Annotated in this window: 260 protein-coding genes, 1 tRNA gene, 6 pseudogenes, 3 riboswitches and 3 other annotated features (1 of these 273 cut by a window edge); of the genes and pseudogenes, 204 read left to right on the plus strand and 63 right to left on the minus strand. The window is 36.0% G+C overall.

Features of this window, described 5'->3' with window-relative positions:
• Positions 1-132: 132 nt before the first annotated feature.
• Entirely contained in the window at positions 133-477 is a 345-nt protein-coding gene (locus tag CO726_RS00005; protein WP_099682936.1) for a PH domain-containing protein, read from the minus strand.
• Between the two features lie 222 nt (positions 478-699).
• Positions 700-919 (plus strand) — a binding site (T-box leader).
• Between the two features lie 40 nt (positions 920-959).
• Between CO726_RS00005 and alaS the strand changes: the two genes are divergently transcribed.
• The 12 genes from alaS to CO726_RS00065 all read left to right on the plus strand — a co-directional run bounded on the left by alaS (position 960) and on the right by CO726_RS00065 (position 13,039).
• A complete protein-coding gene (alaS, locus tag CO726_RS00010; RefSeq protein ID WP_099682937.1) occupies positions 960-3,602 on the plus strand; it encodes an alanine--tRNA ligase in 2,643 nt (880 codons plus the stop codon).
• Between the two features lie 76 nt (positions 3,603-3,678).
• A complete protein-coding gene (locus CO726_RS00015) occupies positions 3,679-3,945 on the plus strand; it encodes an IreB family regulatory phosphoprotein (protein ID WP_000348590.1) in 267 nt (88 codons plus the stop codon).
• 3 nt (positions 3,946-3,948) lie between these two features.
• A complete protein-coding gene (gene ruvX, locus CO726_RS00020; protein ID WP_001221197.1) occupies positions 3,949-4,362 on the plus strand; it encodes a Holliday junction resolvase RuvX in 414 nt (137 codons plus the stop codon).
• 12 nt (positions 4,363-4,374) lie between these two features.
• On the plus strand, positions 4,375-4,653 hold the full coding sequence (locus tag CO726_RS00025) for a DUF1292 domain-containing protein (protein ID WP_000392245.1): 279 nt from the start codon (positions 4,375-4,377) through the stop codon (positions 4,651-4,653).
• Between the two features lie 217 nt (positions 4,654-4,870).
• Entirely contained in the window at positions 4,871-5,941 is a 1,071-nt protein-coding gene (mltG, locus tag CO726_RS00030) for an endolytic transglycosylase MltG (RefSeq protein WP_099682938.1), read from the plus strand.
• Positions 5,942-6,143: 202 nt separating this feature from the next.
• Entirely contained in the window at positions 6,144-6,785 is a 642-nt protein-coding gene (locus CO726_RS00035) for an O-methyltransferase (RefSeq protein WP_099682939.1), read from the plus strand.
• Between the two features lie 7 nt (positions 6,786-6,792).
• Positions 6,793-7,722, plus strand: a complete 930-nt coding sequence (locus CO726_RS00040; RefSeq protein WP_099682940.1) for a peptidase U32 family protein — start codon at positions 6,793-6,795, stop codon at positions 7,720-7,722.
• Positions 7,723-7,740: 18 nt separating this feature from the next.
• A complete protein-coding gene (locus CO726_RS00045; RefSeq protein ID WP_000217969.1) occupies positions 7,741-9,021 on the plus strand; it encodes a peptidase U32 family protein in 1,281 nt (426 codons plus the stop codon).
• 18 nt (positions 9,022-9,039) lie between these two features.
• On the plus strand, positions 9,040-9,678 hold the full coding sequence (udk, locus tag CO726_RS00050; RefSeq protein ID WP_099682941.1) for a uridine kinase: 639 nt from the start codon (positions 9,040-9,042) through the stop codon (positions 9,676-9,678).
• Between the two features lie 276 nt (positions 9,679-9,954).
• The gene (gene greA, locus CO726_RS00055) at positions 9,955-10,431 is read left to right on the plus strand and encodes a transcription elongation factor GreA (RefSeq protein WP_000179964.1); all 477 of its coding nucleotides are present in this window, start codon (positions 9,955-9,957) and stop codon (positions 10,429-10,431) included.
• 92 nt (positions 10,432-10,523) lie between these two features.
• The gene (locus CO726_RS00060; RefSeq protein ID WP_099682942.1) at positions 10,524-12,278 is read left to right on the plus strand and encodes a peptidoglycan D,D-transpeptidase FtsI family protein; all 1,755 of its coding nucleotides are present in this window, start codon (positions 10,524-10,526) and stop codon (positions 12,276-12,278) included.
• A 116-nt stretch (positions 12,279-12,394) separates the two neighbouring features.
• The gene (locus CO726_RS00065) at positions 12,395-13,039 is read left to right on the plus strand and encodes a YrrS family protein (protein ID WP_098760945.1); all 645 of its coding nucleotides are present in this window, start codon (positions 12,395-12,397) and stop codon (positions 13,037-13,039) included.
• 35 nt (positions 13,040-13,074) lie between these two features.
• Here CO726_RS00065 and CO726_RS00070 read toward each other — a convergent pair whose 3' ends face one another.
• Positions 13,075-13,290: a YrzA family protein gene (locus CO726_RS00070; protein WP_000010984.1), complete on the minus strand. Its 216-nt coding sequence runs from the start codon at positions 13,288-13,290 to the stop codon at positions 13,075-13,077.
• Between the two features lie 136 nt (positions 13,291-13,426).
• Between CO726_RS00070 and CO726_RS00075 the strand changes: the two genes are divergently transcribed.
• The 13 genes from CO726_RS00075 to CO726_RS00140 all read left to right on the plus strand — a co-directional run bounded on the left by CO726_RS00075 (position 13,427) and on the right by CO726_RS00140 (position 25,271).
• Positions 13,427-14,065: a class I SAM-dependent DNA methyltransferase gene (locus CO726_RS00075; RefSeq protein ID WP_099682943.1), complete on the plus strand. Its 639-nt coding sequence runs from the start codon at positions 13,427-13,429 to the stop codon at positions 14,063-14,065.
• 14 nt (positions 14,066-14,079) lie between these two features.
• Positions 14,080-14,775 carry a 5'-methylthioadenosine/S-adenosylhomocysteine nucleosidase gene (gene mtnN, locus CO726_RS00080; protein WP_099682944.1) on the plus strand — a complete coding sequence of 232 codons (696 nt, stop codon included), beginning with the start codon at positions 14,080-14,082 and terminating at the stop codon, positions 14,773-14,775.
• A gap of 82 nt (positions 14,776-14,857) precedes the next feature.
• The gene (locus CO726_RS00085) at positions 14,858-15,781 is read left to right on the plus strand and encodes an O-acetylserine dependent cystathionine beta-synthase (protein ID WP_099682945.1); all 924 of its coding nucleotides are present in this window, start codon (positions 14,858-14,860) and stop codon (positions 15,779-15,781) included.
• 3 nt (positions 15,782-15,784) lie between these two features.
• Positions 15,785-16,918, plus strand: coding sequence for a bifunctional cystathionine gamma-lyase/homocysteine desulfhydrase (locus CO726_RS00090; RefSeq protein ID WP_001201908.1), 1,134 nt, complete (start codon positions 15,785-15,787; stop codon positions 16,916-16,918).
• 260 nt (positions 16,919-17,178) lie between these two features.
• Positions 17,179-19,782 (plus strand): bifunctional acetaldehyde-CoA/alcohol dehydrogenase, encoded by a 2,604-nt coding sequence (adhE, locus tag CO726_RS00095; RefSeq protein WP_099682946.1) that lies wholly within the window; start codon positions 17,179-17,181, stop codon positions 19,780-19,782.
• Positions 19,783-19,908: 126 nt separating this feature from the next.
• On the plus strand, positions 19,909-20,136 hold the full coding sequence (locus CO726_RS00100) for a YrhC family protein (RefSeq protein WP_033657341.1): 228 nt from the start codon (positions 19,909-19,911) through the stop codon (positions 20,134-20,136).
• Between the two features lie 157 nt (positions 20,137-20,293).
• Positions 20,294-21,241: an ABC transporter substrate-binding protein gene (locus CO726_RS00110; RefSeq protein WP_099682948.1), complete on the plus strand. Its 948-nt coding sequence runs from the start codon at positions 20,294-20,296 to the stop codon at positions 21,239-21,241.
• A gap of 5 nt (positions 21,242-21,246) precedes the next feature.
• On the plus strand, positions 21,247-22,275 hold the full coding sequence (locus CO726_RS00115) for a FecCD family ABC transporter permease (protein ID WP_136699282.1): 1,029 nt from the start codon (positions 21,247-21,249) through the stop codon (positions 22,273-22,275).
• Positions 22,262-23,080 (plus strand): ABC transporter ATP-binding protein, encoded by an 819-nt coding sequence (locus CO726_RS00120; protein WP_099682950.1) that lies wholly within the window; start codon positions 22,262-22,264, stop codon positions 23,078-23,080. The genes CO726_RS00115 and CO726_RS00120 overlap by 14 nt, the downstream gene beginning before the upstream one ends.
• Entirely contained in the window at positions 23,047-23,442 is a 396-nt protein-coding gene (locus CO726_RS00125; protein ID WP_001192766.1) for an ankyrin repeat domain-containing protein, read from the plus strand. The genes CO726_RS00120 and CO726_RS00125 overlap by 34 nt, the downstream gene beginning before the upstream one ends.
• Positions 23,443-23,749: 307 nt before the next feature.
• Positions 23,750-24,256: a GNAT family N-acetyltransferase gene (locus CO726_RS00130; RefSeq protein WP_099682951.1), complete on the plus strand. Its 507-nt coding sequence runs from the start codon at positions 23,750-23,752 to the stop codon at positions 24,254-24,256.
• A gap of 56 nt (positions 24,257-24,312) precedes the next feature.
• On the plus strand, positions 24,313-24,771 hold the full coding sequence (locus CO726_RS00135; RefSeq protein ID WP_099682952.1) for a GNAT family N-acetyltransferase: 459 nt from the start codon (positions 24,313-24,315) through the stop codon (positions 24,769-24,771).
• 122 nt (positions 24,772-24,893) lie between these two features.
• Complete coding sequence (locus CO726_RS00140; protein ID WP_016080227.1) at positions 24,894-25,271, plus strand: hotdog family protein; 378 nt, start codon at positions 24,894-24,896, stop codon at positions 25,269-25,271.
• 181 nt (positions 25,272-25,452) lie between these two features.
• Here the strand turns inward: CO726_RS00140 and CO726_RS00145 are convergent, their stop codons facing one another.
• A complete protein-coding gene (locus tag CO726_RS00145) occupies positions 25,453-25,998 on the minus strand; it encodes a helix-turn-helix domain-containing protein (protein WP_098760931.1) in 546 nt (181 codons plus the stop codon).
• Positions 25,999-26,154: 156 nt separating this feature from the next.
• Between CO726_RS00145 and CO726_RS00150 the strand changes: the two genes are divergently transcribed.
• Together CO726_RS00150 and CO726_RS00155 are read left to right on the plus strand one after the other, a co-directional pair.
• Entirely contained in the window at positions 26,155-26,559 is a 405-nt protein-coding gene (locus tag CO726_RS00150; protein ID WP_001071553.1) for a DoxX family protein, read from the plus strand.
• 21 nt (positions 26,560-26,580) lie between these two features.
• The gene (locus CO726_RS00155; RefSeq protein ID WP_099682953.1) at positions 26,581-27,438 is read left to right on the plus strand and encodes a VOC family protein; all 858 of its coding nucleotides are present in this window, start codon (positions 26,581-26,583) and stop codon (positions 27,436-27,438) included.
• 16 nt (positions 27,439-27,454) lie between these two features.
• On the opposite strand, the gene CO726_RS00160 is transcribed toward CO726_RS00155, so the two are convergent.
• The 3 genes and pseudogenes from CO726_RS00160 to CO726_RS33315 all read right to left on the minus strand — a co-directional run.
• Positions 27,455-27,769: a 4a-hydroxytetrahydrobiopterin dehydratase gene (locus tag CO726_RS00160; RefSeq protein ID WP_000979537.1), complete on the minus strand. Its 315-nt coding sequence runs from the start codon at positions 27,767-27,769 to the stop codon at positions 27,455-27,457.
• Positions 27,750-29,504, minus strand: a complete 1,755-nt coding sequence (locus CO726_RS00165) for an aromatic amino acid hydroxylase (RefSeq protein ID WP_099682954.1) — start codon at positions 29,502-29,504, stop codon at positions 27,750-27,752. The genes CO726_RS00160 and CO726_RS00165 overlap by 20 nt, the downstream gene beginning before the upstream one ends.
• Positions 29,505-29,666: 162 nt before the next feature.
• Positions 29,667-29,894, minus strand: a binding site (T-box leader).
• A 50-nt stretch (positions 29,895-29,944) separates the two neighbouring features.
• Positions 29,945-30,174, minus strand: a binding site (T-box leader).
• A 146-nt stretch (positions 30,175-30,320) separates the two neighbouring features.
• Positions 30,321-30,410, minus strand: a pseudogene (locus CO726_RS33315) (serine protease); the annotation flags it as partial.
• A gap of 228 nt (positions 30,411-30,638) precedes the next feature.
• Between CO726_RS33315 and CO726_RS00170 the strand changes: the two are divergent.
• On the plus strand, positions 30,639-31,877 hold the full coding sequence (locus tag CO726_RS00170) for a TolB family protein (RefSeq protein WP_099682955.1): 1,239 nt from the start codon (positions 30,639-30,641) through the stop codon (positions 31,875-31,877).
• Positions 31,878-31,918: 41 nt separating this feature from the next.
• Here CO726_RS00170 and CO726_RS00175 read toward each other — a convergent pair whose 3' ends face one another.
• Positions 31,919-32,041: a DUF4023 domain-containing protein gene (locus CO726_RS00175; RefSeq protein ID WP_000071866.1), complete on the minus strand. Its 123-nt coding sequence runs from the start codon at positions 32,039-32,041 to the stop codon at positions 31,919-31,921.
• Positions 32,042-32,112: 71 nt separating this feature from the next.
• Positions 32,113-32,451, minus strand: a complete 339-nt coding sequence (locus CO726_RS00180; RefSeq protein WP_099682956.1) for a phosphoglycerate mutase — start codon at positions 32,449-32,451, stop codon at positions 32,113-32,115.
• 170 nt (positions 32,452-32,621) lie between these two features.
• Between CO726_RS00180 and CO726_RS00185 the strand changes: the two genes are divergently transcribed.
• From CO726_RS00185 to CO726_RS00195, 3 genes are all read left to right on the plus strand, one after another.
• On the plus strand, positions 32,622-33,212 hold the full coding sequence (locus tag CO726_RS00185) for a histidine phosphatase family protein (protein WP_099682957.1): 591 nt from the start codon (positions 32,622-32,624) through the stop codon (positions 33,210-33,212).
• A gap of 18 nt (positions 33,213-33,230) precedes the next feature.
• Complete coding sequence (locus CO726_RS00190; RefSeq protein WP_099682958.1) at positions 33,231-33,767, plus strand: CHAT domain-containing protein; 537 nt, start codon at positions 33,231-33,233, stop codon at positions 33,765-33,767.
• A gap of 262 nt (positions 33,768-34,029) precedes the next feature.
• A complete protein-coding gene (locus CO726_RS00195; RefSeq protein ID WP_099682959.1) occupies positions 34,030-34,530 on the plus strand; it encodes a DoxX family protein in 501 nt (166 codons plus the stop codon).
• Positions 34,531-34,567: 37 nt separating this feature from the next.
• On the opposite strand, the gene CO726_RS00200 is transcribed toward CO726_RS00195, so the two are convergent.
• Positions 34,568-35,452: an alpha/beta fold hydrolase gene (locus CO726_RS00200; protein WP_098760924.1), complete on the minus strand. Its 885-nt coding sequence runs from the start codon at positions 35,450-35,452 to the stop codon at positions 34,568-34,570.
• Positions 35,453-35,467: 15 nt separating this feature from the next.
• Entirely contained in the window at positions 35,468-36,301 is an 834-nt protein-coding gene (locus CO726_RS00205) for a GNAT family N-acetyltransferase (RefSeq protein WP_099682960.1), read from the minus strand.
• Positions 36,302-36,562: 261 nt separating this feature from the next.
• On the opposite strand from CO726_RS00205, the gene CO726_RS00210 reads away from it, so the two are divergent.
• The gene (locus CO726_RS00210; protein WP_099682961.1) at positions 36,563-37,948 is read left to right on the plus strand and encodes an alkaline phosphatase; all 1,386 of its coding nucleotides are present in this window, start codon (positions 36,563-36,565) and stop codon (positions 37,946-37,948) included.
• Positions 37,949-38,002: 54 nt separating this feature from the next.
• Positions 38,003-38,470: a hypothetical protein gene (locus CO726_RS00215; protein ID WP_099682962.1), complete on the plus strand. Its 468-nt coding sequence runs from the start codon at positions 38,003-38,005 to the stop codon at positions 38,468-38,470.
• A 54-nt stretch (positions 38,471-38,524) separates the two neighbouring features.
• Here CO726_RS00215 and CO726_RS00220 read toward each other — a convergent pair whose 3' ends face one another.
• On the minus strand, positions 38,525-39,175 hold the full coding sequence (locus CO726_RS00220; protein WP_099682963.1) for a GTP pyrophosphokinase: 651 nt from the start codon (positions 39,173-39,175) through the stop codon (positions 38,525-38,527).
• Positions 39,176-39,526: 351 nt separating this feature from the next.
• Between CO726_RS00220 and CO726_RS00225 the strand changes: the two genes are divergently transcribed.
• The 3 genes from CO726_RS00225 (at position 39,527) to CO726_RS00235 (ending at position 42,030) form a co-directional block, all read left to right on the plus strand.
• On the plus strand, positions 39,527-40,150 hold the full coding sequence (locus CO726_RS00225; protein WP_099682964.1) for a nitroreductase family protein: 624 nt from the start codon (positions 39,527-39,529) through the stop codon (positions 40,148-40,150).
• A gap of 144 nt (positions 40,151-40,294) precedes the next feature.
• Positions 40,295-40,444 carry a 50S ribosomal protein L33 gene (gene rpmG, locus CO726_RS00230; RefSeq protein WP_001265617.1) on the plus strand — a complete coding sequence of 50 codons (150 nt, stop codon included), beginning with the start codon at positions 40,295-40,297 and terminating at the stop codon, positions 40,442-40,444.
• Between the two features lie 89 nt (positions 40,445-40,533).
• Entirely contained in the window at positions 40,534-42,030 is a 1,497-nt protein-coding gene (locus CO726_RS00235; RefSeq protein ID WP_136699285.1) for a YcdB/YcdC domain-containing protein, read from the plus strand.
• Between the two features lie 49 nt (positions 42,031-42,079).
• Here CO726_RS00235 and CO726_RS00240 read toward each other — a convergent pair whose 3' ends face one another.
• Positions 42,080-42,973: a hypothetical protein gene (locus CO726_RS00240; protein WP_136699286.1), complete on the minus strand. Its 894-nt coding sequence runs from the start codon at positions 42,971-42,973 to the stop codon at positions 42,080-42,082.
• A gap of 182 nt (positions 42,974-43,155) precedes the next feature.
• On the opposite strand from CO726_RS00240, the gene sigK reads away from it, so the two are divergent.
• Together sigK and CO726_RS00250 are read left to right on the plus strand one after the other, a co-directional pair.
• A complete protein-coding gene (gene sigK, locus CO726_RS00245; RefSeq protein ID WP_098760916.1) occupies positions 43,156-43,869 on the plus strand; it encodes an RNA polymerase sporulation sigma factor SigK in 714 nt (237 codons plus the stop codon).
• 290 nt (positions 43,870-44,159) lie between these two features.
• Positions 44,160-44,948 carry a phosphatidylserine decarboxylase gene (locus tag CO726_RS00250; protein WP_099682967.1) on the plus strand — a complete coding sequence of 263 codons (789 nt, stop codon included), beginning with the start codon at positions 44,160-44,162 and terminating at the stop codon, positions 44,946-44,948.
• 146 nt (positions 44,949-45,094) lie between these two features.
• Here CO726_RS00250 and sda read toward each other — a convergent pair whose 3' ends face one another.
• On the minus strand, positions 45,095-45,250 hold the full coding sequence (gene sda / locus CO726_RS00255; protein WP_000850094.1) for a sporulation histidine kinase inhibitor Sda: 156 nt from the start codon (positions 45,248-45,250) through the stop codon (positions 45,095-45,097).
• A 247-nt stretch (positions 45,251-45,497) separates the two neighbouring features.
• Between sda and CO726_RS00260 the strand changes: the two genes are divergently transcribed.
• The 8 genes from CO726_RS00260 to CO726_RS00295 all read left to right on the plus strand — a co-directional run bounded on the left by CO726_RS00260 (position 45,498) and on the right by CO726_RS00295 (position 50,634).
• Complete coding sequence (locus CO726_RS00260) at positions 45,498-46,010, plus strand: YqeG family HAD IIIA-type phosphatase (protein WP_000765309.1); 513 nt, start codon at positions 45,498-45,500, stop codon at positions 46,008-46,010.
• 3 nt (positions 46,011-46,013) lie between these two features.
• A complete protein-coding gene (gene yqeH / locus CO726_RS00265; RefSeq protein ID WP_000140794.1) occupies positions 46,014-47,120 on the plus strand; it encodes a ribosome biogenesis GTPase YqeH in 1,107 nt (368 codons plus the stop codon).
• A gap of 15 nt (positions 47,121-47,135) precedes the next feature.
• Complete coding sequence (gene aroE / locus CO726_RS00270) at positions 47,136-47,969, plus strand: shikimate dehydrogenase (protein ID WP_099682968.1); 834 nt, start codon at positions 47,136-47,138, stop codon at positions 47,967-47,969.
• Between the two features lie 5 nt (positions 47,970-47,974).
• Entirely contained in the window at positions 47,975-48,268 is a 294-nt protein-coding gene (yhbY, locus tag CO726_RS00275; RefSeq protein ID WP_000955224.1) for a ribosome assembly RNA-binding protein YhbY, read from the plus strand.
• 138 nt (positions 48,269-48,406) lie between these two features.
• Complete coding sequence (gene nadD / locus CO726_RS00280; RefSeq protein WP_001226054.1) at positions 48,407-48,976, plus strand: nicotinate-nucleotide adenylyltransferase; 570 nt, start codon at positions 48,407-48,409, stop codon at positions 48,974-48,976.
• Positions 48,966-49,535 carry a bis(5'-nucleosyl)-tetraphosphatase (symmetrical) YqeK gene (gene yqeK, locus CO726_RS00285; protein WP_099682969.1) on the plus strand — a complete coding sequence of 190 codons (570 nt, stop codon included), beginning with the start codon at positions 48,966-48,968 and terminating at the stop codon, positions 49,533-49,535. Before nadD ends, yqeK begins: the two co-directional genes overlap by 11 nt.
• Positions 49,532-49,888 (plus strand): ribosome silencing factor, encoded by a 357-nt coding sequence (gene rsfS / locus CO726_RS00290; protein ID WP_098760911.1) that lies wholly within the window; start codon positions 49,532-49,534, stop codon positions 49,886-49,888. Before yqeK ends, rsfS begins: the two co-directional genes overlap by 4 nt.
• On the plus strand, positions 49,885-50,634 hold the full coding sequence (locus CO726_RS00295; RefSeq protein WP_099682970.1) for a class I SAM-dependent DNA methyltransferase: 750 nt from the start codon (positions 49,885-49,887) through the stop codon (positions 50,632-50,634). Before rsfS ends, CO726_RS00295 begins: the two co-directional genes overlap by 4 nt.
• Before the next feature lie 172 nt (positions 50,635-50,806).
• Here the strand turns inward: CO726_RS00295 and comER are convergent, their stop codons facing one another.
• Positions 50,807-51,634, minus strand: a complete 828-nt coding sequence (gene comER / locus CO726_RS00300; RefSeq protein ID WP_099682971.1) for a late competence protein ComER — start codon at positions 51,632-51,634, stop codon at positions 50,807-50,809.
• A 76-nt stretch (positions 51,635-51,710) separates the two neighbouring features.
• Between comER and CO726_RS00305 the strand changes: the two genes are divergently transcribed.
• The 3 genes from CO726_RS00305 to CO726_RS00315 all read left to right on the plus strand — a co-directional run bounded on the left by CO726_RS00305 (position 51,711) and on the right by CO726_RS00315 (position 55,267).
• Entirely contained in the window at positions 51,711-52,310 is a 600-nt protein-coding gene (locus CO726_RS00305) for a helix-hairpin-helix domain-containing protein (RefSeq protein ID WP_099682972.1), read from the plus strand.
• 63 nt (positions 52,311-52,373) lie between these two features.
• Positions 52,374-52,931: a ComE operon protein 2 gene (locus tag CO726_RS00310; RefSeq protein WP_000439781.1), complete on the plus strand. Its 558-nt coding sequence runs from the start codon at positions 52,374-52,376 to the stop codon at positions 52,929-52,931.
• Between the two features lie 14 nt (positions 52,932-52,945).
• Positions 52,946-55,267: a DNA internalization-related competence protein ComEC/Rec2 gene (locus CO726_RS00315; protein ID WP_099682973.1), complete on the plus strand. Its 2,322-nt coding sequence runs from the start codon at positions 52,946-52,948 to the stop codon at positions 55,265-55,267.
• Between the two features lie 28 nt (positions 55,268-55,295).
• On the opposite strand, the gene CO726_RS00320 is transcribed toward CO726_RS00315, so the two are convergent.
• Positions 55,296-55,430: a YqzM family protein gene (locus tag CO726_RS00320; RefSeq protein ID WP_001058627.1), complete on the minus strand. Its 135-nt coding sequence runs from the start codon at positions 55,428-55,430 to the stop codon at positions 55,296-55,298.
• A 346-nt stretch (positions 55,431-55,776) separates the two neighbouring features.
• On the opposite strand from CO726_RS00320, the gene holA reads away from it, so the two are divergent.
• The gene (holA, locus tag CO726_RS00325) at positions 55,777-56,787 is read left to right on the plus strand and encodes a DNA polymerase III subunit delta (protein WP_099682974.1); all 1,011 of its coding nucleotides are present in this window, start codon (positions 55,777-55,779) and stop codon (positions 56,785-56,787) included.
• 80 nt (positions 56,788-56,867) lie between these two features.
• Here the strand turns inward: holA and rpsT are convergent, their stop codons facing one another.
• On the minus strand, positions 56,868-57,125 hold the full coding sequence (rpsT, locus tag CO726_RS00330) for a 30S ribosomal protein S20 (RefSeq protein ID WP_001274012.1): 258 nt from the start codon (positions 57,123-57,125) through the stop codon (positions 56,868-56,870).
• 181 nt (positions 57,126-57,306) lie between these two features.
• Here rpsT and gpr point away from each other — a divergent pair, with 181 nt between their 5' ends.
• The 32 genes from gpr to CO726_RS00500 all read left to right on the plus strand — a co-directional run bounded on the left by gpr (position 57,307) and on the right by CO726_RS00500 (position 88,319).
• Positions 57,307-58,410: a GPR endopeptidase gene (gpr, locus tag CO726_RS00335; protein ID WP_099682975.1), complete on the plus strand. Its 1,104-nt coding sequence runs from the start codon at positions 57,307-57,309 to the stop codon at positions 58,408-58,410.
• Positions 58,410-58,772, plus strand: a complete 363-nt coding sequence (locus CO726_RS00340; RefSeq protein ID WP_136699326.1) for a YqxA family protein — start codon at positions 58,410-58,412, stop codon at positions 58,770-58,772. Before gpr ends, CO726_RS00340 begins: the two co-directional genes overlap by 1 nt.
• A gap of 210 nt (positions 58,773-58,982) precedes the next feature.
• Positions 58,983-60,806, plus strand: coding sequence for an elongation factor 4 (gene lepA, locus CO726_RS00345; protein WP_099682977.1), 1,824 nt, complete (start codon positions 58,983-58,985; stop codon positions 60,804-60,806).
• 130 nt (positions 60,807-60,936) lie between these two features.
• Positions 60,937-61,311: a winged helix-turn-helix transcriptional regulator gene (locus CO726_RS00350; protein ID WP_099682978.1), complete on the plus strand. Its 375-nt coding sequence runs from the start codon at positions 60,937-60,939 to the stop codon at positions 61,309-61,311.
• A 51-nt stretch (positions 61,312-61,362) separates the two neighbouring features.
• A complete protein-coding gene (gene hemW / locus CO726_RS00355) occupies positions 61,363-62,502 on the plus strand; it encodes a radical SAM family heme chaperone HemW (RefSeq protein WP_098760901.1) in 1,140 nt (379 codons plus the stop codon).
• Positions 62,503-62,635: 133 nt separating this feature from the next.
• The gene (gene hrcA / locus CO726_RS00360) at positions 62,636-63,652 is read left to right on the plus strand and encodes a heat-inducible transcriptional repressor HrcA (RefSeq protein WP_099682979.1); all 1,017 of its coding nucleotides are present in this window, start codon (positions 62,636-62,638) and stop codon (positions 63,650-63,652) included.
• A gap of 114 nt (positions 63,653-63,766) precedes the next feature.
• Positions 63,767-64,333, plus strand: a complete 567-nt coding sequence (gene grpE / locus CO726_RS00365) for a nucleotide exchange factor GrpE (RefSeq protein WP_099682980.1) — start codon at positions 63,767-63,769, stop codon at positions 64,331-64,333.
• A 26-nt stretch (positions 64,334-64,359) separates the two neighbouring features.
• Entirely contained in the window at positions 64,360-66,195 is a 1,836-nt protein-coding gene (dnaK, locus tag CO726_RS00370; protein WP_000034700.1) for a chaperone protein DnaK, read from the plus strand.
• 194 nt (positions 66,196-66,389) lie between these two features.
• Positions 66,390-67,508, plus strand: a complete 1,119-nt coding sequence (dnaJ, locus tag CO726_RS00375) for a chaperone protein DnaJ (RefSeq protein WP_099682981.1) — start codon at positions 66,390-66,392, stop codon at positions 67,506-67,508.
• Positions 67,509-67,536: 28 nt separating this feature from the next.
• Positions 67,537-68,475, plus strand: coding sequence for a 50S ribosomal protein L11 methyltransferase (prmA, locus tag CO726_RS00380; RefSeq protein WP_099682982.1), 939 nt, complete (start codon positions 67,537-67,539; stop codon positions 68,473-68,475).
• A 144-nt stretch (positions 68,476-68,619) separates the two neighbouring features.
• Positions 68,620-69,369, plus strand: a complete 750-nt coding sequence (locus CO726_RS00385) for a 16S rRNA (uracil(1498)-N(3))-methyltransferase (protein WP_099682983.1) — start codon at positions 68,620-68,622, stop codon at positions 69,367-69,369.
• A 6-nt stretch (positions 69,370-69,375) separates the two neighbouring features.
• The gene (gene mtaB, locus CO726_RS00390) at positions 69,376-70,728 is read left to right on the plus strand and encodes a tRNA (N(6)-L-threonylcarbamoyladenosine(37)-C(2))-methylthiotransferase MtaB (RefSeq protein ID WP_000108686.1); all 1,353 of its coding nucleotides are present in this window, start codon (positions 69,376-69,378) and stop codon (positions 70,726-70,728) included.
• A 418-nt stretch (positions 70,729-71,146) separates the two neighbouring features.
• On the plus strand, positions 71,147-71,320 hold the full coding sequence (gene rpsU, locus CO726_RS00400; RefSeq protein ID WP_000048061.1) for a 30S ribosomal protein S21: 174 nt from the start codon (positions 71,147-71,149) through the stop codon (positions 71,318-71,320).
• Between the two features lie 15 nt (positions 71,321-71,335).
• Positions 71,336-71,779 carry a GatB/YqeY domain-containing protein gene (locus tag CO726_RS00405; RefSeq protein ID WP_098760894.1) on the plus strand — a complete coding sequence of 148 codons (444 nt, stop codon included), beginning with the start codon at positions 71,336-71,338 and terminating at the stop codon, positions 71,777-71,779.
• Positions 71,780-71,887: 108 nt separating this feature from the next.
• On the plus strand, positions 71,888-72,181 hold the full coding sequence (yqfC, locus tag CO726_RS00410; RefSeq protein ID WP_098760893.1) for a sporulation protein YqfC: 294 nt from the start codon (positions 71,888-71,890) through the stop codon (positions 72,179-72,181).
• A gap of 174 nt (positions 72,182-72,355) precedes the next feature.
• Positions 72,356-73,555, plus strand: coding sequence for a sporulation protein YqfD (gene yqfD, locus CO726_RS00420; protein WP_099682985.1), 1,200 nt, complete (start codon positions 72,356-72,358; stop codon positions 73,553-73,555).
• 3 nt (positions 73,556-73,558) lie between these two features.
• Positions 73,559-74,518 (plus strand): PhoH family protein, encoded by a 960-nt coding sequence (locus tag CO726_RS00425; RefSeq protein WP_098760891.1) that lies wholly within the window; start codon positions 73,559-73,561, stop codon positions 74,516-74,518.
• A gap of 192 nt (positions 74,519-74,710) precedes the next feature.
• On the plus strand, positions 74,711-76,855 hold the full coding sequence (locus CO726_RS00430; RefSeq protein ID WP_099682986.1) for an HD family phosphohydrolase: 2,145 nt from the start codon (positions 74,711-74,713) through the stop codon (positions 76,853-76,855).
• Positions 76,852-77,322, plus strand: coding sequence for an rRNA maturation RNase YbeY (gene ybeY, locus CO726_RS00435; RefSeq protein ID WP_000054692.1), 471 nt, complete (start codon positions 76,852-76,854; stop codon positions 77,320-77,322). The genes CO726_RS00430 and ybeY overlap by 4 nt, the downstream gene beginning before the upstream one ends.
• Entirely contained in the window at positions 77,319-77,672 is a 354-nt protein-coding gene (locus CO726_RS00440) for a diacylglycerol kinase family protein (protein WP_060632302.1), read from the plus strand. The genes ybeY and CO726_RS00440 overlap by 4 nt, the downstream gene beginning before the upstream one ends.
• Before the next feature lie 99 nt (positions 77,673-77,771).
• Positions 77,772-78,170: a cytidine deaminase gene (locus tag CO726_RS00445; RefSeq protein WP_098760889.1), complete on the plus strand. Its 399-nt coding sequence runs from the start codon at positions 77,772-77,774 to the stop codon at positions 78,168-78,170.
• Positions 78,163-79,068, plus strand: a complete 906-nt coding sequence (era, locus tag CO726_RS00450) for a GTPase Era (protein ID WP_048531222.1) — start codon at positions 78,163-78,165, stop codon at positions 79,066-79,068. The genes CO726_RS00445 and era overlap by 8 nt, the downstream gene beginning before the upstream one ends.
• A 176-nt stretch (positions 79,069-79,244) precedes the next feature.
• On the plus strand, positions 79,245-79,388 hold the full coding sequence (locus CO726_RS00455) for a YqzL family protein (protein WP_000883924.1): 144 nt from the start codon (positions 79,245-79,247) through the stop codon (positions 79,386-79,388).
• 33 nt (positions 79,389-79,421) lie between these two features.
• On the plus strand, positions 79,422-80,168 hold the full coding sequence (gene recO, locus CO726_RS00460; RefSeq protein WP_063222930.1) for a DNA repair protein RecO: 747 nt from the start codon (positions 79,422-79,424) through the stop codon (positions 80,166-80,168).
• Between the two features lie 107 nt (positions 80,169-80,275).
• Positions 80,276-80,908 carry a transcriptional regulator CcpN gene (gene ccpN, locus CO726_RS00465; protein ID WP_099683232.1) on the plus strand — a complete coding sequence of 211 codons (633 nt, stop codon included), beginning with the start codon at positions 80,276-80,278 and terminating at the stop codon, positions 80,906-80,908.
• Between the two features lie 29 nt (positions 80,909-80,937).
• Entirely contained in the window at positions 80,938-81,750 is an 813-nt protein-coding gene (locus tag CO726_RS00470) for a pyruvate, water dikinase regulatory protein (protein WP_060632300.1), read from the plus strand.
• 599 nt (positions 81,751-82,349) lie between these two features.
• Positions 82,350-82,520: a DUF188 domain-containing protein gene (locus tag CO726_RS32925; protein ID WP_220389081.1), complete on the plus strand. Its 171-nt coding sequence runs from the start codon at positions 82,350-82,352 to the stop codon at positions 82,518-82,520.
• An 82-nt stretch (positions 82,521-82,602) separates the two neighbouring features.
• A complete protein-coding gene (gene dnaG, locus CO726_RS00480) occupies positions 82,603-84,399 on the plus strand; it encodes a DNA primase (protein WP_000528216.1) in 1,797 nt (598 codons plus the stop codon).
• Positions 84,400-84,458: 59 nt separating this feature from the next.
• On the plus strand, positions 84,459-85,586 hold the full coding sequence (rpoD, locus tag CO726_RS00485) for an RNA polymerase sigma factor RpoD (RefSeq protein ID WP_000764060.1): 1,128 nt from the start codon (positions 84,459-84,461) through the stop codon (positions 85,584-85,586).
• 385 nt (positions 85,587-85,971) lie between these two features.
• Positions 85,972-86,328 (plus strand): cytochrome c550, encoded by a 357-nt coding sequence (gene cccA / locus CO726_RS00490; RefSeq protein ID WP_000828145.1) that lies wholly within the window; start codon positions 85,972-85,974, stop codon positions 86,326-86,328.
• Between the two features lie 165 nt (positions 86,329-86,493).
• Positions 86,494-87,201, plus strand: coding sequence for a tRNA (adenine(22)-N(1))-methyltransferase (locus CO726_RS00495; protein WP_099682987.1), 708 nt, complete (start codon positions 86,494-86,496; stop codon positions 87,199-87,201).
• On the plus strand, positions 87,198-88,319 hold the full coding sequence (locus CO726_RS00500) for a Nif3-like dinuclear metal center hexameric protein (RefSeq protein ID WP_099682988.1): 1,122 nt from the start codon (positions 87,198-87,200) through the stop codon (positions 88,317-88,319). Before CO726_RS00495 ends, CO726_RS00500 begins: the two co-directional genes overlap by 4 nt.
• 38 nt (positions 88,320-88,357) lie before the next feature.
• Here the strand turns inward: CO726_RS00500 and CO726_RS00505 are convergent, their stop codons facing one another.
• Together CO726_RS00505 and vrrA are read right to left on the minus strand one after the other, a co-directional pair.
• On the minus strand, positions 88,358-89,308 hold the full coding sequence (locus tag CO726_RS00505; RefSeq protein ID WP_099682989.1) for a 4-hydroxy-3-methylbut-2-enyl diphosphate reductase: 951 nt from the start codon (positions 89,306-89,308) through the stop codon (positions 88,358-88,360).
• A 91-nt stretch (positions 89,309-89,399) separates the two neighbouring features.
• A complete protein-coding gene (vrrA, locus tag CO726_RS00510; protein ID WP_099682990.1) occupies positions 89,400-90,110 on the minus strand; it encodes a VrrA/YqfQ family protein in 711 nt (236 codons plus the stop codon).
• Positions 90,111-90,290: 180 nt separating this feature from the next.
• Here vrrA and CO726_RS00515 point away from each other — a divergent pair, with 180 nt between their 5' ends.
• Positions 90,291-91,601, plus strand: coding sequence for a DEAD/DEAH box helicase (locus CO726_RS00515; protein ID WP_099682991.1), 1,311 nt, complete (start codon positions 90,291-90,293; stop codon positions 91,599-91,601).
• 231 nt (positions 91,602-91,832) lie between these two features.
• Positions 91,833-92,729, plus strand: a complete 897-nt coding sequence (locus tag CO726_RS00520) for a deoxyribonuclease IV (protein ID WP_000912459.1) — start codon at positions 91,833-91,835, stop codon at positions 92,727-92,729.
• A gap of 26 nt (positions 92,730-92,755) precedes the next feature.
• Here CO726_RS00520 and CO726_RS00525 read toward each other — a convergent pair whose 3' ends face one another.
• Positions 92,756-93,010, minus strand: coding sequence for a DUF2624 domain-containing protein (locus CO726_RS00525; protein WP_071726639.1), 255 nt, complete (start codon positions 93,008-93,010; stop codon positions 92,756-92,758).
• A gap of 149 nt (positions 93,011-93,159) precedes the next feature.
• Between CO726_RS00525 and CO726_RS00530 the strand changes: the two genes are divergently transcribed.
• The 4 genes from CO726_RS00530 to CO726_RS00545 all read left to right on the plus strand — a co-directional run bounded on the left by CO726_RS00530 (position 93,160) and on the right by CO726_RS00545 (position 96,249).
• Positions 93,160-94,038 (plus strand): YitT family protein, encoded by an 879-nt coding sequence (locus CO726_RS00530; RefSeq protein WP_098760878.1) that lies wholly within the window; start codon positions 93,160-93,162, stop codon positions 94,036-94,038.
• A 180-nt stretch (positions 94,039-94,218) separates the two neighbouring features.
• Positions 94,219-94,989: a metal ABC transporter ATP-binding protein gene (locus CO726_RS00535; RefSeq protein ID WP_099682992.1), complete on the plus strand. Its 771-nt coding sequence runs from the start codon at positions 94,219-94,221 to the stop codon at positions 94,987-94,989.
• On the plus strand, positions 94,989-95,822 hold the full coding sequence (locus CO726_RS00540; RefSeq protein WP_000613823.1) for a metal ABC transporter permease: 834 nt from the start codon (positions 94,989-94,991) through the stop codon (positions 95,820-95,822). The genes CO726_RS00535 and CO726_RS00540 overlap by 1 nt, the downstream gene beginning before the upstream one ends.
• A 13-nt stretch (positions 95,823-95,835) precedes the next feature.
• On the plus strand, positions 95,836-96,249 hold the full coding sequence (locus CO726_RS00545; RefSeq protein ID WP_001054512.1) for a Fur family transcriptional regulator: 414 nt from the start codon (positions 95,836-95,838) through the stop codon (positions 96,247-96,249).
• Positions 96,250-96,330: 81 nt separating this feature from the next.
• Here CO726_RS00545 and ispG read toward each other — a convergent pair whose 3' ends face one another.
• The 3 genes from ispG to CO726_RS00560 all read right to left on the minus strand — a co-directional run bounded on the left by ispG (position 96,331) and on the right by CO726_RS00560 (position 98,795).
• Positions 96,331-97,434, minus strand: coding sequence for a flavodoxin-dependent (E)-4-hydroxy-3-methylbut-2-enyl-diphosphate synthase (gene ispG, locus CO726_RS00550; RefSeq protein ID WP_136699328.1), 1,104 nt, complete (start codon positions 97,432-97,434; stop codon positions 96,331-96,333).
• Positions 97,435-97,598: 164 nt separating this feature from the next.
• Positions 97,599-97,964, minus strand: coding sequence for a hypothetical protein (locus CO726_RS00555; protein WP_098760875.1), 366 nt, complete (start codon positions 97,962-97,964; stop codon positions 97,599-97,601).
• A gap of 72 nt (positions 97,965-98,036) precedes the next feature.
• Complete coding sequence (locus tag CO726_RS00560) at positions 98,037-98,795, minus strand: DUF1189 domain-containing protein (protein WP_099682994.1); 759 nt, start codon at positions 98,793-98,795, stop codon at positions 98,037-98,039.
• A gap of 241 nt (positions 98,796-99,036) precedes the next feature.
• Between CO726_RS00560 and CO726_RS00565 the strand changes: the two genes are divergently transcribed.
• The 14 genes from CO726_RS00565 (at position 99,037) to glcK (ending at position 113,434) form a co-directional block, all read left to right on the plus strand.
• Positions 99,037-99,110 (plus strand) — tRNA-Ile (locus tag CO726_RS00565).
• Positions 99,111-99,331: 221 nt separating this feature from the next.
• Positions 99,332-99,943, plus strand: a complete 612-nt coding sequence (gene sodA / locus CO726_RS00570; protein ID WP_001052031.1) for a superoxide dismutase [Mn] — start codon at positions 99,332-99,334, stop codon at positions 99,941-99,943.
• A 116-nt stretch (positions 99,944-100,059) separates the two neighbouring features.
• On the plus strand, positions 100,060-101,337 hold the full coding sequence (locus CO726_RS00575; protein ID WP_060632288.1) for an MFS transporter: 1,278 nt from the start codon (positions 100,060-100,062) through the stop codon (positions 101,335-101,337).
• A 109-nt stretch (positions 101,338-101,446) separates the two neighbouring features.
• Positions 101,447-103,582, plus strand: a complete 2,136-nt coding sequence (locus tag CO726_RS00580; RefSeq protein ID WP_098760872.1) for a peptidoglycan D,D-transpeptidase FtsI family protein — start codon at positions 101,447-101,449, stop codon at positions 103,580-103,582.
• A gap of 334 nt (positions 103,583-103,916) precedes the next feature.
• A complete protein-coding gene (gene phoX / locus CO726_RS00585; protein WP_099682995.1) occupies positions 103,917-104,834 on the plus strand; it encodes a phosphate ABC transporter substrate-binding protein PhoX in 918 nt (305 codons plus the stop codon).
• Positions 104,835-104,861: 27 nt separating this feature from the next.
• Positions 104,862-105,812 (plus strand): phosphate ABC transporter permease subunit PstC, encoded by a 951-nt coding sequence (gene pstC, locus CO726_RS00590; RefSeq protein WP_099682996.1) that lies wholly within the window; start codon positions 104,862-104,864, stop codon positions 105,810-105,812.
• Between the two features lies 1 nt (position 105,813).
• Positions 105,814-106,680 (plus strand): phosphate ABC transporter permease PstA, encoded by an 867-nt coding sequence (gene pstA, locus CO726_RS00595; protein WP_099682997.1) that lies wholly within the window; start codon positions 105,814-105,816, stop codon positions 106,678-106,680.
• A gap of 28 nt (positions 106,681-106,708) precedes the next feature.
• Positions 106,709-107,524, plus strand: a complete 816-nt coding sequence (pstB, locus tag CO726_RS00600; protein ID WP_098760868.1) for a phosphate ABC transporter ATP-binding protein — start codon at positions 106,709-106,711, stop codon at positions 107,522-107,524.
• A 310-nt stretch (positions 107,525-107,834) separates the two neighbouring features.
• On the plus strand, positions 107,835-108,491 hold the full coding sequence (gene phoU, locus CO726_RS00605; RefSeq protein ID WP_099682998.1) for a phosphate signaling complex protein PhoU: 657 nt from the start codon (positions 107,835-107,837) through the stop codon (positions 108,489-108,491).
• 378 nt (positions 108,492-108,869) lie between these two features.
• A complete protein-coding gene (locus CO726_RS00610; RefSeq protein WP_099682999.1) occupies positions 108,870-111,224 on the plus strand; it encodes a sugar phosphate nucleotidyltransferase in 2,355 nt (784 codons plus the stop codon).
• Positions 111,225-111,293: 69 nt separating this feature from the next.
• Positions 111,294-111,443 carry a 50S ribosomal protein L33 gene (rpmG, locus tag CO726_RS00615; RefSeq protein ID WP_001265616.1) on the plus strand — a complete coding sequence of 50 codons (150 nt, stop codon included), beginning with the start codon at positions 111,294-111,296 and terminating at the stop codon, positions 111,441-111,443.
• Between the two features lie 105 nt (positions 111,444-111,548).
• Positions 111,549-112,127, plus strand: a complete 579-nt coding sequence (locus tag CO726_RS00620) for a 5-formyltetrahydrofolate cyclo-ligase (protein WP_099683000.1) — start codon at positions 111,549-111,551, stop codon at positions 112,125-112,127.
• A gap of 103 nt (positions 112,128-112,230) precedes the next feature.
• Positions 112,231-112,431 (plus strand): YqgQ family protein, encoded by a 201-nt coding sequence (locus tag CO726_RS00625; RefSeq protein WP_000253699.1) that lies wholly within the window; start codon positions 112,231-112,233, stop codon positions 112,429-112,431.
• Between the two features lie 19 nt (positions 112,432-112,450).
• Complete coding sequence (glcK, locus tag CO726_RS00630; RefSeq protein WP_002173469.1) at positions 112,451-113,434, plus strand: glucokinase; 984 nt, start codon at positions 112,451-112,453, stop codon at positions 113,432-113,434.
• An 80-nt stretch (positions 113,435-113,514) separates the two neighbouring features.
• Here the strand turns inward: glcK and CO726_RS00635 are convergent, their stop codons facing one another.
• The gene (locus CO726_RS00635) at positions 113,515-113,688 is read right to left on the minus strand and encodes a DUF2759 domain-containing protein (RefSeq protein WP_000524852.1); all 174 of its coding nucleotides are present in this window, start codon (positions 113,686-113,688) and stop codon (positions 113,515-113,517) included.
• 170 nt (positions 113,689-113,858) lie between these two features.
• Between CO726_RS00635 and CO726_RS00640 the strand changes: the two genes are divergently transcribed.
• On the plus strand, positions 113,859-114,488 hold the full coding sequence (locus tag CO726_RS00640) for an MBL fold metallo-hydrolase (RefSeq protein WP_098760864.1): 630 nt from the start codon (positions 113,859-113,861) through the stop codon (positions 114,486-114,488).
• 14 nt (positions 114,489-114,502) lie between these two features.
• The gene (locus tag CO726_RS00645; RefSeq protein ID WP_099683001.1) at positions 114,503-115,609 is read left to right on the plus strand and encodes a class I SAM-dependent methyltransferase; all 1,107 of its coding nucleotides are present in this window, start codon (positions 114,503-114,505) and stop codon (positions 115,607-115,609) included.
• 144 nt (positions 115,610-115,753) lie between these two features.
• Here the strand turns inward: CO726_RS00645 and CO726_RS00650 are convergent, their stop codons facing one another.
• From CO726_RS00650 to metI, 4 genes are all read right to left on the minus strand, one after another.
• A complete protein-coding gene (locus tag CO726_RS00650) occupies positions 115,754-116,044 on the minus strand; it encodes an ArsR/SmtB family transcription factor (RefSeq protein ID WP_000894375.1) in 291 nt (96 codons plus the stop codon).
• Between the two features lie 433 nt (positions 116,045-116,477).
• Entirely contained in the window at positions 116,478-116,990 is a 513-nt protein-coding gene (locus tag CO726_RS00660) for a cysteine hydrolase family protein (RefSeq protein WP_099683002.1), read from the minus strand.
• A 160-nt stretch (positions 116,991-117,150) separates the two neighbouring features.
• Positions 117,151-118,314: a cystathionine beta-lyase gene (gene metC / locus CO726_RS00665; protein ID WP_099683003.1), complete on the minus strand. Its 1,164-nt coding sequence runs from the start codon at positions 118,312-118,314 to the stop codon at positions 117,151-117,153.
• On the minus strand, positions 118,311-119,423 hold the full coding sequence (gene metI / locus CO726_RS00670; protein ID WP_099683004.1) for a cystathionine gamma-synthase/O-acetylhomoserine thiolyase: 1,113 nt from the start codon (positions 119,421-119,423) through the stop codon (positions 118,311-118,313). Before metI ends, metC begins: the two co-directional genes overlap by 4 nt.
• 157 nt (positions 119,424-119,580) lie before the next feature.
• Positions 119,581-119,690, minus strand: a riboswitch (SAM riboswitch).
• A 204-nt stretch (positions 119,691-119,894) separates the two neighbouring features.
• A riboswitch (SAM riboswitch) is annotated at positions 119,895-120,004 on the plus strand.
• A 70-nt stretch (positions 120,005-120,074) separates the two neighbouring features.
• Between metI and CO726_RS00675 the strand changes: the two genes are divergently transcribed.
• The 6 genes from CO726_RS00675 (at position 120,075) to CO726_RS00700 (ending at position 127,926) form a co-directional block, all read left to right on the plus strand.
• A complete protein-coding gene (locus tag CO726_RS00675; protein ID WP_099683005.1) occupies positions 120,075-121,907 on the plus strand; it encodes a bifunctional homocysteine S-methyltransferase/methylenetetrahydrofolate reductase in 1,833 nt (610 codons plus the stop codon).
• Positions 121,907-125,305: a methionine synthase gene (gene metH / locus CO726_RS00680; RefSeq protein ID WP_099683006.1), complete on the plus strand. Its 3,399-nt coding sequence runs from the start codon at positions 121,907-121,909 to the stop codon at positions 125,303-125,305. The genes CO726_RS00675 and metH overlap by 1 nt, the downstream gene beginning before the upstream one ends.
• 18 nt (positions 125,306-125,323) lie before the next feature.
• Positions 125,324-126,382 carry an undecaprenyldiphospho-muramoylpentapeptide beta-N-acetylglucosaminyltransferase gene (murG, locus tag CO726_RS00685; protein ID WP_099683007.1) on the plus strand — a complete coding sequence of 353 codons (1,059 nt, stop codon included), beginning with the start codon at positions 125,324-125,326 and terminating at the stop codon, positions 126,380-126,382.
• Between the two features lie 243 nt (positions 126,383-126,625).
• Complete coding sequence (locus CO726_RS00690; RefSeq protein ID WP_099683233.1) at positions 126,626-126,886, plus strand: DUF3966 domain-containing protein; 261 nt, start codon at positions 126,626-126,628, stop codon at positions 126,884-126,886.
• Between the two features lie 95 nt (positions 126,887-126,981).
• Positions 126,982-127,356 carry a nucleoside 2-deoxyribosyltransferase gene (locus CO726_RS00695; RefSeq protein ID WP_098760855.1) on the plus strand — a complete coding sequence of 125 codons (375 nt, stop codon included), beginning with the start codon at positions 126,982-126,984 and terminating at the stop codon, positions 127,354-127,356.
• A gap of 81 nt (positions 127,357-127,437) precedes the next feature.
• Positions 127,438-127,926 (plus strand): hypothetical protein, encoded by a 489-nt coding sequence (locus CO726_RS00700; protein ID WP_099683008.1) that lies wholly within the window; start codon positions 127,438-127,440, stop codon positions 127,924-127,926.
• A 36-nt stretch (positions 127,927-127,962) separates the two neighbouring features.
• Here the strand turns inward: CO726_RS00700 and CO726_RS00705 are convergent, their stop codons facing one another.
• A complete protein-coding gene (locus CO726_RS00705; protein ID WP_098760853.1) occupies positions 127,963-128,274 on the minus strand; it encodes a hypothetical protein in 312 nt (103 codons plus the stop codon).
• A gap of 249 nt (positions 128,275-128,523) precedes the next feature.
• Here CO726_RS00705 and CO726_RS00710 point away from each other — a divergent pair, with 249 nt between their 5' ends.
• On the plus strand, positions 128,524-128,739 hold the full coding sequence (locus CO726_RS00710; protein WP_131100734.1) for a DUF3912 family protein: 216 nt from the start codon (positions 128,524-128,526) through the stop codon (positions 128,737-128,739).
• A 215-nt stretch (positions 128,740-128,954) separates the two neighbouring features.
• Here the strand turns inward: CO726_RS00710 and CO726_RS00715 are convergent, their stop codons facing one another.
• The 3 genes from CO726_RS00715 to CO726_RS00725 all read right to left on the minus strand — a co-directional run bounded on the left by CO726_RS00715 (position 128,955) and on the right by CO726_RS00725 (position 131,519).
• Complete coding sequence (locus CO726_RS00715; RefSeq protein WP_099683009.1) at positions 128,955-130,349, minus strand: L-cystine transporter; 1,395 nt, start codon at positions 130,347-130,349, stop codon at positions 128,955-128,957.
• A gap of 106 nt (positions 130,350-130,455) precedes the next feature.
• The gene (locus tag CO726_RS00720) at positions 130,456-130,698 is read right to left on the minus strand and encodes a DUF2626 domain-containing protein (RefSeq protein WP_000440717.1); all 243 of its coding nucleotides are present in this window, start codon (positions 130,696-130,698) and stop codon (positions 130,456-130,458) included.
• 125 nt (positions 130,699-130,823) lie between these two features.
• Positions 130,824-131,519 (minus strand): helix-turn-helix transcriptional regulator, encoded by a 696-nt coding sequence (locus CO726_RS00725; protein ID WP_099683010.1) that lies wholly within the window; start codon positions 131,517-131,519, stop codon positions 130,824-130,826.
• Positions 131,520-131,724: 205 nt separating this feature from the next.
• Here CO726_RS00725 and comGA point away from each other — a divergent pair, with 205 nt between their 5' ends.
• The 10 genes from comGA to CO726_RS00775 all read left to right on the plus strand — a co-directional run bounded on the left by comGA (position 131,725) and on the right by CO726_RS00775 (position 137,339).
• Positions 131,725-132,768 (plus strand): competence protein ComGA, encoded by a 1,044-nt coding sequence (comGA, locus tag CO726_RS00730; protein WP_099683011.1) that lies wholly within the window; start codon positions 131,725-131,727, stop codon positions 132,766-132,768.
• Positions 132,761-133,792, plus strand: coding sequence for a competence type IV pilus assembly protein ComGB (comGB, locus tag CO726_RS00735; protein WP_099683012.1), 1,032 nt, complete (start codon positions 132,761-132,763; stop codon positions 133,790-133,792). The genes comGA and comGB overlap by 8 nt, the downstream gene beginning before the upstream one ends.
• An 11-nt stretch (positions 133,793-133,803) precedes the next feature.
• Positions 133,804-134,103, plus strand: a complete 300-nt coding sequence (gene comGC, locus CO726_RS00740; protein WP_098760847.1) for a competence type IV pilus major pilin ComGC — start codon at positions 133,804-133,806, stop codon at positions 134,101-134,103.
• The gene (gene comGD, locus CO726_RS00745) at positions 134,100-134,555 is read left to right on the plus strand and encodes a comG operon protein ComGD (protein ID WP_099683013.1); all 456 of its coding nucleotides are present in this window, start codon (positions 134,100-134,102) and stop codon (positions 134,553-134,555) included. Before comGC ends, comGD begins: the two co-directional genes overlap by 4 nt.
• Positions 134,548-134,850, plus strand: coding sequence for a competence type IV pilus minor pilin ComGE (comGE, locus tag CO726_RS00750; protein ID WP_136699296.1), 303 nt, complete (start codon positions 134,548-134,550; stop codon positions 134,848-134,850). Before comGD ends, comGE begins: the two co-directional genes overlap by 8 nt.
• The gene (gene comGF / locus CO726_RS00755) at positions 134,820-135,290 is read left to right on the plus strand and encodes a competence type IV pilus minor pilin ComGF (RefSeq protein WP_099683014.1); all 471 of its coding nucleotides are present in this window, start codon (positions 134,820-134,822) and stop codon (positions 135,288-135,290) included. The genes comGE and comGF overlap by 31 nt, the downstream gene beginning before the upstream one ends.
• The gene (gene comGG, locus CO726_RS00760; protein ID WP_099683015.1) at positions 135,287-135,658 is read left to right on the plus strand and encodes a competence type IV pilus minor pilin ComGG; all 372 of its coding nucleotides are present in this window, start codon (positions 135,287-135,289) and stop codon (positions 135,656-135,658) included. The genes comGF and comGG overlap by 4 nt, the downstream gene beginning before the upstream one ends.
• 175 nt (positions 135,659-135,833) lie before the next feature.
• Positions 135,834-136,484, plus strand: a complete 651-nt coding sequence (locus tag CO726_RS00765; RefSeq protein ID WP_136699298.1) for a 2OG-Fe(II) oxygenase — start codon at positions 135,834-135,836, stop codon at positions 136,482-136,484.
• Positions 136,485-136,602: 118 nt separating this feature from the next.
• Complete coding sequence (gene aroK / locus CO726_RS00770; protein ID WP_099683017.1) at positions 136,603-137,100, plus strand: shikimate kinase AroK; 498 nt, start codon at positions 136,603-136,605, stop codon at positions 137,098-137,100.
• A gap of 38 nt (positions 137,101-137,138) precedes the next feature.
• The gene (locus tag CO726_RS00775; RefSeq protein WP_000106081.1) at positions 137,139-137,339 is read left to right on the plus strand and encodes a YqzE family protein; all 201 of its coding nucleotides are present in this window, start codon (positions 137,139-137,141) and stop codon (positions 137,337-137,339) included.
• Between the two features lie 67 nt (positions 137,340-137,406).
• On the opposite strand, the gene CO726_RS00780 is transcribed toward CO726_RS00775, so the two are convergent.
• Both CO726_RS00780 and CO726_RS00785 read right to left on the minus strand, forming a co-directional pair.
• Positions 137,407-138,039 (minus strand): VC0807 family protein, encoded by a 633-nt coding sequence (locus CO726_RS00780; RefSeq protein ID WP_001073110.1) that lies wholly within the window; start codon positions 138,037-138,039, stop codon positions 137,407-137,409.
• A 141-nt stretch (positions 138,040-138,180) separates the two neighbouring features.
• Positions 138,181-138,297, minus strand: a complete 117-nt coding sequence (locus CO726_RS00785; RefSeq protein ID WP_099683235.1) for a GTP pyrophosphokinase — start codon at positions 138,295-138,297, stop codon at positions 138,181-138,183.
• Positions 138,298-138,370: 73 nt separating this feature from the next.
• Here CO726_RS00785 and CO726_RS00790 point away from each other — a divergent pair, with 73 nt between their 5' ends.
• Both CO726_RS00790 and CO726_RS32745 read left to right on the plus strand, forming a co-directional pair.
• Entirely contained in the window at positions 138,371-138,598 is a 228-nt protein-coding gene (locus tag CO726_RS00790; protein ID WP_000032702.1) for a hypothetical protein, read from the plus strand.
• Positions 138,599-138,694: 96 nt separating this feature from the next.
• On the plus strand, positions 138,695-138,826 hold the full coding sequence (locus tag CO726_RS32745; RefSeq protein ID WP_000064669.1) for a hypothetical protein: 132 nt from the start codon (positions 138,695-138,697) through the stop codon (positions 138,824-138,826).
• 35 nt (positions 138,827-138,861) lie between these two features.
• Here CO726_RS32745 and CO726_RS00800 read toward each other — a convergent pair whose 3' ends face one another.
• Complete coding sequence (locus CO726_RS00800; RefSeq protein WP_099683018.1) at positions 138,862-139,656, minus strand: YqhG family protein; 795 nt, start codon at positions 139,654-139,656, stop codon at positions 138,862-138,864.
• The gene (locus CO726_RS00805; protein WP_099683019.1) at positions 139,643-141,325 is read right to left on the minus strand and encodes a DEAD/DEAH box helicase; all 1,683 of its coding nucleotides are present in this window, start codon (positions 141,323-141,325) and stop codon (positions 139,643-139,645) included. Before CO726_RS00805 ends, CO726_RS00800 begins: the two co-directional genes overlap by 14 nt.
• 392 nt (positions 141,326-141,717) lie before the next feature.
• Between CO726_RS00805 and gcvT the strand changes: the two genes are divergently transcribed.
• From gcvT to CO726_RS00865, 11 genes are all read left to right on the plus strand, one after another.
• Entirely contained in the window at positions 141,718-142,818 is a 1,101-nt protein-coding gene (gene gcvT / locus CO726_RS00810) for a glycine cleavage system aminomethyltransferase GcvT (RefSeq protein ID WP_000631760.1), read from the plus strand.
• A 20-nt stretch (positions 142,819-142,838) separates the two neighbouring features.
• Complete coding sequence (gene gcvPA, locus CO726_RS00815) at positions 142,839-144,182, plus strand: aminomethyl-transferring glycine dehydrogenase subunit 1 (protein ID WP_099683020.1); 1,344 nt, start codon at positions 142,839-142,841, stop codon at positions 144,180-144,182.
• Positions 144,179-145,654, plus strand: coding sequence for an aminomethyl-transferring glycine dehydrogenase subunit 2 (gene gcvPB / locus CO726_RS00820; RefSeq protein ID WP_099683021.1), 1,476 nt, complete (start codon positions 144,179-144,181; stop codon positions 145,652-145,654). Before gcvPA ends, gcvPB begins: the two co-directional genes overlap by 4 nt.
• A gap of 434 nt (positions 145,655-146,088) precedes the next feature.
• On the plus strand, positions 146,089-146,292 hold the full coding sequence (locus CO726_RS00825) for a DUF3929 family protein (protein WP_000639160.1): 204 nt from the start codon (positions 146,089-146,091) through the stop codon (positions 146,290-146,292).
• A 70-nt stretch (positions 146,293-146,362) separates the two neighbouring features.
• Complete coding sequence (locus CO726_RS00830; RefSeq protein WP_000535935.1) at positions 146,363-146,554, plus strand: hypothetical protein; 192 nt, start codon at positions 146,363-146,365, stop codon at positions 146,552-146,554.
• Positions 146,555-146,672: 118 nt separating this feature from the next.
• A complete protein-coding gene (locus CO726_RS00835; RefSeq protein ID WP_099683022.1) occupies positions 146,673-147,047 on the plus strand; it encodes a GntR family transcriptional regulator in 375 nt (124 codons plus the stop codon).
• 3 nt (positions 147,048-147,050) lie between these two features.
• Positions 147,051-147,923, plus strand: a complete 873-nt coding sequence (locus CO726_RS00840) for an ABC transporter ATP-binding protein (RefSeq protein WP_099683023.1) — start codon at positions 147,051-147,053, stop codon at positions 147,921-147,923.
• A complete protein-coding gene (locus tag CO726_RS00845; protein ID WP_099683024.1) occupies positions 147,904-148,572 on the plus strand; it encodes an ABC-2 transporter permease in 669 nt (222 codons plus the stop codon). Before CO726_RS00840 ends, CO726_RS00845 begins: the two co-directional genes overlap by 20 nt.
• Positions 148,573-148,586: 14 nt before the next feature.
• Positions 148,587-149,219 (plus strand): ABC-2 transporter permease, encoded by a 633-nt coding sequence (locus CO726_RS00850; RefSeq protein ID WP_099683025.1) that lies wholly within the window; start codon positions 148,587-148,589, stop codon positions 149,217-149,219.
• 32 nt (positions 149,220-149,251) lie between these two features.
• Positions 149,252-149,848 carry an ABC-2 transporter permease gene (locus CO726_RS00855; RefSeq protein WP_136699300.1) on the plus strand — a complete coding sequence of 199 codons (597 nt, stop codon included), beginning with the start codon at positions 149,252-149,254 and terminating at the stop codon, positions 149,846-149,848.
• Between the two features lie 249 nt (positions 149,849-150,097).
• Positions 150,098-150,283 (plus strand): hypothetical protein, encoded by a 186-nt coding sequence (locus CO726_RS00865; protein WP_042969072.1) that lies wholly within the window; start codon positions 150,098-150,100, stop codon positions 150,281-150,283.
• Between the two features lie 16 nt (positions 150,284-150,299).
• Here the strand turns inward: CO726_RS00865 and CO726_RS00870 are convergent, their stop codons facing one another.
• From CO726_RS00870 to CO726_RS00890, 5 genes and pseudogenes are all read right to left on the minus strand, one after another.
• Positions 150,300-150,557, minus strand: a complete 258-nt coding sequence (locus tag CO726_RS00870; RefSeq protein ID WP_099683027.1) for a DUF3975 family protein — start codon at positions 150,555-150,557, stop codon at positions 150,300-150,302.
• A 15-nt stretch (positions 150,558-150,572) separates the two neighbouring features.
• Positions 150,573-150,887, minus strand: coding sequence for a DMT family transporter (locus CO726_RS00875; RefSeq protein WP_099683028.1), 315 nt, complete (start codon positions 150,885-150,887; stop codon positions 150,573-150,575).
• A gap of 1 nt (position 150,888) precedes the next feature.
• Positions 150,889-151,221, minus strand: coding sequence for a DMT family transporter (locus tag CO726_RS00880; RefSeq protein ID WP_000312348.1), 333 nt, complete (start codon positions 151,219-151,221; stop codon positions 150,889-150,891).
• 71 nt (positions 151,222-151,292) lie between these two features.
• A complete protein-coding gene (locus CO726_RS00885) occupies positions 151,293-151,874 on the minus strand; it encodes a TetR/AcrR family transcriptional regulator (RefSeq protein ID WP_136699302.1) in 582 nt (193 codons plus the stop codon).
• Positions 151,875-152,037: 163 nt separating this feature from the next.
• Positions 152,038-152,529: pseudogene (locus CO726_RS00890) on the minus strand (recombinase family protein); the annotation flags it as partial.
• A 234-nt stretch (positions 152,530-152,763) separates the two neighbouring features.
• On the opposite strand from CO726_RS00890, the gene CO726_RS00895 reads away from it, so the two are divergent.
• The 6 genes from CO726_RS00895 (at position 152,764) to CO726_RS00920 (ending at position 156,814) form a co-directional block, all read left to right on the plus strand.
• A complete protein-coding gene (locus tag CO726_RS00895) occupies positions 152,764-153,117 on the plus strand; it encodes an ArsR/SmtB family transcription factor (protein WP_099683030.1) in 354 nt (117 codons plus the stop codon).
• Between the two features lies 1 nt (position 153,118).
• On the plus strand, positions 153,119-153,559 hold the full coding sequence (locus CO726_RS00900) for a DNA mismatch repair protein (protein ID WP_099683031.1): 441 nt from the start codon (positions 153,119-153,121) through the stop codon (positions 153,557-153,559).
• Positions 153,560-153,696: 137 nt separating this feature from the next.
• Positions 153,697-155,460, plus strand: a complete 1,764-nt coding sequence (locus CO726_RS00905) for a SulP family inorganic anion transporter (protein ID WP_099683032.1) — start codon at positions 153,697-153,699, stop codon at positions 155,458-155,460.
• Positions 155,461-155,545: 85 nt separating this feature from the next.
• Positions 155,546-156,070 carry a hypothetical protein gene (locus tag CO726_RS00910; protein ID WP_099683033.1) on the plus strand — a complete coding sequence of 175 codons (525 nt, stop codon included), beginning with the start codon at positions 155,546-155,548 and terminating at the stop codon, positions 156,068-156,070.
• Between the two features lie 40 nt (positions 156,071-156,110).
• Positions 156,111-156,350 carry a D-alanine--poly(phosphoribitol) ligase subunit DltC gene (dltC, locus tag CO726_RS00915; protein ID WP_002035156.1) on the plus strand — a complete coding sequence of 80 codons (240 nt, stop codon included), beginning with the start codon at positions 156,111-156,113 and terminating at the stop codon, positions 156,348-156,350.
• 122 nt (positions 156,351-156,472) lie between these two features.
• Positions 156,473-156,814, plus strand: a complete 342-nt coding sequence (locus tag CO726_RS00920; RefSeq protein WP_099683034.1) for a zinc ribbon domain-containing protein YjdM — start codon at positions 156,473-156,475, stop codon at positions 156,812-156,814.
• A 620-nt stretch (positions 156,815-157,434) separates the two neighbouring features.
• On the opposite strand, the gene CO726_RS00925 is transcribed toward CO726_RS00920, so the two are convergent.
• Genes CO726_RS00925 through CO726_RS00940 form a run of 4 tightly spaced genes read right to left on the minus strand, consistent with a single transcriptional unit; the run spans position 157,435 to position 159,809 of the window.
• Positions 157,435-158,160, minus strand: a complete 726-nt coding sequence (locus CO726_RS00925; RefSeq protein ID WP_099683035.1) for an ABC transporter permease — start codon at positions 158,158-158,160, stop codon at positions 157,435-157,437.
• A 2-nt stretch (positions 158,161-158,162) separates the two neighbouring features.
• Positions 158,163-158,885, minus strand: a complete 723-nt coding sequence (locus CO726_RS00930; RefSeq protein ID WP_099683036.1) for an ABC transporter ATP-binding protein — start codon at positions 158,883-158,885, stop codon at positions 158,163-158,165.
• Entirely contained in the window at positions 158,886-159,356 is a 471-nt protein-coding gene (locus tag CO726_RS00935; protein WP_099683037.1) for a DUF3021 domain-containing protein, read from the minus strand.
• A 12-nt stretch (positions 159,357-159,368) separates the two neighbouring features.
• The gene (locus CO726_RS00940) at positions 159,369-159,809 is read right to left on the minus strand and encodes a LytTR family DNA-binding domain-containing protein (RefSeq protein WP_099683038.1); all 441 of its coding nucleotides are present in this window, start codon (positions 159,807-159,809) and stop codon (positions 159,369-159,371) included.
• A gap of 651 nt (positions 159,810-160,460) precedes the next feature.
• On the opposite strand from CO726_RS00940, the gene CO726_RS00945 reads away from it, so the two are divergent.
• A complete protein-coding gene (locus CO726_RS00945) occupies positions 160,461-160,892 on the plus strand; it encodes a recombinase family protein (RefSeq protein ID WP_136699304.1) in 432 nt (143 codons plus the stop codon).
• A gap of 113 nt (positions 160,893-161,005) precedes the next feature.
• Here the strand turns inward: CO726_RS00945 and CO726_RS00950 are convergent, their stop codons facing one another.
• Both CO726_RS00950 and CO726_RS32275 read right to left on the minus strand, forming a co-directional pair.
• Entirely contained in the window at positions 161,006-161,227 is a 222-nt protein-coding gene (locus CO726_RS00950; RefSeq protein ID WP_099683039.1) for a hypothetical protein, read from the minus strand.
• An 18-nt stretch (positions 161,228-161,245) separates the two neighbouring features.
• On the minus strand, positions 161,246-161,443 hold the full coding sequence (locus CO726_RS32275) for a hypothetical protein (protein ID WP_099683040.1): 198 nt from the start codon (positions 161,441-161,443) through the stop codon (positions 161,246-161,248).
• A 203-nt stretch (positions 161,444-161,646) separates the two neighbouring features.
• On the opposite strand from CO726_RS32275, the pseudogene CO726_RS00960 reads away from it, so the two are divergent.
• Positions 161,647-161,796 (plus strand): annotated as a pseudogene (locus tag CO726_RS00960) (IS6 family transposase); the annotation flags it as partial.
• A 343-nt stretch (positions 161,797-162,139) separates the two neighbouring features.
• Here CO726_RS00960 and CO726_RS00965 read toward each other — a convergent pair.
• The gene (locus tag CO726_RS00965) at positions 162,140-163,117 is read right to left on the minus strand and encodes a LacI family DNA-binding transcriptional regulator (RefSeq protein WP_099683041.1); all 978 of its coding nucleotides are present in this window, start codon (positions 163,115-163,117) and stop codon (positions 162,140-162,142) included.
• Positions 163,118-163,365: 248 nt separating this feature from the next.
• Positions 163,366-163,749, minus strand: a complete 384-nt coding sequence (locus CO726_RS00970; protein ID WP_060632246.1) for a rhodanese-like domain-containing protein — start codon at positions 163,747-163,749, stop codon at positions 163,366-163,368.
• 170 nt (positions 163,750-163,919) lie between these two features.
• On the opposite strand from CO726_RS00970, the gene CO726_RS00975 reads away from it, so the two are divergent.
• A complete protein-coding gene (locus CO726_RS00975; protein ID WP_000514079.1) occupies positions 163,920-164,756 on the plus strand; it encodes a lipoate--protein ligase family protein in 837 nt (278 codons plus the stop codon).
• A gap of 28 nt (positions 164,757-164,784) precedes the next feature.
• Here the strand turns inward: CO726_RS00975 and CO726_RS00980 are convergent, their stop codons facing one another.
• Entirely contained in the window at positions 164,785-165,633 is an 849-nt protein-coding gene (locus tag CO726_RS00980; RefSeq protein ID WP_099683042.1) for a hypothetical protein, read from the minus strand.
• A 271-nt stretch (positions 165,634-165,904) separates the two neighbouring features.
• Between CO726_RS00980 and splB the strand changes: the two genes are divergently transcribed.
• The 3 genes from splB to CO726_RS00995 all read left to right on the plus strand — a co-directional run bounded on the left by splB (position 165,905) and on the right by CO726_RS00995 (position 168,219).
• On the plus strand, positions 165,905-166,930 hold the full coding sequence (gene splB / locus CO726_RS00985; protein WP_099683043.1) for a spore photoproduct lyase: 1,026 nt from the start codon (positions 165,905-165,907) through the stop codon (positions 166,928-166,930).
• A 144-nt stretch (positions 166,931-167,074) separates the two neighbouring features.
• Positions 167,075-167,503, plus strand: coding sequence for a transcriptional regulator MntR (gene mntR, locus CO726_RS00990; RefSeq protein WP_001143080.1), 429 nt, complete (start codon positions 167,075-167,077; stop codon positions 167,501-167,503).
• A gap of 53 nt (positions 167,504-167,556) precedes the next feature.
• Positions 167,557-168,219 carry an HAD family hydrolase gene (locus tag CO726_RS00995; protein ID WP_136699306.1) on the plus strand — a complete coding sequence of 221 codons (663 nt, stop codon included), beginning with the start codon at positions 167,557-167,559 and terminating at the stop codon, positions 168,217-168,219.
• Here CO726_RS00995 and CO726_RS01000 read toward each other — a convergent pair.
• The gene (locus CO726_RS01000) at positions 168,216-168,617 is read right to left on the minus strand and encodes an SA1362 family protein (RefSeq protein WP_099683045.1); all 402 of its coding nucleotides are present in this window, start codon (positions 168,615-168,617) and stop codon (positions 168,216-168,218) included. The genes CO726_RS00995 and CO726_RS01000 overlap by 4 nt on opposite strands.
• 79 nt (positions 168,618-168,696) lie before the next feature.
• Entirely contained in the window at positions 168,697-169,617 is a 921-nt protein-coding gene (locus CO726_RS01005; RefSeq protein ID WP_000807112.1) for a DUF1385 domain-containing protein, read from the minus strand.
• A 244-nt stretch (positions 169,618-169,861) separates the two neighbouring features.
• Between CO726_RS01005 and CO726_RS01010 the strand changes: the two genes are divergently transcribed.
• From CO726_RS01010 to efp, 4 genes are read left to right on the plus strand one after another with little or no spacing between them, the layout of a single operon-like run.
• Positions 169,862-170,350 (plus strand): YqhR family membrane protein, encoded by a 489-nt coding sequence (locus CO726_RS01010; RefSeq protein WP_136699308.1) that lies wholly within the window; start codon positions 169,862-169,864, stop codon positions 170,348-170,350.
• Between the two features lie 52 nt (positions 170,351-170,402).
• Positions 170,403-170,843, plus strand: coding sequence for a type II 3-dehydroquinate dehydratase (gene aroQ / locus CO726_RS01015; protein WP_000757087.1), 441 nt, complete (start codon positions 170,403-170,405; stop codon positions 170,841-170,843).
• A gap of 4 nt (positions 170,844-170,847) precedes the next feature.
• Complete coding sequence (gene pepQ, locus CO726_RS01020) at positions 170,848-171,909, plus strand: Xaa-Pro dipeptidase (RefSeq protein ID WP_099683047.1); 1,062 nt, start codon at positions 170,848-170,850, stop codon at positions 171,907-171,909.
• Positions 171,910-171,930: 21 nt separating this feature from the next.
• Positions 171,931-172,488 carry an elongation factor P gene (efp, locus tag CO726_RS01025; protein ID WP_063222989.1) on the plus strand — a complete coding sequence of 186 codons (558 nt, stop codon included), beginning with the start codon at positions 171,931-171,933 and terminating at the stop codon, positions 172,486-172,488.
• A gap of 36 nt (positions 172,489-172,524) precedes the next feature.
• Here the strand turns inward: efp and CO726_RS01030 are convergent, their stop codons facing one another.
• Positions 172,525-172,827 (minus strand): hypothetical protein, encoded by a 303-nt coding sequence (locus CO726_RS01030; RefSeq protein WP_099683048.1) that lies wholly within the window; start codon positions 172,825-172,827, stop codon positions 172,525-172,527.
• Entirely contained in the window at positions 172,808-173,386 is a 579-nt protein-coding gene (locus tag CO726_RS01035) for a GNAT family N-acetyltransferase (protein WP_099683049.1), read from the minus strand. The genes CO726_RS01030 and CO726_RS01035 overlap by 20 nt, the downstream gene beginning before the upstream one ends.
• A 180-nt stretch (positions 173,387-173,566) precedes the next feature.
• Here CO726_RS01035 and CO726_RS01040 point away from each other — a divergent pair, with 180 nt between their 5' ends.
• From CO726_RS01040 to CO726_RS01080, 9 genes are read left to right on the plus strand one after another with little or no spacing between them, the layout of a single operon-like run.
• On the plus strand, positions 173,567-173,848 hold the full coding sequence (locus tag CO726_RS01040) for a YqhV family protein (protein WP_000816054.1): 282 nt from the start codon (positions 173,567-173,569) through the stop codon (positions 173,846-173,848).
• A gap of 27 nt (positions 173,849-173,875) precedes the next feature.
• Positions 173,876-174,802, plus strand: coding sequence for a stage III sporulation protein AA (gene spoIIIAA / locus CO726_RS01045; protein ID WP_098760812.1), 927 nt, complete (start codon positions 173,876-173,878; stop codon positions 174,800-174,802).
• Positions 174,796-175,311, plus strand: a complete 516-nt coding sequence (gene spoIIIAB / locus CO726_RS01050) for a stage III sporulation protein SpoIIIAB (protein WP_099683050.1) — start codon at positions 174,796-174,798, stop codon at positions 175,309-175,311. The genes spoIIIAA and spoIIIAB overlap by 7 nt, the downstream gene beginning before the upstream one ends.
• A 14-nt stretch (positions 175,312-175,325) precedes the next feature.
• On the plus strand, positions 175,326-175,529 hold the full coding sequence (gene spoIIIAC, locus CO726_RS01055) for a stage III sporulation protein AC (protein WP_000020914.1): 204 nt from the start codon (positions 175,326-175,328) through the stop codon (positions 175,527-175,529).
• A gap of 23 nt (positions 175,530-175,552) precedes the next feature.
• Complete coding sequence (spoIIIAD, locus tag CO726_RS01060) at positions 175,553-175,936, plus strand: stage III sporulation protein AD (RefSeq protein ID WP_098760810.1); 384 nt, start codon at positions 175,553-175,555, stop codon at positions 175,934-175,936.
• 10 nt (positions 175,937-175,946) lie between these two features.
• Positions 175,947-177,119: a stage III sporulation protein AE gene (gene spoIIIAE, locus CO726_RS01065; protein ID WP_099683051.1), complete on the plus strand. Its 1,173-nt coding sequence runs from the start codon at positions 175,947-175,949 to the stop codon at positions 177,117-177,119.
• Between the two features lie 12 nt (positions 177,120-177,131).
• Positions 177,132-177,764, plus strand: coding sequence for a stage III sporulation protein AF (gene spoIIIAF / locus CO726_RS01070; protein WP_098760808.1), 633 nt, complete (start codon positions 177,132-177,134; stop codon positions 177,762-177,764).
• On the plus strand, positions 177,754-178,416 hold the full coding sequence (spoIIIAG, locus tag CO726_RS01075; RefSeq protein WP_098760807.1) for a stage III sporulation protein AG: 663 nt from the start codon (positions 177,754-177,756) through the stop codon (positions 178,414-178,416). The genes spoIIIAF and spoIIIAG overlap by 11 nt, the downstream gene beginning before the upstream one ends.
• A 15-nt stretch (positions 178,417-178,431) precedes the next feature.
• Positions 178,432-179,076: a SpoIIIAH-like family protein gene (locus tag CO726_RS01080; RefSeq protein WP_098760806.1), complete on the plus strand. Its 645-nt coding sequence runs from the start codon at positions 178,432-178,434 to the stop codon at positions 179,074-179,076.
• A 99-nt stretch (positions 179,077-179,175) separates the two neighbouring features.
• On the opposite strand, the gene CO726_RS01085 is transcribed toward CO726_RS01080, so the two are convergent.
• Positions 179,176-179,370: a DNA recombination protein RecO gene (locus CO726_RS01085; protein WP_099683052.1), complete on the minus strand. Its 195-nt coding sequence runs from the start codon at positions 179,368-179,370 to the stop codon at positions 179,176-179,178.
• 474 nt (positions 179,371-179,844) lie between these two features.
• Here CO726_RS01085 and accB point away from each other — a divergent pair, with 474 nt between their 5' ends.
• The 15 genes and pseudogenes from accB to CO726_RS01165 all read left to right on the plus strand — a co-directional run.
• Positions 179,845-180,333, plus strand: a complete 489-nt coding sequence (accB, locus tag CO726_RS01090; protein WP_098760804.1) for an acetyl-CoA carboxylase biotin carboxyl carrier protein — start codon at positions 179,845-179,847, stop codon at positions 180,331-180,333.
• A 16-nt stretch (positions 180,334-180,349) separates the two neighbouring features.
• On the plus strand, positions 180,350-181,702 hold the full coding sequence (gene accC / locus CO726_RS01095) for an acetyl-CoA carboxylase biotin carboxylase subunit (protein WP_098760803.1): 1,353 nt from the start codon (positions 180,350-180,352) through the stop codon (positions 181,700-181,702).
• A gap of 22 nt (positions 181,703-181,724) precedes the next feature.
• A complete protein-coding gene (locus CO726_RS01100) occupies positions 181,725-182,117 on the plus strand; it encodes an Asp23/Gls24 family envelope stress response protein (RefSeq protein WP_000807630.1) in 393 nt (130 codons plus the stop codon).
• A 347-nt stretch (positions 182,118-182,464) separates the two neighbouring features.
• A complete protein-coding gene (nusB, locus tag CO726_RS01105; protein WP_000830249.1) occupies positions 182,465-182,857 on the plus strand; it encodes a N utilization substance protein NusB in 393 nt (130 codons plus the stop codon).
• A 23-nt stretch (positions 182,858-182,880) separates the two neighbouring features.
• Entirely contained in the window at positions 182,881-183,741 is an 861-nt protein-coding gene (gene folD, locus CO726_RS01110) for a bifunctional methylenetetrahydrofolate dehydrogenase/methenyltetrahydrofolate cyclohydrolase FolD (RefSeq protein WP_099683053.1), read from the plus strand.
• A 26-nt stretch (positions 183,742-183,767) separates the two neighbouring features.
• Positions 183,768-185,126: an exodeoxyribonuclease VII large subunit gene (xseA, locus tag CO726_RS01115; RefSeq protein ID WP_099683054.1), complete on the plus strand. Its 1,359-nt coding sequence runs from the start codon at positions 183,768-183,770 to the stop codon at positions 185,124-185,126.
• Positions 185,116-185,346, plus strand: a complete 231-nt coding sequence (gene xseB, locus CO726_RS01120; RefSeq protein ID WP_099683055.1) for an exodeoxyribonuclease VII small subunit — start codon at positions 185,116-185,118, stop codon at positions 185,344-185,346. The genes xseA and xseB overlap by 11 nt, the downstream gene beginning before the upstream one ends.
• The gene (ispA, locus tag CO726_RS01125) at positions 185,346-186,236 is read left to right on the plus strand and encodes a (2E,6E)-farnesyl diphosphate synthase (protein ID WP_098760800.1); all 891 of its coding nucleotides are present in this window, start codon (positions 185,346-185,348) and stop codon (positions 186,234-186,236) included. The genes xseB and ispA overlap by 1 nt, the downstream gene beginning before the upstream one ends.
• A gap of 304 nt (positions 186,237-186,540) precedes the next feature.
• Entirely contained in the window at positions 186,541-188,433 is a 1,893-nt protein-coding gene (gene dxs / locus CO726_RS01130; protein WP_099683056.1) for a 1-deoxy-D-xylulose-5-phosphate synthase, read from the plus strand.
• Positions 188,434-188,436: 3 nt separating this feature from the next.
• Positions 188,437-189,276 carry a TlyA family RNA methyltransferase gene (locus CO726_RS01135; RefSeq protein ID WP_098760798.1) on the plus strand — a complete coding sequence of 280 codons (840 nt, stop codon included), beginning with the start codon at positions 188,437-188,439 and terminating at the stop codon, positions 189,274-189,276.
• A 142-nt stretch (positions 189,277-189,418) separates the two neighbouring features.
• Positions 189,419-189,868 (plus strand): arginine repressor ArgR, encoded by a 450-nt coding sequence (argR, locus tag CO726_RS01140; RefSeq protein ID WP_001032581.1) that lies wholly within the window; start codon positions 189,419-189,421, stop codon positions 189,866-189,868.
• A gap of 267 nt (positions 189,869-190,135) precedes the next feature.
• The gene (gene recN, locus CO726_RS01145) at positions 190,136-191,875 is read left to right on the plus strand and encodes a DNA repair protein RecN (RefSeq protein ID WP_098760973.1); all 1,740 of its coding nucleotides are present in this window, start codon (positions 190,136-190,138) and stop codon (positions 191,873-191,875) included.
• A gap of 118 nt (positions 191,876-191,993) precedes the next feature.
• On the plus strand, positions 191,994-193,292 hold the full coding sequence (gene spoIVB / locus CO726_RS01150) for a SpoIVB peptidase (protein ID WP_098760797.1): 1,299 nt from the start codon (positions 191,994-191,996) through the stop codon (positions 193,290-193,292).
• Positions 193,293-193,579: 287 nt separating this feature from the next.
• On the plus strand, positions 193,580-194,374 hold the full coding sequence (gene spo0A / locus CO726_RS01160; protein ID WP_003161566.1) for a sporulation transcription factor Spo0A: 795 nt from the start codon (positions 193,580-193,582) through the stop codon (positions 194,372-194,374).
• Between the two features lie 287 nt (positions 194,375-194,661).
• A pseudogene (locus CO726_RS01165) lies at positions 194,662-195,132 on the plus strand (glycosyltransferase family protein); the annotation flags it as partial.
• Positions 195,133-195,203: 71 nt separating this feature from the next.
• Here the strand turns inward: CO726_RS01165 and CO726_RS01170 are convergent.
• The gene (locus tag CO726_RS01170; protein ID WP_001247671.1) at positions 195,204-195,350 is read right to left on the minus strand and encodes a YycC family protein; all 147 of its coding nucleotides are present in this window, start codon (positions 195,348-195,350) and stop codon (positions 195,204-195,206) included.
• Positions 195,351-195,400: 50 nt separating this feature from the next.
• Between CO726_RS01170 and CO726_RS01175 the strand changes: the two genes are divergently transcribed.
• Positions 195,401-196,129, plus strand: coding sequence for a glycerophosphodiester phosphodiesterase (locus CO726_RS01175; RefSeq protein ID WP_098760795.1), 729 nt, complete (start codon positions 195,401-195,403; stop codon positions 196,127-196,129).
• A gap of 48 nt (positions 196,130-196,177) precedes the next feature.
• Here CO726_RS01175 and CO726_RS01180 read toward each other — a convergent pair whose 3' ends face one another.
• On the minus strand, positions 196,178-196,411 hold the full coding sequence (locus CO726_RS01180; protein WP_001190187.1) for a DUF2627 domain-containing protein: 234 nt from the start codon (positions 196,409-196,411) through the stop codon (positions 196,178-196,180).
• 136 nt (positions 196,412-196,547) lie between these two features.
• Between CO726_RS01180 and CO726_RS01185 the strand changes: the two genes are divergently transcribed.
• The 19 genes from CO726_RS01185 (at position 196,548) to CO726_RS01285 (ending at position 215,310) form a co-directional block, all read left to right on the plus strand.
• Positions 196,548-198,620, plus strand: coding sequence for a sigma-54 interaction domain-containing protein (locus tag CO726_RS01185; protein WP_099683057.1), 2,073 nt, complete (start codon positions 196,548-196,550; stop codon positions 198,618-198,620).
• Between the two features lie 195 nt (positions 198,621-198,815).
• Positions 198,816-199,715 (plus strand): phosphate butyryltransferase, encoded by a 900-nt coding sequence (gene yqiS, locus CO726_RS01195; protein WP_099683059.1) that lies wholly within the window; start codon positions 198,816-198,818, stop codon positions 199,713-199,715.
• Positions 199,716-199,749: 34 nt separating this feature from the next.
• Positions 199,750-200,850, plus strand: a complete 1,101-nt coding sequence (locus CO726_RS01200; protein WP_000171362.1) for a leucine dehydrogenase — start codon at positions 199,750-199,752, stop codon at positions 200,848-200,850.
• A gap of 87 nt (positions 200,851-200,937) precedes the next feature.
• A complete protein-coding gene (buk, locus tag CO726_RS01205) occupies positions 200,938-202,041 on the plus strand; it encodes a butyrate kinase (RefSeq protein ID WP_099683060.1) in 1,104 nt (367 codons plus the stop codon).
• A 4-nt stretch (positions 202,042-202,045) separates the two neighbouring features.
• Complete coding sequence (gene lpdA / locus CO726_RS01210) at positions 202,046-203,467, plus strand: dihydrolipoyl dehydrogenase (RefSeq protein ID WP_088230996.1); 1,422 nt, start codon at positions 202,046-202,048, stop codon at positions 203,465-203,467.
• A 27-nt stretch (positions 203,468-203,494) separates the two neighbouring features.
• Positions 203,495-204,496 carry a 3-methyl-2-oxobutanoate dehydrogenase subunit alpha gene (gene bfmBAA / locus CO726_RS01215; RefSeq protein WP_099683061.1) on the plus strand — a complete coding sequence of 334 codons (1,002 nt, stop codon included), beginning with the start codon at positions 203,495-203,497 and terminating at the stop codon, positions 204,494-204,496.
• Between the two features lie 13 nt (positions 204,497-204,509).
• Positions 204,510-205,493: a 3-methyl-2-oxobutanoate dehydrogenase subunit beta gene (gene bfmBAB, locus CO726_RS01220; protein WP_099683062.1), complete on the plus strand. Its 984-nt coding sequence runs from the start codon at positions 204,510-204,512 to the stop codon at positions 205,491-205,493.
• Between the two features lie 15 nt (positions 205,494-205,508).
• Positions 205,509-206,825: a dihydrolipoamide acetyltransferase family protein gene (locus tag CO726_RS01225; protein WP_099683063.1), complete on the plus strand. Its 1,317-nt coding sequence runs from the start codon at positions 205,509-205,511 to the stop codon at positions 206,823-206,825.
• A 340-nt stretch (positions 206,826-207,165) separates the two neighbouring features.
• On the plus strand, positions 207,166-208,344 hold the full coding sequence (locus CO726_RS01235) for an FtsW/RodA/SpoVE family cell cycle protein (RefSeq protein WP_098758502.1): 1,179 nt from the start codon (positions 207,166-207,168) through the stop codon (positions 208,342-208,344).
• A 104-nt stretch (positions 208,345-208,448) separates the two neighbouring features.
• Positions 208,449-209,153: a DUF421 domain-containing protein gene (locus CO726_RS01240; protein ID WP_099683064.1), complete on the plus strand. Its 705-nt coding sequence runs from the start codon at positions 208,449-208,451 to the stop codon at positions 209,151-209,153.
• Positions 209,154-209,223: 70 nt separating this feature from the next.
• On the plus strand, positions 209,224-209,688 hold the full coding sequence (locus CO726_RS01245) for an NUDIX hydrolase (protein ID WP_099683065.1): 465 nt from the start codon (positions 209,224-209,226) through the stop codon (positions 209,686-209,688).
• A 121-nt stretch (positions 209,689-209,809) separates the two neighbouring features.
• Complete coding sequence (locus CO726_RS01250; protein WP_099683066.1) at positions 209,810-210,217, plus strand: YjdF family protein; 408 nt, start codon at positions 209,810-209,812, stop codon at positions 210,215-210,217.
• Positions 210,218-210,359: 142 nt separating this feature from the next.
• Positions 210,360-210,773: a BrxA/BrxB family bacilliredoxin gene (locus tag CO726_RS01255; protein ID WP_001979317.1), complete on the plus strand. Its 414-nt coding sequence runs from the start codon at positions 210,360-210,362 to the stop codon at positions 210,771-210,773.
• Between the two features lie 249 nt (positions 210,774-211,022).
• Positions 211,023-211,802, plus strand: a complete 780-nt coding sequence (locus CO726_RS01260; RefSeq protein WP_042512208.1) for a transporter substrate-binding domain-containing protein — start codon at positions 211,023-211,025, stop codon at positions 211,800-211,802.
• Between the two features lie 36 nt (positions 211,803-211,838).
• Positions 211,839-212,498, plus strand: a complete 660-nt coding sequence (locus tag CO726_RS01265) for an amino acid ABC transporter permease (protein ID WP_001046917.1) — start codon at positions 211,839-211,841, stop codon at positions 212,496-212,498.
• A complete protein-coding gene (locus CO726_RS01270; protein ID WP_048531021.1) occupies positions 212,491-213,213 on the plus strand; it encodes an amino acid ABC transporter ATP-binding protein in 723 nt (240 codons plus the stop codon). Before CO726_RS01265 ends, CO726_RS01270 begins: the two co-directional genes overlap by 8 nt.
• Positions 213,214-213,309: 96 nt before the next feature.
• Entirely contained in the window at positions 213,310-214,278 is a 969-nt protein-coding gene (locus CO726_RS01275; RefSeq protein WP_098758509.1) for an aromatic acid exporter family protein, read from the plus strand.
• Positions 214,279-214,294: 16 nt separating this feature from the next.
• Positions 214,295-214,855: a L,D-transpeptidase gene (locus tag CO726_RS01280; protein WP_099683067.1), complete on the plus strand. Its 561-nt coding sequence runs from the start codon at positions 214,295-214,297 to the stop codon at positions 214,853-214,855.
• Between the two features lie 215 nt (positions 214,856-215,070).
• Positions 215,071-215,310 carry a DUF3894 domain-containing protein gene (locus tag CO726_RS01285; protein WP_098758511.1) on the plus strand — a complete coding sequence of 80 codons (240 nt, stop codon included), beginning with the start codon at positions 215,071-215,073 and terminating at the stop codon, positions 215,308-215,310.
• Between the two features lie 72 nt (positions 215,311-215,382).
• On the opposite strand, the gene prli42 is transcribed toward CO726_RS01285, so the two are convergent.
• The gene (prli42, locus tag CO726_RS31640) at positions 215,383-215,475 is read right to left on the minus strand and encodes a stressosome-associated protein Prli42 (protein WP_000549038.1); all 93 of its coding nucleotides are present in this window, start codon (positions 215,473-215,475) and stop codon (positions 215,383-215,385) included.
• A gap of 189 nt (positions 215,476-215,664) precedes the next feature.
• Here prli42 and CO726_RS01295 point away from each other — a divergent pair, with 189 nt between their 5' ends.
• Both CO726_RS01295 and CO726_RS01300 read left to right on the plus strand, forming a co-directional pair.
• A complete protein-coding gene (locus CO726_RS01295; protein ID WP_136699312.1) occupies positions 215,665-216,210 on the plus strand; it encodes a GNAT family N-acetyltransferase in 546 nt (181 codons plus the stop codon).
• Between the two features lie 127 nt (positions 216,211-216,337).
• Positions 216,338-217,456, plus strand: a complete 1,119-nt coding sequence (locus CO726_RS01300; RefSeq protein ID WP_098758513.1) for a tripeptidase T — start codon at positions 216,338-216,340, stop codon at positions 217,454-217,456.
• 43 nt (positions 217,457-217,499) lie between these two features.
• Here the strand turns inward: CO726_RS01300 and CO726_RS01305 are convergent, their stop codons facing one another.
• Entirely contained in the window at positions 217,500-217,700 is a 201-nt protein-coding gene (locus CO726_RS01305) for a hypothetical protein (protein WP_098758654.1), read from the minus strand.
• Positions 217,701-217,840: 140 nt separating this feature from the next.
• Here CO726_RS01305 and CO726_RS01310 point away from each other — a divergent pair, with 140 nt between their 5' ends.
• Complete coding sequence (locus CO726_RS01310; protein ID WP_099683069.1) at positions 217,841-219,079, plus strand: DNA polymerase IV; 1,239 nt, start codon at positions 217,841-217,843, stop codon at positions 219,077-219,079.
• Positions 219,080-219,120: 41 nt separating this feature from the next.
• On the opposite strand, the pseudogene CO726_RS01315 reads toward CO726_RS01310, so the two are convergent.
• From CO726_RS01315 to CO726_RS01325, 3 genes and pseudogenes are all read right to left on the minus strand, one after another.
• Positions 219,121-219,823 (minus strand): annotated as a pseudogene (locus CO726_RS01315) (MgtC/SapB family protein).
• Positions 219,824-219,898: 75 nt separating this feature from the next.
• Positions 219,899-222,603 (minus strand): annotated as a pseudogene (gene mgtA, locus CO726_RS01320) (magnesium-translocating P-type ATPase).
• Between the two features lie 331 nt (positions 222,604-222,934).
• Positions 222,935-223,102: riboswitch (M-box (ykoK) riboswitch) on the minus strand.
• Positions 223,103-223,287: 185 nt separating this feature from the next.
• Entirely contained in the window at positions 223,288-223,539 is a 252-nt protein-coding gene (locus tag CO726_RS01325) for a DUF3932 family protein (protein WP_098758516.1), read from the minus strand.
• 189 nt (positions 223,540-223,728) lie between these two features.
• Here CO726_RS01325 and rnz point away from each other — a divergent pair, with 189 nt between their 5' ends.
• The 4 genes from rnz (at position 223,729) to sdaAA (ending at position 226,952) form a co-directional block, all read left to right on the plus strand.
• A complete protein-coding gene (gene rnz, locus CO726_RS01330) occupies positions 223,729-224,652 on the plus strand; it encodes a ribonuclease Z (protein ID WP_099683070.1) in 924 nt (307 codons plus the stop codon).
• Between the two features lie 560 nt (positions 224,653-225,212).
• Entirely contained in the window at positions 225,213-225,350 is a 138-nt protein-coding gene (locus CO726_RS32280; RefSeq protein WP_245916534.1) for a hypothetical protein, read from the plus strand.
• A gap of 45 nt (positions 225,351-225,395) precedes the next feature.
• Complete coding sequence (sdaAB, locus tag CO726_RS01340; protein ID WP_098758518.1) at positions 225,396-226,055, plus strand: L-serine ammonia-lyase, iron-sulfur-dependent subunit beta; 660 nt, start codon at positions 225,396-225,398, stop codon at positions 226,053-226,055.
• 18 nt (positions 226,056-226,073) lie between these two features.
• On the plus strand, positions 226,074-226,952 hold the full coding sequence (sdaAA, locus tag CO726_RS01345; protein WP_098758519.1) for an L-serine ammonia-lyase, iron-sulfur-dependent, subunit alpha: 879 nt from the start codon (positions 226,074-226,076) through the stop codon (positions 226,950-226,952).
• 53 nt (positions 226,953-227,005) lie between these two features.
• On the opposite strand, the gene proI is transcribed toward sdaAA, so the two are convergent.
• Positions 227,006-227,845 (minus strand): pyrroline-5-carboxylate reductase ProI, encoded by an 840-nt coding sequence (gene proI / locus CO726_RS01350; protein ID WP_099683071.1) that lies wholly within the window; start codon positions 227,843-227,845, stop codon positions 227,006-227,008.
• A gap of 165 nt (positions 227,846-228,010) precedes the next feature.
• Between proI and CO726_RS01355 the strand changes: the two genes are divergently transcribed.
• Together CO726_RS01355 and CO726_RS01360 are read left to right on the plus strand one after the other, a co-directional pair.
• Positions 228,011-228,964, plus strand: a complete 954-nt coding sequence (locus tag CO726_RS01355; RefSeq protein WP_099683072.1) for an MBL fold metallo-hydrolase — start codon at positions 228,011-228,013, stop codon at positions 228,962-228,964.
• A 9-nt stretch (positions 228,965-228,973) separates the two neighbouring features.
• Positions 228,974-229,768: an SDR family NAD(P)-dependent oxidoreductase gene (locus tag CO726_RS01360; RefSeq protein ID WP_099683073.1), complete on the plus strand. Its 795-nt coding sequence runs from the start codon at positions 228,974-228,976 to the stop codon at positions 229,766-229,768.
• Between the two features lie 29 nt (positions 229,769-229,797).
• On the opposite strand, the gene CO726_RS01365 is transcribed toward CO726_RS01360, so the two are convergent.
• Positions 229,798-229,983 carry a YqzH family protein gene (locus CO726_RS01365; RefSeq protein ID WP_001003210.1) on the minus strand — a complete coding sequence of 62 codons (186 nt, stop codon included), beginning with the start codon at positions 229,981-229,983 and terminating at the stop codon, positions 229,798-229,800.
• A gap of 224 nt (positions 229,984-230,207) precedes the next feature.
• On the opposite strand from CO726_RS01365, the gene argC reads away from it, so the two are divergent.
• On the plus strand, positions 230,208-230,686 hold the beginning of the coding sequence (argC, locus tag CO726_RS01370) for an N-acetyl-gamma-glutamyl-phosphate reductase (protein WP_099683074.1). The gene runs 559 nt beyond the window's last position; 479 of the gene's 1,038 nt are visible here — the first part of the coding sequence; its start codon is at positions 230,208-230,210; its stop codon lies beyond the right edge, outside the window.

The following is a 230,686-nucleotide window of genomic DNA, read 5'->3' on the forward strand; positions in this document are numbered from 1 at the left end:
CTTCCTCAAACAAGCGGAAAAGAACCGCTCGTTTGAGGAAGAAAATCGAAAAAATAACAAAAGCCACGAAGAAAATAAATTTTCTCTGTGGCTTTTAGTCATTTAAAGGAGCTTTTGGGACAACTCCTATCATTATTTAGAGAGTTGCGCCTGTATTTGTTTAACAAGAGAGCTTACATCATTTGTTTGAATATGTTTTATTTTTTTCCATTCACTATCGTACATAAATATAATTTGATTGCTGAAAAGCCGCTTTTGCTCTTTTAAATTAGAAATGTTTGCGAAAGAGTACTCCTCAAATAATGGGTTCTTACTTACATCTGGTCCATAAAAGAAGAGTCGTTTGTTCGTTAAAATTAACAGTCCTGGCCTTGCGACGGAACGATAAATAAATATATTTAATGAACATGCAGTGTAAAATAATATCGTTTCGTCAGTCGTTAACATCTTTTTAGCTTCATTTAATAAGGTTGTCATTATAATCGCTCCTTTATGGTTGATAATTTAATTGTAACGAAAATACAATATTCAGAAAAGTTTATGGAGGTAGTACAATTTATCAATACACGCATAATATATGAAAAGGCTGTTAAGAATGAATAGTAGAATCGCTGTGATTAATAAGCAATTGATACAATATAAATGATTATCTACATTGACAAACTTAAGAGAATTCTATTATATTTAGTCATATAATACATTAAATCAATGACGGAACAAGTACGTTACAGTCCATTTATAGAGAGAAGCTTCCATATGGCTGAAAGAAGCTTTAAATGAAGGGTAACAGAAAGCTAATCCTGAGAGCAGCTAATCACTGCCGTCTTGCCACGTTACGGCACCATGAGGTGATGAATTGATTGTTATAGTAATCAATTCATAATTAGGGTGGTATCGCGAGTTAACTCTCGTCCCTTTTATAGGGGCGGGAGTTTTTTATATTTAAGGAGGAAAATACAATGAAACAACTAACAGGCGCACAAATTCGTCAAATGTTTTTAGACTTTTTCCAAGAAAAAGGACATGCAGTAGAACCTAGTGCATCACTAGTTCCACATGAGGATCCGTCTCTTTTATGGATTAACAGTGGTGTAGCAACATTAAAAAAATATTTTGATGGACGTGTAATCCCGCAAAATCCACGTATTACAAATGCTCAAAAATCAATTCGTACAAACGATATTGAAAACGTAGGGAAGACAGCTCGTCACCATACATTCTTTGAAATGTTAGGAAACTTCTCAATTGGTGATTACTTTAAAGAAGAAGCAATTACTTGGGCTTGGGAGTTCTTAACGAGCGACAAATGGATCGGATTCGATAAAGAATTACTATCAGTTACAATCCATCCAGAAGATGAAGAAGCATTCACAATTTGGAATGAGAAAATGGGTGTTCCAAAAGAGCGTATTATCCGCTTAGAAGAAAACTTCTGGGATATCGGTGAAGGACCAAGTGGACCGAATACAGAGATTTTCTATGACCGCGGAGAAGCTTACGGTAATGACTTTAGTGACCCAGAATTATATCCAGGTGGAGAAAACGAGCGTTACTTAGAAGTATGGAACCTTGTATTCTCTCAATTTAACCATAATCCAGACGGTTCATATACACCACTTCCTAAGAAAAACATCGATACAGGGATGGGTCTAGAGCGTATGACATCTATCGTTCAAGATGTGCCTACAAACTTTGACACAGACTTATTCATGCCGATGATTGGTGCAACAGAAACAATCTCTGGTGAGAAGTATCGTAATGGTGACTTAGAAAAAGATATGGCGTTTAAAGTAATTGCTGACCATATCCGTACAGTAACATTCGCTGTTGGTGACGGTGCTCTTCCATCTAACGAAGGCCGTGGTTATGTATTACGTCGTTTATTACGCCGTGCTGTTCGTTATTCGAAGAAATTAAACATCAACCGTCCATTCATGTTTGAATTAGTGCCAGTTGTTGGAGAAGTAATGAAAGACTTCTATCCAGAAGTACTTGAAAAGAAAGATTTCATCGCAAAAGTTGTGAAAAACGAAGAAGAGCGTTTCCACGAAACACTTCATGACGGTGAAGCAATTTTAGCTGAAGTTATCGCAAAAGCAAAAGAAGAAAAAACAACTGTTATTTCTGGAGTAGATGCGTTCCGTCTATATGACACATACGGTTTCCCAATTGAATTAACAGAAGAATATGCAGAAGAAGCTGGTATGACAGTTGATCATGAAGGCTTTGAAAATGAAATGGAAAAACAACGTGAGCGCGCACGTGCTGCTCGTCAAGACGTTGATTCTATGCAAGTTCAAGGCGGTGTCCTTGGAGAAGTGAAAGTAGCGAGTGAGTTCGTTGGTTATGGTACAGTTGCAACAGAAAGTAACGTTGTTGCACTTGTGAAAAACGGCGAATACACAGACAGCTTACAAGCTGGTGAAGAAGGACAATTAATGCTTGATGTAACACCATTCTATGCTGAGAGCGGCGGACAAATTGCAGACCGTGGTTACCTTCTTACTGACGGCGTGAAAGTTCTTGTAAAAGACGTACAAAAAGCACCAAATGGTCAAAACTTACACAAAGTTGTTGTTGAAGAAGGTACATTAACGAAAGATGCTGCTGTGAAAGCTGTCATTGATACGAAAAACCGTAGTAGCGTTGTGAAAAACCATACAGCAACTCACTTACTACACCAAGCATTAAAAGATGTACTTGGAACGCACGTTAACCAAGCAGGTTCTCTTGTAACTTCTGAACGTTTACGCTTTGACTTCTCTCACTTCGGTCAAGTACAAGCTGACGAATTAGAAAAAATTGAGCGTATCGTAAACGAGAAAATTTGGGAAAGTATTGATGTTGAGATTTCTCAAAAAGCAATCGAAGAAGCGAAAGAAATGGGCGCAATGGCATTATTCGGTGAAAAATACGGTGATGTTGTACGCGTTGTACAAGTTGGCGATTACAGCTTAGAGCTTTGCGGTGGTTGTCACGTTGATAACACAGCTTCTATCGGTATTTTCAAAATCGTTGCTGAGTCTGGTATCGGTGCAGGAACTCGTCGTATTGAGGCGGTAACTGGTAAGTCTGCATACGAATTAATGAACGATCAAGTAGGTTTATTAAAAGAAGCAGCAGGAAAAATGAAAACAAATCCGAAAGATATTTTAACAAGAGTAGATGGTTTATTTGCTGAAGTAAAACAACTGCAAAAAGAAAACGAATCTCTTGCTGCAAAATTAAGTAACATTGAAGCTGGAAACTTAACTGATTCAGTAATAACAGTTGATGGTGTGAACGTATTAGCGGCGAAAGTAAATGTTGCAGATATGAACAACTTACGTACGATGATGGATGACCTGAAAAATAAATTAGAGTCAGCAGTTGTCGTATTAGCTTCTGTTAATGATGATAAAGTAAACATCTTAGCTGGCGTAACGAAAGATTTAATTAGCCAAGGATACCATGCTGGTAAACTTGTGAAAGAAGTAGCTTCTCGTTGCGGCGGTGGCGGTGGTGGCCGTCCTGATATGGCACAAGCAGGAGGTAAAAACCCAGCGCAAGTTGAGGAAGCTTTAGCATTTGTACAAGAGTACGTTAAATCTGTTTCAAAATAAAGAGATAGTAGTGTACAATGGTAGGGAGAGGAGAAGTTCTTCTCCCTATACTTACTATATAAGTGAGGTGCTTGAAATGGACGGTTTTGATAAAACAATGAAGTTTAGCATTCAAGATGAAAAACAGAGTGTCCATGTAAATGATGTACTTTTAACTGTGTATGATGCACTTCAAGAAAAAGGCTATAATCCGATTAACCAAATCGTTGGTTATTTATTAAGTGGAGACCCAGCATACATACCTCGCCATAAAGATGCTCGAAGCATCATTCGCAAGCTTGAGCGTGATGAGTTAATTGAAGAGCTTGTGAAGTCTTACTTGAAACATCATCGTGAGGAGTAGTTTATGCGGATACTAGGTTTAGATGTAGGTACAAAAACAGTCGGAGTTGCAATTAGCGACGAAATGGGCTGGACAGCGCAAGGACTTGAAACAATCAAGATTAACGAAGAACGAGGTCAATTTGGTTTTGACCGTATTTCGGAGTTAGTAAAACAGTATGATGTGGACAAGATAGTAGTAGGTTTACCTAAAAATATGAATGGTACAATTGGCCCGCGTGGTGAAGCGTGCCAGCAATTTGCAGAAAACCTACGAGAGCTGTTACAATTAGACGTTGTAATGTGGGACGAGCGTTTGTCAACGATGGCAGCGGAACGTCTGCTCATTTCAGCTGATGTAAGCCGTAAGAAGCGAAAGCAAGTAATCGATAAGATGGCTGCAGTCGTAATCTTACAAGGATTTTTAGATAGTAAATAAGAGGTGACCAAAATGGAAGAAAATCAAATTACAATTGTAGACGAAAAAGGTAACGAACATTTATGTGAAATTATTTTCACTTTTGATGCTGAAAAATTTGGGAAAAAATCATACGTAGTCTTCTCTCCAATCGGTGAAGTAGACGAAGATGGAGACCCAATTTATGATGCAATGGCTTATGAGCAAAATGAAGAAGAGGGCGGAAGTTTACTTCCAATCGAATCTGAAGAAGAGTGGGAAATGGTACAAGAAATGTTCAACACTCTAGCTGATGAGCAAGAAGCTGAATAATAAGTACTGAAAAGGTGGACGATATATAGTCCATCTTTTTTTATATGTAAAATGAAAGATTTTTTGTCGAAACCCTGCAATCCTTTGTAGTATAATGAGACGGATTGTAGAAAAATAAAGTATCTGTCAAAAATGATAGGTAAGTTTATTGTGATTTTTCATCGTGTTGTATAGAAATATGTACATATGGCCTACAATTGAATAAGGAGGAAGAGTTTTGGTAGAGAATCAAGTGAAAAAGAAGCGTAGACGTATTTTTTTATTTTCGATTATTGCACTGCTTTTAGTTTGTGGTTCAGTCTATGCGTATATTTCATCCGCATTAGGACCAGTTAATAGCGGGAATAAAAAAGAGATTGAAGTAGAAATTCCAAAGGGATCATCTACTAGTAAAATTGGTGAGATTTTAGAAGAAAAAGGTGCTGTGAAAAACGGTACAGTTTTTAGTTTTTATACAAAGGCTAAATCTAAAAATTTACAAGCGGGTACATATTTATTAAATCCTTCAATGAGTGCAAAAGATGTCATTGAACAAATGACATCTGGTAATGTTCATCGTCCAGCTCTTTATAAAGTGACGATAAAAGAAGGCGCGCAAGTAACTGAAATTGCAGAGGCAATTGCAAACGAATTAAAGTGGAATAAAGATGATGTTGTACGTCAATTAAACGATAAAGCATTTATTCAAAAAATGCAGCAAAAGTACCCGAAGTTATTAACGGATAAAATCTTTGATAGCAATATTAAATATCCGTTAGAAGGTTATTTATATCCTGCGACGTACTCTTTCTATAAAAAAGATACGACGTTAGAAGAAATCGTAATTCCGATGCTTGAGAAAACGAATGCAATCATTGTTCAAAACGAGGCAAAAATGAAAGCGAAGAACTGGGATGTTCATCAGCTTTTAACATTGTCTTCACTTATTGAAGAAGAGGCAACAGGCTTTACAGATCGTCAAAAAATCTCTAGTGTCTTTTATAATCGTTTAGCGAAAGGTATGCCATTGCAAACTGATCCAACGGTATTATACGCACTTGGAAAGCATAAACAACGTGTATTATACGAAGATTTAAAGATAAACTCACCGTACAATACGTATGTTGTGAAAGGATTGCCGGTTGGCCCGATTGCAAACTCTGGTAAACATTCAGTGGAAGCGGCGCTAGAGCCTGCGCAAACAGATTATTATTATTTCTTAGCTGCACCAACTGGTGAAGTGTACTATGCGAAAACATTGGAAGAGCATAATGCATTAAAACAAAAATATATTACGAAAAAACAGTGAAATGGGGAGGGGTAGCGAAAAAAGTCGCACATCCCTCTTTTTTGTGGTAAAATATATCGGGTTAAAAACTGGCAGAAGAATCGTTTTTAATATCAAAACGGGACGTACAAGCTAAGGGTGAAGCTGGCTTGTATTTTTATTGCATTCTATGTGTGAAAAGACGTCATAGAGGCACTTCTCCATGTAAATAAGGAGGACCATTATGGAGGATGCAGTTAACGAGTACCTATTATCATTTATTGATCCGAAAGATAAATTAATTCTTGAAATGGAAGAATATGCGAAAGAAAATCATGTGCCGATTATGGATCGACTTGGAATGGAATTTATGTTGCAATTTTTACGTTTAATTGGACCAAAAAGCATTTTAGAGCTTGGTACAGCAATTGGTTATTCTAGTATTCGTATGATGCAAGCTATTCCGAATTCTCGCATTGTGACAGTTGAGCGCAATCGCGAGCGATATGAAAAAGCACTTGAATATATAGAACGTTCACCAGTTAAAGAACGTATTTCCGTTATTTACGGTGATGCGTTAGAAACAGGCGAGCAAGTAGAAGAACATGGAACATTTGACGTTATTTTTATTGATGCAGCAAAAGGACAATATCGTCGCTTTTTTGACTTATATGAACCGTTATTAAATCCTGGTGGCGTAATTATTTCAGATAATGTTATGTACCATGGCCTTGTAACGACAAAAGAGAAAATTGAAAACAGACGTACACGTGGTTTAATCCGTCGTATTAAGACGTACAATGAATGGCTTATGAATCATGAAGGATATGATACAACGATTTTCCCAATTGGTGATGGAGTAGCTGTTAGTAAAAAGAGAGGGTGACCAAGGTATGAAGAAACCTGAATTGTTAGTAACGCCAAAAGCAGTGGCGGATATCGAGCCTCTTGCGAAAGCAGGAGCAGATGCGGTAATGATCGGTGAGCAAAAGTTTGGTTTACGTTTAGCAGGGGAATTTTCACGTGAAGATGTGAAACAAGCTGTGAAAATTGCACATGAAAATGGTGTGAAAGTATACGTAGCAATGAACGCGATGTTCCACAATGATAAAGTCGAAGAATTAACAGATTATGTTGCATTTTTAAACGAAGTACATGTAGATGCAATTGTTTTCGGAGATCCAGCAGTATTAATGGCGGTTCGCGAAGTAGCGCCAAATATGCAATTGCACTGGAATACAGAAACAACAGCAACAAACTGGTTTACTTGCAATTATTGGGGACAAAGAGGGGCAAAACGTGCTGTATTAGCCCGTGAGCTTAGCTTAGATGAAATTGTTGAATTAAAAGAAAATGCTGAAGTGGAACTTGAAGTGCAAATTCACGGTATGACTTGTATGTTCCAATCGAAGCGTTCATTAGTAGGAAACTACTTTGAGTATCAAGGACGTAATCTTGACATTGAAAAGAAAAAATATGAAGAGAATATGTTCTTATATGACCCAGAGCGTAACAATAAATATCCAATTTATGAAGATGAAAATGGTACTCACATTATGAGTCCAAACGATATTTGTTTCATTGATGAGTTAGAAGAGCTAATTGACGCTGAAGTCGATAGCCTAAAAGTTGATGGTGTACTAAAAAGCTCTGAATACATTATTGAGGTAACGAAGAAATATCGTAAAGCAATTGATTTATGTGTAGAAGATCGTGATGCGTACTATGACGTGAAAGACGATTTATATAAAGAGATAGAAGAAATGCAACCAGTAAATCGTCCGTTAGATACAGGATTCTTCTTTAAAGAGACGGTTTACTAAACGAGGAGGGTGTAGGAAATGACTGTACAAGAAATTTCACGAGTGATCGATGGCAAACGCGTTATTGTCAAGAAACCTGAACTGTTAATCCCTGCGGGTAACTTAGAAAAATTAAAAGTAGCTATCCATTACGGGGCAGATGCTGTATATTTAGGTGGACAAGAATTTGGTCTTCGTTCGAATGCAGGTAACTTTACGCTGGAAGAAATGGCAGAAGGTGTTGAATTTGCAAAGAAATATGGAGCAAAAATATATGTAACAACAAATATCTTTGCACATAATGAAAATATGGACGGGTTAGAGGAATATTTAAAAGGGATTGAAAAAGCTGGCGTAACGGGAATTATCGTTGCTGATCCGCTTATTATTGAGACTTGTAAACGTGTAGCGCCTTCTGTTGAGGTGCATTTAAGTACACAACAATCACTATCCAACTGGAAAGCAGCACAGTATTGGAAAGAAGAAGGTTTACATCGTCTTGTATTAGCTCGTGAAGCAAGCTATGAAGAAATGAAAGAAATTAAAGAAAAAGTGGATATCGAAATTGAAGCATTCGTCCATGGTGCAATGTGTATCGCATATTCAGGAAGATGTACGTTAAGTAACCATATGACAGCGCGTGACTCTAACCGTGGTGGTTGTTGTCAATCTTGTCGCTGGGACTATGATTTAGTTCAAACGGTATCACAACATAAAGATGCAAAAGAGCTTCCTCTATTCCAAGAAGAAGATGCTCACTTTGCAATGAGTCCAAAAGATTTAAATTTAATTTTATCAATTCCGAAAATGATTGAAATTGGAATTGATAGCTTAAAAGTTGAAGGACGTATGAAATCAATCCATTACGTAGCGACTGTAGCGACAGTATACCGTAAAGTAATTGATGCGTATTGTGCGGATCCTGATAACTTTGAGTTTAAACAAGAATGGTTAGATGAGCTTGATAAATGTGCAAATCGTGATACAGCTCCTGCATTCTTTGAAGGGGTTCCAGGACATCAAGAGCAAATGTTTGGAAATCATAGTAAGAAAACAACGTATGATTTCGCTGGTTTAGTGTTAGATTATAATGAAGAAACGGGCATCGTAACGATTGAGCAACGTAATCATTTCAAACCAGGACATGAAGTGGAATTCTTTGGGCCAGAAATAGAAAACTTTACGCAAACGGTGGAGAAAATTTGGGATGAGGATGGAAACGAATTAGATGCAGCGAGACATCCGTTGCAAATCGTGAAATTCAAAGTGGATCAACCAGTGTATGTGAATAATATGATGCGCAAAAGCATACTTCAATAAGAAAGAGTTGATAGTCGAATGGGGACGAATAAGCCTGTTGTAATTGGAATTGCTGGTGGTTCGGGATCAGGTAAAACGAGTGTAACGAAAGCGATTTTTGACCATTTTAAAGGTCATTCTATTTTAATCTTAGAGCAAGATTATTATTACAAAGATCAAAGCCATTTACCAATGGAAGAGCGTTTAAAAACAAATTATGATCATCCGCTTGCGTTTGATAATGATCTGTTAATTGAACATTTGCAGCAGTTGCTTGCATATGAGCAAATTGATAAGCCTGTATATGACTATACATTGCATACGCGTTCAGAAGAAATTATTCCAGTTGAGCCGAAAGATGTAATCATTTTAGAAGGAATTCTTATTTTAGAAGACCCACGTCTTTGTGATTTAATGGACATTAAGCTATTCGTTGATACAGATGCTGACCTTCGTATTTTACGCCGCATGCAGCGTGATATTAAAGAACGCGGTCGTACGATGGATTCAGTTATTGATCAATACGTAAGTGTTGTACGTCCAATGCACAATCAATTTATTGAGCCTTCTAAGAAATTTGCGGATATTATTATCCCTGAAGGTGGACAAAACCATGTTGCAATTGATATTATGGTGACAAAAATTGCAACAATTCTTGAACAAAAAGTAAATTTGTAATAGCATAGTAAAAGATATACGATAGGAAGGGATTTTTTCCCTTCCTATCGAATACAATGAAACATGCAACCTCATCTATATATAGGTGAGGGCATATTTATATCAACTTTCCATACATATCTTCTTTATATAAAGAAGAATTGGAAATACGGGGTTGTATGTGACAACTCCGCTAGTGCAGGCGTGCTAGAAACCTCCGCTCTACATATGAGCGGGGGAGTTTTCATATGGAACTCCTCTTTTTCAGGGGATTGGTATATAAAAGGAGTGGAAAATATGGCAACAGAAAAAACATACCCTATGACGCAAGAGGGTAAGCAAAAGCTAGAGAACGAACTTGAGGATTTAAAAACGGTAAAACGTAAAGAGGTTGTAGAGCGCATTAAGATTGCACGTAGCTTCGGAGATCTTTCTGAGAACTCTGAGTACGATGCAGCGAAAGATGAGCAAGCGTTCGTAGAAGGACGTATTACACAATTAGAAAACATGATTCGTAACGCAGTTATCATCACAGATAATGGCGAAGAATCTACAGTTGTTACGTTAGGTAAAACAGTAACATTTAAAGAGTTACCAGGTGGAGATGAAGAATCTTACACAATCGTAGGTAGCGCAGAAGCAGATCCATTTGAAGGAAGAATTTCTAACGATTCTCCAATCGCAAAAAGCTTATTAGGTAAGCAAATTGGTGAGAAGGTAGCAATCCAAACTCCAGGTGGAGAAATGCAAGTAGAGATTATCTCTGTAAAATAATGAAAAATCACTCGTGTAAAAGCGAGTGATTTTTTTATTTGTATAAAAGATGAAACACTCCGTCCAAACTATAGTAGACGAGGTGTTTTTGTATGAAAATAAACCGGAGAATTATAATTGTTCTAATTTGTTTTATAAGTGTCATGTTTATATTACTTTGTCGTTTAATTCAAATACAAATTATAGATACAGAATCATTTACGGATCGTAAGATTAATTTAATTGAAAAAAGTGTTACACAACGGACGCAATCTATTACGGTAGATGATGGACGAGGCCATTTTATAGATCGGAATGGTAAGGAAATAGGGGAGGAAAAGTATCCCGTTTTAATTGTTTTTCCATTTCTACAAATAAAAAATGACATGTTAGAGAAAATTGCGCATATCATTGGTGTGTCGAGACAAGAGATTGAAAGTCAAATGAAAGATAAGAAAAGTGCATTTATAATGCAAAGTGGAAATGGTCCATTTCGATTGGCACGAGAGCAGATGCAGAAGGTGAATCAATTAAATGTATTAGGTATTGTAGCTGCTGAAGTTCGTTTACGGCAAACTGGTACGGTAAATCATTTAATTGGCAATGTGGGTGAGAATGAACGAGAATTTCAAAAAAGATATGGAGAAGTAAGAAAAGTTTCAAAGCAAACGCCAATTGGTATTTCAGGATTGCAGCAATCATTTGATGAATTTCTTTTGACTGATGGAGAGGCAAAAGTATTGTATCAAGTGGACCGACAAGGAGAACCGATTTTTGGGAAACAAGCGAGATATACGTCGCCTGGAAATCCGTTTTACCCAGTGACGATTCAAACTACTTTACATAACGGATTACAGCAAAAAGCAGAAGAAGTGGTTGAAGCAAGCGGAATAAGGAAGGGAGGATTAGTGTTACTTGATGTAAAGAAAAATGAAATTTTAGCGATGGTCAGTAAACCATCTGTACAGGTGAAAGATGAAAGTTTATATAAAACTACACTTGAAAATCAAATGTTAACACCACATTTTCCCGGTTCTGTTTTTAAAACGATCGTTGCAGCGGCAGTGATTGATAAAAATGAAAATGTGTTGAATCGTACATTTAATTGTAATAAAGATTTATATGGTGAAGACCACCCACAAGTTATGATGGGTACACTTAGTTTTAAAGAGAGCTTTGCTAGAAGCTGTAACAGGACATTTTCAGAGTTAGGTAACGAGTTAATACAAAAGGATAAGATGGTGTTAGAAACTTACGTAGCAGCTTTAGGAGGCGCTGATAAGGTTGGATGGAAAGGTTCTGTATTTCATACAACTCATTTTGAACAAATACCAGAGGAGAAGAGTGTTACGATTTTGGGGAATGAAGGAAATAAGAATAGTAAAAAGGCGGTAGCGCAAACAGCGATTGGACAGAAAGATGTACGTATGTCACCGCTAGCGATTGCAAACATGATGGCGACGATTGCTAGAGGTGGAGAAAAGATGGAAGTGAAAGCTGTTGAAAAAATAATGTATAAAAATGGAACGGACTTTTATACATTTGAAGACCATACATTAGGTGGAAAGCAGCTTTCGTATGAAACAGTGAAAACATTACAAGGATTATTAAGGAGCGTTGTAACAACCGAAAAAGGAACAGGAGCAGCATTCCGATCGTTGCCACTTAGTGTCGCCGGAAAATCTGGGACAGCACAAACAGGGAAAGGGACGACAGTGAATCGCTGGTTTGCAGGTTATTTTCCATATGAAAATCCAAGATATGCTTTAGTTGTCGTAGATATAGAAACGAATAGCAATGTAAATACAGTTACACCTATTTTCAAAGCTATCGTAGAATCAATCTATCGATTAGAGAATGAAAAGTAATCTTGCAATTCATAGTGAAATGTTTTCATTTCGTGAAAATATTATTGTAAATGTTCAACCTTTCTAGATTTAATGTTACAATAGCAAGTATGAAAAACTGCATGGAGGTTTGAAGAATGGCAGGAGGATCTAGATTCCAACAGAAACAACAAAAACGTCGTCAAAACGGTGTTTTAAATATTGCAATCGCAATTGTATTAATATTAGTAGCTATTGTATCATATCAATTGTTTGTTCCTGAAAGAAAAGAACAAGCGTCTTCTAGTGACAAAAAAGTAGCTCAGCAAACAACGAAAGAGAATAAGGCTGAGAAAGCTAAAGGCAAAGAAGAGACGAAGAAGAACGAGCAAGATAAGGCAGATGCTAAGAAGGAAGAAGAGAAGCAAAAGGCTGAAGAAGAGCAGAAAAAAGCTGAAGAAGAAGCGAAAGCTAACGAGAAAGTACCAGCTGAAAAAACACAGCCAAAGGCAACTGACGCTTATACGAAATCTTCTTGGAAGCCAGTAGGTACAGAGCAAGGTGCAACACCTGCGATGACGTTTAAAAAAGGTACAGCAGATTGGAATGAGATGAATCAAGCTATTTCAGCTGCAATTGACGTTCCAGTAGAGCAATTAGTTATCCATAGAATTGGAAATAACGGTAAGAATAAAGCTTATGGTAACGTACAAGATAAACAATCTGGTAAAAAGTATTATGTGAATATTGATTGGGTAGACAATGAGGGCTGGAAACCAGTACTTGTTCAAACTCTAAACTAAAAAAGAGAAGCTCCTTAGGAGCTTCTCTTTTTTAGTTAGCGTAATTTCTTTAATTTAAAATGAACAACTGCGCTATAATATGGTCTTTTGCTTTCGGGATCCATAACCATTTGATGCGAGATGTGATGAACTTCAAGCATAAGTGCTTTATTATTATCGATTTGTTCACTAATTTTTCGTTCTAAAGAAGCTAAGTCTCCCGCTTCGAAAAACTCTACTTTATCTTCTAACATTTCAAAGGTAAATGACATGAAGACGGCCCCTCTCCTATGTAATCAACTATAGTGTAACAAAGAAAAGAAGGAAATACCATGTACATTTCAATTGACATTTTTAGAAAGAAGGCATATCATACTGATAAAACCGATAAGAAAAAGGGGAATTTTTATGGGTACAGAATTTAATGGTTTATTTGATGAGTGGGCTCATACGTACGACTCATTTGTACAAGGCGAAGATATACAATATAAAGAAGTTTTCGCCCATTATGAGGACATTCTAGAGGATGTAGTTAACAAGTCATTTGGTAATGTATTAGAATTTGGTGTTGGTACAGGTAATTTAACAAATAAATTATTACTTGCTGGCCGCACAGTTTACGGTATAGAACCGTCGCGTGAAATGCGCATGATTGCAAAAGAGAAATTGCCAAAAGAGTTTTCCATTACAGAGGGTGATTTTCTTTCGTTTGAAGTCCCAAATTCAATTGATACTATAGTAAGCACCTATGCATTTCATCATTTAACAGATGATGAAAAAAATGTAGCGATTGCGAAGTATAGTCAATTGCTAAACAAAGGTGGTAAAATAGTGTTTGCTGATACGATATTTGCAGATCAAGATGCATATGATAAAACTGTTGAAACAGCAAAACAAAGAGGTTTTCATCAGTTAGCAAACGATTTGCAAACGGAATACTATACACGTATTCCAGTCATGCAGTCTATTTTTGAAAACAATGGTTTCCATGTAACGTTTACGAGATTAAATCATTTCGTGTGGGTAATGGAGGCAACTAAGCAATAGAAAGAGGGATTAGATTGAGAATTGCTGTAATTGGAGCAATGGAAGAAGAAGTACGTATTTTACGTGACAAATTAGAACAAGCAGAAACAGAAACGGTTGCGGGTTGTGAATTTACGAAAGGACAATTAGCAGGACATGAAGTAATTTTGTTAAAGTCTGGTATTGGTAAAGTAAATGCAGCGATGTCAACGACAATTTTATTAGAAAGATATAAGCCGGAAAAAGTAATTAATACTGGTTCAGCTGGTGGATTCCATCACTCTCTAAATGTTGGAGATGTAGTTATTTCAACAGAAGTTCGTCATCATGACGTAGATGTAACAGCATTTAACTATGAATATGGTCAAGTACCAGGAATGCCGCCTGGATTCAAGGCTGATGAAGCATTAGTTGCATTAGCTGAGAAATGCATGCAAACAGAAGAAAGTATTCAAGTTGTAAAAGGTATGATTGCAACAGGTGATTCATTTATGAGTGATCCGAACCGCGTTGCAGCAATTCGTGATAAATTTGAAGATCTTTATGCAGTAGAAATGGAAGCAGCAGCTGTTGCGCAAGTATGCCACCAATATGAAGTTCCGTTTGTTATTATTCGTGCACTTTCTGATATTGCTGGTAAAGAATCAAATGTTTCATTTGATCAATTTTTAGATCAAGCAGCTCTTCATTCTACAAACTTTATCGTAAAAGTACTAGAAGAGTTAAAGTAATGTAACAAAAAGGCAACTGTCTCATATAAAGAACATACATACAGTTGCCTTTTCTTTATTGGCAAATAAGGGGGAGAACACGATGAATATATATCGTGGAGTTCATGAGTTAATTGGTCATACACCAATTGTGGAAATTACTCGTTTTTCACTTCCAGAAGGGGTCCGTTTATTTGCAAAGCTTGAATTTTATAACCCAGGTGGAAGCGTTAAGGATCGTTTAGGAAGAGAATTAATCGAAGATGCGCTAGAAAAAGGGCTTGTTACCCAGGGTGGAACAATTATTGAACCGACTGCTGGAAATACTGGTATTGGACTGGCACTTGCAGCGTTACAACATGATTTACGCGTTATCGTTTGTGTACCAGAGAAATTTAGTATTGAAAAACAAGAATTAATGAAAGCACTAGGCGCAAAGGTCGTGCATACACCGACTGAGCAAGGAATGACCGGTGCAATTGCAAAAGCGAAAGAGTTAGTAAATGAAATCCCGAATTCATACTCTCCAAGTCAGTTTGCGAATGAAGCAAACCCTCGTGCTTATTTCAAAACACTAGGTCCTGAACTTTGGGATGCACTTAACGGAGAGATTAACATATTTGTTGCAGGAGCAGGAACTGGCGGTACATTCATGGGGACTGCATCTTATTTGAAAGAAAAAAATATAGATGTTAAAACAGTTATCGTAGAGCCAGAAGGATCTATTTTAAATGGTGGTAAGGCTGGTTCACATGAGACCGAAGGAATTGGACTGGAATTTATCCCACCATTTTTGAAGACATCTTATTTTGATGAAATTCATACAATTTCTGATCGAAATGCATTTTTACGAGTGAAGGAATTAGCGCAAAAAGAAGGACTGCTTGTTGGGAGCTCTTCAGGAGCAGCATTTCATGCAAGTTTACTGGAAGCAGAAAAAGCGGCACCAGGTACAAATATTGTAACGATTTTTCCGGATAGTAGTGAGCGCTATTTAAGTAAAGACATATACAAAGGATGGGAATAAAAAATGAGAGCAAAGACAAAGTTAATTCATGGTATTCGCATAGGAGAACCTTCAACTGGATCTGTAAATGTACCGATTTATCAAACGAGTACGTACAAACAAGAAGCAGTTGGTAAGCATCAAGGATATGAATATTCACGTACAGGTAACCCAACGCGTGCAGCTTTAGAAGAAATGATTGCTGTATTAGAAAACGGTCATGCTGGTTTTGCATTTGGTTCAGGAATGGCTGCTATTACAGCGACAATTATGTTGTTCTCAAAAGGTGACCACGTTATTTTAACAGATGATGTGTATGGCGGAACGTACCGCGTTATTACGAAAGTATTAAACCGCTTCGGTATTGAGCATACATTTGTAGATACAACAAACCTAGAGGAAGTTGAAGAAGCGATTCGTCCAAACACGAAAGCAATTTATGTGGAAACACCAACGAACCCATTGCTGAAAATTACTGATATTAAGAAAATATCTACTCTTGCTAAAGAGAAAGACTTATTAACAATTATTGATAACACATTCATGACGCCATATTGGCAGTCGCCGATTTCTTTAGGAGCAGATATTGTGCTTCATAGTGCAACGAAATATTTAGGAGGTCATAGTGACGTAGTTGCAGGCCTAGTAGTTGTAAATAGCCCGCAATTAGCAGAAGACCTTCATTTTGTACAAAACTCAACAGGAGGCATTCTTGGGCCACAAGATAGCTTCTTACTACTTCGCGGTTTAAAAACATTAGGAATTCGTATGGAAGAACATGAAACGAATTCACGAGCTATTGCTGAATTCTTAAATAATCATCCAAAAGTAAATAAAGTATATTACCCAGGTCTTGAGTCACATCAAAACCACGAATTAGCAACAGAACAAGCAAATGGATTTGGTGCTATTATCTCATTTGATGTAGATAGTGAAGAGACATTAAATAAAGTGCTTGAGAAATTACAATACTTTACACTTGCTGAAAGTTTAGGGGCAGTAGAAAGTTTAATTTCTATCCCATCTCAAATGACACATGCATCAATCCCAGCAGATCGCCGCAAAGAATTAGGAATTACAGATACATTAATTCGTATTTCTGTCGGTATTGAAGATGGTGAAGATTTAATTGAAGATTTAGCACAAGCGTTAGCATAATAAAAATGCACTGCTCATATAGGGCAGTGCATTTTTATGATATTATTTTGTGAAATATTTCACAAAATAGACATACACAAATGAAGTAATTTCATGTATATTAAGTTCATGAAATGTTACTCACGAACAAACTTGTGAAATGTTTCACAAACAATGAGATTCATGTAGGAAAGCAACTCTATTTTTTTTGCGCTAATCGGGACTGAATATGACCTACAGGGTCTTATTTAGTCCAAGATAGCAGAATAGGAGGAATTTACATGGTAGTCAAAGAGAAAGTTGTAAATGAAATGCAGGAAGTAAAAGAGATGATTGATACGTTAGTAAAGAACGGTCGAAAGGCTTTACAAGCATTAGAAAGTTTTACACAAGAGGAAATTGACAACATTGTTCATGAAATGGCATTAGCAGGTGTTGATCAACATATGCCGCTAGCAAAATTGGCAGTTGAAGAAACAGGCCGTGGTGTATATGAAGACAAATGCATTAAAAATATTTTTGCCACTGAATATATTTGGCATAGTATAAAGCAAGATAAAACAGTAGGAATTATTCACGAAGATCCTCATGAAGAAATAATAGAAATCGCGGAACCTGTCGGTGTAGTAGCTGGGGTAACGCCAGTAACGAATCCAACGTCGACAACAATGTTTAAAGCATTAATCGCGATAAAAACGAGAAATCCAATTGTTTTCGCATTTCATCCTTCCGCACAAAAATGTTCTGTAGCAGCGGCGAAAACCGTATATGATGCAGCGATGAAAGCTGGTGCACCAAAACACTGTATTCAATGGATTGAAAGACCGTCTGTTGAAGCGACGAAACAATTAATGAACCATGATGGTGTAGCACTCGTTCTAGCAACTGGAGGCGCTGGTATGGTGAAATCAGCTTACTCTACTGGAAAACCAGCGTTAGGCGTTGGTCCTGGTAATGTACCGTGTTATATAGAAAAATCAGCACATGTAAAACGAGCTGTTAATGATTTAATTTTATCGAAAACATTTGATAACGGTATGATTTGTGCATCGGAACAAGCAATCATTGTCGATAAAGAAATCTATGATGATGTGAAAACTGAAATGATTGAAAACAATTGTTATTTTGTAACAGAAGAAGAAAGAAAAAAATTAGAAAAGCTCGTTATAAATGAAAATACATGCGCAGTAAATAGTGATATTGTAGGGAAATCAGCACAGTATATTGCCGATTTAGTTGGAATTACTGTACCTGAACATACAAAAATGCTTGTAGCTGAAATAAAAGGTATTGGGGCAGCATATCCACTATCTCGTGAGAAGTTGAGTCCAGTATTAGCTTGTGTAAAAGCAAATTCATTAGAAGAAGGATTTACATATTGCGAAGAAATGTTAAACCTCGGTGGTTTAGGACATTCAGCAGTTATTCATTCTACAAATAAAGATGTGCAAAAGCAATTTGGGTTACGTATGAAAGCTTGCCGTCTCATTGTAAATGCACCCTCATCACAAGGTGGAATAGGGGATATATATAATGGATTTATTCCATCACTTACGCTTGGTTGTGGTTCATACGGAAAGAATTCAGTTTCCAAAAATGTAACAGCGACGCATTTATTAAATATAAAAAGGCTGGCAAATAGAAAAAAGAATATGCAGTGGTTCAAATTGCCACCAAAAATTTATTTTGAAAAACATGCTACAGCGTATTTAGCAAATATGCCTAACATTTCACGTGCATTTATTGTAACGGATCCAGGGATGGTTGAGCACGGATATGTAGATACAGTTACGCATTATTTACGTAAACATGCAAATGATGTAAAAGTTGAAGTTTTCTTTGAGGTCGAGCCAGATCCATCAGATGAAACTGTGTTTAAAGGTGCGGAAATGATGAGAAGCTTTAAGCCAGATGTAATTATTGCACTTGGTGGTGGTTCAGCAATGGATGCAGCGAAAGGGATGTGGTTATTCTATGAGCATCCAGAAACGACATTCTATGGCATTAAACAGAAGTTTTTAGATATAAGAAAACGTACATGTAAATATCCGGAATTAGGAAATAAGGCGCAGTTTGTTGCGATTCCAACAACATCAGGAACAGGATCAGAAGTGACACCATTTGCGGTTATTACAGATAAGAAAAATAATATAAAGTATCCACTCGCAGATTATGAATTAACACCAGATGTAGCAATTGTTGATCCGCAATTTGTAATGACAGTACCACCACATGTAACAGCAGATACTGGTATGGATGTTTTAACACATGCAATTGAGGCGTATGTGTCTGTTATGGCAAATGACTATACAGATGGATTAGCATTAAAAGCTATTGATCTCGTATTTAAATATTTACCAAGAGCATTTAAAGATGGAACTGATGAAGAAGCACGAGAAAAAATGCATAATGCTTCTGCAATCGCAGGAATGGCATTTGCCAATGCTTTTCTAGGTATTAATCACAGTTTAGCACATAAGATTGGACCAGAATTCCATATTCCACACGGGCGCGCAAATGCCATTCTAATGCCGCACGTAGTCCGCTATAATGCTATTAAGCCAAGAAAACACGCATTGTTCCCAAAATATGAGCACTTTGTGGCTGATGAACGCTATGCACATATAGCGAGAATGCTTGGGCTTCCAGCAAGCTCAGTAGCAGAAGGGGTGGAATCACTCGTCCAAGCAATTATTGAGCTTGGAAAAAGCTTAAATATTAATATGAGTATTATGGGACAAGGAGTCGATAAAGAGCAATTTGAAGAGGTTGTTGGAGTATTAGCAGAAAGAGCTTTTGAAGATCAATGTACAACTGCTAATCCAAAGTTACCGCTTATTTCAGAGCTGAAAGAAATTTATATGGAAGCATATAAAGGTGAGTAATGGTTATGAAAGAGTCGCAATAAAGCGACTCTTTTTCTTTTGGAAAACATCTCCCAGAATGGCTGTATTTACTGGTCTTTCAGTTTCATAGAATATGATACAGTGAAATGGAGGAGTGAGAATATAATGAAAGAATTACAAGGGAAAATAGAAGATTATACTCGGTTCGGACAAATTCTTCTCGCCGTAAGTACATTGTTAATGGTTGGCTTATTGATTCCGAATGGAGCAAAAGAGACAATCCAATTTTTTGTTATGATGGGGAGCATCGTTATATTTTTAAGTTTATCGTTCTTTTTCTTTCAGCGTGTGAAAGTGATGCGTGACCAGCTAGAGGAAAATGAATGTGAATAATATTATCAACTAGAGCGCGGCGAAAAGAAAGAATCTTTTTGTCGCGATTTTTGTTTTTTGTAGAAAAATGTATGCGTTTCATGTTGACAATGATAATCCTTATCAATTAAAGTAGAGTGGTAGTTAATGATTATCATTATCAATTAGAGGTGAAGAAATGAAAAAATCTATTACGCTATTTACAGCGATTTTATCTATTTTTTTCTTGTTAATAGGTTGCAGTGCCAAAGGGGACGAAAAAGCGTCTGCAACCAAAACAGAAAAAGGAAAAGAAAAAATCGAAATTACCGACCTGTCAGGGAGAAAGGTAACATTCGATAAAGTACCAGAAAGTTTTGCAACATTAAGTATGGGGGACATGGATGTTATTCATGCTTTAGGTGGAAAAATAGTAGGTCGTCCGGATACGAAATTAACTCTTCCAGAGGAGTTAAAGAAAGCACAAGTAATCGGGAATGCACATCAACCGAATTTTGAGAAAATTGCTAGTTTAAAGCCCGATGTACTTGTTGCTAACAATGGATTCCAAAAGAATGTGCCAACGGTTGAAGGACAAGGAACGAAAGTAATCATTTCTTCTGCGAATTCTGTACAAGATATTCAAAAGAATATTGAACTATACGGAACGATGATGAAGAAAGAAGATAAAGCAAAAGAAATTAATCAAAAAATGAATGATCAAATGAAGAAATATGAGAAAAAGAGTGATGTGAAAGCATTGCTAGTGTATGGCGCACCAGGTACTTATTTAGCGGCATTACCAACATCTTTATCAGGTGATATTTTAGAAAAAACAGGCGGGAAAAATATTGCTTCTGATTTTCCAGAAACGAAAGAATATCCGCAATATGCACAGCTAAGTGTAGAACGTATTATTGAGGCGAATCCAGATGTGATTTATTTAATTACACACGGAGATCCAAAAAGTGTGAAAAAGGCATTCGAAGGCGAAATGATGAAAAATGAAGCGTGGAAAAATTTAGATGCAGTAAAACAAAACCGCGTAGTTATTTTGCCACCTGATTTATTTGGATCTAATCCTGGGACAAAAGTTACAGAAGCAATGGACTTTATGTATAAAAGTATACAAGATGTAAGGAAATGATACGTATGGAAATTAGTGAAGTAGTAAGAGAAAAGAAACATCCTTTTGCGAAAAAAAGATGGATAATAGCAGTTACTTTAGCTGTATTAACAATCCTAGGCCTCTTTTACGGTCTTTTCGCAGGAAGTGTATCCTTTTCTGTACGAGACATTTTAACAGGTATACAAGATGAAGGTTCGACAGTTCATCGAATTGTATGGGATCTTCGCATACCGAGAGTGCTCATTGGGTTTATAGTAGGAACATGTTTAGCTGCATCTGGTACACTGCTGCAAGGGGTTATGAGAAACCCTCTTGCAGATCCTGGTATTATCGGGGTTTCGTCTGGAGCAGGCCTTGTAGCAATTGTAATTATGATTTTATTCCCTCAGCATATGGCTATTTTACCGCTCGGGGCGTTTTTAGGAGCCTTCATAACGGCGATGGTCATTTATGCTTTATCGTGGCAAAAAGGGGCACCACCTTCAAGAATCGTCTTAGTAGGAGTGTCGATCAATGCATTAATTGGTGCAGCAACGTCAGCATTAATGTTATTACATAGTGACAAAGTACAATCCGTGTTGCCGTGGCTAGCGGGCGGCATTGGTGGTGTGAGCTGGGCACATTTAAACATGATTATTTATTATGCAATATTCGCCATTATATTAGCTTTCTTTGGTATTAAGCATATTCGAGTGTTAATGCTTGGAGATGAAATGGCAAAGTTATTAGGACATAATGTGGAAAAAAGTCGGTTTTATTTAATTGTAGTAAGTACATTATTAGCTGGAATTGCAGTAAGCGTGTCTGGTCTTATTGGATTTGTCGGTCTTGTCGTACCACATATGCTACGTTTATTAGTTGGAAATGATTATAGATATTTGCTACCTTTATCATGCCTTGGCGGCGGGGCATTACTTGTTTTTGCGGATGCAATAGCTCGAAGTTGGTTCGATCCAATTGAATTGCCTGTTGGTATTTTACTGTCCTTCTTAGGTGGTCCGTTCTTCTTATATTTAATTCATAGAGGAGGAAAACAACGTGATTTCCGTTAACAAAGTGTTTTATGCACACTCTGAAAGATTTCAAATGCAAAATATGAATGTACATATTAAGGCTGGAGAAATCGTTAGTTTAATTGGTCCGAATGGATCGGGAAAATCTACTTTGCTTCGTTTAATAGCAAGGCTACTGAAACAAAGCGAAGGGGACATCATTTTAGATGGGAAAAATATTCATATGATGAAGAGTGCTGATGTAGCGAAGCAATTAGCAATGTTACCACAAATGCATGATCATCAATTAGATTTAACAGTGAAAGAACTAATTGAGTTCGGAAGAGGTCCACATAAATCATGGAGTAGCCGTTTAAATAAAGAAGATGAAGAAATTGTTGATTGGGCATTGTCTGTTACAAATCTTGAAGGGTATGAATATCGTCTTCTACACTCTTTATCAGGAGGGGAACGGCAACGTGCTTGGATTGCGATGACGCTAGCGCAACGTACAAATGTCTTATTATTGGATGAACCAACAACCTTTTTAGATATCGTTCACCAGTTAGAAGTAATGGAACTTGTGAAACGATTAAATGAGGAGTTTGGAATGACAATTATAATGGTTTTACATGACATTAACCAAGCTGCTCAATATAGCGATCGTTTACTTGTATTAAAGCGAGGAAAGATTCAGTATGATGGTATACCAGAAGAAGTGCTATGCCATGAAATGTTTCAACATGTATTTGGTATAGATGTAGATATTTTTCTAGGAAATGGCAAGCCGTTTTTTACACCGAAACGAATTTCTAAAAGGGGAGAAGAGCGATGCAAACAGAAGAGCGTATTACCACTGAATTAGTAAGAGAATTTGTTATGGCAGCTCACGGGGATTTAGAGAAAGTACAAGAGCTATTGGTTGAATCGCCAAGCTTACTTCACGCCTCTTATAATTGGGGTGGATCAGATTGGGAAAGTGCGCTAGGGGCATCGGCACATGTAGGTCGTAAAGATATTGCTCTTTATTTACTAGAAAAGGGTGCTCGGATGGATATTTTTGCAGCAGCTATGCTTGGTGAATTAGAAGTTGTACAAGCTATTTTAGTAGCTCAACCAGAAGCATTGCGTGCATCTGGTCCTCATGGTATTTCTCTTCTTCAGCATGCACGAATGGGTGGAGAGAAATCTAAGCGTGTATATGATTATTTAGCAATACTATCTTAATGAACGAAGGAAGTTCTTATGTGCGGTAAACTTTTCACTTGAAACAATTGGAAAGTTTACCGCCCGTTAGAACGGGATAAGTATCTAGTATATTTGAAAATCCTACACCCCCCTCAATTGTAGTTTTCTTTATGCTAGTTATGATATGGATGCAGTGGACAATATTTGTCTACTGCCTTTTTTATTTTTTATGAATTGAATATTCTGTATTTTTATATTCGCTCATTTATAATAGATAGTAACATTTAGTATATATCCAATACATGATCGTGTAGTTAAGTACAAATTTGTAGGAAGGAGTGCAGAGATGTTTCATACAGAGCGTTTACAAATTCGCAAATATATAATGGATGATTTACAGTTCTACGCTTCACTATGGGGAAATGAGAAGGTAATGCGCTATATTGGAAATGGGACGTTAAAAACATATATGCAGTGTAAAAAAAGTCTGGAGGAATGGGTGATTCCTAGCTATAAAAACGGTCTTGGTTTATTTGTATTGATTGAAAAGGAAACGGGAACAAGAATTGGTCATGCAGGGCTGGTAAAGCAACAGATAGATGGAAAAGAGGAAATTGAAATTGGTTATTGGCTACTACCTCAGTATTGGGGAAAAGGGTATGCGAAAGAAGCAGCGGCAGCATTTCGAGACTATGGCTTCCAAGCGTTACAAATGAATAAATTAATTTCTCTTATTAATCCGGACCATCCTGCCTCAATCTTTGTTGCCAGAAAAACAGGGCTTAGTTATGAGAAAACAACTTCATTTCATGGGATGGATGTTCTCGTTTATTCCATTAAACGCGTTGGATGAAAAAAGGTAAATTGCATCTTTTGAAGAATGGTATATAAAAATAAAGGGGGGATTACATGTATATTTACCATAATGGACTTATTATTCGTGAGGGAACGAATGGTGTGCCAGCATATGCAATTAAAGCTTTGTTTGAAGATGCCGGTTGGAGCAATGATAATATCCCTTCTTGGCAAATTGAAAAATTTACGATAGCATTCGAAAATTCAACATGGGCATTTACAATTTGGGATGAAGAAGAGATGATTGCGATGGTTAGAGTCATTTCTGATGGAATTATGATCGCGAACATAGTAAATTTAGTTGTGAAGTGTGAATATAGAGGGAAGGGATTAGGTAAGAAGCTTGTAGCTCTTTGTTTGCAAAAACTTCCCCACGGTGATTGGTTTGCACATACATCAGCGAACAATTTTGATTTTTATAGAAGCTGTGGATTTGAAGTTAGAGAGTTATCGAAAAATGGAACATGTGCGTATTATGGATATCAAGTCGCGAAAAGAGATGGTCACCGATAAATGAATGGAAAGTAAAAAAAGTATAGCGAGGTAATTTTGAGCCTTTTGATAATAGAGAAAGGATTGAGGCTCTTTTTATGCTAAAATAAAAGAAAATTCAGTTTATTATTAGGGGGATAAAAATGAGTATAAAAGTTGGGGATGTATTTAAATATGAAAGAAGATTTACTGAGGAAGAAGTTTTTGAATTTGCAAATATTACCGGTGATAAAGGTAGACACCATGTGGAATATGATGAAAATGGAAGATTAATGGTTCATGGTTTATTGACTGCTAGTATTGGGACGAAAGTGGGAGAAGAGTTACATTACATAGCAAGAGAATTAGTAAGTGAGTTTATTAGACCAGTTTTCACAGGAGATACGATCACTTGTGAATTAACTTTAACAAATGTTGAGCAAATGGAAGGCTATAAAAAAGTTTCAATCGAGTCAGTTTATCGCAATCAAGATGAAAAGACTGTGCTAGTTGGGACAAGTTACGGAATTATAAGGGGATAAAAAAAGAAGCCTGTAAATCGAAGGCACTGAAAAAGTGATTGCTTTGAAAAAATAACGTGTATTTTATCGATATATAGAAAAACAAAGGAGCCCATCACCTGTATATAGTAGGTGGTGGACTCCTTTTTCTTATTAGGCGGACTTTTTCAGTGGCCCCTGTAAATCAGGCTTCTTTTTTTATTTAGTAAACACGTTTTCGATTTTCCGCATGGCTAGAGATAAGTAATAATGCAGTTTCTTCCCCTATATTGCGAACAATATGAGGAACACATGCATTCCAGGAGAAAGAATCACCTTCTTCTACTATTGCAATGTCTTCTCCGTGCTGAACTTCTAGTCTTCCGCGTAATACAAGGTGACATTCTTCCCCTTCATGGGCATTTGGTGTGTTTTCTTTCGGAAACCCAGCAGGAATTTCTACCAGATTTAGACGAAGCCCACCTTGCTCAGCAACATGTTCAATTCTTTGTTCATCTTTTCCGTATACACTGTATTTACGCTCTACCTTTTTGACAACTTTCAACCGATCTTTTTGTTCTAACAATAAATAGGGAAGGGGAACGTTTAAAAAATTGGAGATCGTTTCTAAAGTTGAGATAGATGGTGATGTTTTATTATTTTCAACCTGACTCATAAATCCTTTAGAAAGACCTGTCCCCTCACAAATTTGTGCGATTGTTATGCCTCTACGTTGACGAATTTCACGTATTGCAGAACCAATATTCATAAAATCAAGCTCCTTTTTGTAAACAACTATTTGTATCATAGCAAAAAAAATATATTTTTTCCCAGTGAAAATGAATTGACGAATAAAAAAATTTAGTGTATGTTTTGTAATATAAATAAAAGATTTGTATAAGAAAACTATAAAGGAGAGAAAGAAATGAATCAACATATCGGTAACTTAATTATTCGTATCGTGTTAGGGGTAACGTTCTTCATGCACGGTTTAACAAAATTCCAATCAGGAATTGACAATATTGCAGGGTGGTTTACAAGCATTGGTTTACCAGGAGGACTTGCATACGGTGTAGCAACATTTGAATTAGTTGGAGGCCTATTATTAATTCTAGGTTTAGGTGTAAGATATATTGGATTATTATTTGCACTAGTTATGGTTGGAGCAATTGTAAAAGTAAAATGGTCAGCTGGCTTATTAGGAGATGGGAAAAATCCTGGCTTCGAATTAGAACTTGCATTACTAGCAATGGGTGCGTACTTATTTGTTGCGAAAGCGGATGGTTTTGTAGATAATTTCTTAAAAGAGAAAATGTCAAAGAAGAACTAATTTAAATGGGGGGCTAACAAGATGAGTTTTCAACTTCATCCCGATACAACACTTGATGTTGTTCATTTATACGTATCAAATATAAAGAAATCACTAGAGTTTTATACAGAAGTACTAAGTATGAAAGTACTAAAAGAAGATGAAATGGTCGTTACATTTGGGAATGAAAATAACGAGCCACTCCTTATCATTGAAGAAAAGAAAGAAGCCTTACCAAAGCAAAGAGGGAGAACGGGGTTATATCATTACGCAATTTTATTACCAAGCAGACAGGATTTAGCGAATATCCTTCGTCATCTTGTAGAAATGGTATATCCACTGCACGGCGGAGCCGACCATTACTTTAGTGAGGCCCTTTATTTAGCTGATCCAGATGGAAACGGGATTGAAATTTATCATGATCGCCAAAAAGAAGTTTGGCGTGATGAGAATGGAGAACTACCATTTGTTAGTAACCCGTTAGCTGGTGAAGAATTATTGCAGCAAGGAAGTACATGGAGTGGATTTCCAGCTGGTACTGTGATGGGACATATTCATTTCCATGTAGCTGATTTGGAAGAAGCGAAACGTTTCTATGTGGATGGTCTTGGCTTTGAAGTAACGATCCCAGCTCGTAATGGAGCGTTGTTCGTATCGGCAGGTGGCTACCATCATCATATCGGTTTAAATACGTGGCAAGGTGAAGGAATACTACCGCAAATGCCAAATTCCGTTGGCCTGAAATATTTCACAATTGTACTAGCAGATGAAAAACAAAAAGAGCAAGTATGTGAAAGTTTAAAAAATATTGGCAAGATTGCTACGTACAAAGAAGGAATATTACAAGTTGTGGATCCATTTGGACATTGTATCCATTTCAAAATAAAAGGAGAAGCCTAAAAAGGCTTCTCTTTTTTTACTTTCTTATAATTGCTTTTTCGTTTTGTAAAAATAGTTCATCAAATTGTTTTGCAAGCTCAAAATCTAGTTTCGTTAAACCTTTCGCATTCCAAGATGACAAAGTAATAATAACTGCTTTATACTGAATAAGGATAAATGGATGGTGATTATGTTCTTCTGATAGTTTGGCGGCTTCAGAGACAAATTCGACTCCTTTTAAGTAGTCGGAAAACATATATTTTCGTTCAATCCATTTCTCATCTTTTACCATCCATTTATCAACCTTCAATAATTCCTCGTGAACTTCTTCTTCAGTTAATCTTAGCATCATTTTTCACATCCTTTACTGGAAGTAACGCAAGACCATTGTTAATAAGGCGTGTTACAGCTTCGTCAGTTGTGAAAGTAGAAAGTTGATGTAGTAATGCTGCCGATGTTTCATGCCCTTTGTTATGCTCTAAAAGTAACTCTAATACTTCAAGGCGCAGCAACCATTCTTTCGCATAAAATTTATTTAATACTTCTTGAATTGCTACTAATTGATCGATATGCGCGTCGTGTAAAATCCCCTCACTTCGAATATCTCGAACTGTTTGATACATACGTTCAAGTTCATTCAGTACAAGTGGAGCAGGAATTTCTTGAACTTCTTCATCCACTGGGAAAAATGCTGCGGCATCTGCGGCACCTGGGAATACTGAAGTGATTTGTGAGCCAACAGCCATATCAAATGCGCCCCATGAAGCATCAAATAAAACGCGGGCGTTATAAGTAACTGTGCAATCGATAAAGGAAATAAGAGCAATTTTCTTATCGTTTTTTACAATATCTGTTACTGTTCCTTTTACATGAATACCACTTGCAAAAGTAAACTCAGCGATAGTTCCAATTGTAATTCCTAATGATTGTAGTTGTTCGTCTGTACAATTTTCTAATGCAATATTTTCAGTGAGTAATCCAATCGGTGTTCCAAATCCGTCACTGTGTACAGAAGTAGAATGATTCTCTAACTGTTTATTATGAAGCGCTAATGCCGTTGGCGAATTTGTTCGCATGTAAATTAATTCACCTGCATCGTTTTCAATTGTCTCGCTAAATGTACCTGTAATTTGTAATCCGCTATTTAGCTCAGCTGTTGCATAGTTCTCAGAGCGAATTGCTTTTTCTAAACCTTCTTTTCCACCTGTTTTAAAGGCCATTGTTTTAGAAAATGTTTCAAGCGCATCTGTTAATTCTTCAAAGGACTTACAAACAAATAGTTGTGGTTGCATTTTTGTTACGTCATAAGTTGTTCCTGTACATGCTTCGATAGAAAATGGAACCTTTTCTACAGCGTCTGTTAAGCAATGTTTGCTTTCGCCAACAGAAGAAAGGAGACCGGCACCATATATTTTTGGATCATCTATATTTCCAATCAATCCATATTCTACTGTCCACCAGAAAAGACGTGAAATTTGTTCAGCTTCTGATAAACCAGAAACTAAGTTTTGTTTTTCAATTACAGCATTTTCAGCAGCCTTAACTTCATCAGGAGTAGAAGTAGGGCTTTCTTTTACTATCGTTAATGTACGAACAGCTTCAAATGCATCATGTTCTTCTTTTGTAGAGAAAGCTTTTGCACCAATTTGCCCAAAACGTTTCACATATTTTGCATATGTAGGATCAAGTAAAATCGGTGCGTGTCCTGCGGCTTCGTGTACGATATCTGGAGCTGGTGTGTACTCGATATTTTCTACTTTCCGAATATCTGTTGCGATCGGTAGTAATCCGTGTCCTTGAAAATCGAAGAATGCTACGCCGGGAATAAGTCCGTCAATCGTTACAGCGCCCCAGCCACTTGGTGCCAAACACTCATTCATTTCTTCTACCTTAGGAATTGCATCTATATTAATACCAGATGATTGTAGTCCGTTCACATAGGCTGGATGAGCAACGTCTTTTAAGAAGCTATGATTTTGTCTCATAATATAACGCCACACAGCGTGATTCACCGGTGTGTATTGATCATAATGTTGTGTGGATACGAATGGTTTTAAATGCGATGGAATTTCTGTTTTCTTTGTCATTTAGACATCCTCCTTTTTTCAATAAAATTGAATATCGATTTCGTATAGCTTGTATCACCTCCTTTCATTTTTTGTAAGCGCTTATAAAATTTTATCATAAGATTCGGAATTATTTAACATCTGTTTCTGTGAGAAATAGAAAAAGCCCCTATCGGAAAATCCGATAGGGGCGAAAGAATCGCGGTACCACCCTATTTGTAAGTGAAAATATACTTACATCTCAATTAATGATAACGGAAAAATTCCGTCTTTTCCTTCATGCGTAAAAGCACTACGAAAAAGAAGCTCCAGAATTGTAATTCATACTTATATATGTGCTAATTTCCACCGACCATTAGCTCTCTGTAACAGGGATATAAAATACTACTGCGATTCTTTCAACGCGTATATATGAAATTTTGTAAGAGGATGGACGCAGAAAAGTCCCTATCGGAAAATCCGATAGGGACGATAAAAAATCGCGGTACCACCCTATTTGTAAACAACTAATTGTTTACCACTCACTTTACGATAACGGAAAGATCCGTCTTTCTCTTCATGCATAAAAAGCATTACGGGAAAGAAGCTCCAGAATTGTAATTCACGCTTGTATATGTACTGATTCGCACCAACCATCAGTTCTCTGAGACAGGGATATAAGTCGCTACTAGTATTCCTTCAAAGCCGATATATAATTCGTTCAACTAAACTATGTTTTGTATTATAAAACTATATTTAAAAAGTTGTCAACAATAATTTTTTATTTCACTTCTAAATCAACATTTAAATTAGATGTATTTCCAGCTGCATCAGTTGCTACAATAATATCATTTAATGTTTTTGCAGTGACTCAGCAGGGGTGCTTAAAGCTCCAAAACTTGAAAAGACGAGCACCATACTTAATAGTGTAGATGTAGTTTTTTTTATTGAAACTCCCTTTGGTAAAAAGTGTGAATATTCCGGAAGGTTACCTTGCATTTTTGTTATGAAATATTAATTCGAATGTTGGCTAAACTATACTTTCGACATAATTCATACCAATCCTCTTTGAATTAAAAATTTCTTGGGAAATTTTTTCTGATTATGTCGAATGGGGATTTTTCACATATTGTAGGTGGGAGGTGAGGAATGCTATGAGGGAAATGGAGGAGTGTTATGAAAAAGGTTATAGCAAGTGTCATCGTAGTATTATTCATATTTTTAAGTTCAATTACTATTATTAAAGCAGAAAATAGCGAAGTGAAAATTGCTTTTATTCGTCATCATAACCTTTGGATTAAAGTTGATGGAAAAGAAAAACAAATAACAAAAGGTGAGTACATAACAGGACCGAAATGGTCTCATGATGGAGGATGGATTGCCTATGCTAAAGGAAAGAAACAAAATCGTTTTGAACTGTATCGGCTGAAAGATGGAAAAAAAGTTGCACCGTTTCAATCAGAAGTATCGAATTATCAATGGTCACCGAAAGAGAATATAATTGCATTTGTATTTGCGGATACATTAAATATGTTTGACGTCCAAAAAAAGAATACAGATTTTGAAAATGTATCGGCAGGTGTAGGTGACTATGCATGGTATCCTGATGGGCAAAAGTTTCTTGTATCCTCTGAAGCACACTTACTTCCAACAGGATGGACAGGAGCTCAGCTATATGAAGTGCAAAAAGATGCACATATGAATCCTCACAAAATGAAGCATTTGTATGCATTACCAAATGAACATGATGATTTCCTAGCACTAGTTGCAAGTGGCTTTAAGTGGTCACCAGATCAAAAGTGGATTTCATTTTTAGCAGTACCGACAGCTTCATGGTCAGCTGATAGTAATACGCTTTGCTTAGTTCGTGCAGATGGCGGTCGGTTTGAAAAAGTAGATCAAATGTTATTAAACGCACAATGGTTTCAATGGGCGCCATCAAAAAATATATTAGCCTATATTGAAGGAGGCGGGAGAGTTGCGTTAGAGAATAAACATTTAAAAGTAAAAGAACTGCCAGCACTTCAGCAGAACACATTTACACCGAAAGGATATGTTGATTGGGATTTTACATGGAAGAACGATAACGTAATTATCGTGTCACGAGCAAAAGAGGCAGGGATAGAAACTCCACCAGAAAAAAGGCCACTACCATCTTTATATGAAGTCGATAGTGCAAGCAATGCACAGCATCAAATCACAAAGCAAACGAACAAGCAAGGAGATTACCACCCGATCTTCATGAAGAAGAGTAATCGATTAATATGGATACGTTCAGACCGTAAGAAAGCTAATGTATGGATTGTCCATAGTGATGGGAAACAGGAAAAGAAGTGGATTGAAAATATAGATGTACCAGAGTGGTATTACGAGAGATGGAATTGGGAAAATGTCATCTCGGTGAAAGAAGAATAAAAAACCTGCCTAAAAGATAATTTTAGGTAGGTTTTTTATTGTTATTTATGTGTTTTATTTGGCTTTTTTTTCGCTGGGTTTCCGTTCCCTTGACGTTTTCTATTTTGTTCATCTTTTGCTTGTTTTTCATGCAGTGTATCTAAAAATTCATTCGAGTTACTCATTTTTCTATCGCTCCTTTCATCTTGTCCTAATTACTATAACCATTTAGGAGGATAATCATGAGATAAAAAAGTTAAGCACTTAGTTTTCTTCGATAGTATACATAAAATATGCCATACGTAATAAATAGCATAAATAAAATTTGTAACTCTACATTTTCTTGTAAAATAGTTGCGACGGGATCTGGTAAGTAAGGTGATGTATCGTTCGTTTCTACACCTAACCATTTGTTTAAGAGGTTAATGGTACAAAACATAAAAACACCGGACCAGCTTGCAATAATTGCCTTCTGCTTAATTTTTGTTTCACGTTCATCATCTGTAATCCAAGGATTAGCAGTTTTATCACTGCTAAAAAATCCGTTTATATATCCCCATATAATCATTCCAATTAAGATGGTTATCCATTTCATATTTGTAATTCCCCTCCCGGTTGTAAAAAATATTTTACATATATAATTGTAATGTTTTCTAATTATTTGTGTCAAATCTTTTTTACATATCGGTTTTTCACATAGCAGGAATAAAGGATGGAATAGGGAAGAAATATGTAAGAGGATTTCATAGAGAGAGGAGGATGAGTATGAAACTCATCTTTGTTCGGCACGGTGAAGGAGAACATACAAAAGATTTGCCGTCAAGTTTACAAGTGCTTCATCCATCATTAACAGATGAGGGAAGGAAGCAGGCTAAATTACTTCAATGCAATGTGCCATTGCAAGAAACGGATATATTAATTGCTAGCCCTACACTTAGAACTTTACAAACGGCGACAATATGGAGTGAGAAAGTAGCTTGTCAAAAAATCGTCCATCCATATGTATCCCCACGTATTTTTCCTTATCGAGAAGGTGCGAAAACATTACTATGCGATCACATAGTAGATCAGGGAATAATAACAAATTTATTTCCACATTTTTCGATTGAGAATAGCACAAATAAGCAGCTATGGACGGAAGGTATAAATACTATTTCAGAGCATAGTTTTCAGCAAATAGTAGATGAATTTATTCTTTGGTGCTATGAACTCGGCGCTGAAAGAATTTGCATTGTATCTCACGACGGAACAATTACAGCATATAGACAATACTTACAGAATGTCGTTTTAACTAGATCTGATTTTTTGCAAGAAACGGGTATATATGAAATGGATGTATCCCTTAAAAGAATCTAATTATAGGATGGAGGGTGCATGTTGAATGTTGCACTAGTAGTTGGTTTTAATTCTGATTTAGAGGCGCAATCAATTCGAGCATCGCTTGAATATTTTGGGGCAAGAGTTGTAACATATTGGATTGGTAGACCGAAAGATTTCATCGATATTCTTTCTGGAAAGGGTTTATATAATGATATCAATTATGTTGTCTTTTGCTTTCATGGTGAGGAAGGAAAGTTTGTCATGGAAGAATTAGGTGAAGATATATATGAACAAGATGAACCGAGGGGATACTTTGGTGCAGCAGAAATTAATAAATATGCAAAATTGCATAATACACATATTGTAAATAGTGGGTGTACGTTAGGGGAACGAAAACTAGCAGAATCTTTTCTACGCAGTGGAGCGAAATCGTACATTGGATCGATAGATTATGTAGACGGGAATGCAGCACTTATGTTTACAATACGCTTATTTTATGGGCTTATTAACCATGAAAAAACGTTAGAATGTGCTTTTCAAGAGGCGAAATTAATCGATGAGGAGACACATACATTTCAATTCTATAAATAGTGAAAACGCATTTATTTTATATTCGAATAAATGCTTTTCACATTTAACTCACATTTTTTTTACATTTTTTCAATGAAAATGATTATCACTTATGGTATGATATGTTCAAGTTTTTACAGGTAATAAAAGTTACTATATAAACGTTAGTTTTTAATGTTTCATACATATGTCACGAATTATTCATAATTAATGTTTGTAAAATAAGTAACTAATGTTATTATATTATCTGTAACTGAATTAATTACAACTTTAGGAGGAAGATATGGTTATTCAATTTTTAAGAGAAAACAAAGCAGTTTCTTTTGTGTTAGCAGTAATCCGAGTGTATCTTGGTTACACATGGCTAATGGCTGGAATCGGTAAACTACAAGGAAAAGGTTTCGATGCAACTGGTTATTTACAAGGTGCAATTGAAAAATCTAAAGGAGCACAACCGGCTGTTCAATCTTGGTGGGCATCATTTTTACAAGATTTCGCAATTCCAAATGTTGATCTATTTAATACACTTGTAACGTGGGGAGAAATTTTAGTCGGAATTGGTTTAATTGTAGGCTGTTTAACAAAAACAGCGGTCTTTTTCGGTCTTGTAATGAACTTTTCCTATATGTTTAGTGGGTCAATTGGTGTGAACCCTGAACTGGTTATCTTATCTATGTTTGTTCTTGTTTCTGGTATGAACGCTGGAAAACTTGGACTTGATGGCTTTGTTATCCCAAAAGTTTTAGGATCAAAAACTCAAAAACGCCAAAAGCAAGCTGCTTAATATATGAAAACGGGTATCTCAAAATGAGATGCCCGTTTTATTTTTCAGTAATTATAGGGTTTTTGTCAAAGAAATCTTTCACATACCCTACAAATTCCTGTGGTTCCTGCCGAAATGGTGCGTGATAACCTTTTTCGATAATATGGAAAGTACTATTTTTTAAGAACTGATGATACGTTTCTCCTTCTTTCCAAGAAACGCTACTATCATTTCTTCCCCATATAATTAAGGTTGGTTGTTTCATTTCAGTTGCATTGATTTGAAGACGTCTAGGCCATAATTTCATTTTATTGTAATGCTCTTCATCATTACGTTTAAACTTCACTTTGCCCTCATCATAATCTGCAATAGCAGAAACGGTATTTAAGTTAGTCGATAACTGTGGTTTTGGTGAACCTTGTTTATTAACGAATGTATGAGGACCACCTGTAGCATCAGTTAAAATAAGGTGGGTAACGGCTTCAGGATATAAATATGTTAAATTAAGAGAAATTTCTCCGCCCATTGAGTGGCCCAGTATTGCAAACGAATCGTAACCTAGTTTTTTCATTAATTTATAATACAAATTTGCATGAGTTGGGAAAGAATAATAAAAATCCATCGGCTTAGATGAGCGTCCGAATCCTAAAGCATCTACAGAAATAATTGTATGATCTTTTGCTAAGTCTGAGTAAATCTTTTGAAAACCATCTGAGGATCCTCCAAATCCATGGATCATAAGTAAAGGTGGTTTTTCATTACCAATCTTTTTGAAGTAAATGGTTTGACCATCTATTTCGACCATTTTTTCCTCGGTAGCTAGTTTTGCTGTAAGTGTATTTTTAACTTGTTTTACTTGTTCTACTGGCTTTTTTGCTGCACTACATCCTACTAATAGTGTAAGAGTAAGACAACCTACCATAAAATAGCTAAATCGCTTCAATTAGGTGTCCCCTTTCTAACATAACGCTGTATCTATCATAGCAAATAGCATATTACGATTTCCAGGAAGTTGGCTACCATTTTTTATCATAAGAGGTGAAAGGAGCGTTTCTTGGAAATTTTCTGTTTGAAGAAATTTGCGAAATGAAAATTGTGAATGTGGGACATCAATCCTCACTGTGCCATTCCAACATTCACATATGTTTTGTAGTAATTGAATAGCATCTTCTTCTCGTTTGGTGATAAGTGGATTGATACATAATATATTACCTTTTTGTATGCATAAGGAAAAAGCTTCTATACAGTTATTTCTCTCAATCTTAAAAGAGTGGCTGGTTCTTGGTAATAGTAATGAATAAAGTAAAGAACGATTAGCACCAGTTGTAATTTGATCGAGAGAAATAAGCGATATAAGGTCTTTTTCTTTTACTTGTTGTGTATGAGTGATATGTGTCTTAGTAGTTTGTTTTTCAAAACGATGAATTGTCGTTACTGTTTGAAATCCGCATGATGTATAAAGAGGCTCGCCAGCTTTTGTTGCAATAAGTGCAATTGGTTGTTTTGGATGAGTGTGTTCTAAGCAGTGATTAAGCAAAATACGCCCGATGCCTCGGCCTTGAAAATTAGGATGGACGATTAACATACCAATAGTAGAAAAACTATTTTTAAAAGGAAATACCCCTCCAGCTGCAATCAGTTTATTTTCATACATATAACCGATAAATGTGCCGAGAGAAAGATACATTTCGAATTGTTTTTTCATAAATGCTTTATCTTGTAACCATCCAATAGCTTTGCAAAGGTCGAGTAAATCAAAAATAAAAGTTTTATCTAGCTTTATTATTTTCATAAATGTTCACCACATTTCTATTAATTTTCATAAAAGTAGATTGAAAATGTTAAATAAGAGATTTACGTTAAATGAAATCCAACTTGTTTATATTTAGATTGTAAAGGTCATAATGGTTGATACGAAAAGACAAAGTTATACAAATTATAACTGATATTTACATAAGTTAACAAAAAATTTACATATAACTAATTTTCTCTTAATAGTCTTCCGTTAAATTTGATAGTGGGAAATGAATAACCTAATTAGGGGGACAATACAGTGAAAAAGTTTGTGAAAAAAGCATGGCCATTTGCAGTTGTGGCGTCGTTAGCAGTTACTTCGGTGGCAACATGGAATTTTACACGTTCAAGTGAGATAAATGCAGATGAGAGCGGAAGTAATGCAAAAATCAAAAATGTTATTGTGCTAATCGGGGATGGTATGGGACCGTCTTATATGACGGCTCATCGTTATATCAAAGACAATCCAAAAACTTTTGAGATGGAATCTACAGAATTTGATAAGCATCTTGTAGGAACACAAAAAACATATCCGGAAGATGAACATGAAAATATTACAGACTCTGCATCGGCAGCAACAGCTATGTCAGCAGGGATTAAAACATATAATGCGGCAATCGCGGTTGATAATGATAAAGCAGAAGTGAAAACTGTTCTTGAACAAGCGAAAGAAAAAGGGAAATCAACAGGATTAGTTGCTACTTCTGAAATTACACATGCAACACCAGCTGCTTTCGGTGCGCATGACATTAGTCGTAAAAATATGGACGCAATTGCAAATGATTATTTTGATGAGAAAATTAAAGGGAAGCATAAAGTAGACGTTATGCTTGGCGGCGGCGTAAAAAACTTTGTTAGAAAAGATCGTAATCTTACAGAAGAGTTTAAGAAATCTGGTTATAGCTACGTAACAGATCGCAATCAATTGTTAAATGATAAAAACGATCAAATTCTAGGTTTATTTGCACCAGGCGGTTTAGATAAAATGATTGACCGTAATGAGAAGACACCTTCATTAGAAGAAATGACAAATGCAGCAATTGAGCGTTTGAACAAAAATAAAAATGGTTTCTTCTTAATGGTTGAAGGAAGTCAAATTGACTGGGCAGGACATGATAATGATATCGTTGGTGCAATGAGTGAAATGGAAGACTTTGAAAAAGCATTTAAAGCAGCGATTGAATTTGCGAAAAAAGATAAAAATACGTTAGTTATTGCAACAGCAGACCACGCTACTGGCGGATTATCTTTAGGTGCAAATGGCGAGTATAACTTTAAAGTAGAGCCAATTAAAGCTGCAAAACGCACACCAGACTTCATGGCAAATGAGATTGCAAAAGGTGCAAATGTAGAAGAAACATTAAAAAAATATATTGATTTACAATTAACACCAGAAGAAATTAAAGCGGTAAATGATATTGCTCCTTCAAAAGATGTAACAAAGATTGATAATGCAATTGAAGATATTTTCAATAAGCGTTCGGTTACAGGATGGACAACAGGTGGACATACAGGAGAAGATGTAAACGTATATGCATTTGGACCTGGTAAATACTTGTTCTCTGGCGTTCAAGAGAATACAAATATCGCTAAACGTGTCTTTGATATTGTTGGCGGTGGCGATCCGAATAAAGGAAGACGCTAATTATAAATGAAAGTGAGGCGAAATGCCTCACTTTTCTTTTTAGGAGATGGGAAGATGAGGGCTTTTTTCAGAGGGATAGGATCCCTTCTAATAGGTGTATTCTTGCTAGTTGGATGTCAATCCAAAGAGAATAAGATAGAACAAAAATCTACTACTACAAAAGCTGAGGAAAAGGTACAAATAACGAAAGAAGAAGAGAAATCGATTCAAGATGTTATGGAGAAATTTGTACAGACGACAAATGAAAAAAATCTTGCTAAACATATGGATTTATTTTCAAAGAAGATGCCTAGTGCTGAAGACTTAAAAACGCAAAAAGAAGCAGCTTTTCAAAAGGGGAATAAGAAAATTGAATTAGAACATATAGACATGAAAGCTAGTAAAGCAGGGTATGTTGTTGTTGAAACAAAGGAAAAGGAACTAGATGGGGAGGTCACTCTTCAGAAGAAAGTACAGTATGCACTTGGAAAAGAAGAGGATGGTTGGAAAATTGAAGAGGTTCGCACGATAGAGAAGAAATAAAGTTGGACTTTCCGTAAATAGCGCAAAAAGGTTCTCATTGGCGAGAACCTTTTTTTATAGTGGTAACATAATTTGATTTGAGCATGCTTCAATATCATCAATATCTTGACGGATTGTTGCCATTTTATTGTCGAGATCTTCAGCTTTCATTGCTGCATCATGCAGTTCATCTTTTAAATACTCAGGTATTTTCCCTTCATATTTATAATAGAGTTTATGCTCTAAACTTGCCCAGAAGTCCATTGCCAGCGTACGTAACTGAATTTCTGCAAATACATCTTTTGTACCAGAATTTAGTGATAAAGGATATTTAATAATCATGTGTAAACTTTTATAGCCATTTTGTTTTGGATTAGCGATATAATCTTTTACTTCTATGATTTCCATATCTTCACGTTTTTGAATGACATTTTTTAAATGATAAATATCTTCTACGAAGCAACATGTAATACGAATGCCAATGATATCTTGTAAATGCGTTTGTGCATTTTCAACTGTCGGTAATAAATTTTTACGTTCTAGCTTTTTAATAATACTTTCAGGTTGTTTTAATCTTGTTTTTATATGTTCAAACGGGTTGTAATCCTCTAAAAATTGAGCTTCCCGGTTCATAATTTCAAATTTAGTTTTTAACTCTTCTAAAGCAAATGTATACGGTAGTACAAAAGCTTTCCAATAGTTAACTGTTGATTGATTATATTCCATTTATATACACACCTTTTCCTATTTACAAGTGAGGTTGTTATTATACTAAATACCAAAGCATATAAGCGCAAGCAGCAAATGATGAGATCATAAAACGATATTTAGTTTTCATACTTTCAACTCCTTTCGAGTAAGATTCTATATGATTAAACGTGATTGTTAATAAGTTCACTATGTACAATTCCTATAGTAATAGATTCGTGTGAATTTCGTATGAACTAATTGTTTCAGCTTTTTGTCTTTTTTTGTAAAGCATCATTACTATCCATAATTTAAAGTTTTTTTATTTGATTTATCTTATTGTATAAATTAATGTATATTTAAATTTATAGTTATTAAGGAGGCTATACGGTGAACTTTGAAGAATTAGCAATGGCTAGACGTTCCGCAATGAAATTTGTACAAGGAATAGAAATCCCTGATGAGGATTTTAAAAAAATATTTGAGCTAACAAAGCTTTCTCCATCTTGTTACAATTTGCAACATACGCATTATGTCGTAATTCGTGATCAAGAGCGAAAAGAAAGATTAAAAGAGTTAGCTTTTAGGCAATATAAAGTATCGAGTGCATCTGCTGTAATACTTGTTTGTGGTGATAAGAGAGCATACCAAAATGTCGAAAATATTTATTTCGGTATGAAGGTTTTAAAGATGATTGATGAATGTGAATATGAAGATACCATTAGGCAAACGAAAGGGCTATATGAAGGAAAAGGAGAACGCTTCATGGAAGAGGAAGCGATTAGAAATGCTTCGTTAAGTGCGATGACTTTTATGTACGCTGCTAAATATTACGGCTATGATACGTGTCCAATGATTGGTTTCGATGAAAAAGCAGTACAAAGTGAATTAAATATGCCGGAGCATATAGTACCTGTTTTAATGATTACGATAGGAAAAAGTGATACTACTAAAACTCGCCCACGAGGATATCGAAAGCCGATTAGTGAGTTTGTTACATATGAGACATTTTAATAAAAAGTATAAAGTACTAAAAATAAAAGGGTTCTATTTAGAACCTTTTTGTTTTGCAATTGACAAATAGAATAAAGTTATATAACATATAAATCGTAATCATTACGTTTTATTTGCAATCTTTGAAAGAAAGGAGAATTACATATGCGTGTAAATATTACCTTAGCTTGTACGGAGTGCGGAGATCGTAATTACATTTCTAAAAAAAATAAACGAAATAATCCAGAGCGCATCGAACTAAAAAAATATTGTCCACGATTAAAGCGAGTAACGTTACATCGTGAAACGAAGTAGAAGACTAGAGATATTTCTAGTCTTTTTTTTCTTATAGTTCTTTGGTTTTGTTTGTTATAATTACCTTAAATTGTAATAAAAGGAGAGGTATGATGAATCAAAAAGATATAGAAAAAAAAGAGCAAGTGGCTCATATTATTAACATTCCAGATGATTATAGGCTCGTTGTAGATGATCAAGAAGGTGTGGATGACCCATATCATCTATTATGGTGGGAACATAAAGCGGATGAGGAGAGAACAATACAGATTACGTTGAATAGACATAATGGTAGTTTAATTGAATTTAGGATAGAGGATGAAAATGCTATTTCGAGCGGTAAGGAAGCGATAGAGGAGAATAAAGCAAGAGAGATTGCAAATACATTCTTAAAACAATATACAAAAGAAGGATATGAATTTTATACATATGTAACTGTTGAGGATGATTGGCGCGGTTGGAAAAAAGTAAATTATATGCAAGAAGTGAATGGCTATCCATTGCCAAATACAGGATGTGTTGTGAGAGTTCATCCTTTAGGGAATGTTGTGAATTTCCATTATAATGGACGAAAAGCTATAGAGAAAAAACCGTTATGGCCAAGTGACATTGTTGAGGAGACCGTCGTTTTAGAAAATTTGAAAACTAGACAAAATATGAGACTGGTATTTGTAGATTTAACACATTCTTCATGTGAGTATGAAAATGGAGAAGAAGTAAAAGGGTACCATCTTGTATATGAACCAGAACCTAGTCATGCGTTTATTGATGCGAGTACAGGTAAAGATTTATATGGATCAGAACACTATAAATTACCGCCAACAGTAGCCGTTGAAAAAACAAAAAAAAGTATCCGGCAAGAAGACATATTCGATTTGTTTGACTGGGATAAAGAAAGTTTTACAAAAGTAGCTGAGGCGGAAAATGAAGATGAAATAAGGCTGAAATTTACTTCGAAAGAGGAAGTACAAAACCAGAAAGCAGAAAAGAATCCATATTTAATGAATGAATTCTTTAAAAAGCATTTACCAATGTTAAAATATAATAATTTAGTTAGTATTACGATTGATAAATCAACCAATGAATTAATTAGCTTTATAAAACTGACAGACGATAAAGAAGCGAAGCAAATACTGTCTAGAGAGGAATGTTTACAAAAAGCACTTCGATTTTTAGAACATGTTATTCCAGATGTTACACAATATCTTCGTCTTTGGGAGGAACGTGAAGAAGCAGAAGATGGGATTGAAAGATTTATCTTTTCCATATATGTGAATGGTATTCCGGTAGAGTATAACCAGTTTATGATTAACATCAATGCGGAAAATGGTGCGGTAATACACTACTCTGGAGAGTCTAGCAATCTTATAAAAGAATTGCTCACATATGAAACAGCACCGAGAGTAACAAAAGAAAAAGCGTTAGAAATATATAATAATGCTATTCGAGTTAAATTAAAATGGCATATAGATGTTGATGCAGAGGAGAAGAAATACCAATTAGTATATAAACAAACTACTAATGAAATCCATAAAGAATCTTTTGATTTTAGCCAAGAAATTCGTTATATTGATGCCCAAACTGGGGAGAAGATTTGGAGTAAGTAAAATAAAAAGAGTTATTTTTCAAAGAATATAAAAATAACTCTTTTTATTTCTATAATCTGCCTGTTCGTTTTTCAAGAGTAAATGTGATAGGAAGATTGGAAGGAGAACTATCACTTTTAAATGTTACTTTCCATTCTTTAGAATGGGCTTTAATTTCGAAATTAAGAAGATTCATCGCTCTACGTTTATCTATTTCTAAAAACATATTATGAATTTCTGGTTCTTGCTGTAAATTAAGAGCCTTTAGTGTGACTGTTAATGTGAAAAAATTCTGCCCTTCATATACTATCTTTGATATTTTTGTTTTTTGTGTATTTAAGAGTACATAAAAACGGTCTGATGGAGTTAATTGTACAGAGTCATCAGTAATTTCATTCTCGCTATTATAAAGTTCAACTAAGAAAGATGTACTATGGGAAGAATCTTTTTTGCTTGTAATATGTAATTCGGTAGGAATCATGGGTATTTCATGAAACTCATTTCTTATTATGTTATTGTAGTCCTCTGAAAATTTACGAACTTCTTTTGGAAAAGAGTCTTCTTCTTGTGTACTTAAAAAAGTTTTATGTTGCTTTGGAAGTTTTTTGTTAAACTTTAATGTTTCTTTAAAGTAATAATTGGATCCAGTTAAAAATAAAAAACTACAAATTAATAAAAAAATTCGATAGGGATTTTGAAAATGAAAGAATAATAGTATACATGTAATAATTCCAATTACATAGAAAATAAAGATAAGTAATTCTAGTTTTGAGTGAAAGGAGAAACCATAGTTATGAAAAAATTTCATTCCAAATATAATTTGAGCTCCAAAAAATAAAGAAATTCCAAATTGAAAAAATAATAAATCTGGCCCCCTCTTAATAAAAAAAGTAATGAACGAAATGAAAAGTAAAAATACCCCTAAATAAATTGTTACATTTAATAATCGATCTAATGTAAGCATGAATAGTGTCCCCTTTAATAGCATATTCATATATAAATAACAATTTTATACAATTATAATATATTAATAAATGAATTTAAATGTTTGAAGTGTCGAGTTTTATAAATAAACTGTACAGACACAAACAACTTCACGCCCACATACACATAGTAAAGACCACTATTTTGGCGGAGGTGAAAGGTTTGAGTCTATTCGCCGCAATTGGATATATGGTTCGAGAAGTGTTTGTCTTTGTTTCTTATGTGAAGAATAATGCGTTTCCGCAGCCATTATCATCAGACGATGAGAGAAAGTACTTAGAGTTAATGGAGCAAGGTGATGCTCAAGCGAGAAATCTGTTAATTGAACATAATTTACGGCTTGTAGCTCATATCGTTAAAAAATTTGAAAACACAGGGGAAGATGCAGAAGATTTAATTTCAATTGGTACAATTGGGCTCATTAAAGCGATCGAGAGCTATTCGGCAGGAAAAGGAACAAAACTTGCGACGTATGCAGCCCGCTGTATTGAAAATGAAATTTTGATGCATTTACGTGTACTGAAAAAAACGAAAAAGGACGTTTCACTTCATGATCCAATCGGGCAAGATAAAGAGGGGAATGAAATATCGCTTATTGATATATTAAAATCAGAGTCTGAAGATGTAATTGATATGATCCAGCTTAGTATGGAGTTAGAAAAGATTAAAGAGTATATCGATATTTTAGATGAACGAGAGAAAGAAGTGATTGTGAAGCGTTTTGGACTGGGGCTTGATAAGGAGAAAACGCAACGAGAGATTGCAAAGGCACTCGGTATTTCCAGAAGCTACGTATCACGAATTGAAAAGCGAGCTTTAATGAAAATGTTCCATGAATTTGTAAGAGCAGAGAAAGAGAAAAAAGCCAAGGACTAATGTACATTGCAAGCAGCCGTATTTTAAAATGGGCTGCTTTTCTTTTTTGAAATAAGGAAAGAAAAAGAGTTGTGTTCAGAAGAAATCCATGTTCACTGTTGAAAATGACGGATTCTATCTGTAATATTAGAGGGTGCTAAACAATTTAAGAATAATACCATACTTAGTTTTCCGCATGTATAATGAAACAGCTCTATATGATATGTGGGAATAAGAACCAATTTTACATATGATATAGAAGGAAAAGAAGGGGAAGCTAAAGTTATAGACTGATTAGGAGGTTTCGCAATTTGCGACGTACATTATATCGACTTATGATCGAACTTACAAATGGTCGTTTTACTTCTTATATATTACGTAAATTTGCACAATCTCGTTTGAGCTCTATTATTATTCCATCGTATGCGAAAGTTTTTCAAATTAATCAAGATGAGATGGAAAAGGGTTTGAAGGAATATAGAACATTGCATGAATTATTTACGCGTAAGCTAAAAGAAGGAAAGCGTAGTATTGATACAGATCCATCGAGTATCGTTAGTCCTGTTGATGGTGTTTTTGCTGATCACGGTCCTATTGAGGACACAAAAACATTTGATATTAAAGGCAAGCGTTATTCGATTGTGGATATGCTAGGTAATGAAGAACGTGCAAAGCGATATGCAGGTGGTACATACATGGTTATTTATTTAAGTCCAAGTCATTATCATCGTATTCATAGTCCGCTTTCTGGTTCTGTGACTGAAAGATTTGTACTCGGTAGAAAATCATATCCGGTAAATGCAGCTGGTATGGAATACGGTAAAGAACCATTGTCAAAAAATTATCGCTCTGTTACAGAAGTAAATAGTGACGGTGAACATATGGCGCTTGTAAAAGTAGGAGCTATGTTTGTTAATAGTATTGAGCTGCTGCATGAAAGAGAAACTGTTCAAAAAGGTGAAGAAATGGCATACTTTACATTCGGTTCAACAGTTGTGTTATTGTTTGAAAAAGATATGATAGAAGTAGTGCAGAATTTGAAGAGTGGACAAGAGCTTCGTCTTGGTGAAAAAATTGCTACTCGATTGGCGCATAAATAAAGAAAAAAGATTTTATAACTGTAAGCAATATGGACAAAGATGCTTAATGATGAAGTTCCCTAGATAGGAGTTCTTGTTTATTCTAGAGCCATCGCAGGATGGCTCTTTTTACAAGTTAGCTAACTAAAATTTCACCTTATATGTAATCAAGACGATTTGACAAGCTTGTCCTCTAATGAGCGTCTAATAATTTCTTGTTTTATAAGTAAAATGAAGTCGGGATTTAATTTTAGTTCTTTTGCTTTATAATAAGACTCAGTGAGTAACTCAGTAGATAACTGTTCCATATGTTTTGTTTTCAAGGTGAGTCACCTCCTAATAATATAAGGATTGATTCGTTGTTGCATTTAATGTACCAAAAAAATATGACAGTCACAAACGAGTGGTTATCCACATACCTAGGTGGATAAAATGTGTATAGATTGTTAGTAAATTCCAAATTAACTGAAAGATTAATGTGGAAAATGTGTACAATTTTATCCACAGGTCATATATCGAAATATGTTGTCGAAAAATTTTTATGAAAACTCCTCAAAGAGGTGAAAGAAATTGAAACTATTTTTACCAAATGAATATGTGAAAAATGTATATCATGTTCAACCAGAAGATTTGAAAAAACGTGGAATTAAAGGTGTTATTACTGATTTAGATAACACGTTAATTGAATGGGATCGTCCAAATGCAACGCCACAACTTGAAGAATGGTTTTTGAAAATGAAAGAGCAAGGCATTCAAGTAACGGTCGTTTCAAATAATAATGAGCAACGAGTGAAAGACTTTGCTGATCCATTAGGCATTCCATTTATTCATAGTGCGCGTAAGCCATTTGTTCGTGCGTTTAAGCGTGCGATACAAGAGATGCAGTTGCAGCCAGATGAAGTTGTAGTAATTGGGGATCAGTTACTAACGGATGTGCTAGGTGGAAACCGAGTTGGACTTCATACAATTTTAGTTGTACCAGTAGCACAAACGGACGGATTAGTAACGCGCTTTAATCGAAAAATTGAACGAAGAATTATGAGAAACATGAAGAAAAAAGGTTTAATTAACTGGGAGGAATAAAGTTTGACTGAAACAATTAAATGTATTGGTTGCGGTGTAGAAATTCAAACAGAAGATAAAAATGAAGTGGGATATGCTCCGGCCTCATCTTTAGAAAAAGAACAAGTAATTTGTCAACGCTGTTTTCGATTGAAACATTATAACGAAATTCAAGATGTATCATTAACAGATGATGATTTCCTACGTATTCTAAACGGTATTGGAAAATCGGATGCGTTAGTAGTTAAGATTGTAGATATTTTTGACTTTAATGGTAGCTGGTTACCTGGCTTACATCGTTTCGTGGGAAATAATAAAGTATTACTTGTTGGGAATAAAGCTGATTTAATTCCTAAGTCAGTAAAACATGATAAAGTAAAGCATTGGATGCGCTATAGTGCAAAGCAGCTAGGATTAAAGCCAGAAGATGTCTTTTTAATTAGTGCAGCGAAAGGGCAAGGGATTGCTGAGCTGGCAGATGCGATTGAGTATTACCGCGGCGGAAAAGATGTTTACGTTGTTGGATGTACGAATGTAGGAAAATCAACATTTATTAATCGTATGATTAAAGAATTTAGTGATGAGACTGAAAATGTAATTACAACATCTCATTTCCCAGGAACAACACTTGATTTAATTGATATTCCGTTAGACGAAGAATCGTCTTTATATGATACGCCGGGGATTATTAACCACCATCAAATGGCTCATTATGTTGGGAAAGAAAGCTTAAAGCTTATTACACCAACAAAAGAAATTAAGCCGATGGTGTTCCAATTAAATGAAGAACAAACATTATTCTTCAGTGGATTGGCACGTTTTGATTATGTAAGTGGTGGTCGTCGTGCATTTACTTGTCACTTCTCGAATCGTTTAACAATCCATCGTACAAAGCTTGAAAAAGCAGATGAATTGTATAAAAATCATGCTGGAGATTTACTAAGCCCGCCAACACCAGAAGAATTAGAAAATATGCCAGAGCTAGTGAAATACGAGTTTAATATTCGTGAACCAAAAACGGATGTTGTATTCTCTGGATTAGGATGGGTTACTGTGAACGAACCGGGAGCAAAAATTGTTGCACACGTACCAAAAGGAGTAAGTGTTTCATTGCGTAAATCTTTAATTTAATATGGAGAGGGATTTATGAAACAATTATATGGTGTAATTGGAAATCCAATTGGACATTCATTATCACCCGTTATGCATAATGATGCATTTGAACACTTGAATATGGATGCCCATTATCATGCCTTTCTTGTTAAAGAGGAAGAGCTAGGGGAAGCAGTAAGAGGTTTAAAAGCATTAGGTATTTCAGGATTTAATGTAACAACTCCGCACAAAGTTGCGATTATGGATTATTTGGATGAGATTGACCCGCTAGCAAAACAAATTGGTGCAGTAAATACAGTGGTTCATAAGGATGGAGAGTTGATTGGTTACAATACAGACGGAATTGGTTTTGTCCGAGCACTGCAGTCCATTAGTAGCGAACCACTTCAAGAGAAACGTATTTTATTGCTTGGCGCAGGTGGTGCTAGTCGAGCGATTTATTTTTCTCTTGCTGATGTAGGTGTGAAAGAGATTGATGTAGCTAATCGTACAGTAGATAAGGCGAAAGAACTTATTGCTGCATGTACGGCTACTGTAAATTCTGTTGCTTTATCATTAGAAAAAGCAACAGAAGAACAAGGAAATTATGATATTATCATTCAGACGACAACAATAGGTATGCATCCACGCGTCGAACATACGCCATTACAAATTTCTTCGTTAAAAAAGGGAACAATTGTATCAGATATAATTTATAATCCATTTGAAACGAAAATTTTATTTGAGGCAAAAGAGCAAGGTGCAAGGATTCAAAATGGTATTGATATGTTTGTTTATCAAGGGGCACTTGCATTTGAAATGTGGACAGGGCGTGTACCGAATATCGATAGAATGAAACAATTAGTTATAAGAAAGCTTGGAGGCTAACATATATGTTAACAGGAAAACAAAAAAGATTTTTACGTGCACAAGCACATCATTTAACACCAATTTTTCAAGTAGGAAAAGGCGGCGTAAATGAAAACATGATTAAACAAATCGCAGATACTTTAGAAGCTCGTGAGTTATTTAAAGTAAGTGTGCTACAAAACTGTGAATTCGATCGTCGTGAAGTTGCAGAAGAACTTGCAAAAGGCGCACGTGCTGAAATCGTTCAAGTAATTGGAAGTACAATCGTTTTATACAAAGAATCTAGAGAAAATAAGCAAATTAAGCTTCCTCGATAAAAAGACTAGCATGCGCTATTGTTATCGCTAGTGCGTAATGATGTAGAGAGCGAAACCAATTGAACTTTTATTAACAGTGAACTCTCTTCGGATAGAAATGAAGAGAGTTGCTGTACGTAAAAGGAAGGGGCGTTTCTTTTGAGAAAAATTGGCATCATTGGCGGTACATTCGATCCGCCACATTATGGGCATTTGCTAATTGCAAATGAAGTATATCACGCTTTGAATTTGGAAGAAGTATGGTTCTTACCGAACCAAATTCCACCGCATAAACAAGGGCGGAATATTACAAGTGTAGAAAGTCGCTTGCAAATGTTAGAGCTTGCGACTGAGGCAGAGGAACATTTTTCTATTTGTTTAGAAGAGCTAAGCAGGAAGGGTCCATCTTATACGTACGACACTATGTTACAATTGACGAAGAAGTATCCGGATGTGCAGTTTCACTTTATTATTGGTGGAGATATGGTGGAGTATTTACCGAAGTGGTATAACATTGAAGCGTTACTTGATCTTGTAACGTTTGTTGGGGTTGCAAGACCTGGTTATACATTGCATACACCTTATCCTATCACCACTGTGGAAATTCCGGAGTTTGCAGTTTCTTCATCTTTATTGCGTGAGAGATATAAAGAGAAGAAAACATGTAAATATTTACTTCCTGAAAAAGTACAGGTATATATCGAGAGGAATGGGTTGTATGAATCGTGAGAAAGCACTTCATATTGTCAAACAACAAATGCATGAAAAACGTTATATACATACAATTGGTGTAATGGAGACAGCAATTGAACTTGCTAAGTTATACGGTGTGGATGAAAAAAAGGCTGAAGTTGCAGCTATATTTCATGATTATGCGAAGTGTAGAGCGATTTCGGAGATGGAAGAGATTATTAAAAGTGAAGATTTGCCGAAAGATTTACTTTGCTATAACAAAGAGTTATGGCATGCACCTGTTGGGGCATACTTAGTAGAAAAAGAAGTAGGTATTACAGATCCTGAAATCCTGCAAGCTATTACATATCATACAAGTGGTCATGAGAAAATGACGATGTTAGATAAAGTAATTTATGTAGCTGATTACATTGAGCCTGGGCGAAAGTTTCCAGGGGTAGAGGAATCTCGTAAATTCGCATATACGGATATAAATCAAGCTTTATTATTTGCGTTAAAGAGAACAATTCAATTTTTAATGGAAAAAGATCAAACGATTTATCCATTAACATTCCAAACATATAATGCAGTTATCAAGGAGGAAATTAGTAAATGAAAGATAAAGATTTATTAGTATTAGCAGCAAAAGCAGCTGATGATAAGAGAGCAGAAGATATGGTTGTCCTAAATATGCAAGGTATTTCACCAATTGCAGATTATTTCATTATTTGCCACGGTAACTCAGATAAGCAAGTGCAAGCAATTGCGCGTGAAATTAAATCGAAAGCACACGAGTTCCAAATCGACGTACAACGTATGGAAGGTTTTGACGAAGCACGCTGGGTATTAGTTGACCTTGGAGATGTAGTTGCTCATGTATTCCATAAAGATGAGCGTAATCACTATAATTTAGAGCGTCTATGGGGCGATGTGCCACGTGAAGATATTACAGAAGAGCTAGGCCAATGAACTACGAACAATTTGCATTGTTGTACGACGAACTAATGAATGATGTCCCTTATGATAAATGGGTGGAATTCACAGAGGAAAGCTTACAGCAAGCGGATATGAAAGAGGCGAAGATTCTTGATGTAGCATGCGGTACTGGTAATGTAACGCTTCCGCTTGTACAAAAGGGTTACGATTTAATCGGTGTCGATCTTTCAGAAGAAATGTTAGCAGTTGCTCAGCAAAAACTAGGCGGGGAAGGACATTTTATTCCTTTTTACCAACAAGACATGCGAGAGCTTGATGTTCCAGGTGAGTTCGACTGTGTAACAATCTTTTGTGATTCATTAAATTATGTATTGCAAGAAGATGGAGTACAAGAAACATTTCGAAGAGTGTTTCACCATTTACGTCATGATGGTTTGTTTTTATTTGATGTACATTCTTTATATAAAATACATCATGTATTTCAAAATGAAACATACACAGTGAATGGGGAAGAAATATCTCTTATTTGGAATTGCTTCCCTGGTGAAGAATCAAATAGTGTAGAACATGATTTAACATTCTTTGTTCAAGATCCAGAAGAAGATGTGTACCATCGTTTTGACGAATGTCACGTGCAACGTGCATATCCAGTTGAAGAGTTAACGAAATGGCTTGAAGAGGCTGGTTTTACAGTGCTTCGCGTGACTGGTGACTTTGAGCGACTTGAAGTTACAGAACAAACAGAGCGTATTTTCTTCATGGCGAAGAAAAACGGGTAAAACAAAAGCAACCGAGAAGGTTGCTTTTGTTTTGTAAAGAAACTGTAATTTTAGTTCTAGCATAATAAGAAGCTGATATACGTGAAGTGTGAAAATGCTAGTTTAAGTGAAAATATAATGTGAAAAAAGTAAGTATTTATAAAAAGGATTTGGAGTGACGATGACGTATTTATTATGTGTGTTTATTGAATTGCTGATCAACGCATTTTAAATCTTCATCAAATTTCTCATGCGTCCGCTCGATTAATTTATGAAACATATCTCCAACATGTTCTTCTAAAACCCGAATACCTTCTCCTGTAACGCCGCCTTTAACACATACTTTTTCTTGTAAAGTAGGCAATGTGAAAATTCCTTTTTCAAGTAGTTTCCCCATTCCAACGACCATTTCACTTACTAAAGTAGTGGCTTCTTCATGTGTAATATTTGTTTTATCTACGGCAGCGTTAATGAAACATTGTAATAAGTAACTAAAGAATGCAGGGCCGCAGCTTGCTATATCAGATGAAACGCGCGTTATATCCTCTTCTATTACAAGGGGAGTAGAAATGTTTTTGAATAGGTGAAATAGTTTTTGTTGCCACTCTTCAGAGCAGTTATTTCCAAATGTAAATAGTGATGCGCCGGACAGGGCACGGTTTGTAATGCTCGGAATAATACGGGCAACATGGCAAGGTACAAGTTTCTCTAATTGTGATGGAGATATTGGACTTGTGATAGAAACTAAGCACTTTTCATCAGAAAAATGTTCAGCGTATTTTTGTAGGATCGGGTATATATCTATCGGCTTTACACAAATAAAAATAAGATGTGATCGTTCGATTACCGCATCAATAGTTTTGGCTATATGAACAGAAGGGTATTTTTCCTTTATATGATATGCTTTGGCGGGCGTTCGATTAATGATTGTAAGGCACGAAGGTTTGACAGCACGGGTTTCTAAAAATGCGTCGATTAGTATATTCCCCATGTTCCCTGTCCCTATAATTCCTATGTTCAATGTTTCATCCCTCCTTCGAACAGCTTTCTCCTAAACAATATGAATGATGTTATAAATTTATGATTAGAGGTGAAAAATGATGTGGGATTTTCCAAAGAAATGGTTGGGGTTAGTAGCTATTATTGGAACTGTACTTTTGCTTCTTTTTTGGAAAACGAACCAGCATACAGAGCGACCAGTCATTGCAACGGATGTTCAAGAGAAAGAGATAGAGAAAAAAAGCAAACCAAAAATATCGGATACAAAAGAGCAGAAAAAAAGAATTGTAATTGATATGAAAGGGGCTGTTGTTAAAGAGGGGGTGTATGAAATGAAAGAAGGGGACCGGGTCAAGGACGCCATTGAAAAGGCAGGTGGTTTTTTGCCCGAGGCAGATAAGAAGAAGGTGAATTTAGCACAAATGGTACAAGATCAAATGATCCTTTATGTACCGAATAAAACCGAACAAGTACAAGAAGTAGCTGCTGTTTCAAAGGGAGAGGGGAAAGTTCAAATAAATGCCGCTTCTAAAGAGCAACTTGAAAAAATTACAGGCATTGGTTCTCGGAAAGCAGAAAGTATTTTGAAATATCGAGAGGAACATGGTCCGTTTCAGAAAATAGAAGATTTGTTAGAGGTTGATGGGATTGGTGTGAAGTCTTTGGAAAAAATAAAAGATCAAATTATTATTCCGTAAAAGATTGACGAAGTTTTTCTTCATTCGCTACACTACAAATAGACAAAAAAGTAGGTGAAAAATATGGAACGAATTTCATGGGATCAATATTTTATGACGCAAAGCCATTTGCTATCTTTACGTAGTACATGTACAAGGCTTGCAGTAGGAGCAACGATTGTTCGTGATAAACGAATTATTGCTGGTGGATATAATGGTTCAATTAAAGGTGGCGTACATTGTATAGATGATGGATGCTACGTTATTGATAATCATTGTGTTCGTACAATTCACGCAGAAATGAATGCTTTATTACAATGTGCAAAGTTTGGCGTGAAAACGGAGGAAGCGGAAATTTATGTTACGCATTTCCCTTGTTTACAATGTTGTAAGGCGATTATTCAAAGTGGTATTACGGCAGTTTATTATGCGCAGGATTATAAAAATCATCCATATGCCGTAGAGTTATTTGAAAAAGCGAATGTAAAGGTGAAACACGTTCCGCTAGAATATGATATTGCAGCATTAGAGGATCAAAAGCGTCATATGGAGTTAAAAGAACTATTTGCATCTTTAGAAAAAGAGAACTTATCAATGGAAGAATTACAGCATGTATTCACGAAAGCAAAAATGATGCTATAAGGAGTGAGTATGAGTTGCAAGGACAATGGGGCTATGTTGCAATCTCGTTTATAATAGGGATTGCAATTGCCTTCTCCTCTTCAGTTGTATTGCTGATTTGTTGTCTCGTTTTATATGTTTTCTTTTGTTTGTATCGTACTTCGCGTAAAACCTTCCTTTATTGTATGATAGTGTGTTTTAGTGGCGCTATGTACACCGCGTATGTTCAAGTGCAAAACAAGCCTCTAGGGGAGTCCTACGAAGCTACAAGAGGAGTGATACATAATACACCTCTTATTAACGGGGATCGCCTATCATTTCAAGTTGAAGATCAGAATAAAAATATAGTACAGTTAAGTTACAAAATTAAATCAGCCTCGGAAAAGAAACAATTGCGACAATTACATGCAGGAGTATCATGTATATTCGAAGGTGAGAGGAAAGAACCACAGATAGCTCGGAATTTTCATGGTTTTAATTATCGTGATTATTTGTATAAACAAAATATTCATTTCATATTGGAGGCTACATATATTTCTGAATGCCATAAAACATCATTGTCACTCGTGCAATGGATTCTTCTTTTGAGACAGCAAGCAATCTCGAGAGTTACAGAAATGTTTCCAGAGCAATCAGGTGCTTTTATAAATGCATTAGTATTTGGTGATCGACAACAAATGACATTTGAAGTTGAAGAGCAATATCAACAATTTGGTCTTGTGCATTTGTTGGCGATTTCAGGATCGCATATCGTATTGTTAATGGTGATCGTGTATTTTATTTTGCTAAGAAGTGGTGTGACGAGGGAGATAGCAACAGTATGCCTTATCTTCTGTATTCCGCTATATATGATTTTAGCAGGAGCGTCACCGTCTGTTATAAGAGCTTCTATAACAGGAGTTTTAATGTTAATTGCTTTTATGTGTTCTATTCGTTTATCTGGCTTAGATGCTTTAAGTATAACAGCTATATGTATGCTTATATTTGATCCGTATCTTGTGTTTAATATTGGTTTTCAGTTTTCTTTCGTTGGTAGTTTTGCTTTACTTTTATCTGCCCCGCTTTTAATAGAGAGTAGTAATGGAGTAATTCGAAATTCTATTTATATTTCTTTCATTTCACAGCTCGTCAGCACTCCGATTTTACTATATCACTTCGGCTATTTTTCTCCATATAGTATTTTTTTGAATATCCTATACGTTCCGTTTTTATCTTTCATTGTATTGCCGTGTAGTATTGTTATTTTGATATGTATACCGATCATCCCATTTCTTGCAAAAGGACTTGCGAATGTACTATCAATAGGTTTGAATCTTTCTAATGATTTTCTCAGTTACTGTGAAAGCTTACCCTTTATCCGCCTTAATTTCGGGCAAACACCCATACTTCTTGTAGCCTTATATTGCGTGAGTATTATTAGTGTATTGATGGTTTGGGAAAGGCGGATGTCGAAAGGGAGTATGTTTATAGCCTCGGGTATATTTCTTTTTATTTGTACATGTCATTATGTGTATCCGTATTTTCGGGAAAGCGGGAGTGTTACGTTTCTTGATGTTGGACAGGGAGACGCAATATTAATTCGCCTTCCGTACGATAAAGAGGTTTACCTCATTGATACTGGTGGAACAATTCGTGTAAACAAGGAAGAATGGCAACGGAAAAAGCATGAATTTTCTGTTGGAAATGATATTTTAATCCCTTATTTACAAAAGGAAGGTATTAAAACAATCGATAAATTAATCGTAACGCATGGAGATGCGGATCATATAGGTGCTGCACAAGAGTTATTAGCAAACATAACTGTAAAAGAAGTTGTATTTGGCCGAAAGGAACAAGAGGCAATATTAGAAAAAGTAGTAAAGAAACAGGCGTTAGAAAAGGCAGTGAAAATAAGTGAAGTGGGGGGAGGAGAGAGTTGGAGTGTAAATGAAGCGGAATTTTTCGTACTAGCTCCAACAGGAAAAGAAAGAAGTGAAAATAATGCTTCGATTGTAATATGGGCAAAATTAGGAGGGGTAACGTGGCTGTTTACAGGTGATTTAGAAGAAGAAGGAGAGAAGTTTTTAGTAACTACGTATCCAGATTTACGGGCAGATGTTTTAAAGGTTGCTCATCACGGAAGTAATACGTCATCTATAATGCCTTTTCTGAGCACCGTACAGCCTAATATAGCGATTATTTCTGTCGGTGAGCGTAATAGGTATGGGCACCCTCATAAGGAAGTTATAGAGCGTTTTGAGAAGATGGGGATTGAAATATGGCGCACGGATAAGCAAGGTGCTATTTCCTATATTTTTAAAGGGGAAAACGGAACCTTTTGTAGCAAAATCACATATGATGAAACACATAATAGATAAAAAAAAGACTGCCAGTAAGCAGCAGTCTTTAAGAACCGATAAATTTAATAACAGTTGCAATGATGAAAAGTGTTGCGAAAAAACCAAATGAGACGATAAATCCTACCCCTGAATCAATAGCGTCATTGCGTTTACTTTGAACGTTTTGTTCAAAATTATTCATTTAGAATCCCTCCCCAACATTCCACTTTAGTATAAAATATTGTCAGAAAAAAATCTACAATTTCCATAGGAAGAGAAATCGAGCGTTTTACTGCTTTTAGATCATGAAGTAACGTGAGTTTTTTTGTTTCCAAGCATGTTAACAGTTGGCACTTATACTCGAATTTTTATTGTGAATAATAAAGGGAAGGTGATTACCGCACACCAATAAGAAACCCGGGGCTTATTGCGTGGCGTTTAATATAAATAAAGGGACGGGTTATACAGCCTGTTCCTTTGTACTTGTAAAACAAAAGCTAGGGCATTAGTATAAATATATATTGCCAAGTTAGGGAGTAGGAAAAAGTATGAGTGATATACATAAAAAGATTAAAAAGAAGCAGTTTGCTCCGTTGTATTTACTGTATGGAACGGAAGCGTTTTTTATAAATGAAACGATAAAGCTTATTACAACAGAAGCGCTTGAAGAGGAAGATCGTGAGTTTAATGTTGTGACATATGATTTAGAAGAAGCGTATTTAGAAGATGTGGTTGAGGATGCACGTACACTTCCTTTTTTTGGAGAGCGTAAAGTGTTATTAATAAAATCACCACTATTTTTAACTTCACAAAAAGAAAAGTTAGAGCAAAATATAAAAATTTTAGAAGAATATATTGGGGAGCCTTCTCCGTTTTCTATTCTTGTTTTTGTTGCGCCTTACGAAAAACTTGATGAACGAAAAAAAATTACAAAACTATTAAAGAAAACAGCGGATATAGTAGAAGCGAATGCGATGCAAGTGCAGGATGTTCAAAAGTGGATTGTAGCTCGTGCAGATGAAGTGCATGTACATATTGATAATGCAGCTGTTAGTTTGTTGTTAGAGCTTGTGGGAAGTAATGTAACGATGTTGGCGAAGGAAATGGACAAGTTAACGTTATACGTCGGTATGGGCGGAGAGATTACACCGAGACTGGTTGCAGAGCTTGTGCCAAAATCAGTTGAACAAAATGTGTTTGCTTTAACAGAAAAAGTAGTGAAAAAAGATATTGCAGGTGCGATGCAAATTTTGGATGGATTATTTACGCAGCAGGAGGAACCGATTAAATTGCTTGCGTTATTAGTGAGTCAATTCCGCTTGCTGCATCAAGTGAAGGAGTTACAGCAGCGTGGTTATGGACAAAATCAAATTGCGTCTCATATTGGTGTGCATCCATACCGTGTAAAATTGGCGATGAATCAAACGAAGTTTTTCTCTTTTGAAGAATTAAAAAAAGTGATTATAGAATTGGCGGAAGCTGATTATAGTATGAAAACGGGAAAAATGGATAAGAAACTTGTGCTGGAGTTTTTCTTAATGCGGTTAAATCATATGTGATACAAAAAAGTTCATGTGCTTAACACATGAACTTTTTTGTATATAAAAAAACGATCCAAATGGATCGTTTTTTAAACGCCTTACGCGTTTACTTGTTTCGCTAAGCGAGATTTTTGACGAGATGCAGCGTTTTGGTGGATAAGACCTTTACGAGCTGCTTTGTCAAGTTTTTTAGAAGCAGTTTTGAAAGCTTCTTTAGCATTTTCAAGATCGTTATTAGTAACTAAAGCTTCTACAGTTTTAACAGCAGAACGCATGTCAGACTTGATAGAAGCGTTATGTGCACGACGCTCTTCGCTAAGTTTAGCGCGTTTGATAGCAGATTTGATGTTTGCCATACTTTTCACCTCCCTGGTGCAATCGAATGACTCGATTCTTAACATAGAACAAGTGATATTCTATCAAACGGTGAAGAGAATTGCAATAGTATATCAATGAAATTTCACGTAAAGGAAAGAATGACCTTATATAACTTTGGGAAATCTAACGATATTTACTATGAATGACGGAGGAGATACGATGAAAGAACCATTAGATTTAAGTAAATATAGTGTTAGAACTGACCTTGCTGTAGAGGCGCATCAAATGTTGCAAGAGCGCCAAGAAGAGCAAAAAGGGATACAAGGCGTTATTGTAAAAGAGAGGGAAGAAGAAGGTATTACCATTACGAAAGTAACGATTGATGAAATTGCATCTGAGTCGATGGGTAAAAAACCTGGGAATTATTTAACACTTGAAGTGCAAGGTATACGTCAACAAGATACAGAACTGCAACAAAAAGTAGAGCGCGTTTTTGCAAAAGAATTTTCTTATTTCTTAGAAGAGGTTGGTGTTACAAAAGAAGCGAGCTGTTTAATTGTCGGTCTTGGGAATTGGAATGTCACGCCAGATGCCCTTGGGCCGATAGTTGTAGAAAATGTATTGGTAACGAGACATTTGTTTCAATTGCAGCCTGAAAGTGTAGAAGAAGGGTTTAGGCCTGTTAGTGCCATCCGTCCAGGGGTAATGGGAATTACGGGAATTGAAACGAGCGATGTCATTTATGGAATCATCGAGAAGACAAAGCCAGAATTTGTCATTGCAATTGATGCCTTAGCTGCCCGTTCGATTGAACGAGTAAATAGCACGATACAAATTTCTGATACAGGAATTCATCCTGGATCAGGTGTTGGGAATAAACGTAAGGAACTCAGTAAAGAAACGCTAGGTATTCCTGTTATCGCAATAGGTGTTCCGACTGTGGTCGACGCTGTCTCGATTACAAGTGATACAATTGATTTTATTTTGAAACATTTTGGCCGGGAGATGAAAGAAGGGCACAAGCCTTCACGTTCTTTGTTGCCAGCCGGTTTTACATTTGGAGAAAAGAAAAAATTAACAGAAGAAGATATGCCAGATGAAAAGAGCCGGAATATGTTTTTAGGTGCTGTAGGTACGTTGGAAGATGAAGAAAAGAGAAAATTAATTTACGAAGTGCTATCTCCTCTTGGACATAATTTAATGGTGACGCCAAAAGAAGTAGATGCTTTTATAGAGGATATGGCAAATGTAATAGCAAGTGGTTTAAATGCAGCGTTGCATCATCAAATTGACCAAGATAATACAGGAGCATATACACATTGATGGGAAGAGACGATAATCGTTTAAGCCGTTTTTCGCTTTTATGTATATGTAGTGCGGCCATATGTTTACTTATGGTGATAGCAGGGGTGGCACTTGCAAATCATGGTTTGAAAAGTATGAAAGGTTATCAGCAAATGTCGTATGAACAAATCGCTCATATGACAGGAACAAAAGGTGAGGCCGCTGAATCAGAAATTTTGGAGAGTTCGTTTTCTGCTACTGAAAAACAAAAACAATTAGAAAGCTTAAAAAGTTTTAATGTTGTAGAAGGAATGGGTATGGCGATAGCAAGTGTTGCCTACGAAATAACAAAGTTTGGAACAGATATAGTTGTTGGGAAAGTAAAAGGGATTTTTAGTTAAGAGTCAAACGGAGGACGGTTGTTTTACAGATTTGTAAGACGACCGTTTTTTAATTTGAAAAAGGTTTGTCTCTTATGGTTTGTTCGCATAAGATATAGATAGAATGATTTGTATTGTAAGCAGCACGAGTTTTCATTGAATCTTTGCTGCTCTATTGATATAATCAGTGCTAGTGTATATTGGCGAGACTATTAGGAGTTGAGAACATAGATGAACAAAGAAGAAAGAGCAAAAAGACAGTCCAAAATTCGTAATTTCTCTATCATTGCTCATATTGACCACGGAAAATCAACGTTAGCAGACCGTATTTTAGAGAAAACAAACGCGTTAACACAACGTGAAATGAAAGCTCAGTTGCTTGACTCTATGGATTTAGAGCGTGAGCGTGGTATTACAATTAAATTAAATGCAGTACAATTAAACTATAAAGCAAAAGACGGTGAAGAATATATTCTTCACTTAATTGATACACCAGGACACGTCGATTTTACGTACGAAGTATCTCGTAGTTTAGCGGCTTGTGAAGGTGCAATTCTTGTAGTAGATGCAGCGCAAGGTATTGAAGCACAAACGTTAGCAAACGTATACTTAGCGCTTGATAACAATTTAGAAATTTTACCGGTTATTAATAAAATCGACTTACCAAGTGCAGACCCAGAGCGTGTACGCCAAGAGGTAGAAGATGTAATCGGTTTAGATGCATCAGAAGCTGTACTTGCTTCAGCGAAAGCTGGAATTGGTATTGAAGAAATTCTAGAACAAATTGTTGAGAAAGTACCAGCTCCGGCGGGTGATTCAGAAGATCCGTTACAATGTATGATTTTCGACTCTTTATATGATCCATACCGCGGTGTAATTGCTTATATCCGTGTTGTAAATGGAACGGTAAAAGTTGGCGATAAAGTACGTATGATGGCAACTGGTAAAGAGTTTGAAGTAACAGAAGTAGGTGTATTTACACCGAAGACTACCCAGCGTGACGAGTTAACTGTAGGTGATGTAGGATTCTTAGCGGCATCGATTAAAAATGTTGGTGACACACGCGTTGGTGATACGATTACACACGCAAAACGTCCAGCTGCAGAGCCGTTAGCAGGTTATCGTAAATTAAACCCAATGGTATTCTGTGGTTTATATCCGATTGATTCTGCACGTTACAACGACTTACGTGATGCGTTAGAAAAATTAGAGTTAAACGATTCTGCACTTGAGTTTGAACCAGAAACATCTCAAGCGCTAGGATTTGGTTTCCGTTGTGGTTTCTTAGGACTACTTCATATGGAAATCATTCAAGAGCGTATTGAACGTGAATTTAAAATCGACTTAATTACAACAGCGCCGAGCGTTATTTATAAAGTTTATTTAACGAACGGTGAAGATGTTATTGTTGATAATCCATCTAATATGCCAGATCCACAGTCCATCGATCGTGTAGAAGAGCCGTTTGTGAAGGCTTCAATTATGGTTCCGAATGACTATGTTGGAGCTGTAATGGAAATTTGTCAAGGTAAACGTGGAACGTTTATTGATATGCAATATTTAGATGAAACACGTGTTACATTAACGTATGAAATCCCGTTATCAGAAATCGTATATGACTTCTTCGATCAATTAAAATCAAATACGAAAGGGTATGCATCATTTGACTACGAGTTAATTGGTTATAAACCATCTAAACTTGTGAAAATGGATATTCTTTTAAATAATGAACAAGTGGATGCTTTATCATTTATCGTACACCGTGATTCAGCGTATGACCGTGGTAAAGTAATTGTAGAGAAATTGAAAGAATTAATTCCGAGACAACAGTTCGAAGTGCCAATTCAGGCGACTATCGGAAACAAAGTTGTAGCACGTTCTACAATTAAGGCGATGCGTAAAAACGTACTTGCAAAATGTTACGGTGGTGACATTTCTCGTAAGCGTAAACTTCTTGATAAGCAAAAAGAAGGTAAAAAACGTATGAAGTCTGTTGGTTCTGTAGAAGTACCGCAAGAAGCATTCATGGCTGTACTGAAAATGGATGATAACTAATATTTGAAATAAAAAAGAAGTCGTTTATACGGCTTCTTTTTTCTGTATAATTACTTTTTAGACATCTGAGCAGCTCTCATTTACAATAGTGAGAGAGCTTTTTAGTTCATACAGAGTTAGGAGATTGTTAATGTCCGAAAATATTCGAAAAGATATTCAAAATAAAATACAAAATGGTAATTTTAATTGTGAAAAGGAATTGACGCTTTCTATTATTAGCGGGAAATGGAAAGTTGTAATACTTTGGCATCTTGGTGTGGAAGGGCCGCATCGTTTTAGTGAATTACAACGGTTATTCCCAAGCATTTCTCATAAAGTTTTGTCGAATCAATTAAAAGAGTTAATGGAGGATGGGATTGTTGATCGAACAGTGTATCCAGAAATTCCTCCTCGCGTTGAGTATTATATGACGGAACTAGGCATGTCACTGTTACCAATCGTTGAAATGATGTATGATTGGGGAAAAATGAGAATGGAACAAATTCGTAATACGTTAGAGAAGTAAAGAATCCTCCGGAGTGCGGAGGTTTTCTTTTTAGAAAGGTAGGAGTTATATTTGGTACAAGCTGCATACATTCATATCCCGTTTTGTCAGCATATTTGTCACTATTGTGATTTTAATAAAGTGTTTATTGAACGCCAACCAGTTAATCAATATTTAGATTATTTAGAGAAAGAAATAATAAATACGGTTCAAAAGGTACCGTTTGATAGTATGAAAACGATTTTTGTTGGTGGAGGAACTCCGACAGCGTTAAATATGGAGCAGACAAAAAAGTTACTTGATATTATAAATCGTCGTTTACGTCCGTTTGCCCCAAATTGTGAATTAACATTTGAAGCGAATCCAGGTGATTTACCGAAAGAGAAGTTACATGTATTGCTAGAAGGTGGAGTGAACCGAATTAGTTTTGGTGTGCAAACATTTCGAGATGAACTTCTTGAGAAAATTGGGCGTAAGCATACGAGAGAAGATGCGTTTGTAGCAATTAGAGAAGCGCAGGAAGTGGGCTTCAAAAATATAAATGTAGATATTATTTATGCTCTGCCAGGGCAGACGATAGAAGATGTAAAAGAAACATTAGACGTTGCTTTTACACTTGGTGTACAGCATTTCTCGGCCTATTCATTAATTGTGGAACCGAAAACTGTGTTTTATAACTTAATGAATAAAGGGAAATTAAGACTTCCAGGTGAAGACCATGAAGCGAAAATGTACGAAATGGTAATGGATGAAATGGAGAAACACGGTTATAACCAGTACGAAATTAGTAATTTCTCAAAAGGTAACAATAAAAGTAGACATAATCTCACATACTGGAATAATGAAGAGTATTATGGATTTGGAGCTGGAGCTCATAGTTATGTGAATGGGGAACGTATTCAAAATGTGGGTCCGCTGAAGCAATATTTCAATAAAATTGATGAAACTGGATTTCCGTATCTAGATGTTCACGCGGTGACGGAGAAAGAAAGAATGGAAGAAGAACTGTTCTTAGGGCTTCGAAAAACAAAAGGTGTTTCTAAACCGGCGTTCCGCAATAAATTTAATGTGGAGATGGATCAAGTTTTCGCTAAGCAGTTACAAAGGAACGAAGAAAAAGGATTGCTTGAAGAGAGCGAAGGGTATGTGCGTTTAACGCGAAAAGGAAAATTATTAGGGAATGAAGTATTCCAATCATTTTTGATTGACTAATTAAATGTTCCATAAACGTGAAAAAGTTTCATTATTTCGTGACGTTTCCGTTGACAATTGAATGTCAATTTTGGTAAGTTATTAATAGATTTAGCACTCGAAGACAAAGAGTGCTAACAGAGGTGATGATGAGATGCTTACGGAACGTCAGCTCTTAATTTTACAAACAATTATTGATGACTTTATTGGATCAGCGCAACCTGTTGGGTCAAGGACGTTGGCTAAGAAAGATGAAATTACATTTAGTTCAGCTACTATTCGAAATGAAATGGCTGATTTAGAGGAACTAGGATTTATTGAAAAAACGCACAGTTCTTCTGGACGTGTTCCTTCTGAAAAAGGATATCGTTTTTATGTAGACCATCTTTTAGCGCCGCAAAACTTACCGAAAGATGAAATTGTACAAATTAAAGATTTATTTGCTGAAAGAATTTTTGAAGCGGAAAAGATTGCACAGCAATCGGCTCAAATTTTATCAGACCTTACGAATTATACGGCCATTGTTCTTGGACCGAAGTTAAGCACAAATAAACTTAAAAACGTACAAATTGTACCGCTCGATCGTCAAACTGCAGTCGCTATTATTGTAACGGATACAGGGCATGTACAAAGCAAAACGATTACCGTTTCGGAATCTGTTGATTTATCAGATTTAGAAAAAATGGTTAATATTTTAAATGAAAAGCTATCGGGTGTACCAATGTCGGAACTGCATAACAAAATCTTTAAGGAGATTGTCACAGTTTTACGTGGGTATGTTCATAATTATGATAGTGCAATAAAAATGTTAGATGGTACATTTCAAGTTCCTTTATCGGAAAAGATATACTTTGGAGGAAAAGCAAATATGCTTTCACAGCCAGAGTTCCATGACATTCACAAAGTAAGATCCTTGCTGACGATGATTGATAATGAAGCCGAGTTTTATGACATTTTGCGTCATAAACAAGTCGGTATTCAAGTGAAAATTGGTAGGGAAAACTCTGCGACTGCTATGGAGGATTGTAGTTTAATTTCTGCAACATATTCGATTGGAGAAGAACAGCTTGGAACAATTGCTATTTTAGGTCCGACGAGAATGCAATACTCTCGGGTAATTAGTTTGTTACAGTTATTTACGAGACAATTTACTGATGGACTTAAAAAGTAAATGAGAGTAATACATTCGCTCAAGTAATGGAATTTTCATTGCTGTGTGTAATATATAATGCTTAGGTAATTGTGTTCAACATGATACCTAATACCTTTTAAGGAGGTGAATATTGTGGAAGAGCGTAACGAACAAGTGGTAGAAGAAGTGAAAGAAGCGCAAGTTGAAGAAGCTGTCACGCCAGAAAACAGTGAAAAAGCTGTAGAAGAAAAAAGTGAGGCTGCTCTTTTACAAGAAAAAGTAGATGAGTTACAAGCGAAACTAACGGAAACGGAAGGTCGCACACTACGTCTACAAGCTGATTTTGAAAATTATAAGCGCCGCGTCCAAATGGATAAACAGGCTGCTGAAAAATATAGAGCACAAAGTCTAGTTTCAGATATTTTGCCAGCTCTTGATAATTTTGAAAGAGCGATGCAAGTGGAAGCAACTGATGAGCAAACGAAATCCTTGTTACAAGGTATGGAAATGGTGCATCGTCAATTGCTAGAAGCGTTGACTAAAGAAGGTGTTGAAGTGATTGAAGCTGTTGGTAAACAGTTTGATCCTAATGAACACCAAGCTATTATGCAAGTGGAAGACAGTGAATTTGAATCAAACGCGGTAGTTGAAGAATTCCAAAAAGGTTATAAACTAAAAGACCGTGTGATTCGCCCATCAATGGTAAAAGTAAATCAATAATTTACATAAAAGTAGGAGGATTCGCCATGAGTAAAATTATCGGTATTGACTTAGGTACAACAAACTCTTGTGTAGCTGTTATGGAAGGTGGAGAACCAAAGGTTATCCCAAATCCAGAAGGAAACCGTACAACACCTTCTGTTGTAGCTTTCAAAAATGAAGAGCGTCAAGTTGGGGAAGTTGCAAAGCGTCAAGCAATTACAAACCCAAATACAATCATGTCTGTTAAACGTCATATGGGTACAGACTACAAAGTAGAAGTTGAAGGTAAAGATTATACACCTCAAGAAATTTCTGCAATCATCTTACAAAACTTAAAAGCTTCTGCTGAAGCATACTTAGGTGAAACAGTAACGAAAGCTGTTATTACAGTACCTGCATACTTCAACGATGCAGAACGTCAAGCAACAAAAGATGCTGGTCGTATCGCTGGTTTAGAAGTTGAGCGTATCATTAACGAACCAACAGCAGCAGCGCTTGCTTACGGTTTAGAAAAACAAGATGAAGAGCAAAAAATCTTAGTATATGACTTAGGTGGCGGTACATTTGACGTATCTATCCTTGAGTTAGCAGACGGAACATTCGAAGTTATTTCGACTGCTGGTGACAACCGTCTTGGTGGAGATGACTTTGACCAAGTTATTATTGACCACTTAGTGGCTGAGTTCAAAAAAGAAAATAACATTGATTTAAGCCAAGATAAAATGGCGCTTCAACGTTTGAAAGATGCAGCTGAAAAAGCGAAAAAAGATCTTTCTGGCGTAACACAAACACAAATTTCATTACCATTCATTAGTGCTGGAGCTGCTGGTCCATTACACTTAGAATTAACATTAACAAGAGCGAAATTCGAAGAGCTTTCAGCAGGTCTTGTTGAAAGAACTCTAGAGCCAACTCGTCGTGCATTAAAAGACGCTGGTTTTGCTCCAAGCGAATTAGATAAAGTTATCCTTGTTGGTGGATCTACTCGTATCCCAGCTGTACAAGAAGCTATTAAACGTGAAACTGGTAAAGAACCATATAAAGGTGTAAACCCTGATGAAGTTGTAGCGTTAGGTGCTGCAGTTCAAGGTGGCGTACTTACTGGTGATGTAGAAGGCGTACTATTATTAGACGTAACTCCACTTTCTTTAGGTATTGAAACTATGGGTGGCGTGTTCACGAAATTAATCGAGCGTAACACTACAATTCCAACAAGTAAGTCACAAGTATTCTCAACAGCTGCTGATAACCAACCAGCAGTAGACATTCACGTATTACAAGGTGAGCGTCCAATGTCAGCCGACAACAAAACATTAGGTCGTTTCCAATTAACAGACCTTCCACCAGCACCACGTGGTATTCCACAAATCGAAGTAACATTCGATATTGATGCGAACGGTATTGTTAACGTACGTGCGAAAGATTTAGGAACAAGCAAAGAGCAAGCTATTACAATCCAATCTTCTTCAGGTCTTTCTGATGAAGAAGTAGAACGTATGGTACAAGAAGCAGAAGCAAATGCTGACGCTGACCAAAAACGTAAGGAAGAAGTTGAACTTCGTAACGAAGCTGACCAACTTGTATTCCAAACGGACAAAGTTGTAAAAGATTTAGAAGGTAAAGTGGATGCTGCTGAAGTTGCAAAAGCAACAGAAGCGAAAGAAGCATTACAAGCGGCGATTGAGAAGAACGAGCTTGAGGAAATCCGTGCGAAAAAAGACGCTTTACAAGAAATCGTACAACAATTAACTGTTAAATTATATGAGCAAGCTCAAGCAGCTGCAGGGCAAGCAGAAGGTGCACAAGGAGCACAAGATGCTGGCGCGAAGAAAGACAATGTAGTAGACGCTGAGTTTGAAGAAGTAAAAGAAGATAAGTAATAATAAATAAGTAAGATGACAAAAAGTCAAAGTCAAGCGTGCCTTGGCTTTGGCTTTTTTCACGAATGAGGAGAAAAGTGTGAGGTTCTTAAGTTTTTTACTTTGCATACTGTAAGTGAGGAAACTTTGTTGCAAAGCACTTTCTTTCGGTGTTAAAATTACGTTTATGTGAAAGATTCGGGGGTTGTAAATTTATGAGTAAACGAGATTATTATGAGGTCCTTGGACTTAGCAAGGGTGCTTCAAAAGATGAAATAAAAAAAGCGTATCGTCGTTTGGCTAAAAAATACCATCCAGACGTAAGTAAAGAAGAAAATGCAATTGAAAAGTTTAAAGAAGTACAAGAAGCATACGAAGTATTAAGCGACGATCAAAAGCGTGCGCAATATGATCAATTTGGTCATGCTGGTGCAAATCAAGGTTTCGGTGGCTTTGGCGGCGGCGGAGGAGACTTCGGCGGTGGCTTCGGTTTTGAAGATATCTTTAGTTCATTCTTTGGCGGCGGTGGCGGCAGACGTCGTGATCCAAATGCTCCGCGTCAAGGTGCTGACTTACAATATCAAGTCACTTTAGATTTTGAAGAAGCAATTTTTGGTAAAGAGTTAAATGTTGAGATTCCAGTAGAAGATCCATGTGATACTTGTAAAGGTAGCGGGGCAAAACCAGGAACTTCAAAAGAAACATGTAAACATTGTTCAGGATCAGGGCAAGTAAGTGTAGAACAAAATACACCATTTGGTCGTATCGTAAACCGTCAAGCTTGTGGTCATTGTTCAGGAACTGGTCAAATGATTAAAGAAAAATGTACGACATGTCATGGTTCTGGTAAAGTTCGTAAACGTAAAAAAATTAACGTTAAAATTCCGGCGGGTATCGATAATGGTCAACAAATTCGTGTATCTGGAAAAGGTGAAGCGGGCGTAAATGGCGGGCCAGCAGGAGATTTATATGTTGTTGTTCATGTAAGAAATCATGAATTCTTTGAGCGCGAAGGAGATCACATTATTTGCGAAATGCCATTAACGTTTGCGCAAATGGCACTTGGTGCTGAAGTAGAAGTTCCTACTGTTCATGGGAAAGTGAAGCTGAAAATTCCAGCAGGAACACAAACAGGAACAGAATTCCGCTTAAAAGGAAAAGGTGCTCCGAACGTACGTGGATACGGTCAAGGAGATCAATATGTAGTCGTGCGTGTTGTTGTACCGACGAAATTAACTTCACATCAAAAAGATTTATTACGTGAATTTGCAGGACAAGAAGAGCAAGATGATAGTTTATTCGGAAAGCTTAAACGTGCTTTCAAAGGGGAATAATGGAAATAAAAAATGGAGTTGGTAAATTGTGAAATGGTCAGAAATTAGTATTCATACAACAGAAGAAGCAGTAGAAGCTGTCTCTCATATTTTACATGAAGCTGGTGCTAGTGGAGTTGCGATTGAGGACCCAGCGGAGTTGACGAAAGAGCGCGAGCAACAATATGGTGAAATTTATGCATTGAATCCAGATGAGTATCCGGCGGAAGGTGTGTTAATAAAAGCATATTTCCCGCAAACGGATTCTTTACATGAAACAATTGCAGGTGTAAAATCATCTATTGATGTGCTTCCATCTTACGACATCGAAATTGGTACTGGGAACATTACCGTTAACGAAGTCAATGAAGAAGATTGGGCTACTGCTTGGAAAAAATATTACCATCCAGTACAAATTTCTGATACATTCACAATTGTACCGACTTGGGAAGAATATACACCATCTTCTCCGGAAGAAAAAATTATTGAATTAGATCCAGGTATGGCGTTTGGGACAGGAACTCATCCAACAACAACGATGTGTATCCGTGCTTTAGAAAAAATGGTACAGCCAGGTGATACTATCATTGATGTAGGAACAGGTTCTGGTGTACTGAGTATTGCAGCAGCAAAATTAGGTGCGTCTTCCGTTCAAGCATATGATTTAGATCCAGTTGCAGTTGAAAGTGCAGAAATGAATGTGCGTTTAAATAAAACAGATGACGTCGTGTCTGTTGGGCAAAATAGTCTTTTAGAAGGTATTGAAGGTCCTGTTGATTTAATCGTAGCTAACTTATTAGCAGAAATTATTCTTTTATTCCCTGAAGATGCAGCAAGAGTTGTGAAGTCAGGTGGATTATTTATTACATCGGGCATTATTGCTACGAAGGAAAAAGTAATTTCTGAGGCGCTAGAAAAAGCTGGATTTACAATTGAAGAAGTGTTAAGAATGGAAGATTGGGTAGCAATTATTGCACGAAATGCGTAATATAGATTTTAGTTTATAATGAAAAGGGGAGTCTCTCACTATAAGGTGAGGGACTTGCCGTTTGTTATATGAAAAATGATACCGTTTCGTTCCTTTCGTAAGTGTTGACTTACGAAAGAAACGAAACTCTACTAAGGTGATTATATGCAACGTTATTTTGTAGAAGAGAAATATGTAAATGAAACAAATATTCGCATTGTAGGTGATGACGTACATCATATCGCAAGAGTGATGCGTATGTCAGCTGGTGATCACATTTATTGCTGTGTAAACGGAAAAACAGCAGTATGTTCAATTGATGAAATTACCAGTGAATTTATTAATACGGCTATTGTAGAATGGGTAGAGGCGTCAAGTGAACTTCCGGTTTTCGTGACGATTGCAAGTGGACTGCCGAAAGGAGACAAGCTAGAGTTAATTTTCCAAAAAGGAACTGAGCTTGGGGCAGCTGCATTCTTACCATTTCAAGCATCTCGCTCTATCGTAAAATGGGATGCGAAAAAAGCTGATAAAAAAGTTGAGCGTTTAAGAAAAATTGTGAAAGAAGCGGCGGAACAATCACATAGAAGTGAAATTCCAGAAGTACATGCTCCGGCATCGTTTAAACAATTGCTTTCAATGAGTGGTGAGTATGATGTTTGTCTTGTTGCTTACGAAGAGGAAGCGAAACAAGGCGAGAAATCTAATTTTGCGAAAGCTTTAACGACGATGAAACTAGGTCAAAAGCTATTGATTGTATTTGGCCCAGAAGGTGGTTTAGCTGAGGAAGAGATTACAGCGCTTTGTGAACATAAATTTGTACCATGTAGTTTAGGACCAAGAATTTTAAGAACAGAAACGGCGCCATTATATGCGTTAAGTGCTGCTTCGTATCATTTTGAATTGATGGGGTGATGATCAATGTCAACTGTTGCGTTCCATACGTTAGGTTGTAAAGTAAACCACTATGAAACAGAAGCCATTTGGCAATTGTTTAAACAAGGTGGATATGAAAGAACTGAATATGAAAAGAAAGCTGATGTATATGTTATTAATACGTGTACAGTAACGAATACGGGAGATAAGAAAAGTCGTCAAGTTATTAGACGTGCTGTCCGTCAAAACCCGGATGCGGTTATTTGTGTAACGGGATGTTATGCACAAACATCTCCAGCGGAAATTATGGCGATTCCAGGTGTAGACATTGTAGTTGGTACACAGGATCGTGAAAAGATGTTAGGATACATCGAAGAATTCCGCAAAGAGCGTCAACCAATTAACGCTGTCCGCAACATTATGAAAACACGTGTATACGAAGAACTGGATGTACCTTACTTCACGGATCGTACACGTGCATCTTTAAAAATACAAGAAGGTTGTAATAACTTCTGTACATTCTGTATTATTCCTTGGGCACGTGGTTTAATGCGTTCTCGTGATGGGAAAGAAGTTATTAAACAAGCGCAGCAATTAGTAGATGCAGGTTATAAAGAAATCGTATTAACAGGTATTCATACAGGTGGGTACGGTGAAGATATTAAAGATTATAACTTAGCTGGATTACTTCGTGATATGGAAGCGGAAGTAGGCGGATTAAAACGCCTTCGTATTTCTTCAATTGAAGCGAGTCAGATTTCAGATGAAGTAATTGAAGTGTTAGATAAGTCTGAAGTAGTTGTACGTCACTTACACATTCCGTTGCAATCTGGATCGAATACTGTATTAAAGCGTATGCGTCGTAAGTATACGATGGAATTTTTCCAAGAGCGTTTAGATCGTTTGAAAGAAGCATTACCAGGCCTCGCGATTACATCGGACGTAATCGTTGGTTTCCCAGGTGAAACAGAAGAAGAATTCATGGAAACATACAATTTCATTAAAGAAAATCGCTTCTCTGAGTTACACGTATTCCCTTATTCAAAACGTACAGGAACACCTGCAGCACGCATGGAAGATCAAGTTCCTGAAGATGTGAAGAACGATCGTGTTCACCGTTTAATTGAACTATCTAATCAATTAGCGAAAGAGTATGCTTCACAGTTTGAAGGGGAAGTACTTGAAATTATTCCAGAAGAACAATTTAAAGAGGGCGATCGTGAAGGGTTATATGTAGGTTATACAGATAACTACTTGAAAATTGTATTTGAAGGATCAGAAGAATTAATTGGTAAACTAGTGAAAGTGAAAATCACGAAAGCTGGTTATCCATATAACGAAGCGCAATTTGTTCGTGTTCTTGAAGATGATGTGAAAAAAGAATCAGCAAGCGCATAAAGTGAAACTGTAATCAGTGGGGGGGCATCCCCTGCTGATTATCAGCCCTCACCAATCGGGCCCTGACTGCCCGGCAAATAGCGGGATAAAAAAGCATGCAAACGGAAACGATCTGCATGCTTTCTTTTTTAGTGGAGAAGTTAAGTGCTGAAAATGTACGAAATGAGTAGTTGTTTCGTACATTCCTGCATGAAACAAGGTGTAATGACAAAAATATATTTGTCTTCAGGGGAAAAGATAACAGCTATCTGCACAGTTTTTGAAAAAGGAAGAGCATCTATTCCTCTTTTATTCTGCCAAATAGTTGACCTGAAGTGATAAAATGTATTATAATCGTAAAAGACATGCTGAAGAAGTGTTTCTTTTTGCATGCTGAAGTTAGTATGTAAGTGTGATGTTTCGGAGGGAGGGAAAGAGAATGTCAAAAACAGTCGTTCGTAAAAACGAGTCTTTGGAGGATGCACTTCGCCGTTTTAAAAGATCGGTTTCTAAAACTGGTACACTTGCTGAAGCAAGAAAGCGCGAGTTTTATGAAAAACCAAGTGTAAAACGTAAGAAGAAATCTGAAGCGGCAAGAAAGCGTAAATTCTAAGAGAGGGTGTAAGTTATGAGTCTTCTCGGTCGTTTAAACGATGATATGAAACAAGCGATGAAGAATAAACAAAAAGAAAAATTAACCGTCATTCGTATGGTTAAGGCTGCTTTACAAAATGAAGGTATTAAACTGCAACATACTCTTACTGAAGAAGAGGAAATAACAGTTTTAGCTCGTGAAGTAAAACAGTATAAGGACTCCCTCCTTGAATTTAAAAAAGCTGGTCGTGAAGACCTTGTTGATAAACTGCAAAGTGAAATTCAGATTTTAAGCGCATATTTGCCAGAGCAATTAACTGAAGAAGAGCTGGTTGATGTAATCAAACAAGTTATTTCTGAAGTTGGTGCAACTTCTAAAGCAGATATGGGTAAGGTGATGACTGCTGTTATGCCGAAAGTAAAAGGTAAAACAGATGGATCACTTGTGAATAAGCTGGTTATCCAGCTATTAGCATAAAAAAACGTCTCATTTCGTATGAGACGTTTTTTTATGCTTTTTTTCAGTTTGGACGTGATATTACAAGCTCTTTTTTCATACATATGGGATGAGAGGGGGTCTTTTGAGATGAAAAAATTAGAACAAATGAAGAATTGGTTAACGAAGCAAATAGACCTGCCAGTGGATGTGCTAATGGATCTACCTCGGATCACGCTTGTTGGGCAAGTGCATATCTATATAGAAAATCATCGAGGTTTATTAGTGTTTTCAGATAAAGAAGTAAGATTGTTGTTAAAGCACGGTCAATTATTAATTAAGGGGCAATCCTTTGTTATTAAAACAATCCTTCCGGAAGAGCTTTTGCTGGAAGGGATAATTGAGCAAGTGACGTTTTTAGAAGAAGAAAAGAAAGAGAAGTGAGGGAAACTTCCGTATGTGAAGTTTTTCTTCTTTATTCTAACGATTTGACCCTACTATTTAGTTTACCCCGCTATTTAGACAATAAAACTCTTTATTTCATTTTCGTACGAGCTATTTTGCTAATTAAAGTGAAAAGTAGTGTGTCTACTTTTGGAAAGGTAGTGAAGGTAGTAGATGAAAAATAAATGGTTTATAAAGTGGCTTGGATATGTAAAGGTACGAATTGAAGGTAGAGGAGCGGAACGGTTCGTTAACGAATGTGTGCGTAGGAATTTATTAGTTTGGGACGTTAAGAAGATTGCTGATGAAACGTTAGTTTTTTGTATGCTATTACGAGATGTGAAAAAAATAAAACCGATTTATAGAAAAAATGAGTGCAAACTATATTTTATTGGGCGTTACGGTTTTCCTTTTTTGAATAAGCGCTTAATTAAAAATAGTGGATTCTTAATTGGTTTTTTAATTTTCTTCTTTGGCATGATTGCATTATCAAATATGGTTTGGAAAATTGAAATTACAGGAGCAAAACCTGAAACAGAATATATATTGATGAAAGAATTGGACAAAATGGGTATTAAAAAAGGGAAATTACAGTTCCAAATGCCTAGTGTCGAAGATGTACAACGTCATTTGACAGACAATATTAATGCAATTACTTGGGCGGGACTAGAAATAAGAGGAACGACGTACCATTTTAAAATTGTTGAAAAAAACGAACCGAAAAAAGAAAAGGAACAAAGGCCGCAAAATTTAGTTGCAAAAAAAGAAGCAATTGTTACAAAAACATTTGTTGAAGTAGGAAAACCAGTCGTCCTAAAAAATGATCATGTAGAAAAAGGGCAGCTTCTCGTATCAGGGATATATGGTAATGAGGAGAGCCCGACGGTTGTTTCGGCGAAAGGTATTGTATATGGGGAAACGTGGTACACATCTAAGGTGAACGTGCCGCTGAAGACACAATTTCAAGTATATACTGGCAATGTGTATAAGGAGCATTACCTTACATTTGGGAGTGCGAAAATAAAAATATGGGGATTTCAACATGATAAGTATAAGCGCTCTCGTACGGAAAGTGTAAAGCATGATGTGAAATTATTTGGTTTTACACTGCCGATTGCATATGAAAAAGATATAGTGCGAGAAGAGGAAGAAGCGAACCGGGAATATACAGAAAAACAGGCAATGAAAGTAGCGAAAGAGATGGCTGAAAAAGAAATAAAGAAAAAATTGGATGAACATGCTATGATTGTAAGTGATAAGATTTTGAGTAAAGAGGTTGAGGCGGATCAACTAAAAGTCACATTGCATTATACTGTGATTGAAAATATTGCAGAGCCACAACCAATATCCGAATCCGATATTCAAGGAGACTGAGTAATGGCAGAACAATTAGTAGAAATGAACCAACAATTGGAAAATACTAACGAAGCAATCGCTCTTTTTGGAGTCAATGATGCTCATTTGAAAGTAATTGAACGGGAACTGAATGTATCGATTGTAACTAGAGGTGAAACTGTTCATGCATCTGGAGCAGTTGAAACTGTGACACTCGTAGAAAAAATCTTACAGCAATTACTTGTTGTTATTCGAAAAGGTGTATCAATTACAGAAAGAGATGTTGCGTATGCAATTCAGCTCGCACAACAAGGGAAAATTGCTCAATTTGAAGAGTTATATGAGGAAGAAATCTTTAAAACGGCAAAAGGTAAATCCATTCGTGTAAAAACAATGGGGCAAAGAAGATATATTCATGCAATGAAGAAAAATGATATTGTATTTGGAATAGGACCTGCTGGAACTGGGAAAACATACTTAGCTGTAGTAATGGCTGTAAGAGCTTTAAAGCAAGGGTATGTAAAGAAAATCATTTTAACAAGACCGGCTGTAGAAGCTGGAGAAAGTTTAGGTTTTTTACCAGGTGATTTGAAAGAGAAGGTAGATCCGTATTTACGTCCATTGTATGATGCCCTGCACGATATTCTTGGACAAGAATATACGCAGCGTATGATGGAGAGAGGTGTAATTGAAATCGCACCTCTTGCTTATATGAGGGGGCGTACGCTCGATGATTCATTTGTTATTTTAGATGAAGCACAAAATACAACGGGTGCACAAATAAAAATGTTTTTAACAAGATTAGGTTTTAGTTCTAAAATGGTTATTACGGGGGACCCTTCACAAGTAGACTTACCAAAAGGGGTAAAATCAGGGCTTACGCTAGCTGCTAACATTTTATCTGATGTATCAGGTCTTTCATTCATTACATTAGAACAAACGGACGTTGTGAGGCATCCACTGGTGCAACGTATTATTGAGGCATATGATAAAATGGAATGATCCTATTTGTCAGGATCATTTCTTTTTGTATTAAGGTTGGCGAACGGCATATTTTTTACTATCATAAAAGATAAGAGAAATAAACTATAGGTACTGGTGTATAAAATGTTACCTAAAAGTATCGTTGGTTAGAAGAAATGAAAGCTATAAATAGTTTCACTTTATTTCTGGAGAGGAGAAGGTATTGAAATCATGTTAAGATCTCAAGAAATTTCTAAGTGGTTTCGTAATTTACAACATTCGAAAAAACTAAGTTGGATTTCTTACGTTTTATTAGGAGCAGTGCTGTTTTTTGCACTTATGAATAATGTGAAACCAGAGCAATTAGATGTTGATATGTATTCTATTGCGAAAAAAACAATTCACTCTCCTATTAAAATTGAAGATAAGGTTATAACGGACAGAAAAAAACAAGAGGCCGCTCAAAAAGTCGGGGATCAATATACATATAGAAGTGAATATAAACAAAATAGAGTTGATATTGTAAATGATGTTTTTGCTAAGGTAAATGAAGTAATTCAGGAGATGAAAGCTGCTGGACCTGAAGAGCAAAAAAAGATGACAGATGCTAATAAATTAGAAAAGTTGAAGAAGAAGTTGCCAGCTAATTTAACAAAGGAACTATCTGATGAGATTTTATTATACTTTATTAATTCAGAACAGGATCAATTAGAATTAGCAAAGAACGCTGCTTTAACGTCTGTTAGTGTTATTATGGGTGGAAATATTAAAATGTCTGAAGAAATGGCAGCAAAAGAGCGATTTGTTAATGAAATGAAAAGCCTAAATGTGAATAGCGGATTGAAGGAAGCTGTTAATGCGCTAGGATCATATGCGATTACAGCAAATTATTTTTATGATCCGGCTGTAACGAAAGAGAAGAAGAAAGCGGAAGAAGATTTAGTTCCACCTGTTTACATTCTTCAAGGACAAGTTATTGTTAGAGAAGGTGAAACAATTTCAAGTGATATGTATAATCAGTTGAAATTAGTCGGTTTATTAGAGAAAGGTAATAGTTTTCAGCCTTATGTTGGATTAGCGGTGCTCATTGGTGTGTTACTATACTTTATGCATAAGCAATTTGAAGTGTTTTTACAGCGGAAAAGAGAAGATAGACCGTACATTTTAGCGTATATCACAATTTTGTCTATCACGATTGTTTTAATGAAAATTATTAGTTTGTTTCAAAAGCTTGAATATGCAGGAATTGCGTATGTTGTCCCAGTTGCGATGGGAACAATACTTGTAAAACTAATGATTGGTGATCGGTTTGTATTTTTAACAAGTATGATTTTTTCTGTGTGCGGAAGTATTATGTTTAATGAAGGAGTAACAAGTACACTAAATTATAGTGTAGGTATTTATGTGTTATTAAGTTCATTATCAGTGAGTATTTTCTTAAGAGAAAAAAATCGTCGTACGATGATTTTACAAGCTGGTATACTCGTTTCTATCTTAAATGTAGTCGTCTTGGCGGCGTTATTATTATTACGTAATGGGAATTTTTCACCTCTTGAAATTGGTACGCAATTATTAATGGCTTCCCTTTCAGGAGTTATCTCATCCGTTTTAGCTATGGGGATATTACCATATTTAGAAAGTGGACTTGGAATTGTATCAAGTATGAAGCTTATGGAATTATCAAGTCCGAATCATCCGCTTTTGCGTAGAATTTTGTTAGAAGCGCCAGGAACATATCACCATAGTGTAATGGTAGCGAATCTTGCTGAGGCGGCTTGTGAAGCAGTTGGAGCAAATGGTGTATTAGCGCGTGTAGGGGCGTATTATCATGATGTAGGAAAAACAGTAAAACCGCAATTCTTTATTGAAAACCAGATGGGAATTGAAAATCCACATGATAAATTAGATCCTGTGACGAGTAAAGATATTATCATTGCTCATGTAACAGATGGAGTGAAAATGCTCGAAGAATACCATATTCCGCAAGAAATTATTGATATTGCTGGACAACATCATGGTACAACACTACTTAAATATTTTTATTATAAGGCGATTAAAGAAGATAAAGAAAAATATACAGAAGAGATGTTCCGTTATCCGGGATCAAAAGCAACTTCTAAAGAATCGGCAATTGTTGGTATTGCTGATAGTGTAGAGGCGGCGGTACGTTCTATGAATCACCCAACGCCAGATCAAATTAATAATTTAGTACAAAGTATTATTAAAGATCGTCTGCAAGATGGGCAATTTAGTGAATGTGATTTGACATTTAAAGAACTACAAATCGTTGGAAAAACGTTATGTGAAACGTTAAATGGTATTTTCCATTCGCGTATTACATATCCGGAACCACCGGAAGAGAAGGAGAAAGAATGAGTTTATTAATTGATTTTATTGATGAAACAGAAGAAGTGAAAGAAGAATATGTGAATTTAATTCGAGAGATATTAGGAAAAGCAGCTCAAATGGAAAAAATAGAGGATGGTGCGGAGTTATCAGTGACATTTGTAGATAACGAACGCATTCGCGAGATTAATCGTGATTACCGAGATAAGGATCAGCCTACTGATGTCATTTCCTTTGCTATGGAAGAAATGGGAGAAGGGGAAATGGAAATTGTAGGTGTAGAGATGCCGCGTATGTTAGGTGACCTTATTATTTCTATTCCGAGAGCGAAAGAACAAGCTGAAGAGTATGGACATTCTTTTGATCGTGAACTTGGCTTTTTAGCGTTACATGGCTTTTTACATTTACTTGGTTATGACCACATGACAGAAGAAGATGAAAAAGAAATGTTTGGAAGACAAAAAGAAATTTTAGAAGCATTTGGATTAGGACGATGAAAAAAGGAAAACTTATAGATAGTTTTGGGTATGCTATAGCAGGTGTATTCTTTTGCCTTCGTCACGAAAGAAATATGAAAATTCATTATTTAGCCGCAGTCATTGTTATATGCTGCGGCTTTTATTTCCATATTACGAAAGTAGAGTGGATGGTTTTACTTATTGTAATAGGAATTGTAATGAGTTTAGAAATGGTAAATACAGCTGTGGAAAAAACAGTAGATTTAGCGACTACCGATATACATCCGTTTGCGAAAATTGCAAAGGATGTCGCAGCGGGAGCAGTTTTATTGTTTGCTATAATAGCTGTTATAATTGGTGCTATTATCTTTTTACCGTATGTGGTATAGTTGCATTCCAAAGCTTTTATTAAGCTTTGGAAGTGCCGTAAAGGCCTTTAATGAGAGAGTGTATCTATTCACAGCTGTGAACAGGAAGGATGCGGGAATATGAATAGTGAACAATTAATTCAAGAAGCAATCGAAGCGCGTAAACAAGCGTACGTACCATATTCTAAATTTCAAGTAGGTGCAGCATTATTAACACCAGATGGAAAAGTGTATCGTGGATGTAATGTTGAGAATGCATCATATGGCTTATGTAACTGTGCAGAAAGAACAGCTTTATTTAAGGCGGTTTCTGAAGGAGATAAAGAGTTTGTAGCTATCGCGATTGTGGCGGATACAAAGCGTCCAGTACCTCCTTGTGGAGCATGTCGACAAGTTATGATAGAATTATGTAAACAGGATACGAAAGTATACCTATCAAATTTACATGGTGACGTTCAAGAGACGACAGTTGGAGAACTGTTACCAGGAGCATTTTTAGCGGAGGATTTACATGAATAGAAAAGGTTATAAATCAGGTTTTGTCTCTATTATTGGCAGACCGAATGTTGGGAAATCTACATTTTTAAATCGTATTATCGGCCAAAAAATTGCCATTATGAGTGACAAGCCACAAACAACTCGTAATAAAATTCAAGGCGTATATACAGAAAATGATTCACAAGTAATTTTCATTGATACACCAGGAATACATAAACCTAAACATAAGCTAGGCGACTTTATGGTGAAAATGGCTCAAACGACATTGAAAGAAGTTGATATTGTTCTATTTATGGTCAATGCAGTTGAAGGCTTTGGTCGTGGTGAGGAATTTATTATTGAGAAATTAAAAGAAACGAAACAACCAGTATTTTTAGTCATTAATAAAATTGACCAATTGCATCCAGAGCAGTTATTAGAGTTAATTGATCAATACCGCAAACTACATGAGTTTGCAGAGATTGTACCGATTTCTGCATTAGATGGTAATAATGTGGACGCTTTAATTGGAACGATTAAAAAGTATTTACCAGAAGGACCACAATACTACCCAGATAATCAAGTAACGGATCATCCGGAGAGATTTATTATTGCAGAGCTTATTCGTGAGAAAGTACTACATTTAACACGTGAAGAAGTGCCGCATTCTGTGGCTGTTGTTATCGATGCAATTCAAAAACGCGAAGGCGGGGCAGTTTATATTAATGCAACGATTGTTGTTGAACGTCCATCGCAAAAAGGGATTATCATCGGAAAACAAGGGAAGATGTTAAAAGAAGTTGGTAAGCGAGCTCGTTTTGATATCGAAGCATTACTTGGTTCTAAAGTATTTTTAGAAGTATGGGTAAAAGTGCAAAAAGATTGGCGTAATAAAATGTCTCAGCTTCGAGACCTTGGTTTCCGCGAAGACGAGTACTAAAATAGAGTAAAGCTGTAATCAGCGGATGTTTTGTTCATCCGCTGATTATTGGTTTTTATGAGTTTTGATAAATTAGGAAAAATTTTTCTCACATGAAAATGGACAAAATGGGTCAATTTAATAACAACAAAGGAAATTGGTTTATAGGCTACGCTTATTGAGAAAGGTGGATTCTTATGCTAGATTTTACCTGGAAGTTTTTCTCCAAAACAGGAAGCATTGAAACGTATTTGCTTTTGAAAGAAATGGAAAAAGACGTAAACGATGAGATGGATCAACATGAAGAGGAGCTAGCGCATCTAGACTCTCCAATTTCTTGACCCGTTTTGTTCAAACCTTGGATGGTGACGAACATGTTTCAAAAAGTTGAGGGCATCGTTATCCGTACGACAGATTACGGAGAAACGAACAAGATTGTTACAATATTCTCAAGAGAACTTGGTAAGGTAAGTGCAATGGCAAGAGGAGCGAAAAAACCGAAAAGCCGGTTAGCATCTGTTTCGCAACTTATGACACATGGTCATTTTCTTATTCAAATGGGATCTGGACTTGGAACCTTGCAACAAGGCGAGATTATTTCAACTATGAAAGAAATTCGCGAGGATATATTTTTAACTGCTTATGCATCATTTATTGTTGAGTTAACTGATAAAGCAACAGAAGATAAAAAACATAATCCATATTTATTTGAGATGTTATATCAAACGTTGCATTACATGTGTGAGGGTGTTGATTCAGAAGTATTATCATTAATTTATCAAACGAAAATGCTTCCGGTATTAGGGATGCGCCCGTACTTTGATACATGTGCGATTTGTCATCAAGAAACAGATTTTGTCGCCTTCTCTGTCCGGGAAGGCGGTTTTCTGTGCTCGCGTCATGCTGAGCAAGATCAGTATCGTATACCAGTGGGGGAAGCCGTTCATAAATTATTACGTCTTTTCTACCACTTCGATTTACATAGACTTGGCAATGTATCAGTGAAGGATAGCACAAAAAAACAAATGCGTTTAGTGTTGAATACATATTATGATGAATATTGCGGGATTTATTTGAAATCAAGACGTTTCTTAGAACAACTTGATAAGTTTCAAATATAATTTGGGGCCATATATGGTCCTTTTTACATCCTATCTTTTTCGAATAGCATATTTAGTATATAATATTTAAGAGATAGTATAACTTTTTTCGTTGTGCATTAAAGGTGGTGATTATCATAGAGCTGAATAAACGGCAGGAACATATCATTCAGATTGTAAAAGATCACGGTCCTATTACAGGGGAGTCAATTGCTGCGCAATTGGGATTAACACGTGCAACGCTAAGACCAGACTTAGCAATTTTAACGATGGCTGGTTATTTAGAAGCGCGTCCACGCGTAGGTTATTTTTATACGGGAAAAACTGGGGGACAGCTATTATCTGAAGCTGTTAAGAAAATTAAAGTACAAGATTATCAATCTAGACCAGTTGTAATTGATAAAAATGTATCAGTATACGATGCAATTTGTACGATGTTTTTAGAGGATGTAGGTACATTATTCGTTGTAGATCAATCGACTCTATTAGTTGGTGTTGTATCTCGTAAAGATTTATTACGAGCTAGCTTAGGAAAGCAGGATTTAACCTCTCTTCCGGTTAATATTATCATGACAAGGATGCCAAACATTGCGATGTGTCGTAGGGAAAATTCTTTATATGATATTGCGATGGAATTAATAGAAAGACAGATTGATGCGATGCCAGTTGTAAAAGATACGAAACAAGGTTTAGAAGTGATTGGACGAATTACAAAAACAAATATTACACGTGCGTTTGTAAACTTAGTAAATAACGAATAAGTGTAATTTGTTTAAAGTGAGGTAATGTAATGGATAATAAAATCGTATATGTCGTATCTGACTCTGTCGGAGAAACGGCTGATTTGGTTGTTCGAGCAGCAATGGGGCAATTCCCATTTGCTCCTGATATTAGACGTGTACCGTATGTAGAAGATACAGGGACATTAAAAGAAGTGATTTCGATTGCTAAGAGCAATCAAGCGCTTATTTGTTTTACGTTAGTAAAACCTGACATGCGTCAGTATTTAGTGACAGAGGCTGCAAAAGAAGGCGTAGAGGCATATGATATTATCGGGCCTCTGATCGATCAAATTGAAGAAATTACAGGGCAAGTGCCGAGATATGAACCGGGTGTTGTTCGTAGATTAGATGAAGAATATTTTAAAAAGATTGAAGCAATTGAGTTTGCTGTAAAGTATGATGATGGTAGAGATGCACGTGGTATTTTAAAAGCAGATATCGTGTTGATTGGGATTTCGCGCACATCAAAAACACCACTTTCTCAATATTTAGCTCATAACAAACGTTTGAAAGTTGCCAATGTACCACTCGTGCCAGAGGTAGATCCGCCTGAAGAATTATATCAAGTGGCTAAAGAAAAATGCTTCGGTTTGAAAATTACGCCAGATAAGTTGAATCATATTCGAAAAGAGCGATTGAAATCACTTGGACTAAGTGACGGTGCAACATATGCCAATATTAATCGTATTAAAGAAGAAATTGATCACTTTGAGAATGTAGTTGGTAAAATAAATTGTCAAGTAATTGATGTATCGAATAAAGCGATTGAAGAAACAGCTAACATTATTGTGAATGCAGTGCAAAACCAAAAAATGTTTTAGCACATTTACCAAAGGTGAATGTGCTTTTTTCGCTCGTGAGAAACACAATGCCTGTTGATTTCGTAATAGATGATAGCGGAGTGGTTATACTTATATTCTTCTGTCTTTTTATTATGTTAAAGGCGAGGTTTCGTTATCCTGAAATAGAAGATGAAAAAATAAAGGGATATGTAGCGTAGTTGAAGAAAATATATTATAATAAAAAATTGTGATAAAAACCTATATTTTACGTTTAGACTTTAATTTTTCAGAATAAACTAGGGATAGGATTTAAGAAAAGACATGTAATTACGTTAAATCGACAAAATCTATACAAGAAAACGCACATTATGGAAGGATTCGCAGAAGGGATGTAGAATACAGAAATATGCAAAACATCAATATGGTATGAGTTGATGCAGATGCATATCCTGTGAAGGCTGAAAATTGTGCAAGTTGGAACGAAATGTCATGTCGAAATTTTGTTTGTCACATCTTATGCTCATTGTTTAAGGAAGCGGCAAGGAAAATTGGATCTATGCAGATACTGAATAAGCTAAAGTTGATTTCTTTATATGTATCAACATGCAAAAGAAACAGATCTCGTGATCACATAGGATATGGTGCTTGCTAGTCTTCTTGTAAAAAATGCATATGTATTGTCTCTAGGAGGTACATTTGTAACAGATGAGCAAATGGATACAATTTTATATAGTAGGTACGTATCTGCGAAGTTACGCAGAAAAGGGTCTGCAAAATCGTTTGATAACGTGATCGACAACACTTTCTAATAAGTTTAGAAAAAATATTGTCGAATTATAAAGGAATTTTTAAATTTATATCGAATACAAATTACGACACGGAGATGGAGTTATGGGGAACAGAATTCCCGAAGAAGTTGTTGAACAGATTCGGACGTCATCCGATATTGTAGAAGTGATTGGTGAATACGTTCAACTTAGAAAACAGGGGCGTAACTATTTCGGCCTTTGTCCATTTCATGGTGAGAATTCTCCTTCATTTTCTGTTTCATCTGATAAGCAAATTTTTCATTGCTTCGGATGTGGAGAAGGTGGAAATGTATTTTCCTTTCTAATGAAAATGGAAGGACTGGCTTTTACTGAGGCTGTTCAAAAGCTAGGTGAAAGAAATGGAATTGCGGTTGCAGAGTATACATCAGGGCAAGGACAACAAGAAGACATATCTGATGACACTGTCATCATGCAACAGGCTCATGAACTTTTGAAAAAGTATTATCATCATTTATTAGTAAATACAGAAGAAGGAAATGAAGCACTTTCGTATTTGTTAAAACGTGGTATTACAAAAGAGATGATTGAGAAGTTTGAAATTGGTTATGCGTCACCTGCTTGGGATGCAGCAACGAAAATTTTACAAAAAAGAGGTTTATCGCTATCAAGTATGGAACAAGCTGGTCTTCTCATAAGAAGCGAGAAGGATGGTAGTCATTATGATCGCTTCCGTGGAAGAGTTATGTTTCCAATCTATACGTTACAAGGTAAAGTGATAGCGTTTAGTGGAAGGGCGCTAGGAGATGACACTCCGAAATATTTAAATAGCCCAGAAACACCGATTTTTCACAAAAGTAAATTGTTGTATAACTTCCACCAAGCAAGGCCGTTTATTAGAAAACGTGGGCAAGTGGTCCTTTTTGAAGGGTATGCTGACGTACTAGCTGCGGTAAAAAGTGGTGTGGAAGAAGCTGTTGCGACAATGGGAACAGCTTTAACTGAAGAACAAGCAAAACTTCTGCGACGTAACGTTGAAACTGTTGTTCTTTGCTATGATGGTGATAAAGCAGGGCGAGAAGCGACGATGAAAGCAGGGCAATTATTGTTGCAAGTTGGTTGCCAAGTGAAAGTTACATCCTTGCCAGATAAGCTTGATCCTGATGAATATGTGCAACAATATGGGACAACTGCTTTTGAAAATCTTGTGAAATCAAGTATAAGTTTTGTTGGTTTTAAAATAAATTATTTGCGTTTAGGGAAAAATTTGCAAGATGAGTCGGGCAAAGAAGAGTATGTGAAAAGTGTTTTAAAAGAGTTATCGTTGTTACAAGATGCGATGCAGGCAGAATCATATTTGAAGTCATTATCGCAAGAATTTTCGTATTCAATGGAAACACTTTTGAATCAATTGCACCAATATCGCAAAGAACAAAAGGTACAGCAAAAACAAGTAAAGCAGGTTTCTAAGCCGTCTCAAATTGTTCAAACAAAACCGAAGTTAACAGGTTTTGAAAGGGCAGAAAGAGAAATTATTTACCATATGTTGCAAAGTCCAGAAGTGGCCGTTCGTATGGAATCCCACATAGAAGATTTTCATACAGAAGAACATAAAGGGATTTTATATGAACTATACGCATATTATGAAAAGGGAAATGAACCTTCAGTCGGAACATTTTTAAGTTGGCTCTCTGATGAAAAGTTGAAAAATATTATTACTGATATTTCGACGGATGAATTTATTAATCCAGAATACACAGAAGAAGTGTTACAAGGCCATTTGGAGACGCTTAGACGTCATCAAGAAAAACTTGAAAAGATGGAAATCATCTTCAAGATAAAACAAATGGAAAAAACAGATCCTGTAGAGGCTGCTAAATATTATGTAGCATATTTACAAAATCAAAAAGCGAGAAAATAGCTTTTTTGATAAATTTTTAGTATAATGAATGTTTGTATCTCGCGTAAGGAGGGGAACAGATGGCTGACAAACCAGCTCGTTCTAAACAAATTGAAACTGAAATGACCCTTGAGCAAGTGAAAGAACAACTCACTGAGCTCGGAAAAAAACGTGGCGTTCTTACATATGAAGAGATTGCAGAACGCATGAATGGATTTGAAATTGAATCCGATCAAATGGATGAATACTATGAATATTTAGGTGAACAAGGGATTGACTTAGTTGGCGACAATGACAACGACGAAGGCCCTAATAATCGCCAAATAGCAAAATCGGAAGAAGAATTCGACCTCAATGATTTAAGTGTACCACCGGGGGTTAAAATCAACGATCCTGTTCGTATGTATTTAAAAGAAATTGGTCGTGTAGATTTACTATCTGCAGAAGAAGAAATTCGACTTGCAACGCGTATTGAAGAAGGCGATGAAGAAGCGAAACGTCGTCTTGCAGAAGCAAACTTACGTCTTGTAGTAAGTATTGCAAAGCGCTACGTGGGCCGTGGTATGCTTTTCTTAGACTTAATCCAAGAAGGGAATATGGGTCTAATTAAAGCGGTTGAAAAGTTCGATTATCGTAAAGGTTTCAAATTTAGTACGTATGCAACTTGGTGGATTCGCCAAGCAATTACACGTGCGATTGCAGACCAAGCAAGAACAATTCGTATCCCAGTTCATATGGTTGAAACGATTAATAAGTTAATTCGTGTACAACGTCAATTATTACAAGATTTAGGACGTGAACCATCTCCTGAAGAGATTGGTGAAGAAATGGATCTTGCTCCAGAAAAAGTACGTGAAATCTTGAAAATTGCACAGGAGCCAGTTTCTCTTGAAACACCGATTGGTGAAGAAGATGACTCCCATTTAGGTGATTTCATTGAAGACCAAGAAGCAACATCGCCTGCGGACCATGCAGCGTATGAATTGCTAAAAGAACAATTAGAAGATGTGTTAGATACACTAACAGATCGTGAAGAAAATGTTCTACGTCTTCGTTTTGGTTTAGATGATGGACGAACTCGTACGCTTGAAGAAGTTGGGAAAGTATTCGGCGTAACGAGAGAACGTATCCGTCAAATTGAAGCAAAAGCACTTCGTAAATTGAGACATCCAAGCCGTAGTAAGCGTCTTAAGGATTTCTTAGAATAGGCTACCTTTAAGTTTACTTCACCTTTGTGAAGTAAACTTTTTTATTTTGTTAATTTTTGTTAAACTTTAGCTGTCAGCAACGATTACAATTTCTTGTAATTTATTTTACAGAATTGTCTTTTGATTTGCAAATGCTCATTTTTCGATTTTTCGATTAATTTTGTTTATTCTATACAAAAATATATGTAGAAAAGTGAAAAATATGATGAGAAACGTTAATAATTATCGAAATAATAAGCGATATAACAATAAAAAACAATAAACTGAATTTATGGAATATTTTTAACGATTAGTAGTTTACTCTTTTCTGATAGAGCGTTTTCAAGTACAATGGAAATGACTGAATCATCTAACTATTTAGGGGTATAGAGGGGGGAGAAGAGATATGAAACGTAATCCGCTGATTCCGTTCGCTCTTATTGCAGCATTGGGTATTATCGTTATGTTTGTATTTTCATTTCAGGGGCTAAATAAATCTAAAGAGTTAGCTGATGCAAAAAATGGCGGGAAGCCAGCACAAACAGCATCAAAGCCAGAGGATATTGTGAAGCAAAGTTGTACGAGCTGCCACGGTGATCAGTTACAAGGGGCGGTAGGACCTAATTTACAAAAAATTGGTGGGAAACTTTCAAAGGATGAAATTAAAGAAATTCTTTCGAAAGGAAAAGGAAATATGCCACCGAATATAGTTCCAGCTGATCAAGCCGCTAAAGTAGCTGATTGGTTATCGAAGAAAAAATAAAGTTCCGTATTACAAGCCTTTTGCTTATGCAAGGGGCTTGTTTTTCTATATTTTCTAAAATACGATGAATGATAGAGATGTGAATTGTTGTTATGGGCTTGCAACAACTACTATAAATTCATTATCATGGAGACAGACTGACAAGAGAAGGAGTAATGGAAATACATGAATGAAGTAAAGCTTTCAAAACGATTAGAAGAAGTTGTGCGTGAAATACCAGTAGGATCTACAGTTGCTGATATTGGATCGGATCATGCGTATTTACCGTGTTATACAATTATAAATAATATTGCTACAAAAGCAGTCGCAGGAGAAGTTGTAGATGGACCATTTCGCTCTGCGCAAGCAACTGTAGCTGAAAGTGGTTTACAAGATAAAGTAAATGTGCGTAAAGGGAATGGATTAGCTGTTATCGCGCCAGGAGAAGTAGATGTAATTACGGTTGCTGGAATGGGCGGAGCGTTAATTCGTGATATTTTAGAAAGTGGTAAAGAAAAATTAGAAGGTGTAACACGTTTAATTTTACAGCCGAATATTGCAGCGCATCACATTCGTGAATGGTTTATTGAGAATGGATGGGAGCTTATCCATGAAAAAATCGTAAAAGAAGATGGGAAAATTTATGAGATTTTAGTAGGGGAACGAGGAAATATCGCGATTCCTTATTCTGAAAATAAACAAGCTGAATTGTTTATGGGACCATTTTTAATAAAAGAAAAAAGTGAAGCTTTCGTTGAAAAGTGGGAAGGAGAATTGAAAAACTTCCAAAATATTTTAAAGCAGTTAGAACGTGCGGCTGATTCTGAAGAAACAAAAGCGAAGCGTGCGGAAGTAGAAGCGAAAATGAAAATGATAGGGGAGGTTTTATCATGAGTAAAATTCCAAATGGCCATGAAATTATTTCTTTATTTGAAAGTATGTATCCAAAGCATTTGGCGATGGAAGGAGATAAGATTGGGCTGCAAATTGGAGCGCTTAATAAACCTGTGCAACACGTATTAATTGCGTTAGATGTAACGGAAGAAGTTGTGGATGAAGCAATTCAATTAGGAGCGAATGTCATTATTGCGCATCACCCTTTAATCTTTAACCCGCTAAAAGCGATTCATACAGATAAGGCGTATGGAAAAATTATTGAAAAGTGTATGAAAAATGATATTGCAATCTATGCCGCACATACAAATGTGGATGTTGCTAAGGGTGGGGTAAATGATTTACTTGCTGAGGCGTTAGGATTACAAAATACAGAAGTTTTGGCACCAACATATGCAGAAGAAATGAAAAAAATTGTTGTGTTTGTGCCTGAAACTCATGCAGAAGAAGTAAGAAAAGCATTAGGAGATGCAGGTGCTGGTCATATCGGCAATTATAGCCACTGTACGTTTAGCAGTGAGGGTACAGGCATGTTTATACCTCAAAAGGGGACAAATCCTTATATCGGGGAAACTGGGCAGTTAGAACGCGTAGAAGAAGTGCGAATCGAAACGATTATTCCAGCTTCATTACAGCGAAAAGTGATTAAAGCAATGGTAACGGCACATCCATATGAAGAAGTAGCATATGATGTGTATCCACTTGATAATAAAGGTGAAATATTAGGGCTTGGAAAAATAGGATATTTACAAGAAGAAATGACACTTGGACAGTTTGCGGAACATGTAAAGAAATCATTAGATGTAAAGGGTGCGCGAGTTGTTGGAAAATTAGATGATAAAGTGCGCAAAGTAGCTGTACTTGGTGGCGATGGTAACAAATACATCAATCAAGCTAAATTTAAAGGAGCAGATGTATTTGTAACGGGGGACATGTATTATCATGTGGCTCATGATGCGATGATGCTCGGTTTAAATATAGTTGATCCAGGACATAACGTTGAAAAGGTAATGAAGCAAGGTGTACAAAAGCAATTACAAGAAAAAGTAGATGCAAAGAAACTCAATGTACAAATTCATGCTTCGCAGTTACATACAGATCCATTTACATTTGTATAAGAAATAAAAACCGTTGCTTGTATAGGCAACGGTTTTTATTATTGTTCTTTTTTCACTTTTACACGAGGTAATATTTTTTGTAACGGTACTTTTCGAACTCTCTCCCACGTAGCGGGATTCATTGGATCATATTGCTCTAAGAAAGCAATAACTTCTTTTGTAATTGGTGTTGGAGTAGAAGCGCCTGCTGTAACAGCTACGTTTTCTACACCTTGTAGCCATTCTAATCTGATTTCACTTACGTCTGCAACGCGGTATGCTTTCGTACCAGCGATTTCTTGTGATACTTGTGCTAAACGGTTTGAGTTGTTACTTTTCGGATCACCAACAACAATTGTTAAGTCTGCAACATCAGCTTGTTTAGCAACGGCTTCTTGGCGAACTTGAGTTGCTAAACAAATTTCCTTATGGAACTCTGCTGTTGGGAATTTCTTCTGAATGTCTTCCATTAAATGTTGAACATCCCATTGGCTCATTGTTGTTTGATTCGTAACTAAAATTTTATCCGTTGGGATTTCTAATGTTTTTAAATCATCAGCTCTTTCGATAAGATGAACGATGTCAGGTGCAATACCAACCGCGCCTTCTGGTTCTGGATGATTTTTCTTGCCGATATAAATAACGTGGTAACCTTCAGCTTTTTTTGCTTCAATAAGGTCGTGTGTTTTTGTAACATCTGGACAAGTGGCATCAATTGTTGTTAAACCTTTTTCTTTTGCACGTTGTTTAACTTCTGGAGAAACACCGTGTGCAGTGAAAATAACAGTACCAGAATCGATTTTATCTAAAATTTCTAATCGACTTGGACCGTCTAATGTAATGATGCCATCTTCTTCGAATGCATCTGTTACATGTTTGTTGTGAACAATCATACCTAAAATATAAATAGGTCTTGGTAATGATGTATCTAATGCGGCGTTACGTGCAATAACCATCGCATCCACAACACCGTAGCAATAACCACGAGGGGAAATTTTAACAATTTTCATATGAGTAATCCTCTCCTTCTATAAACAAGGGATACTTTTGTGCATAGTCTTTTACATTATAAAGGAGGAGTGGATAGAAAACAAAGGATTGTTACACATACAGTTTTGGTTTTGTTGCTATTTTTTGAACGGGCTCCTCTCGTACTTCTTTTTCTATGGCTGGCTCAATCACTATTTTTTTTCTTTTTCTTTTTTTTTGTGGAGGAGGTGGAGTTGCTACCTCAACCTTTTCTGTTAAATCTTCGGCTGGATCTTCTTCCGTACTTTTTCCAGAGGTGAGGATTTTAACAATGCTTGGTAGGTTACGCATAATGGGACCGTACTGTTCGACAACAGGGCTTACAGATTGAACGACTTGGGATACTTTTTCGATATTGTTTATCATATTAGTTGGATTCGAAATTAAATTTGCAAAAAAACTGCCGATACCACCGCTTGATGCTGCTGTAGTTGCTGCACCGCCGCGTGTTTCGTTTGATTCATACATTTGAGGGGGGATCATTTGCTCGGGATGCTGCTGCATGTATGGTTGATATTGATGTGAGTATTGATGTGGGTATTGTTGTTGATATTGGGGTGGCGGTTGCTGGTGTTGGTGCATCATTGGCGGCTGCCCTTCTATTTGTCGATAAGGCGGAACCATTTGCATGAAAGGTTCGGTTGGATCGTGTTTTTTAAAGAGTTTAGCAAGGAATCCCTTCTTTTTTTGTGCCATCGGTGGTAGTTGTGGAATTGGATATGGTGTATAAGGTTGTTGGCCTGGATTCGGATACATTTGTCTTACAGGAGATTTTGGAAACATGTGAGAAATCCTCCTTTCTTCAGTTAGGTATATACACATACAATATGCAATAAGAGGGAAGAAGGTTAGTTTTTGAAGTGAAAACCTAAACTAAAGATGGATTTTACTTGTAGACTTCGATATAATGTAGACTTGACTGATTTGTGCGCGCAGTAGAAATTTAGAAAGAAGGTGTAACTTATGACACAACAAACTTTTACACAGTATGATTTTAAACCATTTTTAATAGATGCAGTTCGTGAACTACGCTTTACAGAGCCGACAGGAATTCAACAGAAAATTTTCCCGGTCGTGAAAAAAGGTGTAAGTGTAATTGGACAATCCCAAACAGGTTCTGGGAAAACACATGCATACTTACTTCCTACATTAAACAGAATTAATCCAAATCGTGAAGAAGTACAACTTGTTATTACAGCGCCTACTCGTGAGTTAGCACAACAAATTTACGAAGAAATCGTGAAATTAACAAAGTTCTGTGCGGAAGATCAAATAATTACAGCACGTTGTTTAATTGGTGGAACTGATAAACAACGATCAATTGAAAAGTTGAAAAAACAACCTCATATTGTAGTTGGAACACCAGGACGTATTAAAGACTTAGTAGAAGCACAAGCGCTATTTGTTCATAAAGCAAATACGATTATTGTCGATGAAGCAGACTTAATGCTTGATATGGGATTCATTCATGATGTAGACAAAATTGCAGCACGCATGCCTAAAAACTTGCAAATGTTAGTTTTCTCTGCAACAATTCCTCAAAAACTAAAACCGTTTCTGAAGAAATATATGGAGAATCCAGAGCATATTCATATCAATCCCAAACAAGTTGCAGCTGGAAACATTGAACACTATTTAGTGCCTTCTAAACATCGTAACAAAATTGATTTAGTGAATAAAATGCTACTTCAATTTAAACCATATTTAGCAGTTGTTTTCACGAATACGAAAAAGATGGCAGACCAAGTTGCTGATGGATTAATGGAACGCGGCTTAAAAGTTGGACGAATTCACGGAGATTTATCACCACGTGATCGTAAAAAAATGATGAAACAAATTCGTGACCTTGAATTCCAATATATTGTTGCGACTGATTTAGCAGCACGTGGTATTGATATTGAAGGGATTAGCCATGTTATTAACTATGAGCTACCATCAGATTTAGATTTCTTCGTTCACCGCGTTGGAAGAACAGCACGTGCGGGGCATTCTGGTATTGCAGTGACGATTTATGATCCAGCAAACGAAGAAGCGTTAGATAGCTTAGAAAAACAACGTCATATCGAGTTTAAACATGTAGATTTACGTGGAGATGAGTGGGCGGATTTAGGTGAGCGTCGTCGTCGTAAGAGCCGTAAAAAACCAAATGACGAACTTGATGTTATGGCAACGAAAGTTATTAAAAAACCGAAAAAAGTAAAACCAAACTATAAACGTAAACTTGCAACAGAACGTGACAAAGTGAAGAAAAAATATAGCAATAAAAAAAGATAAGGGGTTTCCCTTATCTTTTTTTTATCCCGCTATTTGTGAGAGGTGTAATCAATATGGATAGAAAATATTGATTAAAGTTTCACTTAATCCAGCTAATTTAAATGAAGAGTATAGTCTGTTTAAATAGTCATATGAATTTGTGTAGTGCGTTTTTTGTGAACAAACAATTCACTACATATTTCTACAAATTATGCTATCATTATATCTATTGTATATTGAAGAGGTGATTGTATGTTAAAGATTGGATCTCATGTTTCTATGAGTGGTAAGAAAATGTTATTAGCAGCAAGTGAAGAGGCTGTTTCATACGGTGCAACGACGTTTATGATTTATACAGGTGCACCGCAAAATACAAGAAGAAAACCAATTGAAGAATTGAACATAGAAGCAGGAAGAAAACATATGGAACTAAACGGTATTGAGGAAATTATCGTACATGCTCCATATATTATTAATGTTGGAAATACGACGAAGCCAGAAACATTCCAATTAGGTGTAGACTTCCTTCGCATGGAAATTGAAAGAACATCAGCATTAGGTGTGGCGAAACAAATCGTCCTTCACCCAGGTGCGCACGTTGGTGCAGGAGCGGATGCTGGTATTCAACAAATTATTAAAGGGCTTAATGAAGTATTAACGCCAGAGCAGACGGTTAATATTGCGTTAGAAACGATGGCAGGAAAAGGAACAGAATGCGGTCGTAGCTTTGAAGAAATTGCAAAGATTATTGATGGTGTAAAATATAATGAAAAACTATCAGTATGCTTTGATACTTGTCATACGCACGATGCAGGATACGATATTGTAAATGACTTTGACGGTGTATTAAACGAATTTGATAAGATTGTTGGTATTGATCGTTTGCAAGTACTTCATATTAATGATAGTAAAAATGTACGCGGCGCAGGAAAGGACCGTCATGAAAATATCGGTTTCGGTCATATCGGTTATAAAGCGTTGCATCATATTGTCCATCATCCGCAGTTAATGCACGTACCAAAAATTCTTGAAACGCCATATGTAGGTGAAGATAAAAAAGATAAGAAGCCGCCATATAAACTAGAAATCGAAATGTTGAAAAATGGTACTTTTGATGAAGGAATTCTTGAGAAAATTAAAGCACAATAAGCAATAAGGAGGGGATTTTCCCCTCCTTATTTTAGTAGTTGTTGAAATAAAGTATTTACTTGTTGGGCGGTAGCAGGGGAGGTTACTTTTGCTATTTGTTTTAAGAGCTCTAGTCGTTCGTCATTATCGTAAATATTAATGTTCTTTCCTTTCATAAGTACAACAATTTTATCAGCTTGTGCAGTTGTAATTGGAACTTCATATTCTTTACTATATTTCAATAACTCTTTTGTAGAAATATGATTTAATTTTTTATTTACAAGTTGTTTAATGAGGTTCATCGAGTTATCCTCCTTCACACGTTCTTCTATCGAAATATATGAGTACGTAGCTTGTACATATTCGTATGGAGTTTCTTTTTTCATGAGAAAAAGAAGCGTATGTTATAATATAAGGACAAAACTATAGAAAAAGAGCATGAGGAGGGCCTATGGAACAAAAGCAACATCGAAAAGAAAGTGTTATCCATCTTATGTATCGCTTAGTTATGATTATTTTTGGGGCAGCATGCGCGGCGGTAGCGATTGAACTATTTTTAATGCCAAATAAAATTATTGATGGTGGAATTATTGGTATTTCTCTTATATTAGATTATCTTACTCCTAACATTTGGTGGTTAAGTTTTTCTACTTTAGTCGTTGTTCTCAATATCCCATTTATGTATTCAGGTTATAAGCAAATTGGAAAAACATTTATGTTATCTTCGACATTTGGTATTGTAGCGTTAGCTTTCATTGAGTCAACGTTACATGCGGTGCCACCATTTACAACAGAACCTATTTTAGCGACAGTGTTTGGTGGTCTTATTTTAGGCCTTGGTGTAGGACTTGTAATTCGTCATGGTGGGTCGTTAGATGGAACTGAAATTATGGGAATTTTATTAACGAAGAAATTACCGTTCTCTGTTGGTGAATTCGTAATGTTTGTGAACTTATTTATTTTTGCATGGGCAGCATTTGTGTTTGGTGTGGAACAAGCGATGTATTCTGTTATGACGTACTATATCGCATTTAAAACGATCGATACAGTAATTCAAGGGCTAGATGAAACGAAGGCGGTTTTAATTGTATCTGATCAATATGAGGAAGTATCAAATGCGATTTTGCATCGTCTTGGCCGTGGAACTACAAAGCTTGTAGCGAAAGGTGGTTACACGGATAAAGAAAAAGAAGTTATTTATGCAGTTGTAACGCGTCTAGAAGTGACGAAGTTAAAATCAATTGTGCATGAAATTGATGCGAATGCGTTTGTTACGATTATGAGCACGCAAGAGACAAATGGTGGTAAGTTTAAATCGGCTATTCACTAAAAATTTAATTGTAATATTTTTCGAAAGCAGAGAATTTTTCTCTGCTTTTTGTTATAATAATAAGGTTTCTTGAAAGAATAGATATATTTTAGGCAGATTGGTTTACAACTATAATAAGCTGTACTATAATTCAAATAGATATAAATCGGAATCATTCTGAATTAAAATAGGTGAGATGCTATGGATAATATATTAGAAATAGAAGGATTAACATTTCGATATGAAGATCGAAATGTGTTAGAAGATATTAATTTGCAAGTTCCCAAGGGAGCTTTTTTAGGTTTAGTTGGGCCAAACGGTTCTGGGAAATCAACTTTGCTAAAATGTTTATTAGGCGTTTTAAAGCCCAAACAGGGAAGTATTCGTTTGTTTGGTGTTGATAGTAAGAAGTTTAAAGAATGGAACAAAGTTGGTTATGTGTCGCAAAAGGCAAATAGCTTTAATTCTGGTTTTCCGGCAACTGTTTTTGAAGTTGTGTCAATGGGACTCGTTTCGAAAAAAGGGCTATTTCGCTTTTTCACGAAAAACGATAAGGAAAAGGTAGAAAAAGCGATTGCTGATGTAGGGATGAGTGAGTTTCAAGGGCGCAATATCGGAGAACTTTCTGGTGGACAACAACAGCGTGTATTTATTGCTCGTGCGCTCGTTAGTGATCCTGAATTACTTATTTTGGACGAGCCTACTGTTGGAATCGATGTGAAGAATGTAGAAAGTTTTTATGAGATATTAGAGGATTTAAACAAAAGATTAGGAATCACATTAATTCTCGTTACGCATGATATGGGGGCTGTTACCGAGAAAGTAACGCATGTTGCATGCTTAAACCAACATTTACATTTCCATGGAAATGTAGAGAAGTTCCGAGAGTTAGAAGATGCAGAAATGTCCGTCTTATATGGACATCATGTTCATCGTTTAGAACACGAGCATGAGCATCACGGGAGGATATAATGATACAAGATTTTTTACAATATGATTTTTTACGTAACTCTTTATATGCAGGGATTTTAATAGGGCTTGTTGCGCCGCTTATCGGTGTATTTGTTGTCATTCGCCGTATGTCACTTATTGCAGATGCATTAAGTCACGTGACATTATCGGGTATTGCTGCAAGTTTACTACTAGAAAAAACAATTTTCACAGGGGGATTTTTAAATCCGTTATATATGGGAATGATTTTTTCTATTGGTGGGGCGTTACTGATTGAAAAATTACGTACTGTATATAAACATTATCAAGAATTAGCAATTCCGATTATTCTTTCGGCAGGAATGGGGATTGGTGTTATTTTTATTTCACTTGCAAATGGATTTAACACAGATTTATTTAGTTATTTATTTGGTAGTGTAAGTGCTGTAACAAGTACGGATTTAATAATCATTGGCATTGTAGCAATTGTTGTTATTGTAACGATTACTTTATTATACAAAGAGTTATTTTTACTATCGTTTGATGAGGAATACGCTGTATCAACCGGTTTGAGTGCAAAGTGGATTCACTTTATTTTCATTATATTGGTTGCTCTTGTCATTGCAGTATCAATGCGTGTAGTAGGGGTTCTGCTGGTATCATCATTAATGACGTTACCAGTTGCAGCAAGTATTCGTATTGCAAATGGATTTAAACAAACAATTTTCTTTTCCATTTTATTTGGTGAAATTGCAGTAATTGGTGGAATGTTTGCTTCGTATCAACTTGATCTAGCACCAGGTGGTACAATTGTTATGATAGCAGTTCTTATTTTAATTGGTGCGATTTTATGGAAGAAGAAAAAAACTGCATAAAGTAGGGATAGATATGAATCTAACAGAAGCTTTACGCCTAATGAAAGATAAAGGATACAAACATACTGGGAAAAGGGAAGAAATGCTCAGGTTATTTGCAGCTCACAATCGTTATTTAACGGCGAAAGACGTTTTAGAGCATATGAAGGATGATTATCCAGGTCTTAGCTTTGATACAATTTATCGTAACTTAACGGTGTTTGCTGAAATTGGTGTTTTAGAACAAACAGAATTAAATGGTGAAAAACATTTTCGTTTTACGTGTTCTATTATGGAACATCATCATCATTTTATTTGTTTAGATTGCGGGGGAACGAAAGAGATTACTTCCTGCCCAATGGATTTTATGAATAAAGATTTTAACGGTTATGAAGTAACAGGTCATAAGTTTGAAATATACGGCCGTTGTCCAAAATGTGCAAAGTAAAATCTCGTCGGTTATATAACTGACGAGATTTTTTTACGTAGAAAAGAAGGTTGCTCACAAATATTGTGGGCAACCTTCTTTTTATTGTTCTTGTGTTTCTTTTTCTTTTTCTCGTTCAGCAGCCATTTCAGCAGCAATTACGTCGATTTCTTTTTTCAGTTCTTCTACCATTATTTCTTCTGGTACTTTACGAACAACTTGCCCTTTACGGAATAATAATCCTTCTCCACGTGCGCCGGCAATACCGATATCAGCTTCACGAGCTTCACCCGGACCGTTTACAGCGCAGCCAAGTACTGCAACTTTAATTGGTACTTGCAGTGTAGAGATATATTCTTCGACTTCGTTAGCGATGCTAATTAAATCAATTTCAATACGACCGCAAGTTGGACAAGAAATAAGTGTTGCTGCATTAGATGCAAGGCCGAATGACTTTAATAGTTCACGCGCAACTTTTACTTCTTCAACTGGGTCAGCACTTAATGAAATACGTAGTGTATTTCCGATGCCTTTATTTAAGATTGCTCCAAGACCAGCGGCACTTTTTACAGTTCCAGCAAATAAAGTTCCAGATTCTGTAATACCTAAATGTAATGGGTAATCAAAAGCACGTGCAGCTTTTTCGTATGCTTCAATTGCTAAGTTAACATCAGAGGCTTTCATAGATACGATAATATCGCGGAAATCTAAGTCCTCTAAAATTTTAATGTGATGTAGGGCGCTCTCAACCATACCATCAGCAGTTGGATATCCGTACTTTTCTAAAATGTGACGCTCTAATGAACCTGCGTTTACACCGATACGGATGGGAATACCGCGTTCTTTTGCTGCATTTACAACAGCTTCTACTTTATGGCGACGACCAATGTTACCTGGATTGATACGTACTTTATCAATGCCACCTTCAATTGCTTTTAAAGCAAGACGATAATCAAAATGAATATCAGCAACAAGTGGAATGTTGATTTGTTTTTTAATATCAGCAATAGCATTTGCTGCGCGTTCGTCTGGAACAGCAACACGCACGACTTGACAGCCAGCTTCTTCTAAACGTTTAATTTCAGCAACTGTTGCTTCAACATCATGTGTTTTTGTTGTTGTCATACTTTGTATAATTAATTCATTATTACCGCCAATTGTTAAATTACCGACTTTAACTGGACGTGTTTTTGTACGATGAGTCATTTCATTCACGAATAGATCGCTCTCCTTATAAAAGAAGTTTCTTATTTAGTCCCTCATATCAATGATAGTATACGTGATACAGGGCTATAGAAACCGAAGTGCTCGGTTTCACTTTTACTATTGTATCAGCGCCTTTATGTAATTGACAAGGATTAAGTGATTGCTTATTGATATAACGGGAATTTATAAGACTTTCCAATTTGTATTTTTGTAGCAGATGTATTTTTATTTAATTGTTTAAAATCATCAATTACTTTTTCGATAGAAGGAATTTTCTTTTTATTAATCGCTTCTGTAATTGAAAGAACCGTATCACCTGTTTTGACTTCAATTGTTTTATAAGTGACATCTGTTTCTTTTTCTGGTTTGTTCTCTTTATTTTGTTTTGTATCTGTGTTTTCTTGTTTTATCGTTTGGGCAGCGGTTGTTTTTTTATATGAACTTAACATCGGTAAAGTGCCGATTTTTATATCGTAATAAAATATATAACCAAGAACAAGCACGAATAAGAATATACCTAATCTCTTCATATTCTTCACTCCTTTGCTAGGAATATATGCTTGTCCAAAAAAAAAATGCCTATTTAGGCATTTTTTTCGTTCTTATTTTTCTTTCGGTTTTGGAACTTCTTTAATCGTTAAGTATAGAACAATTAAAACAACTGCGATATAAATGAATGTTGAACCAGGTACAACGATTTTGAATAAATCCATAATCATAAAGAAGATTGTTGGAATTGTATAGCTGTAAGCAGTTAACGTCCATACTTGCTTATAAGATAATTTACGCTGACCACTCATAGCAGAACCTATAAACGCGAGTAAAGTAATTCCTAAGAAAGTAATAAATAATTGGAATAGGTATACTAACGCTCCGATAACGGCTAGTAAAATTGGATAAATACTATCGAATACAGAAATGAAATCTTGCAAATCTTTCTTCTCAAGAGATGTCCCTAATAAATCATTGTAGGAGTATGTTTGTGTTTGACCATTTCCTATAGAAACTACTTTATCTTTTAAAATAAATAAACCGGTTTTATTTTGATATTTTTCGATATCTGTTGTATTTGGATCAAATACGAAAAGAGCATCTCCCTCTTCTTTTTCAATAGGTTGTTCAATATCAGCTTTTAGTTCACCATTTTCGATTTTAAAATCAGGTAAATCTTTTTCGATTGCTTGATGTACCATGGTAACACTATCTTGGATAAAGCTACCGTAAAAGAATGTTCTTGGAATAGTAGTGATTAGACAAAGTAGCATAATATAAAAAATGGTTTTTCCGATTTTTTGAAAACGGAATAGCGCCATATCTTTAGGCGAATATACGCTTTTGGCTAATTGGGTAAATATGGACATAGATTCACTTCCTTTATGTATGTATAAAATCATTGTAACGTAGGAATCTAGGGAATCTCAAGATATATTATATTTATATATAGTGGAGATAACTAAATTTCTTTTATTAATTTTCTTCTTTTGAATGAGAAAAATACAATTGACACTTTTCTTTTCTATATGGTAAATTTATCTTACATTTCTTAAAGGACATATCCGATAGGAATTCCTTTATTTGAAGTATTGTTACATACATAATTGTGGACCCTTAGCTCAGCTGGTTAGAGCAGACGGCTCATAACCGTCCGGTCGTAGGTTCGAGTCCTACAGGGTCCATATCCATTTCACATGTTTATTATGTCAGCAGGAAGCTTCCTTGTAGAAGGGAGCTTTTTTTATGAAATATATGAGCATTTTAATTGAAAAGAAGTGGGAATTTTGCTACTTTAATGATAGCAAGACAATGTGATTTATTTGTTTGCACCCTATGGCAATTAGGGTAGAATGAAGTTGTATGTCACTTACGTGGCAATACATAAACTGGGAGGAATATAACAATGGCAAAACACGAATTACCAAATTTACCTTATGCGTATGATGCTTTAGAGCCTCACTTTGACAAAGAAACAATGAACATCCATCATACAAAACACCATAACACGTACATCACAAACTTAAACGCTGCTTTAGAAGGTCATGCAGAATTAGCTGACAAAAGCGTAGAAGAATTAGTTGCAAACTTAAACGAAGTACCAGAAGCAATCCGTACAGCAGTACGTAACAATGGTGGCGGACATGCTAACCACACATTCTTCTGGACAATCTTATCTCCAAACGGTGGCGGACAACCAGTAGGTGAACTTGCAACTGCAATTGAAGCGAAATTCGGTAGCTTCGATGCATTCAAAGAAGAATTCGCAAAAGCTGGCGCAACTCGCTTCGGTTCTGGTTGGGCTTGGTTAGTAGTAAATAATGGTGAGTTAGAAGTAACAAGCACGCCAAACCAAGATTCTCCTCTAACTGAAGGTAAAACTCCAGTTATCGGTTTAGATGTTTGGGAACATGCTTACTACTTAAATTACCAAAACCGTCGTCCAGACTACATCGGTGCATTCTGGAACGTTGTAGATTGGAACGCTGCTGAAAAACGTTACCAAGAAGCAAAATAATTGTAATAACGATAGAAAAAGCTAGGAGAGTGCTCCTAGCTTTTTTCTATGCTTTCCTTTTACATAATTGGGCTTGTCTTTGGAAGACTAGAACATGAAGTAAAGGAGAGTTGTGTATGAAGTGGAAACATATAATTGGTGACGTTGAAGTGAATCGGGATTTAGTGTTATTGCTCCTTATTGGAGGTTTATACACGCTCGCAATTTCTTTATCGAATACGTTTGTTAACATTTATTTATGGAAACAAACACAAAATTATGTGAATCTTGGCTTGTATAATTTGGCCAGCGTTGTATTACAGCCTCTCACATTTCTTATAGGTGGGAAATTAGCGAAGCGTATTGATCGCTCAATCTTGTTAAGAATAGGCGTAGGCACGTTAGCAATTTTTTTTATCGTTGTTTTAGTAGCGGGAAAAAGCGCTTCTCACTATATTTTATTAATGGGGGCTCTTTTAGGAGTGGGATATGGTTTTTACTGGCTCGCGTTTAACTTATTAACATTTGAGATTACAGAACCAGAAACAAGAGATTTCTTTAACGGGTTTCTTGGACTTCTTACATCCTTCTCTGGCATGATTGGACCGATAGCAGCTGGATACACAATTTCGCGTATGGAGAAATGGAGTGGCTATACGGTCATATTCTTTCTTTCATTAGTGTTATTTGCAATTGCTGTTGTTTTAAGCTTTTTTTTATCTAAGAGAGAATGTGAAGGTAGTTATGAGATCACGCAAGTTTTGAAAGAGCGACGAATTGATAAAAATTGGGGAAGAATTACACGTGCTCATTTTTTCCAAGGATTGAGAGAGGGAACATTTATTTTTGTTATTTCAGTATACGTGTACTTAGCAACCGATAGTGAGCTCGCATTAGGAAAATATAGCTTAGTAAATTCTGCTGTATCATTTGTATGTTATTACTTAGTCGCTCGTATGTTAAAGAAAGAGTGGCGAAAAAAAGCAATTTTACTTGGAGGCATTATTTTATATGCGGTTGTATTTTTAGTTATATTTAATGTTACATACACAAAATTACTTATTTATGCAGCATGCATTGCGATTGCATACCCTATTTTACTCGTTCCGTATGGATCGATGACATATGATGTAATTGGTAGAGCGAAAAATGCGAGAGAGTGGCGTGTAGAGTATGTAGTTGTCCGAGAATTATGGTTAAATGCTGGAAGAATTTGTTCAGTTTTAAGTTTTTTATGTGCTGTATTATTCTTTCCGCCTGAAAAAAGTTTACCTTTTTTACTATGTATTTTAGGTGCTGGACATTTTCTTATTTATTTTGCAGTTAAAAATGTCAAATATGATGAGGGAAATGCGGGGAAAACAAGTGTTGTAGCGCAAGGAACCACGCAGAATCAAACTGAACCAGAAGGTTAACTTCTGGTTTGTTTTATGCTAGAATAGAAAAAGATGTAAGACAGCAGTGAGGGCACCTGTATGAAGGTGTCCCTTTCACATTACATAGCTGTTGGTAGAGGGGGTTTGTATGAGCAAGAAGCAGAAACAACAAAAGAAAAAGACTCACGTTCCTTTTCGGTTAAACGTGCTGTTTTTCTGCGTGTTTTTAATGTTCTCCGCGGTTATTGTAAGGCTTGGATATGTACAAATTGTTCGCGGTGAGGAATACAAGAATGAGGTGGAGAGGAAAGAGAACTCGACGATAAGTAATCCTGTACCACGTGGGAAAATATTTGACCGTTATGGGCGAGCTGTAGTAGATAATGCAGCTGTACGTACGATTACATTTACAAAAATGAAAGGATCAACTGCAGAGGCTCGCTTAGAAACAGCGAAAAAGCTAGCAGATTTGATCGAAGTACCAACAGATAAATTAACAGATCGCGATAAAAAAGATTATTGGCTTGCTATTCATAAAGAGGAAGCCAAAGAAAAAATTACGAATAAAGATCGTCAAGAGTTGAAAGATAAGAAAATTGACGATAAAGAATTAGATGAGCGTCAACGAAATCGCGTGACAGAAGAAGAAGTGAATCAATTATCCGCAAAAGATTTAGAAATATTAGCGATTAAAAGCAAAATGGACGGCGGATATGCAATGACACCACAAGTCATTAAGAAGGATGCAACAGATGAAGAATATGCGATTATTAGTGAAAAATTAGCGGAATTGCCAGGAGTAGATACAAGTGTCGATTGGGAACGAAAATATGTATATGATGGTGATTTGTTCCGAAGTGTACTTGGTGGTGTAACAACTTCTGACGAAGGTTTACCGAAAGAGCGTTTAGATTACTATCTTGTTCGTGATTATAATCGAAATGATCGCGTAGGGAAAAGTTATCTTGAACAGCAATATGAAGATAGCTTGCACGGTACGAAAGCAGAAGTGAAAAATATTACAGATAAAAACGGTAATATTTTAGAAACGATTAATGTATCAAAAGGGCAAAGTGGTAATGACTTGAGCTTAACAATCGATATGGATTTACAAAAGCGTGTAGAAGAAATTATCACGAAAAATTTATTGAAATATAAAGGCGGACAACCTCTTTTAGATCGTGCATTCGTTGTAATGATGAATCCGAAAAATGGTGAAGTTTTATCTATGGCTGGGAAACAGTTAGTGAATGAAAATGGCGAAACGAAAGTACAAGATTTCGCATTAGGAACGATGACAAGTTCATATCCGATGGGATCAACTGTCAAAGGTGCGACAGTACTTACAGGGTATCAAACAGATGCGATTCAACCAGGTTCAGTTCAACTCGATGAACCAATCAGATTAAAGGGAACGCCACCAAAATCTTCGTGGAAGACGATGGGATATATTAATGATTTAACAGCATTAAAAATGTCTTCTAACGTATATATGTTTAAAACAGCGATGAATATCGCAGGTGTTCAATATGTGAGAGGTGGTACGTTAGATATACCACAAAAAGCATTTGATACGATGCGTTATTATTTCGGACAGTTTGGACTTGGTGTGAAAACAGGCATTGATTTACCGAATGAATCAGCTGGCCAAACAGGTAGAGGAAATCAGCCAGGTTTCCTATTAGATTTATCAATTGGACAGTATGATACGTATACACCGCTTCAATTAGCACAATATGTTTCAACAATTGCAAATGGTGGTTACCGTATGCAGCCGCAAGTTGTGAAAGAAATTCGTCAACCTTCAGTGAAACCAGATGAAGTTGGAAAAGTTGTTCATTCAATGGAACCGAAAGTACTAAATCGTATTGATATGCCTGAATCACAAATTAAACGTGTTCAGGAAGGATTTAGACAAGTATTTAACGATTCTGGTGGTACAGCTGCGAAATACTTTACAGGTGCACCATATAAAGCTGCTGGTAAAACAGGTACAGCTCAAACTGTGTATGGCGGAGATCAAGAGATTGGTAGAAAGGCAAACGGTGAGCGTAAAGAGACATATAACTTAACTTTAGTAGGTTATGCGCCACTTGAAGATCCTGAAGTAGCATTTTCTGTTGTTGTACCTTGGGTAGATGATAAATCAGGTATTAACGGTTATATTAGCCGTGACATTATGGACGCGTACTTTGATTTGAAAAAGCAAGAAAATGGTGAAGCTTCAACAGATGAAAAAGACAATAAAAAGAAAAATAAAAATGTAGATCAAGGTGATGAATAAAAAGATTGTAAAAAAAAGCACACTAACTGAAAAGTTAGTGTGCTTTTTTTTATGGTTCATGCATACGTTTTAATAAAGTGGACAAGCATATAATAATATCGAAAAATTAAGAGGCTTCACAAATGATACGTATGCATCTCCTCTAGAGGATAACGGTTTATAGACCAATCATCAATGAAGATGCACAGTGGCTACGGATTAACATATTACTTAATGTTGATTCTTGTGGAACTTTACAAAACTTTTACAAACAATTAAAACCGAATTAATAGTTTAGCAGTATTCTTATATCTGTAATCCTGTTATTTCTGGTTACTTCTAGGAGGAAGAACACGTGAAATGGATAAGTGCATCGATTAAAGTTTTCATGCTGTCGACATGTTTCCTTTATGTTGGCACGTCTACTGCATTTGCTGAGAATGAAATGGGAGAAGTGAGAGTTGATGGATCCTCAACAGTTTTTCCTATTATAGAAGCAGTAGCGGAGGAATATACAAAGGTGCATCCGAACGTGAAAATTTCCATCAGTGTTTCTGGAACAGGAGGAGGATTTAATCGTTTCAGTAAAGGAGAAGTGGATATAAATAATGCTTCGAGAGTAATGAAACAAGTGGAAGAAAATAAAATGAAGAAAAACTCCATTCAGTTTACACCGTTCGAAGTCGCTTACGATGGTCTTACGATCGTTGTGAACCGCCAAAATACTTGGGTAGACAATATGACGGTAGACGAGTTACGTCTATTGTGGAGTGAAGATGAAAGCGAAAAGCGATGGTCACAAATTCATTCATCATGGCCACGTGAACAGGTGAAGTTTTATGCGCCAGGTGTAGACTCTGGTACGTATGATTATTTTCAAAATGTCATCTTACAAAATAGTCGCATTGTAAAAAAAGTCTCTTTGTCTGAAGATGATCAAGTTATTATGCAAGGGGTAATGAATGATAAAAATGCCATTGCTTTTGTAGGATATGCTTATTATATGGCCAATCGAGATAAGGTGAGAGCAATAAAAGTGAATGGTGTACTTCCGACGAAAGATACCATTCAATCAGGTAAGTATAAGCCATTATCTAGGTCGCTATTTGCTTATGTGAATGATGCATCTATCCGAAATAAAATGAATGTAGCAAATTATATTGAGTTTATGATTCAGCATGTTGGTAATCTCGCCGAAGAGGTTGGATATGTAAAATTACCAAAAGAAAAATACGATGAACAGCTGCGGATGTTAACAGAAATAAAAAGGTAATGTCAGGGTGGAAAGGGGTTTTCATCTTTGGCCTATAATGACAAAAGTCAAATTACATTTTCTGTACAACATTTGATTGAAAGAAATACAAAACAAAGAAAAAAAACGCAGCGAATCAATCGAATAGTTCCGTTATTACTAAAAATAATTGCTAGCGTTTCTATTGTGACGACACTTGGAATTATTTTTACGTTAGCAAATGAAACAATGATGTTTTTTCAAAAAATACCATTACACTCCTTTTTGATGGAGAGAGAATGGTTACCTTTTTTTGAAGATCCTAAGTTCGGTATATTACCACTTATATGTGGAACGGTCCTTGTAACAGCAATCGCTATGTTCGTAGCAATTCCAATCGGTTTAGCATGTGCTGTATTTTTAAGTGAATATGCTTCAAACGGTGCAAGGAAAGTATTAAAGCCGATGTTAGAACTACTAGCAGGTATCCCGACAATTGTATATGGTTTTTTTGCATTAACAGTTGTCACACCGCTTTTACAACGGATTATACCAGATTTACAGTTTTTTAATGCGATTAGTCCAGGTATTGTTATTGGGTTTATGATGATACCGACAATTGCATCTCTGTCTGAAGACGCAATGAGAGCTGTAGCGAAAGGAACGAAAGAAGCTTCGTTAGCACTTGGAGCAACTCGGTTTGAGATGGTAAAACAAGTCGTGTTTCCTTCGGCTTTTACAGGGATTATGGCAGCGATTATATTAGCGGCTTCCAGGGCAATCGGTGAAACGATGATAGTTGTAATTGCAGCGGGATCCACACCGAATGTATCGTTCGATCCGACACACTCTATTCAAACGCTAACAGCCTATATTGTGCAAGTGAGTTTAGGTGATGCTCCACATGGAACAATTACTTATTACAGTATGTACGCTGTAGGCGCAACGTTATTCTTGTTTACTTTTATAATGAACATCATTTCGCAGTCTATTATGCACCGCTTTAGGAGGGTGACATAATATGCGAATGTTGAATCATAAAAAAATACAAGAAAATATGGCATCACGTTTTTTAAAAGATCGAGTTTACAAATTGTTATTTTATATAGCAATTTTGTTTTCAATAGTAATACTACTTATTTTGCTTTTTCAAATTTTTGAAAAAGGTATAAGTTACCTTTCGTTAGATTTCTTTACAAACTTCGCTTCGCGTAATCCGAAAGAAGCTGGGATTGCTGCAGCTTTGTCAGGAACAATATTATTTATGAGTATTGTTATACCAGTCTCCTTTATATTTGGAGTCGGAACTGCTCTTTATTTAGAGCAATATGCGAAGGAATCTATATTTAAAAAGGTAATAGAAATTAATAATCAAACGTTAGCAGGAGTACCTTCCGTTGTATTTGGATTACTCGGCTTAACTATTTTTGTATATGCTCTTCATTTAGGTGAGAGTATCATTGCGGCGGCACTGACGATGAGTTTACTCGTCTTACCGACAGTTGTTGTAGCGAGTCAAGAAGCGATACGATCTGTACCAAGTTCATTATTAGAAGCTTCTTACGGATTAGGTGCTACGAAGTGGCAAACGATGTATCAAATTGTATTGCCATATGCTTTCCAAGGAATTATAACGGGTTGTACGTTAGCGATATCAAGAGCGATTGGAGAAGCGGCACCGTTATTAGTTATTGGCGCACTGGCATTTGCAAATTATGTTCCATTTAGTATGTTTGATAGATTTACAGTTTTACCAATTCAAATTTTTAATTGGATGAGTAGACCGCAAGAAGAATTTCAGTATGTAGCAGCTGCTGGGATGATTGTTTTGTTAGGTTTGTTGCTCTTTATCAATATATTTGTCCTATGGTTACGAAATCGAAAATAAGTTGGAAATGGATGAAAGGGGAATTCAAATGGTAGCAACAGTAGTAAATGTACAGGTGAAAAACGAGGAGAAAATCGAGACTGCGCCAAAGAAAGTAGTATTTGATACGAAAAACTTAAATTTATGGTACGGAGAAGACCATGCTCTAAAAGATATTAACTTAAGCATTCATGAGAATGAAGTTACAGCAATTATCGGGCCAAGTGGTTGTGGTAAATCAACGTACTTAAAAACATTAAATCGTATGGTAGAGTTAGTACCAATCGTTCGAACTACAGGTGTAATTGAATATAGAGAGCGCAATATATTTGATAAAGCGTATCCAGTTGAAGAATTACGAACACATGTAGGAATGGTGTTCCAAAAGCCAAATCCATTTCCGAAATCTATTTATGAAAATGTAGCATATGGTCCGAAAATCCATGGTATTCGTGACAAGAAAACGTTGGATGAAATTGTTGAAAAAAGTTTACGTGGAGCAGCGATTTGGGATGAGTTAAAAGATCGTTTACACGATAATGCATACGGATTATCTGGTGGACAGCAACAGCGCCTATGTATCGCACGTTGCTTAGCGATTGAACCAGACGTTATTTTAATGGATGAGCCAACATCGGCACTAGATCCAATTTCAACATTAAAAGTAGAAGAATTAATTCAAGAGTTAAAGAAAGACTTTAGTATTGTAATCGTAACGCATAATATGCAACAAGCAGCACGTATTTCAGACAAAACTGCTTTCTTCTTAAGTGGAGAAGTTGTGGAGTATACAGATACAAATAAATTATTTACGACACCTTCAGATAAGCGTACAGAAGATTATATTACAGGCCGATTCGGTTAATATCGTTAGCAAGGCTAAGAGCAAATACCCTCTTAACAGAGGGTATTTCTTATTTTCCTCAGAAGGAATATTTCTCCTATCTTAATGCTTATTACAGGGGTAAGAGGCTAAGTAGGAGATTTATCCCGCATTAACGGGCAGTAAAACTCCCAACTCAAAACTCGGCTGGAACAAAGAAGTTAGTCGGGAGATTAACTGCCCATAAACGCCCGATTGGTTCAACTAATAATCAGTGGGGATGAAAAACATCCCCACTGATTAAAGTTTCACTTTATATATAATGGCACATAATATTGAGGGGGAAGAAACAATGGTAAGAGAACAGTTTCAATGTGATTTAAAAACGTTACAGCAAAAGGTGATTGAGCTTGGCGAACTAGCGAGGGAAGCTTTATTGCTTGCTATGGAAGGTCTTCATAAAAAGGATGTAGAGAAAGCGTTAGAGGTAATAGATGGTGATTATCGTATGGATACTTTAGAAGAGGAAATAAATGATCTTGCGCTTATGCTTATTACGAAGCAGCAACCTGTAGCAAGTGATTTAAGAAGGATTTTCATTTCAATTAAAACAGCGACAGATTTAGAGCGTATTGCAGATCATGCTGTTAATATTGCGAAATCAACAATTCGCCTAGGGGAAAAAGAAGTGGCTATTAGTTTGCACAATCTTGATGAGATGTTTGCAATTGCAAATAAGATGTTACAGTTAGCGTTAGAAGCATATGAGCAAGAAAATTTAACTTTTGCGAAACAAATTGCCGAAATGGATGATTCTGTTGATGAAATATACGGGAAAGCAATTCGTGAATTTATATCTTCAGTTCCAGAACAACCAGAAGCAATTACACAAATTACACAATTATCCTTTGTAGCGAGATATATTGAGCGTGTAGCAGACCATATTACAAACATTGCTGAAAATGTTTTTTATTTAGTAAAAGGAAAGCACTACTTATTAAATGAATAAAGAAAAAGGCAGGTGAAACGTCACCTGCTTTTTTTAGTCAAAACATGACAAAAAAAGCTCGTTGTTTCCTTTAGTTTATGATGATAAGATGTATCATAATATAATGGAAAAAATAGGACATATATGTTGTTCGCTTATTAGGTAATATTTTACTAAGTTAATGGTAAGCGCTTTCTTTTTGTTGTATTTAAAAGGTACATGTATATAGGGTGTTTTACAACCTGTCAAAGCCCGAGTGGTCAGGGTTCATAATCAGTGCGAGATGAACAAAACTCACACGGATTAAAGTTTATTTTATACTGCTAGTTAATGCGGGGTAGATAATATACATATCGTATATGAAGTTACTGAACATTATATAAGTGGAGGCTGAAGTATATGAAGGGGGTTATTTTAGCTGGAGGAAAAGGACGACGCCTTAGACCATTAACATGTAATACTCCAAAGCCGATGTTGCCATTATTAGAAAAGCCAGTTTTGGAATACAATATTGAATTATTACGTCAGCATGGTATTCGTGACATTGCAATTACTGTTCAATATATGAGTACAGCTATTAAGCAATATTTTGGTGACGGCAGCAAATGGGGCGTTAACTTGTACTACTTTGAAGACTCTCCTCCGCTTGGAACTGCAGGGAGTATTAAACAAGCGGAAAAATTTTTAGACGAAACGTTTGTTGTCATAAGTGGGGATGCGTTAACTGATTTTCGATTATCAGAAGGAATTGCGTTTCATGAACAAAAGAAAAGAATGGTAACTATGTTTGTAAAAGAAGTAGAAAACCCACTCTCATTCGGTTTAGTTGTAATGAACAAAGAACAAGAGGTTACACGATATATAGAAAAACCGAGCTGGAATGAAGTAGTCTCTAATATTGTGAATACAGGTATATATATTATGGAGCCAGAAATCTTCTCTTACATACCGCCCCGAGAATTTTTTGATTTCAGTCAAGATGTGTTTCCATTATTGGCAAATAAGAACGCATTATTTGCATATTTGTCAGAAGGTTATTGGTTAGATATCGGTACATTTGATCAATATCGACAAGCACAATTTGATTTGTTAACGAAAAAATTGCAAGTACCTATTCCTTACACGGAAGTATTACCGATGGTATGGATGGGAGAAGGTGTAACGATTGGAAAAGGAACGAAAATTCACGGCCCTTCTCTTATTGGAGAAGGAGCAAAAATTGGTGCGGGAGCTGTAATTGAGCCGTACTCTATTATCGGGAAAAATAGTATTGTTTCAAGTTATTCTCATCTTCAAAAAAGTATTGTCTTTGCAAATGCGCATATTGGGCAGTATTGCGAGTTATTAGAGACGACAATAGGAGAGCATACAATGGTGGAAGATGACGTTACACTGTTTCAAAAAAGCATTGTAGCGGATCATTGTCATATAGGGAAAAGTACGGTAATTAAGCAAAAGGGAAAACTATGGCCATATAAGGCGATTGACAGTTATTCGGTAGTAGGATCGGCTGGTGTGCAAGAAAGTGAAAAGAGTGCAGGGTGGTTGCAAAAAAGCCGCATTGTAGGAAGAGGTAATGTTGAGATTACTCCTCAATTTATTGTAAAGGTTGCGATGGCATATGGATCTCTTTTTGTCAAAGGAGAAAGTATATTAATCGGGAGTCAAGAACATATAGAAACAACTTCTTATAAAAATCTCTTTCTTCATGCGATTCATGGTATCGGGGTTCATACGATGGAATGTAAAGAAATGAACGAGTCGCTTTTTCAGTATAGCATTCAGGATTTGCGATGTGCAGGTGGGGTTTTCATTCAAGTGGAAAATGAAAAAGAGGTCGTTATAAAGTTGTATGGTAAGGATGGGGTACAATTAACGTATAAGCAGCAAAAAGCGATAGAACAAGTATATATGTCTGAGTCGTTTTATTACGTATGTGAGAAAGAAATGGGACGGAATAAGCTAGTTCACGTTTCTTTACATGATTATATAGAGGCTGTATTAGAGCGTATTGATATTGAGAAAATACAAAAACAGAAGTTCCATCTTCTTATTAATAAGAGAAATGACATGTTGCAACATTTACTTATGCTCTTTTTGCAGAGGCTCGGATGCACAGTTACGTGGATTTATGCGGGGGAACAAAAGGATCATGTGAAAGCCTTGATGAAATCAAGTAAAGCAAATATGGCACTTATGTTTTCAGAGCGAGGAAACTATTTTGAGTTATATGATAATCATAGTAACATTTACCAAGGAACAGATTTTGAAGAGGTAGATATTCCAGATTTATTACTGGAATCGGCAGGTAATATTTACCCGATGTCTTTGAAATTAGGAGAATGTTACCTTCTATTTTATACGCAGGATGAAAAAAAGTCGTTTCAAGCAAGATGGAAGCGAGATATTTTATATCGAATAGGAAAATTATTTGAGTTAATAGCATTGCAGGGAAAAACGTTTCTCAGCATAGTAGAGCAATCACCTCCGCTTTATTTACTTTGCGATGAAGTTGTATGTTCATGGAATGAAAAAGGGAAAGTAATGAGGAAATTATTGGCTGATATGGAAAGAAAGGAAGAAGGTATATTTGAAGGAGTACAGTTTAAATATACCGAAAAAGAGTGGTCTTATATCGTTTCTGACACAAAACAACCGAAATTTTTAGTGTATTCGCATGCTAGAAACCCAGTAATAGCAAGAGAAAATATGAAAAACCTTATAGAAAAAATTAGACAATATCAAAAGGTGTAGAATTTTTATTTTAAAAGTGGTATTATAGTATAGTCTGATTTAAGTTATTAGTACTGGAGGGAAATAAGAATGCGTGTGAATATTACTCTAGCATGTACAGAATGCGGAGATCGTAACTATATCTCAAAGAAAAACAAACGTAACAACGCTGAGCGTATCGAGCTTAAAAAGTATTGCAAGCGTGACAAGAAGTCTACGTTACACCGTGAAACAAAGTAAGCAGTAGGAATATTTTCCTACTGTTTCTTTTTTTATTCGATTCCTCTGTTAAAAGTGATACACTATCATCGTAGAGAAAAGTATCACTGTGAGGGGGGAAAATGTGTGGGAGAAGAGAAACTACGTTTACGTAAACAAATAATAGAGCACATGAATTCTTTATCAGAAGAACGGTATACAACTTTATCAGAGCAAATTGCATTTTCGTTGTATGCGCAAAAAGAGTGGGCTGAAGCTAAAACAATTGGAATCACTCTCTCAATGGAAAATGAAGTGAATACATATCCTATTATCGAAAAAGCTTGGGAAGAAGGGAAGAAAGTTGTTGTTCCGAAGTGTAATAAAGGGACACGAACAATGTCCTTTCGGAAAATTAGTAATTTTGATCAATTAGAAATAGTGTATATGAATTTACGTGAACCAATTCCAGCGCTTACGGAAGAAGCGAATGCAGATGAAATTGATCTTCAAATCGTGCCAGGCGTAGCTTATACAGAGCGAGGAGAACGGATTGGATATGGTGGTGGCTATTATGATCGTTATCTCGTGCATTATAAAGGGAAAACGCTATCATTAGCTTATAGTTTTCAAATGGTGGAACATATTCCAGTAGAGCCGTTTGATAAAAATGTAGAAAAAATTATTACAGAAAAAGGAACAATAGTTATAAATGGTCTTGTATAGACAAATAAAAATTGACGGGACTTTTTCTTCTTGATTATAATAAAATATGTGAACGTTTTCTTATTATAATTTTTTATAGTAAGTGAGCATAGAGGGTGATGAAATGGTATCTATTTATGATATTCAACAATTGCTAAAGAAATTTGGTACGATTATTTATACGGGAGATCGAATTGCAGATTTACAATTAATGCAAGATGAATTGCGTGAATTAAATCAATCACAGCTAATCGATCCACAAGACTATCAAACAGCTTTATTTTTATTGAAGCAAGAAATTCAAAAAGAGCTAAATAAGAATTAGATAAAGGTAGGTAAGCAACATGGAAGAGAAATGGTTAGTTGGTGTTGACCTTGGTGGTACAACGATTAAATTAGCATTTATTAATGTATACGGTGAAATTTTACATAAGTGGGAAATTCCTACGAATACAAATGAGCAAGGAAAACATATTACGCTTGATGTAGCGAAAGCTATTGATAAAAAGTTAGAAGAATTAGGTGAATTAAAGAGTAAATTAATCGGTATTGGTATGGGAGCTCCTGGTCCTGTACACGTTGCGTCTGGAATGATCTATGAAGCGGTTAATTTAGGATGGAAAAACTATCCGTTAAAAGACTTATTAGAAGTAGAAACAGGATTACCTGTTGTTATTGATAATGATGCAAACTTAGCAGCGCTTGGTGAAATGTGGAAAGGTGCTGGTGAAGGAGCAAAAGATTTAATTTGCATGACACTTGGTACTGGTGTTGGCGGCGGTGTAATTGCTAATGGTGAAATTGTACACGGCGTAAGCGGTGCTGCTGGTGAGATTGGACACATTACAGTAGTTACAGAGAATGCTTTCCCATGTAATTGCGGGAAGTCTGGCTGCTTAGAAACAGTAGCGTCTGCAACGGGTATTGTACGTGTTGCTATGCAAAAAATACAAGAGACTGATAAAGAGAGTATGTTACGTTCTATGTTAGCAGAAGAAGGGCGTATTACATCAAAAGACGTATTTGAAGCACATGGACAAGGTGATGAACTAGCTGGTGAAGTAGTAGAAAAAGTAGCTTCTTATTTAGGGTTAGCTGTAGCGAACCTTTCTAGCACGTTGAACCCAGAGAAAATTGTTATTGGTGGAGGCGTTTCTAAAGCTGGAGATGCACTATTAGAACCAATTCAACGTTATTTCGAGCAATATGCTTTCTCACGTGCTGTAAAGAGCACGAAGTTAGCTATTGCAACACTTGGTAATGATGCAGGTGTTATCGGAGGAGCTTGGCTTGTAAAAAAGCACAAATACGAAGCGAAGATGATATAAGTTGTGAACAATGAAAAGAGGAAGGGGCAACCCTTCCTCTTTTTGTGCGATATCTTGATGAAGAATAACATGTAAATGAATTAAGCTGCTGGTGGGTACCCGTTATATAGAACAGTCATGATTGTAAACCATCCGAAAACGAGTACAGTTGCAATTGCAAAGCCGCTCGCGAAAAAGTTCTTTTCACGAAGTGTTCTAAGCGTAGCAAATACAGCTAACAGAGTGACAAGCGTAAAAATAATAACAAGGCCCATACAATATCCTCCTCTGTCTACCCATTCCTCAATATGAGTTTTTGGAATATTTACTCTTTTATATTGTACATGTTTTAAAAATGATTGTCGAGATAGCATCCTTTCTTTTCCTAAGAGAAAAAAATGTTGTATCATTGAAAGTAAGTTTAATAATTGGAGGAGATTTTCATATGAAATGGATACAAATGCCGTTAGGCCCATTACAAACGAATGCTTATATTTTAACGAATGATCAAAATGAGTGTATTATCTTTGATCCTGGTCACGAAGGAGAGAAGCTCGTTACATATTTACAAGAAGCACAGTTAAAGCCATTGGCTGTTTTATTAACACATGCTCACTTTGATCATATTGGTGCTGTTGACGCGGTAAGAGATGCCTTCCATATTCCTGTGTATGTACATAAAGAAGAAGCAGATTGGTTAGGCGATGCAACTGTAAATGGCTCTCAAATTTTTATGATGAATCGTAGCATTACAGCAAAACCAGCAGATCATATTATTGATGCAGAAGGTGCGCTAGCAATTGGTTCATTTAATTTTGAAATTTTTGAGACGCCAGGCCATTCTCCGGGCAGTATTTCTTATTACTGTAAAGAGGCGAATGCTGTATTTTCTGGAGATGTATTGTTCCAAATGAGCATCGGAAGAACAGATTTACCTGGTGGGAGTTTTGCTGAATTGATTGGAAGTATTGAAGAAAAATTATTTGTATTACCAGATGAAACAGCGGTGCTATGTGGACATGGTCCAGAAACAAGCATTGGTTTTGAAAAAGAAAATAATCCATTTTTACAGTAAGGAGTCATTATGAGATGGAGCTCATTTTAAAAGAATGGATGGGGAAAGAGAAGGATTATTCAATTTCGTATAGTACGTATATGAACCTTGTATTGTATACAGAGGGGCATGGCTATTATATGAAAGAACGTGAAAAAATTGGAAGACAAGGGGATTTTTTTACAAGTAGCAACGTATCCTCTGTTTTTGCAAGAACTTTTGCTAAGTTTTTTATTCGTCTTGTTGAAAACGGTGAAGTTGCTCCGAATATTTGTGAGATTGGTGGGGGAACAGGAAGGTTCGCCTATGATGTTTTACAAGAATGGAAGCAATTATCTCCAGAAACCTTTATTGATTTAAACTATTCAATGATTGAAATGAGCCCTTTTCATAGAAACTTACAGCAGAAAAATCTCTGCTCGTTTTCAAATGTGTCGTATTATACGTCGCATAGTGAAATGGGAGAATCGTTCGAAGGGATTCTTTTTTCGAATGAGTTATTTGATGCCTTTCCTGTTGAAGTAATTGAGAAGAGAAATGGAATATTGTATGAAGTACGTGTTACGTACACAGAGGAAGGGAAACTTGCAGAAGTATGTAGACCGTTACATAAAAAAATTGGTCGATACTTATTGAAATATAATATTCATCTTGCTGAAGGGCAGCGTTTTGAAGTGCCGATTGCGATGGAAGAATATATAAAAGAAATTGCGAAATGGTTTCAACGAGGTGTATGTATTACAGTTGATTATGGATACACAAAAGAAGAATGGATACATCCTGCACATCAAGAAGGAAGTTTACGAGGGTATTACGAGCATAAGTTAATCCGTAATCCTTTAGCGTATCCAGGTGAAATGGATCTTACTACTCATATTCATTGGGACGAACTGAAAGAGATCTTTAGCCTGCAAGGTATGAATACAGTGTGGCATAAGAAGCAATCTGAATTTTTGTTAGCGGCAGGAATATTAGATCAGCTTACGGGTCACCAAGATAGAAATCCTTTTTCTGAAACTCAAAAGCAAAATCGTGCAATACGTTCTATGGTTTTGAGCGGAGGATTAGGGAGTGCATTTGATGTTGTTATACATACGAAACATATGAAACAGTTACACTTGGATCGGTATTTGAAAATATAAAAAAACAAGACACAGCATATTTCTGTGTCTTGTTTTTTAATACGACTTATGTAGCATCATATATTTTCTCTCATGATATATATTTATATTAAAGATATGAGATGAAAAATATAAAATACGTCCTTTTTCTCTGTTTATGAGTCCCTAACCTAATAATACGCGAACGAGTTGAATAATTGTCTCGTTTTCTACTTTGTAATAAATTTCCAATCCTTTTCTTTCACTTGAAACGATTTTAGCACTTTTTAACTTTGCTAAATGCTGTGAAATTGTAGATTGTGGCATGTTTAAGCCAGTGTACATTGTAGAAACGTTACTTGGACCACGTTCAATTAATCCTTTTACAATACATAAGCGAACAGGATGAGCAAGTACTTTCAATAATTCTGCATTGCTTTCATATAGTTCTATTTCTTTTTGAAAGGTTTCTAACATGTTCTTTTCCACCTCCGTGTGAGCTGTTATACCATACTATACATACCAAAAAATTAAAGAAAAGAAAACAGTTGTTGCAGAAAAAAAGTCCTAAAGTAAAGAAATTGTAAGAAAAGAGACCCTGATGTAAATAAAGTAGATAAATTTGCACGGTTTTGTAAAATGACATTTTTGGGTGAAAATTTCGATGCGTTTTAAAAATTGAAAGATATAGATATATTTGTAACACAATTTTAGCATGATTTTCTTATTCTTTCAAATGAATATACAAAATTTTAAAAATAATATGACAAAGGAATTGTAATGTTATATATAGAATATAAAACAGGTTAAAAGAAAAGAAGCTGAATGTAGTCAGCTTCTTTATGGTGAAAACGAAATGTTTGAATATAGCTGATAAATCTTAGAATTACCAATACATTAGTTATGTATTCTAGCGTTCCTCTTTTATCAATTTTAAAAATCTGTGATTCCATATATTTTCATAAAAATCAATTGTCTCTTTTGCGGACATAAATGGATTATTTAACGTAGAGGTTGCTTTCTGTACCATGAAGTTTTCGTATCCTAGTCCATGAGCGAATTTAATCGTAGCATCCATACAGTACTCTGTTTGGGCACCACAAAATTCAATACGATGTACAGATAATTGATCTAAAATCTCTTTTAAGTTTGTCTGATAAAATGAATTTGCATGTGTTTTTCTTACAAAAAAATCTTGTTCTTGAACATCTAAATCAGCATGAATAGCCCAAAGTTTTTTTTCGGGTACTAAATCATCATCACAATGTTGAACGAAAAGAATTGGTTTATTTGATTCTCTGTATGAAGAAATTCTGTTATTTACTTTTGTAAGTAAGTTTTGTAAGTCAAATAAATGTTCTTCGCTATAACATACTCCATTTTGTAAATCGATAACGATTAAAACATCTACACAAGTATCCATTATTTTTGCCCCTTTTTTTACTTCTTAATATACCGATTAATTCATTAATTGGAAATAGATGGTGCTCTTTCGTTTTTTTTTTGAGCTATATGAAAAGTAAAATATGCTCAACAGCATAAAAAGAAGATATGATAACTTAATTTCATATCTTCTTTTCTCTCTATGCATTTACAGGTTCTTCTACATAAGAAAGGGCATTTTCAAAATCGGATATTAAATCGTCAACATTTTCAAGGCCGACTGATAATCGAAGTAATGAATTAGAAATACCTCTCTCATCACGAGCTTCTTGCGATAGTGCTGCATGGGACATTTTAGCTGGATAGGAAAGAATCGATTCGACAGCTCCTAAACTAACGGCAAAGACAGGTAATTTTATTTTTGATAAAAATTGGCGGAGTGCGTCTTCTGATTGTAAAGTGAAAGATAGGACAGCTCCGGCTGATGTAGCTTGAGATTGTTGAATATCAAATCCAAGATGTGTTTGTAAACCAGGATAATAGACATTTTGAACTTTAGCGTGCTCTTGTAAATAGTGTGCAATTTTATTGGCATTAGCCGCTGAATGCTCAAGACGTACATGCAATGTTTTTAGGCCGCGAAGCACAAGAGAACAATCTTGAGGACCTAAAATAGCGCCGAATGCATTTTGTAAAAATCCAAGTTTTTGAGCGAGTTCGGCATCTTTTACAACAGCTAATCCGGCAGTAACATCACTATGACCGGCAATGAATTTTGTGGCACTATGAAGAACGACATCGGCGCCAAGATCAAGCGGTTTCTGGAATAGTGGTGTCAAAAATGTATTATCAACAAAAGTAAGGGCATTAATAGATTTTGCAAGTTTAGAAACAGCACGAATATCTGTCACTTTCAAAAGTGGATTAGAAGGTGTTTCCACATAAAAGAGTTTTGTATTTGGCTTAATGTTCTGCTTTATTTCTTCTAAATTGGTCATATCAACAAATGTATGTGAAACACCGTAACGGGAGAGAACTTCAGTTATAATTCGATAAGTGCCTCCGTATACGTCTTCTGAGATGAGTACGTGATCACCTTGTGAAAGAAGGAGGAATGCAGTAGAAATCGCTGCAATTCCTGATGCAAAGGCAAATCCTTTTGTTCCGCCTTCTAATAAAGCAATGATATCTTCAAGAGCTTCACGTGTTGGATTACCAGATCTGCTATAGTCATATTTCCCGAACGTATCTACATCAAATTGGTGAAATGTTGATGTGTTATAGATGGGAACGTTAACAGCTCCTGTTTGCGAGTCATGTTTATATTGGTTGTGCAGTAAGAGTGTATCTATAGAATAACTCATATTCTTACACCTTCTTTTACAAGTTTAATAGCTTGCTGTAAGTCTTGAATTAAATCGTTACTATTTTCAATGCCAACGGAAAATCGAAGAAGACGATTGCATACACCGTTTGCTGTTCTGATTTCTTCAGGAATATCAGCGTGTGTTTGCGTTGCTGGATATGTCATTAAACTTTCAACACCACCGAGACTTTCAGCAAATGTAATTAAGGATAAAGATTGTAAGAATGGATTAATCCATGTCTCATCTTTAAGACGAAATGAGATCATGCCGCCTCTTCCTGGATAAAATACATCTGTTACCCCGTCTTCATCATTTAAATAAGCAACAACTGCTTTTGCATTTTCTTCATGTTGTCTCATACGAAGAGCTAACGTTTTCATGCCACGAATTAATAACCATGAGTCAAATGGGCTTAAGACTGCACCTGATGCGTTATGATAATGAGCGATCTCCTCACAAAGTTCCTTTCCTTTTGCAACGACAAGTCCGCTTAGTACATCGTTATGCCCACCTAAATATTTCGTTGCACTATGCAGCACAATGTCAGCACCTTCTGTTAATGGCTGCTGTATATAAGGCGTGTAGAATGTATTGTCTACGATAAGTAGTAGTCCGTGTCTTTTCGCTACTGTTGCGACAGCGGCAATATCAGTAACTTGCATTAATGGATTAGTCGGAGTTTCTATGAAAATAGCCTTCGTTTCAGTTGTGATAGCTTGCTCAATTTGTTTAATAGATTGTGTATTTACGTATTTACATCGAACATTCCATTTTTTTTCGTGCTCAGAAAATAATCGATATGTTCCCCCGTATAAATCTTCAGATACAATAAGTTCGTCCCCGGAACGGAATAATGAGAGGACGAGGAGAACAGCTGCCATCCCAGAACTACAGGCATAACCTTGTTCACCGTATTCTAAGTCTGCGATTGCCTGTTCTAAAAGACCGCGAGTTGGATTGCCAGTTCGTGAATAGTCAAATCCAGTAGATTTACCAATTCCTTCATGACGATAAGCAGTTGAGAAATAAACAGGCGGATTAACAGTTCCTGTTGTAGTTTCGCTCCGATTCCCGATTTGTGCTAGTTTTGTTTCGATAGTTGACATGTAAAAATTCCTCCTTTTTAAATTAACAATTAAGTGAATATAAAGTGAAACTTGAATCAGTAGGGGATCATCCTCCGCTGATTATCAGCTCTCACCGATCGAGATAAAATAAAAAAAGCCTTCTAAGAAGAAGGCTTTCGGTTTGAATAGAGTCTTCTTCTCATCTGTCAAATCTTTTACAATTTGCTGGAATTAGCACCTTATTAACAAATGTTAATGGTTGCTGAGGCGTCATAGGGCCAGTCCCTCTACCTCTCTAGATAAGAATGTTCGTATGAAATTTTATTATGTTTTTAACTTTACACCAAAAGATAATCGAATTGCAACTTTATTTTGAAAATTTTTTATTTTTACGCAAGTGTCATTGACTTTTGTATTTGTGCGTGCTAAATTTATTAAAAAAATTAACAAACATTGCTAAAAGGGGAACGCATTTCCTTTTAGCTACATAAATAAAATAATAAAGACAAACTCTTATTGAGAGCGGTGGAGGGAAAGGCCCTGTGAAACCCGGCAACCTTTAAACGAAATGTTTGAAACGGTGCTAATACCTGCAAAACGAATGTTTTGCATAATAAGAGGAGGAACGATTATGTCCCCCTCTTCAAAGTGAAGAGGGGGTTTTTATATTGATAGAAATGAGGGAGATTTGTGAAATTACTAGATTTATTATCAAAAGGAATTGTAATAGGTGATGGTGCGGTTGGGACGTTATTACATTCACATGGTTTGCAAAGTAGTTTTGAAGAATTGAATATCTCTGATCCAGATCTAATTATATCGATTCATAAGCAATATGTAGCTGCTGGGGCAGATGTGATTCAAACAAATACGTACGGAGCAAATGAAGCGAAATTACGTATGTATGGCTTAGAAAACCAAGTTAATGAAATTAATAGAGCGGCAGTAAAATTGGCGAAAGCATCTGTTACAGACAAAAATGCAATTTTAGGAACAATTGGTGGTATGAAACATATCGGAGCTGTTACGACAACTGATATGGAGCGAGAATTTATGTTACTGGAACAGGCAAGTGCATTACTAGAAGAACAGGTTGATGGACTACTATTAGAGACTTTCTATGATGAATTTGAATTACTTCATGCTGTTAAGGTGTTACGAAAACAAACGAATATTCCAATTGTAGCCCAATTAGCGTTACATGAAGCAGGTACGACTCAAAATGGAAATGATGTAAATGAAATATTAAAACAGCTTTTAGATTATGGTGCAAATGTCGTTGGATTGAACTGCCAACTAGGACCACTTCATATGACGGAAGCTTTTAAAATGATATCGATTCCGCAAAACGGCTACTTGTCAGCATATCCAAATGCAGGTCTCCCGAATTATGTAGAGGGACGTTACGTATATGAGGGAAGTCCGGCTTATTTCGAAGCAATGACGCCAAAATTTATTGAGCAAGGTATTCGGTTGTTGGGAGGTTGTTGTGGTACGACTCCAGAACATATTGAAAGTATGAAACGTGCTACCCTAAATGTTACGCCTGTAATAGAAAAGGACACGATTCAAAGACCGAAAGTAGTTCATACACACGAGAAACGTTCGAAAGCTCACATCACTCTAGCAGAGAAAGCAAAGAAACAAACGACAGTTGTAGTGGAACTAGATCCACCGAAAACGTTAGATACACAGCGTTTTTTTGAAGGAGCACGAGCATTGAAAAGAGCTGGGGCAGATGCTATTACTCTAGCAGATAATTCATTGGCATCGCCTCGTGTCTCGAATATGGCAATGGGGGCATTATTAACGAAGCACGATATTCCGGTATTGACGCATTTAACGTGTAGAGACCATAACGTCATCGGACTACAATCTCACCTGCTAGGCTTATCAGCGTTAGGTATGGAAGAAGTGTTAGCTTTAACTGGTGATCCAGCACGCGTCGGTGATTTTCCAGGTGCCACTTCTGTATATGATTTGTCCTCTATTGAGCTCATTAAAATGATTAAAGAAATGAACGATGGGCGCTCCATTTTAGGAAAATCAATAGGTCCAGCAACAAGGTTTTCAGTGGGAGGTGCGTTTAATCCACATGTAAGACATTTAAAAGCAGCGGTTAAGCGAATGGAGCGGAAAATAGATGCTGGAGCGGAATATTTCTTAACTCAGCCAATTTACGATATCGCGTTAATTGAAGAAGTGTATGAAGCGACAAAGCATTTGGAACAACCTATTTTTATTGGGATTATGCCATTAATAAGTAAACGTAATGCTGATTTTCTTCATTTTGAGGTGCCAGGTATTACTCTTCCTGAAGAAGTCAGAGAGAGAATGGACGGACACGAAACGAAAGAGGCGGCTATTGAAGAAGGAATTCGTATTTCACAAGAATTGATCGATGCGGCGATGAAATATTTTAACGGCATTTATCTTATTACACCGTTTCTAAAATATGAAATTACAGAACACCTTGTTAAATATGTGAGAGAAAAGCAAGAAGTGAAAGAAGGTATTAACTAATGAAATGTATAGAAGAAAAATTACAAAATAACATCTTAATATTAGACGGTGCAATGGGAACGATGATCCAGCAAGAGGACTTAGCTGCGGAAGATTTCGGAGGAGAAGAGTACGAAGGCTGTAATGAATATTTAGTAGAAACAAGGCCTGATGTCATTTTAAAGATTCATAAGGCTTATATTGAAGCTGGAGCAGATATTATTGAAACAAATACATTTGGGGCGACAAATATTGTATTAAGTGATTATGAGTTGTCTCATTTAGATGAGGAACTAAATGAGAAGGCAGCACGCTTAGCAAAGCAAGCGGTCAAAGAAAGCGGGAAGGAAGTATATGTTGCGGGAGCAATGGGACCGACAACGAAAGCGATTAGTGTTACTGGTGGTGTGGCGTTTGAAGAATTAATTGAAGCCTATACACGGCAGACAAGAGGATTGTTGAAGGGAGAAGTTGATGTATTACTGGTTGAGACGAGTCAAGATATGCGTAACGTGAAGGCTGCTTATATTGGAATTCAAGCAGCTTTTGACGAACTAAATAAAATTGTACCTATCATGATTTCAGGAACGATTGAACCGATGGGAACGACTCTGGCTGGACAAACAATTGAGGCTTTTTATTTATCAGTAGAACATATGAAGCCATTATCTGTTGGATTAAACTGTGCGACTGGTCCGGAGTTTATGAGAGACCATATTCGTTCATTATCTGATTTGTCGGAGTGTTACATTTCCTGTTATCCAAATGCAGGTCTTCCTGATGAAGATGGACATTATCATGAATCTCCATCTTCTCTCGCCGAAAAAGTGAAGCGATTTGCTGAAGAAGGATGGGTAAATATTATCGGTGGTTGTTGTGGTACAACACCAGAACATATAAAAGCAATGAAGTCCGCATTAGCGTCTCTTAAGCCGCGTGAACACAAAGAAAGAGAGGGGCATGGAGTTAGTGGATTAGAGGCATTGCAATATGATGATTCAATGAGACCGTTATTTGTTGGCGAAAGAACAAATGTTATTGGATCACGTAAATTTAAACGATTAATAGCAGAAGGGAAATTTGAAGAGGCTGCTGAAGTAGCAAGAGCGCAAGTGAAGAAAAATGCTCATATTATTGATATTTGTATGGCAGATCCTGATCGCGATGAAATAGAAGATATGGAAAACTTCTTAGCAGAAGTTACGAAAGTGCTAAAAGTACCGATTATGATTGATTCAACAGATGAACATGTGATGGAGCGAGCTCTTACTTATATTCAAGGAAAAGCTGTTATTAATTCAATTAATTTAGAAGATGGTGAAGAACGATTTAAAAAAGTGACACCGCTTCTTCAGAAATATGGTGCCGCTATTGTTGTAGGAACAATTGATGAAGACGGTATGGCAGTAAGTGCGGAAAGAAAACTCGAAATTGCGAAAAGAAGTTATGAGTTATTGACGACGAAATATGGTATACGCCCGTCAGATATTATTTTTGATGCACTTGTATTTCCAGTAGGTACAGGCGATGAAGAATATATTGGCTCGGCGGCAGCAACGATAGAAGGGATTCGCCTTATTAAAGAAGCATTACCAGAGTGTTTAACGATTTTAGGTGTAAGTAACATATCATTTGGTTTACCACCAGCTGGGCGCGAAGTATTAAATTCCGTCTTTTTATATCATGCAACGAAAGCAGGATTAGATTACGCGATTGTGAATACGGAAAAATTAGAACGGTATGCATCAATTCCTGAAGAAGAAAAGCGTCGTGCAGATGCATTGCTTTTTGAAACGACGCAAGAGACGTTGGAAGAATTCACAAATTTTTATCGCGCGGCAAAAAAGAAAGATGTCGTTATCCAAGAAACATTAACGCTTGATGAAAGGCTAGCAAATTACATTGTAGAAGGTACGAAGCAAGGGTTACAAGAAGATTTAAGCCTCGCACTTACAGAAGGAAGAAAACCTTTGGATCTTATTAATGGCCCACTTATGACAGGAATGGATGAGGTAGGACGATTATTTAATAATAATGAGCTTATCGTGGCTGAAGTATTGCAAAGTGCGGAAAGTATGAAGGCTGCAGTAAGTTATTTAGAGCCACATATGGAATCTAGCGATAGTGCGAAAAAAGGGAAAGTATTATTAGCAACTGTTAAAGGTGACGTACATGATATTGGGAAAAATCTCGTTGAAATTATTTTATCGAATAACGGATATGAGATTATTAATTTAGGGATCAATGTTCGCTCGGATCGAATTGTTCAAGAAGTACAAGAAAAGAAGCCTGACATTATAGGCCTGTCTGGTTTATTAGTAAAATCAGCACAACAAATGGTAACGACTGCTGAAGATTTAAAAGCGGCGGATATTGATATTCCAATCGTTGTAGGCGGGGCAGCGTTAACGAGAAAGTTTACAGATAATCGTATTTCGCCATCCTATAAAGGACTCGTATGTTATGCAAGTGATGCGATGACCGGGCTTGATATTATTAATAAGCTTCAAAAAGAAGAAGAGCGTGAGAAGATGAAGCAGGATAAAAAAGAACGTCATCTTCATATCGTAACAAAAGAAGAGAAGAAAGTAGAAATTCCAGCAGTAATTGAGCCATTACAAAAATCAGAGGTTATGGTTCCGGATTCAACAAAACGAATTGTATTACGAGATGTTCCTGTTTCACATCTCGCACCGTTTCTAAATAGACAAATGCTACTTGGACATCATCTTGGATTAAAAGGAAGTGTGAAGAAACATTTGCAAGAGGGAGATAAAAGAGCACATGAATTAAATGATTTAATAGACGAATTATTGCAGGAAGGACAATCTTGGTTAAAACCGAAAGCAGTGTATCAATTTTTCCCAGCGCAAAGCGACGGACAACATATTGTAATATATGATCCAGAAGATCATACGCGTGTTATAGAGCGTTTCACATTCCCGAGACAAGGAAAAGCACCCTATCGTACTTTAGGTGATTATTTACGACCACTTGGAGATGAAATGGACTATGTTGCTTTCCTATCTGTTACTGTTGGGGAAGGCGTTCGGGACATTGCTGAAGAGTGGAAGGCGAAAGGTGATTATTTACGCAGTCATGCCATTCAATCGTTAGCGCTTGAATTAGCAGAAGGACTTGCTGAAAAAACACATATGCTCATTCGTGATCGCTGGGGCATTCCAGATTCACCTGAACTGACGATGGAAGAACGTTTCCGCACGAAATATAGAGGGATACGCGTGTCATTTGGTTATCCAGCATGTCCAGAACTTGCAGATCAAGAAAAGCTATTTCGCTTAATTCATCCAGAGGAAATAGGTATTTCATTAACGGAAGGGTTTATGATGGAGCCAGAAGCGTCTGTAACGGCTATGGTATTTTCTCACCCCGAGGCAAGATATTTTAGTGTATTATAGTCTAGAAGGGGGAGACGTATGAAGAAAATAGTCTTTACAGGTGGCGGTTCGGCAGGGCATGTAACACCTAATTTAGCCATTATTCCATATTTACAAGAACAGAATTGGGATATTTCTTATATTGGTTCTCATCAAGGAATTGAGAAAACGATTATAGAAAAGGAAGACATTCCGTACTATAGTATTGCCAGCGGAAAGCTGCGCCGTTATTTTGATTTAAAAAATATAAAAGATCCTTTTCTTGTAATGAAGGGTGTTATGGATGCGTATGTAAGAATTCGAAAACTAAAACCGGATGTGATTTTTTCAAAAGGTGGTTTCGTATCTGTACCAGTCGTAATAGGAGGATGGTTAAATAGGGTACCAGTTTTATTACATGAATCCGATATGACGCCAGGACTAGCAAACAAAATTGCGCTCCGTTTTGCTTCGAAAATATTTGTTACATTTGAAGAAGCTGCGAAACATTTACCGAAAGAAAAAGTAATCTATACAGGATCTCCTGTACGGGAAGAAGTGCTAAAGGGAAATCGTGAAAAAGGTTTAGCATTTTTAGGTTTTTCACGTAAAAAGCCAGTTATTACAATTATGGGAGGAAGTTTGGGCGCGAAGAAGATTAATGAAACAGTTCGAGAGGCGTTACCAGAACTTCTGAAAAAATATCAAATTGTTCATCTTTGCGGAAAAGATAATCTTGATGAAAGTTTACAAAAAAAAGAAGGGTATAGACAATTTGAATATGTACACGGAGAGTTACCAGACATATTAGCGATAACAGATTTTGTTATTTCACGTGCAGGATCAAATGCCATTTTTGAGTTTTTAACATTGCAAAAGCCGATGGTTTTAATTCCGTTATCGAAATTTGCAAGCCGTGGAGATCAAATACTAAATGCAGAGTCTTTTGAAAGACAAGGATATGCTTCCGTATTGTATGAAGAGGATGTAACGGTGAACTCTCTTATAAAGCATGTCGAAGAGTTAGATCGAAATAATGAGACGTATAAAACGGCACTAAAAAAATACAATGGAAAAGAAGCAATTCAAACAATCATTCACCATATTTCAGAGGCATGATGAAAAAATCATGTCTCTTTTAGTAGGTTGAAAGATTCCAAGAAACGGTGTTTTTATGTTACAATAAAGTGAAACTTTAATCAGTGGGAGGTTCACCCCCACTGATTATCAGCCCTCACCAATCGGGCTTTTACGGGCAGTTAATCCGCCACCTAACTTCTTTGTTTTCGCTGAATTTTGAGGTGGGGGTCTTACGGCCCGTTAATGCGGGGTAACAAATGGTTAGTAGGGAAATTCCAATTAATGAAGCGTGAAAATACGAATGGATTAGGAGTGACTGTGTTGGAGCTAAGTCTCTATGAAAATACTGCACTTATTATATGCTTTGTGTTGTACGTTGGTAGTGTTATTGTTTATATTTCAAGGAAATTTTCGCAAGAAAGAGCGCTTGAAAAATCAGAGATAACAGCTGAACTAGAAATGTTAGCTGATGAAAGTTATAAAAAGCAAAAAATAAAAGAAAATCATGAAGCATCCCATCATTTAAACGCAAATAAGTTTTAAAGATGGGGATTTTTTTTGAAGTCGTTCTTTATTATAGCTATAACAAATAACGCTAAAGCGGAGTTTCCCCATACATAATGAAGGAGTGTATATAAATGAATTTTTATATCGCCTCAGGATTCAAAAATAAACATCTTGTACGTTCTATAGCAAATGAACTGAAACATGCAGGATGGCACCATACATATGATTGGACAAGAAACGAAAGAGCTGTGAATCAAGAGCAATTAAGAGAAATTGGTCTGGCAGAAAAGAATGCTATTAAAGAAGCGGATGTATTTTTACTTATATTAGATGGTGGAAACGGGAGCCATACAGAGTTTGGAATGGCGATTGCGCTAGAGAAAAAGATATATGTATATCATGAAGGAAACCCGCTCCAAACAACGTTCTATCACTTACCAGAAATAAATATTTTTGAAGGCGATGCAGCTGAATTTGCATCTCATGTTATGAAGCATGTGAAATAATAGTAATTACCTAAAAGGTTATAAAAGTAATCTTTTGGGTACAGTGATGATAAGAAAAAGTATATAAAGGGGTTACATCATATGAAATTAGAAAATGGATGGGAAACGAGCTTTTTAGAAGTCGTACAAAAAAGTGAATTTAAGAAAGAAGCACTTCTTAGTCAATTGCTTTGTGAGGATAGTGAAGAAGTTGAGGAGCTTGTTGACGATTATGGTTATGAAGAAATCATTGACCGTGAACATGATGATGAATTAGCTGATATTTTAGGAGAAGCACTTTTTAGTGAGATGGAACGACACGTATTCTTATCTTCACAGCCAGAAGAAAAACTTATTTCATTCGTAAATGGATTAGGCTTTCATGTGTTAGACTGGATCGTTCTACTTGAAACAGAATTTGGCATTGATAGTGCACACTTTACGTCGGACGCCATGAAAATGTTAGAAAAGCGTTTTAGACAATTTCCATACATAGAAGATAAGACAATTTTTGATATGACATTTGGAGAAGCAATGGATGTATTAGAGTCCATTACAGGGTTACAACTGAAGGAAAAGATGAACGTATAATGTAAAAAAAGAACGTGAGGATATCACGTTCTTTTTTTACATTATAATAATTTTGTCATCTAATTTTGTTTGTCCGCTAAGAAGTGCGTTTAAATATTCCACTTTTCTTATACAGGCCTGTATATGTCTTTCAACCTCTTGTAACTCTGTTTGGTGATGTGTTTCAATCGGATGAATTTGTACGTTGAATTTTTCAAATTGACTACTATATGTTATTTCTGCATAGCCGCTCATAATATCGGTTTCGTTATGAAATAAAAATTGCTTTGTTTTCTCACAGAATGATACATCCTGAAAGCCATATACTTTTAATGCTTCAATTACTTTTTTAATCATTTTTGTATTCATTTTTTAACCCTCTTTACGAAATTCTACTTATATTATAACATAAAAAATTATATAGAAAGCGCTTCCAAGTGTGTTTTATTATAAACTTTACGTTTCAATCACAAAATGAAACAAAGAAAAAATAATTGTAAAGAAGGAAGGACTCTTTTATTGTTTCGTCATATATATAGAGAAATAGTGCAATGAAAGGAAATTTTCCGAGGTGGAGATCGTATTTCCAATTTGAGCGCAGTAAAAGAGGTGAAAATCTTGAACTTTGATATTGTAGGACAAAAAGCATATATAAAAGATGGACCGCATCGGAACCGAATTGGAATTGTAAAGAAAAGCGAGACAAAATTAGAATCGCAGTTTGCTATTGTAATTGGAGAACAAATCATTGATGTAGAGCTAAAGGATATCGTGTTAGTTGGAGTAGACGTAGGACAATTTCATAAATGGTGCGAGCAAAATGGATATTTGTGAAAAGGACGGGCTGTGAGATAATGAAATATATTTGAGAAAAGAGAATATGTTATTGTATTCTCTTTTCTATGTGTAAGGAGACGGAAATGAAGTATAAAGAACAAGATTTTACATAGTGTTTGAGACAGTATGTTATGCCTTGTGTTTAAAAGATAAAGAGGAAGATGGAAAGAAATAAAAAAGGACGCTAACAGTTTTTGTTAGCGTCCTTTTTATTATGAAGCAATTTTACCAGTTTTTGTATCATCTTGATTGTACGTATCTTCATCTAATTCACCAAGCCATTTACTAGAAATAAGACCTGCTGTCATAGAACCACTTACGTTAAGAGCTGTACGGCCCATATCGATTAATGGCTCAACCGAGATAACAAGAGCGACAATACCGATTGGTAAGTTCATTGTAGATAGTACGATTAACGCTGCGAATGTTGCACCGCCACCAACACCGGCAACACCGAATGAGCTAATGGCAACGACAGCGATTAAAGTTAAAATAAATTGCGGTTGTAATGGATCAATTCCTACAGTTGGAGCGACCATCATTGCAAGCATTGCTGGATAAATACCTGCGCAACCGTTTTGCCCGATAGATACTCCAAACGATGCTGCAAAGTTTGCAATCCCTTCGGAAATACCAAGCTTTTCTTTTTGCGCTTCAATATTTAATGGCATTGCACCAGCGCTAGAGCGAGATGTAAATGCAAATGTTAATACGGGGAACACCTTTTTAAAATATTGAATTGGATTTAAACCAGATAGAGCAATTAATAATAAGTGGATAACGAACATTACGATAAGTGCCACGTAAGACGCTAACACGAAGTTACCAAGTTTTAAAATAGCGTTTATATCGCTACCAGCAACTGTTTTTGCCATAAGAGCTAATACGCCGTATGGAGTAAGACGTAAAATTAACGTTACCATACGCATTACGATTGCATATACAGCATCAAGCATTTTCTTAAATAGCTCTGCTTGTTCTGGATATTTTCGCTTTACACCTATAAAGGCGATACCGATAAAGGCTGCAAATATTACAACAGAAATTGTTGATGTTGGACGAGCACCTGTTAAATCAAGAAACGGATTTGTAGGCAACAGTTCTAATAATTTATCTGGAATTGTTGTTTTTTCAATCGAAGTAAATCTTTCTTCAACTAGCTTGAGACGAGCAGATTCTGCATCACCTTGTTGCAGGCCTGTTGCTGATACATCAAATCCTGCACTTGCAGCGATACCGACAGCTGCAGCGATTCCTGTAGTAAGAATTAAAATTCCGATAATAAGACCACTGATTTTACCAAGATTTTTTGTTAACTGTAATTTTGTAAATGCTGAAATAATAGATACTAAAATAAGTGGCATAACGATCATTTGAAGTAATTTCACATAACCGTTACCGATTAAACCAAACCAAGTATTTGATTCAATAATTACTTTAGAAGTTGGCTCATAAATAAATTGTAATATAAGACCGAATATAATTCCGACTCCTAGAGCAGTAAATACACGTTTATTAAAAGATACATGCTTACGTTGCATATAATATAATACGCCAACTAAGATGAGCATGACTGCAACGTTAATTCCGACAAGCAGTGTATTCATGTTGATTCCCCCTAATTCCAATCTGTTATATAGAATATAAGTTAATAAAACCTATAAGTCAACTAGGAAATTGAGTAATTAAAAAAAGATGGCAAAATGCCACCTTTTAATGTCCAGCCCCAGGGACAAGTAAGAACGTCGTGTAGTATGTAAATCCTATGAAGAAAACAGTTAAATATGCCCCGAATACGTATATATACATACGCTCTGTTAATTTTAAATAGCTTAAAAGTACGAAGAAACCTGTTTGTCCTAAAAATAGTAGTGCAGCCTGTTGCATATCCCCTACGTAAAACATAACCGAGAAAATTCCAGTCCAAAAGCCGAGAACGCGAAACATGCGCTCCATGCCATCTCCCTCCCTTTCTAAAAAAAGTAAACCTCACCTCATTATAGTTTATTTTTCTTACTATTGTAAATATTCGTTCATATAAAAAGAAGCCAATTATAATTGCCTTCTTTTTATATGAAAAATTAAATTGTTAGTTTATAATTACAAGATTTACATCCATCTAGTAGACTATCATTTCGTGTTAATTCCGTGTTAGGGAATAGGATTTCAAAAATCCCTTTCATCATATCTCCGTGCATATTACAAATTTCAGTTGGGTGATGAACAGCAACTTCTTTAAATGGACAATTGTGTACATCATAGAAAATTTTCGTTCCATCTGCACTTAATTCGAATGCAGGTGATAAGCCAGCCGTTGAGAAAGCTTCTTTTGCAATTTGAACTTTTTGTTCCACTGTTAAAGCATCTTCACTCACATTTAAACGTTGCATATGTTGTTGCATTAATTCGGCTCCGAATTGTTTTCCTGTTTCGTATAGCGCTTTTTCGCCAGCAGCGCCAAGGCTAAGTAAAGAATTAAATGCTATTCTTGCTAACAATTGATAATCACGGAATGGAAATTGTAATTGGATAACATCTTCAGATAATACATATAATCTGCTTGGTCTTCCGCCTTTTCCTGTTTTCTTCGTTTCTGATTTCAGCATATGAACATCTTCTAATTTAGATAAATGTAAACGCGCTACGTTTGGATGAATCTCAAACTCATCTGCAATTTCTTGTACAGTTACGTAACTATGTTTTTGAGAAATATATTTATAAATGTAATAACGAGTTGGGTCAGATAATACACCTGTAATTTTTAAAGTTTGTTCCATGAGGATCTCCACCTTTATCACTTTATCCAAGATAATAACATTATAATACAGATAAACATGAGTATAGGTAATTTTAGACAATAATTCGTAAATTGTTCATAATTTCACAAACATATTTTTCCTTTTTTCTCTATGGAAAATGTGAAAGTCCCAATTTTTCTTGTTCCTGTTTTCGTGCTATATACATAGTGGGGAGGGAAAAATGATGAATGGAATTGAAAGCTTTGCGAATGTGATTTTGAAAGAAGCGTGTAGGGTACAAGCGTCAGACTTGCATATTGTGCCCCGGCAGAAGGACGTAGTGGTTCAACTGCGTATAGGAAAAGATTTAATTACGAAACATCGTATTGAAAAGGAATTTGGAGAAAAACTTGTTTCACATTTTAAATTTTTAGCATCTATGGATATAGGAGAGAGGCGGAAGCCACAAAATGGTTCATTGTATTTACAAATGGATGGACAAGAAGTGTATTTACGCCTTTCCACACTTCCGACCATATACCAAGAAAGTCTCGTTATTCGTCTTCATTTACAAGCATCTATCCAGCCGTTATCTCATCTTTCTTTATTTCCAAGTACAGCGAAAAAACTACTCTCTTTTTTACGATATTCACATGGGTTACTCGTATTTACTGGACCGACTGGTTCTGGGAAGACGACAACAATGTATGCATTATTAGAGGTAATTAGAAAAAAGAAAACACGTCGCATCGTTACACTGGAGGATCCAGTTGAAAAAAGAAATGACGATTTATTACAAATTCAAATAAATGAAAAAGCAGGTATCACATATGAGGCGGGACTAAAGGCTATTTTACGTCATGATCCAGATGTTATTTTGGTCGGTGAAATTCGTGATGAAGAAACAGCAAAAATCGCTATAAGAGCAAGTTTGACGGGACATTTAGTAATGACGACATTGCATACGAATGATGCGAAGGGGGCGATACTCAGGTTCATGGATTTTGGCATAACGAGGCAAGAGATTGAACAATCTTTATTGGCTATAGCTGCACAGCGACTTGTCGAATTGAAGTGTCCGTTTTGTAGAGGAAAGTGCTCAACTCTATGTAAATCAATGAGGCAAATAAGACAAGCGAGTATTTATGAGTTGTTATATGGGCATGAGTTAAAACAAGCGATTAAAGAAGCAAATGGGGAATGCGTCACGTACAAGCATGAAACATTAGAATCTTCGATACGAAAAGGGTACGCTTTAGGATATTTAGAAGAGGATGTTTATGTTTAAGAAAACATGGAGTTTAAGTGATCAAGTAGTATTACTGAAACGATTAGGAGAACTATTAGAAAAAGGATATTCCCTTTTGCAGGCATTAGAATTTTTACGGTTTCAATTACCTTTAGAAAAGAAAGTACAATTGCAGCACATGATTGATGGATTAAAAGGTGGAAAAAGTCTACACGACTCTTTTCATCAATTAATGTTTCATCAGGAGATGTTAAGCTATTTATTTTATGCCGAGCAACATGGTGATATTTCTTTTGCATTGCAACAAGGGAGTACACTTCTTTATAAGAAGGATAAATATAGGAAAGATATGTTGAAAATAATGCAGTACCCTATGTTTTTGGCGTTCTTTTTAATAATCATGCTTTTTGTTTTTAACCTCATCTTATTGCCTCAGGTTGAGATGGTATATAGTTCGTTTGGTTCGACAGTACCGTTACTTATAGAACAAATATTAAGTGCAATTAAGCTACTACCCTACCTTATTATTAGTACTATTTTTATCGTTATTATTGGATGTAGTGTATATATGTTGTACTTCCGAAAACTCCCACATATCCACCAGGTAAAATTTATGCTTCGTATTCCCCTCATAAAAACCTTTCTTATTTTAAAGCATTCGCATTATTTCGCCACACAATTGAGTGGCTTATTAAATGGCGGACTATCGGTACTCGAGGCTCTAACAATAATGATAGAGCAAAAATATAATCCGTTCTTCCAGTATGAAGCGGGACGAATTGAAAGGCAATTAATTGCAGGAGAGCCATTACAATCTATTATTGCTAAAAGTGGATATTACGAGAAAGAACTTTCTTATATTATTACGCATGGGCAAGCAAATGGTAATTTGGCGATTGAATTAGGTGACTATAGCAATCTTATTATGGAAAAGATGGAGCAAAAAATTAAACATATGTTAGTGATCATTCAACCAATTTTATTTACGTGTATTGGAGGAATAGTCGTTCTTATGTATTTAGCAATGATTATGCCAATGTTTCAAATGATGAATTCTATTTAGGAGGTATTTACATGCAGAATGAGGAAGGGTTTACCCTTTTAGAAATGTTATTAGTTATGGTCGTAATAACTGTATTATTACTATTAATTATTCCAAATGTAGTTACACAGCGTTCATCTGTCGAAGGAAAAGGATGTAAAGCTTATGTGAAATCTATAGAAGCGCAAATACAAGTATACCAATTACAACATAATAAAATTCCTACGTTAAAAGAGCTAAGTGATGGGAAGTATATTACAGCTGATAAGTGTCCGAATGGTGAACCAATTCATATTTCAAATGATGGCACCGTATCAATTGGGACACTGTGAAAGAAAAAGGTTTTACTCTTTTAGAAATGTTACTTGTTCTATTTGCAATTTCTGTACTAAGTATGGCCACGTATTTTAACGTACATTCATTATATGAAAAACAAAAAATCGAACAATTTTTGAGACAGTTTTCAAATGATATTTTGTATATGCAACAATTAGCGATAAATCGCCAAAAACATTATACATTACGATGGCATAAAGATAGACATATGTATTATATAGGGGAGTCGAGTACGAATCTTTCTATCATTAAAAGAGAATATGATAGCGATATACAAATTGATTTGAATACTTTTCCTAATCCGATGACATATAATCCGAGTGGAAATATTAATAGAGGTGGCACGATTTTACTTTCGTATCGAAGTTATAAATATGAGATTGTATTTCAGCTTGGAAGAGGGAGATTTACGTATCGTGAAATGTCAAAAAGGGTCAGTGATGGCTGAAATGCTTGTAGCATTAAGTATATTAATGATGGTGGTATCTTTACTACTTCCGCAAACAGTATTAATTATGCAAGAACGAAAAAATATACAAATTCGTTATAAGGCATTTGTATTATTAAAAAGAGAAGCAGCTTTATATATGTATGAGAATGAGGAAAAACAACAAAAAGAACAAGTCATAAACGGAAATGTATATTACACATATTGGGGAGGAAATGAAGTTTGTGCGATGTGGAAAGATGTGAAAGGAAGAATGATGGAACAATGCTTTTATGCAGGAGAGAAAATAAATTAGAAGCTGGGTTTACATTAATAGAAATGATCGTCTGTTTCTTTTTGTTATCACTGTTCTTTTTACTCTTCCCACGTTTAAATTTTATCGGAATGGAAAATAAACAATTGAAAGGATTAAATGATTGGGAGTGGGATGTGTTTTTAGGGCAAGTGCAAGTAGAGTTTCGTGAAGTATCATTTGTGGAAAAAATTGTTCCTGAAAATAGAGAGAGTATGTTGCGCTTCCGTCTTCGCACTGGAGATGAAGTGACGTATGAAAAATTGAATAATCAACTTATAAGAAAAGTGAATATGCGCGGAAGAGAAGTTATATTACAAAATGCTGTAATGGTTTCATATGAAGTAACCCCTCATTTGCTTTCTATAAATGTGAAAGATATGAGTGGGAAAATATATGAAGGTGTAGCTGTAAGATATAGCGAAATGGAAATCAATACATGAGAAAACAAGATGGATTTACGATGCCAGGAACAATCATTTTTCTTGTATTATTAACTTCGTTCTTTGTATACGAAACGAATATGTTGCTTATAGATAAAAAATTTTATATTGAAATAGAGCAAAAGTTTGTACTGGAGGAACTATTAAATCAATCTATTACAAATATAAAAAATGACTTACAGCAAAAAGAAAAAAAAGATACTTTTTTCTTTCAATATGAAAAGGGAGAAGCAAGTGGAAATTACGTTTTTGAAAACGATGTTGTTCTTGTTTCATTGCAGTGCAAAATTAAAGAGGAAGTTTTCTATAAGGTGAGCTTTCGGTATAGAAAAAAAGATGAGAAAATATTCGAGTGGATAGAAGGATAGTGTGTAAAATATACGGATAAAAACCATGATTTTCCACATTGGAGCGAGTTGATTTTTTTATAAGAAATGGGTAAATATAACGAACGAAAGTTTAAATTTTCTCAAAAAAGAGAAAGGTAGAAAGAATATGATATATTCATGCTATCCAATCATTATTTTTAGGGAGAATAGGGAAATGACAAACAACAATCAAATAGGTGAAAATAAGGAACAAACTATTTTTGATCATAAAGGAAATGCAATTATGACAGAAGATAGGGAAATACAAATTATTTCAAAATTCGAAGAACCTCTTATTGTCGTGTTAGGAAATGTATTAAGTGATGAAGAGTGTGATGAATTAATTGAATTGTCTAAAAGTAAATTGGCACGTTCTAAAGTTGGTTCATCACGTGATGTAAATGATATTCGAACGAGTCGTGGTGCATTTTTGGACGATAATGAACTTACTGTGAAGATTGAAAAACGAATTTCATCTATCATGAATGTTCCTGCCTCGCATGGAGAAGGATTACACATTTTAAATTATGAAGTGGATCAACAATATAAAGCGCATTATGATTATTTTGCGGAACATAGTAGATCAGCTGCTAATAATCGTATCAGTACGCTTGTCATGTACTTAAATGATGTAGAAGAAGGCGGAGAAACGTTCTTTCCGAAATTAAATCTTTCTGTGCATCCTAGAAAGGGAATGGCAGTATACTTTGAGTATTTTTATCAAGACCAATCACTAAATGAGCTTACGCTACACGGAGGGGCACCTGTAACGAAAGGTGAGAAATGGATTGCAACGCAGTGGGTGAGAAGAGGTACTTATAAGTAAAAGCGAGTGTGTGACGTTTTGTTCTTCATTGTATAAGGAGAACAAAACGTTTTTTTATTAAATAATGTAATCTTTCGTTATAATAACAAATAATAACGGATGATTGAGAGGAACGAACATGAAATCTATATACATAACCGGTTATATGGGAGCAGGGAAAACAACAATTGGAAAAGCGTTAAGTAAAGAACTTCATATGGATGTTGTAGATACAGACCAAAAAATTGAAGAGAAACAGGAGAAGGAAATTCGTGATATTTTTGCCGAAGAAGGTGAAATGGCTTTTCGGGAATATGAAAGTGAAATGTTACGTGCACTACCCAGTTGTAATGTAATTATTACAACTGGTGGCGGAATCATTGAACGAGAGGAAAATCGAAAGTGGATGAAGGAAAATGGAACTGTCGTGTATTTATATTGTGATCCACATGTAATTGCAGAAAGGCTTCGTGAAGATACGACACGTCCACTATTTCAGAAGAAAGATATAGAGGCATTTGTGACGAAATTTGAATCGCGCCGAGCTTATTATGAAGAGGCTCATATTCATATCGATACGACGAATAAGTCGGTAAAACAAATTATGAATGAATTAAAAGAAAAGATTAATGAATAAAAAAGTGGACATACTAATCAAGTAGAGGTGATGATAATATGTCTACTAATGATTATGTTCGCTTTGTGACACAGCAGTTTGTGTCGTATATGGATGCTCCAAAAGAAGATCGTAAACAAAAGAAAGAACAACGCCGTGCTGAAAAAGAGCCATTTATGAATAAGTGGTTTGGTGTTATGCCGCTAAGTGCTGCTTTGTTTTATCGAAACGTAAAAAATAAAAGAAAAAAATCAAGTTAACGATTTCGTAATATGTCTAGCAAAATGAAAATCCCCTAGTAGCATCATACTACTAGGGGATTTTCATTTACTGTACAGACTCTTTCTCTTCTGTAACAGCATGTATTTTATTGTTTACCCAAACAAATCCAATTCCGATACAAATGGAAATGCCCCATCCAACAGCGGTCATAATTGCTCTCATTTCACCATAGCCATCTACACCGAAAACAGAGATGAAATAAATTTTTAAGAAGCTTTTTAATATGAATTGCAGCCCGAAAAATAGCGTTAAATATTGTAGTGCTGGATAGATACGACTATCACGATACAGTTCGCGACTTTTATCACGGTCGTGGCCTTGCAGTGCTGCAATATCTGCTGCGAAATATAACATAAGTGGTTTTTTTATAAAAATTGTACATATAACGATAATACCGAGTACGATGTGATAATACGCATCGTTCCACAACATTCGTTCAGCGGACCCGGATAATAAATCTACCGTTGTATTAGAAATGAGTGTAATTAAAATAAAGAACCCTGTTACGTTAAACTGTTTTTCTTTCTTAAAAGTATACAGTGTATAAATAATCCCAGGAACAGAGGAAAGTAACATCGCGTAATAAGGATCGATATAAGGTTTTGCAAATTTCCAAATGAGGAATGGGATTACGAGATAAAAGACAAGATCTAATATAGCTTTTTTATTTTGATTCATACAAATCCTCCTTAAGTCATACATATATTTTATAATATAATTTCTGAAAATTGTATAAGGTTTAATGGGAAAAGAAAAAATATATCAATTTTTGAGGGCGTAGTAGATTGAAAAAAATTGCCCCTAGCGTAGTAAGTTTTTTTAGTATATAATAAAGGAAACGCTTTCAATTTTAATTTGTTCACAAAATGGACGGAAAATCACATATTTACTATCGATATGTTGCTTTATAATGAAACTAATTAAATATACATGCATACAATATTGTGAAATAAATAACATAAATAATCTATATAAATGTAAACGTTATCAAAATAGAGAGGTGGAGACAATGAGTAAATTTTTCTTCAATCATAATCCAGCAACAGTAGAGGATGGAAGGCTTGTTAAATATGCTGAAATTATTTATGGAGAAGGTGGCCGTTCTGTATTAGAAAATTTAATGGTGAAGGCATCTATCAGATTGCGTGATCGTTATCCGAATAAATCTGACGAGCAAATCTCGAACCTTGTAAATAAAGGCATCCATGATATGTTTCAAAAATACGTGAGTGAGTAAGAGTAGCCAATAGCTGCTCTTATTTTTTGTATAAGGATTGTGCCTCTAGCTGAAAATAAGGGTGTATTTTGAAAGATATAAAAAGGGGTGAGAAAGATGAGTAATGGAATTGGTCGTTCAAAAGAAAATCTGCCAACTGATGCAAATCATGTGAGTGCAAAGGATCGTGCGTATCAAAAACGCATGGCAAAGCAAAAACAACAAGAGCGTAATGGCGATAGAGGATAACTCAAAAAAAGCTCCTTCTAAACAGAAGGGGCTTTTCACGATAGAAAATGATTCGCGGTAACATAAAAGAGTCCACCGTTAATAATTTGCACTGTAATGCGGGGTTCATACTGTTCTTGCAGTGCTTGTTTTTCAATTTCATAGCTTTCAGGAAGTTCATCACTTTCTTCATAAAAACGATTTAAAAGGTCTAAATCGTGATTCCAGCGCACTCTTGCTTCTTTCGCCCACGTATGGTCATCTTCTGCAATAATATTTTTTAAAGCATCCTCTATACGTTGTAAACCGCTTTGCGGTTTAATAATAGGCGAGAGCGTAAAACAAAAGTCAGGTATTTTCGGTGTAAGTTTAATTTTAGTTAATGTTTCATGAAAGTTTGCAATCATTGTGCCAGAAATAAGATGAATTCCAATGGAGTGGAGGATATCTTTTTTTCGATCACATTGATAGGAAACTTTTATATTTATACCGAGCCACGGATGGAGCGGTGTATGTGTTGCCCCGCTATGCCGTACTTCCTCATATAAACGTATGTAAGATCCTAGTTCTTTTGTTGTCTGGAAAATTTGATGTAGACGTGGTGAACCGTAGTGAATAAGCTCGCCATCATTTTCTTCATTTTCTGGATTTGTAATAAGAGTAAGGCGCATCGGATTCGGTACGCCTCCTGTTTTCTCAAGGTAGTGCCAATAAAAAGGGCGGTTCATTAATAATTTATCCATCTCGATTGTTAACTGCACATCTAATAAATGAGGAGAACGTTCTAAAATTTCGCAGTTATTTGCCTCAAAAAAATTGTATAAGTAATTATGAATTTCATGTTGCTGCATAGCCTTGCACCTCAGCTTCATTTCGTTTCGCAAAGTCGATAATAGATGTTAAGTTTTCCATCTTAATTCGGATTTCTCCTTCGCTTTTTGACTGCGCGAATATTTCTTGAATATGCGCGTCGATGTTTTTCATATTAATTCTCGTTAAAATTTCATCAAGTTCACCGATAACACGCTCAAATAAATTGATTTTTTCATATAACAGTTTCAAAATATGTTCTTCAACAGTGTGTTTTGTAGCCAAGTTATAAATATGAACATCATTCTTTTGACCAAGACGGTGAATACGTCCGATTCTTTGTTCAAGACGCATTGGGTTCCATGGTAAATCGTAATTAATCATATGGCTACAAAACTGTAAGTTAATCCCTTCGCCACCAGCTTCCGTTGCAATTAGTACTTGTGCGTGGTTTTGGAAAAGCTCCTTCATCCAATCTTTTTTCCCGCGTTTAAACCCGCCGCGGAATGGAACGGAAGAAATACCGTGTTGTTGTAAAAACCATTGTAAGTACATTTGTGACGCTCGATATTCCGTGAAGATGACGACTTTATCGTCAATTTCTTTTATAAGCTCAAGAGCTTTATTCGCCTTTGAGTTGAAAGGAATATGATTAATTTTGTCCATTAGCACATCAATATGCGGGTCTTTTATGTAATGCTCATTTTCCTTCTGTCGTTTTTCTACATGTTTTTTTAATGAATAGTAAACAGCCTCACGACTACTACACGCTTCCCGTTTTAAAGTTAACGATGAGAAAGCGGATGTGAAGGCATCTTGTCCTCGCCAATTTTCAATACCATTATACAAAGCTTGTTCTTCTTCATTAAACTCAACAAAAATTGTACGTACATGTCTCTTTGGCCAATCAATTCCGGTATTATGACGTCGATTTCGGACCATCACTTTGTTAATAAGAGCTTTTAAATCTTCATCAGATTCGGCTGAACGATTTTTTGAAGCGTAATATTCTTCAAAGTTGGATTGATTGCCTAAATGTCCTGGCTTTAATAAAGAAACAAGGTTGAAAATTTCATCAATCTTATTTTGAACAGGAGTAGCGGTTAATAATAAACAAAATTTCTTTTTTAATCGCTGTGCAAATTCATAGTTTTTTGTTTTATTATTTTTAAGTTTATGTGCTTCATCGATAATAATAAGGTCATATTCTAAGTTCAAAACGATATCACGATGCGGTGAACGTTTTGCAGTATCAATTGATGATACAATCACATCGGCTTGTTCCCACGAGTAGCTTTTCTTTTGGGCTACAGCTGGAATGAAAAACTTTGTATTTAGTTCGTATGCCCACTGTGATACGAGAGAGGCAGGGACGAGTATAAGTACTTTTTTCACAAGGCCGCGGACCATATATTCTTTTAAAATAAGCCCAGCTTCAATCGTTTTCCCAAGTCCCACTTCATCTGCTAGTATCGCTTTGCCATTCATTTGTTCAATGACATTTTGAGCGACTTCTAATTGATGAGGAAGTGGTGTGAAATGAGATAAATGTTTTGGTGCTTGTAATCCATCGAAAGTAGGAACAAGTAACGATTTTTCTGTTTTATAAGCTAAATGATATAAATCCCAGTTTGTCCAAGGGCCATCTTCGTCAATTCTATTTAAAAAATTGTTTTGCCACGTTCGATCTATGGAAATATCGACATTCATTACGACTCTCCCACCTTTTATAAACTAAAGTAATTATTAAAAAAATCTTTATTATATAAGCTTTGTAATAAGGCGCTATTACACATACTAAAAGTTAAAGAATAGGCAAAGATAAAGGGCTAAATTTTGAAAGTTGTATTTAATTAGATTAAGAATAAAAAATTCTAAATTATTTTTTATGCTAGAATATTGATGAAATATAGCGAATAATGTTAGGATAATGGTGTGAAATGTGTGGGATCTTTCGTATTTTATCCAAGAAAGTGATTTTTTATTTACGCTTTCATAAAAAAATATAAGGAGATTCCGTATATCCTATCTTTTCAGAGTGAAAATGTTTAGATATGGCGAGCAACTTTTATTGATTTGTCAAAGCATAAGGGGGAGAGAGCATGATTACATTACAACGTACACCGTTATTTGATGTATACGCGAAGTATGGTGGGAAAACAATCGACTTCGGTGGTTGGGAATTACCAGTTCAATTTTCAAGCATTAAAGAAGAACATGAAGCTGTACGTACAGCGGCAGGTTTGTTCGATGTGTCTCATATGGGAGAAGTTGAGGTAAAAGGTGTAGATAGTTTAGCATTTTTACAACGTGTTGTTACAAATGACGTTTCTACCTTAAAGGTAGGAGGCGCACAATATACAGCTATGTGCTACGAAAATGGTGGTACAGTAGATGATTTATTAATCTACAAACGTGGTGAAGAAGACTATTTATTAGTAATCAATGCATCAAATATCGAGAAAGATTACGAATGGTTAGCTAGCCATGTAATTGGCGATGCGAAAGTAGTCAATGTTTCTAGTGAAGTTGCACAGCTTGCAATTCAAGGACCAAAAGCAGAAGGCATTTTACAAAAAGTTGTGTCAGAAGATTTGAAAGAAATTAAGTTCTTTAAATTTAAAAACGATATTCTTGTAGATGGAATTCCAGCACTTGTATCTCGTACAGGTTACACAGGTGAAGATGGATTTGAAATTTACTGTAAGAGTGAAGACGCTGCAAAACTTTGGGAGAAACTTCTTGAAGTTGGAGCAGAAGAAGGCTTAAAAGCATGTGGTTTAGGTGCTCGTGATACACTTCGATTCGAAGCAACATTACCACTTTATGGTCAAGAATTATCAAAAGATATTACACCGATTGAAGCTGGAATTGGCTTTGCGGTAAAACCAAATAAAGAAGCAGACTTCTTTGGAAAAGAAACGTTAAAAGAGCAAAAAGAAAACGGTGCGCCTCGTAAGTTAGTCGGCATCGAAGTAATCGAACGTGGAATTCCTCGTACGCATTACCCTGTATTTATTGGAGAAGAAAAAATCGGGGAAGTAACGAGTGGTACACAATCTCCAACGTTAAAGAAAAGCATTGGTTTAGCACTAATTGATGTAAAATACGCAGCAGTTGATACAGAAGTAGAAATTGAAATTCGTAATAAACGCGTCAAAGCAGTAGTTGTTCCAACACCATTTTATAAACGTTCAAAGTAACGGGGAGAGGGGTAGATTTCATGTTGCATCGTTATCTTCCAATGACAGAAGAAGACAAAAAAGAAATGTTACAAACGATCGGCGTTCAAACGATCGATGAATTATTCTCTGATATTCCAGAGATTGTTCGTTTTAAAGGGGATTTAAAAATTAAAGAAGCAAAATCAGAGCCAGAGCTTTTAAAAGAGTTAACTCAAATGGCTAGTAAAAATGCTAACTTAAAAGAGTACGCTTCTTTCTTAGGAGCAGGCGTATATGATCATTACGCTCCAGTAATTGTAGATCATGTTATTTCTCGCTCAGAATTTTATACAGCTTACACGCCATACCAACCAGAAATTTCACAAGGGGAATTACAAGCAATCTTTGAATTCCAAACAATGATTTGTGAATTAACAGGAATGGATGTAGCAAACTCTTCTATGTACGACGGAGGTACAGCTTTAGCTGAAGCGGCAATGCTAGCAGCTGGCCATACTCGTAAAAAGAAAATTCTTGTATCTAGTGCAGTGCACCCGGAATCAAGAGCAGTACTTGAAACGTATGCAAAAGGTCAACATCTAGAAGTTGTTGAAATTAATCATAAAGATGGTGTAACAGATTTAGACGTATTACAAAGTGAAGTAGACGATACAGTTGCTTGTGTAATCGTTCAATATCCAAACTTCTTCGGACAAGTTGAAAAATTAGCTGATATTGAAAAAATCGTTCATCAACAAAAATCATTATTTATCGTTTCTTCAAATCCATTATCATTAGGTGCATTAACACCACCAGGAAAATTTGGTGCTGATATTGTAATCGGTGATGCACAACCATTCGGTATTCCAACGCAGTTTGGTGGACCACACTGTGGTTACTTTGCAACAACGAAAGCATTTATGCGCAAAATTCCAGGACGTCTTGTTGGACAAACTGTAGATTCAGATGGTAAACGTGGATTTGTATTAACGTTACAAGCACGTGAACAGCATATTCGCCGTGATAAAGCCACGTCTAATATTTGTTCAAACCAAGCGTTAAATGCATTAGCAGCTTCAGTTGCAATGACGGCACTTGGTAAACAAGGTGTGAAAGAAATGGCACGTCAAAATATTTCTAAAGCACAATATGCAAAACGTCAATTTGAAGCGAAAGGCTTCACTGTAACATTTGCTGGACCATTCTTCAATGAGTTCGTTGTAGATTGCAAGCGTCCAGTGAAAGAAGTAAACGACGCATTATTACAAAAGAATATTATCGGTGGTTACGATCTAGGCCGTGATTATAAAGAGCATGAGAACCATATGCTTGTAGCAGTAACTGAGCTTCGTACAAAAGAGGAAATTGACACACTTGTAAACGAAATGGGGGCTATCCAATGAAGAACCAAGACCAAGCACTTATCTTTGAAGTGAGTAAAGAAGGACGCATAGGATATAGCTTACCAAAATTAGATGTAGAAGAAGTGAAACTAGAAGATGTATTTGAGAGCGATTATATTCGAGTAGAAGATGCAGAGCTACCAGAAGTATCTGAACTTGACATTATGCGCCACTATACAGCACTTTCAAACCGTAACCACGGTGTTGATTCTGGATTCTATCCACTTGGATCTTGTACGATGAAATATAATCCGAAAATTAATGAGAGTGTAGCTCGTTTCGCAGGATTTGCAAATATTCATCCACTACAAGACGAAAAGACAGTACAAGGTGCAATGGAATTAATGTACGACTTACAAGAGCATTTAATTGAAATTACAGGTATGGATACTGTTACATTACAACCAGCTGCTGGTGCACACGGAGAATGGACAGGCTTAATGTTAATTCGTGCATACCATGAAGCGAATGGTGACTTTAACCGTACGAAAGTAATTGTACCTGACTCTGCTCACGGAACGAACCCAGCATCTGCAACTGTAGCTGGTTTTGAAACAATTACAGTAAAATCAAATGAAAATGGCCTTGTTGACTTAGAAGACTTAAAACGTGTTGTAAACGAAGAAACAGCAGCACTTATGTTAACAAATCCTAATACATTAGGTCTATTCGAAGAAAATATTTTAGAAATGGCAGAAATCGTCCATAATGCAGGCGGTAAATTATACTATGATGGTGCAAACTTAAATGCGGTATTAAGCCAAGCACGCCCAGGAGATATGGGATTTGACGTTGTGCATTTAAACCTTCATAAAACATTTACAGGTCCTCACGGCGGCGGTGGTCCAGGTTCTGGTCCAGTAGGTGTGAAAGCTGATTTAATTCCGTACTTACCAAAACCAATTTTGGAGAAAACGGAAAATGGCTATCACTTTAACTATGATCGTCCAGAAGCAATTGGGCGCGTAAAACCATTCTATGGTAACTTCGGAATTAACGTTCGTGCATACACGTATATTCGCTCTATGGGTCCAGATGGCTTGCGTGCAGTAACTGAGTATGCTGTATTAAATGCGAACTATATGATGAGAAGATTAGCGCCATTCTACGATCTTCCATTCGATAGACATTGTAAGCATGAATTTGTATTATCAGGTCGTCGTCAAAAGAAACTTGGTGTACGTACATTAGATATTGCAAAACGTCTGCTTGATTTCGGTTACCATCCACCAACAATTTACTTCCCATTAAATGTGGAAGAATGTATTATGATTGAGCCGACAGAAACAGAATCAAAAGAAACATTAGACGGTTTCATTGATAAGATGATTCAAATTGCTAAAGAAGTAGAAGAAAATCCAGAAGTTGTACAAGAAGCACCTCATACGACAGTTATTAAACGTTTAGACGAAACGATGGCTGCACGTAAACCAGTTTTACGTTATGAAAAGTCAGCTCCTGTACAAGTTTGATTAGAATAACAAAGGAAGAACTCGCTATATGCGGGTTCTTTTTTGTGTGGAGAATTTTTCCAGTTATTTGTGGGCAGTAAAGTTTCCACCTCAAAACTTGGCTGGTGCAAAGAAGTTAGGTGGGAGATAAACTGCCGATTGGTGTGAGCTAATAATCAATGGGGATGAACAAAAACCCCTACTGATTAAAGTTTCACTTTATGCAGAAGTGGTGAAGAAAATGTTAAAATTTTATATTTTTTGTTTCATAATGGTGTAAAGAAGCAGTTTCATAGGTGATTTTGTTGAAAAAGTCGGTTTGATAAAAGTATTTATTTTTGTTAGAATTTTATTGAAATTAAGAAGATGTAATGAGATAGGAATGACTCATTTTTATGTATATGTGAAAAAACGAGCAAGCTGGGGGTGAAAATGTGGGATATCGGTGTTATAGAATGATATACCATTTAGAAAACGGAAAAACGATTAAAGATGTAAAAGAATTTTGTTATCGAGACCAAGGAAAAGTGCTAGAAAGAGTAGCGCATCGTGTAATGGATAATAGAGAAGTAACGGCAATTGATAAGCAAGGAACGATCATTTCAATAGCATGTGAGGACATTGTAAAGGTGGAACTTGATTACATAACAGAAAGTTAACCTTGAGTCATATCGAATTATTCGATAAAATATACTGTTGAATGGTGAAGTGAGAAGAGAGGAGTTTATCATGGGTAGTACAAGACACTTTTATATGTTTATCTTAGCGTTTGTTCTAGTTGTGGCATTAACGATTTATTTAATTGTTGATAGCACTTGGTACAACACAGTTCATCCGGCGTTCCTTCTGTTTATGTATGTAGGAATTGCGGTAGTGAGTTTCGGAATGAGAGATGAGATGTTAGATCGCTTTGAAAAGTGATACATATACGAAAGACCAACAGGAAAATGTTGGTCTTTTTTTCTTGCCAAAAATAGGATGGTGTGTATATACTGTATATGTAAGGTATATACAGTATATACACAAACTGGAGGGAAACATGAATATTATTATTTCGAATTCTTCCCAAGACCCTATTTATGTGCAAATAAGAAAACAAGTAAGCCAGCTTATTTTAAATGGTGGTTTAAAGGGTGGAGACCAATTACCGTCTATTCGTAGCTTAGCGAAGGAATTACAAATTAGTGTAATTACAACGAAGCGTGCGTACGAGGAGCTTGAGAAAGAAGGATATATAGAAACTGTTGCTGGGAAGGGGACTTATGTTTCACGTAAAAATAATGAACTACTAAAAGAACAAAGGCTTCGTCTATTGGAAAGTAAAGCGGAAGAGATTGTAAATGAAAGTAAAGCGTTGCAGCTTTCACTTGAAGATTTACAGCAGATGATTGCGTGTTTATATGAGGGGGAATAAGGGATGTTAGAGCTAAAAAATGTTTGTAAAAGTTATCAAGATTTTGCAGTGAAAAATATAAGTTTTACACTGCCACGCGGATATATTATGGGATTTGTCGGACCGAATGGAGCCGGAAAAAGTACGACGATTAAAATGATTATGAATTTAATTCGAAAAGATAGCGGCGATATAAAAATTTTTGGCAAGGACAATAAGAAAGCCGAAAAGGAAATAAAACAAAATATCGGTTTTGTATATGATGAAAATCATTATTATGAAGATTTAACGTGTGAACAAATGAAATGTATTATTGCACCGTTATATAAAAAGTGGGACGAAGAGCAGTATCAATCGTATATGCATAGATTACAAGTTCCGAAGTATAAAAAAATTAAAGAACTATCAAAAGGAATGAAAATGAAATTTGCGATTGCTATCGCGCTTTCACATCACGCAAAGTTTATCATTATGGACGAACCGACAGCAGGATTAGATCCAGTTGTTCGAAGTGAATTGCTTGATATGTTGCAAGAAATTGTAATGGAAGATGAAGTATCCGTATTATTCTCAACTCATATTACAACAGACTTAGAGCGTATCGCAGATTATATTACGTTCATTAACGATGGAGAAATTATATTTACTGGTGAGAAAGATGAACTAATGGAGAACTACGTAATTGTAAAGGGAAGTAATGATTTATTAGACCGAGAAGGAAAAGAGCTATTTGTTGGATTAAGAAAAAATAAATTTGGTTTTGAAGGTTTAGCGAAGGATAAACAAGCAATTGTCGATTGGTTTGGAAATGAAGTTGTACTAGAAAAGCCTACATTGGACGAGATCATCGTTTACACCGCGAAAGGGAGAAGTGCCTATGCGTCAGCTCGTATATAAAGATTTGTTCTTTTTTCGGGGGATATGGTTTGTATACTTTATTATACCCTTTATATTCTTTTTATTTGAACCCGGTGAGGGAATGCTGTTTCCTATGAGTTGTTTATTTATAACTCTTTCCTTAGTTATTATATTAATCATAATAGATGAACGGAATACAAGTGACATTATGATTAATAGTTTACCGCTAAGTAGAAAGGATATCATAATTGCTAGATATATTTCCTGTGCAATATTTATTGTAGGTAGCATGCTCTCTACTATGTTGATTGTTTTTCTTATAAGAGGTATTGCTTTTATTGGGGATATCGGTACATACCACCCTAATCTGTATATTGAGATTTGGTGGTATGAAGTAATAAATGGAGCTGTTTACGCCATATTTTTTGTTGTAATATTCTTTCCTAGTTATTATGTTACAAGGTCAAAGATAGCACGGAGTATAGTGTCAGGAGGATCAATGGTAGTTGGTGGAATTGCTTGGATATTCATAGGAGATGGATTGGATGAAACAACACCTTCATTCATTGAGTGGATTATGAATCCGGTGCATATTGGTGTATTTATAATTGGAGGAATTATATTAACTAGTGTCTATATCGCTTCTATGTTTCTTACAATTAAAATTTATGAAACGCGTGATTTATAGAGAGGAGAATTCATATGCAACAGTTGATTTTGAAGGAGTTTTTCTTACAGAAGAAAATGTTTCCTTTTTATTTTTTAATACCTATTTTATCTGTTTTTAGAAATTCTGTAGAACCAATGGGGATTGCAATAGGAGTATTTATAACATGTAGTACGATTATATATATTTCTTTTTATTATGACGAGAAAAGTAAAGCAGAAAAAGTATTAGTGAGTTTGCCTATAACGAGACAAGAGATAGTTATAGCTAAATATATTTCAAGCACAGTATTTATTATGGTTGGTTTGAGTGCAACTTTTATAGTCATAATATTAAAAAATATTTTGTTGGACGGGGATATAGTTATGCCTGGATATGCAGTGTTTTCAGCAATAGTAGCAACTTTAATTTATTGTGTAATAACGATACCTGCTAATTACATTGGGGGATATAAAGTTATTACTGTCTTGAATTTGATTATGCTTTTTCCTTTAATCGGTATGATTGGTCTTATGTGCAATATTTTTGGCGATAAAACAATTATGTTAAAAGTACTTCACTCTCAAGAGGCTACACAAGCAATGGGTGTTCTTGGTATCGGAGTATTAGTGAGTATATTCGTATCAATGTTCCTCTCAATGAAAATGTTTCAGGAGGCAGAGTTATAGAAGGGACATTTTCATATTAGGAGGTGTAATACATAATCAAGCAACTAATTTTAAAAGATTTCATCATTCAATGGAAATTTTTAATTTGGTACATACTGTATCCTGTTTTCTTTTATATGGCCTTAACAGATACGGAAAATCTGTTCATAATTATGTCAGTAATTATTACAATTGGGGCAACAGTAAAAACATTTGAAGCAGATAGTAAAAATGAGAGTGAAGTTATAGTAAATAGTTTACCAGTATTGAGAAAACAAATTGTGTTTGCAAAATATATAGTAGCAATTATTATTCTTTTTATAGGCGTAATGGTCGGTTGTTTTACGATGGGAATGAAGAATGGGGTTAACCTATTTGAGTTTATTGAAACGACAATGGTTGCTAGTATTAGCTTTATTTTAGTGTATTTAAGCTTTGTACTACCAATATCCTTTTGGCTAGGGTATAAGAAAACTATTTTTATTACAATAGTAATATTTATGGCACCGATAGTTGTTTTAGAAGCTTTGTTTCAAATCAACTTAGAACAAATTCAATTATATAGTAGCTTGTTATTCATTGGTTCAATATGTATGTTCATAGCATCTGTCTTCGTTTCAGTGAAATTGTATGAGAAGAGAGAATTTTAAAAGGTGCCTTATATAAGGCACCTTCTTCAATAACGACAATAGGAAAGTAAAAGTTTATAAACAGAGAGGCTACTCGGTACAACATCTTTTGGAGTATGTAATATAAAGCTAAAAACGATAACGAGAATGAGAAAGAGAAAAAATAAAAATAAGATCTGCTTATGTATAGAATTTTGCATATTATGCACTCCTTTTTTAGGTAGTATGTCCAAAAGAAAGAAGTGTATGAAAAATGTTAGGGGGAGAATGATGAACAAAAGAAAATGGTTATATAGAATAGGGGTACTTTTCGTTTCAATTGGTCTCATATTAGCAAATTTTTATTCAGACATACCATCACCATTTCCTAATTTGCATAAAGGGATTGGTATAAGTATTGTCATAGTTGGTCTTCTTTGTCTTATCGCATCAAACTTTTACAGAAAGTCTGAATGAATATAAAAAAGGACAGTTACTCTTTTTCAGAAGAACTGTCCTTTTTAAATAATGTATTCCATAGTTTGGCGATACTCCATATAATGACAATTGTAATGGAGGCAATGATGGACCAAACGATTGATATCATTTCAAGTGTCATGTTAGGAAGGAATGTGAGAATGGATACTATTTTATGAAACAATGATTCTATTATGTGAAAACTTATCTGTAATAGAATGACGATACCAAGTGTGATCCATGCTAACATTTGCTTTCCTTTTTCTTTCCACATGATATTCACCTCACGTTAGCTTAATAGTTTTAAGCCAACAGCACCGCATAGAATGCAGCTTAAGAAGGAAAGACGACGCCAATCCGCTGATTCACGGAAAATAAGAATGCCTAGAAGTGCACTTCCAGCAGTTCCGATTCCGGTCCAAATTGCGTAAGCAGTTCCCATCGGTAATGTGTCCATCGCAAGAGATAAGAAGAAGAAGCTTACGCCAAAGTTAGCGATTAAAATAACTTTTGGTGCCCAGCCTTTCTTTTCAGTGGCTACTTTCATAAAGAGTACACCAATAATTTCACAAATACCAGCTAGAATTAAAAATAACCAAGCCATTTTATGCGGCCTCCTTCGCTTCTTTTTCTTCTGTTACTCGTTTTAAACCAATTACGCCGAAGAAGATTAAACCAATTAATAATACTTTTACAATAGAGAATGGTTCTCCGAAGATGAAAATCTCTGTAAGAACGATTCCACCAGCTCCAATTCCTGTAAAGACTGCGTATACAGTGCCGACAGGTAAATCTTTATAAGCTCTAAATAGTAAGACAAAACTAATTGTAATTAATAAGGCAACGCCAGCCCATTCAAGTGGTGCCTCCGCGTGTTTGAGTCCAATTACCCAAAAGATTTCAATAATACCAGCTAAGATTACATAAATCCATGCCATATGTCATTTCTCCTTCCTACCAGTCGTTAGGTAAAGGGCTTAAAAACGACGCATTGCAAAGGAGCAATCCGTCAGTTTGAAAGTCCGCGCCAAAATACTTTCCAAGAAGCGTCTAGACGTGTCTCAAAACGATTTAAACCTGCGTATAGTAGTTCAACCATAAGACCGTCGAGTAAGCATAGAAAAGCTTCTAAGGCATCTTTTACTTCAATGTTATGCAGCTCATCTCGTTCGCTTGCTCTTTTAAATACAGGGAATAAAAGTCTTCCGACATTTTCAATGTGTACATTTGCTTTATTAATAATTTGTTCGCGAAATGCATCAGGCGGAAAATAAGAAGTTCGTAACCAAAACATTGATTCTTCACTTTCACCAAATCGTTTTGCGTAGCCCTTTAGTAACTGTAAGAGCAATTCTTCAGTAGCCGAATTTGAAAAGCTTTCGATATCGCCTGTGAAGCTCTGCAAATCTTTTTGGAGAGCGGATTCTAAGCATATAAAATATAGCTCTTCTTTTCCTTTAAAGTGTGCGTAAATTGATGGTTTTTTAATCCCAACTTCTTGAGCAATATTTGCTAGTGAAGTTCCTTCGTAGCCGTAGCGTGCGAAATGAGAAAGTGCTACAGCTTTAATGCGGTTTGCTGTCATTTTCATCCCCTACCTACCGTTCGTTAGGTTGATTATATGCGAGTAAAAATATAAAGTCAATAGGTGAAGAGCTGAAAAAGAGCGCTATAGGTAACCACATCCATCAACTTAAGGATTTAGGCTATTCTTGAAGTTAAAAGCACGTTACTATTCTCTTATGTTAAGGAAGGATTCGATATTCTTTAGAATCATATAACTTCAATGCTCTCTGAATGAAACTATCCTTAACACGAGGGCGCCCACCTACTCTGCCCCTTGCTTTTGCACTTTCAATCCCCTCTTGAGTACGTTGAGCAATCAAGTCCCTTTCAAACTGGCTGAATGCTTGAAAAACTATTAACATCAATTTCCCTTGAGGTGTAGTAGTATCAAATTGTTCTTTGATACTAATTAGCTTAACGCCCTTATTCTCAAAAAAATCAACGAGTTCAATTAAATCTTTGGTACTTCTTCCTAATCTAGAAAAGCTTTCAACAATTAATGTATCACCAAATCTAATTTTATCTTTTAATCGAGTAAGCTATGGGCGATCACTTTTCGTACCTGTTATTTTTTAAATTAAAATTTCAGTACAGTTATAATTTTGAAGCATGTCTAGTTGACGAATCAAATCTTGTTGTTGGGTACTTACCCTTGCATAACCATAAATGTATGAATTCATGAAATCACCTAACCTTTATACCGTAATTTTATCATAAAGGGTTGTTAAAATTAATTTGATTTTGACAATAGTTTTGATAACGTATTTAAGCGTTTTATAAGGATTAAATTTTGTTTAATATTTTAAGATTTGTATTGAAAATTCGAAGTCCTAGAAGTACCATATACATATTCAAACATTTGAAGATGTATATGGCACTTCTTCAAATTAAGGATAAGTAATGGAGGGATTTGAATGGGAAACGAAATGCAACAATTTAAAGCTGATTTCTTTAAAGCCTTAGCACATCCTTTGCGAATAGGTATTCTAGAATTATTGTCAGAGGGTGAAAAAAGTGTAAATGAAATTCAAAGCATTCTTAATAAGGAAGGTTCTGCTGTTTCTCAACAGTTAAGTGTATTACGTGCTAAAAATATTGTTGTTGGTACTAAAGATGGAAAAAGAGTTTTATATTCTCTTCGGGATCCTATGATTATGAATTTGCTGGTAGTTGCACGGGGAATTTTTAACAACCATTTAATTGATACAATTTCAATGTTAGAAGAGCTAGATGAAACAGAAAGGGAAACAATGATTAAGGAGGGATAGGTTGAGCATTGAAGTTAAAAAAGAAGATATCATTCGACATGGGATTGAAGTATTTCGCTCAATAGGCGCTCATCATGTTTGTAATGTTTGTATTAAAAGTGGGAATTCTTGTTGTTTTTCATGCCAGCATTTACAGGATGGAGTTGGATGTCAAAAGAGAAATACAGCTTGTACAGCTTGGTTATGTGGGATTCAAAGTTTTTTATTTGATCAAATAGGGTTACTGGACGAATGGAATAGTTTCTGGATTGAAATTCCGGGACAAATGTTTCGTAGAGATAGTACGCCAGATAACGTAAGAATTAAATCGTTTATAGATATGAAAAATCTAGATAGTCGAGATGGATTACTTTTAGTAGAAAGGTTAAATTCCTATATACAAGAAGGAGGAGATATAGGTAAATTAGAACGTCATTTAAGCAAAACGTATAACCAATATTAGGCTAATTCTCTCGTGTAAAGAGATAAAAATCGTCTGTATAAGAGTATGAGAAATGCATTTATAACTCAAATTTATCAAAAGAAAATATTCTTTCAGAAGAAGTAAGATTTATTAAAAATAGAAAAGAAGGGTTTGTCATGAGAAGGTTATTTACGGGAAGGTTTGAAGGATATTCATTGGGACATTTTCAAAAAGATCTTCTTTCTGGAATGATTGTCGGAGTTGTCGCGATTCCACTTGCTATGTCTTTTGCTATAGCCTCTGGTGTTAAGCCAGAGTATGGGATTTATACAACATGTATTGCTGGGATACTCATTTCACTATTTGGTGGTTCAAAGTATCAAATTGGAGGACCTACAGGTGCTTTTGTTCCGATTCTTTTAGGAATTGTAATTACCTATGGGTATGAAAATTTACTACTTGCTGGTTTATTAGCTGGTATTATCTTATGCCTTATGGGAATTTTTAAACTAGGATCTTTAATTAAGTTTATCCCACGTCCTGTAACAATTGGCTTTACGTCAGGTATTGCTGTCATTATTTTCACGGGACAAATTGCTAGTTTTTTGGGTTTAACAGGTATAAAGAAGCATGAGGAATTTATAGCAAACCTGAAAGAAATCTTTACTCATATCGGTACTATCAATTTTTACAGTGTAATAACTGCCTTGATTTGCTTTTTTGTTATACTCATAACACCAAAAATTTCACCTAAAGTACCCGGCTCATTAATAGGTGTTGTTATTTCAACTGTAATTGCAACTGTATTTTTTTCAGGTCATGTACCTACTATTGGTACAGCGTATGGGATGATTCCAAATACACTTCCTCAGTTTGATATACCAGAAATCACATTAGATCGTATCAAACAGTTAATTGGTCCTGCGTTTGTTATTGCGATGCTCGGTGGTATTGAATCTCTTTTATCTGCTGTCGTGGCAGATGGTATGACAAATAGTAAACATAATAGTAACAAAGAGCTGATTGGTCAGGGAATTGCCAATATTGTTACACCGTTATTTGGAGGAATTCCGGCAACTGGAGCGATTGCCCGCACAGCCACTAATATTAAGAGTGGAGCTGTATCTCCGATGTCGGGTGTTATTCATGGGGGATTTGTGTTATTTACACTTCTATTGTTAGCCCCATATGCTTCCCATATTCCTCTTGCTAGTATGGCTCCTATTTTAATGGTGGTAGCTTGGAATATGAGCGAACAAAAACATTTTTATCACATACTTAAAATGAAGACAGGAGACTCTCTTGTATTACTAGTAACATTTTTACTTACTGTATTTACCAGTTTGACAACAGCTGTGGAGATCGGTCTTATTTTAGCTATTATTTTGTTTACAAAACGTATGAGTAATATGCTAGTCATATCTAAAGTGCTTCCTGATCATACAAAAAAGAATGAAAAATTGTTACCACATGTGGTAAATAAAGCTCATGATTGCCCACAAATTAGTATTTACACAATAGAAGGGCCATTATTCTTTGGGGCTGCTCAAACATTTGAACAAAATATTTTAGCGACAATTCATTATAAACCCAAAGTATTAATTTTACGTATGGGAAAAGTTCCTTTTATTGATACAACAGGAGAGTCTTACTTTAGGAATATTGTTCAGCATTTTAAAAAACAAGGTGGCGTACTTCTCATTTCAGGAATTCAATCAGAGCTAAAAACAAATCTAGATAAGAATGGATTGTATGCTGAGATTGGAGAAGAAAACTTTTTTGATCATACCGGGGAAGCCATTAACTGTGCTTTAAGACATTTGAATATAAAAAAATGTGTAGGGTGTAAGCATTTCGCTTTTCATGAATGTACCGGGCTTTCTCAGCAATCTCAGGAAGTGAATACAATGAAGAATAAGGAAAATGCATTAGATTTTTAAAAAATTCACTTCACATGCAAAGTATGTTTGATTTGATCCACTCTTTTAATCATTTTATTAAAAATAGAGAAGGAGAAAGTTTACTTTGGAGAATGCGGAGAAGATTTTTACGAGGTGTGAACAAGAAGGTTTTTCATACATCCAACAAATGATTATCAAACAGCAAGAAGAGAATACCTTCCTTACATTTAAACGAAAAACGGATTATACAAACAGTATCCTTTCAAAAGATGCTAAAAAGAATTATGAAAAAAACGTCTCGTTTTTTTCTCATGTTTCTGGTGGTGTAATTATATGGGGAGTAGCTTTGAGTAAAAATAAAGATGGTGATAACATAGCTAAAAAAATCCAACCTATCTCTAATGGAAAATCATTTTCAAGTAATTTAAATTGTTTATTACCAAAAGATTTTATTGCTATAAACCCGGATGTTAAAAACATATATATCCCTTTTCCTAAAGAAACAAAAAACGGATTTGTAATCACATATGTTCCGGGGAACAACTATCTGTTAAGCCTTAATAACTATTATACAAAGACCAGGGATAACTTTGTAATGATGGTGGGGCAGATTCTTTTAAATGATGTGTTAAAAAATAGAAGGCTATAAAGAAATTCATTATAAATCATGATATAGAGGAGAATAAATAATGTCTGAATTTAAAGATCAAGTATTAAATGTATTAGAAGAAGTATGTGAAAATGATATCGTAAAAGAGAACCCAGATGTGCAATTATTTGAAGAAGGAATTCTAGATTCTTTTGGCACAGTGTCTTTATTAGTAGAATTTCAAGAACGTTTAAATATCGAAGTGTCTATTTCTGACTTTGACCGTGATGAATGGGCGACACCGAACATGATTATTAAGAAATTGAAAGATATGAGATAAAAATAAGTGTTTGAGACACAGATAAGAAACACTTCTCAAAATTAAAATTTGTAATTGCTATTCTTACGAAGTTTTAAAAATACTTATTAGAATGAATGATAACGTGTGGAGGAAATAAAAATATGTCTAATTTACCAAATTGTCCAAAATGTAATTCAGAATATACTTATGAAGATGGAAATCTTTTTGTTTGCCCAGAATGTGCTCATGAGTGGACTTTAGAATCAGAAACTGAAAATAGTGAAGATGCAAAAGTTATTAAAGATGCCAATGGAAATGTCTTAAACGATGGTGATTCTGTAACAGTCATTAAAGATCTTAAAGTAAAAGGAACTTCATCGGTTGTGAAAATCGGTACAAAAGTAAAAAGTATCCGTTTAGTAGATGGAGACCATGATATTGATTGTAAAATTGAAGGTTTTGGAGCTATGAAATTAAAATCTGAATTTGTTAAAAAGGTTTAAATGTGGGTTTAATGTAACAGAACTAATTTGAGTTAATTGTTTAATTCCAATGGATGTACAACATTTTTAAGGTAGAAATCAAATAACTTTTATAATAGAACGACTTCATTCCAGAATACTTATCATAAATGAGGTCGTTCTATTTTTTGAAATTATCTCAAACATATTCGTATATTTTTTTAAGATGATGCGGGTATATGCTGTAAAACATAAGAACTGAAACTCTTTAACGTCGGAAACTGTGTTTTCCACATGGTGAAATGGTCTTAGCGTGAATTGTATGTCATTCTGTTGGCGGGACCCTTAAGGCTATTTTGTTAGTATTAGATCTATCAAATGAATTGTCTTTTTTGAACTAACTGCATTACCTAAATAAAAAATAAAGAGAAGATTTTATCCTTAGCGTAGGGAAAATCGGCTTTTTTATCTCAAAATTTGGTAGTACCCCATAGCCATCAAGCTAAGGTTTTAAATCACCCCCAAAACGAGAATTCTATTCGTTTTTGACTATTGATAAGTGGGGGATGTTAACTACAAAACCTTTGACTGAAGTAGCGCCCCCTATAATACGGATTTACAACGTTAAGTTGTTTATAGTATTAAATAGGAATGAAATTTAGTTAGCTTTTCATTTTTCTCTTAAAGCCCCAAACAGCAATTAAGAAGATAATTACCGTATAGCCAACTACCCATAATAAAGGTATAACAATACTTCTGTACTCACCAGATAAAGCAAATCGTGTAGCATCAACTGCATGAGCAAATGGTAATGCATAACCGATTGTTTTAAAAGTACCCCCAATTATATCTAACTTAAACCAAGTTCCGCTTAACCATGTTGTTATATTCATGAATATTGAGAATATTCCGCCGACCTGTTTATCAGTGAAGAACGTTCCGAGTAGTAAACCAAACCCAATGTAAAGCGTTGCAATGATAACAAGGAGAAAACTAGCAAATATTACATTCAGACTAATAGATAAACCTAAGAAAAATGCAGAAATAAAACAAATAACAATTTGAAGAAATACAACAGGTAATAAAGGGAGAGTATACCCAGCAATATAATCTGTCGCAGCCATAGGGGAGGCGAAAATTCTCATTAAAAACGAACTACTTTTATCCTTTCCAATCAGCATCCCTGAAAATAACGTAGCGAATGAAAAACTGAAAACAATCACTCCTGGTGTTAAGTTTTCTATGCTATAAAGTTCAAATGGCATATTTTTCTGCATGATTGAAAAAAGACACATAATAATAATCGGAAGTACAATCCCGAATACAAGTGTCAAAGGGTCTCGTAAAATCTCTTTACGATTACGCGTAGCAAATGTTAAAGTTCTCATAGTCAAGCCCCCTCTTCAGTTAGCTTAAGGAAGATATCCTCTAAGGAAGATTCTCCCGTATTCTCTTTTAACTCATCAATCGTTCCAAGTGCACGCAACTTACCACCGTGCATAATCCCAACACGATCAGCAAGTGCTTCTACTTCTTCTAGATAATGTGTCGTTAAAATAATTGTGATTTTCCCCTTTAATTCAAGAAGTGTTTTCCATAAATCATGTCTAGCACGAATATCCAGCCCTAGTGTTGGCTCATCTAGGAAAATAATTTCAGGTGAAGAAATAAGTGCCATCGCTATGCTTAATCGGCGCTGCAATCCACCTGATAATGTTTTAGCTTTATTTTCTGCTCGCTTCAAAAGTCCAAACTTTCTCATCATTTCCACCGTTTTTTGCGTAGCGTCTTGCTTATTGCTTCCATATATACTTGCGATGAATTCTAAATTTTCTTTTACAGAAAGATTCGGAGCTACCGCAGTTTCTTGTGGCGAAACATTTATTTTTTGTTTTACTGCCGCTGGGTTCTCGACAATGCTATCCCCTAACATTAGAGCGTCTCCACTTGTAGGTGTAAGCAAGCAGCTAAGCATTTTAATCGTTGTTGTTTTCCCGGCAGCATTTTGTCCTAGAAGTGCAAAAAATTCTCCCTTCTCAATTGTCAGTGAAAGATTATCGACAGCTGTATGCTCTTTATAATTTTTTGTTAAATTCTTTATAGCAATGGCCATTTATTCATCACCTCTCCCTTCTAATTGTTTCGATTGAATTGCAGCATTAATTTGTTTGATATCATTCCTTGAAATTATGTATTGAATAACCCACGTGACAACATACGTACCTAAAAAACTAATAAAAAAAATCATTGTGCTTATGAACGTTTTTGGCATCCAAAGCAGTGTCACTATTGGTACCCATACCAATGCTGTTATGCAAAAGTGAACGATGTACTGTTTCAATAGACTCCACTTCGCTATTTCAAAAACAAGAGCACTTGTAGCGAACGTGACACCAATGATTCCTGTTAACAGTATTTGCACAATGACAGCAATCATCTCGCTATCGAAGAGAGAGCGAAAGTGTCCCACAACTGGTATGTATTCTCCATTTCCTAATTTGAGTGAAATAAGAATTTGTACGACTTGCCCTATAATCACGCCGATGATAAAACCACCTACAACTCGACTAAATATGTTTTTCAAGATGTTTTCACCTCATATCCCAAATAGTTTCTTAATTTTTGAAACATAGCGTCGAGAAGCATATGTTTTGATATCCCCTACTAATAAAACACCAATAGTTCCTGTTATACTAATATCCATATTCGTAATCATTTTAATGTTAACAATCTCTGAATTTGAAATACGAACGAAAAATTGACTATTTAGTTTCGCCTCTAGTTCATATAACCTTGAACGAACCGTATAGATACCAGCAACAGTTTGGAGAAACACCTTCTGTTTCTCCGCATAGATTCTGACGATATCTTTACATTCGACTATTTCAACACCTCTTTCTGAAAATACAGCCAATGAATCCATACGAGCCTCTGACAGCCGTTTCATGATATCAGATATCTCATCTGTCATTTTATCTGTAAGAATGATAATTTTCGGTTCTTTATAAGATGGGTTAATCGACACTTCAAACTTCACTTCACCACTTCCCTTTCGCTCGCTCTAAATATAAAAGCTATTTAAGTTACTGTAAATGGATTTTCGATAATCGGTCGTTTTCACACGATAACTGGTCGAAATAAGAATATAGTGATTCTCTTTAGATGCTCCAGGAACACATTCTCCTTATTTACAATAAAAAAGTACACGAAGACAGGCACTCTGTGTACTAATCCAATATATGTATTTCTTAATAAAAATCGTTTTTAAAAATTTTCCCATATAGGTAAATAGCCTGTATAAAGGGCTTTATAACATTCAAAAAATTATATCTTTACGAAAAGCTTTACCCTATTAATCAAAAGAACCTTTTTCTATTTCTATTATACATAAATAGAAAAACGATACTTTATTTTGTGGCGTGTGGCTCTCTATAATTAATTTTATTGTTTTTTAAAGGACTTTATTATTTGTGAACATTATCTTTTCTTAAGTGAATTATATTTATATCTATTAGTAAAAACTATGTGAACGAAGAAAGCCTTCAGAAAATCTGAGGGGTTTCTAGATACATTAAATACTAATAGGGGTATCACCTCATCGCTATAGAATTGGGATAAATTTGTATCTAAATAATATGAAAAGCGCTATTATTTTTTTAGAAATATACAGAAAGGATGGCGTTTTTATATGAGTCTATCAACTTCTGATGAATTACAATTATTTTCTAAAGAATTACAGCTGCTTCTTAGTAAACTAGGAAAAGGTGATAAATTAGTTGTTTATAAGTTAGACAGATTAGGCAGAACCATGCACCAATTAGCTAATTTATTGCAGGAATTTAATGAAAAAGGAATTAATTTTGTATCTATTAAAGATGTTATTGATACATCAACTACAATGGGACAATTTTTATTTCATATATTCGGTGCTGTGGCTGAAATGGAACGGGCAGTTATTAATGAGCGCGTTGTCAGCGGTGTTGCTGCAGCAAAGGCAAGAGGAAGAGAAGGTGGCAGAAAAAAGGCACATACTCCACAACAAATTGAAGGTATGATGGAAATGCTATCTTCTGGTAAAAATAAAAAAGAAGTTTGTGAAATGTTTGATGTAGCTAGGTGACTTTATACTGTTACATAAAAGAATATGAAACGAATACTAAACAATTAAAGTAGCAAATATGCTGCTTTTTTATTTTATAAAGAAAAAAGGAATCTCGAAAGATCCCTTTTACATTACACTGTCTTATAATTCTTATTTTTAATCCTATTCTTAGTATCCATAAATGCGGCGAAAGTCGCTATAGCACCACCTAAATCATAGACTTGGAATTTGTGGTCAAAAGCTAAACCTGTAATAAAATTGTAGCTGTACACAAAACAAGTAACACTGAACAACCATAGCAGGAACTTTAAATCTTTTAAGCTCAATCTATAATTCTTAATTTTTTTCCACATATGTATCAACTCCTATTGTTATGAGGTTCTGTAGTTTTTCTTTTTAAAATCACGCATGTTTAGGATAAAGAATAGAAGGAAGATAACAGCTGCGATGCCATTAATCCAGTAGTGTGTGCGCTCCGTTGTGAATCCCTCATAGAAGGAATAGGCATTCCAAATTATAAGAAGTACTGAACAGACAGTAGAGATCATTAATGAGCCAAAACTTCTCATGATTTTCACCTCGATTCAAAATGTTAGAACTTATTTAAAATTCTACATTTAAATAAATAGATTTACAAGAAGAGGAATAAAAAAAGAACCCGCTGAAGTTCGGGTCCTTTCAGAAGTGATGATGTTTTCTCGGCTTAGGAACTGAGAAAATACAAAAATATAATACATCTAGTTTTAGAAAATTTCAAGACTAAATTAGGGATTACCGCGAGGTGTCTGAAATTCTCAAAGAACGTGTTATTTCTATTCATCCAAAAACTATCATGCGCTGGGTTCATAAATATGGGAATCTTATCTATCAAATTTGGAAGAAGAAAAACAAAAACACATTGTTATCTTGGCGTTTGGATGAAGAGCGTAAATATGACTATAGGGTAGATGAAGAAATGAGTGAAGTAGGTGGGGATCTGAAGTAAACTGGGTCTCTTACTCGTTTTGGGTAATTCTCTTCTTTTCAGCAGTACCCGAATTAGAACAAAATAGATGTTCGAGAGTCTATATAATTGTTATATTTTTACATGATTTTCGAAAGACGAAAGACCTAGCCATACAAATCCAGTAAACAATGACAGTTGTTTTGAACAGCATGAAGCCGCATTCTCTTGTTGAAAAATGCGGCTGTTTCAAAAAGTCGTTTGTTTTAATTTCGTTATTTTATTCATTTTCTTAAGTTGATGGCTATAGGTAACGCTCCTTTTAGACAGTATCTCGCTCAATTAAATGGAATGAAAGTTCTTTTGCGTTCCCGACAATTTGCTCGCTTTGAGTCTGTTTATGGAATAAAGAAAACGCATGTGAGCCCATTTCGAGGCCGGGATGTTCAATTGTTGAAATTTCTAACGCCTTTGAAATTTCATGATTATCAAATCCGAGGATAGCAAGGTCTTCGGGTACTCGAAGACCTTGTTTTCGAGCCTCTGTTAATAAACCAGCTGCAACTTGATCATTCGCTGTAAAAATAGCGGTTGGACGATTTTCCATGTTTAAAATACGATGGAGTATTTGTGCACCGTCTTGCATTGTATAGCATTGATGAAAAATCCATTCGGGATGTAACGTTTTGCCTTCGTTACGAAGTGTATCAGCAAACGCTTTTTCACGTTCCATGGAATTTACACTTGTTTTTCTTGCTAAACAAATCCCGATTTTTTCATGGCCTTTATTGAGCAAATAGGCGGTGCCGAGACGGAAGCCTTCATAATGATCTACGTAGACGGATGAAATGAGGGGATGCTTCATTTTTTCGCATGAAATAATAGGAGCAAATGTTGCGAAAGGTTCAATTTGTCCCCATGAACTCGTTCGAGAACAAATAATCATTCCGTCAAATTGTTTCATTTTCATCATTTCAAGAACACGAATTTCTTCAATACTATCGTAATTCGTTTGACATAAATTAATGTGATATCCAGCTGCTAACGCTTCGTTTCCGATTCCTTCAATAATGGTACTGAAGTATGGAAGGTTAATGAAAGGGAGCATAACACCGATCGTATATGTTTTTCCCTTTATTAAATGAATAGCATTTATATTTTTTGCATAGTTCAATTCTTCAACAGCATCTAGAACGCGCTTACGTTTTTCTTCTTTTACGTAAGGGTGATTATTAAGAACGCGAGAAACAGTTGATATGGATACACCAGCGGTTCTTGCAATTTGTTTTATATTGGCCATATGTATCACCTCTTTCCCTTATTATAAAGGGAAAATAATAAGAATGAAAAAATCTTGACCTGAAAAGCTTTTCACAAACTATGTTATAAATAAGGCTTCCTTTTTATTCGCGTAACCTTTTTATTTGGGCGTGAGAATGATAGGGCCTTTTTTATTTACAAAAAAGTTTTGTCAAAATGTGTGAGAATAACGTGGAACGTTTTCAAATGAAAAACTAGCTGAATCATTCAGCTAGTTTTTGTATGTTATTATTTCTTTTTAATTTTTCCAGTCCACGTTTTGAATCCACCTTGTAATTGGTAGAAATCTTTGTAGCCTTGTTTCTTTAAGTATTGAGCTGCACGACCTGTACGGAATCCGCTTTGGCAGTATAAGTAAACAGGTTGATCTTGACGAAGTTCTTTATGGCGAAGGCGAATTTGTGATAACGGAATGTTACGTGCGCCTAAAATATGCCCTGCGTTATATTCGTCTGCTTCGCGAATATCGATAAGCTGAGCTTTACGGTAGCCAGCGCGAAATTCTTCTTCTGTAAGAGTTTTAATTAATTTTTTCTGATAGAAATACATCCATACAGTGTAGCCGATGAACGCTACGATTACGGCTAATAAAATAATCCAAGTTGTTGACACGATTCTATCGCTCCCTTTTTTCTTATCCTACTTTCAATATTATAATGCCCGTATGTATTTATGCAACAGATTCATTTGCATATAAGAAGAAATTTCGTATTCTTTCACAAATTTTGTCGAATTTGGTAGACTAGAGAATGTGAAAAATAATTGGTTATATGAGGTGCAGGATGGGAAAAGAAAAATGGTGTTATATTAACTCTGGTCAATGTTCACCGGCATTTAATATGGCGTTAGATGAATGTTTATTAAATTGGCAAAGTGAAAAGAAAATGCCACCAACCATTCGTTTTTATGAATGGGAAGTACCAACATTAACAGTTGGATATTTCCAGCGTGTTGAAAAAGATATTAATATGGATGTAGTTAACGAAAAGAAATATGGATTCGTTCGTCGTCAAACAGGCGGCAGGGGTGTACTACATGATAAAGAATTAACGTACAGTGTTATTGTGTCTGAAGATCATCCAAATATGCCAAAAACAGTTACAGAAGCGTATCGCGTTATTTCGCAAGGTTTACTGGACGGTTTTAAAGCATTAGGGTTAGAAGCGTATTATGCAGTTCCAAAAACAGAAGCAGATCGTGAAAATTTAAAAAATCCACGTTCAGGTGTATGCTTTGATGCACCGTCTTGGTATGAAATTGTAGTAGAAGGCAGAAAAATCGCAGGTAGTGCACAAACACGTCAAAAAGGTGTTATTTTACAGCACGGATCGATTCCGTTAGAAATAGATTTAGATGAATTATACGATCTGTTTTTATTCCCGAATGAACGTGTAAAAGAACGTATGAAGAGTATGTTTTCTTCTAAAGCGGTAGCAATTAATGAATTAACAGACCGTACGTTTACAATCGAGCAGTTAATTAAAGCGTTTGAGGTTGGGTTTGAAAAAGGATTAGATGTAGAGCTTGTTCCGTATGAATTAACAGAAGAACAGTTACATGAAGTGCAAACATTAGCAAAAGAGAAGTATGAAAGTAAAGAATGGAATTATAAAAAATAAGAGGTGGCAATCGCCCCCTCTTATTTTTTTATAGTAAATTAAGTACTTTTTCTACTTTGATTCCTTTATCTTGTAAAGAACGAAGGCGATTTACAACGTCCATAATTTCTTTGTCAAATGTAACGCTAATACCTTGGCTTTGTAGTTCTTCTTTTAAGCTTTCAATAGAATCATCTATGTCGATGCCAAGCTCGTAATCTTGACAAACTTCAATTGTCTTTTTCACGAGTTTCACATAATTTTCTTGTAGTTTTGAATTTGTTTCAGTCATAGCAGGTTGCTTCGGTTTTGCAGGCGCGACCGGTGCTGTCTCTTGCTTTGTAACTGCAGTTGGTACTTCTCGTTTCACAGGTGCTGGAGTAGATAATTCCACAGCTGCTTCTACACTTACTGGCTTCGGTGTCGGTGCCGGAGTAGGTTTCGGTGTTGGTGCTGTAGCAGGTGTTTCCACACGCGTAACAGGCCTTGGAGCAGGTGCAACTGCTTTTGGAGCTTCTACAACTACTTCTTTTTTCGGAGTAGCTTCTACAACTGTTTCTTCTTGTTCAGCAGCCTCTTTATTTTCTTTACTCCACATAACGCGTTCTATTTCTAGAGAAACATTGTTTTTGTTCATCGCTGTTAATGTAACTTTACCAACTTCAGCGTTCCCAGTGAAATCAACAATTTTATAAATAACACTCTTGTTCCAATCCACGTTTCCGCTCAAAAATAATTCTTCGTTACATTTCGGCGTTAAGCCCTCGATTTTAATTTCTGCGTTTACACCGTTTTCACTATATACCATAATTAGCGAAGCATTTACATCTTCGTCTGCTAACATTAGTTCACGTACCATTTTGCCGGTGCGTACTTGCGTTTTCTTCTTAACTGACATCTAATTTCTCCTCTCAAAAATTCAGTAATAATAAAAAAATCGTATAACGAAAAATAATTGCTCACGAAGATTTATGATACCGATAATAAAAGCATCACGTCAACAATTAACTTTAATTATTTTGCATTTTTCTTATTTTCTTTATGAAATTTTTCAATTTGTAAAATTAGACAGAAGAAAAACAGCCTTTTGAAGGGCTGTTAAAACGTGGAAAACTTTAATGCGTGTTAATTTTTAAACGTTTCCCATACTAACAAGAGGAGGGAAGCATATGAAACCGTTTATGCCAAAACTTGTTTACTTTGAACCGAAGGCACTTGAATATCCGCTTGGAAAAGAGTTGTATGAGAAGTTTACAAAGATGGGATTAGAAATTCGTGAAACAACATCCCATAATCAAATTCGGAATTTGCCGGGTGAAAATGATTTGCAAAAGTATCGTAATGCAAAAGCAACGCTTGTCGTTGGGGTGAGGAAGACATTAAAGTTTGATACGTCAAAACCGTCAGCTGAATATGCAATTCCGCTTGCAACAGGATGTATGGGACATTGTCATTATTGTTATTTGCAAACGACACTTGGGAGTAAGCCTTACGTTCGTGTGTATGTTAATCTTGATGAAATATTTGAGAAGGCAAAGCAATATATGGATGAAAGAGCACCTGAAATAACAAGGTTTGAAGCTGCTTGTACATCAGATATCGTTGGAATTGATCATTTAACACATGCATTAAAGCGGGCGATTGAATTCATTGGAGAAAGTGAGCATGGGCGTTTACGTTTCGTTACGAAATATTCGCACGTTGATCATTTATTAGATGCAAAACATAATGGGAAAACTCGTTTCAGGTTTAGTATTAATTCACGGTATGTAATTAAAAATTTTGAGCCGGGGACATCACCGTTTGAAGAACGAATTGAAGCGGCTCGTAAAGTAGCAGGCGCGGGTTATCCACTTGGCTTTATAGTTGCGCCACTTTATATGCATGAAGGGTGGGAAGAAGGATACCGTGAACTATTTGAACGACTGTACAATGCGTTAAAAGATTTGTCGATACCGAATTTAACATTTGAATTAATTCAGCATCGCTTTACAAAACCAGCAAAAAAGGTCATTCAAGAGCGTTATCCGAATACGAAGCTTGAAATGGATGAAGAGAAGCGTAAATATAAATGGGGACGATACGGCATCGGGAAATACGTATATAAAAAAGATGATGCGGAAGTATTGGAAGAAACGATAAGAGGTTATATATATGAGTTTTTTCCTGATGCAGAAATACAATACTTTACTTAAAAGGAGTCTGTATACAAATACAGATTCTTTTTTGTTTTATATATTTAGGCTTGTTTTCAACTTGTCACGTTATTCTTTCTGGTGTATCATTTTATTGATTGCTTCGTACGGAATGAGCAAAATGAAATTGGATGGAGGAAACCGATGCCTACCCCTAGTATGGAAGATTATATTGAACAAATTTATTTGTTGATTGATGAAAAGGGTTATGCCCGTGTATCTGATATTGCTGAAGCACTTAGTGTACATCCATCCTCTGTAACGAAAATGGTACAAAAATTAGACAAAGACGAATATCTAATTTATGAAAAATATAGAGGGCTTGTATTAACATCAAAAGGTAAAAAAATCGGAGAACGTCTCGTATATCGTCATGAATTGTTAGAGCAGTTTATGCGCATTATTGGTGTGGATGAAAGTAAAATTTATAATGATGTAGAAGGAATTGAACATCATTTAAGTTGGGAATCAATTGACCGTATCGGTGATTTAGTGCAATACTTTGAACAAGATGAAGTTAGAGTGGAAACACTTCGCGGTGTTCAAAAAGCAAATGAAGAGAAAAGTAATTAAGGGGAACGTATGTCGTTTCCTTTTTTATTTCGACTGAAAAGGATGGGAGAATTATGAAAGCAATTATTTTTGATTTTGATGGATTAATTGTGGACACAGAAACTATATGGTTTCACTCTTTCAGAGACGCCGTTCGTGAGAATGGTGGAGAGTTACCTTTAGAGGAATTTGCAAAATGTATTGGAACGACAGATGATGTACTGTATGCATATTTAAATGACCAATTAAAAGAGAAGTTTAACAAGCATGCATTACAAGAAAAAGTGAAAACTTTACATAAAGAGAAAATGAAAATACCAGAAGCTCGTGACGGGGTAAAAGAATACTTAGAAGAAGCGAAAGAAATGGGATTAAAAATCGCATTAGCTTCCAGTTCATCTAGAGAATGGGTTATTCCTTTTTTGGAAGAGCTACAAATTCGAGATTATTTTGAAGTAATTAAAACGAGAGAAGATGTTGAAAAGGTAAAACCAGATCCAGCACTTTATCGAATTGCGATAGAAGATTTAGCGATTGATCCGTCTGAAGCGGTTGTATTTGAAGACTCGTTAAACGGATTGAAAGCAGCGATTGCAGCGGGGTTAACGTGCGTTGTTGTACCTAATGATGTGACAAGGAATTTACCATTTGAAAATCATCACCTTCGAATTGAAAGTATGAAAGATAAAAGTTTGAAAGAAGTGCTGCAAAATATAAAGAAAGACCGTATTTCCTAAAAGGAAGCACGGTCTTTCTTTTTGTTTTTTTTGCCTTCAATGACAGTTAAATGAGATTGTTTTCTTTTTCGCTTCAAAGAAGAAGGATTCCCTTTTTTCCCTTTGTCATTAGAAGCGTTTGATTTAAAGAAAGAATTGCTTAGGGGTGCTACGTTTTGTTTCCCATGTTTGCGGTTCGATTGTTTTGCAGCACGCTTATATGAGCTTTGCGAATTTGCAGAACCACTAGAGTTTGTAAACATTTTGTAGAGTAAATAAAAGATACCAACGACAGCCAACATGATACCAATATTTCTTAACACTCCCATTGGATCTGTAATGACAGATGAAACAAGGCCGAATATTGCTAATCCGATAATAAGCACAAATATAGCGAAAGTAAACGAACGACCGTTCATAAGGAACACCTCCTAAAAACATATATTAAAATTAGTATATTAACGATGAGGAAAGGAGTTGAACACCATTTTTAAATAATTATTGTTTGTTTTCTAAACGTAATAATTCTTCAAACGATGCAATGGCTACTTCCACTTGATCATCTGTTGGTTCTTTCGTTGTTAATAGTTGTAGCCATAATCCAGGATATCCAAGTATGCGTAATACTGGAATATCGCGTAATCGATTTGTAAATTGTAACACTTCAAAAGAAATGCCGAGAACGACTGGAATTAATAAAATTCGGTTTACCACTCTGGCCCAAAGTGGATCTGTAGGGACAAGGAAATAAACAAACATTCCAATAATGACTGTAAATATAATAAAGCTACTACCACAGCGATAATGAAGGCGAGTTTGTTTTTGAACATTTTCTACAGTCAGTGAAAGATTATTCTCATAGGCATTAATTACTTTATGCTCCGCACCATGGTACTGAAATACCCGCTTAATAAGTGGGGTTAAAGAAATAAAGTATATATAGCTCAATAATAGCATGAGCTTAATGACACTTTCGACAATGATTTGCCCTGTATGAGATGGGAAAATCGGTCTCGTTAATTCAGCTAGTAGTGCAGGAACTGCTGTGAAAATGACTTTACCGAATATGAAAGATAAAACGCCAACTGCTGCAACTCCTAATACCATCGTTAATTTCGATTGTTCTTCTTTTTTATTTGCAATTTGTTCGTCTTCTTCTGGGTGGACATCAAATCGTTCTGAAGCAAAGTTTAAATGTTTTGCTCCGTTTGCACTTGCATCCACAATAGCGGCAATCCCTCGTAAAAATGGAATTTTTTTTAGGATAGATAATGCTTTATTACGAACGCGTGGTAATCGATAAAATTCAATCGATTTATCTTTACGACGAACCGCTGTAACAGTATATTCTCTACCGCCAAACATAACTCCTTCTATGACTGCTTGCCCGCCATATATTTGTTTTGACTCTTCTGCCATGTTAACACCAACCTGTATTTGTTTCTCTCTTATGTAGAAAAAGAGGCAATTGTCATACTGGGTTCTGTCATTTTGAAATAAGACAATCACCGAGTTTCCTTTATTTTATCGACAAATACAAGTAGATGACAAGGGAAAATGTTACGAGAGTCGGACATTTCTTATTCTTTTTATAGACAAATTTCGCAGTATTTAAACATGGTTCAAAATAGTTTCGGGCATACTATTGAGCGGAGGTGTTGATGTGAGTCAAGAACAATTAGGAACAAGGAATTTTGTACAAATTGGTTTATTTGGTGGACTCTTTTGGGGAGGGATATGGTATTTCCTTCATATATTTTCATTTACAGAAGCGGGACCGAACTATTTACTATTACCATTTGCCTTTGGAAGCTGGAAAGAAGGGGTATGGGGCAATGTGTCAGGAATTGTTTGTATGGCACTACTTTCGATTTTAATTGCCTTTTTGTATAAAGCATTTTTGGCAAAGTTTGAAGGAATTCTTCCAGGGATGATTTATGGTCTATTTTGGTGGGCGTTACTATTTTTCGGACTGGGTTTAATAGCGCCTGCTATTAAAAGTGCACTCCATTTACCGAAAGAAACAATTGTGACGACAATATGCATTTTTATATTGTATGGAGTGTTTATTGCATACTCTGTTTCCTATGCAGTAAATACGAATAAAGCTGAGCGAGAAGGAGAAGAGAAGACAAACTATTCAAATAAGTAACTCCTATGTTAAAATGTTATATAGATATTTAATATTAAGGAGTTTTAAGCATATGAAAAAGGTACTCCTCGTAAACGGTCCTAACCTAAATCGCCTCGGTGTCAGGGAGGTAAATGTATATGGAAAGGGCACGCTAGCGACACTTGAAGCAGATATGAAGCAAGAAGCAGAAACAATGGGAGTGGAGTTAGAATGTTTCCAATCTAATCATGAAGGTGCGATTATCGATCGTATTCATGAGGCAGAAGATATATATGAAGGGATCATTTTAAATCCTGGAGCATTTACGCATTATAGCTATGCGATTCGAGATGCAATTGCGAGCATTTCGATTCCTGTTATTGAAGTACATATTTCTAACATTCACCAGCGTGAGTCGTTCCGTCACGAATCTGTGACGGCAGCTGTTTGTGCGGGACAGATTGTTGGATTTGGTTTTTATGGCTATAAGTTAGCGTTATTTGCATTAATGGAGAAATTGAGGGAGGCATAAAGTAATGGAGAAAGTCGAAAGATTAAGAAGTGCATTTGATGAGGCTGGTATTGACGGTATTTTGTTAACAAATGAACATAGTCGTAGATATATGGCTAACTTCACAGGAACAGCTGGTGTTGTACTGATTTCGAAAAACCGTGCTCAATTTATTACAGATTTCCGTTATGTAGAGCAGGCTAGTAAACAAGCCGTTGGATACGAGATTGTACAGCATGCAGGATTAATTATCGATGAAGTTGCAAAGCAAGTGAAAGAACTAGGAATTCAAAAGCTTGGCTTTGAGCAAGATACTCTTACATATAGTTCTTATTCAGCTCATAAAGAAGCGATTGATGCTGAATTTATCCCAACTTCTGGGCTTGTAGAAAAGTTACGCTTGATAAAGACTGATTCAGAGATTAAGATATTAAAGGAAGCTGCACAGATTGCAGATGCTGCCTTTGAACATATTCTATCATTCATTCGCCCGGGAGTATCTGAAATTGAAGTGTCAAATGAACTTGAATTTTTCATGAGAAAACAAGGAGCAACATCTTCTTCGTTTGATATTATCGTTGCTTCAGGTCTTCGTTCGGCATTACCGCACGGCGTGGCATCTGAAAAAGTGATAGAAACAGGAGATTTCGTTACATTAGACTTCGGCGCTTATTACAAAGGATATTGCTCTGATATTACTCGTACGATTGCAGTTGGTGAACCATCTGATAAATTGAAAGAAATTTATAATATCGTTTTAGAAGCACAATTACGTGGTGTGAACGGTATTAAAGCTGGTTTAACTAGCCGTGAAGCAGATGCGTTAACGCGTGATTACATAACGGAAAAAGGATACGGTGAATACTTCGGACACTCTACTGGTCATGGAATCGGTCTTGAAATCCATGAAGCACCAGGTTTAGCGTTCCGTTCTGATACAGTACTTGAACCAGGTATGGCTGTAACAGTAGAACCAGGTATTTATATTCCAGGTATTGGCGGTGTACGTATTGAAGATGATATCATTGTAACAAGTGAAGGTAATGAAGTAATTACGAAATCACCAAAAGAACTTATTATTTTGTAATACACAGGAGGATTTTTTTACATGATTTCAGTAAACGATTTTCGTACAGGTTTAACAATTTCAGTGGACAATGCCCTTTGGCAAGTACTTGATTTCCAACACGTAAAGCCAGGTAAAGGTGCTGCATTCGTTCGTTCTAAACTACGTAACCTTCGCACAGGTTCTGTTCAAGAGAAAACATTCCGTGCTGGTGAGAAAGTAGAAAAAGCACACATCGAAAACCGTCGTATGCAATACTTATACGCGAGCGGCGAGGCTCACGTATTTATGGATAACGGAACTTATGAGCAAATCGAACTTGGTGAAAAACAAATCGAGCGCGAGCTTAAATTCCTAAAAGAAAACATGGAAGTATCTATTATGACTTACCAAGGCGAAGTACTTGGTGTTGAACTTCCAAACACAGTTGAATTACAAGTTACAGAAACAGAGCCTGGTATTAAAGGTGATACAGCTTCTAACGTAACAAAACCAGCTACATTAGAAACTGGTCTTGTTGTACAAGTACCAATCTTCATTAACGAAGGCGAAATGCTTATCATCAACACTGGTGAAGGTAAATACGTTTCTCGTGCATAGTAGAAAAGCACTCGTGATCATCACGAGTGCTTTTTTTTATAGAAAATAGGGCAGATAATAAATAGTCGTTATTATAAAACTAAAAGCTGTAAGACTAGCAGCAACTATTGTGTAAGGACCCCATGTCATTTGAAAAGGTTTTACCGTACCCGTTTTATATATAGTGTGATCAATGTTGGCGTTTTGGTTTATATTTAAAGCAATGGGCCAAATTGCACCGAATATCGCTAAACTACCAAGAAAAAAGGCCTCCATAAATGACCAACCGGCCAATAATGAAAAAAGATAAATAAGAGCTAATTCTACTACAATAGTTAAACTAATTTTCAATACCTTCATATTTTCCCCCCTCAATTTGTAAATCCAACCAGTTTAAAAAATTTTCACGTGATACGACATGCAGAGAGCAAGGTGACTTTACTTCCTTCTCTAGTGCAGCGTGTTCGTCTGGAAACTTATTTTCCACATGCAACGAAATATAAGGTAGTTTCTCTTGTGCTTTTAAAGAACGGATATTATTCGCTTTAGCACCAGCAAATACGTATGTAAGTTGTAAGTCTAAAAAAGCGAGTTTAAAAATTTCTTTTTTTGCAGCTTCATTATATCCCTTTCCCCAGTACGGATAGCCGAGCCAACTACCAATGTGAGATTGTTTCTTCTCATAATTAATATGTTTAAGTGTGGTGAGACCAATTATTTCATTTTCTTCATTTACAATCATTCTTGATAAAGACCTCTTTTGGCGTTCTTCTTCTATGGCGAAAAGAAGGAATGCTTTCGTGTCTTCAATTTTTTCTACTGTTATTCCTAATGCATTTTTTACGTGTGGATCACTTGATAGCTTAAAAAGCACATTTGCATAGCGTAAATCGAGTGGTACTAAAGTAACGTGCTGCATCGTCTATACCCCTTTTAAATTAAATATACCATAAAATAATTAGAATATTCAGATTCTATAAAGACATTAGAGAAAAAATATGTTTTTACTTCTGAAATAGACAACCTCTGCATATGGTTGTACAAATATATTCTTTTTTGGAGTGCAGCACTAGTAACCGTTATGGGAGAAGGTGGGAGAATGAAACAGTGGCTAGCGGCAATGGAAACATCCGTGCTTGTAATGGGGTTACTTCGGTTGTTTTCAGGTAGCGCGGAAATATTCGCCGCTTTGCTTATGCTTTATGTGAATGATGCGAAGAAAGCATTGTTTATAAATGGTATGTTGGCGTTTGTTGGACCGACCGTATTAATTTTAACAATGACAATTGGCATTGCGAGTGTGGCGAGTGAGATTTCTTTCTTGAAACTCTTTTTTCTAGCGCTTGGAATTGGCTGCATTTTTATCGCGTTGTTGAAATAGTAAGTCGAGTATAGTGGGGAGAAGCTGATGAAAGAAGTATTAGAAGTTTTACCGAAAACGATGAAGCAGTTAGTGGAAAGTTGTAAGTGGTACGATGTTCTAGAGGAAATTCGTGTTCGGATTGGAAGACCGCTAGAGTGTATTGCTCATGGTGAAGTGTTTTTTTATGACTATATCACTACAGCAGAGGATGCCATTTACTTATTGAATAAATTAAGTCAATTCTCAATTTATACGATGGAAGAGGAATTAAAACGTGGGTATGTGACACTTAGAGGGGGACATAGAATCGGTTTAGCTGGAAAAGTCATTACAGAAAAAAGCGCAGTGAAAATGATTCGAGATGTCTCTTCTTTTAATATTCGTATTGCTCGTCAAAAAATAGGAATTGCTGAACCGCTTTTGCCGTATTTGTATGAATCACGATGGTTAAACACAATGGTAATAGGCCCGCCGCAAACGGGGAAAACAACACTTTTAAGAGATGTAGCACGTTGTATGAGTCAAGGTGTAAGTGCTTCAAAAATTCCTTCGTGTAAAGTGGGGATTGTAGATGAACGGTCAGAAATTGCAGGCTGTGTGAAAGGCATCCCGCAATATGATTTTGGCACACGAGTAGATGTGTTAGACGCATGTCCAAAAGCTGAAGGAATGATGATGATGATTCGTTCTATGAGTCCAGATATTTTGATTGTAGATGAAATTGGACGTAAAGAAGATAGTGAAGCAATTATGGAGGCGGTGCATGCAGGGGTTCAGCTTTTTATAAGCGCGCATGGGTTTTCTTATGATGATGTTGTGAAACGCCCGTCACTAAAGGCAGTGATGGAGCTCGGCATATTTGATAGGTTTGTGGAACTATCAAAAGCAAGAGGGCCAGGAACAGTTATGCAAGTGAAAGATAAGAATGGAAAATCGGTATTACCTCATAGAAAGGCGCAAAGCGTATGGTGAAAATATTTGGTGCAGTGTTAATCGTTGCGGTCAGCACCTTTTTCGGGTTTTCATACGCTAAAAGATACAGTGAGAGACCAAGGCAACTCAGATTATTAAAAGCGGCACTTCAATCATTAGAGGCAGAAATTATGTATGGGCATACACCTTTGTCTGAAGCTGCCGAGCGATTAGTAAAACAAATGCCGAAGCCGTTAAATTGGATATTTCAAAGTTTCGCTAGAAGGCTAGAAAGCGGAGAACAAACAGTAAGAGAAGCTTGGATAGATAGTTTGAAAGAAAATTGGAAGCTAACAGCATTTCAACAAACTGAGTACGAGATTTTGCAACAATTTGGTGAAACGCTTGGACAACATGATCGTGAATCACAACAAAAACATATTCGCTTATGTATTACGCATTTAGAGAGAGAAGAAGAAGAAGCGAAAGCATTACAAATACAATACGAAAAAATGATCAAGAGCTTAGGGGTACTAGCGGGGCTACTTATCGTAATTTTACTGCTATAGGAGGGGGAAAGGCGATGTCCATTGATGTTGGATTAATATTTCAAATCGCCGGAATCGGCATTGTTTTAGCTTTCATTCATACCGTATTAAAAGAATTAAAGCGTGAGGATATTGCAAATTGGGTTATCCTCGTCGGTTTTGTCGTTATTTTATTTCATGTCGCATTTTTAATTAATACGTTATTCGACAAGATAAAAAGTGTCTTTCTTTTCCAGTAAAGGAGGAGGTTCGAATCGAGATTATACAAATTGTCGGATTAGGCCTCGTTGCTACGTTTTTAGCGGCTGTATTGAATCAGCATAAATCTAGCATTACGTCATTATTTATTGTGTTCGTAGGTAGCGTGATGTTTCTTCTTTTAATCGATCAAATTCACGCGATTTTACAAATGATTGAGAAAGTAGCGAGTGAAGCGAAAGTTAGCAACGTATATGTAGAAACGTTGCTAAAAATTATAGGGATTGCTTATATTGCTGAGTTTGGAGCGCAAATTACAAAGGATGCAGGGCAAGGTGCAATCGCTTCGAAAATTGAATTAGCTGGAAAGATTTTAATTCTCGTTATGGCGATTCCTATTTTGACGGTTGTAATTGAAACTATTCTCGGATTTTTACCGACGGGATAAGGGGGAGTGAATGTTGAGGGGCTTTGGAGCTAAGCTGCTATTTGCTTGCTTCCTTTTCTTTTCTTTACCGGTTGTTGTACAAGCTTCTCCTGTAGAAACAAACGTCGTTGATCAACAATTGGATAAGCTCGGAATTGAAGATGTGAAGCAATTTTGGGACGGGCTTGTTACAAAATATGGAGGCTATTTACCAGAGAGTCAAAAAGGTAGCTTTATGGAGTTTGTAAAGGGAGAAAAAGAATTTTCTATAAAAGAGTGGATGCTAGGTTTATTAAAGTATTTATTTCACGAGCTTGTTGCAAATGGGAAGTTACTTGGAACGCTCATTATGCTCACAATTTTTAGTGCATTGTTGCAATCGTTGCAATCTGCATTTTCAAAGAGTAGCGTAAGTAAAATTGCCGATGCAGTTGTATATATGGTACTTATTATTTTTGCTTTAAATAGTTTTTATGTCGTCATGACATATGCAAGAGAAACGATACAAACAATGGTAGATTTCATATTAGCGTTATTGCCAATCTTGCTTGCACTCATAGCAACTGGAGGCGGTGTTGTATCTGTATCGTTTTTTCATCCGATTATCATCTTCTTAATGAATACGAGTGGGCTTTTGATGAATTATATCGTTTTACCACTTTTATTACTTGCAACGATATTAAGTATTGTAAGTACGATGAGTGATCAATATAAAGTTACGAAATTGTCCAAGCTTCTGCAAAATGTTAGCGTTGGGATTATCGGTATCTTTTTAACAATTTTTTTAGGAGTATTATCTGTACAAGGGACAGCGACAGCTGTTGCTGATGGGATCGCTGTGAAAACTGCTAAATTTGTAACAGGGAATTTTATTCCCGTAGTTGGAAGGATGTTTACAGAGGCGGCAGACACTGTTATTAGTGCGTCGGGATTATTAAAAAACACAGTCGGAATTATCGGGCTCGTCATCCTATGCTTAATTTTCGCTTTTCCAGCGATTCAAATCTTTTGTATCGCATTTATTTATAAGTTCGCAGCAGCAGTATTGCAACCAGTTGGTGGCGGAGCAATTATTCAATGTTTAGATATCATTGGCCGGAGCATCATTTATGTATTTGCTTGCTTAGCTATCGTATCATTTATGTTCTTTTTAAGTATCACAATTATTATTGCTGCGGGGAACATTACACTTATGATGCGGTAGGAGGTGAAGGGTATGCAATTTGTTACAGAGTGGATTAGAAATATTATCGTTTTTTTACTCTTAGCGACAATGCTTCATCTTATTCTTCCAAATTCTAATTTACAAAAGTACGTTAAATTCGTTGTAAGTCTATTATTAGTTGTTTTAATCTTAACGCCACTTTTTAAACTATTGCAAACAGATGTAAATGAAGTAATCGCAAATTTTAATGAAGAAAAGTACGTAGCAGAAGGATCTGTAAAAAATTCAATAGATTCGAAGAAAAAAGAAATACAAGCTCTAACACGTGCATATAGTTTAGAAGAGATGGCTACCAAAATGAAAAAAGAAGTAGGGAAAGAGTTCGAGAAAAAGTATGGTATGACAGTCTCTGAAATACAAATAGTCGCAGCAGAAAGTACAGCGGAAGTAAAGTCAGCGAAAGATATTCAATCTGTTGTTGTGACGTTGAAAGAAAAAGAACGTAGTAAAAATGATGCAATCGAAACAGTAAAGCCGGTTGAAATTAACACGAAAGAACCACCGAAAAAAGTAGAGGAAACAAATGTAGAAATGAAAGACTTCTTTTCAAGCAGGTGGCAACTAGAGAATAAACAAATCCAAGTTCAAATGGAAGGGAGGACAGGTAGAGTAAATGGACAATAAAGATAAAAATTCGAAGTTCTCATTTTTTCGAAACTTATTGAATGGAGATGAAAAAGAAAGTAATGAGAAGGGAAAAAAGGTAACACCTAAGTTTTTACTTGTCCTACTCATACTTGGAATGTTGCTTATGTTTTCTAGTAGCTTTTTTTCAAGTAAAAAAGAAGAAGTACCTGTATTTAAAGAACAAAAAACTCAAAATCAAGAAAAAGACGTACCAACTTTTGGACAAAAAAATAATGATAATATGTCAAATGTAGAAAAATATGAAAAAGCGTATGAACAAGAATTAAAAGCAGCCTTAGAAGAAATAGCAGGAGTAAAAGATGTAACGATTAAGGTGAATTTAGATTCATCAGAGGAAAAAATATTAGAAAAAAATACAGTGAAACGTTCACAAACAACAGGTGAAACAGATAAAACAGGTGGCAAGAGGGAAGTAGAAGACGAGTCTCTTGATGAAAAGACAGTCATTATACGTGAAGGGGATAAAGAAACTCCCGTTGTTTTACGAACAGAGAAACCGAAAGTGCGAGGTGTTCTTGTCGTAGCAAAGGGAGTGGATAATATACAAGTTAAAGCGATGGTAAAAGAAGCTGTAATACGGCTGCTAGATGTACCAGCTCATCGCGTTTCAGTATCACCGAAAAATTGATAGGGAGGAAATAAAGTGTTAAAAAAACAAACGGTTTGGCTATTAACGATGTTAAGTTTAGTTGTTGTACTATCTGTGTATTACGTAACAACTCCAGACAAAATGAATACAGCATCGCCGGCAACAGGTGAAAAGATTGGACAAGAAAAACAAGGTACTGATAAAGCAGTAACAAATGAAGCACCTAAAGAAACGCCAAAAAAAGAAAATACAAGTAAGGAAACATCAAATAAAGAAACAGACAAAAAAGAGAGTGCTAAAAAAGAAACAAGTAAAAAAGAAGCTAATGTAACAGTTCAATCAAGTGATGAAAATTTCACAGCGTTACGTATGCAAATGGACGATCAGCGAAGTGAACAAAAGGCTAGATTACAAGAAGTGATGAATTCAGCAAAGTCTTCAGCAACAGAAAAGAGTAAAGCAAAAGATAACTTCGATGCAATTACTACAATGGAAACGAAGCAAGAATTACTTGAGACAGTAATTAAGTCTCAAGGAGGATATAAAGATGCTCTTGTAAGAGCTGATGGCACTGACATTAGAGTAACTGTGAAAGCAGCAAAGCATTCACAAAAAGAAGCGAATAAAATTATACAACTGGTAAGAAGTGAAGGCGGATCAAAAGATGTAGGTGTAAAATTCGATCCACCAACAAAATAAAAACTAATAATCCACGGGGAAATCCCCCGTGGATTATTAGTTTTTACGAATCGGATTGTTTGAAAATAGTTAGATAAAAATAATAATAGAAAAAAACTATCATTTTCGATAGCTTTTTTCTGTTTCGTCTTTGTAGTTGTTTATACTATGTTCAAATCGGAATGGAGAAATACGTTGTGAGTAAAAGATTAACGGTTCATGGTAGCGATGATTACTTTTTCCGGATTTGACGTGGATGAAGAGAACGAATGCCCAGACCATTACGGCAGGTAAGAAGAGAATGAGCCATATCATATGTCCACACCTCGATACGATATATTTTCTACACTTTGAACATACTATTCTTATATGAAGGAATGATGAACGACGTGTAAACAAAAAAATAATATTTGGTAAAAATATGTTATTGACTATAGATGAGGTGAAGAGAGGAGCGGAGCGGTAATTATACTTTTACCGTGTAGCATTTTGAAAAAGTAAGGAATGTTTTTTAGGAAGTGGTCTTGCCAATTTTGTGTGAAACTTGGTATTATTACTAGGTAATAAATATTTATTGGAATAATATTTTTACAGGAGTTTCGATTTATTATAAAGAAATATAAATTGGAATGTTTAAAAAATTTATCGTAAGATGGAAATAGTAACTATTTCTATTAGTAAATGAAATGCATTTTCTAATAGAGTACATCGTATTTTTACAGTCAATCTAGTTTTAATGACGAGAATCTGTAAAAACGGGACAAACAAGAGTATGGGAGTGGATTTTATATGTTTAAAATTCAAGAAGTTCGTGAATTAATTAAATTAATTGATAGCTCTAATATTGATGAATTTGAATACAAAAAAGACGGTACGACAATCAAAATGAAAAAGCGTGGTAATGAAGTTGTTGCAGTGCAGGCACCTGTAGCAAAACAAGCCGTGCAACCAGTAGCACCTGTTGAAGTTGAAACAACAGTAGCGGCAGCGCAAGTGGAAGTATCAAAACAAGAAGAGAAAACAGCTGTTCAAAATGAAAACCTACATAAAATTACATCACCGATGGTAGGTACATTCTATTCTTCTTCTTCACCTGATACACCTCCATATGTAAGTGTAGGGGATAGAGTATCGAAAGATTCTATCGTATGTATTGTTGAGGCTATGAAGTTATTTAACGAAATTGATGCTGATGTAGATGGCGAAATTGTTGAAATTCTTGTTAATAACGGACAGCTTGTTGAGTACGGACAACCGCTATTTCTTGTAAAAGCGTAATAAGGGAGTCTTTGTGATGATAAAAAAAGTATTGATAGCCAATCGTGGGGAAATTGCTGTACGAATTATTCGTGCTTGTAAAGAAATGGACATTGAAACAGTCGCAATTTATTCAGAAGCGGATAAAGAGTCACTTCACGTACAAATTGCAGATGAGGCGTATTGTGTAGGGCCAACGATTTCAAAAGAAAGCTATTTAAATTTGACGAATATTATTAGCGTTGCGAAGTTAACAGGCTGTGATGCTATTCATCCGGGATACGGATTTTTAGCAGAGAATGCAGATTTCGCAGAGTTATGCCGTGAATGTAACTTAATTTTTATCGGCCCAAGTCCAGAAGCTATTTCAAAGATGGGCACAAAAGACGTTGCTCGTGATACAATGAAAGAAGCAGGGGTTCCGATTGTACCAGGTTCACAAGGGATTATTAAAAATACCGAGGAAGCGATCGAACTTGCTAATAAAATTGGATATCCAGTTATTATTAAAGCGACTGCTGGCGGCGGCGGAAAAGGTATTCGTGTTGCGCGCCATGAAGAAGAGCTTGTAAAAGGAATTCAAATTACACAGCAAGAAGCTAGTACCGCTTTTGGGAACCCTGGTGTATACTTAGAAAAGTACGTTGAAGATTTCCGCCATGTTGAGATTCAAATAATGGCAGATACACACGGAAATGCCATTCATTTAGGAGAGCGTGATTGTACAATTCAGCGCCGCTTGCAAAAACTACTAGAAGAAAGTCCATCACCTGCACTTGATGAAAATGTGCGTAAGCAGATGGGTGAGGCAGCAGTAAAAGCGGCGGTAGCGGTTGATTATACAGGTGCTGGTACGGTTGAGTTTATTTATGAATATAAAACGAAAAGCTTTTATTTCATGGAGATGAATACGAGAATTCAAGTTGAGCACCCAGTTACTGAAATGGTAACAGGGATGGATTTAATTAAAGAACAAATTCTCGTTGCTTCTGGAGAGAAGTTATCGTTACAGCAAGAAGAAGTACAATTTAATGGTTGGGCAATTGAATGCCGAATTAATGCGGAAAACCCTGCCAAAAAATTTATGCCATCTCCAGGTAAAGTAGAAATGTACTTGCCACCAGGCGGATTTGGTATTCGCGTCGATTCAGCTGTATATCCGGGATATTCAATCCCACCTTTCTATGATTCGATGGTTGCTAAATTAATTGTTCACGGAAAAACACGTGAAGAGGCAATTGCAAAAATGAAGCGTGCACTCAGTGAGTTTGTCATTGAAGGCGTACATACAACAATCCCGTTCCATTTGCAATTGTTAGATCATCCTGATTTTGTAAAAGGTGAGTTTAATACGAAATTTTTGGAAGAGCATGAACTTGTGACGCAGTGATACATTAAAGGAGGTTTTTTTCATGGCTGAACATATGTTAGATATGGGTCAAGATACAACTCTTGGTAAAGTAGAAATTGCACCAGAAGTAATTGAAGTAATCGCAGGTATTGCAGCTGCTGAGGTAGAAGGTGTAGCGGCAATGCGTGGTAATTTTGCTACAGATGTTGTTGAGAAGTTAGGTAAGAAAAATCATGGTAAAGGTGTAAAGGTTGAATTAGCAAACGAGGATATTATCGTTGACCTTTATGTTGTGATGTATTTTGGCGTAGCAATTCCAGTTGTTGCACAAAAGATTCAAGACAACATTCGCCAAGCACTCTTTACAATGACAGGGCTTGAGCCAAAAGAAGTGAATGTTCACATCGTTGGCGTAACATTCGAAACACAAAAAACAGAAATCGAACCAGTGTAAGAATGAAAAAGATGCCTAGTAACATAGGCATCTTTTTTATCGTTTCATTTCTTCACAAATTAAAACCCTCTAATTATTATACTATTTCAAAAAAAAAGAAATTAAAAAGAAAATGTTTCGTTTTTCCAAAAAACGTACATTGTGATAAGATATGGAACTTGAAGTTAATCTTTTTATTATTTTTCAGCCTTGTAACCCGTGTGTGAAACGATAAATTGTGTTATTATCATTGTATTATAAGGTTGGAAAATCAATGAAAACTGTAAGAGTAAGTGAATTGACGGCTTATAAATTATAATAATATAACAAAGCATAAGGAAAGACTTGAAGCATAAAGGAGAGTTACAATGAAACGTAGGACGGCTAGAGAAAGAGCTATGCAAGCATTATATCAAATGGATATTACAGGTGAATTAGAACCGAAAGTAGCGGTGGAAAACACGCTAGATGAAGGTGAAGAAACAAATGAGTTTCTAGAATCACTTGTAGTAGGTTTTGTAGAAAATAAAGAAGTAATTGATGAAGCGATTCGTCAAAACTTAAAAAAATGGAAGCTGGAGCGTATTAGTATTGTTGATCGCAGTATTTTACGTGTAGCTGTGTATGAAATGAAATACATGGAAGAAATTCCACACAACGTAACAATTAACGAGGCAATTGAAATTGCTAAAACATTTGGGGATGAGGAATCTCGTCGTTTTATTAACGGCGTTTTATCTAATATAAAAGATACACTGTAATTTCTTTAAGGGGGAATCTTAAAATGGTAGCAGTAATCATCAAAGGAAATGAAGTTGCGGAGAAAAAACGAGCACAATTAAGAGAAGAAGTTGTGAAGTTGAAAGAGCAAGGGATTGTACCAGGATTAGCAGTTATTCTAGTTGGAGAAGATCCAGCATCTCGTTCTTATGTAAAAGGAAAAGAAAAGGGCTGTGAACAAGTAGGAATCTATTCAGAGCTAATTGAACTTCCGGAAACAATTACTGAGGAGCGTTTGCTTGCTGAAATCGATCGCTTAAATGGCGATGACCGCATTAATGGCATATTAGTGCAATTACCTTTACCAAAGCATATTGAAGAAAAAGCTATCATTGAAAGAATTTCACCAGAAAAAGATGTAGATGGATTTCACCCAATCAGCGTGGGACGTATGATGACGGGACAAGATACATTCCTTCCATGTACACCGCATGGTATTGTAGAGTTAGTAAAAGAAACAAATCTTGATATCTCAGGAAAACATGTTGTAGTAATTGGAAGAAGTAATATTGTCGGCAAGCCAGTGGGACAATTGTTCTTAAATGAAAATGCAACTGTCACATACTGTCATTCTAAGACGCAAAATATGAAAGAGTTAACGAAGTTAGCTGATATTTTAATCGTAGCAGTTGGGCGACCTAAAATGGTGACAGCTGACTATATTAAAGAAGGAGCGGTTGTAATCGACGTTGGTGTAAACCGTTTAGAAACAGGCAAACTTTGTGGTGATGTTGACTTTGACAACGTGTTAGATGTTGCTGGTTACATTACACCTGTGCCAAAGGGCGTTGGTCCAATGACGATCACAATGCTTCTTCATAATACTGTTGAATCTGCTAAACGTGCAGGTGTCGTTTGTAAATAATCTGATTTGGCTATGAGGAGAGAGAAATGGAGAAACAATATTTAACCGTTACAGCGTTAACACGCTATATAAAAACAAAAATAGAATATGATCCGCATTTGCAGTCTGTTTGGTTAAAAGGTGAAATTTCCAATTTTAAAAATCATAGCCGTGGTCATATGTATTTTACATTGAAAGATGAAAATGCAAGAATCGCAGCGGTTATGTTTGCGGGTCATAATCGTAATATTAAATTCAGACCTGAAAATGGGATGAAGGTACTCGTGAAAGGGAAAATTTCCGTTTACGAGGCGAGCGGTTCTTATCAAATTTATATTCAAGACATGCAGCCTGATGGAATCGGAAACTTGCATTTAGCTTACGAACAATTAAAGGTTCGTTTAGAGGAAGAAGGTTTGTTCTCTCAAGTTTATAAAAAAACAATTCCTCCTTATGCTAAAACAATAGGTGTGATTACATCGCCAACAGGGGCAGCGATTCGTGATATTATAACAACGATTAAACGTCGTTATCCAATTGGAAATATTATTGTATTTCCAGTACTTGTACAGGGGGAGTCAGCAGCTCCCTCGATTGTACAAGCGATTCGTACAGCGAATGAAATGGAAGAGATAGATGTCCTAATCGTTGGGCGTGGGGGAGGCTCTATTGAGGAATTATGGGCGTTTAATGAAGAAATGGTTGCAAGGGCCATTTTCAAGAGTAAAATTCCTATTATTTCAGCAGTAGGCCATGAAACAGACTTTACAATTGCTGATTTTGTTGCCGATTTACGGGCGCCAACACCGACTGCGGCGGCTGAGCTGGCAGCGCCTAATATTATAGAGTTACAAGAAAAGGTATTACAAAGAACTCTAAGATTGCAAAGAGCAATGAGAGAGTTAGTACATAAAAAAGAAGAAAAACTACAAGTATTGCAAAAATCTTATGCGTTCCGTTATCCAAGACAAGTATATGAGCAAAAAGAAGAGCAATTGGATAGAGCGTTAGAACAGCTTGTTTTAGCGAAAGAGCGTTATATTGATAAAAAGGTAAATCAGTTAAAACAGCTTTCATTTTATTTAGAGAAGCACCACCCATCTCAAAAAATTATGCAAACGAAGGTAGCGGTTGAAACATTGCAAAAGCAATTGCAACGTGAAATGCAAACGTTACTTCAAACGAAAGAATTTGCCTTCGTAAGAGCTGCTCAGAAACTTGAAGCACTAAGTCCGCTTAAAGTAATGATGAGAGGGTACGGGCTTGTATATGATGAAGAGAAGCAAGTGTTAAAAAGTGTGAAAGATGTCAGCCTTGGAGATGCTGTTTCAGTTCAATTACAAGATGGAATACTAGATTGTAGCGTATCAGGCATAGAGGAGCGTGAATTGAATAATGGAAAATAAATTAAGCTTTGAAGAGGCAATTTCGCAACTTGAGCATCTCGTTTCTAAGCTAGAGCAAGGTGACGTACCTTTAGAAGAAGCAATTTCTTATTTTAAAGAGGGTATGGAATTATCTAAGCTTTGTGATGAAAAGTTGAAGAACGTACAAGAACAAATGGCAGTTATTCTTGGGGAAGATGGAAAGCTTGAACCGTTTACTGCTTTAGGAGATGAAGCATAGTGACAATTGCTTTTGATACTTTTTTGAAAGAAAGTAAAACTTTCGTAGAAGAGAAGCTTGTAAGCTATGCAAATGAATTACAATGTCCAAATGTACTTCGTGAAGCGATGGTATATTCTTTGGAAGCGGGTGGAAAGCGTCTCCGCCCGTTACTTTTATTTGCAACATTACAAGCGTTTGGTAAAGAAAGAAATCTTGGAGTAGGTGCAGCTTGTGCTCTTGAAATGATACATACATACTCGTTAGTTCATGATGATTTACCTTGTATGGATGATGATGATTTAAGAAGAGGGAAGCCCACAAATCATAAAGTATTTGGTGAAGCGATGGCAGTTTTAGCAGGCGATGGTTTGTTGACGTATGCTTTTCAAGTTATTATGGCATATGAACAAAAGGAAATCTCTGCTGAGAAAAAAGTAAGACTTGTACTTGAACTTGCAAAAGCGGCAGGGCCAGAAGGAATGGTTGGCGGACAAGTGGCGGACATGGAAGCTGAAGGGAAACAGCTTACGATTGCTGAGTTGGAGTATATTCATAAGCATAAGACTGGGAAACTACTTGAATTCGCTGTACTTGCAGGATCGATACTTTCTGATGCCACAGAAGAACAAGAAGAAAAGTTACTTGCGTTTGCAAAATATATCGGCCTAGCTTTCCAAATTCGAGATGATATTTTAGATGTGGAAGGAACCGAAGAAGAGATTGGAAAACCGATTGGTAGTGATGTTTCCAACGAAAAGAGCACATATACGACGTTATTTACTATAGATAGAGCAAAGGATATTTTAGAAGAAACAATTGCAAAAGCAAAAGATGCTATTGGTTCCTTGCAATTACAAGATGAATATTTACTATCTATTTGCGATTTGATTGCAAAACGTAATAACTAATATAACAGCGTTTTCATTTGTTGAGTCATTTATCATTTTATGATATAAATGTAGGAAAAGGTTTTTCTTTTCTTGTTATTGGCAAAAATATATGTAGATTACATTGCCGTTATCACTTCGTGTTAGCGGCTATTTTTTTCATCGCCTAAAGAAATATGGTTTATAATAGGATTAGGGCGCAATAGACTGGTTAATAGCAGGACAAGGTAAAAAATTAAAAAAAAGAGAATTTCTTGTTTTGTGTAGATGTTTTTTGTAATATTTGACATGTTGACAGATTATGAAATGAAAGTGAGTGATCCATGTGGATCTAACGCAAATTCAAAACCCTAGTTTTTTGAAAGATATGTCTATCAGTGAACTAGAGGGATTGAGTGAGGATATTCGTAAGTTTTTAATTGAAGAGCTCTCTCAAACAGGTGGACATATTGCACCTAATTTAGGTGTAGTAGAACTCACAATTGCTCTGCATAAATTATTTGATAGTCCGAAAGATAAATTTTTATGGGACGTAGGACATCAATCCTATGTACATAAAATTTTAACAGGACGTGCAAAAGAATTCGGCACATTAAGGCAATATCAAGGTCTATGTGGTTTCCCAAAACGTTGCGAGAGTGAACACGATGTATGGGAAACTGGCCATAGCTCGACATCATTATCTGCTGCAATGGGAATGGCTTTAGCACGTGATTTAAAGAAAACGAAAGAATATGTTATACCAATCATTGGAGATGGTGCTTTAACAGGCGGAATGGCTTTAGAGGCATTGAACCATATTGGACATGAAAAAACAGACATGATTGTTATTTTGAATGATAATGAAATGTCAATTGCACCAAACGTTGGTGCGCTTCATAATGTGCTTGGACGTCTACGTACCGCAGGAAAATATCATTGGGTAAAAGACGAACTAGAGTATATATTGAAGAAAATCCCAGCAGTCGGTGGGAAAGTTGCTGCGACAGCAGAGAAAATAAAAGATAGTCTTAAATATTTACTAGTATCCGGTGTCTTTTTCGAAGAGTTAGGCTTTACATACTTAGGTCCAGTTGATGGGCATGATTATGAAAAGTTATTCGAAACGTTACAATATGCAAAGAAAACAAAAGGCCCAGTGCTTGTTCATGTTATTACGAAAAAAGGAAAAGGTTATAAACCAGCTGAGAGTGATATTATAGGAACTTGGCATGGAACAGGACCTTATAAAATTGAATCAGGTGACTTCGTTAAACCGAAAGAGGTTGCACCAGCATGGAGTGCTGTTGTGAGTGAAACAGTACTTAAGCTAGCGAGAACGGACGAGCGTATCGTTGCAATTACACCTGCAATGCCTGTTGGATCGAAACTTGAGAAATTCCAAAAAGAATTCCCGGATCGGATGATTGATGTGGGTATTGCAGAACAGCATGCTACAACGATGGCAGCGGGTATGGCAACTCAAGGTATGAAGCCATTCTTAGCGATTTATTCAACATTTTTACAAAGAGCATATGACCAAGTTGTTCATGATATATGCCGCCAAAATTTAAATGTTTTCATTGGAATCGATCGCTCTGGTTTAGTAGGAGCAGATGGTGAAACGCATCAAGGTGTATTTGACATCTCATTCTTACGCCACTTACCGAATATGGTACTTATGATGCCAAAAGATGAAAATGAAGGGCAACATTTAGTATATACGGCGATGCAATATGAAGAGGGGCCAATCGCATTGCGTTATGCGCGCGGTAATGGACTTGGTGTTCATATGGATGAAGAATTAAAGGCAATTCCAATCGGTTCATGGGAAACGTTAAAAGAAGGTACACAAGCGGCTATTTTAACGTTTGGTACGACAATACCAATGGCAATGGAAGCAGCTGAGCGTCTTGAAAAGGCTGGAGTTTCAGTGAAAGTAGTGAACGCTCGCTTTATTAAACCGATGGATGAAGCATATTTACATGATCTCTTAGGAAAAAATATACCGATTTTAACGATTGAAGAAGCTTGCTTAATCGGTGGTTTTGGAACGGGAGTAGTTGAATTTGCGTCTGAGAACGGATACCATAGTGCGTTAATTGAACGAATGGGTATTCCCGACCGTTTCATAGAGCACGGTAGTGTAACAAAATTATTAGAAGAAATTGGTTTAACGACAGAAGCTGTTGTAGACCGTATTCATACAATGATTCCATCAAAACAAAAAAGGGCGTAACAAATGAGTGCAAAAAAAGAAAGAGTAGATGTACTATTAGTAGAGCGAGGACTTATAGAAACACGTGAGAAAGCAAAACGCGCCGTTATGGCCGGACTTGTATATGCAAATGAGATGAGACTTGATAAGCCAGGAGAGAAAATCCCACAAGATACAGAGATTACGGTGAAGGGACAAGTTATGCCGTATGTAAGCCGTGGTGGTTATAAACTTGAAAAGGCATTAGAGACATTTCATCTTGATTTACAAGATAAAGTTATGATAGATATTGGTTCATCAACTGGTGGCTTTACAGATTGTGCGCTTCAAAATGGAGCGAAATTATCTTATGCATTAGATGTAGGATACAATCAACTTGCGTGGAAATTGCGTCAAGATGAGCGTGTTGTCGTAATGGAACGAACAAACTTCCGTTACGTGACACCAGCAGACTTAGAACGTGGTTTACCGCAATTTGCTAGTATCGATGTTTCATTTATATCATTAAAACTTATATTGCCAGTTTTAAAAACAATGCTTATGCCTAATGGGGATGTAGCAGCGTTAATTAAACCGCAGTTTGAAGCTGGAAGAGAGCAAGTTGGGAAAAAAGGTATCGTTCGTGATCGAAAAGTACATGAGGCTGTTGTGGAAATGATTGTCGATTTTGCTGTAAAAGAAGGATACGATGTAGAAGGTTTAACATTCTCACCAATTACGGGCGGGGATGGTAATATTGAATTTTTAATCCATCTGAAATGGCATGGTGAACGTGAGAATGGCGAAAATCATTCTCCAGTTTCTGTTGAGCAAGTAGTTACAGAGGCGCATGATGTCCTAAAACAAAAAGGGAAAGGGGAATAACATATGTTGTTCCTCTTTTTGTTGTAATTGTATAATGATTGTAAAAACAATTGTGTACAAGTAACGAATTATAAGTTAACATAAATAAGTGAAGTATACCAATGTTTAAACTATGGTAAGAGATAGTGTGAGGTGCAAATGTATGAATAAAGGTCAGCGCCATATTAAAATCAGGGAAATTATTGCGAACAAAGAAATTGAAACACAAGATGAATTAGTTGATATTTTACGTAATGAGGGATTTAATGTAACGCAAGCAACAGTATCGCGCGATATTAAAGAATTGCACTTAGTGAAAGTGCCATTACATGATGGTCGCTATAAATATAGCTTGCCAGCAGATCAACGATTTAACCCGTTACAAAAATTAAAACGGAATCTAGTGGATTCATTTGTAAAATTAGACACGGCAGGACATATGCTTGTGCTAAAAACATTGCCTGGTAACGCTCATTCACTTGGAGCACTTATTGATCATTTAGAGTGGGATGAGATCATCGGAACCATCTGTGGTGATGATACTTGCTTAATTATTTGCCGTACACCTGAAGATACAGGTGTTGTCTCTGATCGTTTCTTAAATATGCTGTAACAAAAAAATCTTGTTTGCTTTCCTCTGTAAAGTGGAAAGTGAACAGGATATTTTTATTGGCTAAAAACGTGAATTCTTAATTGTAGTATAATATTTTCTTTGCATAAAATTAGAAAATAGGTGGATTGACCCGTAAAACAAATGTTTGGTACAATGGAGCGGTTAGAAAAGTAATTTATACATACAAACATATAGTATGACTATTTGAATAAAGAACTGAGAAAAGCCCTTAATAGGGGATTAGTTTATAACGAGGTGAATGGGGCATTGTTATCGGAATTATCGATTAGAAACTTTGCTATTATTGAGGCATTAAATATTTCTTTTCAAAAAGGATTAACAGTTTTAAGTGGTGAAACAGGAGCCGGAAAATCGATTATTATCGATGCGATTAGTTTACTTGTAGGTGGTCGTGGTTCAGCGGAATTTGTTCGATACGGAACAGAAAAAGCTGAGATAGAGGGGCTATTTTATGTAGAAGATGATAAGCATCCATGTATTGAAAAGGCAGAAGAGTTGGATATAGAAATTGAAGACGGCATGATTATTTTGAAGCGTGATATCGCTGCAAACGGAAAAAGCGTATGTCGTGTAAATGGGAAACTGGTTACCCTTAGTATATTAAAAGAAATTGGAAAAACACTTGTTGATATTCATGGGCAGCACGAAACGCAAGATTTAATGAATGAAGAGCGCCATCTATTTATGCTCGATCATTTTGATGGAGAGCGTATTGTTAAACAATTGGATATATACCAAAATGTATATGCTGATTATGAGAAGTTAAAAAAACAGTTAAAATCGTTAAGTGAAAATGAACAACAAATGGCGCATCGCTTAGATTTAATTCAATTCCAGCATGAGGAAATCCGTAAGGCGGATTTAAAAATGGATGAAGAAAATGAATTAACTGAAGAACGATTGCAAATTTCTAATTTCGAAAAAATTTACAAAGCATTAGGCGATGCATATCGTTCGTTAAGCGCTGACGGACAGGGATTAGATAATGTACGAAGCGCAATGGGACAAATGGAGAGTATTACACATTTAGATGAAGTGTATCAAGAAAATCATGATTCAATTGCAAATAGCTATTACTTATTAGAAGAAGTTGCGTATCAACTGAGAGAAAAGCTCGATATGATGGAATATGATCCGAATCGTTTAGACGAAATTGAAACGCGTTTAAATGAAATTCGTATGCTAAAGAGAAAATATGGAAATACTGTAGAAGAGATTTTAGCGTATGCTGATAAAATTGAACAAGAAATTTTTACGATTGAAAATAAAGACGTTCATATTGAAACGACGAAGAAGCAGTTAAAGGAACTGGAAAGTGTTATTCTGAAAGAAGCAACGTTGTTAAGTAATATGCGTCATGAGCTTGCAGAACATCTTACAAATGCTATTCATCAGGAATTAAAAGAATTATATATGGAAAAAACAAAATTTGAAGTGAGAATTATAAAGCGAGAAGGAAATGCTGAAGAGCCTCTTGTGGAGGGAGCACCAGTAAGACTTACGGCGGATGGCTACGATCATGTGGAATTTTATATTTCAACAAATCCAGGTGAGCCGCTAAAACAACTTTCAAAGGTCGCTTCTGGCGGAGAGTTATCTCGTATTATTTTAGCTTTAAAAAGCATTTTTTCTAAGCATCAAGGTGTTGCATCTGTTATTTTTGATGAAGTGGATACTGGCGTAAGTGGTCGGGTTGCACAGGCTATTGCGGAAAAAATTTATCGAGTATCAGTAAACTCGCAAGTACTTTGTATTACGCACTTACCTCAAGTAGCTTCAATGGCGGATTCACATTTATTTATTCGAAAACAAGTAGCGAATGATCGAACAATTACGTCAGTTACCGTTTTAACTATGGAGGATAAAGTAACAGAAATAGCTCGGATGATTTCGGGTGTGGAAATTACAGATTTAACGACAGAACATGCGAAAGAATTACTTACGCAAGCGCATCATTTTAAACAGACAGCAGAGGCTATCCAGTAATGGATAGCTTTTTTTCTCAAATAATGATTTCTTAATTCTTCCGGTTATAAATAAAGCACTGCAAGGAGAGATTAAAAAGTGAAGCCAAGAGGCTGAATGTGGGGTAGGAGCGAGGAGAGTGAACAAATTGAAATTAGAAAGATTTCGCAAAATAATAGGTATTTGTCTCCTTGTTTCTTTAGTTTTTATTGGATGTTTTAAACCGCTTCGGACGTTTATTTCATCCCCGAAGCAACTTGTTGTTTTTGAAGGACAACAATCAGAAATAGCTTCATTACCAGTTTTTAAAGCTTCATCTACAGATCGTCATGTGTTTACAGTAAGTTCAAATGAACAAAAACAAGGACTTATGGTAAATTCTCATCAAAATGGTGAAGCGGATATGGTGTTTCAGCTTGCTGGTTTTCCAGTGAAAAAAGTAAATGTGAAAGTATTGAAAGATTTTAAAGTTATTCCAGGTGGACAATCGATTGGTGTGAAGTTAAACACAAAAGGGGTACTTGTTGTAGGCCATCATTTAATTCAAACTGAAAAAGGGAAAGTATCTCCTGGTGAAACAGCTGGTGTGCAAATTGGAGATATGATTACTGAAATTAATGGAAAAACAATTGAAAGAATGAGTGATGTAGCACCATTTATTCATAATAGTGGTGAAACAGGCGAGCCGCTTAATCTTGTTTTATTAAGAGATGGAAAACATATCCGCACTAAGTTAACACCACAAAAAGACAGTGGAGAATCGTCTTATCGTATTGGTTTATATATTCGTGATTCGGCAGCTGGGATTGGAACAATGACATTTGTTCATCCTGACTCTATGAAATATGGAGCGCTTGGTCATGTCATTTCTGATAACGATACGAAAAAGCCGATTCAAGTCGAAGATGGACAAATTATGCGTTCGACAGTTACATCAATTGAAAGAGGTAGTCATGGAAATCCAGGAGAGAAATTAGCGAGGTTCTCACCAGATCGTGAAGTGATTGGCAATATTACAATAAATAGTCCATTTGGTATTTTTGGAAAATTAAATACAAATATGTCAAATGGCGTAATGGATAAAGCAATGCCTATTGCACTATCTCATCAAGTAAAAGAGGGACCAGCAAAAATATTAACAGTTATTGATCAAGATAAAGTGGAAGCGTTTGATATTGAAGTTGTTAGTACAGTACCGCAAAAGTTTCCGGCGACAAAAGGCATGGTAATAAAAGTGACAGACAAACGTTTATTAGCTAAAACGGGTGGTATCGTACAAGGGATGAGCGGAAGTCCAATTGTACAAAACGGGAAAGTAATTGGTGCTGTTACACATGTATTCGTAAATGATCCAACATCAGGATATGGTGTTCATATTGAATGGATGTTACATGAGGCTGGAATTAACATTTATGATCAAGAAAGAAAAGCGAGCTAATTAATAATTAGCTCGCTTTTCTTTTGAAAAATTCGTTGAAATTTTGTAAAAGCTCCGCAAGAGGTGTTTTTTGTTGTAAAATAAAAGAAAAGGGTTGAACGTTTCGTTGTATTTCTATGATGGAATGTGTTGCGAAAGGGAATAAATGAAAGATAAACATATTTTTTTGTGATTTTATCGGAAAGTAACAAACTTTAAAAGGGAATTTTCACACAATTGTCGAACAATTCATGTAGCCTAGAAGGATACACATGTCGGAGAATCGATTCGGTAAGGGAGGAAAAGCTGTGGAGAAAATTAAAGTATGTCTTGTGGATGATAATAAAGAATTAGTATCAATGCTAGAGAGTTATGTAGCTGCTCAAGATGATATGGAAGTAATCGGTACTGCTTATAATGGTCAAGAGTGTTTAAATTTATTAAAAGATAAGCAGCCGGATGTACTTGTTTTAGACATTATTATGCCACATTTAGATGGTTTAGCTGTACTAGAGAAAATGCGACATATTGAAAGGCTAAGACAGCCGAGCGTAATTATGTTGACAGCATTTGGACAAGAAGATGTGACGAAAAAAGCAGTTGACTTAGGTGCTTCATATTTCATATTAAAACCATTTGATATGGAGAATTTAACGAGTCATATTCGTCAAGTGAGCGGTAAAGCGAACGCTACTATTAAACGTCCACTTCCATCTTTCCGTTCAGCAACGACAGTAGATGGAAAGCCGAAAAACTTAGACGCGAGCATTACGAGTATCATTCATGAAATTGGTGTTCCTGCTCATATTAAAGGGTATATGTACTTAAGGGAAGCGATCTCTATGGTGTACAACGATATCGAATTACTTGGATCTATTACGAAAGTATTGTATCCAGATATCGCAAAGAAATATAATACAACAGCAAGCCGTGTTGAGCGAGCAATCCGTCATGCAATTGAAGTAGCATGGAGTCGTGGGAATATTGATTCTATTTCGTCCTTATTCGGTTATACAGTATCCATGTCAAAAGCAAAACCTACGAATTCTGAGTTCATCGCAATGGTTGCGGATAAGCTGAGACTTGAACATAAGGCTAGCTGAGAGTAGAAGTAGTAAGGGATTTAAGCTTTAATAAAGCTTAATAATTTTTGAAATTTAAACTCGATATCAATTTTAAAACCAATAAATTGTTTATTTAATGACCAATGAATGTTAGAATTCGTTGGTCTTTTTATTTACTTCGATTTAAGGATGTTGAAGGAATACATATTTATATAGAAAAATGCAGTGAAAATAAGGATATTTACAGGAAACACGTGGGTTTGACAGTGTAATCCCTATAACGTATCATTAATTGGGGAAAGTTGGATAAATTGGATAATGGATGAATGACTTTTAAAAAAATAGTGAATCATGCTTACCCAACCATTGTTATGACGGTGTTTTTATCTATATTTTCAATGATAGTAAGTAAATTTTTTATCCCGAAAACAATTTTGATGAGTGGTGAATTTCCTTATCCGACTGAGGATTATACTACAAGAAAAGTCGGTATTGTTATAGCGGCGACGTTGCTTTTATTTGTGCTCTTCTTTATGTATTATAAATGGGTTATTAATAAAATGAAAAGAACGTACACAAATATTATGATTGCTTTAAGTATCGTAATCATTTTGACGATGGAAATAATGATTACTTCCATAGCGTTTAACCCTGTTGTAGGAGATTATGCCATCCTTAAACAGGGGATTGTCTCTATATTTAATGGTGATAAGCAATTTTTAGAAATGGGACAGCTTCATTTAATTGATTATAAATGTTTGAAGAAAAGATTAAATGGAACCGTAGTATATCTGATAAGGGATTTTAGCAGGGAAGTCATCCGTGATATAATAGAAAATAATAAAAAGCCCTGCAAAACAGGACTGTATTATTCTTCGTCTTTATTTTGTTTTTCTAATTCAACTAACTTTTGAATTAGAATGTGCTGCGGCATATGCATAAGTTGTTCAAGTGGAACACCTAATGCTTTTGATAGGCGGACTGCAGTGTCTGGAGAAATTTGTAATGGTCTCATAGAAGTACCTCCTTTTTCGTATAGTATAGCATAAGATTGGGGGAGTGAGGATGACTCTTATATTTGCACATCGTGGTGCAGCGGGAACGTACCCAGAAAATACAATGATTTCATTTGAAGCAGCGGAATCTTTTAGGGCGGATGGAATTGAACTTGATGTTCAATTAACGAAAGACGGAAGGGTTGTCGTCATTCATGATGAAACAGTGAACCGGACAACAAATGGAAAAGGTGCGGTTCGAAACTATTTATATGAGGATTTATGTAAATTAGATGCGAGCTATAAATTTGGTGATAAAGTAGGTTTTTGTAAAATACCTCTTTTAGAAGAGGTATTAGAATGGATTGAAAAAACACAATTGCTACTTAATATTGAACTGAAAAATAATAAAATTCCATACAGAGGTTTAGAGGAAGAAGTTATAACGCTTGTACGGAAATTAAATCTAGAAGATCGTGTTATATTTTCTTCATTTAATCACTACAGTATGAAAAGGTGTCATATGATGGCTCCTGATATTCAAACAGCGATTTTATATCGCGAAGGTTTGCATAGTCCGTGGGCATATGCGAAAAAAATGGGCGCTACAGCAGTACACCCTAATTATCGTTATCTTCAAGATGCCGTTGCCGAACTAACGATGGAAAGTGGTGTAGAGGTTAGGCCTTATACAATTAATGAAGAAACGCTTATGCGTAAATATTTTGATATGAATATTTCGGCGATTATTACTGATTATCCTGAAACGGCAAGAACGTTATTGCCAATAAAAAAATGAGACCGCGTGTAACGGTCTCATTTTTTATTTAGACATAGTGGGGTTTTCCTATCTTCTAAATCGAGCTTGTACTTTATTTCGTTTACGGTCTCGGTGTAGGACGAAGCCACCAAAAATATAAAAACCGAGCGCGAAGCAAAGAGCGCCAATTAAAAATTGTAACCAGAGTATAGAAAGTGGAGGGAATAGAATCCCGAATACAGTATCTCTCATTAACTTAATGCCAAACACAGCTAATGAAATAGGGATGAGTGCTAATAATAGAGCAAGGTAACGCTGCATATAAATGCTCCTTTTCAGATTATTTTGTTTATTTCAATGATGTTATATGAAAAGGGGGTTTGTCAAGAGGGGGCTGAACGAGTAAGATAAGGGTGTGAAAAATTTTGCAGAGATACTTCGAGAGGAAGTGTAATATATGAAACAAAAAGTTTTAATTGTTGGTGCAGGTGAAGGTGGCAGTACACTGCTGAATCTATTACAAAGTTCGAATATATTTCAAATTATAGGGATTATTGATATAAATCCGATAGCAAAAGGGTTACAAATGGCTAAGGAATACGGGGTTACAATTGGAGAGAGTGTAACGCCGTTTCTTTCTATGCACATTGATGTAATGTTTGATATGACAGGTGACGATGATTTACATAAAGATTTATTAAAGAAAAAGCATAAAGATACGCTTCTTATACCAGGTGATATTGCGAAAATTGTTACGAGATTAGCACATGAGAAGGAAGATTTAATTGGAAAGTTAGAAGAACAGACACAGCAAGGGGATTTAATTTTAAATTCTACGCATGACGGTATGATAGTAATCGATCGAGAGGGACAAGTTCGTCTATTTAATAAAAGTGCAGAGCGTATTATCGGGTATAAAAAAGAAGATGCGGTAGGGAAATATATTTTAGAAGTTATTCCGACTAGTAAGTTGCTTCGTATTATACGTACGAAACAAATAGAAGTAAATTATGAACTGACGTTGGAGAATGAAAAGAAAATTATTACAACCCGTATTCCGATTTTAAAAGAGGGAGGAGAGGTACAAGGGGCATTTGCGATTTTTAAAGATATAACAGAAGTTGTAGATCTTGCGGAAGAAGTTACAGATTTAAAGGAGATTCAAACGTTACTTGAGGCGATTATCAACTCGTCTGAGGAAGCAATTTCGGTCGTGGATGAAAAAGGAAGAGGATTAGTAATTAACCCTGCTTATACGAAATTAACAGGTTTAACAGAAGAGGACATTATTGGGAAGCCAGCTACAACCGATATTGTAGAAGGTGAAAGTATGCATATGAAAGTACTTCGAACACGTAGGGCAGTACGAGGGATACATATGAAGATTGGGCAGAAAAAGCGAGATGTAATTGTAAACGTAGCACCAGTCATTGTGGATGGGATATTGAAAGGAAGCGTCGGTGTAATTCGTGATGTATCTGAAATTCAAAAGTTAACAAATGAATTGAATAGAGCAAGGCAAATTATTCGAACGTTAGAAGCGAAATATTCATTTGATGACATTGTCGGAAATTCAGATGAAACAACGGCCGCTATTGAACAGGCGAAACTTGGGGCGAATACACCAGCAACAGTATTACTACGCGGAGAGTCAGGGACAGGTAAAGAATTGTTTGCGCATGCCATCCATAATGGAAGTAATCGAAAATATAATAAGTTCGTTCGTGTAAACTGTGCTGCCATTTCGGAGACATTGCTAGAAAGTGAATTATTCGGTTATGAGGAAGGTGCATTTTCTGGAGCGAAAAGAGGCGGGAAGCGTGGATTCTTTGAGGAAGCGAATAATGGCAGTATCTTTTTAGATGAAATAGGGGAACTATCTGCAAATACACAAGCGAAACTCCTTCGCGTGTTGCAAGAAAAAGAGATTGTAAAAGTTGGTGGAACGAAAGCGATTCCTATCAATGTTAGAGTAATTGCAGCGACACATGTGAATTTAGAAAAGGACATTCTAGAAGGAGAGTTTAGGGAGGATTTATATTATCGATTAAATAAAATTCCAATCCAAATTCCATCTCTTCGTCAGCGTAAAGGCGATATACCGGCAATCGCAGAAAGATTAATTCAAAAAATAAACCAAGATTATGGCCGAAATATAGAGGGGCTCACTAACTCGGCTATTTCATATTTACAATCATATGAATGGCCGGGGAATGTGAGGGAACTTGAAAATATTTTGGGGAGAGCTATTATCTTTATGAATTATAACGAGACATATATTGATGTACACCATTTACCGCCATTACACAACGAAGAGCAGGTAGAGTCAAAGCAAACTCATTTATTACCTGAGTTAGCAGAAAAGCCACTTGAACATTTAGTGACGGAGTTTGAAGGGAATATCATTCATGAATATTTAGAGAGGTTTGGTGGAAATAAAACGCAAACGGCGAGAGCGTTAGGAATTTCAGTTCGGAATTTATATTACAAGCTAGAAAAGTATGAGTGTGCAAAAAGTAGCATGCAATAAATTGCGTACCGTGCAATTTATTGCATGGTATACAAAAAGTGACAAAAACAGACAGAATGTTTTGTTATTTTCCGAAGTATTGATCTTACTGCATTTTGAATGCGTTTTCATTATTGGTAAGACCACTTTTAAAAGTTGGCACGATATTTGCTTTATAAATAGACGAGGGACGACGGAAAGGGTTGATTACAAAATATGAAGTTAGAACACTTAATTGATCAAGCGGCAGGTCAGCCTAAAAAAACTGTGGCTGTAGCAGTAGCTGAAGATCATGAAGTAATTGAAGCTGTAGCGAAAGCAATTACATTACAGCTAGCTCAATTTCGTCTATATGGAAATCAAGAAAAAATAATGGGGATGCTACAAGAACATGATTTACAAACTTCAGAACATATTGAAGTGATTGCAGCAGCATCAAGTGTTGAGGCTGCAGAACTTTCTGTTAAAGCTGTAAAAAATGGCGAAGCAGATGTGCTTATGAAGGGGAACATCCCAACAGCGAATATTTTGAAAGCTGTATTAAATAAAGAGTGGGGACTTCGTAAAGGTAGCGTACTTTCACACGTTGCAGCATTTGAAGTTCCAAATTACGATCGTCTCATTTTTGTTACAGATGCAGCGATGAACATTGCACCTGATGTAACACAAAAAGCTGCTATTATACAGAATACTGTAGAAGTTGCCCAGGCAATAGGAATGGATTTGCCAAAGGTAGCACCAATTGCAGCGGTAGAGGTTGTGAATCCTGCGATGCAAGCGACAATTGATGCAGCGATGTTAACTCAAATGAATCGCCGCGGACAAATTAAAAATTGTGTCGTTGATGGACCACTTGCTTTAGATAATGCAGTATCACAAATTGCAGCAGAACATAAAGGCATAGTAAGTGATGTAGCAGGTAAGGCAGACATTTTACTCGTCCCAACGATTGAAGCTGGAAATGTGCTATATAAATCACTCGTATACTTTGCGGATGCAAAAGTAGGAGCAATGATTGCTGGCGCAAAAGCACCGATTGTTTTAACATCTCGTGCTGATTCAGCAGAGACAAAAGTATATTCATTAGCATTGGCAGTTGCGACTGCTTCAAAATAAACCAAATAGGGTAAAACATTAGGGGGAAACGACAATGACATTAGAAATCTTCGAATACTTAGAAAAATATGATTATGAGCAAGTAGTATTTTGTCAAGATAAAGAATCTGGTTTAAAAGCAATCATCGCAATTCATGATACAACACTTGGACCAGCTCTTGGTGGAACAAGAATGTGGACATATGATTCTGAAGAAGCGGCGATTGAAGATGCATTGCGTCTTGCAAAAGGGATGACATACAAAAACGCAGCAGCTGGCTTAAACTTAGGTGGTGCGAAAACAGTAATTATCGGTGATCCACGTAAAGATAAGAGCGAAGCGATGTTCCGTGCATTAGGACGTTACATTCAAGGACTAAACGGACGTTACATTACAGCTGAAGACGTTGGTACAACAGTAGATGATATGGATATTATCCACGAAGAAACTGACTTTGTAACAGGTATTTCACCATCATTCGGTTCTTCTGGTAACCCATCTCCAGTAACTGCATACGGTGTTTACCGTGGTATGAAAGCAGCTGCGAAAGAAGCTTTCGGTACTGATAATTTAGAAGGAAAAGTAATTGCTGTTCAAGGTGTTGGTAACGTAGCATATCACCTATGCAAACATTTACACGCTGAAGGAGCAAAACTAATCGTTACAGATATTAATAAAGAAGCTGTACAACGTGCAGTAGAAGAATTCGGTGCAACAGCAGTTGAGCCAAATGAAATTTACGGTGTTGAATGTGATATTTACGCACCATGTGCATTAGGCGCAACAGTTAATGACGAAACTATTCCACAACTTAAAGCAAAAGTAATTGCAGGTTCTGCAAATAACCAATTAAAAGAAGATCGTCACGGCGACATCATTCATGAAATGGGTATTGTATACGCACCAGACTATGTTATTAATGCAGGTGGCGTAATTAACGTAGCAGACGAGTTATATGGATACAATAGAGAACGTGCATTAAAACGCGTGGAGTCAATTTATGACACAATTGCAAAAGTAATCGAAATTTCAAAACGCGATGGCATTGCAACTTATGTAGCAGCAGATCGTCTAGCTGAAGAGCGCATTGCAAGCTTGAAAAACTCTCGTAGCACATACTTACGCAACGGTCACGACATTATTAGCCGTCGCTAATCATTCATATATTACTTTTACAAAAGGGGTGGTTACCTCTTATGAGGTTTCCACTTCCTTTTGAATTTATTAGTGGAGGTAGCAACAGTGTCCTTAAATCGAATTCTTGTTATTAATCCGGGTAGTACATCCACAAAAATTGGTGTTTTTGATAATGAAAGACCCGTTTTAGAAGAAACGATTCGTCATGACGAAGAACAGATTGGAAAATATAAGCGAATTATAGACCAATATGAGTTTCGTAAAGAAACGATCTTAGAAGTTTTACATTCTCACGGTATTAACATTTCAAAGTTAAACGCAGTTTGTGGGCGCGGTGGATTACTTCGTCCAATCGAAGGCGGAACATACACAGTAAACGATGCGATGTTAGAAGATTTAAAAAATGGGTTCAGTGGTCATCACGCTTCAAACCTTGGAGGCATTTTAGCGTATGAAATTGCTTCTGGATTAAATATTCCAGCATTCATTGTAGACCCTGTCGTTGTAGATGAAATGGAGCCGATTGCTCGTGTAAGCGGTATTGCTGGTATGGAACGTAAAAGTATTTTCCATGCATTAAATCAAAAAGCAGTTGCTCGTAAAGTGGCTGAAGAATTAAATCACAAATACGAGGATTTAAATTTATTAGTTACACATATGGGCGGCGGTATTACAGTTGGTGCTCATAAAAAAGGAAAAGTTATCGATGTGAATAACGGTTTAAACGGAGAAGGACCATTTAGTCCAGAGCGTGCGGGTACAGTACCAGTAGGACAACTAGTTGAAATGTGTTTCTCTGGTGAGTATTACCGAGACGAAATGGTGAAAAAACTTGTCGGGCAAGGTGGACTTGTAAGTCTTATCGGTACAAATGATGCAATTAAAGTAGAACAAATGGTTGAAAAAGGTGATCCTGAAGCAACTCTTATTTATAAGGCAATGGCATATCAAGTTGCAAAAGAGATTGGCGGAGCTAGCGCTGTACTTCACGGAAAAATCGATGCAATCGTATTAACTGGTGGACTTGCTTATAGTAAAATACTTGTCGATGAAATAAAAGAACGAGTAGACTGGATTGCAGATGTTATCGTACATCCAGGAGAAGATGAATTACAAGCATTAGCAGAAGGAGCACTTCGTGTATTACGTGAAGAAGAAGCGGCGAAAGAGTATGTTGTAAGAGAAAAACAAACAGTAGCTAGGGGTTGAGATAATGGCAAGAGAATATGATTTAGTCATCGTTGGCGGCGGTACTGGTGGATATGTTGCTGCTATTCGTGCATCACAACTAGGTTTAAAAACTGCACTTGTTGAAAAAGAAAATCTTGGTGGTACTTGTTTACACAAAGGATGTATTCCTAGTAAAGCCCTTTTACGTAGTGCGGAAGTATATGCAACTGCTAAAAAAAGCGAAGAGTTCGGGGTTATTGCAAGTAATGTAGAACTAAACTTTGCGAAAGTACAAGAGCGTAAAGAGAAGATTGTAACGCAACTTCATAAAGGTGTTCAGCACTTAATGAAACAAGGTAAAATTGATGTGTTTGAAGGTATTGGCCGTATTCTTGGCCCATCTATTTTCTCACCGATGCCAGGGACAATTTCAGTTGAACTTGCAAGTGGAGAAGAGAATGAAATGTTAATTCCAAAAAATGTACTTATTGCAACAGGTTCTCGTCCGAATTCATTACCAGGTTTAGAATTAGACGGAGAGTATGTAATGTCTTCTGATCATGCCCTAAAAATGGAAACGCTTCCTAGTTCGATTATTATCGTTGGTGGCGGTGTAATCGGTATTGAGTGGGCATCTATGCTTGCTGACTTCGGTGTAGAAGTTACAGTATTAGAGTATGCGAAAACGATACTACCACTAGAAGATCAGGACGTTTCAAAAGAAATGCAACGTCTATTCAAGAAAAAAGGTATTAAAGTCGTAACTGGTGCAAAAGTATTACCAGAAACATTGGTAAAAGATAATGGAGTAACAATTCAAGCTGAACATAACGGTGAGAATAAAGAATTTAAAGCAGAAAAAATGCTTGTATCTGTAGGAAGACAAGCCAATACGCAAAATATTGGTTTAGAGAATACGGATATCGTTGTGGAAAAAGGATACATTCAAACAAATGAGTTTTATCAAACGAAAGAATCTCATATTTACGCAATTGGTGATGTAATTGGTGGCTTACAGCTTGCTCACGTTGCTTCTCATGAAGGAATTGTTGCAGTAGAACATATTGCTGGGAAAGAAGTTACACCAATTGATTACTCTATGGTATCAAAATGCGTATACAGCAGTCCGGAAGTTGCTTCTGTCGGTTTAACAGAACAAGAAGCAAAAGAAAAAGGCTATAAGTTAAAAGTAGGTAAGTTCTCATTCCGTGCAATCGGAAAAGCGCTTGTATACGGCGAATCAGATGGTTTCGTAAAACTTGTAGTTGATGAAGAAACAAATGACATTCTTGGTGTTCATATGATTGGACCACATGTAACAGATATGATTTCTGAAGCTGGTCTTGCAAGAGTACTTGATGCAACACCTTGGGAAGTAGCACATACAATTCATCCGCATCCATCATTATCTGAAGCGATTGGTGAAGCAGCATTAGCTGTAGATGGAAAAGCGTTACACGCATAAAAATGTGGATTTAGGAGGTTATGAAAAATGGCAGAAGTAAAAGAAAAGCGCCATGAAGAGCTTGGCTTAAGTGATGAGCAAGTATTAGAAATGTTCCGTACGATGTTACTTGCACGTAAAATTGACGAACGTATGTGGTTATTAAACCGTGCAGGTAAAATTCCATTCGTAATTTCTTGTCAAGGACAAGAGGCAGCGCAAGTTGGAGCGGCGTTCGCCCTTGATAGAGAGAAAGATTATGCGTTACCATACTACCGTGATATGGGTGTTGTACTAGCGTTTGGTATGACAGCTAAAGAGCTTATGTTGTCTGCTTTCGCGAAAGCTGGAGATCCAAACTCTGGTGGTCGTCAAATGCCTGGTCACTTCGGTCAAAAGAAAAATCGTATTGTGACAGGTTCATCTCCAGTAACAACGCAAGTACCACACGCAGTTGGTATTGCATTAGCTGGAAAAATGGAGAAGAAAGATTTAGTAACGTTCGTTACATTCGGAGAAGGTTCTTCAAACCAAGGTGACTTCCATGAAGGAGCAAACTTTGCTGGTGTACACAAACTACCTGTTATTTTCATGTGTGAAAATAACAAATATGCCATCTCTATTCCAGTTGAAAAACAATTAGCATGTAAAAACGTATCAGATCGTGCAATTGGTTACGGTATGCCTGGATATACAATAGACGGAAACGATCCGCTTGCAGTGTATAAAGCTGTAAAAGAAGCAGCAGATCGCGGCCGTCGTGGTGAAGGACCGACTTTAATTGAAACAGTATCATATCGTTTAACAGCACATTCTAGTGACGATGATGATCGTGTTTATCGTGATAAAGAAGAAGTAGAAGAAGCAAAGAAAAAAGATTCAATTATAACATTTGCAGCTTATTTAAAAGAAGTTGGTGTGTTAACTGAAGATTCTGAAAAACAAATGTTAGACGAAATTATGCATATCGTAAATGAAGCAACAGAATATGCAGAAAATGCTCCGTATGCAGCACCTGAAGATGCATTGAAGCACGTATACGCAGAATAGGGGGGAACGTTTCATGGCTGTAATGTCTTATATTGATGCTATTACATTAGCAATGCGCGAAGAAATGGAACGCGATGAGAAAGTATTCGTTTTAGGAGAAGATGTTGGTAAAAAAGGTGGCGTGTTTAAAGCGACGCACGGTTTGTATGATCAATTTGGTGAAGATCGTGCGCTTGATGCACCGCTTGCAGAATCTGCAATCGCTGGGGTAGCAATTGGAGCGGCAATGTATGGTATGCGCCCAATCGCTGAAATGCAGTTTGCGGATTTCATTATGCCAGCAGTAAACCAAATTGTTTCTGAGGCAGCAAAAATTCGTTACCGTTCTAATAACGACTGGACTTGTCCAGTTACAATTCGTGCACCATTCGGCGGGGGGGTTCACGGTGCATTGTATCATTCACAATCTGTAGAAGCGATGTTTGCAAATCAACCAGGTTTAAAAATTGTTATCCCTTCTACACCATATGATGCAAAAGGCTTACTAAAAGCTGCAATTCGTGATGAAGATCCAGTATTATTCTTTGAGCATAAACGTGCATATCGCTTAATTAAAGGTGAAGTGCCAGAAGATGATTACGTATTACCAATCGGAAAAGCAGATGTAAAACGTGAAGGTGATGATATTACTGTTATCACATACGGATTATGTGTTCATTTTGCTCTTCAAGCAGCTGAAAAGTTAGCACAAGATGGCATCTCTGCACACATTCTTGATCTACGTACTGTATATCCATTAGATAAAGAAGCAATCATTGAAGCAGCTTCTAAAACAGGTAAAGTTCTTCTTGTAACAGAAGACAATAAAGAAGGAAGTATTATGAGTGAAGTGGCAGCAATTATTGCTGAAAAATGTCTGTTTGATTTAGATGCGCCAATCGCACGTCTTGCAGGTCCAGACGTTCCAGCAATGCCATATGCACCAACTATGGAAAAATTCTTTATGGTAAATCCAGATAAAGTTGAAAAAGCAATGCGTGAACTTGCGGAATTTTAATCGGGGGGACTATACATGGCTGTAGAAAATATTACAATGCCTCAGCTCGGGGAGAGCGTTACAGAGGGTACAATTAGTAAATGGCTCGTTAATGTTGGCGATCACGTAAACAAGTATGATCCGCTTGCAGAAGTAATGACTGATAAAGTGAATGCTGAAGTACCATCTTCTTTCACTGGTATTGTGAAAGAGTTAATCGCTGGTGAAGGTGATACGTTAGCTGTAGGTGAAGTCGTTTGTGTTATTCAAGTAGAAGGCGCAGATGAAGTAGCAGCAACAGCTGTTGAGGAAAAAACAAAAGAAGAACCAAAGGCAGAAGTAGCTACGCCTGAAAAAGCACCGAAAGCAAAACAACCAAATGATGGAAAACCACGCTTTTCACCAGCTGTGTTAAAACTTGCCGGTGAGCATAACGTTGATTTAGATCTAGTAGAAGGTACGGGAGCAAACGGCCGTATCACTCGTAAAGATATTTTAAAGTTAGTGGAATCTGGAAATATTCCGCAAGTAGGTGCGAAAAAAGAGGAAGCGGTAGCAGCAGTAGTAGAAGCGCGTCCAGAAGCACCAAAAGCAGCGCCAGTAGCACAAAAAGTAGAAGCTGCGAAACCAGTTTCTGTACCAACAATGCCTGGCGATATCGAAATTCCAGTAACAGGTGTGCGTAAAGCAATTGCAGCGAACATGTTACGTAGTAAACACGAAGCACCGCATGCTTGGATGATGATTGAGGTAGATGTGACAAACCTTGTGTCATATCGTAATTCAATTAAAGGTGATTTCAAAAAGCGCGAAGGCTTTAACTTAACGTTCTTTGCTTTCTTCGTAAAAGCAGTAGCACAAGCGTTAAAAGAGTATCCTCAAATTAATTCAATGTGGGCTGGCGATAAAATCGTTCAGAAGAAAGATATTAACCTTTCTATCGCTGTGGCAACAGAGGACGAACTATTTGTACCAGTAATTAAACACGCAGACGAGAAGACGATTAAAGGTATCGCTCGTGAAATTACAGAACTTGCCGGAAAAGTACGTACGAAATCGTTAAAAGCGGACGAAATGCAAGGCGGAACATTTACAATTAATAACACAGGATCATTCGGTTCTGTTCAATCTATGGGTATTATTAATTACCCACAAGCGGCTATTTTACAGGTTGAATCAATTGTAAAACGTCCAGTAATTATGGATAATGGTATGTTCGGTGCTCGCGACATGGTTAACTTATGTTTATCACTTGATCACCGTGTATTAGATGGCTTAATTTGTGGTAAGTTCTTAGGACGTGTAAAAGAAATTTTAGAAAATACGTCAGAAAATAATACATCTGTATATTAATAAAAAGCTCGCTTATGCGAGCTTTTTATCATCTTATTTCTTCATTTGCATCCTACTATATGTACAACACTTTTCCCGGTAATCTTACAATGAACGAGAATGTATTAGGAATTTACGAAAATACATTGCTGATATATGGTATATAGATATAAAATAAGGAAAGAATAATTTTTTTGGCAAATCTTACTGATGAAACTGTAGTATAATATATTGTATTGTATGAAAAAGAGAGTTATTCTATATAAGTGTTTTATAGATAATGTGTAATCAGTCGTCAAAACATGAAGAATGTTGACTCCTGGTTTTTTATTTTGCTGTAACAATGTTTCAGGAGGATGTCATGAAAAGAAGTACCGAGTTTCTAAAAAGTTTAGATGTAAAATTAATTTTAATTTTGTGTGCATTATGTGTTACGAGTATAGCTGCTATATATAGCAGTCAGCAAACCGGACAATATGGAGATGCAAACTTTGCTATGAAACAGGGTTTGAACTACATAATTGGGGCTGTATTGTTATTACTTGTTGCAAGCATCGACTTAGATCAATTGCAAAAATTGTCTTGGCCGCTTTATATAGTTGGGTTTGCTTCACTTATTCTTTTGAAAATACTACCGGTTTCCACTTTCACACCTGAAAAATTAGGTGCAAAAAGATGGTTCGTTTTTCCATTGGTTGGACAAATTCAACCGTCTGAGTTTTTCAAAATTTCATTGCTTCTCGTAGTAGCAAGTATAGCAGTGAAACATAATGCACAGTATATGGCAAGGACATTCCAAACGGATTTAAAACTAGTAGGTAAAATTATGCTAGTATCCCTTCCGCCTATTGCTGTTGTATATAGCCAACCGGATACAGGTATGGTGTTCTTATATGCTGCTGCCATTGCATGCATTTTATTTATGTCAGGTATTCAGAAAAAATTGATAGCGTTATGTACAGTTATTCCGGTGACCATATTATCTGCGCTAATATTTATATACGTAAGGTATGAGGATTTCTTCTTTAACAAGTTAGTTACTTTACTAAAACCTCACCAACAATCACGTATTTTAGGCTGGTTAGATCCATTTGAACATACAGATCAAGGTTATCAAACACAGCAATCGATTTTAGCTGTAGGTAGTGGAGGCATGGAAGGAAAAGGGTTCCGTGAAGGGAGCGTTTATATTCCAGAGAAACACACTGATTTTATATTCGCTACAATTGCTGAAGAAGGCGGATTTATAGTAGCAGCGTTAGTTGTATTCTTGTTCTTATTACTACTATATCGAACAATTATTATCGGTTATTCTGCTGATAATTTATTCGGTACATTATTATGTGCTGGGTCGATTGGGATATTAACGGTTCAAATATTCCAAAACATTGGTATGATTGTTGGATTAATGCCTGTAAAAGGGATCGCATTACCTTTCTTATCGTATGGGGGAAGTTCCTTATTCTCGAATATGATTATGATGGGGCTCATATTATCGGTACGGAAAACGTATAAAAAATATATGTTTTCAGTTAAGTAAAAAAGCTGGTTCGTTTTTAAACGAACCAGCTTTTTTACATATATACTCATAAACGTTGCAAACTAAAACAGACTAGCAGTTTGGGATGTAAGGAGTGCAAAATGATGCATATGCATATTTTTGAAGGAGCACGGCATCTTTCTAATAGTGAATGGGTTATTCGGGCTATTATAGCGTACATATTTTTAATATTAGTTGCTAAAGCGATGGGACAAAGATCCATTGCACAACTTCGTTTTTTAGATGTTGTATTAGTGTTATTGCTTGGGGGGAATATTTCTAATGCACTATCTGATGAAAAGGTCGGATTACTCGGCTCGATGATTACAACTTTTATACTCGTTGTGCTTCATATTATAAGCTCTATTTTAATGTTGAAATGGGATAGATGGAGACGCTTTTTAGAGCCTGCGCCTATCATTCTTATACATAATGGTTCCATTGATTTCAGTAATTTGAAAAAGGCGAGAATTACAGTTGAATATTTATTTTCAGAACTTCGCATGCGAAATGTGAGCGATATTCAAACGATTAAATTAGCATTATGGGAAGCAAGTGGTGTTGTATCTATATTTCAGTATCCAGAATACGAAGCCGCTTCTCGGCGTGATCTGAAAGTGGCGGGGAAAAAGTCTCCAGTTTCTTTTATTTTAGTGAAAGATGGAAGAATTCAGCAGGACGTTCTCGCTTTAATTGGAAAAACAGAGGAGTGGGCGAAAGCGTTTTTAGAGAAGAGTGCGGAAATTGAATCTATTATGTTAGCTACAGTAGATGAAGCGCATAAAATAAATATTTTGTTAAAAAAATGAAAAATATACGCATTTTGTCGTTTCATACATATGATACAATAGTGTGGACAACGAAAAAGGAGGCGATACGGTGGGATATGTAGAAGAATTACGAAAAATAGTTGGTCATCGCCCTTTAATTTTAGTTGGTGCTGTTGTACTCGTTATAAATGAGAGCGGATATGTATTATTACAGCAAAGAACAGAGCCTTACGGAAAATGGGGGCTGCCTGGAGGGCTCATGGAGCTTGGTGAATCACCAGAAGAAACAGCTTGCCGTGAAGTATACGAAGAGACGGGAATAGAAGTGAAGAACCTACGATTAATCAATGTATTTTCTGGAGCGAACTATTTTACAAAATTAGCAAACGGTGATGAATTTCAATCTGTAACGACAGCTTATTATACGGATGAATACGATGGGGATTTTGTTATGAATAAAGAAGAAGCGGTTCAGCTTAAATTCTTCCCACTAACAGAATTACCTGACTATATTGTAGGATCGCATAAAAAAATGATTGTTGAATATATGAAGATTATGGAAAAAAAGATATAATAATAGTGAAAGAAATACAAAAACACAGTTCTGGTTGGTAGTCCAGACGCATGATTTCATGTCAGTAACCTTCCCCTCCGGGATGTCCCGTATTTCTAATTTTTTTAAGGAGGGGCTGTCAATGGAGTTGACAGTATATCACGATGGCCAATTTTTTGTTGGAATCATTACATGTAAAGAAAAAGGGAAATTGTATGGAGCAAGGTATATTTTTGGAACGGAGCCGTCAGACGAAGAAATACTTATATTTGTGACGGGTCCAATGTTAGCGTATTTTCAGCATTTTGCAAAATGCGGTGTGGAAGTGAAAGAAAAACAGCGTCCAAAAAATATAAAACGTATCATACGACAAGTGGCAAAAGAAGTAAATGTAAAACGTTTTACTAAGGCGCAAGAAGCAATGAGTTTATCTTATGAATTGCATAAACAAGATAGAAAAGTGCAATCTAAAGAGAGACGAGAAGCAGAAAAGCAGAGAAAACGTTTTATAAAAGTACAAAAAGCAAAGCAAAAGCATCGTGGTCATTAAGAAAAGGTGTTAGAGCAGGGCTCTAACACCTTTTCTATACCCAAATACAAGTAAACTTACTTGTATTTCATAAACATTAACTGGTAAGATACAAATAGGTAGTTTTAGAGGAGGGAAAAGATTGATTAATTTTAACTTTTTTATGAATGATGTTGTCCGCCAAGCGCGTGAAGAGATTGTCTCTGCTGGATATACAGAATTGACGACGCCAGAAGCAGTAGAAGAAGCGTTTAAAAGAAATGGAACAACACTTGTAATGGTAAACTCTGTATGTGGTTGTGCAGGTGGCATTGCTCGTCCTGCTGCTGCGCATTCCGTACATTATGATAAACGTCCTAACCATCTTGTAACGGTGTTTGCAGGTCAAGACAAAGAAGCAACAGCAAGAGCTCGTGAATATTTCGAAGGGTATCCACCTTCTTCTCCATCATTTGCTTTATTAAAAGATGGAAAAATTGTAACGATGGTAGAACGCCATGAAATTGAAGGTCATGAACCAATGCAAGTCATTGCGAAACTACAATCTTATTTCGAAGAGAATTGCGAAGAACTATAAATAACTGAAAAGGCGCTACGCTCACAATTAAGTGGGTGTAGCGCCTTTTTTATTTAGTATTAAAAACGATAGGATATACATTGATGGGTTTGTTTATGCGTTTTTTATGCATAACAAACATTGTTTTTCGATGATTTTATGTTTATTTTTATTTTATATATTGCATAAAAATAAAACTGCTGATACAATACAAACATCGAATAAATATTCTATTAATCTTTTAAATATACATTGTTAGGGGGAAGAAAGATGAAGAAGTTATTATCAATATCGTTTGCACTTATTTTAATTGTAAGTATGTTCAGTGCTTGTAGTAATGGGGAAGAAAAGGCTACTGGAAAAAATAAAAAAGTACTGGTTATGGGGACTTCAGCAGATTATAAACCATATGAATACGTGGAAGCTTCCAAAAGTGATGAAATTATCGGCTTTGATGTTGATGTTGCTAAATATATCGGAAAAGAACTTGGTTATGAAGTGAAAGTGAAAGATATGGATTTTGGTGGTTTATTAGCATCTCTTAGCTCAGGAAAAGTTGATTTCGTAATGGCAGGTATGACGCCAACTGCAGAGCGTAAAAATAATGTTGATTTCACAGATATTTACTTTGTTGCGAAAAACATGGTTGTTTCTAAAAAGGATTCTAACATTAAATCCGTAGAGGATTTAAAAGGGAAAAAAGTAGGAGTACAAACAGGATCTATTCAAGAAGAGAAAGCAGCAGAATTTAAAAAACAAGTAGATTTCAAAGTTGAGGGACGTGACCGTATACCAGAAATCGTACAAGAAATTAAAGCTGGTCGTTTTGATGCTGCAATTATAGAAGACACAGTTGCTAAAAATTATGTAGAGAAAATGAAAGATTTACAAGGAATTGAAATTAAAGAAGCGCCAGAAGAAGTTGGAGCAGCAATTGCCCTTCCGAAAAACAGTGATAAAACAGCTGAATTTAATAAAGTAATTAAAAAAATGCAAGAAAATGGAGAGATGGATAAATTAGTGAAAAAATGGTTTGGCAGCGAAAAATAAGCTGCCTTTCACTTTTCTGTGGGGGGAATGAAAAGAATGAACTTAGATTTTTCGGCGATTACGCCTTCGATACCATATATATTAAAAGGTCTAGAAGTTACTTTAAAAATTGTAGCAGTATCAGCGTTAGCAGGATTTATTTTAGGAACGTTATTAGCACTTTGCAAAATTGCTAGAATACGAGCATTAAATATAGCGGCAGATCTTTATACATCAATTTTCCGTGGTACACCACTTGTATTGCAATTAATGATTATTTATTTCGGTGTACCGCAAATAATTGGTTATGAAATACCAGCTTTTTTAGCAGCTGTATTAGCATTTAGCTTAAATTCAGGTGCATATATGTCAGAAGTAATCCGTGCCGGCATTCAAGCGGTTGATAAAGGACAAACAGAAGCAGCGATGGCTTTAGGGATTCCTTACGGGAAAATGATGCGAAATATCATTTTCCCTCAAGCGTTAAAAAATATATTACCAGCGCTTGTGAACGAGTTTGCGACACTTACGAAAGAATCGGCTGTAGTAACAGTAATAGGAGCGACGGATTTAATGCGTCGTGCTTACATCGTAGGCGGAGAGACGTTTAAATATCTGGAACCATTACTTTTTGTTGGACTCATTTATTATATGCTAGTCATTATTCTTACATTAGTCGGGAAGGCAATTGAAGGGAGAATGAAGAAAAGTGATTAAAATTGAAAACCTTCATAAATCATTTGGAAAAAACGAAGTATTAAAAGGAATTACAACAACGATTGAAAAAGGGGAAGTAGTAGCAATTATTGGACCGTCTGGATCAGGGAAATCAACATTTTTACGTTGTATGAATGTGTTAGAAGCACCGACAAATGGTCACATTTGGATTGGAACGGAAGAAGTAACGAATCCGAAAACGAATATTATGCACGTTCGTGAAAATGTCGGAATGGTATTTCAGCATTTCCACCTATTTCCTCATATGACTGTATTAGAGAATATTACGTATGCTCCTATCAATGTAAAAGGAGTAACGAAACAAGAAGCTGAAAAGAAAGCCGAAAAACTTTTAGAAAAGGTCGGCTTATTAGATAAAAAAGATACGTATCCCAATCGTCTTTCGGGAGGACAAAAGCAACGTGTAGCAATTGCAAGAGCGTTAGCGATGGAACCAGAAGTAATGTTATTTGATGAACCGACATCAGCACTAGATCCAGAGATGGTAAAAGAAGTGTTAGAAGTTATGAAATCATTAGTTACGACAGGAATGACAATGGCGATTGTTACACATGAAATGGGATTCGCAAAAGAAGTAGCGGATCGTGTTCTCTTTTTAGATGGTGGAAAGCTTGTAGAAGATAGTGCACCAGCACAATTTTTTGCAGCACCGAAAAGTGAGCGTGCGCAACAATTTTTACAAAAAATATTGTAATATGTAAGAGATACGTGAATAATAAGTAGAAAAGGATGACATTGTGTCATCCTTTTTTTATACTATAAATACGTTTATACATATAGGAGCAATGATATGTTCAAAATTGGATACCGTACAGTAAAAACAGCAATAGGGACAGGCGCAGCCGTTTTTATTGCCCAGTTATTAGGATTAGAATTTTATAGTTCAGCGGGTATTTTAGTTATATTATGTGTACAAAATACGAAACGTAAATCACTTCAAGTGTCGTTACATCGTTTTTTAGCTTGTGTATTATCAATGGTATTCGCGTTTTGTATTTTTGAAACAATTGGATATACACCACTTGCAATTAGTGTATTATTACTTACATTTATTCCGACTGCAGTTATGCTTAAAATTCAAGAAGGTATTGTCACGAGTTCAGTTATTGTTATGCATCTATATTCATTGAAACAAATTACATGGCTTATTGTTGGAAATGAAATTGCGATATTAACGATAGGGATTAGCGTGGCTTTATTAGTGAATATGTATATGCCAAGTAGTGAAAATAAACTAAAAGAGTATCAGGATAAAATAGAAAGTAATTTTAAAACGATTTTGTTTGAAATGGTCGTTTATTTACGAAACAGAGAAAGTAGTTGGAGCGGGGCGGAACTTATTGAAACTGAAAATATGTTAAATGAAGCAAGGGATTTATCGTTTAAGAAACTCGAGAATGCATTTATGCGAGAAGATGGTTATTACTATCGTTATTTTAATATGCGCATGCAACAATTCGAAATTTTAGAGCGAATGATTCCGTTAGCAGCTTCTTTATCGTGGACATATGAACAAGCTGACATGATTGCGGATGTGGTTGAAAACATTGGAAATGCTATTAGCCCTCAGAGTACCGGGGTTATTTCTTTAAGACAGCTTCAAGAAATGAGAGAATTATTTAGAGACATGCCATTGCCGGCTACACGTGAAGAATTTGAGATACGTGCAAAACTTGTTCAACTTGTATATGAAATGGAGCAATATTTACTCATTAAAAGTCGCTTTAAGGGAAAGGATAATATAAAAGAACTTATATAGAAGGTAGGAATTATTTATGCCGTATCTTCTCTCTTTCATATTATGTCTTTCTTTATCGCCTATTTGGCCTCTTGGTGATAATCCGCGTGCCGGGGATCCTTTTATTATTGTAAATAAAGCGACGAATAAACTAGCTTATATTGACGATGGGAAGATTCAAAAGGTTTTTCCAGTCGCGACAGGGAAAACAAATGAATTAACCCCAGAGGGAACTTTTGATATTGTAATGAAAGCAAAAGATCCGTATTATATTGCAAAAGATATTCCAGGGGGATCACCGAAAAATCCACTTGGATCAAGATGGATGGGGTTTAATGCAAGAGGAACTGATGGGAGTAAATATGGAATACATGGAACAAACCAACCTAGTTCAATTGGAAAGTATATTTCACAAGGATGCATAAGAATGAAGAAAAATGATGTGGAGTATTTATTTGATCGTATTCCAATTGGAACGAAAGTATGGATTGTAAAATCGAAAAAAACATTTCAGCAATTGGCAAAAGAAAAAGGAGCCATTGCATATGAAAAAGCCAACGAAAAGGTTGGCTTTTTCTATTGTAATAAGTTGTCTTGACATGTGTACATAACCATGAGTTAATGAGAGTATAGAAAGATAAAGTGAAACTTTAATCAGTGGGAGGTTATTACCCGCTGATTATTAGCCCACACCAATCGGGCGTTTACGGACAATTGATCTCTCATCTAACTGCTTTGCCCTAGCCAAATTTTGAGGTGGGAGTTCTACTGTCCGCAAATAGCGGGGTAAAATTAGATAAAGGAGTTGCTCATATGTACTTGAATCCAAAACTTTCGTATATGCAGTTTTTTATGGGATTTCTATTTGTTATTACATTTATGTTGGCAACTTTTAATATATGTTCTTATGTTGTAGCGATTGTATGTATGGCATTACTCAATTTTACTTTTGTTATTGGGGCATTTCAGCAGAAACAATATACAAGTTTTGTAATAGCGCTTGTAATGTCATTTTCCTTTAGTATTGTAGCGATTGTGCTTTATACAAAATAAACCATCTCGAAATCGAGATGGTTTATTTTTATTGTGTGTAAAAGTAAAAAAAGGACGATCTGTTCGTCCTTTTTACCAAAACATACTCGCGCCAGCAAGTAATGTTGTTACAAGCATAGAAATTAGCATTACATAAATCATAACTTTTTGAGCTTTTTTATGCATCGTTATACCTCCTTGCAAATCAATACAATATCATTGTAACGAGAAATGATATTGTGGACAAGGGGAGAGAAATGACAAAATTCGAGAAGTGCGTGTAAAGTATAACAGGAAATTTGTATGTATGTAGGGAATATATAAGAATGATAGAGTATAAGTTTTTTGTTATGCAAGCTGAAGAATGGAGATACGATGATGAAAATATACGAAACAAATCGTTTACATTTAAGGGAAATAGATGAGTCGTATGCTGAAAAAGTTCTTCAATATTACGACAGAAATCGTGAATTTTTAAAAGCTTGGGAAGAGTATAGACCGGATGATTTTTTTACATTAGATTATCAAAAGAAAAAGTTACAAAAGGATAGAAAAGAGTTCGCAGAGGGTAAAATCATCAGGCTTTGGATTTTTAAAAAGGGTGATGATACGAAAGTAATTGGGTGTATTTCATTTAATTTAATTGTTCGCGGAATTTATCAATCTTGTGTACTCGGTTATAAATTAGATAAGGAAGAGTTAAACAAAGGTTATACGACAGAAGCGCTTAAAAAAGCCATTCAAGTTGCTTTTGAGGAATTTCAATTACATCGTATAGAAGCACCAATTATGCCACGAAATTTAGCATCTATACAAGTAGTGACGAAAATAGGCTTTCAATATGAAGGCGTGTCTAGGAAGATGTTGATGGTTAATGGGGTATGGGAAGATCATATGCGCTGGGTATTATTAAATGAGTAATAAAAAGCAGATGGTTATCTAGACATATAAACCGTCTGTTTTTTGTCTTGTATTTCGAAACTTTTGCGAAATTCTGTTATAATTAATAGTGTTACATACATAATGGTAGTGCAGGAGGCGCAGTCTTATGATTAATCAAGAACGTTTAGTAAATGAATTTATGGAATTAGTACAAGTAGATTCTGAAACGAAATTTGAAGCAGAAATTTGCAAAGTATTAACAAAGAAATTTACAGATTTAGGTGTAGAAGTATTTGAAGATGACACAATGGCTGTTACTGGGCATGGCGCAGGTAACTTAATTTGTACATTACCAGCAACAAAAGATGGTGTTGATACAATTTACTTTACTTCTCATATGGATACAGTGGTTCCTGGTAATGGAATTAAGCCTTCTATTAAAGATGGATATATCGTATCAGATGGTACTACGATTTTAGGTGCGGATGATAAAGCAGGATTAGCATCAATGTTCGAAGCAATCCGTGTTTTAAAAGAGAAAAATATCCCTCATGGTAAAATTGAATTTATTATTACAGTTGGAGAAGAATCTGGTCTTGTTGGTGCAAAAGCATTAGATCGTGAGCGCATTACAGCGAAATACGGTTACGCATTAGATAGCGATGGAAAAGTTGGTGAAATCGTTGTTGCAGCTCCAACACAAGCGAAAGTGAATGCAATTATTCGCGGAAAAACAGCTCACGCTGGTGTAGCACCAGAAAAAGGTGTATCTGCAATTACTATCGCAGCGAAAGCAATTGCGAAGATGCCACTTGGCCGTATTGATTCTGAAACAACTGCAAATATTGGACGTTTTGAAGGTGGTACACAAACGAATATCGTTTGCGATCATGTACAAATCTTTGCAGAAGCGCGTTCTTTAATCAATGAAAAAATGGAAGCGCAAGTTGCGAAAATGAAAGAAGCATTTGAAACAACTGCAAAAGAAATGGGTGGTCAAGCAGACGTTGAAGTAAACGTTATGTATCCAGGATTTAAATTTGCTGATGGCGATCACGTTGTAGAAGTTGCAAAACGTGCAGCTGAAAAAATTGGTCGTACACCTTCTCTTCACCAAAGTGGTGGCGGAAGTGATGCAAACGTAATTGCAGGACACGGTATTCCAACAGTTAACTTAGCAGTTGGTTATGAAGAAATTCATACAACAAACGAAAAGATTCCTGTTGAAGAATTAGCGAAAACAGCAGAATTAGTTGTTGCAATTATTGAAGAAGTAGGGAAGTAATGTAATAGAAAAGCGTGTAAATCAACTGTGATTTACACGCTTTTTATTTTGATTCGATTGCTTTTACAAGGCGGATAAGCCAATACAAGAAAATCCATGGCAGTATATAAGTTGTTGTAATGCCCAGTAGACTTGGAAGGATCCCTGCTGCGTTAATATGAAAAATAGGGAGTAATAAATAATTAATTAAGATGATTAATATAATAACGAGAAATGTATAGTTGAGTTTACTGTTTGATTTCAGAATAAATCACTTCTTTTACAAAAATATCCATATTTATATTAAGTATAGCAAAAATAAGGATAAAAAGAATAAGTAATTATTATATTGTACATGAATTTGATATAATGAAGGAACGAACGTTCTATGGGAGGGTGAGTATTGTGCGAGAAATGTATCCGAAAAATGGTCGTGTTATTTTACATGTAGATATGAATTGTTTTTTCGCATCTGTCGAAATTGCTCATGACCCATCATTACAAGGAAAGCCGTTAGCGGTTGCTGGAAATGAAAAAGAAAGAAAAGGAATTATCATAACATGTAGTTATGAGGCGAGAGAATATGGAATACGTACAACAATGCCCCTTTGGGAAGCGAAAAGGTTATGTCCGCAATTAGTTGTAAGGCGCCCTAATTTTACATTATATCGTGAAGCTTCATTTCAAATGTTTCAAATCCTTTCTCGTTTTACGGAAAAAATACAACCAGTCTCTATAGATGAGGGGTATTTAGATATTACAGATTGTTATGGGCTCGGTTCGCCTCTTGAAATAGCAAAGATGATTCAGCAGGCGTTATTAACAGAGTTACAGCTTCCGTGTAGCATCGGAATTGCTCCAAATCTCTTCCTAGCAAAAACAGCTTCTGATATGAAAAAGCCTCTCGGTATTACGGTGCTTCGAAAACGAGATATTCCAGAAATGATTTGGCCACTTCCAGTTAAAGCGATGCATGGAATTGGAGAAAAAACAGCTGAAAAATTAAATGATATTCATATACAAACCATTGAGCAGTTAGCAAAAGGAAACGAACATATCATTCGCGCTAAAATTGGAAAACACGGTGTTGATTTACAACAGCGTGCAAAAGGTATGGATGATAGGGAAGTTGATCCGAGTCAAATGGGACAACATAAAAGCGTTGGTAATTCGATGACTTTTTCAAAGGATATGGATGAAGAGAAAGAATTACTTGATATGTTAGAACGGCTATCCAAATCAGTGAGTAAAAGATTACAAAAGCGAACTCTTGTCAGCTATAATATTCAAATTATGATTAAATATCATGATAGGCGGACGGTAACGCGGAGTAAGCAATTGAAAAATGCCATTTGGGAAGAACGAGATATTTTTCAGGCAGCCTCTCGTTTATGGAAGCAACATTGGGACGGTGATTCCGTTCGTTTACTAGGTGTTACGGCTACTGAAATAGAGTGGAAGACAGAATCGGTGAAACAATTAGATTTGTTTTCATTTGAAGAAGATGCGAAAGAAGAGCCGCTACTTGCTGTCATTGATCAAATTAATGATAAATATGGAATGCCGCTTTTACAACGAGGTAGTCAATTATTACGTAAGCAAGAAAAGTCTTTTCAGCAAAAATTAGAAAATAAGTTTATATAGAAGGTGTCATGAAGCTGTAAATATCATGACACCTTTCATTTTTAACTTGCTTCTAAATCTAATGAAGTTTTCCACCCTGCTGCAGTAACGCCAGATTCTAATAGCATTCTACTCACTATTTTTTCTATTAAGACCGCTGTATTTGTGTTGCAGTGTAATGTAGCTTGTATACACACTTTTTGATTAGAATCTACGTCTTCACTATACAATTCTTTTAAACCGATGCCTTCAGAACTTACCATATGCATAAGTAAAAAACGAATATGGGCTTCATTTTCTTCTGAACAAGTAAGAGAAAGTAAGTAGTTCGTTTGTTCAGGCGATTCTTCTTTTGATTTCTGATTCATAAAGAGAGCGATTGGGCGCAGTAGTATATTTGCTAGTAAAACGCCGGTTGCACCTAATATAGCTGCAACGAGGAAGCCAGCGCCTGTAAGAGTACCAACGGCAGCTGTGCACCATAGGGTAGCTGCAGTATTAAGCCCTCTAATACTAAAACCATCGCGGATAATAACGCCGCCTCCTAAAAAGCCAATGCCACTAACGACTTGAGCGGCAATACGTGAGGGGCTAGCATCCGTGATCAAGTATGACGGATAATAAAACAAATATACAGGCACCAAGTGATACGAGAGCATTTGTCCGTAAACCAGCCATCCTATGTCTCCATTGCCGTTCCATTCCGATGCAAGCACCTACAATAATTGCAATAAATAATCTTAATACAATGTCATACCATACCATCATGGTCACCTCCATACATATAAGTCCATGTTATGTTTTTGAGAATGAGCGGGGAGTACCCGCTCATTCTCATTTTTATAACCAGCTATGAAACTTTTTAATATAAACTTTTTTTAGGAGCTGTGTTAAGAAAGCATAGCCTAATAGTATTCCTACTAACCAAGGGAAATAGCTAAGTGGTAATGCTTGTAATCCAACGGCTGCTCCAAGTGGTGAGAATGGAATGTAAATTCCGATTGCCATAATACAAGCGGTTAATAAAAGAACCGGTACTGATGCAGTACTTTGAATAAATGGAACCTTCCGTGTTCTTATCATGTGAACAATTAAAGTTTGTGTTAGTAATCCAACGACAAACCAACCTGATTGGAATAATGATTGTTCGCTAGCTGTATTTGCACCGAAGACGTTCCACATGATCACATAGGTGATCATGTCAAATATGGAACTAATGGGACCGATGCAAATAATGAAGTTACGTAAATTTGCAGTATCCCATTTTCTTGGTTTTTCTAAAAACTCTTTATCCATTTTGTCCCATGGAATAGACAGTTGTGAAATATCATAAAGTAAGTTTTGAATTAAAAGGTGAATGGCAAGCATCGGCAAGAAGGGAATGAATGCACTTGCTACTAACACACTAAATACATTTCCGAAGTTAGAGCTCGCTGTCATTTTAATGCATTTCAAAATATTCCCAAATGTAGTGCGTCCTTCTAAAATACCTGCTTCTAATATCATTAAACTTTTTTCAAGTAGAATAATATCGGAAGACTCTTTTGCAATATCAGTTGCAGTATCAACACATATGCCAACGTCAGCTTCACGTAACGCTACGGCATCATTAATACCATCACCCATATAACCTACAGTGTGTCCGTTTCCTTGTAATACTCGTATAATTCGAGATTTTTGTATTGGATTTAGTTTAGCAAATACAGTTGTTTCTTCGGCTAGCTTTGCTAATGCTTTATCAGGTAAAGCATCGATTTCGTAACCAAGGACAGGCTCGCCAATATTTAATCCAACTTCTTTACAAATTTTTTTTGTCACGATTTCGTTATCGCCAGTTAAAATTTTTACTTGTACACCATGTTTTTGTAATGCTTGAATGGCAGTAGCTGCAGATGGTTTCGGTGGATCTAAAAAGCCAATATATCCAGCGAGAATCATATCAGTTTCGTCTTTTACTGCGTACTCTGTATCATTTATTCTTCTATCTTTTTTATAAGCTACAGCAATAACACGCATACCTTCACTATTCAATGTCTCACTTAGTTGTTTTACATGTAAACGCATGTCGTCGGTAAGAGAAACAACTTTGCCATCTACTTCAGTGTAGTTGCAAATAGATAAAATTTCTTCTACTGCCCCTTTACAGACCATTGTATGTTCACCTGAATTGTTTTTCACAATGAAGACATACGCCGACGAGCAAAATCAAATGGAATTTCATCTAGTTTTTGAAAAACGGATGGATCAAATTTTTGGTTTTCTTCTGTATGTTTCATAACGGCTTTATCTATTAAATTTTTCAATCCTGTTTGATAGAAGCTATTTAAATAGGCAAAGTGTAATACACGATTACATGTATTACCGTTAGGATCTAAGTGCCGGACAAGTACAACTTTATCTTCTGTTAACGTTCCTGTTTTATCGGTACAAAGAATGTTCATAGCACCTAAGTTTTGAATAGAATTCAGCTGTTTTACAATTACTTTCTGTTTAGACATGTTAACGGCACCTTTAGCTAAATTAGCAGTTACGATCATTGGTAACATTTCAGGTGTAAGACCTACAGCAATAGCGATAGCGAAGAAGAAAGCCTCTTGCCAATCCCCTTTTGTGAATCCGTTAATGAGAAGAACGATAGGTGCCATAATAAGCATGAATGTAATTAATAGCCAGCTTACTTTGTTTACACCTTTATCAAAGCTTGTTTCTACGCGCTTACCGATTACTTTATTTGCTAAAGAGCCGAAATACGTATCGGTACTTGTGGAGATGACAACAGCTTTTGCGCTACCACTTACAATATTTGTCCCCATGAAGCAAAGATTTTCCATATCGAGTGGATTGTAATTTTTTTTCGTGCTTTTCGGTAATAGATGTTTATTTTCTGTATGGTAGCAGTGTTCGTATTTTTCTACAGGAAGTGATTCCCCTGTTAAAGAAGATTGATTCACAAATAAATCTTTAGCGGATAAAATACGCACATCAGCTGGAACGATATCACCGGCTGAAAGGGAAATAATATCGCCAGGCACAAGTTCCTCAATTGGAATTTCCGTTGTGTCAGTTTGCTTTAACCTTTTTACATTTTTTGTTTCGTGCACAAATCCATCTATTCTAAAGACACTCGCTGTTGTTCGAACCATAGCCTTTAACTGATCCGCAGCTTTTTGAGAACGAAACTCTTGTAAAAAGCGAATCGTTGCACTTAGCATTACCATTACAGATACGACAATAGTTCCTTGTATGTCATCTGTGAAAAAAGAGAGTGCGCCGAGAGCTAATAAAACAAAAATAAACGGATTTTTAAATGCTAGCAGAAATTGAATGTACCACGGTGATGTTTTATTATAAGCTATTTCATTGAGGCCATATAAAGAAAGTCTACGAGACGCTTCTAGTTTAGAGAGCCCATCTTCTGTTGTTTCTAAAAGGCGTAACGCATTGTTTACATCTTGTGTTGCGACTTCCACTAATAATTCGTTATTTGTTTGCATGCTCTCTTGATTGTAAGCATGCTTTGTTTCTTGGCTTTGTACATTTAACATTGGTAGTTCCTCCTTTTTCATGAAGGAGGAAACAATCTGTTACTCGACTATTTGAAATTAGGAGGAACAGTTTCTTTCCTACCTACATGATGAAATATTAACGTAAAACATATGGGTATCTGGGCCGAATCATCAATTGCCAACTGTTCCTCACCTCCGTACAATTTAGTAGTTTCTGAATATGCTATGTTTGTTTCATAGTAGGGTGCATATATACGTAAAAAGACCTTTACTCAAAACGAGTAAAGGTCTGAATTCGCAGTTAAAAGAGTCCAAAACAAAGACTGTTAGTAAATATAGATAAAAACAGTTTTTGTGTATGACAAAATACACGCACCTCTCCCTCGTTGAGTTTTAGCACTGTATAGCATAGGTACTGAAACCAGCTACGTTAAAAAAGGCCTTCATTCCGACCTTTCCTGTTGACCCATTGGCGTCTCTCGACATTTTTGGGCAGCAGCGTTTCTCTATACAGGAGCCTCACCTAACAGAGACCATATTCAATTACATGTTGAATGTTAGCACTGAAATTTTGTAGTGTCAATATATTTTTTGAAAACTCAAATAGATTTATGGTGGCTATATAGTAGGAAATAAGAGGAGTTTTTTTGAAATAAGATTGGAAAATAAATATTGTAATGAACATAAATAAAAAGCACTGATTACAGTGCTTTTTATTATAGATTATGAGATTGTAGTATTTTCAAAAATAACAATTTCTGAATTGTTTGTTGTTGAAACACGTTGTGCATAATATGTTAAAGCTGAAGAAATATATGTTGGTAACGAATCATTTGTATGTGTTGTTGTATATTCATGGATTAATTCTTTCAAAGTCGTCCATTCTAATTGTGCTGGGTGATCAGACACGAAAGAACTTACCCAGCGATCAAATGAAGATGAAAAATCTGTTTGTAAACGAAATGCTTCTTTCATAATAAAACGCTCCCTTAAAATGTAGTATAATCATTTTAACATAAAACACGAACAATTGATAAGTTTTTTGAGTATAACGTTCGTGATATATAGTTGTCTAGATGATTGGTTATGTAAATTCGATTTGCCATTTGAAATAACATTCCGTAAGATGAAAGGTAGATTATATAAAGAGCTGGAGGAAAGAAAGTGGAATTTGTATTTTTAGGAACTGGTGCAGGTGTTCCTTCGAAAGGAAGGAACGTTTCAGCAATTGCTTTGCAATTGTTAGAAGAACGAGGACAGACTTGGTTATTTGATTGTGGCGAGGCGACACAACATCAAATATTACATACATCAGTACGTCCACGCCGCATTGAAAAAATATTTATTACGCATTTACATGGTGATCATATTTTTGGATTGCCTGGTTTATTGGGAAGCCGTTCGTTCCAAGGAGGGACTACACCTTTAACAGTGTATGGACCAAAAGGAATTAAACAATTTATTGAAGTGGCATTATCAGTAAGTACGACACATGTAAAATACCCACTTGAAATTGTTGAGATAACAGAAGAAGGTACTGTGTTTGAAGATAATGAATTTCATGTGGAAACGAAAAGATTGTCACATGGTATTGAATGTTTTGGATATCGTATTATAGAGAAAGATATACAAGGCGCCCTTTTAGTCGATAAATTGCTGGAGATGGGTGTGAAACCAGGTCCACTCTTTAAACGTTTAAAAGATGGAGAAGTGGTTGAATTAGACAATGGTACGATACTAAACGGAAAAGATTTTATCGGCCCACCTCAAAAAGGAAGAATTATTACCATTTTAGGTGATACAAGATATTGTGAAGCGAGTAGAGAGCTGGCACAAGACGCTGACGTACTTGTTCATGAAGCAACTTTTGCGGCAGAAGATGAACAACAAGCGTATGATTATTTTCATTCTACAACTAAGCAAGCTGCGAGTATTGCACTTCAGGCCAATGCAAAACGATTAATATTGACTCATATTAGTTCTCGTTATCAAGGGGATACATATAAGGAACTATTGAAAGAGGCAAGAGAGCTATTTTCTAATACAGAAATAGCTATGGATTTGAAAATATTTCCAGTAGAAAGATAATAATGATGTGAAAAAGTGGTGACGAGAGGTTGCCATTTTTTTGTTTCTAAAAAAAATAAAAATAAAACTGTTATCATTTTATGCTTATATTGGATGAAACAGAAAGTTTTAATGATGTGAAGATATAGGATAAAAATACAAAGTACCGTTTATTTAGAAAAACTGTTATATAAGTCAGACGACATACGAGTAGTACAAATAGCAAAAACGGATTGTTATTCAGAACTTTTAAAATTCAATAAAAGTAAGCGTTTTATTAAAAACAAGCTATAATGAGGGCAGATTATAATTTATTGTAGGATACATGCATTTTAGCCATTTATCGCAACAAGTGAAGTTGACTAAATCGTGAGAGGGCAATATGGAAATTATAATAAGAAGGATATTACTATTATTTATACTAAGTCTTTTTTCACCTTTTAGCTTTAAAGCACCAAAAGGTATGAAAGCAATGGGAGTTTCACTTGTTTATGCTATCCTTGTAAGGGGTTCTGTGTTAAACTTTGGATTGCTACCAGACTTTATTGTGGATTAGCTTATATTATTTTTAAATGAAGGTAATGCTAAGTTTCTTATTTATTATGATGATTAGTATTATTTCAGGATATATTGTTTCACTGTTATTCAAAAACGATCCAATTCGTATAGCGAGACAAATTCGTAGTACAACTGGAAAAGCAACCGATTTGGTAGCTTAATAGAATAGTAAAAAAATTTTTCATAGAGGTTGAGGGGGAGTTATGATGAAGTATCGCTCAGTATTTGATATTATTGGTCCAGTTATGATTGGTCCATCAAGTTCACATACAGCAGGCGCAGCAAGAATGGGGCAAGTTGCTCGCCAGCTGTTTCGTCATGAACCAGAAAGAGTAATCATTTCATTATATGGATCATTTGCAAAGACGTATCGTGGGCATGGTACAGATGTAGCGCTAATAGGTGGGATATTAGGATTTGAAACAGATGACTTACGTATTCCAGAGGCGCTAGAGATAGCAAAAGAGCGCGAAATTGAAGTGGAATTCATTGAAGAAGATGCAAATGCACCTCACCCAAATACAGCGAGAATTCGTTTGTATAAAGGTGAAGAAGAAATTGAAGTTGTTGCTTGCTCGATTGGTGGCGGTAAAATTGAAGTTGTAGAATTAAACGGATTCGATCTTCAATTATCAGGCACGAGCCCAGCACTACTTATTGTAAATAACGATCGCTTCGGTGCTATTGCAGCAGTAGCTTCAATCCTTGCGAAACACGAGATTAACATTAGTACAATGAGTGTTTCTCGTAAAGAAAAAGGAAGAAGAGCGCTTATGGTCATCGAAACAGATGAATTATTAGCAGATAAAGTGATTGAAGAAATAAAAGCGCAACAAAATATTTGTCAAGTAACTATTATGGAATAATTGCAGGGGGGACACACCATGTTTCGGAACGCAGCGGAACTAGTGGCGCAAGCTAAAGAACAAAATGTAAAAATCGCAGAAATTATGATTCAATGTGAAATGGAAACAAGAAGTATTTCACGTGAAGAAGTAATCGCTGGTATGGAAAAGAACTTAGTCGTGATGGAGCAAGCAGTAGAACGTGGTATTCGCGGTGTGAAATCACCAACTGGTTTAACTGGTGGAGATGCTGTAAAAGTTCAGGCGTATATGAAGAGCGGAAAAGGCTTATCTGGAGATACGATTTTGGACGCAGTGAGTAAAGCTGTTGCAACAAATGAAGTAAACGCAGCGATGGGAATTATTTGTGCAACACCAACAGCAGGGTCTGCTGGAACAGTGCCAGGTGTACTATTTGCACTAAGAGAAAAATTGCAGCCTACACGTGAAGAAATGATTGAATTCTTATTTACAGCAGGAGCTTTCGGTATGGTTGTTGCGAATAACGCTTGTATTTCTGGTGCAGCGGGAGGATGCCAAGCTGAAGTTGGTTCAGCAAGTGGAATGGCAGCTGCAGCTGCAGTTGAAATGGCTGGTGGAACACAAGATCAAGCAGCTACAGCGATGGCAATTTCATTAAAGAACATGCTTGGTTTAGTATGCGATCCTGTTGCAGGACTTGTAGAAGTACCTTGCGTAAAACGTAATGCAGCAGGAGCTGCAAATGCGATGATTTCAGCTGATTTAGCATTAGCTGGTGTAACGAGTACCATTCCATGTGATGAAGTAATTGAGGCAATGTTTAGAATCGGACAAACGATGCCAGTAGCACTTCGTGAAACAGCTGAAGGTGGACTTGCAGCAACACCAACTGGTCGTCGTCTGCAAGAAGAGATTTTTGGGAAGACTAATAAGTAAAAAATATATGTTTATAAAGAAATGGAGCTCAAGTAAGATTGAGCTCCATTTTTTTATTTTTCTTTTGTTAGTTGTTCTAATGTTTTCCCAAGATTATGTGATCGTTGTGTAGCCTGTGTAATACAAGAAATAAGTGCTTGTTGAAATTGGTGTTCTTGTAATACTTCAATGCCTGCTTCGGTCGTTCCACCAGGAGAAGTAATTTCCTTTCGCAAAATAGAAGGATGTTTTTCACTTGCTTTTAGCATTTCAGCAGCACCAATCATCGTCTGAAGAATAAGTGACTTTGCAACATCTTCTTTTAAACCGATTTCTTTTGCAGCTTCTTCCATCGCTTCTACTACGTAATAAATATAAGCAGGCCCACTCCCAGATAATGCAGTGACAGCATGCATATCTTCTTCCTCTACAACAGAGACGAGACCAATCGTTTCAAATAAAGATGTTGCAGTGCGAATATGTTCCGCTGTTGCATGTTTTGAAGGGGAGATAGCGGTAGCTGATTTTAAAATGGCTGCGGATGTATTTGGCATTGCACGAATAATTGGAACGTCTTTTTGAAGTAGTTTTCTAATTGAGTGAGTAGAAACACCTGCTAGTAATGAAATGATAAGCACGTTATTATTTATGTATTCTTTAAAAGGGGTAAGCGCCTCTGCAACATCCTTTGGTTTCATTGCTAGAAAAAGAATATTTGCATCAGTAAGTAATTCTTTTTTATTATGAGTACCTTTGACACCGTATTTGTTATGTAGCTCTTGTAATCTTGTCTCGTTAGAACGATTACTTACAGTGATTTGTTCACCTTTAACAACATTTGCATGTAGCAAGCCACCAATAATAGCTTCAGCAATAGAGCCTGCACCGAGAAAGGAAATGTTTTGAATAGACATGATGTTCCTCCTTTAATTTTGGTTAGAAATTCTTATAAATGTACATACATTCGTTTTTTTATAGGAAACACCTCTTTTTATCTGAAAATAATGACAAATATATATAGAAGTTGTAAACTGAAGAAGTATTCATTTTTGAACCGGAAAGAGACAGGGGGGCTAAGCATGACGGCGATTCACCGAATGGAGATTCCTGTACCATTTGCAGTGGAAACTGTGAATGTGTTTTTAGTTGAGGGGGAGACATTAACATTAATTGATACAGGGACGAATACAGAAGAGGCAAGAAGTGCGTTAGAAAGTCAATTAGGTGCATTAGGATATGAGATAGAAGATATTGAAACAGTAGTCATTACGCATCATCATGCGGATCATTGTGGGCTTTTAAATATATTTTCGGAGAAAACGAACATTATTGGACACCCTTGGAACGAGCCGTGGATTACGCAAAATCCAGAGTTTTTAAAGCGGTATCATGAGTTTTTTAGAGAGACAGCCTTGCAATTTGGTGTTCCAGCAGCATTTTTGAAAGACGAGGCGTTATTGACGACAAGGACACTGAAATATTCTTGTAATAGATCGTTAACGCATACTGTGAGAGAGGGAGATCGTATTGATTCCTTACCTGGCTTTACAGTAATCGAAACACCAGGTCATGCTTCTACTCATATTTCATTATATAGAGAATCTGATGGAATATTAATTGGCGGGGATGCTCTCATTAGTCATATTTCTTCGAATCCAATATTAGAACCACCATATGAAGGACAAACAGAAAGGGCACGCCCGTTATTACAATATAATCAAACGTTAAAGCGTTTAAGTGAAATGAATATTTCGCGCATTTTATCAGGACATGGAGAAGATGTTCTAAATGTGAAACAACTTATTGAAACGAGATTACAAAAGCAAGAAACACGTGCGTTTAAAGTGCTTGAGTTATTAAAGGAAAAACCAATGACAGCATTTGAAGTATGTGTAAAACTATTTCCGGTATTATATAAGGAACAATTGCCACTTACTATTTCAGAAACGGTTGGACAATTAGACTTTTTAGCATATAATCAACAAGTGATGATTGATGAATCTTCGCAACAATTGATTTATTATGCAAAGTAGGTGACAGCAATGACGGGACGTTTACAAAATAAAGTAATCGTCATTACAGGTGCTTCTAGTGGAATTGGAGAGCAAGTTGCAATGCAAGTTGCAGAGCAAGGGGCGACTCCAGTATTAATGGCTAGAACAGAAGAGAAATTAAAAGCGTTAGCAGACAAAATTAAAGAAACTTATAATACGCCTTGCTATTATTATGTATTAGATGTAAGTGAAGAGACGGGAGTACAATCTGTTTTTTCAAAGGTATTACAAGAAGTGGGACGTATTGATATATTAGTAAACAATGCGGGATTTGGTATTTTTAAAACGTTTGAAGATGCGTCAATGGATGAAGTGAAAGATATGTTCCAAGTAAATGTATTTGGATTAGTAGCTTGTACGAAAGCGGTACTACCTTATATGGTAAACAGAAACGAAGGACATATTATTAATATTGCTTCACTTGCTGGGAAAATTGCAACTCCAAAATCGAGTGCATATGCAGCGACGAAACATGCCGTATTAGGTTTTACGAATAGTTTACGCATGGAGTTGTCTAGTACAAATGTTTTCGTAACAGCGATTAATCCAGGTCCGATAGATACGAACTTTTTTGAAATAGCTGATCAATCTGGTACATATGTGAAAAATATGGGACGATACATGTTAAAACCAACATATGTAGCAGAACAAATCGTAAAGTCAATGAAAACGAAAAAGCGTGAAGTAAACTTACCGAAATGGATGGGCATTGGTCCGAAACTTTATGCTCTATTCCCAGGTTTATTTGAGCGTGTTGCAGGCAAATCATTAAGCAAAAAATAGGAGATTTCCATATGGAAATCTCCTATTTTTTATTTTCCAGTCACATAATCGTAAACGATATCCTCAACTGCCTCGTATACATCAATTTCAGTATTTGAATGAATTATCGTTTGAATATGTTTAATTAGCATTTCCTGATCTTCATTTGACATAGGATTACATTGATATTGCTGAAAACTTTTTATAATCATTTTCTCAATTAATTTTTCATTCATGTTTTTCCCCGCCTGTATGTATACATGTATTGTTTTATTGTACTAGAAGTGAAATGGAAAAACTACTATACACTATTCGTGTATAAAAATTCGGTTATATATATTGTTTTTCTAGTAAAATTAAGTTTTTAAAGTTTGCAAAATTTATAAATATTTAATTGACTCTATAAATATACAATATTATAATCATACTTAATTTAAAGAATCGATATGAGGAGGAGCATATGAAAGTCGCGATTATTGGAGCAACTGGGTATGGAGGTATTGAGTTAATTCGGTTATTAGAGCAACATCCATATTTTTCGATAACATCTCTTCATTCTTTTTCGCAAGTTGGCGAGTGTATAACAAATGTATATCCGCATTTTCAAAATGTTTTTGTTCATACGTTACAAGAAATTGATGCGGAGGAAATAGTGAAGGAAGCAGAAATTGTATTTTTAGCAACCCCAGCAGGAGTATCAGCAGAGTTAACTCCAAAATTATTAGCGGTAGGTTTAAAAGTAATTGACCTATCTGGAGACTTTCGTATGAAAGATCCTTCGACATATGAACAGTGGTATAAAAGGGCAGCTGCAAAAGAAGAAATTCTTAAGAAAGCAGTATATGGGTTAAGTGAATGGAAAAGGTCCGAAATTCAAAAGGCAAATTTAATTGCAAACCCGGGATGTTTTGCTACAGCTGCATTATTAGCGATATTGCC

The organism is Bacillus fungorum (genome assembly GCF_002746455.1).
Lineage (GTDB): Bacteria > Bacillota > Bacilli > Bacillales > Bacillaceae_G > Bacillus_A > Bacillus_A fungorum.

Coding starts and splice junctions, on each gene's coding strand:
- CO726_RS00895 (WP_099683030.1), top strand. CDS start 152,764: ATGGGAAACGAAATGCAACAATTTAAAGCTGATTTCTTTAAAGCCTTA.
- CO726_RS00800 (WP_099683018.1), bottom strand. CDS start 139,656: ATGCAGCAACATGAAATTCATAATTACTTATACAATTTTTTTGAGGCA.
- CO726_RS00850 (WP_099683025.1), top strand. CDS start 148,587: ATGCAACAGTTGATTTTGAAGGAGTTTTTCTTACAGAAGAAAATGTTT.
- vrrA (WP_099682990.1), bottom strand. CDS start 90,110: ATGTTTCCAAAATCTCCTGTAAGACAAATGTATCCGAATCCAGGCCAA.
- CO726_RS00445 (WP_098760889.1), top strand. CDS start 77,772: ATGAATAGTGAACAATTAATTCAAGAAGCAATCGAAGCGCGTAAACAA.
- CO726_RS00650 (WP_000894375.1), bottom strand. CDS start 116,044: ATGTTAGAAACCTTTCAAAAAGAAATAGAACTATATGAAAGCAATGCA.
- CO726_RS01225 (WP_099683063.1), top strand. CDS start 205,509: ATGGCTGTAGAAAATATTACAATGCCTCAGCTCGGGGAGAGCGTTACA.
- CO726_RS00700 (WP_099683008.1), top strand. CDS start 127,438: ATGAAATTAGAAAATGGATGGGAAACGAGCTTTTTAGAAGTCGTACAA.
- CO726_RS00785 (WP_099683235.1), bottom strand. CDS start 138,297: ATGCATGTATATTTAATTAGTTTCATTATAAAGCAACATATCGATAGT.
- CO726_RS01275 (WP_098758509.1), top strand. CDS start 213,310: ATGTTCAAAATTGGATACCGTACAGTAAAAACAGCAATAGGGACAGGC.
- CO726_RS00070 (WP_000010984.1), bottom strand. CDS start 13,290: ATGTCATTTACCTTTGAAATGTTAGAAGATAAAGTAGAGTTTTTCGAA.
- mntR (WP_001143080.1), top strand. CDS start 167,075: ATGCCTACCCCTAGTATGGAAGATTATATTGAACAAATTTATTTGTTG.
- CO726_RS00925 (WP_099683035.1), bottom strand. CDS start 158,160: ATGAGAACTTTAACATTTGCTACGCGTAATCGTAAAGAGATTTTACGA.
- dnaK (WP_000034700.1), top strand. CDS start 64,360: ATGAGTAAAATTATCGGTATTGACTTAGGTACAACAAACTCTTGTGTA.
- CO726_RS01200 (WP_000171362.1), top strand. CDS start 199,750: ATGACATTAGAAATCTTCGAATACTTAGAAAAATATGATTATGAGCAA.
- CO726_RS00775 (WP_000106081.1), top strand. CDS start 137,139: ATGTCTACTAATGATTATGTTCGCTTTGTGACACAGCAGTTTGTGTCG.
- CO726_RS00125 (WP_001192766.1), top strand. CDS start 23,047: ATGCAAACAGAAGAGCGTATTACCACTGAATTAGTAAGAGAATTTGTT.
- CO726_RS00780 (WP_001073110.1), bottom strand. CDS start 138,039: ATGAATCAAAATAAAAAAGCTATATTAGATCTTGTCTTTTATCTCGTA.
- spoIIIAB (WP_099683050.1), top strand. CDS start 174,796: ATGGTGAAAATATTTGGTGCAGTGTTAATCGTTGCGGTCAGCACCTTT.
- CO726_RS00025 (WP_000392245.1), top strand. CDS start 4,375: ATGGAAGAAAATCAAATTACAATTGTAGACGAAAAAGGTAACGAACAT.
- pstA (WP_099682997.1), top strand. CDS start 105,814: ATGCGAATGTTGAATCATAAAAAAATACAAGAAAATATGGCATCACGT.
- CO726_RS00170 (WP_099682955.1), top strand. CDS start 30,639: ATGAAAAAGGTTATAGCAAGTGTCATCGTAGTATTATTCATATTTTTA.
- CO726_RS00440 (WP_060632302.1), top strand. CDS start 77,319: ATGAAAAAAGGAAAACTTATAGATAGTTTTGGGTATGCTATAGCAGGT.
- CO726_RS01260 (WP_042512208.1), top strand. CDS start 211,023: ATGAAGAAGTTATTATCAATATCGTTTGCACTTATTTTAATTGTAAGT.
- adhE (WP_099682946.1), top strand. CDS start 17,179: ATGGTAGTCAAAGAGAAAGTTGTAAATGAAATGCAGGAAGTAAAAGAG.
- CO726_RS00790 (WP_000032702.1), top strand. CDS start 138,371: ATGAGTAAATTTTTCTTCAATCATAATCCAGCAACAGTAGAGGATGGA.
- alaS (WP_099682937.1), top strand. CDS start 960: ATGAAACAACTAACAGGCGCACAAATTCGTCAAATGTTTTTAGACTTT.
- CO726_RS01180 (WP_001190187.1), bottom strand. CDS start 196,411: ATGCAGCGTTACCTTGCTCTATTATTAGCACTCATCCCTATTTCATTA.
- CO726_RS01285 (WP_098758511.1), top strand. CDS start 215,071: ATGTACTTGAATCCAAAACTTTCGTATATGCAGTTTTTTATGGGATTT.
- recO (WP_063222930.1), top strand. CDS start 79,422: ATGTTTCAAAAAGTTGAGGGCATCGTTATCCGTACGACAGATTACGGA.
- CO726_RS00635 (WP_000524852.1), bottom strand. CDS start 113,688: ATGGGCCTTGTTATTATTTTTACGCTTGTCACTCTGTTAGCTGTATTT.
- CO726_RS00215 (WP_099682962.1), top strand. CDS start 38,003: ATGAGGGCTTTTTTCAGAGGGATAGGATCCCTTCTAATAGGTGTATTC.
- CO726_RS00690 (WP_099683233.1), top strand. CDS start 126,626: ATGAAGCGTGAAAATACGAATGGATTAGGAGTGACTGTGTTGGAGCTA.
- CO726_RS00995 (WP_136699306.1), top strand. CDS start 167,557: ATGAAAGCAATTATTTTTGATTTTGATGGATTAATTGTGGACACAGAA.
- CO726_RS00005 (WP_099682936.1), bottom strand. CDS start 477: ATGACAACCTTATTAAATGAAGCTAAAAAGATGTTAACGACTGACGAA.
- argR (WP_001032581.1), top strand. CDS start 189,419: ATGAATAAAGGTCAGCGCCATATTAAAATCAGGGAAATTATTGCGAAC.
- CO726_RS00470 (WP_060632300.1), top strand. CDS start 80,938: ATGGATAATAAAATCGTATATGTCGTATCTGACTCTGTCGGAGAAACG.
- CO726_RS00235 (WP_136699285.1), top strand. CDS start 40,534: ATGATGAATCAAAAAGATATAGAAAAAAAAGAGCAAGTGGCTCATATT.
- CO726_RS01250 (WP_099683066.1), top strand. CDS start 209,810: ATGGAGTTGACAGTATATCACGATGGCCAATTTTTTGTTGGAATCATT.
- CO726_RS00240 (WP_136699286.1), bottom strand. CDS start 42,973: ATGCTTACATTAGATCGATTATTAAATGTAACAATTTATTTAGGGGTA.
- aroE (WP_099682968.1), top strand. CDS start 47,136: ATGAAACAATTATATGGTGTAATTGGAAATCCAATTGGACATTCATTA.
- splB (WP_099683043.1), top strand. CDS start 165,905: ATGAAACCGTTTATGCCAAAACTTGTTTACTTTGAACCGAAGGCACTT.
- CO726_RS01265 (WP_001046917.1), top strand. CDS start 211,839: ATGAACTTAGATTTTTCGGCGATTACGCCTTCGATACCATATATATTA.
- comGE (WP_136699296.1), top strand. CDS start 134,548: ATGGCTGAAATGCTTGTAGCATTAAGTATATTAATGATGGTGGTATCT.
- proI (WP_099683071.1), bottom strand. CDS start 227,845: ATGTCTATTCAAAACATTTCCTTTCTCGGTGCAGGCTCTATTGCTGAA.
- lepA (WP_099682977.1), top strand. CDS start 58,983: ATGAACAAAGAAGAAAGAGCAAAAAGACAGTCCAAAATTCGTAATTTC.
- CO726_RS00575 (WP_060632288.1), top strand. CDS start 100,060: ATGAAGTGGAAACATATAATTGGTGACGTTGAAGTGAATCGGGATTTA.
- prli42 (WP_000549038.1), bottom strand. CDS start 215,475: ATGCATAAAAAAGCTCAAAAAGTTATGATTTATGTAATGCTAATTTCT.
- sdaAA (WP_098758519.1), top strand. CDS start 226,074: ATGTTTCGGAACGCAGCGGAACTAGTGGCGCAAGCTAAAGAACAAAAT.
- yqfC (WP_098760893.1), top strand. CDS start 71,888: ATGAAAAAATTAGAACAAATGAAGAATTGGTTAACGAAGCAAATAGAC.
- dnaG (WP_000528216.1), top strand. CDS start 82,603: ATGGGGAACAGAATTCCCGAAGAAGTTGTTGAACAGATTCGGACGTCA.
- CO726_RS00865 (WP_042969072.1), top strand. CDS start 150,098: ATGAACAAAAGAAAATGGTTATATAGAATAGGGGTACTTTTCGTTTCA.
- CO726_RS00580 (WP_098760872.1), top strand. CDS start 101,447: ATGAGCAAGAAGCAGAAACAACAAAAGAAAAAGACTCACGTTCCTTTT.
- CO726_RS00160 (WP_000979537.1), bottom strand. CDS start 27,769: ATGATGCTAAGATTAACTGAAGAAGAAGTTCACGAGGAATTATTGAAG.
- ybeY (WP_000054692.1), top strand. CDS start 76,852: ATGAGTTTATTAATTGATTTTATTGATGAAACAGAAGAAGTGAAAGAA.
- CO726_RS01175 (WP_098760795.1), top strand. CDS start 195,401: ATGACTCTTATATTTGCACATCGTGGTGCAGCGGGAACGTACCCAGAA.
- pepQ (WP_099683047.1), top strand. CDS start 170,848: ATGGAGAAAGTCGAAAGATTAAGAAGTGCATTTGATGAGGCTGGTATT.
- CO726_RS00305 (WP_099682972.1), top strand. CDS start 51,711: ATGATGTGGGATTTTCCAAAGAAATGGTTGGGGTTAGTAGCTATTATT.
- ruvX (WP_001221197.1), top strand. CDS start 3,949: ATGCGGATACTAGGTTTAGATGTAGGTACAAAAACAGTCGGAGTTGCA.
- spoIIIAC (WP_000020914.1), top strand. CDS start 175,326: ATGTCCATTGATGTTGGATTAATATTTCAAATCGCCGGAATCGGCATT.
- CO726_RS00880 (WP_000312348.1), bottom strand. CDS start 151,221: ATGGCATGGATTTATGTAATCTTAGCTGGTATTATTGAAATCTTTTGG.
- greA (WP_000179964.1), top strand. CDS start 9,955: ATGGCAACAGAAAAAACATACCCTATGACGCAAGAGGGTAAGCAAAAG.
- CO726_RS00035 (WP_099682939.1), top strand. CDS start 6,144: ATGGAGGATGCAGTTAACGAGTACCTATTATCATTTATTGATCCGAAA.
- CO726_RS00835 (WP_099683022.1), top strand. CDS start 146,673: ATGAATATTATTATTTCGAATTCTTCCCAAGACCCTATTTATGTGCAA.
- CO726_RS00845 (WP_099683024.1), top strand. CDS start 147,904: ATGCGTCAGCTCGTATATAAAGATTTGTTCTTTTTTCGGGGGATATGG.
- phoU (WP_099682998.1), top strand. CDS start 107,835: ATGGTAAGAGAACAGTTTCAATGTGATTTAAAAACGTTACAGCAAAAG.
- rpoD (WP_000764060.1), top strand. CDS start 84,459: ATGGCTGACAAACCAGCTCGTTCTAAACAAATTGAAACTGAAATGACC.
- CO726_RS00705 (WP_098760853.1), bottom strand. CDS start 128,274: ATGAATACAAAAATGATTAAAAAAGTAATTGAAGCATTAAAAGTATAT.
- yqfD (WP_099682985.1), top strand. CDS start 72,356: ATGAAAAATAAATGGTTTATAAAGTGGCTTGGATATGTAAAGGTACGA.
- CO726_RS00165 (WP_099682954.1), bottom strand. CDS start 29,504: ATGACAAAGAAAACAGAAATTCCATCGCATTTAAAACCATTCGTATCC.
- CO726_RS00505 (WP_099682989.1), bottom strand. CDS start 89,308: ATGAAAATTGTTAAAATTTCCCCTCGTGGTTATTGCTACGGTGTTGTG.
- CO726_RS00555 (WP_098760875.1), bottom strand. CDS start 97,964: ATGAAGAGATTAGGTATATTCTTATTCGTGCTTGTTCTTGGTTATATA.
- CO726_RS00085 (WP_099682945.1), top strand. CDS start 14,858: ATGAATATATATCGTGGAGTTCATGAGTTAATTGGTCATACACCAATT.
- holA (WP_099682974.1), top strand. CDS start 55,777: ATGAGTGATATACATAAAAAGATTAAAAAGAAGCAGTTTGCTCCGTTG.
- CO726_RS00540 (WP_000613823.1), top strand. CDS start 94,989: ATGATACAAGATTTTTTACAATATGATTTTTTACGTAACTCTTTATAT.
- xseB (WP_099683055.1), top strand. CDS start 185,116: ATGGAAAATAAATTAAGCTTTGAAGAGGCAATTTCGCAACTTGAGCAT.
- CO726_RS00205 (WP_099682960.1), bottom strand. CDS start 36,301: ATGAAAATAATAAAGCTAGATAAAACTTTTATTTTTGATTTACTCGAC.
- sdaAB (WP_098758518.1), top strand. CDS start 225,396: ATGAAGTATCGCTCAGTATTTGATATTATTGGTCCAGTTATGATTGGT.
- aroQ (WP_000757087.1), top strand. CDS start 170,403: ATGAAAAAGGTACTCCTCGTAAACGGTCCTAACCTAAATCGCCTCGGT.
- CO726_RS00425 (WP_098760891.1), top strand. CDS start 73,559: ATGGCAGAACAATTAGTAGAAATGAACCAACAATTGGAAAATACTAAC.
- gcvT (WP_000631760.1), top strand. CDS start 141,718: ATGATTACATTACAACGTACACCGTTATTTGATGTATACGCGAAGTAT.
- comGA (WP_099683011.1), top strand. CDS start 131,725: ATGAATGGAATTGAAAGCTTTGCGAATGTGATTTTGAAAGAAGCGTGT.
- CO726_RS00920 (WP_099683034.1), top strand. CDS start 156,473: ATGTCTAATTTACCAAATTGTCCAAAATGTAATTCAGAATATACTTAT.
- CO726_RS00060 (WP_099682942.1), top strand. CDS start 10,524: ATGAAAATAAACCGGAGAATTATAATTGTTCTAATTTGTTTTATAAGT.
- udk (WP_099682941.1), top strand. CDS start 9,040: ATGGGGACGAATAAGCCTGTTGTAATTGGAATTGCTGGTGGTTCGGGA.
- metC (WP_099683003.1), bottom strand. CDS start 118,314: ATGAGTTATTCTATAGATACACTCTTACTGCACAACCAATATAAACAT.
- spoIIIAF (WP_098760808.1), top strand. CDS start 177,132: ATGCAATTTGTTACAGAGTGGATTAGAAATATTATCGTTTTTTTACTC.
- gcvPB (WP_099683021.1), top strand. CDS start 144,179: ATGAAGAACCAAGACCAAGCACTTATCTTTGAAGTGAGTAAAGAAGGA.
- xseA (WP_099683054.1), top strand. CDS start 183,768: ATGGAGAAACAATATTTAACCGTTACAGCGTTAACACGCTATATAAAA.
- CO726_RS00340 (WP_136699326.1), top strand. CDS start 58,410: ATGGGAAGAGACGATAATCGTTTAAGCCGTTTTTCGCTTTTATGTATA.
- comGF (WP_099683014.1), top strand. CDS start 134,820: ATGCTTTTATGCAGGAGAGAAAATAAATTAGAAGCTGGGTTTACATTA.
- comGG (WP_099683015.1), top strand. CDS start 135,287: ATGAGAAAACAAGATGGATTTACGATGCCAGGAACAATCATTTTTCTT.
- efp (WP_063222989.1), top strand. CDS start 171,931: ATGATTTCAGTAAACGATTTTCGTACAGGTTTAACAATTTCAGTGGAC.
- CO726_RS01035 (WP_099683049.1), bottom strand. CDS start 173,386: ATGCAGCACGTTACTTTAGTACCACTCGATTTACGCTATGCAAATGTG.
- CO726_RS00765 (WP_136699298.1), top strand. CDS start 135,834: ATGACAAACAACAATCAAATAGGTGAAAATAAGGAACAAACTATTTTT.
- CO726_RS00875 (WP_099683028.1), bottom strand. CDS start 150,887: ATGGCTTGGTTATTTTTAATTCTAGCTGGTATTTGTGAAATTATTGGT.
- CO726_RS00045 (WP_000217969.1), top strand. CDS start 7,741: ATGACTGTACAAGAAATTTCACGAGTGATCGATGGCAAACGCGTTATT.
- CO726_RS01030 (WP_099683048.1), bottom strand. CDS start 172,827: ATGAAGGTATTGAAAATTAGTTTAACTATTGTAGTAGAATTAGCTCTT.
- CO726_RS00115 (WP_136699282.1), top strand. CDS start 21,247: ATGGAAATTAGTGAAGTAGTAAGAGAAAAGAAACATCCTTTTGCGAAA.
- aroK (WP_099683017.1), top strand. CDS start 136,603: ATGAAATCTATATACATAACCGGTTATATGGGAGCAGGGAAAACAACA.
- gpr (WP_099682975.1), top strand. CDS start 57,307: ATGAAAGAACCATTAGATTTAAGTAAATATAGTGTTAGAACTGACCTT.
- CO726_RS01365 (WP_001003210.1), bottom strand. CDS start 229,983: ATGAATGAAAAATTAATTGAGAAAATGATTATAAAAAGTTTTCAGCAA.
- ispG (WP_136699328.1), bottom strand. CDS start 97,434: ATGACTCATCGTACAAAAACACGTCCAGTTAAAGTCGGTAATTTAACA.
- CO726_RS00180 (WP_099682956.1), bottom strand. CDS start 32,451: ATGAAATGGATAACCATCTTAATTGGAATGATTATATGGGGATATATA.
- rpmG (WP_001265616.1), top strand. CDS start 111,294: ATGCGTGTGAATATTACTCTAGCATGTACAGAATGCGGAGATCGTAAC.
- CO726_RS01170 (WP_001247671.1), bottom strand. CDS start 195,350: ATGAGACCATTACAAATTTCTCCAGACACTGCAGTCCGCCTATCAAAA.
- sodA (WP_001052031.1), top strand. CDS start 99,332: ATGGCAAAACACGAATTACCAAATTTACCTTATGCGTATGATGCTTTA.
- CO726_RS00090 (WP_001201908.1), top strand. CDS start 15,785: ATGAGAGCAAAGACAAAGTTAATTCATGGTATTCGCATAGGAGAACCT.
- bfmBAA (WP_099683061.1), top strand. CDS start 203,495: ATGGCAGAAGTAAAAGAAAAGCGCCATGAAGAGCTTGGCTTAAGTGAT.
- CO726_RS00385 (WP_099682983.1), top strand. CDS start 68,620: ATGCAACGTTATTTTGTAGAAGAGAAATATGTAAATGAAACAAATATT.
- CO726_RS00610 (WP_099682999.1), top strand. CDS start 108,870: ATGAAGGGGGTTATTTTAGCTGGAGGAAAAGGACGACGCCTTAGACCA.
- CO726_RS00950 (WP_099683039.1), bottom strand. CDS start 161,227: ATGTGGAAAAAAATTAAGAATTATAGATTGAGCTTAAAAGATTTAAAG.
- CO726_RS00135 (WP_099682952.1), top strand. CDS start 24,313: ATGTATATTTACCATAATGGACTTATTATTCGTGAGGGAACGAATGGT.
- mtaB (WP_000108686.1), top strand. CDS start 69,376: ATGTCAACTGTTGCGTTCCATACGTTAGGTTGTAAAGTAAACCACTAT.
- CO726_RS00155 (WP_099682953.1), top strand. CDS start 26,581: ATGAGTTTTCAACTTCATCCCGATACAACACTTGATGTTGTTCATTTA.
- metI (WP_099683004.1), bottom strand. CDS start 119,423: ATGTCAACTATCGAAACAAAACTAGCACAAATCGGGAATCGGAGCGAA.
- yhbY (WP_000955224.1), top strand. CDS start 47,975: ATGTTAACAGGAAAACAAAAAAGATTTTTACGTGCACAAGCACATCAT.
- hrcA (WP_099682979.1), top strand. CDS start 62,636: ATGCTTACGGAACGTCAGCTCTTAATTTTACAAACAATTATTGATGAC.
- CO726_RS00140 (WP_016080227.1), top strand. CDS start 24,894: ATGAGTATAAAAGTTGGGGATGTATTTAAATATGAAAGAAGATTTACT.
- CO726_RS00065 (WP_098760945.1), top strand. CDS start 12,395: ATGGCAGGAGGATCTAGATTCCAACAGAAACAACAAAAACGTCGTCAA.
- yqeK (WP_099682969.1), top strand. CDS start 48,966: ATGAATCGTGAGAAAGCACTTCATATTGTCAAACAACAAATGCATGAA.
- lpdA (WP_088230996.1), top strand. CDS start 202,046: ATGGCAAGAGAATATGATTTAGTCATCGTTGGCGGCGGTACTGGTGGA.
- CO726_RS00625 (WP_000253699.1), top strand. CDS start 112,231: ATGGTATCTATTTATGATATTCAACAATTGCTAAAGAAATTTGGTACG.
- CO726_RS00975 (WP_000514079.1), top strand. CDS start 163,920: ATGGGAAAAGAAAAATGGTGTTATATTAACTCTGGTCAATGTTCACCG.
- CO726_RS01255 (WP_001979317.1), top strand. CDS start 210,360: ATGAATGATGTTGTCCGCCAAGCGCGTGAAGAGATTGTCTCTGCTGGA.
- CO726_RS32280 (WP_245916534.1), top strand. CDS start 225,213: ATGCTAAGTTTCTTATTTATTATGATGATTAGTATTATTTCAGGATAT.
- CO726_RS01185 (WP_099683057.1), top strand. CDS start 196,548: ATGAAACAAAAAGTTTTAATTGTTGGTGCAGGTGAAGGTGGCAGTACA.
- CO726_RS32275 (WP_099683040.1), bottom strand. CDS start 161,443: ATGAGAAGTTTTGGCTCATTAATGATCTCTACTGTCTGTTCAGTACTT.
- CO726_RS00530 (WP_098760878.1), top strand. CDS start 93,160: ATGGAACAAAAGCAACATCGAAAAGAAAGTGTTATCCATCTTATGTAT.
- CO726_RS01040 (WP_000816054.1), top strand. CDS start 173,567: ATGAAACAGTGGCTAGCGGCAATGGAAACATCCGTGCTTGTAATGGGG.
- nusB (WP_000830249.1), top strand. CDS start 182,465: ATGAAACGTAGGACGGCTAGAGAAAGAGCTATGCAAGCATTATATCAA.
- CO726_RS01360 (WP_099683073.1), top strand. CDS start 228,974: ATGACGGGACGTTTACAAAATAAAGTAATCGTCATTACAGGTGCTTCT.
- glcK (WP_002173469.1), top strand. CDS start 112,451: ATGGAAGAGAAATGGTTAGTTGGTGTTGACCTTGGTGGTACAACGATT.
- bfmBAB (WP_099683062.1), top strand. CDS start 204,510: ATGGCTGTAATGTCTTATATTGATGCTATTACATTAGCAATGCGCGAA.
- CO726_RS00455 (WP_000883924.1), top strand. CDS start 79,245: ATGCTAGATTTTACCTGGAAGTTTTTCTCCAAAACAGGAAGCATTGAA.
- metH (WP_099683006.1), top strand. CDS start 121,907: ATGAAATGTATAGAAGAAAAATTACAAAATAACATCTTAATATTAGAC.
- CO726_RS00195 (WP_099682959.1), top strand. CDS start 34,030: ATGGTTATTCAATTTTTAAGAGAAAACAAAGCAGTTTCTTTTGTGTTA.
- CO726_RS01355 (WP_099683072.1), top strand. CDS start 228,011: ATGACGGCGATTCACCGAATGGAGATTCCTGTACCATTTGCAGTGGAA.
- CO726_RS00495 (WP_099682987.1), top strand. CDS start 86,494: ATGAATGAAGTAAAGCTTTCAAAACGATTAGAAGAAGTTGTGCGTGAA.
- cccA (WP_000828145.1), top strand. CDS start 85,972: ATGAAACGTAATCCGCTGATTCCGTTCGCTCTTATTGCAGCATTGGGT.
- CO726_RS00720 (WP_000440717.1), bottom strand. CDS start 130,698: ATGGAGCGCATGTTTCGCGTTCTCGGCTTTTGGACTGGAATTTTCTCG.
- CO726_RS00695 (WP_098760855.1), top strand. CDS start 126,982: ATGAATTTTTATATCGCCTCAGGATTCAAAAATAAACATCTTGTACGT.
- CO726_RS00805 (WP_099683019.1), bottom strand. CDS start 141,325: ATGAATGTCGATATTTCCATAGATCGAACGTGGCAAAACAATTTTTTA.
- CO726_RS00150 (WP_001071553.1), top strand. CDS start 26,155: ATGAATCAACATATCGGTAACTTAATTATTCGTATCGTGTTAGGGGTA.
- CO726_RS00980 (WP_099683042.1), bottom strand. CDS start 165,633: ATGTCAGTTAAGAAGAAAACGCAAGTACGCACCGGCAAAATGGTACGT.
- CO726_RS00545 (WP_001054512.1), top strand. CDS start 95,836: ATGAATCTAACAGAAGCTTTACGCCTAATGAAAGATAAAGGATACAAA.
- CO726_RS00185 (WP_099682957.1), top strand. CDS start 32,622: ATGAAACTCATCTTTGTTCGGCACGGTGAAGGAGAACATACAAAAGAT.
- CO726_RS00535 (WP_099682992.1), top strand. CDS start 94,219: ATGGATAATATATTAGAAATAGAAGGATTAACATTTCGATATGAAGAT.
- rpsT (WP_001274012.1), bottom strand. CDS start 57,125: ATGGCAAACATCAAATCTGCTATCAAACGCGCTAAACTTAGCGAAGAG.
- pstB (WP_098760868.1), top strand. CDS start 106,709: ATGGTAGCAACAGTAGTAAATGTACAGGTGAAAAACGAGGAGAAAATC.
- CO726_RS32745 (WP_000064669.1), top strand. CDS start 138,695: ATGAGTAATGGAATTGGTCGTTCAAAAGAAAATCTGCCAACTGATGCA.
- CO726_RS01005 (WP_000807112.1), bottom strand. CDS start 169,617: ATGGCAGAAGAGTCAAAACAAATATATGGCGGGCAAGCAGTCATAGAA.
- CO726_RS00885 (WP_136699302.1), bottom strand. CDS start 151,874: ATGAAAATGACAGCAAACCGCATTAAAGCTGTAGCACTTTCTCATTTC.
- dnaJ (WP_099682981.1), top strand. CDS start 66,390: ATGAGTAAACGAGATTATTATGAGGTCCTTGGACTTAGCAAGGGTGCT.
- CO726_RS00560 (WP_099682994.1), bottom strand. CDS start 98,795: ATGTCCATATTTACCCAATTAGCCAAAAGCGTATATTCGCCTAAAGAT.
- CO726_RS00130 (WP_099682951.1), top strand. CDS start 23,750: ATGTTTCATACAGAGCGTTTACAAATTCGCAAATATATAATGGATGAT.
- gcvPA (WP_099683020.1), top strand. CDS start 142,839: ATGTTGCATCGTTATCTTCCAATGACAGAAGAAGACAAAAAAGAAATG.
- CO726_RS00145 (WP_098760931.1), bottom strand. CDS start 25,998: ATGAATATTGGTTCTGCAATACGTGAAATTCGTCAACGTAGAGGCATA.
- CO726_RS00015 (WP_000348590.1), top strand. CDS start 3,679: ATGGACGGTTTTGATAAAACAATGAAGTTTAGCATTCAAGATGAAAAA.
- spoIIIAG (WP_098760807.1), top strand. CDS start 177,754: ATGGACAATAAAGATAAAAATTCGAAGTTCTCATTTTTTCGAAACTTA.
- CO726_RS00725 (WP_099683010.1), bottom strand. CDS start 131,519: ATGGAACAAACTTTAAAAATTACAGGTGTATTATCTGACCCAACTCGT.
- CO726_RS01000 (WP_099683045.1), bottom strand. CDS start 168,617: ATGAACGGTCGTTCGTTTACTTTCGCTATATTTGTGCTTATTATCGGA.
- CO726_RS00520 (WP_000912459.1), top strand. CDS start 91,833: ATGTTAAAGATTGGATCTCATGTTTCTATGAGTGGTAAGAAAATGTTA.
- CO726_RS00500 (WP_099682988.1), top strand. CDS start 87,198: ATGAGTAAAATTCCAAATGGCCATGAAATTATTTCTTTATTTGAAAGT.
- spoIIIAA (WP_098760812.1), top strand. CDS start 173,876: ATGAAAGAAGTATTAGAAGTTTTACCGAAAACGATGAAGCAGTTAGTG.
- accB (WP_098760804.1), top strand. CDS start 179,845: ATGTTTAAAATTCAAGAAGTTCGTGAATTAATTAAATTAATTGATAGC.
- CO726_RS00075 (WP_099682943.1), top strand. CDS start 13,427: ATGGGTACAGAATTTAATGGTTTATTTGATGAGTGGGCTCATACGTAC.
- rpsU (WP_000048061.1), top strand. CDS start 71,147: ATGTCAAAAACAGTCGTTCGTAAAAACGAGTCTTTGGAGGATGCACTT.
- CO726_RS01295 (WP_136699312.1), top strand. CDS start 215,665: ATGATGAAAATATACGAAACAAATCGTTTACATTTAAGGGAAATAGAT.
- CO726_RS00350 (WP_099682978.1), top strand. CDS start 60,937: ATGTCCGAAAATATTCGAAAAGATATTCAAAATAAAATACAAAATGGT.
- CO726_RS00525 (WP_071726639.1), bottom strand. CDS start 93,010: ATGAACCTCATTAAACAACTTGTAAATAAAAAATTAAATCATATTTCT.
- CO726_RS00715 (WP_099683009.1), bottom strand. CDS start 130,349: ATGAATACACTGCTTGTCGGAATTAACGTTGCAGTCATGCTCATCTTA.
- CO726_RS00175 (WP_000071866.1), bottom strand. CDS start 32,041: ATGAGTAACTCGAATGAATTTTTAGATACACTGCATGAAAAACAAGCA.
- CO726_RS01325 (WP_098758516.1), bottom strand. CDS start 223,539: ATGAAAGAAGCATTTCGTTTACAAACAGATTTTTCATCTTCATTTGAT.
- CO726_RS00430 (WP_099682986.1), top strand. CDS start 74,711: ATGTTAAGATCTCAAGAAATTTCTAAGTGGTTTCGTAATTTACAACAT.
- CO726_RS00645 (WP_099683001.1), top strand. CDS start 114,503: ATGGAGCTCATTTTAAAAGAATGGATGGGGAAAGAGAAGGATTATTCA.
- accC (WP_098760803.1), top strand. CDS start 180,350: ATGATAAAAAAAGTATTGATAGCCAATCGTGGGGAAATTGCTGTACGA.
- CO726_RS00640 (WP_098760864.1), top strand. CDS start 113,859: ATGAAATGGATACAAATGCCGTTAGGCCCATTACAAACGAATGCTTAT.
- CO726_RS00905 (WP_099683032.1), top strand. CDS start 153,697: ATGAGAAGGTTATTTACGGGAAGGTTTGAAGGATATTCATTGGGACAT.
- CO726_RS01240 (WP_099683064.1), top strand. CDS start 208,449: ATGCATATGCATATTTTTGAAGGAGCACGGCATCTTTCTAATAGTGAA.
- CO726_RS00930 (WP_099683036.1), bottom strand. CDS start 158,885: ATGGCCATTGCTATAAAGAATTTAACAAAAAATTATAAAGAGCATACA.
- rsfS (WP_098760911.1), top strand. CDS start 49,532: ATGAAAGATAAAGATTTATTAGTATTAGCAGCAAAAGCAGCTGATGAT.
- CO726_RS00515 (WP_099682991.1), top strand. CDS start 90,291: ATGACACAACAAACTTTTACACAGTATGATTTTAAACCATTTTTAATA.
- CO726_RS01100 (WP_000807630.1), top strand. CDS start 181,725: ATGGCTGAACATATGTTAGATATGGGTCAAGATACAACTCTTGGTAAA.
- CO726_RS00100 (WP_033657341.1), top strand. CDS start 19,909: ATGAAAGAATTACAAGGGAAAATAGAAGATTATACTCGGTTCGGACAA.
- comGC (WP_098760847.1), top strand. CDS start 133,804: ATGCAGAATGAGGAAGGGTTTACCCTTTTAGAAATGTTATTAGTTATG.
- spoIIIAE (WP_099683051.1), top strand. CDS start 175,947: ATGTTGAGGGGCTTTGGAGCTAAGCTGCTATTTGCTTGCTTCCTTTTC.
- CO726_RS01300 (WP_098758513.1), top strand. CDS start 216,338: ATGATTAATCAAGAACGTTTAGTAAATGAATTTATGGAATTAGTACAA.
- CO726_RS00190 (WP_099682958.1), top strand. CDS start 33,231: ATGTTGAATGTTGCACTAGTAGTTGGTTTTAATTCTGATTTAGAGGCG.
- CO726_RS01235 (WP_098758502.1), top strand. CDS start 207,166: ATGAAAAGAAGTACCGAGTTTCTAAAAAGTTTAGATGTAAAATTAATT.
- murG (WP_099683007.1), top strand. CDS start 125,324: ATGAAGAAAATAGTCTTTACAGGTGGCGGTTCGGCAGGGCATGTAACA.
- CO726_RS00660 (WP_099683002.1), bottom strand. CDS start 116,990: ATGGATACTTGTGTAGATGTTTTAATCGTTATCGATTTACAAAATGGA.
- yqiS (WP_099683059.1), top strand. CDS start 198,816: ATGAAGTTAGAACACTTAATTGATCAAGCGGCAGGTCAGCCTAAAAAA.
- CO726_RS01280 (WP_099683067.1), top strand. CDS start 214,295: ATGCCGTATCTTCTCTCTTTCATATTATGTCTTTCTTTATCGCCTATT.
- CO726_RS00295 (WP_099682970.1), top strand. CDS start 49,885: ATGAACTACGAACAATTTGCATTGTTGTACGACGAACTAATGAATGAT.
- CO726_RS00945 (WP_136699304.1), top strand. CDS start 160,461: ATGAGTCTATCAACTTCTGATGAATTACAATTATTTTCTAAAGAATTA.
- CO726_RS00320 (WP_001058627.1), bottom strand. CDS start 55,430: ATGAATAATTTTGAACAAAACGTTCAAAGTAAACGCAATGACGCTATT.
- CO726_RS00110 (WP_099682948.1), top strand. CDS start 20,294: ATGAAAAAATCTATTACGCTATTTACAGCGATTTTATCTATTTTTTTC.
- CO726_RS00830 (WP_000535935.1), top strand. CDS start 146,363: ATGGGTAGTACAAGACACTTTTATATGTTTATCTTAGCGTTTGTTCTA.
- CO726_RS00220 (WP_099682963.1), bottom strand. CDS start 39,175: ATGGAATATAATCAATCAACAGTTAACTATTGGAAAGCTTTTGTACTA.
- CO726_RS00825 (WP_000639160.1), top strand. CDS start 146,089: ATGATATACCATTTAGAAAACGGAAAAACGATTAAAGATGTAAAAGAA.
- CO726_RS00840 (WP_099683023.1), top strand. CDS start 147,051: ATGTTAGAGCTAAAAAATGTTTGTAAAAGTTATCAAGATTTTGCAGTG.
- CO726_RS32925 (WP_220389081.1), top strand. CDS start 82,350: ATGGTGCTTGCTAGTCTTCTTGTAAAAAATGCATATGTATTGTCTCTA.
- CO726_RS00870 (WP_099683027.1), bottom strand. CDS start 150,557: ATGTGGAAAGAAAAAGGAAAGCAAATGTTAGCATGGATCACACTTGGT.
- CO726_RS00965 (WP_099683041.1), bottom strand. CDS start 163,117: ATGGCCAATATAAAACAAATTGCAAGAACCGCTGGTGTATCCATATCA.
- CO726_RS01135 (WP_098760798.1), top strand. CDS start 188,437: ATGAGTGCAAAAAAAGAAAGAGTAGATGTACTATTAGTAGAGCGAGGA.
- folD (WP_099683053.1), top strand. CDS start 182,881: ATGGTAGCAGTAATCATCAAAGGAAATGAAGTTGCGGAGAAAAAACGA.
- era (WP_048531222.1), top strand. CDS start 78,163: ATGAATAGAAAAGGTTATAAATCAGGTTTTGTCTCTATTATTGGCAGA.
- rpmG (WP_001265617.1), top strand. CDS start 40,295: ATGCGTGTAAATATTACCTTAGCTTGTACGGAGTGCGGAGATCGTAAT.
- CO726_RS00040 (WP_099682940.1), top strand. CDS start 6,793: ATGAAGAAACCTGAATTGTTAGTAACGCCAAAAGCAGTGGCGGATATC.
- dltC (WP_002035156.1), top strand. CDS start 156,111: ATGTCTGAATTTAAAGATCAAGTATTAAATGTATTAGAAGAAGTATGT.
- CO726_RS00310 (WP_000439781.1), top strand. CDS start 52,374: ATGGAACGAATTTCATGGGATCAATATTTTATGACGCAAAGCCATTTG.
- CO726_RS00405 (WP_098760894.1), top strand. CDS start 71,336: ATGAGTCTTCTCGGTCGTTTAAACGATGATATGAAACAAGCGATGAAG.
- CO726_RS01085 (WP_099683052.1), bottom strand. CDS start 179,370: ATGATATGGCTCATTCTCTTCTTACCTGCCGTAATGGTCTGGGCATTC.
- comGB (WP_099683012.1), top strand. CDS start 132,761: ATGTTTAAGAAAACATGGAGTTTAAGTGATCAAGTAGTATTACTGAAA.